The 230,686-nt window shown below is 47.0% G+C and carries 217 protein-coding genes (1 of these 217 only partly in view); 107 read left to right on the top strand and 110 right to left on the bottom strand.

All coding sequences use genetic code 11. The features are described 5' to 3' along the window. Positions 1 to 1,180, top strand: the 3' portion of a protein-coding gene (locus TOL_RS15325; RefSeq protein WP_041588528.1) for an oxygenase MpaB family protein. It extends 35 nt beyond the left edge of the window; only the last 1,180 of its 1,215 coding nucleotides appear in the window; its start codon lies beyond the left edge, outside the window; its stop codon occupies positions 1,178 to 1,180. A gap of 15 nt (positions 1,181 to 1,195) precedes the next feature. On the opposite strand, the gene TOL_RS15320 is transcribed toward TOL_RS15325, so the two are convergent. Further along, positions 1,196 to 2,155, bottom strand: coding sequence for a LysR family transcriptional regulator (locus tag TOL_RS15320; protein WP_015488281.1), 960 nt, complete (start codon positions 2,153 to 2,155; stop codon positions 1,196 to 1,198). 128 nt (positions 2,156 to 2,283) lie between these two features. Between TOL_RS15320 and TOL_RS15315 the strand changes: the two genes are divergently transcribed. The 4 genes from TOL_RS15315 (at position 2,284) to TOL_RS15300 (ending at position 7,673) form a co-directional block, all read left to right on the top strand. After that, positions 2,284 to 3,699, top strand: coding sequence for an acetyl-CoA carboxylase biotin carboxylase subunit (locus TOL_RS15315; RefSeq protein WP_015488280.1), 1,416 nt, complete (start codon positions 2,284 to 2,286; stop codon positions 3,697 to 3,699). Positions 3,700 to 3,716: 17 nt separating this feature from the next. Then, entirely contained in the window at positions 3,717 to 5,525 is a 1,809-nt protein-coding gene (gene oadA / locus TOL_RS15310) for a sodium-extruding oxaloacetate decarboxylase subunit alpha (RefSeq protein ID WP_015488279.1), read from the top strand. 125 nt (positions 5,526 to 5,650) lie between these two features. Continuing rightward, positions 5,651 to 6,319: a carbonic anhydrase gene (locus tag TOL_RS15305; protein WP_015488278.1), complete on the top strand. Its 669-nt coding sequence runs from the start codon at positions 5,651 to 5,653 to the stop codon at positions 6,317 to 6,319. A gap of 466 nt (positions 6,320 to 6,785) precedes the next feature. After that, complete coding sequence (locus TOL_RS15300; RefSeq protein ID WP_015488277.1) at positions 6,786 to 7,673, top strand: hypothetical protein; 888 nt, start codon at positions 6,786 to 6,788, stop codon at positions 7,671 to 7,673. A 60-nt stretch (positions 7,674 to 7,733) separates the two neighbouring features. On the opposite strand, the gene TOL_RS15295 is transcribed toward TOL_RS15300, so the two are convergent. Beyond that, entirely contained in the window at positions 7,734 to 9,116 is a 1,383-nt protein-coding gene (locus TOL_RS15295; protein ID WP_015488276.1) for a leucyl aminopeptidase family protein, read from the bottom strand. A gap of 167 nt (positions 9,117 to 9,283) precedes the next feature. On the opposite strand from TOL_RS15295, the gene TOL_RS15290 reads away from it, so the two are divergent. The 3 genes from TOL_RS15290 (at position 9,284) to TOL_RS19445 (ending at position 10,386) form a co-directional block, all read left to right on the top strand. Continuing rightward, positions 9,284 to 9,694, top strand: a complete 411-nt coding sequence (locus TOL_RS15290; protein ID WP_015488275.1) for a YeeE/YedE family protein — start codon at positions 9,284 to 9,286, stop codon at positions 9,692 to 9,694. Further along, entirely contained in the window at positions 9,691 to 10,113 is a 423-nt protein-coding gene (locus TOL_RS15285; RefSeq protein WP_015488274.1) for a DUF6691 family protein, read from the top strand. The genes TOL_RS15290 and TOL_RS15285 overlap by 4 nt, the downstream gene beginning before the upstream one ends. Before the next feature lie 144 nt (positions 10,114 to 10,257). Further along, positions 10,258 to 10,386, top strand: coding sequence for a hypothetical protein (locus tag TOL_RS19445; protein WP_015488273.1), 129 nt, complete (start codon positions 10,258 to 10,260; stop codon positions 10,384 to 10,386). 37 nt (positions 10,387 to 10,423) lie between these two features. Here TOL_RS19445 and TOL_RS15280 read toward each other — a convergent pair whose 3' ends face one another. Further along, positions 10,424 to 11,386, bottom strand: coding sequence for an alpha/beta fold hydrolase (locus TOL_RS15280; protein ID WP_015488272.1), 963 nt, complete (start codon positions 11,384 to 11,386; stop codon positions 10,424 to 10,426). Between the two features lie 245 nt (positions 11,387 to 11,631). Here TOL_RS15280 and TOL_RS15275 point away from each other — a divergent pair, with 245 nt between their 5' ends. Further along, positions 11,632 to 13,269, top strand: coding sequence for an alkaline phosphatase D family protein (locus TOL_RS15275; RefSeq protein ID WP_015488270.1), 1,638 nt, complete (start codon positions 11,632 to 11,634; stop codon positions 13,267 to 13,269). Positions 13,270 to 13,276: 7 nt separating this feature from the next. On the opposite strand, the gene TOL_RS15270 is transcribed toward TOL_RS15275, so the two are convergent. Beyond that, positions 13,277 to 14,170: an alpha/beta fold hydrolase gene (locus tag TOL_RS15270; RefSeq protein WP_015488269.1), complete on the bottom strand. Its 894-nt coding sequence runs from the start codon at positions 14,168 to 14,170 to the stop codon at positions 13,277 to 13,279. A 288-nt stretch (positions 14,171 to 14,458) separates the two neighbouring features. Between TOL_RS15270 and TOL_RS15265 the strand changes: the two genes are divergently transcribed. Further along, positions 14,459 to 15,355: an RluA family pseudouridine synthase gene (locus tag TOL_RS15265; RefSeq protein ID WP_015488268.1), complete on the top strand. Its 897-nt coding sequence runs from the start codon at positions 14,459 to 14,461 to the stop codon at positions 15,353 to 15,355. Between the two features lie 6 nt (positions 15,356 to 15,361). Here the strand turns inward: TOL_RS15265 and TOL_RS15260 are convergent, their stop codons facing one another. From TOL_RS15260 to TOL_RS15235, 6 genes are all read right to left on the bottom strand, one after another. Continuing rightward, positions 15,362 to 16,324, bottom strand: a complete 963-nt coding sequence (locus TOL_RS15260; RefSeq protein ID WP_015488267.1) for a substrate-binding domain-containing protein — start codon at positions 16,322 to 16,324, stop codon at positions 15,362 to 15,364. Between the two features lie 248 nt (positions 16,325 to 16,572). Continuing rightward, positions 16,573 to 18,540 (bottom strand): thrombospondin type 3 repeat-containing protein, encoded by a 1,968-nt coding sequence (locus tag TOL_RS15255; protein ID WP_015488266.1) that lies wholly within the window; start codon positions 18,538 to 18,540, stop codon positions 16,573 to 16,575. 146 nt (positions 18,541 to 18,686) lie between these two features. Then, on the bottom strand, positions 18,687 to 20,675 hold the full coding sequence (gene tkt / locus TOL_RS15250; RefSeq protein ID WP_015488265.1) for a transketolase: 1,989 nt from the start codon (positions 20,673 to 20,675) through the stop codon (positions 18,687 to 18,689). A 156-nt stretch (positions 20,676 to 20,831) separates the two neighbouring features. Beyond that, a complete protein-coding gene (locus TOL_RS15245) occupies positions 20,832 to 21,554 on the bottom strand; it encodes a TrmH family RNA methyltransferase (protein ID WP_015488264.1) in 723 nt (240 codons plus the stop codon). Positions 21,555 to 21,575: 21 nt separating this feature from the next. Continuing rightward, positions 21,576 to 23,189 carry an NAD(P)/FAD-dependent oxidoreductase gene (locus tag TOL_RS15240; protein WP_015488263.1) on the bottom strand — a complete coding sequence of 538 codons (1,614 nt, stop codon included), beginning with the start codon at positions 23,187 to 23,189 and terminating at the stop codon, positions 21,576 to 21,578. A 144-nt stretch (positions 23,190 to 23,333) separates the two neighbouring features. Next, complete coding sequence (locus TOL_RS15235; RefSeq protein WP_015488262.1) at positions 23,334 to 24,008, bottom strand: TetR/AcrR family transcriptional regulator; 675 nt, start codon at positions 24,006 to 24,008, stop codon at positions 23,334 to 23,336. A 133-nt stretch (positions 24,009 to 24,141) separates the two neighbouring features. Here TOL_RS15235 and TOL_RS15230 point away from each other — a divergent pair, with 133 nt between their 5' ends. The 4 genes from TOL_RS15230 to TOL_RS15215 all read left to right on the top strand — a co-directional run bounded on the left by TOL_RS15230 (position 24,142) and on the right by TOL_RS15215 (position 29,116). Continuing rightward, entirely contained in the window at positions 24,142 to 25,599 is a 1,458-nt protein-coding gene (locus tag TOL_RS15230; RefSeq protein WP_015488261.1) for a flavin-containing monooxygenase, read from the top strand. A 9-nt stretch (positions 25,600 to 25,608) separates the two neighbouring features. Further along, complete coding sequence (locus TOL_RS15225) at positions 25,609 to 26,463, top strand: SDR family NAD(P)-dependent oxidoreductase (protein ID WP_015488260.1); 855 nt, start codon at positions 25,609 to 25,611, stop codon at positions 26,461 to 26,463. 233 nt (positions 26,464 to 26,696) lie between these two features. Next, positions 26,697 to 27,551, top strand: a complete 855-nt coding sequence (locus TOL_RS15220) for an SDR family NAD(P)-dependent oxidoreductase (RefSeq protein WP_015488259.1) — start codon at positions 26,697 to 26,699, stop codon at positions 27,549 to 27,551. Positions 27,552 to 27,730: 179 nt separating this feature from the next. Next, the gene (locus TOL_RS15215; protein WP_015488258.1) at positions 27,731 to 29,116 is read left to right on the top strand and encodes a class II fumarate hydratase; all 1,386 of its coding nucleotides are present in this window, start codon (positions 27,731 to 27,733) and stop codon (positions 29,114 to 29,116) included. A gap of 45 nt (positions 29,117 to 29,161) precedes the next feature. Here the strand turns inward: TOL_RS15215 and TOL_RS15210 are convergent, their stop codons facing one another. The 18 genes from TOL_RS15210 to TOL_RS15125 form a co-directional block, all read right to left on the bottom strand. Beyond that, a complete protein-coding gene (locus TOL_RS15210; RefSeq protein ID WP_015488257.1) occupies positions 29,162 to 29,554 on the bottom strand; it encodes a hypothetical protein in 393 nt (130 codons plus the stop codon). Positions 29,555 to 29,596: 42 nt separating this feature from the next. Further along, positions 29,597 to 30,073 carry a Cys-tRNA(Pro) deacylase gene (ybaK, locus tag TOL_RS15205; protein WP_015488256.1) on the bottom strand — a complete coding sequence of 159 codons (477 nt, stop codon included), beginning with the start codon at positions 30,071 to 30,073 and terminating at the stop codon, positions 29,597 to 29,599. Positions 30,074 to 30,077: 4 nt separating this feature from the next. Next, positions 30,078 to 30,338: a DUF1653 domain-containing protein gene (locus TOL_RS15200; protein WP_015488255.1), complete on the bottom strand. Its 261-nt coding sequence runs from the start codon at positions 30,336 to 30,338 to the stop codon at positions 30,078 to 30,080. Positions 30,339 to 30,343: 5 nt separating this feature from the next. Next, the gene (locus TOL_RS15195; protein ID WP_015488254.1) at positions 30,344 to 31,045 is read right to left on the bottom strand and encodes an SIMPL domain-containing protein; all 702 of its coding nucleotides are present in this window, start codon (positions 31,043 to 31,045) and stop codon (positions 30,344 to 30,346) included. A gap of 51 nt (positions 31,046 to 31,096) precedes the next feature. Further along, a complete protein-coding gene (locus TOL_RS15190; RefSeq protein WP_015488253.1) occupies positions 31,097 to 31,381 on the bottom strand; it encodes a DUF1244 domain-containing protein in 285 nt (94 codons plus the stop codon). Between the two features lie 94 nt (positions 31,382 to 31,475). Further along, positions 31,476 to 32,426, bottom strand: a complete 951-nt coding sequence (thiL, locus tag TOL_RS15185) for a thiamine-phosphate kinase (RefSeq protein ID WP_015488252.1) — start codon at positions 32,424 to 32,426, stop codon at positions 31,476 to 31,478. 18 nt (positions 32,427 to 32,444) lie between these two features. Beyond that, the gene (nusB, locus tag TOL_RS15180; protein ID WP_015488251.1) at positions 32,445 to 32,906 is read right to left on the bottom strand and encodes a transcription antitermination factor NusB; all 462 of its coding nucleotides are present in this window, start codon (positions 32,904 to 32,906) and stop codon (positions 32,445 to 32,447) included. 5 nt (positions 32,907 to 32,911) lie between these two features. Beyond that, positions 32,912 to 33,388, bottom strand: coding sequence for a 6,7-dimethyl-8-ribityllumazine synthase (ribH, locus tag TOL_RS15175; protein WP_015488250.1), 477 nt, complete (start codon positions 33,386 to 33,388; stop codon positions 32,912 to 32,914). A gap of 16 nt (positions 33,389 to 33,404) precedes the next feature. Continuing rightward, positions 33,405 to 34,520 (bottom strand): bifunctional 3,4-dihydroxy-2-butanone-4-phosphate synthase/GTP cyclohydrolase II, encoded by a 1,116-nt coding sequence (gene ribBA / locus TOL_RS15170; protein WP_015488249.1) that lies wholly within the window; start codon positions 34,518 to 34,520, stop codon positions 33,405 to 33,407. A 64-nt stretch (positions 34,521 to 34,584) separates the two neighbouring features. Then, positions 34,585 to 35,235: a riboflavin synthase gene (locus TOL_RS15165; RefSeq protein ID WP_015488248.1), complete on the bottom strand. Its 651-nt coding sequence runs from the start codon at positions 35,233 to 35,235 to the stop codon at positions 34,585 to 34,587. 15 nt (positions 35,236 to 35,250) lie between these two features. Continuing rightward, positions 35,251 to 36,375 (bottom strand): bifunctional diaminohydroxyphosphoribosylaminopyrimidine deaminase/5-amino-6-(5-phosphoribosylamino)uracil reductase RibD, encoded by a 1,125-nt coding sequence (gene ribD, locus TOL_RS15160; protein ID WP_015488247.1) that lies wholly within the window; start codon positions 36,373 to 36,375, stop codon positions 35,251 to 35,253. After that, positions 36,372 to 36,848 (bottom strand): transcriptional regulator NrdR, encoded by a 477-nt coding sequence (gene nrdR / locus TOL_RS15155; protein ID WP_015488246.1) that lies wholly within the window; start codon positions 36,846 to 36,848, stop codon positions 36,372 to 36,374. Before nrdR ends, ribD begins: the two co-directional genes overlap by 4 nt. Positions 36,849 to 37,010: 162 nt before the next feature. Further along, positions 37,011 to 37,937, bottom strand: coding sequence for a metal-dependent hydrolase (locus tag TOL_RS15150; RefSeq protein WP_015488245.1), 927 nt, complete (start codon positions 37,935 to 37,937; stop codon positions 37,011 to 37,013). A 379-nt stretch (positions 37,938 to 38,316) separates the two neighbouring features. Then, positions 38,317 to 39,240 carry a metal-dependent hydrolase gene (locus TOL_RS15145; protein WP_015488244.1) on the bottom strand — a complete coding sequence of 308 codons (924 nt, stop codon included), beginning with the start codon at positions 39,238 to 39,240 and terminating at the stop codon, positions 38,317 to 38,319. Positions 39,241 to 39,604: 364 nt separating this feature from the next. After that, positions 39,605 to 40,522, bottom strand: a complete 918-nt coding sequence (locus TOL_RS15140; RefSeq protein ID WP_015488242.1) for a metal-dependent hydrolase — start codon at positions 40,520 to 40,522, stop codon at positions 39,605 to 39,607. 291 nt (positions 40,523 to 40,813) lie between these two features. Next, entirely contained in the window at positions 40,814 to 41,167 is a 354-nt protein-coding gene (locus TOL_RS18530) for a hypothetical protein (RefSeq protein ID WP_015488241.1), read from the bottom strand. Between the two features lie 147 nt (positions 41,168 to 41,314). Continuing rightward, the gene (gene glyA, locus TOL_RS15130) at positions 41,315 to 42,577 is read right to left on the bottom strand and encodes a serine hydroxymethyltransferase (RefSeq protein WP_015488240.1); all 1,263 of its coding nucleotides are present in this window, start codon (positions 42,575 to 42,577) and stop codon (positions 41,315 to 41,317) included. A gap of 104 nt (positions 42,578 to 42,681) precedes the next feature. Continuing rightward, entirely contained in the window at positions 42,682 to 46,863 is a 4,182-nt protein-coding gene (locus TOL_RS15125) for a sensor domain-containing protein (RefSeq protein WP_015488239.1), read from the bottom strand. Between the two features lie 149 nt (positions 46,864 to 47,012). Between TOL_RS15125 and ettA the strand changes: the two genes are divergently transcribed. From ettA to moeA, 4 genes are all read left to right on the top strand, one after another. Next, on the top strand, positions 47,013 to 48,674 hold the full coding sequence (gene ettA, locus TOL_RS15120) for an energy-dependent translational throttle protein EttA (protein ID WP_015488238.1): 1,662 nt from the start codon (positions 47,013 to 47,015) through the stop codon (positions 48,672 to 48,674). Between the two features lie 162 nt (positions 48,675 to 48,836). After that, positions 48,837 to 49,196 (top strand): PilZ domain-containing protein, encoded by a 360-nt coding sequence (locus TOL_RS15115; protein ID WP_015488237.1) that lies wholly within the window; start codon positions 48,837 to 48,839, stop codon positions 49,194 to 49,196. A gap of 100 nt (positions 49,197 to 49,296) precedes the next feature. After that, entirely contained in the window at positions 49,297 to 49,968 is a 672-nt protein-coding gene (locus TOL_RS15110) for a fumarylacetoacetate hydrolase family protein (RefSeq protein WP_015488236.1), read from the top strand. Next, positions 49,965 to 51,212, top strand: coding sequence for a molybdopterin molybdotransferase MoeA (gene moeA / locus TOL_RS15105; RefSeq protein WP_015488235.1), 1,248 nt, complete (start codon positions 49,965 to 49,967; stop codon positions 51,210 to 51,212). The genes TOL_RS15110 and moeA overlap by 4 nt, the downstream gene beginning before the upstream one ends. A gap of 53 nt (positions 51,213 to 51,265) precedes the next feature. On the opposite strand, the gene fdxA is transcribed toward moeA, so the two are convergent. Both fdxA and mutS read right to left on the bottom strand, forming a co-directional pair. Next, positions 51,266 to 51,589: a ferredoxin FdxA gene (gene fdxA / locus TOL_RS15100; RefSeq protein ID WP_015488234.1), complete on the bottom strand. Its 324-nt coding sequence runs from the start codon at positions 51,587 to 51,589 to the stop codon at positions 51,266 to 51,268. Positions 51,590 to 51,767: 178 nt separating this feature from the next. Next, a complete protein-coding gene (gene mutS, locus TOL_RS15095; RefSeq protein ID WP_015488233.1) occupies positions 51,768 to 54,344 on the bottom strand; it encodes a DNA mismatch repair protein MutS in 2,577 nt (858 codons plus the stop codon). A 287-nt stretch (positions 54,345 to 54,631) separates the two neighbouring features. Between mutS and tcmP the strand changes: the two genes are divergently transcribed. The 4 genes from tcmP to TOL_RS15075 are packed head-to-tail and all read left to right on the top strand — an operon-like array spanning position 54,632 to position 57,588. After that, entirely contained in the window at positions 54,632 to 55,504 is an 873-nt protein-coding gene (gene tcmP, locus TOL_RS15090) for a three-Cys-motif partner protein TcmP (protein ID WP_015488232.1), read from the top strand. Positions 55,505 to 55,506: 2 nt separating this feature from the next. After that, complete coding sequence (locus TOL_RS15085; protein WP_015488231.1) at positions 55,507 to 56,238, top strand: phage Gp37/Gp68 family protein; 732 nt, start codon at positions 55,507 to 55,509, stop codon at positions 56,236 to 56,238. A 46-nt stretch (positions 56,239 to 56,284) separates the two neighbouring features. Beyond that, positions 56,285 to 57,010: an AHH domain-containing protein gene (locus TOL_RS18525; protein ID WP_015488230.1), complete on the top strand. Its 726-nt coding sequence runs from the start codon at positions 56,285 to 56,287 to the stop codon at positions 57,008 to 57,010. Continuing rightward, positions 57,007 to 57,588 carry a hypothetical protein gene (locus tag TOL_RS15075; RefSeq protein WP_015488229.1) on the top strand — a complete coding sequence of 194 codons (582 nt, stop codon included), beginning with the start codon at positions 57,007 to 57,009 and terminating at the stop codon, positions 57,586 to 57,588. Before TOL_RS18525 ends, TOL_RS15075 begins: the two co-directional genes overlap by 4 nt. Positions 57,589 to 57,909: 321 nt before the next feature. On the opposite strand, the gene TOL_RS15070 is transcribed toward TOL_RS15075, so the two are convergent. Both TOL_RS15070 and TOL_RS15065 read right to left on the bottom strand, forming a co-directional pair. After that, entirely contained in the window at positions 57,910 to 58,767 is an 858-nt protein-coding gene (locus TOL_RS15070) for a hypothetical protein (protein WP_015488228.1), read from the bottom strand. An 83-nt stretch (positions 58,768 to 58,850) separates the two neighbouring features. Next, positions 58,851 to 59,093: a hypothetical protein gene (locus tag TOL_RS15065; protein WP_015488227.1), complete on the bottom strand. Its 243-nt coding sequence runs from the start codon at positions 59,091 to 59,093 to the stop codon at positions 58,851 to 58,853. A gap of 172 nt (positions 59,094 to 59,265) precedes the next feature. Between TOL_RS15065 and TOL_RS19350 the strand changes: the two genes are divergently transcribed. Next, entirely contained in the window at positions 59,266 to 59,517 is a 252-nt protein-coding gene (locus tag TOL_RS19350; protein ID WP_015488226.1) for a hypothetical protein, read from the top strand. A 372-nt stretch (positions 59,518 to 59,889) separates the two neighbouring features. On the opposite strand, the gene tnpC is transcribed toward TOL_RS19350, so the two are convergent. The 6 genes from tnpC to gatC form a co-directional block, all read right to left on the bottom strand. Beyond that, positions 59,890 to 61,500, bottom strand: coding sequence for an IS66 family transposase (gene tnpC / locus TOL_RS15055; RefSeq protein ID WP_015488225.1), 1,611 nt, complete (start codon positions 61,498 to 61,500; stop codon positions 59,890 to 59,892). Positions 61,501 to 61,523: 23 nt separating this feature from the next. Beyond that, the gene (tnpB, locus tag TOL_RS15050) at positions 61,524 to 61,880 is read right to left on the bottom strand and encodes an IS66 family insertion sequence element accessory protein TnpB (RefSeq protein WP_015485607.1); all 357 of its coding nucleotides are present in this window, start codon (positions 61,878 to 61,880) and stop codon (positions 61,524 to 61,526) included. Then, positions 61,867 to 62,166: an IS66 family insertion sequence element accessory protein TnpA gene (tnpA, locus tag TOL_RS18520; RefSeq protein ID WP_015485608.1), complete on the bottom strand. Its 300-nt coding sequence runs from the start codon at positions 62,164 to 62,166 to the stop codon at positions 61,867 to 61,869. Before tnpA ends, tnpB begins: the two co-directional genes overlap by 14 nt. A 1,296-nt stretch (positions 62,167 to 63,462) precedes the next feature. Further along, the gene (gene gatB / locus TOL_RS15035) at positions 63,463 to 64,914 is read right to left on the bottom strand and encodes an Asp-tRNA(Asn)/Glu-tRNA(Gln) amidotransferase subunit GatB (protein WP_015488222.1); all 1,452 of its coding nucleotides are present in this window, start codon (positions 64,912 to 64,914) and stop codon (positions 63,463 to 63,465) included. Between the two features lie 12 nt (positions 64,915 to 64,926). Continuing rightward, the gene (gene gatA, locus TOL_RS15030) at positions 64,927 to 66,381 is read right to left on the bottom strand and encodes an Asp-tRNA(Asn)/Glu-tRNA(Gln) amidotransferase subunit GatA (RefSeq protein ID WP_015488221.1); all 1,455 of its coding nucleotides are present in this window, start codon (positions 66,379 to 66,381) and stop codon (positions 64,927 to 64,929) included. 24 nt (positions 66,382 to 66,405) lie between these two features. Continuing rightward, complete coding sequence (gatC, locus tag TOL_RS15025) at positions 66,406 to 66,693, bottom strand: Asp-tRNA(Asn)/Glu-tRNA(Gln) amidotransferase subunit GatC (protein ID WP_015488220.1); 288 nt, start codon at positions 66,691 to 66,693, stop codon at positions 66,406 to 66,408. Positions 66,694 to 66,820: 127 nt separating this feature from the next. Between gatC and TOL_RS15020 the strand changes: the two genes are divergently transcribed. The 7 genes from TOL_RS15020 (at position 66,821) to TOL_RS14990 (ending at position 76,190) form a co-directional block, all read left to right on the top strand. After that, positions 66,821 to 67,858 carry a rod shape-determining protein gene (locus tag TOL_RS15020; RefSeq protein WP_015488219.1) on the top strand — a complete coding sequence of 346 codons (1,038 nt, stop codon included), beginning with the start codon at positions 66,821 to 66,823 and terminating at the stop codon, positions 67,856 to 67,858. A gap of 186 nt (positions 67,859 to 68,044) precedes the next feature. After that, entirely contained in the window at positions 68,045 to 68,908 is an 864-nt protein-coding gene (gene mreC, locus TOL_RS15015; RefSeq protein WP_144055384.1) for a rod shape-determining protein MreC, read from the top strand. Further along, positions 68,905 to 69,381 (top strand): rod shape-determining protein MreD, encoded by a 477-nt coding sequence (mreD, locus tag TOL_RS15010; protein ID WP_015488217.1) that lies wholly within the window; start codon positions 68,905 to 68,907, stop codon positions 69,379 to 69,381. Before mreC ends, mreD begins: the two co-directional genes overlap by 4 nt. Beyond that, positions 69,381 to 69,953: a Maf family protein gene (locus tag TOL_RS15005; protein ID WP_015488216.1), complete on the top strand. Its 573-nt coding sequence runs from the start codon at positions 69,381 to 69,383 to the stop codon at positions 69,951 to 69,953. The genes mreD and TOL_RS15005 overlap by 1 nt, the downstream gene beginning before the upstream one ends. A 5-nt stretch (positions 69,954 to 69,958) precedes the next feature. Then, the gene (gene rng, locus TOL_RS15000; protein WP_025264653.1) at positions 69,959 to 71,410 is read left to right on the top strand and encodes a ribonuclease G; all 1,452 of its coding nucleotides are present in this window, start codon (positions 69,959 to 69,961) and stop codon (positions 71,408 to 71,410) included. An 8-nt stretch (positions 71,411 to 71,418) separates the two neighbouring features. Continuing rightward, positions 71,419 to 75,399, top strand: coding sequence for a YhdP family protein (locus TOL_RS14995; RefSeq protein WP_015488214.1), 3,981 nt, complete (start codon positions 71,419 to 71,421; stop codon positions 75,397 to 75,399). Positions 75,400 to 75,401: 2 nt separating this feature from the next. Beyond that, positions 75,402 to 76,190, top strand: a complete 789-nt coding sequence (locus TOL_RS14990; RefSeq protein ID WP_015488213.1) for a carbon-nitrogen hydrolase family protein — start codon at positions 75,402 to 75,404, stop codon at positions 76,188 to 76,190. 170 nt (positions 76,191 to 76,360) lie between these two features. Here TOL_RS14990 and yjgA read toward each other — a convergent pair whose 3' ends face one another. From yjgA to TOL_RS14930, 12 genes are all read right to left on the bottom strand, one after another. Beyond that, on the bottom strand, positions 76,361 to 76,873 hold the full coding sequence (gene yjgA, locus TOL_RS14985) for a ribosome biogenesis factor YjgA (protein WP_015488212.1): 513 nt from the start codon (positions 76,871 to 76,873) through the stop codon (positions 76,361 to 76,363). A gap of 17 nt (positions 76,874 to 76,890) precedes the next feature. Further along, on the bottom strand, positions 76,891 to 78,246 hold the full coding sequence (gene mgtE, locus TOL_RS14980) for a magnesium transporter (protein ID WP_015488211.1): 1,356 nt from the start codon (positions 78,244 to 78,246) through the stop codon (positions 76,891 to 76,893). A 108-nt stretch (positions 78,247 to 78,354) separates the two neighbouring features. Then, the gene (locus TOL_RS14975) at positions 78,355 to 78,624 is read right to left on the bottom strand and encodes an HPr family phosphocarrier protein (protein WP_015488210.1); all 270 of its coding nucleotides are present in this window, start codon (positions 78,622 to 78,624) and stop codon (positions 78,355 to 78,357) included. Positions 78,625 to 78,627: 3 nt separating this feature from the next. Beyond that, positions 78,628 to 79,503: an RNase adapter RapZ gene (gene rapZ / locus TOL_RS14970; protein WP_015488209.1), complete on the bottom strand. Its 876-nt coding sequence runs from the start codon at positions 79,501 to 79,503 to the stop codon at positions 78,628 to 78,630. A gap of 21 nt (positions 79,504 to 79,524) precedes the next feature. Next, positions 79,525 to 79,983: a PTS IIA-like nitrogen regulatory protein PtsN gene (gene ptsN, locus TOL_RS14965; RefSeq protein ID WP_015488208.1), complete on the bottom strand. Its 459-nt coding sequence runs from the start codon at positions 79,981 to 79,983 to the stop codon at positions 79,525 to 79,527. 4 nt (positions 79,984 to 79,987) lie between these two features. Continuing rightward, a complete protein-coding gene (hpf, locus tag TOL_RS14960; RefSeq protein ID WP_015488207.1) occupies positions 79,988 to 80,290 on the bottom strand; it encodes a ribosome hibernation-promoting factor, HPF/YfiA family in 303 nt (100 codons plus the stop codon). Between the two features lie 39 nt (positions 80,291 to 80,329). Then, the gene (locus TOL_RS14955) at positions 80,330 to 81,835 is read right to left on the bottom strand and encodes an RNA polymerase factor sigma-54 (protein WP_015488206.1); all 1,506 of its coding nucleotides are present in this window, start codon (positions 81,833 to 81,835) and stop codon (positions 80,330 to 80,332) included. Between the two features lie 134 nt (positions 81,836 to 81,969). Continuing rightward, positions 81,970 to 82,695 carry an LPS export ABC transporter ATP-binding protein gene (gene lptB, locus TOL_RS14950; RefSeq protein WP_015488205.1) on the bottom strand — a complete coding sequence of 242 codons (726 nt, stop codon included), beginning with the start codon at positions 82,693 to 82,695 and terminating at the stop codon, positions 81,970 to 81,972. Then, positions 82,676 to 83,269: a lipopolysaccharide transport periplasmic protein LptA gene (lptA, locus tag TOL_RS14945; RefSeq protein ID WP_041588525.1), complete on the bottom strand. Its 594-nt coding sequence runs from the start codon at positions 83,267 to 83,269 to the stop codon at positions 82,676 to 82,678. The genes lptB and lptA overlap by 20 nt, the downstream gene beginning before the upstream one ends. Continuing rightward, positions 83,253 to 83,822 (bottom strand): LPS export ABC transporter periplasmic protein LptC, encoded by a 570-nt coding sequence (gene lptC, locus TOL_RS14940; RefSeq protein ID WP_015488203.1) that lies wholly within the window; start codon positions 83,820 to 83,822, stop codon positions 83,253 to 83,255. The genes lptA and lptC overlap by 17 nt, the downstream gene beginning before the upstream one ends. Continuing rightward, positions 83,822 to 84,799 (bottom strand): KpsF/GutQ family sugar-phosphate isomerase, encoded by a 978-nt coding sequence (locus TOL_RS14935; protein ID WP_015488202.1) that lies wholly within the window; start codon positions 84,797 to 84,799, stop codon positions 83,822 to 83,824. Before TOL_RS14935 ends, lptC begins: the two co-directional genes overlap by 1 nt. Positions 84,800 to 84,805: 6 nt before the next feature. Then, entirely contained in the window at positions 84,806 to 85,762 is a 957-nt protein-coding gene (locus TOL_RS14930; protein ID WP_015488201.1) for a calcium/sodium antiporter, read from the bottom strand. 203 nt (positions 85,763 to 85,965) lie between these two features. Between TOL_RS14930 and TOL_RS14925 the strand changes: the two genes are divergently transcribed. The 9 genes from TOL_RS14925 (at position 85,966) to hisC (ending at position 93,320) form a co-directional block, all read left to right on the top strand. After that, complete coding sequence (locus TOL_RS14925; protein ID WP_015488200.1) at positions 85,966 to 86,778, top strand: ABC transporter ATP-binding protein; 813 nt, start codon at positions 85,966 to 85,968, stop codon at positions 86,776 to 86,778. After that, on the top strand, positions 86,778 to 87,560 hold the full coding sequence (mlaE, locus tag TOL_RS14920) for a lipid asymmetry maintenance ABC transporter permease subunit MlaE (RefSeq protein ID WP_015488199.1): 783 nt from the start codon (positions 86,778 to 86,780) through the stop codon (positions 87,558 to 87,560). The genes TOL_RS14925 and mlaE overlap by 1 nt, the downstream gene beginning before the upstream one ends. Positions 87,561 to 87,562: 2 nt before the next feature. Beyond that, positions 87,563 to 88,021 (top strand): outer membrane lipid asymmetry maintenance protein MlaD, encoded by a 459-nt coding sequence (mlaD, locus tag TOL_RS14915; RefSeq protein ID WP_015488198.1) that lies wholly within the window; start codon positions 87,563 to 87,565, stop codon positions 88,019 to 88,021. Between the two features lie 4 nt (positions 88,022 to 88,025). Next, entirely contained in the window at positions 88,026 to 88,334 is a 309-nt protein-coding gene (locus TOL_RS14910; protein WP_015488197.1) for an STAS domain-containing protein, read from the top strand. Positions 88,335 to 88,452: 118 nt separating this feature from the next. Further along, a complete protein-coding gene (locus tag TOL_RS14905) occupies positions 88,453 to 88,686 on the top strand; it encodes a BolA family protein (protein ID WP_015488196.1) in 234 nt (77 codons plus the stop codon). A gap of 9 nt (positions 88,687 to 88,695) precedes the next feature. Continuing rightward, positions 88,696 to 89,958 (top strand): UDP-N-acetylglucosamine 1-carboxyvinyltransferase, encoded by a 1,263-nt coding sequence (gene murA / locus TOL_RS14900; protein WP_015488195.1) that lies wholly within the window; start codon positions 88,696 to 88,698, stop codon positions 89,956 to 89,958. A gap of 39 nt (positions 89,959 to 89,997) precedes the next feature. Further along, positions 89,998 to 90,648 (top strand): ATP phosphoribosyltransferase, encoded by a 651-nt coding sequence (gene hisG, locus TOL_RS14895; RefSeq protein WP_015488194.1) that lies wholly within the window; start codon positions 89,998 to 90,000, stop codon positions 90,646 to 90,648. 17 nt (positions 90,649 to 90,665) lie between these two features. Continuing rightward, positions 90,666 to 91,970, top strand: a complete 1,305-nt coding sequence (hisD, locus tag TOL_RS14890; protein ID WP_015488193.1) for a histidinol dehydrogenase — start codon at positions 90,666 to 90,668, stop codon at positions 91,968 to 91,970. Positions 91,971 to 92,243: 273 nt separating this feature from the next. Further along, a complete protein-coding gene (gene hisC / locus TOL_RS14885; RefSeq protein ID WP_015488192.1) occupies positions 92,244 to 93,320 on the top strand; it encodes a histidinol-phosphate transaminase in 1,077 nt (358 codons plus the stop codon). Positions 93,321 to 93,388: 68 nt separating this feature from the next. Here hisC and TOL_RS14880 read toward each other — a convergent pair whose 3' ends face one another. Then, complete coding sequence (locus TOL_RS14880) at positions 93,389 to 94,567, bottom strand: trypsin-like peptidase domain-containing protein (RefSeq protein WP_015488191.1); 1,179 nt, start codon at positions 94,565 to 94,567, stop codon at positions 93,389 to 93,391. 67 nt (positions 94,568 to 94,634) lie between these two features. Here TOL_RS14880 and TOL_RS14875 point away from each other — a divergent pair, with 67 nt between their 5' ends. The 4 genes from TOL_RS14875 (at position 94,635) to TOL_RS19345 (ending at position 98,233) form a co-directional block, all read left to right on the top strand. Further along, positions 94,635 to 95,396, top strand: a complete 762-nt coding sequence (locus TOL_RS14875) for a Nif3-like dinuclear metal center hexameric protein (RefSeq protein ID WP_015488190.1) — start codon at positions 94,635 to 94,637, stop codon at positions 95,394 to 95,396. A 334-nt stretch (positions 95,397 to 95,730) separates the two neighbouring features. After that, positions 95,731 to 96,954, top strand: coding sequence for a hypothetical protein (locus TOL_RS14870; RefSeq protein ID WP_015488189.1), 1,224 nt, complete (start codon positions 95,731 to 95,733; stop codon positions 96,952 to 96,954). A 146-nt stretch (positions 96,955 to 97,100) separates the two neighbouring features. Then, positions 97,101 to 97,910, top strand: coding sequence for a hypothetical protein (locus TOL_RS14865; protein ID WP_231847991.1), 810 nt, complete (start codon positions 97,101 to 97,103; stop codon positions 97,908 to 97,910). Continuing rightward, entirely contained in the window at positions 97,883 to 98,233 is a 351-nt protein-coding gene (locus TOL_RS19345; RefSeq protein WP_015488187.1) for a hypothetical protein, read from the top strand. The genes TOL_RS14865 and TOL_RS19345 overlap by 28 nt, the downstream gene beginning before the upstream one ends. Positions 98,234 to 98,322: 89 nt before the next feature. Here the strand turns inward: TOL_RS19345 and TOL_RS14855 are convergent, their stop codons facing one another. Then, positions 98,323 to 99,255, bottom strand: a complete 933-nt coding sequence (locus TOL_RS14855) for a DUF808 domain-containing protein (RefSeq protein ID WP_015488186.1) — start codon at positions 99,253 to 99,255, stop codon at positions 98,323 to 98,325. A 41-nt stretch (positions 99,256 to 99,296) separates the two neighbouring features. Next, positions 99,297 to 100,229, bottom strand: a complete 933-nt coding sequence (locus TOL_RS14850; RefSeq protein ID WP_015488185.1) for a DMT family transporter — start codon at positions 100,227 to 100,229, stop codon at positions 99,297 to 99,299. Positions 100,230 to 100,658: 429 nt separating this feature from the next. Between TOL_RS14850 and TOL_RS14845 the strand changes: the two genes are divergently transcribed. The 6 genes from TOL_RS14845 (at position 100,659) to TOL_RS14820 (ending at position 106,050) form a co-directional block, all read left to right on the top strand. Continuing rightward, complete coding sequence (locus TOL_RS14845; protein ID WP_015488183.1) at positions 100,659 to 102,281, top strand: CTP synthase; 1,623 nt, start codon at positions 100,659 to 100,661, stop codon at positions 102,279 to 102,281. A gap of 53 nt (positions 102,282 to 102,334) precedes the next feature. Then, positions 102,335 to 103,627: a phosphopyruvate hydratase gene (gene eno, locus TOL_RS14840; RefSeq protein WP_015488182.1), complete on the top strand. Its 1,293-nt coding sequence runs from the start codon at positions 102,335 to 102,337 to the stop codon at positions 103,625 to 103,627. A 50-nt stretch (positions 103,628 to 103,677) separates the two neighbouring features. Then, complete coding sequence (locus TOL_RS14835; RefSeq protein ID WP_144055383.1) at positions 103,678 to 104,037, top strand: hypothetical protein; 360 nt, start codon at positions 103,678 to 103,680, stop codon at positions 104,035 to 104,037. Between the two features lie 153 nt (positions 104,038 to 104,190). After that, positions 104,191 to 104,688, top strand: a complete 498-nt coding sequence (locus TOL_RS14830; RefSeq protein ID WP_015488180.1) for a hypothetical protein — start codon at positions 104,191 to 104,193, stop codon at positions 104,686 to 104,688. 137 nt (positions 104,689 to 104,825) lie between these two features. Further along, positions 104,826 to 105,302 carry a P-loop NTPase family protein gene (locus tag TOL_RS14825; protein ID WP_015488179.1) on the top strand — a complete coding sequence of 159 codons (477 nt, stop codon included), beginning with the start codon at positions 104,826 to 104,828 and terminating at the stop codon, positions 105,300 to 105,302. 166 nt (positions 105,303 to 105,468) lie between these two features. Continuing rightward, positions 105,469 to 106,050 (top strand): hypothetical protein, encoded by a 582-nt coding sequence (locus TOL_RS14820; RefSeq protein WP_041588524.1) that lies wholly within the window; start codon positions 105,469 to 105,471, stop codon positions 106,048 to 106,050. A 191-nt stretch (positions 106,051 to 106,241) separates the two neighbouring features. On the opposite strand, the gene TOL_RS19540 is transcribed toward TOL_RS14820, so the two are convergent. Continuing rightward, positions 106,242 to 106,466 (bottom strand): RCC1-like domain-containing protein, encoded by a 225-nt coding sequence (locus TOL_RS19540; RefSeq protein WP_081601154.1) that lies wholly within the window; start codon positions 106,464 to 106,466, stop codon positions 106,242 to 106,244. Positions 106,467 to 106,594: 128 nt separating this feature from the next. After that, positions 106,595 to 107,485 carry an adenylate/guanylate cyclase domain-containing protein gene (locus TOL_RS14815; protein WP_015488176.1) on the bottom strand — a complete coding sequence of 297 codons (891 nt, stop codon included), beginning with the start codon at positions 107,483 to 107,485 and terminating at the stop codon, positions 106,595 to 106,597. A 388-nt stretch (positions 107,486 to 107,873) separates the two neighbouring features. Here TOL_RS14815 and TOL_RS19105 point away from each other — a divergent pair, with 388 nt between their 5' ends. The 3 genes from TOL_RS19105 (at position 107,874) to TOL_RS14805 (ending at position 110,041) form a co-directional block, all read left to right on the top strand. After that, positions 107,874 to 108,044, top strand: coding sequence for a hypothetical protein (locus TOL_RS19105; RefSeq protein WP_015488175.1), 171 nt, complete (start codon positions 107,874 to 107,876; stop codon positions 108,042 to 108,044). Positions 108,045 to 108,172: 128 nt separating this feature from the next. Beyond that, the gene (locus tag TOL_RS14810) at positions 108,173 to 109,222 is read left to right on the top strand and encodes a hypothetical protein (RefSeq protein ID WP_015488174.1); all 1,050 of its coding nucleotides are present in this window, start codon (positions 108,173 to 108,175) and stop codon (positions 109,220 to 109,222) included. Positions 109,223 to 109,258: 36 nt separating this feature from the next. Continuing rightward, positions 109,259 to 110,041 (top strand): hypothetical protein, encoded by a 783-nt coding sequence (locus TOL_RS14805; protein WP_015488173.1) that lies wholly within the window; start codon positions 109,259 to 109,261, stop codon positions 110,039 to 110,041. A 28-nt stretch (positions 110,042 to 110,069) separates the two neighbouring features. Here TOL_RS14805 and TOL_RS14800 read toward each other — a convergent pair whose 3' ends face one another. Beyond that, positions 110,070 to 111,260 carry a GGDEF domain-containing protein gene (locus TOL_RS14800; protein WP_144055382.1) on the bottom strand — a complete coding sequence of 397 codons (1,191 nt, stop codon included), beginning with the start codon at positions 111,258 to 111,260 and terminating at the stop codon, positions 110,070 to 110,072. 165 nt (positions 111,261 to 111,425) lie between these two features. Between TOL_RS14800 and TOL_RS14795 the strand changes: the two genes are divergently transcribed. The 9 genes from TOL_RS14795 to rpoS all read left to right on the top strand — a co-directional run bounded on the left by TOL_RS14795 (position 111,426) and on the right by rpoS (position 118,540). Further along, the gene (locus TOL_RS14795) at positions 111,426 to 111,776 is read left to right on the top strand and encodes an FtsB family cell division protein (RefSeq protein WP_144055381.1); all 351 of its coding nucleotides are present in this window, start codon (positions 111,426 to 111,428) and stop codon (positions 111,774 to 111,776) included. 16 nt (positions 111,777 to 111,792) lie between these two features. Continuing rightward, complete coding sequence (gene ispD, locus TOL_RS14790; protein WP_041588523.1) at positions 111,793 to 112,494, top strand: 2-C-methyl-D-erythritol 4-phosphate cytidylyltransferase; 702 nt, start codon at positions 111,793 to 111,795, stop codon at positions 112,492 to 112,494. Between the two features lie 18 nt (positions 112,495 to 112,512). Beyond that, the gene (gene ispF / locus TOL_RS14785) at positions 112,513 to 112,995 is read left to right on the top strand and encodes a 2-C-methyl-D-erythritol 2,4-cyclodiphosphate synthase (protein ID WP_015488169.1); all 483 of its coding nucleotides are present in this window, start codon (positions 112,513 to 112,515) and stop codon (positions 112,993 to 112,995) included. 30 nt (positions 112,996 to 113,025) lie between these two features. Further along, entirely contained in the window at positions 113,026 to 114,051 is a 1,026-nt protein-coding gene (gene truD / locus TOL_RS14780) for a tRNA pseudouridine(13) synthase TruD (protein ID WP_015488168.1), read from the top strand. A 25-nt stretch (positions 114,052 to 114,076) separates the two neighbouring features. Further along, complete coding sequence (gene surE / locus TOL_RS14775; protein WP_015488167.1) at positions 114,077 to 114,814, top strand: 5'/3'-nucleotidase SurE; 738 nt, start codon at positions 114,077 to 114,079, stop codon at positions 114,812 to 114,814. 41 nt (positions 114,815 to 114,855) lie between these two features. Further along, on the top strand, positions 114,856 to 115,488 hold the full coding sequence (locus tag TOL_RS14770; protein WP_041589061.1) for a protein-L-isoaspartate(D-aspartate) O-methyltransferase: 633 nt from the start codon (positions 114,856 to 114,858) through the stop codon (positions 115,486 to 115,488). Between the two features lie 86 nt (positions 115,489 to 115,574). Next, positions 115,575 to 116,471: a DUF368 domain-containing protein gene (locus tag TOL_RS14765; protein ID WP_041588522.1), complete on the top strand. Its 897-nt coding sequence runs from the start codon at positions 115,575 to 115,577 to the stop codon at positions 116,469 to 116,471. A gap of 244 nt (positions 116,472 to 116,715) precedes the next feature. Further along, positions 116,716 to 117,495, top strand: a complete 780-nt coding sequence (locus TOL_RS14760) for a peptidoglycan DD-metalloendopeptidase family protein (RefSeq protein WP_015488164.1) — start codon at positions 116,716 to 116,718, stop codon at positions 117,493 to 117,495. 76 nt (positions 117,496 to 117,571) lie between these two features. Next, a complete protein-coding gene (gene rpoS / locus TOL_RS14755) occupies positions 117,572 to 118,540 on the top strand; it encodes an RNA polymerase sigma factor RpoS (protein WP_015488163.1) in 969 nt (322 codons plus the stop codon). Between the two features lie 103 nt (positions 118,541 to 118,643). On the opposite strand, the gene ssb is transcribed toward rpoS, so the two are convergent. Together ssb and TOL_RS14745 are read right to left on the bottom strand one after the other, a co-directional pair. Continuing rightward, positions 118,644 to 119,309, bottom strand: coding sequence for a single-stranded DNA-binding protein (gene ssb / locus TOL_RS14750; protein ID WP_015488162.1), 666 nt, complete (start codon positions 119,307 to 119,309; stop codon positions 118,644 to 118,646). Beyond that, a complete protein-coding gene (locus tag TOL_RS14745; RefSeq protein WP_025264686.1) occupies positions 119,293 to 120,663 on the bottom strand; it encodes an MFS transporter in 1,371 nt (456 codons plus the stop codon). Before TOL_RS14745 ends, ssb begins: the two co-directional genes overlap by 17 nt. 274 nt (positions 120,664 to 120,937) lie before the next feature. On the opposite strand from TOL_RS14745, the gene TOL_RS14740 reads away from it, so the two are divergent. Then, a complete protein-coding gene (locus TOL_RS14740; RefSeq protein ID WP_015488160.1) occupies positions 120,938 to 121,618 on the top strand; it encodes a LuxR C-terminal-related transcriptional regulator in 681 nt (226 codons plus the stop codon). 68 nt (positions 121,619 to 121,686) lie between these two features. Further along, positions 121,687 to 124,518 carry an excinuclease ABC subunit UvrA gene (uvrA, locus tag TOL_RS14735; RefSeq protein ID WP_015488159.1) on the top strand — a complete coding sequence of 944 codons (2,832 nt, stop codon included), beginning with the start codon at positions 121,687 to 121,689 and terminating at the stop codon, positions 124,516 to 124,518. A gap of 121 nt (positions 124,519 to 124,639) precedes the next feature. Here uvrA and TOL_RS14730 read toward each other — a convergent pair whose 3' ends face one another. The 3 genes from TOL_RS14730 to TOL_RS14720 form a co-directional block, all read right to left on the bottom strand. After that, positions 124,640 to 125,068, bottom strand: coding sequence for a type 2 periplasmic-binding domain-containing protein (locus TOL_RS14730; protein WP_197537895.1), 429 nt, complete (start codon positions 125,066 to 125,068; stop codon positions 124,640 to 124,642). Between the two features lie 8 nt (positions 125,069 to 125,076). Beyond that, positions 125,077 to 126,195, bottom strand: coding sequence for a hypothetical protein (locus TOL_RS14725; RefSeq protein ID WP_015488157.1), 1,119 nt, complete (start codon positions 126,193 to 126,195; stop codon positions 125,077 to 125,079). Between the two features lie 124 nt (positions 126,196 to 126,319). Then, the gene (locus tag TOL_RS14720; protein ID WP_158505929.1) at positions 126,320 to 127,660 is read right to left on the bottom strand and encodes an adenylate/guanylate cyclase domain-containing protein; all 1,341 of its coding nucleotides are present in this window, start codon (positions 127,658 to 127,660) and stop codon (positions 126,320 to 126,322) included. Between the two features lie 136 nt (positions 127,661 to 127,796). Here TOL_RS14720 and TOL_RS19100 point away from each other — a divergent pair, with 136 nt between their 5' ends. Continuing rightward, complete coding sequence (locus TOL_RS19100) at positions 127,797 to 127,967, top strand: hypothetical protein (RefSeq protein WP_015488155.1); 171 nt, start codon at positions 127,797 to 127,799, stop codon at positions 127,965 to 127,967. Positions 127,968 to 128,001: 34 nt separating this feature from the next. Then, the gene (serB, locus tag TOL_RS14715) at positions 128,002 to 129,210 is read left to right on the top strand and encodes a phosphoserine phosphatase SerB (RefSeq protein ID WP_015488154.1); all 1,209 of its coding nucleotides are present in this window, start codon (positions 128,002 to 128,004) and stop codon (positions 129,208 to 129,210) included. Between the two features lie 47 nt (positions 129,211 to 129,257). Here serB and TOL_RS14710 read toward each other — a convergent pair whose 3' ends face one another. The 3 genes from TOL_RS14710 to epmB form a co-directional block, all read right to left on the bottom strand. After that, positions 129,258 to 131,363, bottom strand: coding sequence for an EAL domain-containing protein (locus tag TOL_RS14710; RefSeq protein WP_015488153.1), 2,106 nt, complete (start codon positions 131,361 to 131,363; stop codon positions 129,258 to 129,260). A gap of 125 nt (positions 131,364 to 131,488) precedes the next feature. After that, positions 131,489 to 133,309, bottom strand: a complete 1,821-nt coding sequence (locus tag TOL_RS14705) for a hypothetical protein (RefSeq protein ID WP_015488152.1) — start codon at positions 133,307 to 133,309, stop codon at positions 131,489 to 131,491. A gap of 151 nt (positions 133,310 to 133,460) precedes the next feature. Further along, on the bottom strand, positions 133,461 to 134,480 hold the full coding sequence (epmB, locus tag TOL_RS14700; protein WP_015488151.1) for an EF-P beta-lysylation protein EpmB: 1,020 nt from the start codon (positions 134,478 to 134,480) through the stop codon (positions 133,461 to 133,463). A 39-nt stretch (positions 134,481 to 134,519) separates the two neighbouring features. Here epmB and efp point away from each other — a divergent pair, with 39 nt between their 5' ends. Further along, positions 134,520 to 135,086: an elongation factor P gene (efp, locus tag TOL_RS14695; protein ID WP_015488150.1), complete on the top strand. Its 567-nt coding sequence runs from the start codon at positions 134,520 to 134,522 to the stop codon at positions 135,084 to 135,086. 19 nt (positions 135,087 to 135,105) lie between these two features. After that, positions 135,106 to 136,065, top strand: a complete 960-nt coding sequence (gene epmA, locus TOL_RS14690; RefSeq protein ID WP_015488149.1) for an EF-P lysine aminoacylase EpmA — start codon at positions 135,106 to 135,108, stop codon at positions 136,063 to 136,065. Positions 136,066 to 136,098: 33 nt separating this feature from the next. Here epmA and TOL_RS18515 read toward each other — a convergent pair whose 3' ends face one another. The 7 genes from TOL_RS18515 to TOL_RS14655 all read right to left on the bottom strand — a co-directional run bounded on the left by TOL_RS18515 (position 136,099) and on the right by TOL_RS14655 (position 143,215). Further along, entirely contained in the window at positions 136,099 to 136,689 is a 591-nt protein-coding gene (locus TOL_RS18515) for a carboxymuconolactone decarboxylase family protein (protein ID WP_015488148.1), read from the bottom strand. Beyond that, positions 136,686 to 138,185, bottom strand: a complete 1,500-nt coding sequence (locus TOL_RS14680; protein ID WP_015488147.1) for a GMC oxidoreductase — start codon at positions 138,183 to 138,185, stop codon at positions 136,686 to 136,688. Before TOL_RS14680 ends, TOL_RS18515 begins: the two co-directional genes overlap by 4 nt. Then, positions 138,182 to 138,700 (bottom strand): hypothetical protein, encoded by a 519-nt coding sequence (locus TOL_RS18510; RefSeq protein ID WP_015488146.1) that lies wholly within the window; start codon positions 138,698 to 138,700, stop codon positions 138,182 to 138,184. The genes TOL_RS14680 and TOL_RS18510 overlap by 4 nt, the downstream gene beginning before the upstream one ends. A gap of 110 nt (positions 138,701 to 138,810) precedes the next feature. Beyond that, the gene (locus TOL_RS14670; RefSeq protein WP_015488145.1) at positions 138,811 to 139,725 is read right to left on the bottom strand and encodes a LysR substrate-binding domain-containing protein; all 915 of its coding nucleotides are present in this window, start codon (positions 139,723 to 139,725) and stop codon (positions 138,811 to 138,813) included. 4 nt (positions 139,726 to 139,729) lie between these two features. After that, complete coding sequence (gene asd / locus TOL_RS14665; protein ID WP_015488144.1) at positions 139,730 to 140,587, bottom strand: archaetidylserine decarboxylase; 858 nt, start codon at positions 140,585 to 140,587, stop codon at positions 139,730 to 139,732. A 10-nt stretch (positions 140,588 to 140,597) separates the two neighbouring features. Beyond that, positions 140,598 to 141,437 (bottom strand): sulfurtransferase, encoded by an 840-nt coding sequence (locus TOL_RS14660; RefSeq protein WP_015488143.1) that lies wholly within the window; start codon positions 141,435 to 141,437, stop codon positions 140,598 to 140,600. 53 nt (positions 141,438 to 141,490) lie between these two features. Next, positions 141,491 to 143,215, bottom strand: a complete 1,725-nt coding sequence (locus tag TOL_RS14655; RefSeq protein ID WP_015488142.1) for a YuxH family protein — start codon at positions 143,213 to 143,215, stop codon at positions 141,491 to 141,493. Positions 143,216 to 143,360: 145 nt separating this feature from the next. Here TOL_RS14655 and motA point away from each other — a divergent pair, with 145 nt between their 5' ends. Further along, positions 143,361 to 144,212 carry a flagellar motor stator protein MotA gene (motA, locus tag TOL_RS14650; protein WP_015488141.1) on the top strand — a complete coding sequence of 284 codons (852 nt, stop codon included), beginning with the start codon at positions 143,361 to 143,363 and terminating at the stop codon, positions 144,210 to 144,212. After that, the gene (gene motB / locus TOL_RS14645; protein ID WP_015488140.1) at positions 144,212 to 145,237 is read left to right on the top strand and encodes a flagellar motor protein MotB; all 1,026 of its coding nucleotides are present in this window, start codon (positions 144,212 to 144,214) and stop codon (positions 145,235 to 145,237) included. The genes motA and motB overlap by 1 nt, the downstream gene beginning before the upstream one ends. Before the next feature lie 74 nt (positions 145,238 to 145,311). Here the strand turns inward: motB and rsgA are convergent, their stop codons facing one another. Beyond that, positions 145,312 to 146,340: a small ribosomal subunit biogenesis GTPase RsgA gene (rsgA, locus tag TOL_RS14640; protein ID WP_015488139.1), complete on the bottom strand. Its 1,029-nt coding sequence runs from the start codon at positions 146,338 to 146,340 to the stop codon at positions 145,312 to 145,314. Between the two features lie 99 nt (positions 146,341 to 146,439). Between rsgA and orn the strand changes: the two genes are divergently transcribed. Further along, positions 146,440 to 146,982, top strand: a complete 543-nt coding sequence (orn, locus tag TOL_RS14635) for an oligoribonuclease (protein ID WP_015488138.1) — start codon at positions 146,440 to 146,442, stop codon at positions 146,980 to 146,982. Between the two features lie 417 nt (positions 146,983 to 147,399). Here orn and queG read toward each other — a convergent pair whose 3' ends face one another. Beyond that, positions 147,400 to 148,470 carry a tRNA epoxyqueuosine(34) reductase QueG gene (queG, locus tag TOL_RS14630; RefSeq protein WP_015488137.1) on the bottom strand — a complete coding sequence of 357 codons (1,071 nt, stop codon included), beginning with the start codon at positions 148,468 to 148,470 and terminating at the stop codon, positions 147,400 to 147,402. Between the two features lie 155 nt (positions 148,471 to 148,625). Here queG and TOL_RS14625 point away from each other — a divergent pair, with 155 nt between their 5' ends. From TOL_RS14625 to TOL_RS14565, 13 genes are all read left to right on the top strand, one after another. Next, complete coding sequence (locus TOL_RS14625; RefSeq protein ID WP_015488136.1) at positions 148,626 to 150,146, top strand: bifunctional ADP-dependent NAD(P)H-hydrate dehydratase/NAD(P)H-hydrate epimerase; 1,521 nt, start codon at positions 148,626 to 148,628, stop codon at positions 150,144 to 150,146. Continuing rightward, a complete protein-coding gene (tsaE, locus tag TOL_RS14620; protein ID WP_015488135.1) occupies positions 150,146 to 150,634 on the top strand; it encodes a tRNA (adenosine(37)-N6)-threonylcarbamoyltransferase complex ATPase subunit type 1 TsaE in 489 nt (162 codons plus the stop codon). Before TOL_RS14625 ends, tsaE begins: the two co-directional genes overlap by 1 nt. Positions 150,635 to 150,688: 54 nt before the next feature. Then, on the top strand, positions 150,689 to 151,999 hold the full coding sequence (locus TOL_RS14615; RefSeq protein ID WP_015488134.1) for an N-acetylmuramoyl-L-alanine amidase: 1,311 nt from the start codon (positions 150,689 to 150,691) through the stop codon (positions 151,997 to 151,999). Positions 152,000 to 152,051: 52 nt separating this feature from the next. Next, positions 152,052 to 153,938: a DNA mismatch repair endonuclease MutL gene (mutL, locus tag TOL_RS14610; protein WP_015488133.1), complete on the top strand. Its 1,887-nt coding sequence runs from the start codon at positions 152,052 to 152,054 to the stop codon at positions 153,936 to 153,938. A gap of 2 nt (positions 153,939 to 153,940) precedes the next feature. Beyond that, a complete protein-coding gene (gene miaA, locus TOL_RS14605) occupies positions 153,941 to 154,918 on the top strand; it encodes a tRNA (adenosine(37)-N6)-dimethylallyltransferase MiaA (RefSeq protein ID WP_015488132.1) in 978 nt (325 codons plus the stop codon). A gap of 144 nt (positions 154,919 to 155,062) precedes the next feature. Continuing rightward, positions 155,063 to 155,317, top strand: coding sequence for an RNA chaperone Hfq (gene hfq / locus TOL_RS14600; protein ID WP_015488131.1), 255 nt, complete (start codon positions 155,063 to 155,065; stop codon positions 155,315 to 155,317). A gap of 17 nt (positions 155,318 to 155,334) precedes the next feature. Continuing rightward, positions 155,335 to 156,648, top strand: a complete 1,314-nt coding sequence (hflX, locus tag TOL_RS14595; RefSeq protein WP_015488130.1) for a ribosome rescue GTPase HflX — start codon at positions 155,335 to 155,337, stop codon at positions 156,646 to 156,648. Positions 156,649 to 156,766: 118 nt separating this feature from the next. Next, positions 156,767 to 157,957, top strand: coding sequence for an FtsH protease activity modulator HflK (hflK, locus tag TOL_RS14590; RefSeq protein WP_015488129.1), 1,191 nt, complete (start codon positions 156,767 to 156,769; stop codon positions 157,955 to 157,957). Further along, a complete protein-coding gene (gene hflC, locus TOL_RS14585; RefSeq protein WP_015488128.1) occupies positions 157,957 to 158,826 on the top strand; it encodes a protease modulator HflC in 870 nt (289 codons plus the stop codon). The genes hflK and hflC overlap by 1 nt, the downstream gene beginning before the upstream one ends. A 53-nt stretch (positions 158,827 to 158,879) precedes the next feature. Then, positions 158,880 to 159,149 carry a DUF2065 domain-containing protein gene (locus TOL_RS18830; protein ID WP_338054973.1) on the top strand — a complete coding sequence of 90 codons (270 nt, stop codon included), beginning with the start codon at positions 158,880 to 158,882 and terminating at the stop codon, positions 159,147 to 159,149. Positions 159,150 to 159,159: 10 nt separating this feature from the next. Beyond that, entirely contained in the window at positions 159,160 to 160,326 is a 1,167-nt protein-coding gene (locus tag TOL_RS14575; protein ID WP_015488126.1) for an ATP phosphoribosyltransferase regulatory subunit, read from the top strand. Between the two features lie 23 nt (positions 160,327 to 160,349). Then, entirely contained in the window at positions 160,350 to 161,642 is a 1,293-nt protein-coding gene (locus tag TOL_RS14570; RefSeq protein ID WP_015488125.1) for an adenylosuccinate synthase, read from the top strand. Between the two features lie 460 nt (positions 161,643 to 162,102). Then, a complete protein-coding gene (locus TOL_RS14565) occupies positions 162,103 to 162,561 on the top strand; it encodes an acyl-CoA thioesterase (RefSeq protein ID WP_015488124.1) in 459 nt (152 codons plus the stop codon). Positions 162,562 to 162,631: 70 nt separating this feature from the next. On the opposite strand, the gene TOL_RS14560 is transcribed toward TOL_RS14565, so the two are convergent. Next, positions 162,632 to 164,155 (bottom strand): carbon-nitrogen hydrolase family protein, encoded by a 1,524-nt coding sequence (locus tag TOL_RS14560; RefSeq protein WP_015488123.1) that lies wholly within the window; start codon positions 164,153 to 164,155, stop codon positions 162,632 to 162,634. A 58-nt stretch (positions 164,156 to 164,213) separates the two neighbouring features. Then, a complete protein-coding gene (locus tag TOL_RS14555; RefSeq protein WP_015488122.1) occupies positions 164,214 to 165,080 on the bottom strand; it encodes a LysR substrate-binding domain-containing protein in 867 nt (288 codons plus the stop codon). 101 nt (positions 165,081 to 165,181) lie between these two features. Between TOL_RS14555 and TOL_RS14550 the strand changes: the two genes are divergently transcribed. The 4 genes from TOL_RS14550 to TOL_RS14535 all read left to right on the top strand — a co-directional run bounded on the left by TOL_RS14550 (position 165,182) and on the right by TOL_RS14535 (position 169,797). Beyond that, the gene (locus TOL_RS14550; RefSeq protein ID WP_025264711.1) at positions 165,182 to 166,303 is read left to right on the top strand and encodes an S-(hydroxymethyl)glutathione dehydrogenase/class III alcohol dehydrogenase; all 1,122 of its coding nucleotides are present in this window, start codon (positions 165,182 to 165,184) and stop codon (positions 166,301 to 166,303) included. Between the two features lie 26 nt (positions 166,304 to 166,329). Continuing rightward, positions 166,330 to 167,181, top strand: a complete 852-nt coding sequence (gene fghA, locus TOL_RS14545) for an S-formylglutathione hydrolase (protein WP_015488120.1) — start codon at positions 166,330 to 166,332, stop codon at positions 167,179 to 167,181. 172 nt (positions 167,182 to 167,353) lie between these two features. After that, positions 167,354 to 168,871 (top strand): type VI secretion system contractile sheath domain-containing protein, encoded by a 1,518-nt coding sequence (locus TOL_RS14540; protein WP_015488119.1) that lies wholly within the window; start codon positions 167,354 to 167,356, stop codon positions 168,869 to 168,871. Between the two features lie 128 nt (positions 168,872 to 168,999). Beyond that, positions 169,000 to 169,797, top strand: a complete 798-nt coding sequence (locus TOL_RS14535) for a transglutaminase-like domain-containing protein (RefSeq protein WP_015488118.1) — start codon at positions 169,000 to 169,002, stop codon at positions 169,795 to 169,797. A 355-nt stretch (positions 169,798 to 170,152) separates the two neighbouring features. Here the strand turns inward: TOL_RS14535 and mtnC are convergent, their stop codons facing one another. The 15 genes from mtnC to dksA all read right to left on the bottom strand — a co-directional run bounded on the left by mtnC (position 170,153) and on the right by dksA (position 186,663). Next, the gene (mtnC, locus tag TOL_RS14530) at positions 170,153 to 170,878 is read right to left on the bottom strand and encodes an acireductone synthase (protein ID WP_015488116.1); all 726 of its coding nucleotides are present in this window, start codon (positions 170,876 to 170,878) and stop codon (positions 170,153 to 170,155) included. Positions 170,879 to 170,880: 2 nt separating this feature from the next. Continuing rightward, positions 170,881 to 171,426: a 1,2-dihydroxy-3-keto-5-methylthiopentene dioxygenase gene (locus TOL_RS14525; protein ID WP_015488115.1), complete on the bottom strand. Its 546-nt coding sequence runs from the start codon at positions 171,424 to 171,426 to the stop codon at positions 170,881 to 170,883. 7 nt (positions 171,427 to 171,433) lie between these two features. Then, entirely contained in the window at positions 171,434 to 172,057 is a 624-nt protein-coding gene (locus TOL_RS14520) for a methylthioribulose 1-phosphate dehydratase (protein ID WP_015488114.1), read from the bottom strand. Positions 172,058 to 172,068: 11 nt separating this feature from the next. Beyond that, the gene (gene mtnA, locus TOL_RS14515) at positions 172,069 to 173,073 is read right to left on the bottom strand and encodes an S-methyl-5-thioribose-1-phosphate isomerase (protein ID WP_015488113.1); all 1,005 of its coding nucleotides are present in this window, start codon (positions 173,071 to 173,073) and stop codon (positions 172,069 to 172,071) included. Positions 173,074 to 173,176: 103 nt separating this feature from the next. Beyond that, the gene (pgi, locus tag TOL_RS14510; RefSeq protein WP_015488112.1) at positions 173,177 to 174,835 is read right to left on the bottom strand and encodes a glucose-6-phosphate isomerase; all 1,659 of its coding nucleotides are present in this window, start codon (positions 174,833 to 174,835) and stop codon (positions 173,177 to 173,179) included. 164 nt (positions 174,836 to 174,999) lie between these two features. Then, complete coding sequence (gene panD / locus TOL_RS14505; protein WP_015488111.1) at positions 175,000 to 175,380, bottom strand: aspartate 1-decarboxylase; 381 nt, start codon at positions 175,378 to 175,380, stop codon at positions 175,000 to 175,002. Positions 175,381 to 175,487: 107 nt separating this feature from the next. Continuing rightward, positions 175,488 to 176,348: a pantoate--beta-alanine ligase gene (gene panC / locus TOL_RS14500; RefSeq protein WP_015488110.1), complete on the bottom strand. Its 861-nt coding sequence runs from the start codon at positions 176,346 to 176,348 to the stop codon at positions 175,488 to 175,490. Further along, positions 176,345 to 177,154: a 3-methyl-2-oxobutanoate hydroxymethyltransferase gene (panB, locus tag TOL_RS14495; RefSeq protein WP_015488109.1), complete on the bottom strand. Its 810-nt coding sequence runs from the start codon at positions 177,152 to 177,154 to the stop codon at positions 176,345 to 176,347. Before panB ends, panC begins: the two co-directional genes overlap by 4 nt. A 73-nt stretch (positions 177,155 to 177,227) precedes the next feature. After that, positions 177,228 to 177,722, bottom strand: coding sequence for a 2-amino-4-hydroxy-6-hydroxymethyldihydropteridine diphosphokinase (folK, locus tag TOL_RS14490; RefSeq protein WP_015488108.1), 495 nt, complete (start codon positions 177,720 to 177,722; stop codon positions 177,228 to 177,230). A gap of 4 nt (positions 177,723 to 177,726) precedes the next feature. Beyond that, the gene (gene pcnB, locus TOL_RS14485; protein ID WP_015488107.1) at positions 177,727 to 179,076 is read right to left on the bottom strand and encodes a polynucleotide adenylyltransferase PcnB; all 1,350 of its coding nucleotides are present in this window, start codon (positions 179,074 to 179,076) and stop codon (positions 177,727 to 177,729) included. A 1,568-nt stretch (positions 179,077 to 180,644) separates the two neighbouring features. Then, positions 180,645 to 182,054 (bottom strand): sigma-54-dependent transcriptional regulator, encoded by a 1,410-nt coding sequence (locus TOL_RS14480; protein WP_015488106.1) that lies wholly within the window; start codon positions 182,052 to 182,054, stop codon positions 180,645 to 180,647. Next, the gene (locus tag TOL_RS14475) at positions 182,051 to 184,981 is read right to left on the bottom strand and encodes a sensor histidine kinase (RefSeq protein ID WP_015488105.1); all 2,931 of its coding nucleotides are present in this window, start codon (positions 184,979 to 184,981) and stop codon (positions 182,051 to 182,053) included. Before TOL_RS14475 ends, TOL_RS14480 begins: the two co-directional genes overlap by 4 nt. After that, positions 184,971 to 185,153, bottom strand: a complete 183-nt coding sequence (locus TOL_RS14470; RefSeq protein ID WP_015488104.1) for a hypothetical protein — start codon at positions 185,151 to 185,153, stop codon at positions 184,971 to 184,973. Before TOL_RS14470 ends, TOL_RS14475 begins: the two co-directional genes overlap by 11 nt. Before the next feature lie 91 nt (positions 185,154 to 185,244). Next, positions 185,245 to 186,144 carry a tRNA glutamyl-Q(34) synthetase GluQRS gene (gene gluQRS, locus TOL_RS14465; protein WP_015488103.1) on the bottom strand — a complete coding sequence of 300 codons (900 nt, stop codon included), beginning with the start codon at positions 186,142 to 186,144 and terminating at the stop codon, positions 185,245 to 185,247. Positions 186,145 to 186,228: 84 nt separating this feature from the next. After that, a complete protein-coding gene (gene dksA / locus TOL_RS14460) occupies positions 186,229 to 186,663 on the bottom strand; it encodes an RNA polymerase-binding protein DksA (protein ID WP_015488102.1) in 435 nt (144 codons plus the stop codon). 177 nt (positions 186,664 to 186,840) lie between these two features. Here dksA and TOL_RS14455 point away from each other — a divergent pair, with 177 nt between their 5' ends. The 4 genes from TOL_RS14455 to TOL_RS14440 all read left to right on the top strand — a co-directional run bounded on the left by TOL_RS14455 (position 186,841) and on the right by TOL_RS14440 (position 191,348). Further along, positions 186,841 to 188,013 (top strand): pyridoxal phosphate-dependent aminotransferase, encoded by a 1,173-nt coding sequence (locus TOL_RS14455; RefSeq protein WP_015488101.1) that lies wholly within the window; start codon positions 186,841 to 186,843, stop codon positions 188,011 to 188,013. Beyond that, a complete protein-coding gene (sfsA, locus tag TOL_RS14450) occupies positions 188,003 to 188,716 on the top strand; it encodes a DNA/RNA nuclease SfsA (protein WP_015488100.1) in 714 nt (237 codons plus the stop codon). The genes TOL_RS14455 and sfsA overlap by 11 nt, the downstream gene beginning before the upstream one ends. A gap of 67 nt (positions 188,717 to 188,783) precedes the next feature. Then, complete coding sequence (locus TOL_RS14445) at positions 188,784 to 189,629, top strand: LEA/WHy family protein (protein ID WP_015488099.1); 846 nt, start codon at positions 188,784 to 188,786, stop codon at positions 189,627 to 189,629. A 180-nt stretch (positions 189,630 to 189,809) separates the two neighbouring features. Beyond that, positions 189,810 to 191,348 carry a bifunctional GNAT family N-acetyltransferase/carbon-nitrogen hydrolase family protein gene (locus tag TOL_RS14440; RefSeq protein ID WP_015488098.1) on the top strand — a complete coding sequence of 513 codons (1,539 nt, stop codon included), beginning with the start codon at positions 189,810 to 189,812 and terminating at the stop codon, positions 191,346 to 191,348. A 39-nt stretch (positions 191,349 to 191,387) separates the two neighbouring features. Here the strand turns inward: TOL_RS14440 and TOL_RS14435 are convergent, their stop codons facing one another. Further along, on the bottom strand, positions 191,388 to 191,720 hold the full coding sequence (locus TOL_RS14435; protein WP_015488097.1) for a Rieske (2Fe-2S) protein: 333 nt from the start codon (positions 191,718 to 191,720) through the stop codon (positions 191,388 to 191,390). Positions 191,721 to 191,797: 77 nt separating this feature from the next. Here TOL_RS14435 and TOL_RS14430 point away from each other — a divergent pair, with 77 nt between their 5' ends. Then, a complete protein-coding gene (locus TOL_RS14430) occupies positions 191,798 to 192,802 on the top strand; it encodes a FecCD family ABC transporter permease (protein WP_015488096.1) in 1,005 nt (334 codons plus the stop codon). After that, positions 192,799 to 193,557 (top strand): ABC transporter ATP-binding protein, encoded by a 759-nt coding sequence (locus tag TOL_RS14425; protein WP_015488095.1) that lies wholly within the window; start codon positions 192,799 to 192,801, stop codon positions 193,555 to 193,557. Before TOL_RS14430 ends, TOL_RS14425 begins: the two co-directional genes overlap by 4 nt. Before the next feature lie 235 nt (positions 193,558 to 193,792). Here the strand turns inward: TOL_RS14425 and TOL_RS14420 are convergent, their stop codons facing one another. Both TOL_RS14420 and TOL_RS14415 read right to left on the bottom strand, forming a co-directional pair. Beyond that, the gene (locus tag TOL_RS14420) at positions 193,793 to 194,596 is read right to left on the bottom strand and encodes a cyclic nucleotide-binding domain-containing protein (protein WP_015488094.1); all 804 of its coding nucleotides are present in this window, start codon (positions 194,594 to 194,596) and stop codon (positions 193,793 to 193,795) included. Positions 194,597 to 194,746: 150 nt separating this feature from the next. Further along, complete coding sequence (locus TOL_RS14415) at positions 194,747 to 195,088, bottom strand: pentapeptide repeat-containing protein (protein WP_015488093.1); 342 nt, start codon at positions 195,086 to 195,088, stop codon at positions 194,747 to 194,749. Positions 195,089 to 195,162: 74 nt separating this feature from the next. Between TOL_RS14415 and TOL_RS14410 the strand changes: the two genes are divergently transcribed. From TOL_RS14410 to TOL_RS14390, 5 genes are all read left to right on the top strand, one after another. Further along, on the top strand, positions 195,163 to 197,553 hold the full coding sequence (locus TOL_RS14410) for a DNA polymerase II (protein WP_015488092.1): 2,391 nt from the start codon (positions 195,163 to 195,165) through the stop codon (positions 197,551 to 197,553). A 35-nt stretch (positions 197,554 to 197,588) separates the two neighbouring features. After that, on the top strand, positions 197,589 to 198,554 hold the full coding sequence (locus TOL_RS14405; protein ID WP_015488091.1) for a magnesium transporter CorA family protein: 966 nt from the start codon (positions 197,589 to 197,591) through the stop codon (positions 198,552 to 198,554). Positions 198,555 to 198,738: 184 nt separating this feature from the next. Further along, positions 198,739 to 200,151 (top strand): MBOAT family O-acyltransferase, encoded by a 1,413-nt coding sequence (locus tag TOL_RS14400; RefSeq protein ID WP_015488090.1) that lies wholly within the window; start codon positions 198,739 to 198,741, stop codon positions 200,149 to 200,151. Next, positions 200,126 to 201,394: a hypothetical protein gene (locus tag TOL_RS14395; RefSeq protein ID WP_015488089.1), complete on the top strand. Its 1,269-nt coding sequence runs from the start codon at positions 200,126 to 200,128 to the stop codon at positions 201,392 to 201,394. The genes TOL_RS14400 and TOL_RS14395 overlap by 26 nt, the downstream gene beginning before the upstream one ends. 190 nt (positions 201,395 to 201,584) lie before the next feature. Further along, complete coding sequence (locus TOL_RS14390; protein WP_015488088.1) at positions 201,585 to 204,239, top strand: DUF2339 domain-containing protein; 2,655 nt, start codon at positions 201,585 to 201,587, stop codon at positions 204,237 to 204,239. 33 nt (positions 204,240 to 204,272) lie between these two features. Here TOL_RS14390 and TOL_RS14385 read toward each other — a convergent pair whose 3' ends face one another. The 4 genes from TOL_RS14385 to gpmI all read right to left on the bottom strand — a co-directional run bounded on the left by TOL_RS14385 (position 204,273) and on the right by gpmI (position 209,222). After that, on the bottom strand, positions 204,273 to 205,088 hold the full coding sequence (locus tag TOL_RS14385) for a divergent polysaccharide deacetylase family protein (RefSeq protein WP_015488087.1): 816 nt from the start codon (positions 205,086 to 205,088) through the stop codon (positions 204,273 to 204,275). Beyond that, positions 205,089 to 206,453 (bottom strand): S41 family peptidase, encoded by a 1,365-nt coding sequence (locus tag TOL_RS14380; RefSeq protein WP_015488086.1) that lies wholly within the window; start codon positions 206,451 to 206,453, stop codon positions 205,089 to 205,091. Positions 206,454 to 206,546: 93 nt separating this feature from the next. Further along, positions 206,547 to 207,674 (bottom strand): murein hydrolase activator EnvC family protein, encoded by a 1,128-nt coding sequence (locus TOL_RS14375; RefSeq protein ID WP_015488085.1) that lies wholly within the window; start codon positions 207,672 to 207,674, stop codon positions 206,547 to 206,549. A gap of 3 nt (positions 207,675 to 207,677) precedes the next feature. Continuing rightward, the gene (gene gpmI, locus TOL_RS14370; RefSeq protein ID WP_015488084.1) at positions 207,678 to 209,222 is read right to left on the bottom strand and encodes a 2,3-bisphosphoglycerate-independent phosphoglycerate mutase; all 1,545 of its coding nucleotides are present in this window, start codon (positions 209,220 to 209,222) and stop codon (positions 207,678 to 207,680) included. 181 nt (positions 209,223 to 209,403) lie between these two features. On the opposite strand from gpmI, the gene TOL_RS14365 reads away from it, so the two are divergent. Next, complete coding sequence (locus tag TOL_RS14365; RefSeq protein ID WP_015488083.1) at positions 209,404 to 209,817, top strand: rhodanese-like domain-containing protein; 414 nt, start codon at positions 209,404 to 209,406, stop codon at positions 209,815 to 209,817. Between the two features lie 17 nt (positions 209,818 to 209,834). Then, positions 209,835 to 210,308 carry a protein-export chaperone SecB gene (gene secB, locus TOL_RS14360; RefSeq protein WP_015488082.1) on the top strand — a complete coding sequence of 158 codons (474 nt, stop codon included), beginning with the start codon at positions 209,835 to 209,837 and terminating at the stop codon, positions 210,306 to 210,308. Positions 210,309 to 210,395: 87 nt separating this feature from the next. On the opposite strand, the gene TOL_RS14355 is transcribed toward secB, so the two are convergent. From TOL_RS14355 to trmL, 10 genes are all read right to left on the bottom strand, one after another. Continuing rightward, complete coding sequence (locus TOL_RS14355) at positions 210,396 to 211,427, bottom strand: hypothetical protein (RefSeq protein ID WP_015488081.1); 1,032 nt, start codon at positions 211,425 to 211,427, stop codon at positions 210,396 to 210,398. Further along, on the bottom strand, positions 211,405 to 212,652 hold the full coding sequence (locus TOL_RS14350; RefSeq protein ID WP_015488080.1) for a hypothetical protein: 1,248 nt from the start codon (positions 212,650 to 212,652) through the stop codon (positions 211,405 to 211,407). Before TOL_RS14350 ends, TOL_RS14355 begins: the two co-directional genes overlap by 23 nt. A 437-nt stretch (positions 212,653 to 213,089) precedes the next feature. Continuing rightward, positions 213,090 to 213,758 carry a penicillin-insensitive murein endopeptidase gene (locus TOL_RS14340; RefSeq protein ID WP_041588519.1) on the bottom strand — a complete coding sequence of 223 codons (669 nt, stop codon included), beginning with the start codon at positions 213,756 to 213,758 and terminating at the stop codon, positions 213,090 to 213,092. Positions 213,759 to 213,884: 126 nt separating this feature from the next. Beyond that, positions 213,885 to 214,127: a hypothetical protein gene (locus TOL_RS14335; protein ID WP_015488077.1), complete on the bottom strand. Its 243-nt coding sequence runs from the start codon at positions 214,125 to 214,127 to the stop codon at positions 213,885 to 213,887. Further along, entirely contained in the window at positions 214,128 to 214,502 is a 375-nt protein-coding gene (locus tag TOL_RS14330; protein WP_015488076.1) for a Tse2 family ADP-ribosyltransferase toxin, read from the bottom strand. 209 nt (positions 214,503 to 214,711) lie between these two features. Further along, a complete protein-coding gene (locus tag TOL_RS14325; protein WP_015488075.1) occupies positions 214,712 to 216,286 on the bottom strand; it encodes an IS1182 family transposase in 1,575 nt (524 codons plus the stop codon). A gap of 121 nt (positions 216,287 to 216,407) precedes the next feature. Further along, on the bottom strand, positions 216,408 to 217,472 hold the full coding sequence (locus tag TOL_RS14320) for a hypothetical protein (RefSeq protein WP_144055379.1): 1,065 nt from the start codon (positions 217,470 to 217,472) through the stop codon (positions 216,408 to 216,410). A gap of 104 nt (positions 217,473 to 217,576) precedes the next feature. Continuing rightward, complete coding sequence (locus TOL_RS14315) at positions 217,577 to 217,909, bottom strand: YnfA family protein (RefSeq protein ID WP_015488073.1); 333 nt, start codon at positions 217,907 to 217,909, stop codon at positions 217,577 to 217,579. Between the two features lie 116 nt (positions 217,910 to 218,025). Further along, positions 218,026 to 218,358 carry a YnfA family protein gene (locus TOL_RS14310; protein ID WP_015488072.1) on the bottom strand — a complete coding sequence of 111 codons (333 nt, stop codon included), beginning with the start codon at positions 218,356 to 218,358 and terminating at the stop codon, positions 218,026 to 218,028. A 503-nt stretch (positions 218,359 to 218,861) separates the two neighbouring features. Beyond that, positions 218,862 to 219,326, bottom strand: coding sequence for a tRNA (uridine(34)/cytosine(34)/5-carboxymethylaminomethyluridine(34)-2'-O)-methyltransferase TrmL (gene trmL / locus TOL_RS14305; protein ID WP_015488071.1), 465 nt, complete (start codon positions 219,324 to 219,326; stop codon positions 218,862 to 218,864). Between the two features lie 94 nt (positions 219,327 to 219,420). Between trmL and TOL_RS14300 the strand changes: the two genes are divergently transcribed. From TOL_RS14300 to TOL_RS14270, 7 genes are all read left to right on the top strand, one after another. Then, the gene (locus tag TOL_RS14300) at positions 219,421 to 220,383 is read left to right on the top strand and encodes a type IV pilus biogenesis protein PilM (protein WP_144055378.1); all 963 of its coding nucleotides are present in this window, start codon (positions 219,421 to 219,423) and stop codon (positions 220,381 to 220,383) included. Further along, the gene (locus TOL_RS14295; protein WP_015488069.1) at positions 220,367 to 221,017 is read left to right on the top strand and encodes a hypothetical protein; all 651 of its coding nucleotides are present in this window, start codon (positions 220,367 to 220,369) and stop codon (positions 221,015 to 221,017) included. The genes TOL_RS14300 and TOL_RS14295 overlap by 17 nt, the downstream gene beginning before the upstream one ends. Then, positions 221,014 to 221,679, top strand: coding sequence for a type II secretion system protein GspM (gene gspM, locus TOL_RS14290; RefSeq protein ID WP_015488068.1), 666 nt, complete (start codon positions 221,014 to 221,016; stop codon positions 221,677 to 221,679). Before TOL_RS14295 ends, gspM begins: the two co-directional genes overlap by 4 nt. Continuing rightward, entirely contained in the window at positions 221,672 to 221,998 is a 327-nt protein-coding gene (locus TOL_RS14285; protein ID WP_015488067.1) for a hypothetical protein, read from the top strand. The genes gspM and TOL_RS14285 overlap by 8 nt, the downstream gene beginning before the upstream one ends. A 10-nt stretch (positions 221,999 to 222,008) precedes the next feature. Continuing rightward, entirely contained in the window at positions 222,009 to 223,196 is a 1,188-nt protein-coding gene (locus tag TOL_RS14280; RefSeq protein ID WP_051052427.1) for a pilus (MSHA type) biogenesis protein MshL, read from the top strand. Further along, entirely contained in the window at positions 223,178 to 224,209 is a 1,032-nt protein-coding gene (locus TOL_RS14275) for a DUF6701 domain-containing protein (RefSeq protein WP_338055009.1), read from the top strand. The genes TOL_RS14280 and TOL_RS14275 overlap by 19 nt, the downstream gene beginning before the upstream one ends. A gap of 86 nt (positions 224,210 to 224,295) precedes the next feature. Beyond that, entirely contained in the window at positions 224,296 to 227,334 is a 3,039-nt protein-coding gene (locus TOL_RS14270; protein WP_015488064.1) for a DUF6701 domain-containing protein, read from the top strand. A 46-nt stretch (positions 227,335 to 227,380) separates the two neighbouring features. Here TOL_RS14270 and ntrC read toward each other — a convergent pair whose 3' ends face one another. From ntrC to TOL_RS18505, 3 genes are all read right to left on the bottom strand, one after another. Continuing rightward, the gene (ntrC, locus tag TOL_RS14265) at positions 227,381 to 228,805 is read right to left on the bottom strand and encodes a nitrogen regulation protein NR(I) (protein ID WP_015488063.1); all 1,425 of its coding nucleotides are present in this window, start codon (positions 228,803 to 228,805) and stop codon (positions 227,381 to 227,383) included. Then, positions 228,802 to 229,884, bottom strand: coding sequence for a nitrogen regulation protein NR(II) (glnL, locus tag TOL_RS14260; RefSeq protein ID WP_015488062.1), 1,083 nt, complete (start codon positions 229,882 to 229,884; stop codon positions 228,802 to 228,804). The genes ntrC and glnL overlap by 4 nt, the downstream gene beginning before the upstream one ends. A 173-nt stretch (positions 229,885 to 230,057) precedes the next feature. Then, positions 230,058 to 230,588 (bottom strand): DUF4124 domain-containing protein, encoded by a 531-nt coding sequence (locus tag TOL_RS18505; protein ID WP_015488061.1) that lies wholly within the window; start codon positions 230,586 to 230,588, stop codon positions 230,058 to 230,060. Positions 230,589 to 230,686: the final 98 nt, after the last annotated feature.

Genomic DNA, 230,686 nt, shown 5'->3' with positions numbered 1-230,686 from the left:
AAACAAACAGGCCGCATACACTGTTTTACAGCCGATGACGCTGTTTTTGCGGAATATCGAGGTAGTTGAACCGAGTGATGTGGACTGGTTTACCTTGGGGCGTAAGCTGAATGATGGCGATCCGCTAGCAGATGACTTGGTGGCTTGGATGCTGGCTGAAGATGCAGCTAATAGACGCAAGCTGTTCTACCAAGTTGTTGATGGTGTCGTTCCGATAGATTCCCAACTGCCGGGGCCGTTGTTGGCTTTCATGCAGGCCGTTACAACAGCGCCAAAGTGGCTTGATCATAAGCAGCTGACTCTGGCGACGGACGTCATTGCGCGCACGGGCAAAATTGGTATGCGGGTTCTGCGTGATTTCGGCTTAATGGCTGGCTATCAGGCTGGTGCAATTAATCATACTTTGGTGATAACAGGCACGCTGGAAAAGGGTGCTCCGCGACGTATAGCTGAAACAACGAAATGGTGGATAGATTGCACAGGTTCAGATGCGTTGAACATTGATGGAGCCGGCTTTCGCTCTACATTGAAGGTGCGTGCTATCCATGCCATGGTTCGACGTCACGTTGCAGCCAAGTCGGAATGGGACGCCAGTTATTACGGCTTACCGATTAATCAGGTTGATATGCAGGCGACTTATTTAGGCTTTTCAACCGTGTTCTTAATTGGTTGTCGTTTGCTTGGCTGTATATTCACGAAGGAAGAGGCGGAGTCGGTTATGCACCTTTGGCGTTATATCGGCTGGCTAATGGGAGTCGATGAAGCACTACTGAGTCACTCTGAGGAGAGTGGCCGAGTTGCTCTGTATCGGAATATTTTGAGTCAACCAACTGCGGATGAGAGTAGTCGTGTTCTAGGGCGGGCATTAATGGATGAGCCACTTGAACGTCACTATCGTGTATTTCCTTGGCTACGGCGTCGTATCGAAAAGCAAATTCATCTCAGCATGACACGTTTAGCCGTCGGACCGCGAGGCATGAAAGCGCTGGGCTTGCCATCTTACATCTTGCCTTGGTATCCCTTGTTATATGCTCCATTGAATATGACTTATTGTTTATTGGCGCTGGCCATCCCTGCACTTAAGAATGTAAAAGGCAAAATCGGACGCTACCGTCAGCTGCAACAACTCAAAGTTGGTTTTGGTGCTCAGCCAGCTGAGCTGAAACGGATGGAAGTATGAGCTGCTTGGCCGTTGTTATGCTTTAGATGGCTGTGAATTGCGCAAAAACATTCGTTCGAATTGTTTAATGTTTTGCTGAATATATTCAATAAATGCGCGCATGGCTGGGGTCGGGTGTTTGGCCGCGGGATACACCACACACCAGCTGCGACGCAAGGGGAAGCCCTGCACATTAGGGATAACGAGCGTTCCCAGTTCTAGTTCTGGCAAGATGCTAAGTTTAGGGAGAACAGCCACGCCAAGGCCTGCAAGTACGGCATGTTTTACCGCATCATTTGATCCTAACTCCATGCCTTTAGGCATTTTGAAGCGCTTATCTTGGCAATGTAGCTCCAGAGCTAAGCGACTCCCTGATCCGGATTCGCGTAGCAATAGTTGGCTATCTAAAAACTCTTGTGGTGTTACCACGTTCTGTTTCAGTAGAGGATGTCCTGTTGGTACAACCGGAACCAGTTCATTATCGAGAAAAGGGAGTGACGTTAACGGTTTTTCGTCGGGTACCATCCCCATAATAACTAAGTCATCGCTGTTTTCGCTGAGTCGTTTGACCGCAGTGGCGCGGTTAACAACTTTTACGCTGACATTAATATCTGGATGGAGGTTAAGGAAAGCTCTAAGTAAGTAGGGCACGACGTATTGAGCAGTATTAACTGCAACCAGCTTTAATTCTCCCGCCACTTTTCCTTGTAATGCAGCCAGATCCGTTTGTAAGTGTTTTAAAGTGCTAAAAATACTCACCACGGCTAGGTATAGGCGTTCTGCAGCCGCTGTGGTGTATAGCTTACGGCCAACGTACTCAAATAGCGGCGTGCCCAGTGCTTGCTCGATCTGTCTGATCTGACTACTCACGGCGGGCTGGGTTAATCCTAATAGTTCACCTGCTTGGCTGTAGCTCGACAAATCATAAACTGCCTTAAATACCTGTAGCTGGCGAAATGTGAGTCTGCTGGCTATTTTTTGTACGGATAATGGCATTTTAATCGATTCTAAAGCTTATCTATAAGTTGTAGGTTATAGATAGGCTAAGAAATATCAATTATTACTTTGGTTTCGACTGGTCTACTGTTAGGTCAGTTTTCAAGTCCGCAGAAAAGGGCCGCCCCATGTTGAAAAAAGTACTAATCGCTAACCGTGGTGAGATTGCCGTACGTATCGTGCGGGCCTGTGCCGAAGCCGGTGTGCGCTCGGTGGCCATCTATACCGAACCTGATCGTTATGGCTTGCATGTGAAGCGCGCTGATGAGTCCTATTCCTTGGGCGAAGATCCTATTGCGGGTTACTTAGATCCAGCGCGTATCGTCAATCTAGCGGTAGAAACCGGCTGTGATGCCATTCATCCGGGTTATGGTTTTTTATCTGAAAATCAAAATTTTGCGCGCCTGTGCGAGGAAAAGGGCGTTATTTTTATCGGCCCCGCATCGGATGTGATTCATAAAATGGGCGACAAAACCCAAGCACGTGACAGTATGCGTGCAGCGGGTGTGCCTATCACTCCCGGCTCTGATGGCAACTTAGCCGATCTCGATGAGGCGTTAAAGTTAGCGGGTGAAATTGGTTACCCCGTTATGTTGAAAGCGACATCCGGTGGTGGCGGTCGTGGCATTCGTCGTTGTGATACGCCTGAAGAATTAAAATCTCAGTACCCGCGAGTAATTTCTGAAGCCACCAAAGCCTTCGGTTCGGCCGATGTCTTTATGGAAAAGTGCATCGTTAATCCGCGTCATATTGAGGTGCAAATTCTCGGCGATAGTCACGGTAACGTCGTGCATTTATTCGAACGTGATTGCTCCATCCAACGCCGTAACCAAAAACTGATCGAAATCGCCCCTAGCCCGCAACTGACTCCAGAGCAACGACAATATATCGGTGGCTTAGCGGTAAAAGCCGCGGAAGCGGTTGGTTATGAGAATGCGGGTACGGTTGAGTTTCTATTAACCGGTAACGAAGTGTACTTCATGGAAATGAATACTCGTGTACAGGTTGAACACACCATTACTGAAGCCATTACTGGTGTTGATATTGTGCGTGAGCAGTTACGCATTGCTGCAGGATTACCGCTTAGTTATCGCCAAGAGGATATTCAATATCGCGGCTATGCTCTGCAGTTTCGTATTAATGCGGAAGATCCGAAGAACGACTTTTTACCAAGCTTTGGTCGTATCAGCCATTATTACGCACCGGGTGGGCCGGGCGTACGGGTTGATACGGCCATTTATACCGGATACGAAATACCGCCGTATTTCGATTCCATGTGTTTAAAACTGGTGGTGTGGGCACTGACGTGGGATGAGGTCATTGCTCGTGGTCAGCGCGCCCTTGATGACATGCGCTTGCACGGCATTAAAACTACCGCAAATTATTATCAGCAAATTTTACAGCACCCTGATTTCAAAAAGGGCGAGTTTGATACCAGCTTCGTACCAAGCCACCCCGAATTAATGAATTACTCAGATAAACGTCATCCAAGCGAAGTTGCTTTGGCCATTGCCACTGCCATTGCAGCCCATGCGGGTTGGTAAGTCACAGGAGAAAACACATGACTAACGCAAAGAAAATTGAAGTAACCGATGTTGTTTTACGTGACGCCCACCAGTCATTAATCGCTACGCGTTTACGCACGGAAGATATGCTGCCGATTTGCGAAAAGCTTGATCAAGTGGGCTATTGGTCTTTGGAAGTATGGGGCGGCGCTACGTTTGATGCCTGTGTGCGCTTTTTGAAAGAAGATCCTTGGGAGCGTTTACGTCAGTTGCGTAAAGCTCTGCCAAATACCCGCTTGCAAATGTTGCTGCGCGGTCAAAATTTATTGGGTTATCGCCATTACGCTGATGACGTGGTCGAAGCATTTGTGCAAAAAGCCGCGGATAACGGCATTGATGTGTTCCGTGTATTCGATGCACTCAACGATATGCGTAACATCGAAACAGCAATGAAAGCGGTTAAAAAAGCCGGTAAGCATGCTCAAGGTGTGATTTGTTACACCACAAGCCCAGTGCACACTGCGGCCTTATTCGTGCAGCAAGCGAAAGACATGCAAGCCATGGGGGCAGATTCTATTGCCATTAAAGACATGGCGGGCTTACTGACACCTTACGGTACCTATGACTTGGTCAAGGCAATTAAAGCAGAAGTAAATTTGCCTTTAGTTGTTCATAGTCATTCGACTTCTGGCTTGGCACCTTTGTGTCAAATGAAGGCGATTGAAGCAGGTGCCGATCGCATTGATACCGCGATTTCGTCATTCTCGTCAGGTACAAGTCATCCAGCCACTGAATCTCAGGTCGCGGCATTAAAAGGTACGGATTACGATACTGGGCTTGATTTGGTCTTGCTGGGCGAAATTGCCGATTATTTCCGCGAAGTGCGTAAAAAGTATCACCAGTTTGAGAGCGAATTCACTCGTGAAGATGTTTCGGTGCAGATTAGCCAAGTACCGGGCGGAATGATGTCGAATTTAGCGAACCAGCTAAAAGAACAAAATGCATTAGATAAAATTCGCGACGTATTTGCCGAAATTCCACGCGTACGTGAAGATCTAGGTTTTCCTCCGTTGGTAACGCCTACATCGCAAATTGTTGGTACCCAAGCGGTTTACAACGTGCTGGCGGGGCAGCGCTATAAAACCATCACCAATGAAGTAAAACGTTACTTACAAGGCGGCTACGGCCATGCGCCTGCCGCGGTAAGCGCGGAGTTACTGAAAAAAGCCATCGGTAATGAAGAGGTTTTAGAGGGACGTCCTGCGGATTTACTCTTGCCAGAGCTAGAGAAGTTGCGTGCTGATATTGGGGCATTAGCGCTTTCCGAAGAAGACGTGCTGACCTTTGCCATGTTCCCAGACTTAGGGCGTGAGTTTTTACAACAGCGTGCAGATGGTACCTTGAAGCCAGAAGAGTTAATGCCAGTCGAGGCCGTAGCGAAAGGTAAGATGGGCACTTCGGTGGCCACTGAATTCTTAATTGATGTGCATGGCGAAACTTACGAAATTGCCGTAACGGGCGTCGGTGAAACTGGGTCTGGTCGTCGTAAGTTGTATTTATCCATGGATGGTATGCCTGAAGAGGTAATCTTCGAGCCATTGAATCAATACGAAGGAAAAGTGGGTAGTGGACGTGGTCGTGCGACTGAGCCTGGCCACGTGACACCTGCTATGCCGGGTAATGTCGTGGATGTATTGGTAAAAGTGGGCGATGTGGTTAAAGCGGGCCAAGCGGTTATGGTGACCGAGGCCATGAAGATGGAAAGTGAAGTACACGCCAATATTGCAGGCACTGTTAGTGCGGTTCACATTCAAAAAGGAGATCGCGTCACCCCTGGCGAAATCCTGATTGAAATCACAGCCTAAGCTTTATTCAGTGCGGCTTGCGCAACTTATGCCAAGCCGCTAAATATTGTTGGAGATGTCATCTCTAAGGCTTCGCCCTGAAACTGTAATGCCTTATGCTACGCGTACTTATATGAGGATTGATCGTGGATAATGTCATCAAGGGCGTACTGCATTTTCGCCAGAATATATACCCTGAACGCAAAGATTTATTTGGCACACTGGCGGGTGGTCAAGATCCAGATATCTTGTTCATTACCTGTTCCGATTCTCGCATTGACCCCAATCTTCTGACGGGCTCTGATCCTGGTGATCTCTTCATCTGTCGCAATGCCGGCAATATCATCCCGCCGCACAGCAATGAAACCGGCGGCATGACAGCATCTATCGAATATGCAGTAGCCGTATTAGGTGTGCGTCATATTATTGTTTGTGGACATACCGATTGTGGTGCGATCAAGGGCGCGATGGATCTGAGCGCGCTAAAGGGTTTGCCTCATGTAAAAGAATGGCTAGGTCACTGTCGTTCGGCCATGGAGATTGTGCGGGAGCGTAATGGCATTGAAAGCGGTGCTTGTTTGGCTCCAGAGCATTTGAACGAAGCGATTGAAGAGAACGTATTGCAACAGGTTCAGCATATGCGTACCCATCCTATTGTCGCAGCTAAGTTGGCGACCAAAAAGGTGCAAATACATGGCTGGGTCTACAATATCGAGTCGGGACGCATTCGTTGCTGTGATCAACATAGCGATGCATTTACCGATTTTGATGAGCACTATCGCGACGATATTTCTAGATTGTCCTACAAAAGCTAAGTAAAAATAAGACTATTCAAGCCAAGGCGGCCGTGGCTCGAATAGTCTATTGGCTGTGCTCTTTTTGAGCGTATCATCAACAGCTCATTACCAAGAGTCATATTACGATTGACTCAGCAGTAGATTATCTGCAGATGCAAGGGATCGCATTGGTGATGACGGTGTCATAGACACAGATCAGGAAAGACCGCAAAGCCGATCTTACCGCTTGAGCTGGTTTGGGCTAAATTAGTAGAAATATCGAACACAATTAAATAATAAGAAAAACAACGTGCGTCGTTAGTTAGTCAGTAAAGTCTTCTGAGGCTTGTAGTCGATACGCTAATAAATGTTGTTCCCTTCTTATTTTTGTCGTCCGAGAAATTCGTACTATTTCTGAAGCACGGTCCTGTTCTGATAGTTTTGCACCATAATTATAATAAAAGAATAAACCGACCACCCTTGGGTCAGGACAGGAGTGCTGCAAATGTCTAACGAAAAATCGAATACTCCAGCGAAAAAATTGCCGCCAATTAAGATGCGCTATGTAAAGCGTGAAAACGTCAGCGTTGACGATTGCATCGGCATGTACAAGTTATTTAGTGTGTACTATCAAAATACGCCGTTTGAAACATTTATGGCAGACTTGTCCAAGAAGACGGGTGTGCATATTGCTAAGCGAGTAACTGACGGCAAAGTAGTCGGTTTTTCTACCGCAGTTTCTTTTTTGACTGAAGTCGATGGCAAGCAAGTACGTATGCTATTTAGCGGTGATACTGTTATGGCAAAAGAATATTGGGGTAATCCTGCGTTCCCTCAGTCTTTCTTCCGTTGGATATTGGCTGAGCGTTTAAAGCATCCGTTTATCGAATTAAATTGGTTTCTTATCTCGATGGGTTATCGCACCTATTTAATTTTGGCTAATAATTTTTATGATTATTATCCTAATATTGACGGTGAAAATGCGCATCTTAAAAAAGTTGCTTTTGCTGCCGCGGATACTTTGTTTCCGGGAAAATTAAACCGCGAAAATGGTTTGGTTGAGTTTGGCGATGATGCCTGTGCCTTGTCGGATTTCGTAACGCCAATTACCGATAAAGAACGTCAGGTTCCTAAGATTGCTTTCTTCGAAAAGTGTAATCCAGATTGGATGAATGGTAGTGAAATGGCTTGCGCTGGCTCACTGAGCTGGAGCACGTTTGGTCGTGTACTGCTGGATATGCGTCGTACCTTGTTCAAAAAGGGCAATCGCAATGCTAAGAAACAAGCGAGTTCTGCTGTGGTTAATCACAAGCCAGAAACCGTAGAAATCACTTTGTCTGAAATTGAACAACGTGAAATCGTAGCAAACACCACAGGTAATAATGCTGCTTAATTAAGAGGCGCTATTGTTTGTAAAAAACCCGCTAATAGCGGGTTTTTTTATACCTGATCGTTAATCAGCGAAACGATTGCGTAGGTAATTAAACATTGCACGTAGGCCCATCGCCTCGCCGCCAACGGGGCGGCCAGGTAGTGAGCGACGATTCCACGCCATCACATCAAAGTGTACCCATGGCGTGTTATCGACAAAGGCTTCAAGATACAGGGCCGCAGTAATGGCTCCACCAAATGGCGTTGGCACGGAATTAACTAAATCAGCAATATCACTTTTTAATGCATCTTTATAAGCTTTGTGCAGAGGTAAGTTCCAGACCGGATCACTGACTTGTTCACCAACCTGCATCAGGTCTCCTGCTAATTGCTGCTGATTGGTAAAAAATCCGGGTAATTCTGTACCTAGAGCAACACGGCAAGCGCCGGTTAATGTTGCAAAATCGATCATTAATTCCGGTTTTTCGCTTGCGCCTTCAGCGAGCGCATCGCATAAGACTAAACGCCCTTCGGCATCGGTGTTATCAATTTCTACTGTTAATCCTTTACGGGTATTTAATACATCACCTGGGCGAAACGAATCGCTACTAACGGCATTGTCTGCGGCAGGAATTAACAAACGCAAACGTACAGGGAGATTGGCAGCCATAATAAGGTAAGCAAGCCCAACCGTGTGTGCTGCGCCGCCCATATCTTTTTTCATATAACGCATGGCTTCGCCCGGCTTTAAATTTAAGCCACCGGTATCAAAGCAAATTCCCTTACCCACTAAGGTAACCTTAGGATGATTTTCATCGCCCCAGTGTAAATCCAAGAGACGTGGAGCGTGAGCACTGGCGCGACCCACGGCGTGAATCATAGGGTAATTTTCTTGCAGTAAAGCATCACCGACAATTTCATCAAAGTCGGCGTTAAATTCGTCTGCGAGCGCTTTAACCTGTGCCGAAAGATCTTGCGGCATCATATCGGCGGCAGGGGTATTAATTAGGTCGCGGACGCGGAAGGTACCTTCGATAAGGCGCTCGGCCTCAGCAATTGCCAGCGCATCGGGTAGGGCTAAAAGTGCTTCGGCACTGGCTTTTTCTGTGTAGCGATCAAAGCGGTAGGCGCCAACTCCCCATGAGAAAGCGATAGCCGTTAATTGGTTGGTATCGAAGGCGCGATCCGGCGTGTAGATTCCAGCAGGAAGGGTGCTTGCCAACTGTCCGCATGCAAAAAAATCGTCAAGCGATTCACAGGCAAATACTACTTGTCCTAGCGCCCCGTCGGCGGCGGGAATAAGGGCGGTGCCACTGCCTTTGTAGCCAGAGTTTTTGAGCCAGTTACTGGTACTGGCTGATTGCTCTGCTAGCCAGCGTTCGTAGTCTGCTTTTTCAATAAGGCTGAGTGGAATGCCTTGTTGGCCATGGATCAACTGGGTTGTTATTGCAGCGCGCACTGACATAAAAACAATATCCTAATAAATATAAACACTGCGCTCAGTATAGGTGACATTAGTGCGTCACAAAACAGCTACCTTAAGGTCACTGACGCTAACCGGTATTTGCGGTAACATTGCCCACTTTTTTGATACATACCTAAAGCCCCTGACGGTGCTGAAGCGAGGGTGATATGGTTAATGAATTTGCAGGCGGGGCGCTTATCGGCCTAGCTGCAGGACTGTTATGGCTAGGTATTGGTCGTATCAGTGGTATGACCGGCGTATTGTCGAGCCTATTTTTATTGCGCGAAACTCAGCGTCATTGGGCAATCTTCTTTTTATTGGGGTTGGTGCTGGCTTATCCCTTATTTCAGCTTTTCGGTTTAGCTGCTCCAATTCATATTACCTCTAATGTGCCTTTGCTGATTGTTGCCGGTTTATTTGTTGGTTTTGGTACCTATGTGGGTAACGGCTGTACCAGTGGTCATGGCGTTTGCGGTATGGGGCGTTTATCGGTGCGCTCTACTATTGCGACGGTTGTTTTTATGGTGTCGGGGATTATCACTGTTTGGTTGATGCGCGTTTTAGGAGGTGATTTGTGAGCCATCTAGTTGCTTTGTTAAGTGGCCTAATATTTGGCTTAGGATTATTACTATCCGGTATGAATGATCCGGAAAAAGTACGAGCATTTTTAGATATAGCAGGAAACTGGCGACCTGAGTTGCTGGCAGTAATGGGGTCAGCTGTGGTTATTTTTGCTTTGGTATATCGTGTGAGCTTAGGCAAAAAACAGCCTTGGTTTTCCAGTGCATTTCATACCCCAAGCATTAGCCGAATTGATCTTCGTTTAGTTTCTGGCGCTGTATTATTTGGGATTGGTTGGGGGTTAGTAGGATTGTGTCCGGGGCCTGCATTGGTCGACTTGTTCGCATTTGATCCTAGTATTCTGATTTTTGTTGCTGCCCTATTAGTGGGGAATCGCTTGGCACATTGGTTGGTTGGGCCGGTGCAGCAGAAATAAGTTCTCATGACTGAGCCTTGTTTTCTACTGCAAGGCTTGGCCATCGTTATAGTTTTCTATAATCGAGTCGTAAGAAATATATCATTTCAACAATAAGTCCTCTGCGCGTTTAATAGTTTAACGCTAACAAAGAGGGGTTATTATATGAAATCAGCTATCGACCTATATGTATTATCAATAACGCCAGAATCGCTTTGGTCTGCAGTTGTGTTTGCGGTGGTATTGCTGGCGGAGTCGGCAATGCCGGAAGAGGTTGTCGCCTGTGAAGGATAACGATGGCCGTGCTCTACATAAGCACGGCCATACTCGCTTAGCTAGCGCTAACGGCTTCTTTTTTGGGCTTAGAAACTGCGGGTTTTACCAGCACACGGCTTAAGAACTGATGTGCATCGGCTGCTGATTGCTCTGGAATTTCTTCCATCGGAATATGGCCAACACCTGGGTACATAATTACTTCTGATCCGGGTATATCGCGTGCGAAAAGTTTGGCATTCGCAGGTGGAATCCAGCGATCTTTATTACCCCACATAATCAACGTAGGCGCTTTTACTTGCTTAACGCGCTCTGCTGTCATGTGTTCTAGCTCTTCAAATAGGCGAATTAATGATTGGCGGTTGCCTCGGGCTAACATCATGTCGTGGTAATACTGAACGGCACTATCGGTTATTTTCGAGCGATCCCCATAGACATCTCCAAGGGTGATATTCACCATAAAACGTGGGGTGCCTAAGACAATCGCGTGACGCAGAATTGGTGTGGTGAGGAGCTTCATTAACCAAGGCAACGGCATGGGATAACCGGCAGCATCTAGCAGTATTAGGCTATCAACTTTACTTGGGTGCTTGGCCGCAAGTTCCCAAGAAATATATCCGCCCAACGAACTACCTACCAAGCTGAAGTGTTCCAGTTTTAGGTGCTCTAACAAAGCATTGATCTTGTCACCAATACGCTCGACTTCGTAACGGCCATTGGCAATCGCACCGGTTAGGCCGAAGGCGGGAACGTCGATACGAACAATCTTGTAGTCTTCTTTTAGTTCTTTAACCCAACCGTCCCAAGTGTGCAGTGACGCCATAATGCCATGCAGCATAACCAGCACAGGTGCATCGGAATCTGTACGTCCTTCAACGCGATAATGAATCTCGTTGCCGTCACAAGGAAAGAACTTAGAGTCTTCATTGGCATAGGTGGCGCGCATTGTTTGCTGGTCAAGGGTCGTCATACCCATATAACGCAGTGTGCGTGCGAATAAAGAGGGTTGAGAAGAAGACATATTGGAGCTCCATCGTTGTTGTTATTGGTAAAACAAGCTTAGGAAGTGGCCTGTTCCTGCAAGATTTGACTTAGCATGCCTGTGCGTGTGTTGGCTGACTAGGTGCGATTGGGTCAGGATTACGTAGTACTTTGTCATTTGTCTGTAAGCAGACGGCAATCATATTGTCAGACTCCTGCCACGGCGCTGTCATACCGATCGGATTAACTAGCATTCCATCAAAGGTCTACAGTGGACGCTGGCCAATGCCTCTTTCGCGTCGTGAGTTTTTGTTGGATAGCGCTGGTAGTACATTGCTCGCGCCCTTGTTTCGTTTACCGTCATCGCGTCGCGGATTTCCATTTCGTCATGGCGTGGCAAGTGGCGATGCTCTAACCGACCGAGTCATATTATGGACTCGAATATCTTCCGATCATGATGCCGCCAGTGTTGGCTTTCGCTATGTCGTCGCTTTGGATCAAGATTTGAAAAACAGGGTCGTCGATGCCTACGGAGTTACGGATTCTAGTCGCGATTTTACGGTTAAGATTGATGTCGATGGCTTGCAAGCAAACACCACGTATTTTTATGCTTTTGAAGCTTTAGGTCAGTGGTCGGACACAGGGCGAACTCGCACTTTGCCAGAAGGTTCATGCGAGCATCTACGTATTGCATTTACCTCCTGTTCTAACTTTGCCCAAGGTTATTTTAATGTTTATCGCGATTTAGCCGCGCGTACTGATCTCGATGCTATTTTGCATCTCGGTGATTACATTTATGAATATGCTAACCTCGAAGAAAGCCTAACAAGCGGACGTGTGCATGAGCCTGCTAGAGAGGCCATTACTCTGGCTGATTATCGTGCACGCCATGCTTGCTACAAGAGTGATCGTGATTTACAACAAGTACATCGTCAGCATGGTTTCTACATTATTTGGGATGATCATGAAGTTGCTAATAACGCATGGCTAGGCGGTGCAGGTAATCACGATGAAGCGACCGAAGGTGTATGGCAGGATCGTTTAGCAGGAGCTGTTCAAGCCTATTTTGAATGGATGCCGGTGCGTGAACCCGTTAATCAACAGGGGGTTTATCGCAATGTTCGTTTTGGTGATTTACTCGATTTAAACATGTTGGATACTCGCCTCGCAGGACGTGATGCCCAAGCTGAAACCTTGGAGGAACGTAACCGCAGCGACCGAACCTTGTTGGGCCATCCTCAAGAGCAATGGTTAAGTGAGTGTTTGCAAGCCGCGCAGCAGCAAGGAGTACGTTGGAAAGTCATGGGCCAACAGGTCATGGTGGCGCAGCTTGGTACCAATGACCGTCCTTTTAATTACGATCAATGGGACGGATACCCCGCGGCAAGGCAGCGCTTATTCGACAGTGTTCGCGCCGCAAATGTTGAAAACTGGGTGGTATTAACCGGCGATATTCATTCGAGTTGGGCAATGACCTTACATGATGATCCATTTGCTGATTTTCCGACACCGGCATTAGGGGTTGAGCTAGTGACGCCGGGGGTGACCTCACCAGGGATTACCCAGTATGCGCAAGCAAAATTAGCAGCGTCTTCGTTAGAAGCCTTACTACCACATCTTGAATTTGTTGATTTTTATTATCGTGGCTATGTGCTGTTAGATATTACCCATGAGCGTATGCAGGCTGAATGGTGGGTCGTCGATCAGGTCGATAATTATAAATATCGCAGTGATTGTTTGCGTGCATTACAGATTCCAGCAGGCGAAGCGACATTTATTGTGGCTCCAGAGATTACAGCACCTAAGCAACAAGACTTTGCCGATATACCGAGTTTTTCTGGTGAATTTGCCTACTTGCGGGAATGGCGGCGACCAGACAACCAAGGTGTCGATGGTATGATCGCCGCACAAGCATCACGTTAAAAAGCGATTATTTTTCTAACAAAAATGCTAGGCAGTCGGCAGCACTTTGCTCTGGAATTTCTTCCATTGGCATGTGTCCGCAATTATCGTAAATCACCGTACGAGCGTTTGGAATTGCCTTGGCAAAGCGATGCGCATGAGCAACTGGAATCCATGCATCTTGCTTGCCCCACATGATCAATGCTGGCTGAGTAATATTTTTCAGTGGGCGCGTATCAAAACCCACATTATTACGAATGTAACGCACAACACGAGCGGCTGAGGCCCGGTTTCCTGGGCGCATCATCATGTCGTAGTAGCATTCTAATTGTTCTTTTTTAATGCGATCTGGCTGGCCGTAGAGAGAGCGTACTGAACCATACAAAGCCTTGCGCGGGATTTTCATTCGCGACGCCGACCATCCAGCAAAGGGCACAGCCAGCGACGAGATAGTCGCAGGTGGAATAAAAAAGAAACCAGCAGCATCCAATAACACAAACTTACTCACTTTATGTGGATAGCGTGCTGCAAAGTCCCAGGTCATCCAACCACCGAGCGAGTTTCCGGCTACCATGCAGGTTTCTACCCCCAGTGCATCAGTGAACTCATTCAAAAAGTCACTGTACATGTGTTTGTACACGCCTTTTGGATGTGGGCCGGTAAGACCATAGTTTGGATTATCTAAACAGATGACACGGAAGTGCTTGCTGAGAATGTCGCTCCAATCGTTCCAAGTATGCAGAGACGAAAACATACCATGGAGTAAAAGCAATACAGGACCTTGGCCGACATCACGGTAATGAATCTTCATCCCCTGCAACTCTAGATACTTCGAGTCGGGTAATTCATGGCGTTGTTTGATTTCCTCTAAGGGGATCGCGAAACGCTCTTCGGATAACGACGCCAAGGCTCGCTGGAACATAATTCAACCTCATTTGATGATGGCGACTATTGTCTACGGATAATGCAATTAAGATAAGGGATTATCCGGCCGAAATTCGGTCTATTTGCGTATTTTTCAATCAAATAGGGGGCGTGGAATCGAAAGTGATACAATCAAAGCCGTTTTACTATGCAAAAGTGACATTATGTCTAGGATCTTACCTCTCATTTTTTGTTTGCGGTTCGGCTTAAATTGGTAACGTTTGACTCGCTAAGCGAGCATGCATCATATCAATTGGGGTTTAGCGTTTTTGAATCGCATGCAGGTATGACGGCCATTGATTATATAGCACCACATTTTCCGCGGCTAAATCTAGACGAATTAGCTCAATACTTCGCCGACGAAAGAGTTTGGCTTAAGGTTAGCGAAGATAATCATGCAGAGATTAAGCAGATATTAATTTCGGCTCATTATGTATTACAGACTCACGATCGCCTCTGTGTTGAAATTTCAAATCATGGCGAAGACCCTGTTAATACTAACTGGACGACCGTCTGGGAAAATCACGAATTACTGGCGATATACAAGCCGCCGTTGTTGCCGGTTAGTCGCACGACGCGAAATTTATACGGTACGTTAATTTCTCTTGTTCGTCGCCATAGTCCGTGGACGCAAGCACAGTTATTACATCGCTTAGATACAGAAACATCAGGTCTTATTTTATTGGCGAAAAATTCTTACGCGGATAAAAAATGGAAGAAGAATTTTGAGCGCCTAATGCAAGGTAAAATTTATCATGCTTGGGTGTTTGGTCGGCCATCGTGGAATGAAATGACGTTAGAATGTGAGATATCTGAACGCGAAGACAGCGCTATTCGCAGTCGCATGTATGTCGTTGAGAATGGCGTTACTGATTATAAAAATTCGAAGTTTAGTAAAACCCATTTTCAAGTTATTCGTAACGATGGTGCTAGGACGCTCGTAGAATGTCGATTATTTACCGGTAAAAAACATCAAATTCGCGCGCATTTAGCCTATCTTGGGTATCCCATTGTTGGCGATAAGATTTATGCATTTGATGGCCTATATTATTTGAAGCGCTTTCAAGGCCCATTAACTGCAGAAGACTTTCGAATATTGGGCAGCGAGCATCATTTGCTGAAAGCAGTACGTTTAGAGTTATGTATCGAAAAAGACAGCATTCAGATCATCGAGTTGAAGTAATAGATATTACTTGTCGATCGGGGTTGCCGCTTTTTTAGTGGTATTTTCCAAAATTGAATTTGAGCGTACGATTTCATTTTTGGTATAGGTTGTTTTCGCAATACTTTCGCCATTTGCCGCTTTTTTCATATTCCGGTAGGTTTCTCTACCCATTTCGAAGAAGTCGATGCTTACGTAGGCGTGTACCAAGTGCTCTTTTAATAATGCTTTATAGCTAGGCAATATTTTGCCGACGCCAATAATAATAATCTTTTTATGCGTCTTTAGTTCGTTGTTATAGATTTCTACCGTATCCCGGAAGGCATCGATATCATTCATTGGCCAAGCGCCCACAGATAGAAATACATCAGAACCAATACCATTAAAGGTATTGCTGAGTTGCGTCATAGTACGTTCAACATTATCGCCAGAGTTCCATGGGCAACGTTCAGGCTCGTACCAGCCACCTTCACCTTGTAACCGTTGACCATCCAAAAAGCTTTTTTGACCGCTTAGAGTGCGTCGTACGGCTAAGATTCGGTCGGCAAGATTGGGGTCATGGTTTACCGTCATTAAACAGATGCAACCGCCGTTAGGCTTGAGTTCTTGTGCCATTAGGGCGAGTTCTTGTCCGAAAGCCACGTTATCTGCACCGACATAGCCACGACTAAGTACTTTGTCGACACCACTGAACGGTGAATCAAAGGTTAAAATAGGAATACGTGCCTGACTAATCGCTTGAGCGATAAATTCTGACTTAGTTACAGAAATCGCAATGGCATCGTATTGGCGAGAGGCGAGTGCTGTCTCGATGGCATTGTATTGTAGGTGGGCATTGGAATCTCCGTGTCCTCCCAGTAAAACGCAAGTGTCGGCATTTAATGCGGCGGCTTCTTGGCATCCCTGAGCGGCATCGATGAAGTTTTGGTCATCAATACTTTTACCGACTAGGGCAAAATGCATACCTTCAGCGACTACTATTGAATTCATTAGTAGTCCTGCGCAAAGCTGCAGTGTGGTGGCGCTGATCCTAGATAACATTGTGAATTCTAAGCCTGTACTAAATCAAAGCGATTAACAGGTTAGCAGTCGTAGAATTGCATTGCTAGATAAATGAAAATCGCTCTCAAATACCGCTTTTAAGCTTAGTCTAAGTACGCCACTATTGAGCGGATATTTGGAGTATAAAAAACTGAGTTATTCTCGGCTTTTTATACTCTAGGAAGACGATGAGGTACCTATATTGGTTGGAATCGTCTGGCGTAAAAATAGCGCTGTCGGAAGACGACGCTTATACAAGCGATGAGTAGCCAGAATGGCGATAGGCTGCCACCGCCGCCAGAGCTACTTTTGGGTTCTACTGTCAGTTCGGTTACTGGCTCTGGAATTTCTGGTGTTTGGCTGCTTTCAGCGATGTCTGCTGCAATTTGTTTGATATCGACACGGTCATCCGTATTGGCACTAATAATATGCAGTGATTCCATGCCATAGCGGCCTATGCCCTCTAGAAAGCGAAAATTTCTTTCGCCATCGAACAGGGTGATGTAATTAACTTGCTGGCCATTAAACTCCATCACGCCTTTGTCGAGCATTATGATTAAGTTGTGTTCCGTGTAGTCTCGGGGGCTTTCTGATCTCGAAAAATGATATTGTGCTGTGGTTTCAGAATAAAAGCTTTCGCCTTCCTGCATTTCAAAAGGTAAATATTTTAATCCATCAGGATAGGTAATTTCGCCATCATACCCGAGTTGGGTGATATAAATACCGTCTTCGCGGATTTCATAATCCCGTGTATTTAAGCCGATTATTCCTACCGAATCGTCGTGAAATTGATTATTTCCTAACGCTTCAATATTGCCAGTCAAAATATCATGTAGAGATGGAGTGCCACCGTAATCAGAAAAAGCCTCATAGGTGTATTCGATATTTCCAAGAGGAAAATACTGGGTAATATCAATCGTTGTGAATTCGTTATAAACGAAAGGATCAGTGCCGATATTCCATTCATATACATCGACCGCTCCGTCGCCGTCAGAATCTGCATAGAAATTTTCGCGGTAGCGTGGATCTCTTGATTCTATCGTCGCTTCGAGGGCGTCAGACAAGCCATCTTGGTCATCGTCGGTATCGCAGGCATCGCCCCAGCTATCTATAAAGGGTAGGCTGCTGTCTTCATAGTTTTCTTGATAAGGGTTGTAGACTAGGGGGCAGTTGTCATCAATGTCGGCGACACCATCACTGTCGGTATCGGCATCGCCGTAATCGCAGAGATCACCGAGGCCGTCACCGTCGGAATCGGTTTGATCTTCCTTGTATTGGTATGGGCAGTTATCTAATAGGTTAACAATACCGTCGTTGTCGGCATCTTGTCCGAAGGCAATGGCATCGACATTGAGTGATGCGTAAGTTTGCTTGTAATCACTGAATTCAATGGTAAATACGATGGTAACTAGATGAGGGCCACTGGTTAAAGGGTAATGGTGTAACCAGCTTTGGCTTTTGTATGAGAGCCCGTCTAGCGATGCTTCTGTCCCATCAACTATTACGTTGACTGTGAACGGTACAGCAGCAAAAGGATCGTTATCATGGTGTTCTAAAAAAACTATATTTAATACGCCAGCAGACGCGTTATTAAGCGCAACAGTAAATTGGCTTGTGATAGTTTCGTCAATATCACCGAAGTAGGGTTCGTCATAGATGACGCTTGGGATCATTAGGGTTTGATAGCTCTTGCTGCCAACGTCACCGGTATCGTCAAGCGCCCACAACTGACTCGGCGTCGCCAACACCCAGTCTGATCGGCCACTGTTAAAATCAATGACAAGGTCATCGGTGGTCGCAGGAATGGATTCTGAATCGGTTGGTGATGAGCCTAGTAATACTTCAATAAGATTATTGTAGCCGTCGCCGTCAAAATCTTCGGTCGCATCCGTCGGCGTTTTCGGATCGGTATTTAATGTGGCTTCCAAATCGTCGGAAATACCATCATCGTCGTCATCGTCATCACAAACATCACCAAAGCTATCATTATCTGAATTTAACTGATCGGTGTTACTGAGGGATACGCAATTATCATCGATATCTGCAATGCTATCGCCATCAAAGTCGGTAATTGCCATTGAATAAGGCGCAATGGTGATCAGTGCAGTGGCTAATGCCGTGAAAATACCGGTTTTTAGAGGGGGTGAAATAATGCGAGTCGGCATTTAGCAACGTTCCTTGTTTATGTACTGGCCCTATCGTGCAGGAGTCATGGGTGCACAATCGTGCTGGCCTTATTGGTCTAAGAAGCAGTATACAGGAATAAAAAAACCGGGCACTAGGCCCGGTTTTTTCTGCGCTGTCTCTTGTATCAGAGCAGGCCGCTAACTGCTTCAACTACCGCTTCGGTGGTGATGTTGAAGTGTTTCATCAGGTCGCCTGCTGGTGCAGATTCACCGAAGGTTTCCATACCAATCACAGCGCCGTTTAGACCAACGAACTTGTACCAGTAATCTTTGTGCAGTGCTTCAACCGCAACGCGTGCGCTGACCGCCGCCGGTAATACGGCTTCGCGGTAGGCAGCGTCTTGCGCAGAGAAGAGTTCTGCACATGGCATTGAAACCACACGGATATTCTTACCAGTGAGTTTCTCGGCAGCCTCGACCGCCAACTGGACTTCGGAGCCTGTTGCCATGATGATAGCGTCTGGTGTGCCGGCGCAATCTTTCAGGATGTAGCCCCCCTTGGTGATGTTTGCAACTTGCTGTGCATCACGAGTTTGGTGCGCTAGGTTCTGACGCGAGAAGATGAGGGCGCTTGGGCCGTCGGTGCGTTCGATCGCTGCTTTCCAAGACACTGCGGATTCAACGGTATCGCATGGACGCCAAGTTTGCAGATTCGGGGTGTAACGTAAGCTAGCAACTTGTTCTACTGGCTGGTGGGTTGGGCCGTCTTCGCCTAAGCCAATGGAATCGTGGGTGTATACGAAGATAGCGCGTTGCTTCATTAGTGCTGCCATGCGCACGGCGTTACGTGCATATTCCATAAACATCAGGAAGGTAGCGCCGTATGGAACAAAGCCACGGTGCAGAGCAATACCATTCATCATGGCACTCATAGCGAATTCACGTACGCCGTAGAAAACATAGTTGCCAGCTGCATCGTTAGCACTTACGCCTTCACAACCTTTCCATAAGGTCAGGTTTGAGCCAGCCAAGTCGGCTGAGCCGCCTAAAAATTCTGGAAGTAGTGGGCCGAAAGCATTCAAGGTATTTTGCGATGCTTTACGGCTTGCGATGACTTCACCTTTGGCTTGGCATTCTTCGATATAGGCTTGCGCTTTGGCAGAGAAATCCGCGGGTAGTTCGCTATTAACGCGACGCTTAAATTCAGCCGCTAATTCGGGATACGCTTTGGCGTAGGCATCAAATTTAGCATTCCAAGTTTGTTCAGCTTTTGCGCCTTTTTCTTTCGCGCTCCAACCTGCGTATACGTTTTCTGGAATTTCAAAGGCGCCATGCTTCCAACCTAAACGTTCGCGCGTTAACGCAATTTCGTCGTCGCCTAGTGGCGCACCATGGCAATCTTCTTTGCCTTCTTTATTCGGTGAACCAAAACCAATAATGGTTTTGCAGCAGATTAACGTCGGTTGATCGCTGTTAGCGCGAGCGGTTTCAATGGCTTGTTTGATTTCATCCGAGTCGTGACCGTTAACGCGCGGAATTACTTGCCAGCCGTAAGCTTCAAAACGCTTAACGGTATCGTCGGTAAACCAACCTTCAACTTCGCCATCAATTGAGATGCCGTTGTCGTCATAGAACGCGATTAATTTGCCTAGCCCTAACGTACCGGCCAGTGAGCATGCTTCGTGAGAGATACCTTCCATCATGCAGCCATCACCCATAAATACATAGGTGTTGTGATCAACGACGTCATGACCTTCGCGGTTGAACTGTGCCGCTAATACTTTTTCCGCCAGTGCCATACCAACACCGTTGGCAATGCCTTGACCTAAAGGACCGGTAGTGGTCTCGATACCTGGTGCGTAGCCGTATTCTGGGTGACCCGGTGTTTTAGAGTGCAGCTGACGGAAGTTTTTCAGGTCGTCGATGCTAAGGTCGTAACCACTCAAATGCAGCAGAGAGTAAATCAGCATTGAGCCGTGACCGTTAGATAGAATAAAACGGTCGCGATCAGCCCATTCTGGATTTTCAGGGTTGTGCTGGAGGTAGTCGTTCCATAGCACTTCGGCGATGTCAGCCATGCCCATTGGGGCGCCAGGGTGGCCAGATTTAGCCTTCTGTACGGCGTCCATGCTAAGTGCGCGGATGGCGTTAGCCAGTTCGGTACGGGTAGTCATGTAACGACTCCTAGATCACAGTTAAAATGCGGCTTTAGACTAACGGTGGTTTGTGACAACCGCTAGACAGAAAATTTGGGCGGCATTGTCTCGCAGATTGTCAGTGACGGCAACGCCGAAGGGAGGGATTGTCGGAGTAATCGCTAATCGTCTGTATTAGCGATTCATCTCATAGACACACATATTCACCGCAGTTGCTAAATTCAGCGACTCAATATCGCCGCAACCTTTAATGGTAAAAGGATGGGGGCTGAGTTCTTCTAGCTGGTCGCGTGGAATGCCACGTGCTTCATTGCCGAAAACATAGCATTCACAGGCATGGAAAGATGGGTGGCTTAGCGCCTCGCCTTGCATGTCTAGGCAGGCAATATTCTTATAGCGGTGAGGTAAGGCATCGAGCTCGACCTCTTGTTCAATCGCCACATGGAAGATAGCGCCCATGCTGGCGCGCACGACTTTGGGGTTGTAAGGATCGACGCTATTGCTGCTGAGCAATAACCGCAAACCACCAAACCAACCTAAGGTGCGGATAATCGTGCCTAAATTGCCGGGATCTTGAATCTCGTGCAAATAAACGGCTTTGCTAAGGTGGGCGTCATCATCTGACGGGGTCAATAATGGCACCACAGCGATTATGCCTTGGGGGGACTTGGTATCCGAGATTTGCGTCATCTGGCGTTCGCTAATGACTGTGGTTTTGAAGTCGCTGTGCCAATCAGCGTACTGCTCGGTTACTAATAATTCGCTGGCGCCAAGTTGCGGCTGCGACTTGGCTGCCCGCTGTAATTCGAGAATTAAATGCTCACCCTCTACTAAAAAATGGCCGAACTGAGTGCGGTATTTTTTTTGGTGTAGTTTTTTAATATCGTCGAGCTTCATGGTGTCACCTCCAGCGAGGGCTTAGTTGAGGTCAGCAAGCATGGCAAGCGCGAGCGCTTCTGCGACTTTAATCCCATCAACACCCGCCGACAAAATACCACCGGCGTAACCCGCGCCTTCACCGGCAGGATATAAACCTCGGGTATTTAAACTCTGCAAATCTTTGCCGCGAGTGACTCGAACGGGCGATGACGTACGAGTTTCAATGCCAGTTAAGATGGCATCGTCGCGATCAAATCCACGAATCTGTTTACCAAATTCTGGTAAGGCTTCGCGGATTGCTTCAATGGCGTAAGCTGGTAGCGACGGGAATAAATCACCGAGTTTCACACCGGGTTTGTACGAAGCCTCAACTTCGCCGAACTTAGTTGACGGTTTGCCACGAATAAAATCGCCAACCAATTGGCCGGGCGCGCAGTAATCTTTGCCACCTAGCTCATAGGCTTTTGATTCAAGTGCCTCTTGCAATTCCACGCCCGCTAGTGGGCCGCCGGGGAAATCTTTCTCAGGGTGAATACCCACGACGATACCGGAGTTGGCGTTGCGCTCGTTACGAGAATATTGGCTCATGCCGTTAGTAACGACTCGCTCTGGCTCTGATGTCGCTGCTACCACAGTGCCGCCAGGGCACATGCAAAAAGAATACACCGCGCGACCATTTTTAGCATGGTGAACCAATTTATAATCGGCAGCGCCTAACTCAGGATGACCTGCGTATTTACCTAAGCGTGCGTTATCAATTAATGATTGTGGGTGTTCAATACGGAAGCCAATGGCAAATGGCTTGGCTTCGATGAAAACATTACGTGCGTGAAGCATACGGAAGCTATCGCGAGCGCTATGACCAAGCGCCAAGATCACATAACGGCTACGAATTACTTCGCCATCGTTTAACACGACGCCTTCAATCCGACCATCTTCAATCAATAAGTCAGTTACTTTTTGCTCAAAACGAACATCACCGCCTAAGGCTTTGATTTCTTCGCGCATGGTGGACACAACGCCCGTTAGACGGAAGGTGCCGATATGCGGTTTGCTGATAAATAAGATTTCTTCTGGTGCACCGGCACGGACGAATTCGTGCATGACTTTGCGACCATAAAACTTGGGATCTTTGATTTGGCTGTAAAGTTTACCGTCGGAGAACAAGCCCGCACCGCCTTCACCAAATTGGACGTTTGATTCTGCGGTGAGTACCTTCTTGCGCCAGAGTGCCCAGGTATCTTTAGTACGTTGGCGCACTTCTTTGCCGCGTTCTAACACGATAGGGTTAAAGCCCATTTGCGCTAGCGTTAGTGCGGCAAACAATCCGCAAGGGCCGAAGCCAACGACTATCGGTCGTTCGGTTAAATTCTCTGGTGCTTGAGCGACGGGATAGTAGCCGGTGTCTGGTGCGACACGAATATGCTGGTCATCCGCGAAGCGCTCTAGTATCTCGGCATCGTTGCGGGTTTCTAGATCAATGATGTAGATGAACTTAATTTCAGTCGATTTTTTTCGCGCATCATAGCTGCGCTTAAATACCGTGAACTGAATAAGATCGGCATCTTCGATGGCTAAACGCTGCAATATGGCGCTACGAATGGCATCGGTAGGATGGTCTAGAGGTAAGGCGAGTTCGTTGATACGAATCATACAAAATCCTGGCCGGTGACTCCGGCAGAGGTTATCAAATAAAGAGTTAGTGGCTGAAGCGCCACTAAGAATGGAGCGTATTGTACCCTTAGCAACTGATGCTGTCAGTTAGAGCCTTGCCGATATGCCTTCTAAATCTGTGCTTTAAGCTGGCTGCAGATCTCTATTCGTGGTTAAACCAAAGAGGGTGGCCATACCCGCGAAAATCTTGCCTGCGCCACTGACTAATACAGCACGAGGCACTTGGTAATCGCTAAGAACCCAGTTGCGAGTCACCTGAATCACGCCACCGATTAAGGCATTGCCAATGACGTCGCCTTCTTCATCGCTCAATTGCCAATCATCAACATAGTGCTTGCTGACTTGTATAGTAAGTTGTGCAAACTTGCCGATGTAGCGGTTATACAGTTGATGCATGTCCTCACTGGCACCATCGGCTTCAAACATGCAAATACGCGCCACGCGAGGATCTTCCATTTCCTGGAAAAAGCTATCCAAGATGGTATCAATGAGTTGTTGCCACTGCTTAGTGCTGGCTTGGCTGGCGATATGTGCCGTCACCCCTTTGAGCGTTTTCTGCATACAGTGTTCGTACACATCCATTAGCAGAGATTCAATAGAGCCACAGCATTCGTAGAAATAACGGTCGGTTAGTTTCGCTTCTTTACAGATGCGGCGCACCGTCACGCTGCGAAAGCCTTCCGTCCCAAAAACATCGATACCGGCGCGTAAGAACTGCTGACGGCGTTGGGCTATGCGCTCTTCTTGGCTCATGCCACCGTAAGTTCTGCCCGTTGTTTGTACTGTAGATTTTGTCATGCGCTAATTTGACAACAGCTGTCGTCAGAAGTAAAGTGACATTGCCTGTCGTCAGATGGGTATAAAAATAACAATATCAGCAGCAGTCTTGGTTCAATTTTGTGCTGATACGTTTTTGAGGCGGTACTCAGGTATGAAAAGTTACAACGTAATTATTATCGGTAGTGGTTTCGGTGGTCAGTGTGCTGCTATTAATCTGCTCAAGCAGGGTATTACGGATTTTATTATTCTTGAGCGCCGCGAGTTCATGGGCGGTACTTGGTGCCAAAACACGTATCCTGGTGCCGCAGTCGACGTTCAATCGGCTTTGTATTCTATTTCTCACGAGCCGTATGACTGGTCGCAAATGTTTGCTGAGCAAAAAGAGCTAAATCAGTACACCAATTACGTTATTGAAAAATACAAATTGCGTGACAAAACACTCACCAATGCCAATGTAAACCGTATTGAGTGGGATGCCGCCAGTCAGCGTTGGCAGATTGAACTTGATGGCAAAGAGCCGTTGGATGCACAATTTGTGATTAATGCCTCAGGCCCGTTGAGCACGCCCGTTATTCCGAATTTTAAAGGCCGTGATTCTTTTCAGGGTAAGAGTTTTCATACGAATAACTGGGATCACGACTACGATTTACGCGGCAAAAAAGTTGCCATCATTGGCAGTGGTGCCAGTGCTGCACAGGTTATTCCTGCGATCGCTCCCGATTGTGAGCATCTCCATGTATTTCAACGTACACCGCATTGGGTAATGCCTCGTGCAGATCGTGTATTTAAACCATGGCAACGGGCGTTATTACGTAATAAAGCTATTTATAAAGCGTTGCGTACCTTTATCTATTGGAGTCTAGAATCGCGTGTTGTTGGATTTAAGTATTCTAAGACCATGCTTAAGTTGGTTGCTCAACGTGAAGCAGAAAAGCATATTAAGCATCAAATTAAAGATGAAGAATTACGCCGTAAGGTGACACCTGATTACACCATTGGCTGTAAGCGTATTATTTTATCGAACACTTTGTATCCCGCTTTTTGTCGCGATAACGTTACTTTGCATAGTAAAGAGCAAGGGATAGAAGAGATCACCGCAACCGGCATTAAGACTCAGGATGGTGAGACGCTGGATCTTGATTTGATTATTTACTCGACGGGTTACGATGCTACAGATGGGGTGATTTCTTACCCTGTTATTGGTCGCGGAGGAAAAGAGCTTGGCGATGTCTGGAGTGAATTCCCGCGCGCATACTTAGGTACAACTGTACCTAATTTTCCAAATCTGTTTGTGGTGACTGGGCCAAATACTGGTATAGGTCATACATCCGCTATCTTTGTGATTGAAGCGCAAATGAATTACATACTATCGGCGATTAAAGCTGTGCGTAATGGTAGTGCTAAAACGATTGAAGTAACGCCTGAAGCTGAAGACAGTTATACCACCCACATTCATAAAGAAATGAATAAAACGGTTTGGCAGTCAGGTGGTTGTAATAGTTGGTATAAAAGTAAAAGCGGGCATGTGATTGCCATGTTTCCGGGCTTTAGCTTCACCTATTTGCGCTGGACGAAAAACTTCCGCAGTGCTGATCACACCATAAATTGAGAGAAATCTATGAAAAACTTTAATAATAAAGTGGCAGCAATTACGGGTGCCGGATCAGGTATCGGGCGTGCGTTAGCTATTAACCTCGCCCAGCAAGGATGTCACTTGGCCTTGAGTGACGTCAGTGAAGCAGGTTTAGCCGAGACGGTTTCTTTATTGAGCCAATATTCGGTAACGGTCACAACGACGAAACTCGATGTTTCAGATAAAGATGCATTTTATGCTTGGGCAGATCAAGTAGTGGCGGATCATGGTCGCGTAAATATGATATTTAATAATGCCGGAGTGGCATTGTCTGGCACTGTTGCTGCGTTAGATATCTCTGATTATGAATGGATCATGAATATTAATTTCTATGGCGTGCTTTACGGTACTAAAGCATTCTTGCCGCACTTGGAACGAAGCGGAGAAGGGCATGTTATTAATATATCCAGTATTTTCGGTTTAGCATCTCAACCTTTAATGAGCGGCTATAACGCGAGTAAATTCGCGGTTCGTGGCTTAACGGAATCGCTGCGCCAAGATTTGGAAAGTACTCAGTCTGTCGTGAGTTCTACTTGTGTTCATCCTGGTGGTATTAAAACGAATATTGCTAAGCAGTCGCGTATGTCTGCTAGTACATCCGAAGTAATGGGATCAGATAACGATAAAACAATTAAAGACTTTGAACGAACCTTCATTACTACTCCCGATAAAGCAGCAAAGACAATTTTAAATGGTGTTAAGAAAAATAAACGTCGAGTATTGATTGGCCCAGATGCTTATGTATTTGATGCTATGGTGCGTTTATTTCCAGCTGGATATCAGTGGATTATTACGAAAGTGGTTAAGCTTCAAGGTAAGTTGAATAAGAAGTCAGCATGAAAGCTTTTGGGTTGCAGTACCTTTAGGACGCTTCGGCGTCCTTTTTTTTAGCCTTTGTAGTGCCAGCTCGGGTACGACATGACGATTGAAAATGTCCGTAACCGACCTGTGCATTTTGGCTATGGCAGTTAAAGTGCATTCATCGAAAGCCAATACATTTAACCATGGTTGTGCTTAGGCTTTACTAGACTGATAGCTCCCATCACTAAGGGCGTTAAAACTGAGGATTCATTATGCAAAATTTTAATAATAAAGTAGCAGCCATTACAGGTGCTGGTTCAGGTATCGGACGCGCGTTAGCTATGAATCTTGCGCAGCAAGGCTGCAATCTAGCGATCAGCGATGTAAGTGAAGCCGGTTTAGCGGACACTGCTGAGATGTTGGGGCGCTACCCAGTTAAAGTGACTATTCAAAAGCTTGATGTATCGGATAAAGAAGCCGTATTTGCTTGGGCAGACCAAGTAGTCGCCGATCACGGTAAAGTCAGCATGGTATTCAATAACGCAGGTGTTGCTCTCGCGGGTACGGTAGCTGCTTTAGAAATCTCAGATTTCGAATGGATTATGAACATCAACTTCTACGGCGTTTTATATGGTGTTAAAGCCTTCTTGCCGCACATGGAACGTGGTGGAGAAGGGCATATCATTAATATCTCTAGCGTATTTGGTTTGGCATCTCAGCCACTAATGAGCGGTTATAATGCCAGTAAGTTCGCAGTGCGTGGCTTGAGTGAATCGTTACGTCAGGATTTAGAGAGCACCGGATCCCCGGTAAGCATGACCTGTATTCATCCTGGTGGTATCAAAACTAACATTGCTAAGTCTTCACGTATGTCATCGAGCACGGCTTCGATTACGGGTACTGATGACAATGATACTGTAGCTAACTTCGAGAAGATGTTTATCACTACTCCTGATAAAGCCGCTAAGACCATTCTTAATGGTGTTAAGAAGAACAAGCGTCGTGTGCTGATTGGGCCGGATGCTCACTTCTTAGATATTATGGTACGTCTATTGCCGACTTCTTATCAGTGGATTTTCACTAAAGTCGTTGGTCTACAGAAGAAGATGAATACGAAAGCCGCGTAAATTCGGTTTCTTTGATTGAAAAGAGCGCTACGGCGCTCTTTTTTATTGGCGTAAAAAAACACCCTAGTAAACGTCATATGAATATTCAACAGTCTGATACATGAGTCTTATTGGCTAATGCCTATGTATTGCCTTAGTCTGGGGTATGGACATTCGCGAGCAATAGGAGTGTATAGCGCATGGCAAGTGCAACACGAATTGAACACGACAGCATGGGGGATCTTGAAGTCCCAGCTCACGCCCTCTACGGAGCGCAAACCCAGCGAGCAATCAACAACTTCAATATCAGCCAGCAGACAATGCCGAGCACGTTTATTCGTGCTTTGTTGCAAGTAAAAATGGCCGCTGCTGAAGCCAATCGTCAGTTGGATCAGCTCGACGTCGAAATTGCGGCGGCTATTCAAAAATCTGCTCAAGGTTTGCTCAATAGTGACGATCTCATGGATCATTTTCCTATTGATATTTTTCAAACGGGCTCCGGCACCAGCACCAATATGAACGCTAATGAAGTGCTAGCGCATCTCGCAGCAACGATGTGCGGGCAAGAGGTGAACGCTAATGATCATGTGAACGCTGGCCAAAGTAGTAACGATGTTATTCCTACCAGTATTCACGTCGCGACATCCATTGGCTTGGCTCACGAGTTATTACCGGCATTGAACCATTTAAAGCAGGTGATGAATGCTAAAGCGGAAAGCTTAAAAGATATTGTAAAAACAGGTCGTACGCATTTAATGGATGCTATGCCTGTGCGTATGGATCAAACCATTTACGCTTGGTCGAACCAAATTCAGCAAAATATACGCAACCTTGAACAGTTACAGCCTGTTGTTCAATCCCTTGCTCAAGGTGGCACCGCGGTGGGCACAGGAATTAACGCACACCCTAATTTCGCCGCATTATTTTGCCAAGTCTTATCGCAGCAAACGGGGCTCGATTTTACCGAGGCGGATAATCGCTTTAGCCAAATCGCAAGCCAAGATACGGCGGTAGCAGTATCGGGTCAGCTAAAAACTTTAGCGGTATCCTTAATGAAAATTGCTAATGATTTACGCTGGATGAACTCTGGTCCGTTAGCTGGGTTAGGCGAAATTGAGCTAGAAGCATTGCAGCCTGGTTCTTCTATCATGCCAGGTAAGGTTAATCCGGTTATTCCCGAAGCCGTGGCTATGGTGGCTGCTCAAGTTATTGGCAATGACACCACCATAACCGTTGCTGGGCAGTCGGGTAATTTTGAACTGAATGTCATGTTGCCATTGATTGCGAGTAATTTACTGCACAGTATTCATTTACTGACTCAAGCCAGCCTAGTGTTAGCGGATAAAGCAATTGCGACTTTTAAGGTGAACGAAGCCCGACTGCAAGAAGCTTTGGCGCGCAATCCAATTTTAGTGACTGCGTTGAATCCGATTATTGGTTACGCCAAAGCGGCAGAAATTGCCAAGCTCGCTTACCGCGAGCAGCGTGCGATTATTGATGTTGCCGAAGAACATACTGATTTGACGCGGGCAGAATTAACCAAACTACTTGATCCCGACCACTTAACTCGGGGTGGCTTAGCTTAAATGCCGATGTTTTGATCTGGTTTGCGCAATAGTGACGAGCTGTATTTACAGCTCGTATACTTTTTTGCAGAAGGCGACACCCGATAATAAAGGATATTTCTGACAGACTTCGAGAGTGCAATAAAACTCATCGATACGTGCTTCGCGCGGAGAAATCATCTCGGGTGTGCCGGTATAACCGTTAGGACACAGTTCGGCAGCGCGGCGTTCCCAGTGAGTACGAAAACGTGCTTCGGTCGTCTCGCGATGAAACATGAGGGCGTAGCGTGCTTCTTGGCGGACTTCAATAATATGAACCCCTGGCGAGACCTCTTTATCAAGGTAGCCGTCTTGGTGAGTGTCTGGACTAACCTGTGCTTTTTGGTATCCCAGTGGAGTACATGCTGCTATCAGCAACAAGGGGAATATTAATAATGGGACGAGCTTAGGCAGCTTCATGCGAAATCACTTATTACAACTATAGAAAAAACAACGCTGTGCCTATTGTGCCGTAATTTCGGCAAAAATACCTCGGGTGAGTGCAGCTAAATCGTTAGCCGCTAGGCCAATTTCCAAACCTCTACGTCCTGCGCTGCAATAAATGGCGGTAAATGCCGTTGCACTCTGGTCAATTACCGTGGGGAGAGCTTTTTTTTGACCAATTGGACTAATACCACCAACGATGTATCCCGTTGTTCGTTCAGCGACCTTAGGGTCGGCCATATCGGCTTTTTTGGCACCCAGCGCTTTCGCGATAGCCTTTAGGCTTAGTTGATGGCTAACCGGTAAAACGGCAACCGCAAGTGAACTTTTATGGCCGCTAAGGCTGACCAGTAAGGTTTTAAAAACTTGCGCAGTGGGTAAATTTAAAACGTTGGCTGCTTCTTCGCCATAGGAAGGCGCATCGGGGTCGTGTTGATATTCTAGAATGTCGTAGCGAATCCCCGCTTTTTTCGCGGCATTAATGGCTGGAGTCATGATGCTATTGGTCGTTAATTATAACGGCTTCGTCATTTATCAGAGCAAAGCGCGGTTGGGCAACACCGTCAATCACAACTTCTTCAGTGAACATAGCATAGGGTCTTACCCAGTGGCTAAAATCACCGTAGAGCGTACGATAATGCACCAACCACTCTTCGGTTTCACTGTGGCGCACTAAACCGAAAACTTCGTAATCGCTACCTTTGTAGTGACGGTAGCGACCACTTGTTATACTAGGCGTTGTCGTTAGATCTTTGTTCATTTTTACTATTTTTCTGTAATGGCAAAGCGAACTTGCACACTCTGTTCGATATCTTGTTTTTGAATCAACATTTCTGATCCAACTGACGAATCTTCCATTTTTGCACTGCGCATTTGCGCCATCATCACAACCGGCTGAGGATTGTAGCCGCCTTGCTCTTGAATAAACTGCACTGCGCCTAGGCTGTTATCTAACGTGGTGGCCATAAAATTCGCTTTGTCGCGTGCATCGAGTAGTGCAAGTTTGGTGGCCTTACGCTGTAAGCTTGGTAGGTCATTAAAACGCAGATTAGTATTTTGAATTTGAATACGGCCATCTTCCATTAAGCGGTGTACTAAACGGCCGTAATCATCAAGATTGCGCAGTGTAATCGTCACGCGGCGGGTGACTTGTTCGCCGGTGTATTTGCGTGTGCTGCTATCGCGTTGCCATTCGTACATCGGTTGATTACTAATGTGCGCTGCGTCGATGTCATCTTTACTAATATTTAAATCAGATCGCACTTTCAATACTTGCTGGAACACGGACTCAACGCTGTCGCGGGCTTCGGCTAATGTTTTCTTGGTATCACTAAGAGAAATATACAGCTGCAAATAATCGGGCATGACTTCGATTTTTCCGTAACCACTGACGTCGATAAAAGGTTCATCGGCCCAGCTAGGGAAAATAATAAGTAGGGCAATAATAAACGCAGATAATTGTTTCACAGGTTCAATCTCCTTCGTGTTTTATACGCACATGTCGTCTAGTTTATCGTTTTATAACTGTGACGAGTTATTCATGGCGGCTAATTGTTCTGGTGTTGCTTCTTGTTGGTATTGCGCCTTCCAAACATCATATGGCATACCATAAATAATCTCGCGCGCAGCATCATAAGTGAGTGCTTCTCCGCCTTCGGCAGCCGCTGACGTGTACCACTTCGCTAAGCAATTACGGCAAAATCCTGCGAGATTCATTAAATCAATGTTTTGCACGTCTTTGCGTTCGTCTAGATGTTTCAATAATCGGCGAAATGCCGCAGCTTCGATTTCGGTTTTGGTCATGGCGTGTCCTGTATAGCAGTAAATTTTGACCACTAGGTTTCGACCTTAGTGCATCAGAATGGTTGCGAAGTTAGCGGTTTAATAATATCGATGCTTAAAAGTGTTGGTAACCACTGGTCGCCAATTCGAGAGGCTCTCCATTGTGGCATAACTCAACTTTAGCAGCACCGCCTTTAACGCTACCAATACGCAGGCATTGATCTAAGCCAACGGTGGTGGCGAAGGCTTCAATACGACTGCGGTATTCTGGTGGTGCGGTAAACAGCAATTGGTAGTCATCTCCGCCGGTCAGGCAACGACACCAGTTACAGTGACTCATTGGCACTACCGTTGGAATCCATGCCGCCTCTATGTGCATAGTGACATTAGATTGTTTTGCGATATGTGTAGCATCCTGTAATAGCCCATCGGATATATCTAGGCAGGCAGACGCCACGGTTAACAGTAATTGTCCAAAGGCGATGTGCACTTGCGGATGGTAATACGCCTGAGTGAATTCGGTTTGACGAGCGGGCTCGTTGATCACAGTATCCAACGCCAGCGTCGCCGCACCTAGGTTACCGGTGAGCCAAATATCATCACCGGCTTCTGCTCCAGAACGAATAAGGCGTTCATTCTGTGGTAGTAAACCTTGCACAGCGATAGTGATTACGGTGGTTGGTCCGGATGTGGTGTCTCCACCTAACAGTCCAATCCCTAACTCATGTGCCGTTTGCCTCAAACCATGGGCGAAATCCGCTAGCCATTCTTCGTCGGCGTTAGGCAAGGTTAATGCTAAATGAAAACCCTGAGGCCATGCCCCCATCGCGGCTAAGTCACTAACGGCACAACGCAGAGCGCGGCCAGCAATTAAATGGGCGGGAGCTTTAGCTGGAAAGTGAACATCGGCCACTTGGGTATCGATGCTTTGCGCTAAATCCATATCTGCAGGTAAGGCGATAACGGAGGCATCATCGCCATTTCCCAAGCGAATATTCTCACATTGAGGATATCCATCGGCAAAGTAACGCCGGATTAGATCGAACTCGCCTCTGTGCTCGCTCATGATCGCTCCGGCAGCGGATTAACCGCGAGGACCTTTGATTTCGACCATACGTTCGCGCTGTGCCAAACGATCAAGCACACCATTCACGTATTTATGGCCATCGGTAGCGCCGAAGGTTTTTGCTAGCTCGACGGCTTCGTTGATAACGACCTTGTAAGGTACGTCTAAACGATGGGCCATTTCGTAGGCTGCTAAACGCAAAATGGCGAGTTCAACCGGTGTCATTTCATCAATACGGCGATCTAAGAAAGGTGCAAATTTTTCATCAAGACGTCCTTTCTCGCGCGGCACTCCATGCAAAATATCGCTGAAATATTCTAAATCCACGTTACTCATATCGTTATCTGTGCGAAATTCCGCTTCGATTTGAGTTAGGTTTGCACCCCCCACTTGCCATTGATACAAGGCTTGGACGGCGAAGCGACGCGCTTTGCGACGGGCAGCAGGGCTCGCTTTTTGAGTGCCAGAAATGCGTGACATCGAAATTAAGCCTCCATGGCTTTAAGTAGAGCAACCATCTCAAAGGCAGACATGGCAGCCTCTTCGCCTTTATTGCCTGCTTTTGTGCCAGAGCGTTCGATTGCTTGTTCGATGGTATCAACGGTTAACACACCGAAGGCCACGGGAATGTCGTACTGCATGGCGACTGAAGACAAGCCTTTTACACATTCACCAGCGACGTATTCGAAATGTGGTGTGCCGCCACGAATAACCGCACCTAATGCGATGATCGCATCGTATTTGGCACTGGCAGCGGCTTTTTTAACCACTAATGGAATTTCAACCGCCCCCGGAGCACGAATGATAGTGATATTGTCTTTATCGACGCCGTGACGTAACAAAGAATCAACCGCACCTTCCAACAAGCTTTCAACAACGAAAGCATTCCAGCGGCCAACAACAATGGCGTAACGGCCATCGTTCGGGGTGAGGTTTCCTTCAATCGTCTTAATATGTTTCATAGTCTTATCTCTAAACTTATTCGCAAAAAGGGATGTATTCGGTGATTTCTAGATCAAAGCCAGAAATCCCGCTGTATTTCATTTCGGAGCTGAGCAGACGCATTTTCTTAATGCCTAGCTCGCGTAATATTTGGGAGCCAGTACCTATGGTTAAAAAGGCGCCTGAGCTATCGGTATTAGGACTACGTACTGGGCGGGCGCGACCAAAGAAGGCATCAAGATTATCGTTAACATCTTCTTTTTGATCAGCAGATAACAACACCAATACACCTTTGCCTTCTTCGGCAATGCGTTTTAACGCTTGGGTGGACGACCAACTTGGTGAGTCAGGGGTGCGTAAACCTAGAACATCGCGAATCAGATTATTAGTTTGTACGCGCACGAGTGTCGGTTCGTTGTGCGATACCGTGCCTAAGCTCAATGCTAAATGAGTTTCACCTAAAATCGTGTCGCGGAAGGTGTGCAAAGTAAAATCACCAAATTCGGTGTGCACTGTGTCTTGGGATAAACACTCAACGGTTTTTTCGTTGGCCATGCGGTAGTGAATTAAATCGGCAATCGTACCGATTTTAAGACCGTGCTTTTCCGCAAAAATTTCTAAATCAGGGCGACGAGCCATAGTGCCATCGGCATTCATGACTTCAACAATCGCGGATGATGGCAGTAGCCCTGCTAGACGTGCTAAATCACAGCCCGCTTCGGTATGACCGGCGCGGCTTAATACACCGCCAGGACGTGCACGTAATGGGAAAATATGCCCTGGCTGCACTATGTCTTCAGGCTTGCTGTAAGAGTCGACAGCCACGCGAATGGTGCGGGCGCGGTCTGCAGCAGAAATACCTGTGGTAACACCTTCGGCGGCTTCAATAGAGACAGTAAATGGTGTGGAAAAACGCGCACCATTGCCAGCAACCATTGAGGGTAAGCCTAAGTAGTCACAGCGATCACCGGTTAGGGTTAAGCAGATTAATCCGCGTGCTTCGGTGGCCATAAAATTAATAATTTCAGGCGTTACTTTTTCGGCGGCCACAATAATGTCGCCTTCGTTTTCGCGATCTTCGTCATCCATAAGAATGACCATTTTTCCGGCGCGAATGTCGGCAATAATGTCTTCGATTTTATTCAGTGGCATAGCTGCTCACCCTATCTACAATGTCTATGTTGATCGTGGCGATGTACTCACGACCGTGACGAAATTATTTCCAAAAACCATTTTCAGCTAAAAAGCTGGGCGTAATCGCGCTACTTGCTGTTTTGCTACCTGTGAGTAATTGCTCTAAGTAACGAGCAATGACATCGACTTCCAAGTGAACATGATGACCAGGTTGTAAATCGCACAAAGTCGTTTGCTCAGCGGTATGCGGCACGATATTGAGACTAAACCCTGTGGCCGTTAAGGCATTGGTTGTTAGACTCACGCCATCAACCGTAATAGACCCTTTTGCGGCAATATAGCGGCACAGGTCTGCTGGTGCCTCGATATCAAAGCGCACAGAGCGAGCATCAGCCTTGCGGCTCTGTACTCGGCCTACGCCGTCGACGTGACCACTGACAATGTGTCCGCCCATACGTGTAGTCGGCATCATGGCTTTTTCTAAATTCAGCTTATCACCCATCTGCCATTGAGCAATTCGGGTGTGTGCAATAGATTCGCGCGAAACATCTGCTTCAAAACCATCACCATGCAAAGTAACGACTGTTAGGCAAACGCCATTGGTAGCGATGCTGTCACCTAACTTAACATCGCTAAGGTCCAATGATTGGGTTGCTACCCGTAAGCGGATATCCCCTTGTTGTTGCGTTACATTGGCTACATAGCCAACCGCTTCAATGATTCCGGTAAACACGTTACAGACCTTTCGTTACGCTTCTTTTGCTACTGGGAGTTTGACGGGGCGCAAGGTGAGACGTAAATCATCTCCTACTTGGCGCGAGTCCTGCCAATGCCAGCGTATTTGTTCTTTCATGCTATCTAACGGTAAGGATAGCAGCGGCCGAGCATTGCTCCCCAATAGGGTGGGGGCACAATATAAAATCAGCTCATCGACTAATCCGGCAGCGACAAATGCCCCCGCAAGTGCAGCGCCAGATTCAACTAATACTTCGTTGCATCCGCGCTCGCCAAGTTCCTGTAAGAGAGCGTAAAGATCGACTTTGCCTTTACTCTCTCCGCTCCAGTAAGCCAGTTTTCCTAACTTTTCGTCGCGGGTAATGGGATCGGCGCTAATCTTGCGAGTGGCAATTAATACATCACCTTTCTGGGCAAATAATTTAGCATCGCCACCAATACGATTGCGCCCGTCGATGACAACGCGCAATGGCTGACGCCATAGGTGCTCTTCGAGTTCTATCCCTGTTTCTTCTGGGCGCACTGTCATCGCTGGGTTATCCAGCAGAATGCTGTCTGCACCCGTGATAACCGCGCAGCTGCGTGCGCGTAAGCGTTGTACGTCACGACGTGCTGCAGGGCCAGTAATCCATTGGCTTTCACCGGATGCCATTGCGGTACGACCATCTAGGCTTTGCGCTAATTTGACGCGAACCCAAGGTAGGCCGGTACGCATGCGCTTCATAAAACCGGCATTGAGTGCCTCGGCTTCGGCTTGCAAACAGTGTTCGGTAACCTCGATATCCGCATCACGCAGCATGTCGTAACCACGACCAGATACTAATGGGTTGGGGTCGCGAGTAGCGCCGATGACTTCGGCAATGCCGGCCTCAATGAGGCCTTGTGCGCATGGGGCTGTGCGTCCTGTGTGCGCGCAAGGCTCTAAGGTAACGTAAGCGGTAGCGCCTTTAGCCATATCACCAGCATCTTGTAGGGCGTGTACTTCGGCATGGGGACCACCGGCTTTTTTGTGCCAGCCTTCACCAACAATGACGCCTTCACGCACGATGACGCAGCCAACTCTGGGGTTGGGGCTAGTGCTGTATAAACCGAGTTTGGCCAGCTGTAGCGCTCGGGCCATATAGTATTCATGATTCATTGCGTGCTGTCCTCATCGTGACTGGATGGCGACAAACGCTCAATTTCAGCGCGGAATTCGTCGAGGTCTTTGAAACTACGGTAAACAGAGGCGAAACGAACATAGGCAACTTGGTCTAGTTGACGAAGTTCTGCCATTACACGCTCACCAAGAACGCGACTATTGATTTCACGTTCACCCATGGCGCGCAGTTTATGTTTGATGCGTACGATAGCGGCTTCCACGTCCTCAACGCTAACAGGGCGTTTCTCCAGCGCGCGCTGAATACCTGAGCGTAGTTTTTCTTCGTGGAAAGGTTCTCGGGTGCCGTCGTGTTTGATAATACGAGGCATAACTAATTCGGCAGTTTCGAACGTGGTGTAACGTTCACCACACTGTATGCATTCCCGGCGTCGGCGCACTTGCTCACCATCGGCAACCAGACGGGAGTCGATGACTTTGGTTTCTGGATGGGCGCAAAAAGGACAATGCATACGTTAAAGAGCGTTCCGAATAAGGGAAATAGGCGATTCAGCCAGAGCGCGCATGGTACTCCGGCTGGGCGTTTCAGGCAAGTAACGGGCCGTTATCAAACACGAATATCAGCCATAAAAAAGGCCGCTCGAGGCGGCCCAAAGTGTGAAGCAATCGAACAATCAAGCAGCAGCGGTGGACTTCGCTGCGCGAGATGGGTTTTTGATCTGGTCAGCAAGCATTCCGCCTTCGTCCAGCATCTTATGGCGCCACTCATCAAGTAGTGCCACTGTGTCGTGATCGTTCGGGTGGAAGCCCGGACGGAAGAAATCAAGATACTTACCAGCAAGTTGTGGGAATAAACCTTTCCAACCCCACAAGAAGGTGATGCCTTTCCAGTTGTCCTTGAACTTAAATAAGCTCTTATCTGCCCAAAGCAGGCGAGCATGGTTGACCCCTACAATTGCAAAAAACAAGACTGTAGTAATCAGCATCACGAACGTACGCAAGAAATAACCGCCACCGGCTAACTGGTATACGTCGTAGGCAACAATTTTATGCTCGTTTTCTTCTAGTGCATGCCACATCCAAAGCTTTAATGCTTCAGGGTCTTTAATCATTTGCTGGTGGCGCTCATCGCGTAGTAGCTGTTCTGCCAAAATAGCTGTGTAGTGTTCCAGAGCAACGGTCGCCGCTAATTGCATCTTCTTCGGCACGACCTTACGAACGAAGCGCAGCATGACGCCTAATTCTTTATCAAGCTTATCGGCTGGAAAACCATGCTTGGCGGCCATGTTGTTGAAGGCTTCATGTTCTTTGCTGTGCATCGCTTCTTGCCCAATAAACCCAGATACCTGAGCTTTAAGAAGTGGGTCTTTGATGATGCCACGGTAGTTTTTAACTGAGTCTACGAAGAAGGTTTCGCCTTCTGGGAACAGCGAAGATAGCGTGGTCCAGAATGTTGTTAAAAAGGCGCTGTTACCATACCAGTAACGATTCGTTTCTTCCGAGAACTCAAAGTCCATACGGCGTGGTGGAATACCCGCACGCTCGCCTGCAGTCATACGGACATTGCCAGTGTTTGTATCGGCTAATGTTGCTTGTGTCATATGAGAGTCCTGCTGTGTTTTGTTGTTTGTTTAAGTCACGAAACTATTAAACGCGGTGTTCGTCACTGATGAAAGGTAGCTCTCCGCCAAATTTATTTTGCTGATTGGGGTTAAAAACAGACAGGTGTTATGGTCATTTGGCGACCTTGTACCTAAATTGCCAAAATGAATTGTAGGACAAGGGTAGATGAGCGATTTTATATCAATATTCGGTAAATTTTATGGGGGTTAAGTTACGCCGAAGGGGTTTTAAGCTGCCATAGGTGTGTTATATGTGCCAAAAGATATGTGTATATGCGTCACGCTTGGCTGTCTATATAAAAAAAAGAGGCCAACGAATTGGCCTCTTTTTAGTGCTGCTTAGTATGCTGAGGTGATATTAAACTGCAGCTGCAGGGCGTGCCTTGCTTGGATTTTTGATTTGATCCGCCAACATACCGCCTTCATCCAACATACGGTGACGCCAATCATCTAATAGCGCTTCAGTATCATGGTCATTCGGGTGGAAACTCGGGCGGTAAAAATCAAAGTACTGGCTAGCCAAGCGTGGGAATAAGCCATTAAAGCCCCATAGAAACTTCAGACCTTTCCAGTTTTCTTTAAAGTTGAACAAGCTTTTGTCTGCCCATAGCAGGCGGATATGGCCAGTGCCAACAACGGTGAAAAAGATCACGGTTGCAATGAACATAACAAAAACGCGCTCAGCGTAATTACCGCCGGCTAATTTATACACGTCGTAGGCAACGATTTTGTGTTCGTTTTCCTCTAGGGCATGCCACATCCACAACTTTAATGCTTCTTTGTCTTTGAACATTTCTTGGTGACGTTCATCGCGCAAAAGCTGTTCCGCTAGAATGGCGGTGTAGTGTTCTAGAGCTACGGTTGCTGCAAGTTGCATACGCTTAGGGATAACTTTGCGAATGACCTTAAATAACCAGCCCAGCTCTTTATCGAGCTTTTCTGTTGGAAAGCCATGCTTGCTGGCCATACCGTTGAACGCTTCATGTTCCTTACTGTGCATCGCTTCTTGCCCTATGAAGCCAGATACTTGGTCTTTTAGTGCTTGCTCAGTAATGATGTGACGGTAGTTTTTTACCGAATCAACGAAGAAGGTTTCGCCTTCTGGAAATAGCGCTGACAGTGTTGTCCAAAACGTCGTTAAAAAGGCGTTATCGCCATACCAGTAACGGGTAGTTTCATCGGTGAACTCGAAGTCCATGCGACGCGGGGGAATGCCTGCTCGCTCGCCGGCTGTCATACGGACAGTGCCTGTGTTGGTGTCGGCTAAAGTTGCATTTGTCATATGAGAGTCCTGCTGTGTTTTGTTGTTTGTTTACTTCACTCCATTATTAGACGCCGTCCATGACTATCTCTAAAGGTAGCAGTCCGCCAATTTTTTTCTGTGCTTGGAGTCATAATATGTCACGTCAGGATTATTTGTGGCGTACTAAGACTGAAAATATCAAAATTCTTGTACTACAAAGCAACAATCGGTGTTTTTTCGTCAAATACGGGTATGAGGGTGAAATTTCTGCGGGGTGAGGTGGGGTTTTAATCTGCCACGGATGTGCAGAGTGTGCCAAACCTTGGGCTTAAAATGCCAAAGTTTTTCTAATGTTTTGCTTAGAGGGCCAGAACTAGCCCTCTAAGTTATGCGTGAAATTTGCTTATGCCGCTTGAGTGTTGGCTGCTTTGCTTGGGTTTTTGATCTGGTTGGCGAGGATGCCACCTTGATCAAGCATGCGGTGACGCCAATCATCCAGTAGTTGCACGGTATCGTGGTCATTCGGGTGGAATCCTGGACGGAAGAAGTCTAGATACTTAAACAGCAAACGCGGGAATAGACCTTTCCAACCCCACAAGGCCCACATGCCCTTTAAGTTGTCTTTCAGATTGAATAGGGAGCCATTTGCCCATAACAGACGGATATGACCTTGGCCAACGAAGATAATAAAACCGAGCGTCGCCAGTATCATTGCCGTTGCGCGAGTGAAATAACCGCCGCCAATTAACTCGTACACATCATAAGCAACTGCTTTGTGTTCGTTCTCTTCTAATGCATGCCACATCCACAGCTTCAAGGCTTCAGGATCTTGGATGTTCTCTTGATGTTGTTTATCACGCAATAATTGCTCGGCCAAAATCGCCGTATAGTGTTCAAGCGCTACCGTCGTTGCTAGCTGCATTTTTTTCGGAAATATTTTTTTCGTTAAACCTAGCAAGCCCCAAAGTTCTTTATCTAATTGCAGAGTTGGTAGGCCGTGCTTGGCGCCCATGTCATTAAATGCTTGGTGCTCTTTTGTGTGCATAGCTTCTTGACCGATGAAGCCTGAAATGGCGTCTTTTAATGTTTGCTCGGTGACACGGTCACGGTAATTTTTAACAGAGTCGATAAAGAAGGTTTCACCGGCTGGAAAAAGCGCAGATAGGGTTGTCCAGAAAGTGGTTAAAAATGCGTTGTCGGCATACCAATAACGCTTTGTATCGTCTGCAAATTGGAAATCCATGCGACGTGGCGGAATGCCCGCTCGTTCACCAGCGGTCATGCGTACCGAATCGTTGTTTGCATTAGCGGCCTGAGTCATCGCAATTACCTCTTATTGTTTTGGGTGTTGCCGAATTGTGTGTTTGTAAGACCATTTAACGCGCAGGAAAGGGAGGTTTGAAGGTAGGAATTAGCCATTATTTGTCACCATGGAATAGGCAAGGTAAGGCTATACGGCGCTTCCATCATCTAGGTTTCGGATAATGGGTCGAATAAAATGAGCGAGATCAATAAACCGATAAGTATTCGTTAACCGGGCTAGGGTTAACTACGGCCACACGGTATGTGAAAGGTGCCAAATATAGGCACCAGACACGCCACTTAGTGGCGCTTAGGCATTGCTAGTATCAGTGTTTTCTAGAGTTAGAGCGTTCACCAATGGGTCGAGCAGGTAGTTGAGTGAATCGACGCCTGCGCGATAATCGGCGATGCGTCCCCAGTGTTCAAACTGCCCAAGCGCATAACTTTGGGTAATGTCATTAAAATACACACAATGACGACCAAAGGTCGCGAGTACCCAAAAACCGCAACATTCGTCGCCCCATGGATGTTGCTGCCATAATTCTGGGTTTGGTAAATGTATTAATTTCCACAGGTTGTGTGCGTCGGCTTCGAGAGATGTGACCTCAAGCGCAATTTGTTGAATAAGCTGGGTTTCGGTAACAGGGGTCCATGACTGATTCATACGTGTCCACTCATAGTGTCGGTTCGAAAAAGATCATATGACAAGAGTGTGACAGCATCGTGACAGGGGTTAATGCCGATTAAAGTGGCGTGAATAACAAGTATAAAAAAACCGGCCATTGGCCGGTTTTTTTATATCAGACGTTGCTTATTTGTAAACAGGGAACTGTTCACAAAGGGCAACAACTTTAGCTTTTACAGCCGCTTCTGCCGCTTCAGATGTGCCGTTTTCTAGGCCATCTAACACGTCGCAAATCCAACCCGCTAATTCAGTTGCCTGCGCTTCTTTGAAGCCACGGCTAGTGATCGCAGGGCTACCGATACGCAAACCAGAGGTCACGAATGGTGAGCGTGGATCGTTTGGTACTGAGTTTTTGTTCACAGTAATGTTAGCGCGACCCAATGCCGCATCAGCATCTTTACCTGTGTATTCTTTGCCGATTAAATCAACTAAGAATAAGTGATCATCAGTACCGCCAGAAACAACTTTGATACCACGGCTGATAAAGGTTTCAGCCATCGCTTGGGCATTTTTCACCACTTGCGCTTGGTAGGTTTTGTACTCATCCGACATGGCTTCTTTGAAACACACCGCTTTGGCAGCGATCACGTGCATTAATGGACCGCCTTGTGATTCTGGGAATACCGCAAAGTTAAACTTTTTGTTTAGCTCTTCGTTGTCGTTAGCCAGAATCAAACCGCCGCGTGGACCACGTAAGGTTTTGTGAGTCGTTGTCGTAACTACGTCAGCAATGCCAACTGGGCTTGGGTATACGCCAGCAGCAATAAGACCGGCAACGTGTGCCATATCAACAAATAAGTAAGCACCTACTTGATCAGCAATTTCACGGAAACGCTGCCAATCGACAACGCGTGAGTATGCAGAGAAGCCTGCTACGATCATTTTTGGCTTGTGTTCAAGTGCTAGACGCTCAACTTCTGCGTAATCGATCTCGCCCGTCTCTGGGTTCAAACCGTACTGAATTGCGTTATAAACACGGCCAGAGAAAGATACTGAAGCACCGTGAGTCAAGTGACCACCGTGTGCCAAGCTCATACCTAAAATGGTGTCGCCTGGTTGGCAAAGTGCAAAGTAAACCGCAGCGTTTGCTTGTGAACCAGAATGTGGTTGTACGTTAGCGTAACCCGCGCCAAATAATTCTTTGGCACGGTCGATTGCTAATTGCTCGATCACGTCAACGTGCTCACAACCGCCATAGTAACGCTTGCCCGGATAACCTTCGGCGTACTTGTTGGTTAGTTGTGAACCCTGAGCTTCCATGACGCGTGGGCTAGTGTAGTTTTCGGATGCGATCAGCTCAATGTGGTGCTCTTGACGAGCGTCTTCGGCTTTCATCGCCGCCCACAGATCAGGGTCGAAATCCGCTATGTTCATATCACGGCTAAACATCAGGGTGTCCTCACGTAGACAGGTAGTAATCTGAAAGGCGGCATTCTAACGCAAACTGCGGCTCGTGGCACTTGAGGATGGATCACAATCATTATGATCTATCTTCAAGTTGCCGATTGATCTACTTCAATTTCGAACATTTCGAGTAATTCGCGTTCAGGAATAGGTTTACTGAAGAAGAACCCTTGTACTTCTTCGCACTTCGCTTTTACTAAAAATTCGAGTTGCTCTGAAGTTTCAACGCCTTCTGCAATGATGCCCATACCGAGATTATGGCCCATAGCAATAATCGTTCGTGTTATCTGCGCATCATCCGTATTAGTCGGTAAATTTTGGATGAATGAACGGTCGATTTTCAACGTATCGACGGGGAACTGCTTCAAATAGTTCAGCGATGAATACCCAGTGCCGAAGTCGTCGATGGCGGTTTTAACCCCTAGGCGGCGTAAACCATTGAGCGTTTCTAAGGTGTGAGCGACATCGTCCATTAAGATACTTTCTGTCAGCTCTAGTTCGAGTTGGCGCGGATGCAGGCCGGATTTAAAGATGGCGTCTTTTACTAACTCAAGGAAATTGTCTTGTTTAAATTGACGCGCAGATACGTTTACGGCGACTCGCTCGAGAGCGATATTGTATTTTTCTTTCCAATCAGCGAATTGTAAGCAAGCTTGCTCTAATACCCACTGGCCAATCGGCACGATTAAGCCGGTATCTTCGATAATCGGAATAAATACTCCCGGCGCTATCATACCTTTCGATGGGTGATTCCAACGTAATAAGGCTTCGACGCCAACCGGAGAAGCGCTAGCGGCGTCATATTGTGGTTGGAAATACAGCTCAAGTTCTTGTCGAGCTAGTACGTGGCGCAGGTCGTTTTCGAGTTCAAGCAGCTGCACTGCTTTTTTATTCATCGACGCGTTGAAGAACTGAACGTTATTGCGGCCCATATCTTTGGCGTGGTACATCGCCATGTCGGCGTTTTTCAATAATTCAATAACGCTACCGCCGTCGTTAGGATAGATACCAATACCAACGCTGGCGCTGATGAATACTTCGCGCTGGCCGAGCAAAAATGGGCGATTAAGTGCATGTAAAATGCGTTCGCCAATACGCACTGCTGTATCTGCAGCGGCTTCATTATCGCTTTGCTCACCCACGGCAATGGTGAATTCATCGCCGCCCATGCGACAGACCATGTCTTGCTTTTTCACGCAGTTGCTTAGGCGCAAGGCAACTTGCTTCAGAACCTGATCCCCAGCGGGATGGCCCATCGAATCGTTAATCGGCTTGAAACGATCCAGATCAATAAACAACAAAGCAACACTGCCTTCCCTTTCGCGAGCACTCGCGAGCATACTTTCTAAGCGCTCATGCATTTGGCTGCGATTCGGTAGACCCGTGAGTGGATCAAAGTAGGCGAGGCGATGAATGCGTTCTTCAATAACCTTGCGTTCTGTGATGTCCGACATAATGATAATCAGACTTTGCACTTCATGATTATGATCGCGAATAGCACTGACACCAGCCCAGCCGGTGCGAATATCATTGTTCACACGCTTGTAAAAAATTTCACCTTGCCAGTAGCCATCCACAACTAAGGATTCACCGATCTGTTCGAAGAAATCCGTGTTATGGCGTTCTGATGAAATCAAGAAGTCTGGTGTCTGACCGATCACTTCCTGTTGGCTATAGCCAGTAATATGGGTGAATGATTTATTGGTATTGGCGATTCGTAACTGACGATCGGTAATTAAGATGGCTTCGTTGCTGTTTTCAAAAACCTCGGCGGCCAATTGCAGCTCTTGTTCTATGCGCCGCGATTCGGTGACATCACGGCAAATACCGAGCATGCCTTGCAGTTCGCCATTGTCATTCCACAATAAGCTGGCTTGCAGTTCGAGCTTGATCTCACTGCCAGTTTTACTGGTTGCAACCATGTCTTGTCGAATCATGGCGTTGCGGCGTTGTGTTCCTACGGGGTTACGAATCGCTAGCTGTACATGATGGCGCATCATTTTAAACAGTGTGCGGATGTCGGCCTTGGTAAATATAGTGTTGACGCCGTCACGCAAGAGTTCGTCGGGCTGATATCCTAGAACGCGGGTGACAGAACTACTGACGAAATTAAAATTAAGCTCAGCGTCGGTCGCCCAAACGATGTCTTTCATATTTTCGGCAAGCAGTCGATAGCGGCGTTCGCTTTCAACGATCTGTTCTTGTTTCTCAACGTCTTCAGTGACATCACGAATGGTGCCGACATAGCGCACAATTTCACCATTTTCTTTGGTATCAAACGGCGAATCACGGAACTTAAGAATACGTATACTGCCGTCTGCATGCAGGAATCGAGCTGTGCCCTCTCGGGTACTACCGGGTTGCATTTTGTGTATGTGCATTAGAGCTTTATGTAAATGCGGTACTTCTTCTGGATCGGCGAATGACAGCCAGTTGCGTTCAGTAAACTCTGGGGTGTTTGGGTAGCCCAAAATCTCGGAGATAGCCCGATTTTTAAAGGCAATGTGCTGGCGCATGGTGTCATCGAGATCGATGACGTACACCAAGTCAGGCATCGAATCCATGACGTGCGCCCAGAAGCTTTCACGTTCGCGAATTTGCTCAGTGGCATTTTTACGGTCGGTCACATCGACTAAGGTCATCAGCGCTTGACCGTCAGCACCAGAACGTAAGCTAAGATTGGCCCATATATGGCGTAGCTCGCCGCTCATGGTATGCAGCGTCATTTCGAATTCAGTGTTTGTTAGTTTTAAATCGCGAGCGTGCTGCAAGGCTGTCAGGAGAGGTTTAAAATCATCGGTATGATTTGCGTAGTGTTTTTCCAGCTCGAATCTGTCACTCGCGTCTGCTAACTGCAACGCGGCTTCGTTGACGTCAATAATATCGATATTGAGGACATCGTTGGTGAAATCTTTTAAACCCAATAAACAGTGAGCTATTCCTGCTTCTTCGAATAGTGCCTTGTAGCGAGTACGGCTTTCTTCAAGTGCACTTTTGGCTTTAACGGCTTCAGTAACATCGCGCAGTAGCCAAACAATACCGGTAATTTTGTTGTATTCATAAAGTGGGTGATAGCTTTGCTCGAGAATTCTAGCCTCGCCTTTTTGTATGAGATTAAGTTGGCGGCCGCTATCTTGTAATGTGTTGAGTTCTTCGATGTCCAAGCCGCGGTTCCACAAGGCTTGTTGGTCTGACCATAGATCGCCCAGTTGCCGCCCAATAATATCTTCGCGACTTTGATAGCCCAGCATATCAACAGCTTTGGGGTTAACGTAATTTATGGTGCCTAGCACATCGGTTGAAATCAGCGCTTCATCAATCGACTTCAACGCTCTGTCGGCGCGTCGTTCTATGTAGCGGCGCTGTGCGCGTAAGTGTGCAACTTGGCGTTCCTGATGGCGTAAAAAATGCCACAGGCCCACTAATATCAAGCCAAAGACAATAAGAAAGATCAGAGGGTTACGCAACCTTGCCCACAACTGCTGATTTTCATAACCTTGAACGGGCAGGGCAGCGACATTCCAGCTTGTTGCTGGCACAGGGGTTGAATAAATAATGTTTGCTTGTTCATCAGCGGTTAGCACTGGCCGACTGCCGGTGCTGGCAAAATATTTCTCGCGAATGGATACCTTGTTGCTGTCCCGCTCAACCAAGAGCATTTCGAAGCCAGGAAAACGACCGTTATAAATAATATCCGAAAGGTTGCTGTATGAGCGGCGGCTAATCAGAATGTATTCGCTACTGGCGCTCTTGAATGGCGTTGCTATGTAATAGCCACCCATGTGACCGTAACGCAGTGAAAAAACCGTCGATTTATAATCTGCTCGACTTAGATGCTCGTCGATATCTTGAATTTCGTTATCCCCCATCAGCTGGCCGTACTGAAAAAGGAGATCGCCGGATGTGGAGGTTAAAAAGAAGCCTGTCGCGTTGAATATGGCGGCACTGATATGTCCCCAGAGTTCGTCTTTATCAACCGTTGCAGGAGATGTTATGCATTGTTCGAGAAAGCCACTGTAACTGCGGGCCAAGGTGTTATTGGCATGTAAGCCTGCGCGGGTAAGTAGTCCTGCTTGCATCGCATAGTTGTCGAGGGTGCGATGAACGTCTTCGACAAAACGCCGTTCATCCTCTTGCCATTGTTGAAAAGCATTGAAACCGAGAACCACCGCCAAGAAGATAAAACTCAGAAGAAACAGCGGCAAATTCACACTGGTTGAAGTACTGAGGTTTTGCTCGTTCTCCGTTACATCATGAATACTAGAAAGCATGGTTACCTGTCTGGCTGTTATTCGATCCTTCATTATAGACACAAGTCGTAAGTTTCGTAGCGCTTGGCGGCCATGCCCGCGTATTAGCGATTGCCAAGTGCGAGGCTTTTCAGTAGCTTTGCCAGCAAATCGATTCGAGGACCTTAGCTATGGCTCAATATGTTTTTACAATGAATCGTCTTGGCAAAATTGTACCGCCCAAGCGACAGATTTTACGTGACATCTCATTATCCTTTTTCCCCGGCGCTAAAATCGGCGTACTTGGTTTAAACGGCTCGGGCAAATCAAGTCTGCTGCGCATTATGGCTGGAATTGATCAAGATTTCATAGGCGAAGCTAGGCCACAACCTGATCTGAATATTGGCTACCTACCACAAGAGCCGGAATTGGATCCTAATAAGGATGTAAAAGGTAACGTCGAAGATGGCTTAAGCGAGCTAATGAATGCGCGAGCCGAACTCGATGCCGTTTATGCCGCCTATGCTGAACCGGATGCCGATTTCGATGCACTGGCAAAAAAACAGGGGCGTTTAGAAGCCATTATTGAATCGTCCGGGGGTCATGATATTGATCGTCAGATGGAAATCGCTGCCGATGCTTTGCGTCTACCACCATGGGATGCGGATGTTACTAAGCTTTCAGGTGGTGAGCGTCGTCGGGTCGCTTTGTGCCGCTTATTAATGTCGAAACCAGACATGCTGTTATTGGACGAGCCAACGAACCACTTGGATGCCGAGTCTGTGGGATGGTTGGAACGTTTCCTTGATGAATACCCAGGCACTGTGGTGGCGATTACCCACGATCGTTACTTCCTTGATAACTGTGCCGAGTGGATTCTAGAACTCGACCGTGGTCATGGTATTCCTTATGAAGGCAACTACACCACTTGGCTAGAGCAAAAAGAAAAACGCTTAGAGACCGAGAAAAAACAAGAAGATGCCCACGCTCGTGCGGTTAAGCACGAATTGGAATGGGTGCGTCAGGGCGCTAAAGGTCGTCAGAGCAAGAGCAAAGCACGTTTGGCTGCATTTGAAGAGTTATCGTCACGCGAATTCCAAACGCGTAACGAAACCAACGAGATTTATATTCCACCAGGCCCGCGTTTGGGCGACAAGGTTATCGAATTCCACAATGTTACTAAGTCGTATGGTGACCGCGTGCTGATTGATAACTTGAGCTTTACCGTACCGGCTGGCGCAATTGTCGGTATCGTCGGTGGTAACGGTGCGGGTAAGTCGACGTTGTTCCGCATGATCGCGGGTCGTGAACAACCTGATTCCGGTGAGGTCGTGTTAGGTTCAACAGTTAAGCTAGCGTTTGTTGAGCAGTTGCGCGACGAGTTAGACGATAAGAAAACCGTATGGGAAGCCATCTCGGATGGTAGTGACATGCTGAACATTAACGGCAAAGAATATCCAAGCCGTTCGTACATTGGTCGCTTTAACTTTAAAGGTGGCGATCAACAGAAGCGTGTTGGTGATTTATCCGGTGGCGAACGTGGACGTTTGCAGTTGGCGTACACCTTAAAGCAAGGGGCTAACGTACTTCTCCTCGACGAACCATCCAACGACTTGGATGTCGAAACATTACGTGCACTCGAAGAAGCCGTGTTGGCATTCCCTGGTGCGGTAATGGTGGTGTCGCATGATCGCTGGTTCTTGGATCGTATTGCTACTCATATCATGGCCTACGAAGGCGACTCGCAAGTGACCTTCTTTGAGGGTAACTACACTGAGTATGAAGAAGACCGTAAAAAGCGCATGGGTAATGATGCTCAGCCGAAACGAATGAAATACAAGCGTCTCGCTTAATTCAGTCGATTGGCCTAGACGGAAATATTGCCGAGGTAAAACTCGGCAGTTTCCGCTAATTTTATAATGCAGTGTGACGAATGTCTTATTGAGTCGTCGCTTAGCAGTTGCGATCTGCGTTAAAACGTCTAAACCTGTATACAGACTCTACAGGAAATCATCATGGAACAACGCCAGTTTAAACGCGTTCATTTCTTCCAGCGTGTACAAGTGGAAAGCGAAGGCAAAATTTTAGAGACCTATTGCCTCGATGTTAGCTTGCGCGGCATCTTACTGGTCTTGCCTGAGCACGTGACATGGCGCTTAGAGCAACCACTCAAAGTGACATTAGGTTTGGCTGATGGCGAAAATATTATTATGAACTGTTTTCTTGTTCATCTTGATGACGATGTTGTCGGTTGTGCCTGTGACTCGATGGATATTGATAACCTCACCGCTTTACGTCGGTTATTGGAAGAAAACCTTGAAATCCCATCTCATGCTAATCGCGAACTCTCAGAGCTAATTCGTACACCAGAATAGTTGTGAGGCGGTAAAAACTACAGACAGAGTCATAAGACTGTCTAGCGCCTGTCATGCTCGAACGATATAGTGAAGCTCTCCTTACCAGTAGGAATCTCCTATGTTTCAGCCGCGACTTGAGCAGCATATCTATCCATCCCCCGTCGGCAAAATTGTCTGCGTTGGACGCAACTACGCCGCTCATGCTGCTGAGCTAAATAATCCCGTACCTGCTGAGCCCATTTTATTTATTAAGCCCGCTGATGCAGCGTGCGCTTTGGGTCCTGTATTCGCAGTGCCGCAAGGCATGGGGTCGGTGCACCATGAACTCGAAATTGCCGTATTGATCGGTGAAACACTCAGCAATGCGAGTGAAGAAACGGTTCTAGCCAGTCTTGCTGGCGTAGGCATCGGCTTAGACTTAACGCTGCGTGATGTACAAGATGGGCTAAAAGCCAAGAGCTTACCGTGGGAAATCGCTAAGTCATTTGATGGCGCTTGCCCGTTAAGTGATTTTATCGCTGCCGACAAAGTTGAAGACTGGGCTGATATTGAAATCAGTTTGATCCGCAATGGCAAAGTACAGCAAGAGGGCAATAGCAGTGCTATGTTGTTCCCAATTATTGCACTGATCGCTCGCATGTCTCGTCACTTCACCCTAAACCCCGGCGACGTCATTATGACTGGCACCCCAGCAGGTGTTGGTCCTTTAGAGGTCGGCGATGAACTTGAAGCGCATCTGCAAGATTGGCTGGTGGTGAATACCCACGTTAAAGGGCTTGATCCTGCATGAAGCAAACACAAGATCATTGCAACAAACCCGGTTTAACCCCGATTGAAGATGCGCTGCAATATTTGTTAGAAACCATTTCAGTGCTGACCGAAACAGAAGCTATTCCATTAAGTGAAGCTCATGGTCGAGTATTAGCCGCGGATGTCATTAGCCCTATCAATGTACCGCCACACGACAACTCGGCGATGGATGGATACGCGCTGCATCATCTTAGCGATGTGACGCAGCCAGTAGAGATCGTTGCAACGGTTTTAGCAGGTCATCCGTATATAGAGGCACTAGCGCAGGGTAAAACTGTGCGCATTATGACGGGTGCGCCAATACCGCAAGGTGCAAGCGCAGTAGTGATGCAAGAAGATGCGCAACGTACCGGCGATTCCGTAGTATTTGCTGCGGGTGTGGCATTGAACGAAGGCATGAATATACGTCGCGCCGGTGAAGACATCCGCAAGCTTGTTACTATCTTACCTGCGGGTCGCCGTTTACGCGTTGCGGATTGCGGTTTGTTGGCCAGCATTGGTATCGCCACCGTGACTGTTGTCCGTCGGTTACGAGTTGCACTGGTGACCACGGGCGATGAACTACAACCACCGGGAACGCCGTTGCTACCGGGTAATATTTACGAAAGTAATTCGTTTACTCTGACGCCTATGTTACAGCGCTTGGGCGTCGAGCTGATTACTATGCCAGCCGTAGCGGATGATTTAATGGCCTTGCGTGCTGCGTTTACCCAAGCAGATGAACAAGCCGATGTGGTGATTACGTCCGGTGGCGTGTCGGTGGGCGAAGCGGATTTAACTCGCACTGTGCTAGAGGAATTGGGGCAGCTGAATTTTTGGAAGTTAGCGATTAAACCGGGCAAGCCGTTTGCGTTTGGGCGCTTACCCTCAAGTTGGTTTATTGGCTTGCCGGGCAATCCCGTATCGGCTTTAGTCACTTTACATCAGCTTGCTTTGCCTTTGCTGCGCACAATGGCGGGTGAAACATTAGCGAAGCCGCTGCGTTTTAATGCAACTACGCTAACCGATTTACGTAAATCGCCCGGTCGAACGGATTATCAGCGTGCTATTGCTAAGCCAAATGAAGAAGGGCAGTTAGTCGTCGCAACGACGGGCGCGCAAGGCTCAGGTGTACTCAGTTCGATGAGCCAAGCCAACTGTTATATCGTGCTGGAGAAAGAACGTGGGCGAGTAACAGCAGGTGAAACCGTAACCGTAGAGGTGTTCGACGAATGGTTAGCCTAAAACAAAAAAGCGCCTGAGTTAGGCGCTTTTTGTAGGCATCGTTAATAACAATATTAACGAATGATGTGTTCCATCTTATCAGGAACGCCATCCCATTCTGCCGCATCTGGCATTGGGTCTTTCTGTTCGGTGATGTTTGGCCATACTTCTGCCAATTCAGCGTTCAATTCGATGTACTTCTCTTGGCCCGCTGGTACTTCATCTTCCGAGAAGATCGCTTCTGCTGGGCACTCTGGTTCACACAGGGCGCAATCAATGCACTCGTCTGGGTGAATAACTAGAAAGTTCGGGCCTTCATAGAAACAATCAACTGGACATACTTCAACACAGTCGGTGTATTTACACTTCACACAGTTATCAACCACAACGAAGGTCATGCGTTCTCTCCTAATCTACGGCGCAGGCCGAAACGGTGTCGGCAGTTGGCGATTTAATATTCACCTATAATTAAGCCCGCTATTCTAGGTAGCTAGTGGCTTGGGAGCAAGGTCAATCCTCGGATTTGAACGGTTATCTATCGCCATAATCCGAGAATGTCTTATCGGTTTTACCGAATTAGAGCAGCCCTTTCAATTGATAGAGCAGTTCAAGCGCCTGCCGAGGTGATAAATCATCAGGGCTAATGCCCGCCAATTTCTCCTCCACAATCGAGGGGGCGGCCGCAAATAAATCGTTTTGCAGTGGCAACACTTTCGCTGTTTTGCTGGTGGTTTTAACTGGTGCCGCTAGGTCGTGACTGCCTTTTTCAAGAAGTTGCAATTGCGCCCGCGCTTGTTGAATAACCGTAGCTGGAACCCCCGCCAGTTGGGCAACTTGTAGACCGTAGCTCTGACTCGCAGGACCATCTTCGACGGAGTGCATAAAGATAATACGCTCGTCATGTTCGGTGGCTTTAAGATGCACGTTAACGGCGGTTGGGTGCTGCTCGGGCAGGGCCGTCATCTCGAAGTAGTGGGTTGCGAACAGGGTGAAAGCTTCGGTCTCATCGGCTAAATGCGCGGCAGCCGCCCAAGCCAAAGACAAGCCATCAAAGGTGCTGGTGCCGCGACCGACTTCATCCATCAATACCAAACTGTCGCGCGTGGCATTGTGTAAAATATTGGCCGTTTCGGTCATTTCTACCATAAAGGTCGAACGACCACCGGCGACATCATCTGCTGACCCCATACGGGTAAAGATACGATCAATCGGCCCGAGTCGGCACGATTCTGCGGGCACATAACTGCCGACATGAGCCAGCAAAGTAATGACCGCGACTTGACGCATGTAGGTCGATTTACCGCCCATGTTTGGGCCGGTAATGATCTGCATGCGTCGATCATTCGTCAGCGACGTATTGTTGGCAACAAATGGATCGGTAATTAAGCTTTCCACTACAGGATGACGACCTTGGATAATTTCCAAGCGGCTTTCGTCGACCAGCTCTGGTTGAGTTAAACGCAGGCTATCGGCACGCTCGGCAAAACACACCAAAACATCCAGCTCCGATAGTGCCGCAGCGCAGACTTGCAGTGGAATTAAATCCTCGGCCAGTGCGGTTAATAATTCTTCGTATAAAAATTTTTCACGGCTGAGCGAACGGCTTTTGGCACTTAACGCTTTATCTTCAAATGCTTTTAATTCTGGAGTAATAAATCGTTCGGCATTTTTTAATGTTTGGCGACGAATGTATTCGACCGGTGCCTTTTCGGCTTGGGATTTACTGATTTCGATGTAATAGCCATGCACACGGTTATAGCCGACTTTTAACGTACTTAAGCCAGTGCGCGCCAACTCTTCTTGCTCTAGCTTAACTAGATAATCGCCCGCGTTTTCGCTCAGTGAACGCAGCTCATCTAATTCGCTATCGTAGCCTTCGGCAATCACGCCACCATCACGAATAATCACGGGTGGGTTTTCAATAATCGCTTTCGTTAAGCGCTCAACCCATTGCGGAAACTCCGGCGCACGCTTAGCAATGCCTGCGGCTAGCTCGCCATCTAGGCCGCTTAAATGCTGGCGAATTTCCGGAATCACGGTTAACGCATCGCGCAAGCGTGCGAGATCACGCGGGCGGGCAGAACCCAGCGCCACACGCGATAAAATACGTTCAACGTCGCCTACTTGGCGTAAGGCTTTGTGTAAATCTTCCCAGGCATAATGTTGCAAACACTGGGCGATTAAGCCTTGGCGTTGTTGCAGTAGTGCGCGATCACGTAGCGGTCGATTTAACCAACGACGTAATAAGCGACTGCCCATTGCTGTAGCGGTTTTATCCATCACCCATGCGAGTGTATAAAGCGAATCGCCTTTTTGATTAATATCGATTTCTAAATTACGGCGACTGGCGGGGTCGATAATAATGGCATCGCTGGCTTGCTCAACCGCAATCGAACGTATGTGCGGCAGGCTATTGCGCTGGGTATCTTGGGCATAATGCAACAAGGCACCGGCGGCGCGAATTGCCACCGTCATACCTTCGCAACCAAAGCCGCGTAAATCGCGAGTTTTTAATTGTTCGGTTAATAAACGCAGCGCGGTATCGCTTTCGAAATGCCACGGCGCAAGCATTTTACTGCCCGCGCGCTCACTTATCTCATCCGCAATATCTTGATCTTCGGCCAGCAATAACTCGGCAGGGCGTAAGCGCTCAATTTCGGCTAACAGCGCTGCTTCGCCATCGACCTCCATTACCGTAAAGCGACCACTGCTTATTTCCAATACCGCTAAGCCATGACGTTGCTTGGATGAACACAGCGCTACTAATAAGTTATCTTGGCGTTCATCCAGAAAGGCTTCGTCGGTCAGGGTACCCGGCGTAAGAATACGCACTACCTTGCGCTCAACCGGCCCTTTACTGGTGGCGGGGTCACCGATTTGCTCAGCAATCGCTACCGACACCCCTTGGCGCACCAGCTTAGCAATGTAGTTTTCCGCCGCATGATAAGGCACACCTGCCATCGGAATTGGCTTACCACCGCTCTGACCACGCGCGGTTAAGGTGATATCCAGCAACTGCGCCGCGCGCTTAGCGTCATCAAAGAACAGCTCGTAAAAATCGCCCATACGATAGAACAGAATCGTATCCGCAAACTCCCCCTTAATCTTGAGGTATTGCTGCATCATCGGGGTATGGGCGCTGGCCTGACTCATGTCGTGCGTGTCCTTCTGATTCGATTACGGGCGTGGTTAACGGGATCGTGCTAATGGATGTACAAACTGGAGCGAGATTGTACTGGAAAGGAGACTGATACAGAAATCTGGTGTGGGAGATGTGATCTCTAATAAATGGGTCAATGAAGTAAAGGGTATTCTACTTGCTTACTAGAATTGATACAGCAGATAATCCCGATTAGTATGAAAGTTAGTCATATATAGACGTTATCGTCTGAGCTGGATATTGACTAAATTGGTTAGGGATATTGAGAAGGAACTTTGACATGGTAGTTAAACATAAGTTTGGTGGAGTGTGGACTCGAAAGAAACTTGTGATTTTGGATGAATATCTTAAATTTTATACAACTGCTTTAAAAAATATGCCGTTTAAACTGCATTACGCGGATGCTTTTGCAGGTACTGGCTCTCACGATCCTGTTATTGATGGTGAGCAAAATATTCTAATTCCAAATGAAGACTTTCGTGGCTCTGTTCTGACAGCGTTGAGTGTTGATCCAGGGTTTTACCAGTATCATTTTAATGATTTAAACCCTGAACATGTTGAGGCGTTAAATGAACTTCGGAAGGAGTTTCCTGAGCGCAATATTCGCGTAAGTAAATTAGATGCCAATCGCTTTGTTCCCAAGTTTTGCAATACACTAGGGCCTGACGACAGAGCGATACTGTTTCTAGATCCATATAGCACCCAGTTAGACTGGGATACCCTTAGCCACGTTGCTAATTCTCAAAAAATAGATTTGTGGCTTTTGTTCCCACTATCGGTAATTCTTAGAATGACTCCTAAGGATGGCGCCAAAGTAAAACCCGAATGGAAAAGTACTCTGGATAGGCTTTTAGGAACGAGTGAGTGGGAAGAGGCGTTATATAAAAAGTGCGAAGTACCTGTCATTCAAGACCTTTTTGATGAATTAGATCAAGAGCTACCGATTGAGCGGGTAAACTCGCGAGAATTACAACAATGGGTTACTGAGAGGCTTAAGCAGATATTTCCTTACGTTGCTGAACCTACCGTTTTGAAAAATAAAGGGAGTCCATTATTTCTATTTTATTTCGCTGTCTCGAACAAAAGCCCTAGAGCACATGGACTCGCCGATAGAGTAGCTAAACACATATTGAAAAAGAATTTTGGTGATTGACGATGAGCAAAATTGAATGGACTGAGCAGACTTGGAATCCGGTGACTGGCTGTACAAAAGTCTCTCCCGGATGTAAACACTGCTATGCCGAGGTAATGGCTAAGCGCCTTAAGGCTATGGGTGCTGCAGGCTATGACAATGGTTTTAAGTTGAGTCTGATGCCAGAGCGCCTCCAGCAACCATTGCAGCGTCGTAAACCGACGATGTACTTTGTGAATTCGATGAGTGATTTGTTTCAAGAGGAAGTGCCTGATAGCTTCATTGATCAGGTGATGGATGTTATTCGTCAGACGCCGCATCATACTTATCAGATACTAACCAAGCGCAGTAAGAATATGCTTCGCTATTTTGAGACTCGCGATGTTCCAGATAATGCATGGTTGGGCGTTTCAGTTGAAGATAGAAAGTACGGCAAGCCTCGCATCAAAGACTTGGCAGCTATCAAAGCTGATACTCGCTTTCTTTCTATTGAGCCTTTGCTCGAAGATCTGGGGCAATTAAACCTAAAAAATATCCACTGGGTCATTGTTGGTGGTGAATCGGGTTTTGGAGCTCGTCCCATGATGGAATCGTGGGCGTTGAATATTCGTAACCAATGTTTATCTGCGGATGTTGATTTTTTCTTCAAGCAGTGGGGGGCATGGGGTGTTGATGGTATTCAACGAAATAAAAAGGCGAATGGTCGTTTATTGGATGGCCAGATTTGGGACATGATTCCAGCAATTGCTGTTTGATACCACAGAAAATCAGGGCGTTACTGGTAATGAATAAGGGAATATTATGGAACTCGAATACCGCAATGGTGTGCGGATTACTAAGTTTGCACATGAGAAAAGTGCATTTGAAGCTGCGCTAGATGAGCATGAGCGAAACCTGAAAGCATTTTATTCGGTCAGTTCAACCTCCATGGTCGAAGCAGATCGAAAAAAGGCAGTGGCTGACGGGATTGCCTTTCTCGCTCGTGAACGGGCTAAACTAAGTACGATATCTCAGATTCAAGATCAGCTACTAGAGTATCGCGCACAAGGAATGGCAGCAACGAACGATAATAGCGATATGTGGAGTCGAGCGGATGCGTTCGATATGCTGATGAGTGAAGGGCACCATCCCACTGCAGATCTTGAACGCAATATGGCCGCTGAAGGGATTCCTAAACCAAGCGCTGAGCATTCAGCTCATCATATATGCCCAGGAAAGGGGAAAATTCCTGCGCTAACTCGGATGACTCGGATTCGATTACATACCTATGGTGTGCGCATCAACGATCCTGCTAATGGCATCTATTTGTTATGTAAAGACTGCTCAGCACCTCATTGGTCGATGCCAGAATCAAGAGGTCATCGGAAGTACCACAACCATGATTATGAGTATCTTCTCTGGGAGCGTATTTCTGCTATGACAAATCAAGACCAGATCAAGACGCAGCTTCAGGTTGTAGGACGAATCATGCAGCAGAATGAGCCTAAAACTGCTATTCAAAAAATGAAATCGGGAAATACGGTATGAGTAAGTTTTATCGCCTTTCATACAGAGATTATCTGTACTCTATGTTAGCGCTCGACCCTCTAGATATCATTCGCCGTGCTCCGCGTGATTTAGGCCTCGAATTTGATGACATTATGGAATTTAGTCGTCGCTCAACAAAAATGAAAGCTTGGTGGCCGGATATTGAAACTACATTTGTAGCCAATGAAGATATTGAATCCCCTGAGATTCCTGATATCACGATTTGGCCAGCAGGTGCTGCTTTAGTGTTAACCCCAAAGGCTTATCGACTACTTGGTGACCTGTTAGGAAAATTCGGAGAATTACTCCCCGTTCGTATTCTCAATGAAGAACAACCATGCTGGATTTTTAACTGCTTGACGAAGAAAGACGCAGATCCTGAATTAAGCGAGTGGGAGTATCAGGGGGGGATGCCAATTAGTATAAAGCGACTAGGTTTTGAATTTGGAGATAACGACCCAGTTGTATTTAAATCAGATTTTGATAACTGCGCTTTTCTATATTGTGGTGATCGCTTCAGGAAAATTGTCGCTGAGTATGAATTGAAAGGTTTGGCATTTGATTCTCTGGTTGTCTGAGAAGTGGACGTACCTATTTATAATGCGGTGCCACTTCTATTATTTAGCGGATTAAAGAGGGCTTCGATTTTAGATGTGCCAATTAGCGAATAGTTACTTCGAATTTTATTAGGCATACTTTTATGTAATGCCAAGATATCGAGCAATTAAAATCAGTTTCTTTTGAGTTTGTTCGTAGTCGCGACCAATTTGTAAGAGCGAAACTTTTTCGCGATGAGCACCAAGAATATAATCAACGCCAATTTTCCAATCTCGACGCCTTCGCGAAAAAGTTTCGCTCCTACAATATCAAGCATCTCCCCCATCAAGATCCCAAATGGATTACACCTTCAACTCTGGCGCTGGGCTGCCGAGTTTGGCGACAACGATTTTAGGTTCGCCGATGTCGTTAAACTCTCGGCGCCATTTAGGGTAGGCCCAATTCTCCGGTTCGCGGTATTCCGATATTTTTGCATTAGGCCATTTGCTTTTACTGGCGCTTAGTTTTCGTTTTACGTCTTCATTTAAATTGAGTTTGATTGATCGGCTAATTTGCCCACGCACTTTTGCGGCGAATGCGTCGGGCACGTAGCCGGTGTTATGAAACATAATTCTTAGAAGATGTTGTTCGTCCAGTGCAGTCATTACCAAGCTGGTGTATTGCATAGCGTCGTAAGGCGTTGGCCTTAATATCGCGTCTAGGTCGTTGCGCATTTCGCACATAACGAAAGTCGATTCGTTGCGGCAAAATACCTTCCAGTTTACTGGCGCTATTTTCTTCCAAAAGCCAGGATTGCCTGGGCCTAGGCGGTGCAGTAATCGCAGCATGACTTGTTCAAAGTGGTTTGGGTTTAAGCAGGTCATACCGTTGGGTAGGCAGTTAACCTGATCGACAGCGACCGATACGCTAATCGTGCCAATACTTTTAATGCCAGAGGGTGTGGAGAAAAAATCCAAGTCGCGTTGAAACAAACACGCCGTACTGAATCCTTCGTGAGTGAATTCGTAGCCACGTTGGTTATAAATATCGAACTCGCTAATTAATGGTGTTGCTAGCGGTTTATAGCGTCGTTCACATTCGTTACCAGCCGGTACATTAAATACCAGTTGCGAACTGGATAAATCCATAAATACGGCTTGCGGGTTATCTAATTCCGGCAGAAATGGGTGCTTACGCGTTGCAGAAAGAAGTTTAAGCATGATCCTTGCTCGTGAAAAAATAGCCAAAGCAGCACTCATACTGCGGGTGCTACTTTGGCTAAAGCCCAACGTTTAAAACATGGCTAACACACGCTATTTAATTCAAGCCGAAGTGCATAAACAAACGATGAAATTTGTTTAATATCGGCATCTGATACCACTAAAAAAATCAGGTAGCGCAACGCTAATTCAGGAAGACAAACGGATTCTTTAATGAAGGCTGCTTGGTATTCCGCCAATACAAGATCAAGGCCCACAGGAGAAACAGGCGATTGATCTGGCAGACAACGCAGAGGACTTAACATGCGAATGGCGCTAGCGTTCATTTAGGACTCCCTTCCAACACGCGGCAGCTATCTGTACTGCTCAGCTTTCGTGCTAGGATGTTCAGTTACATGATTATCAAACCGGCTATGGCAGTAGCCGACCATCTAAACTTACGGTAATTACATATTATATGCAACCATTTTCATATAAAATGTAATTGATTTTATTTATATGAATTCAATAATTGATAGATTTATTGCGATTTGGGATGCGGAGAGGTTAACAGCTGAGTGGTTGCAAGAGGCTACAGAGATCAAAGAAAGACGATGGTACACCGTACGAAACACCAAAGTCATGAGAACAGAAGAGCTGGAAGAAATAATGAAGTTATTTCCTGACTACAAAGTATGGCTTGCTACTGGTGATGAATATCTAGAAGCAGGGCAGATCAGCCCAATGACCAAGAAAGCCCAGCGCAGTTAAGTATGTATGCGATGAAATAACTACTTAGGAATGTGTAGGAGGTACTCAGGGAAGCGAAGCGAGCAGTGCCGATACGTTATTGATACCATCACCGCCTTCGCGATTACGAACAAAAAACGTTCGTTGAATCGCTCCTACAGGGCGGCTTACTAATTTACATCTGTAGATACAGTCACCTCCCAATACTATTAATTTGACCTCCTCGTCGCGTGCTCTCGCACGAATACCTAAATCCTAAAAGTAGTTTGGTTATCAGATGGATACCTTGCTCGACCTAGTAGGAGTTCTTGCGGTAGTTATGGTTGTAATGAAACTATAAATCGCCTAATTATCTTTTTATGAAGTAAGCGCTCAAACAACCCCACCTACCAATTAAATAACCGCCAGCTCTATATTTTCCGGCAGCAGTTTTTCAATATCTTCCACCGTTTCACAGTGCGGCAATCGCGTCAGTACCGTACGTAAATACGCGTAGGGTTCGAGTCCATTCGCTTTGGCGGTTTCTATTATGCTGTACAGCATGGCGCTGGCCTTTGCACCACGTTGACTATCGCTAAACAGCCAATTTTTGCGTCCAATCGCAAACGGCCGGATGGCATTTTCGACTGGGTTGTTGTCTATATTCAGTCGGCCATCGCTGATGTATACCGTGAGTTTGTCCCAGTTTTTATCGAGGTACGCTAAGGCTTCCCCCGTTTTTCCTTTTGGCAGGGTTTGTTGCAACGCTTTATCCAGCCAAGCTCTGAGTTTGTTGAGTTGAGGTTGGCTTTTTTCTTGTCGAGTTTGATATTTTTGTTCGGCTGCTTGGTCTTTGATGCTGGCTTCGATGGCGTACAGCCCTTTGATCATGGTGATCGCCATGTCGGCTTTGCTGACTTTGCCTTTTAGGCTAGGGCTGACTTTTTGCGCCTCGATAAATTTACGACGAGCATGAGCCATGCAGCCTAATGCTGTGACGCCTTCTTGCTGCCCAATTCGGTGATAACCCGCGTAATCATCAGTTTGCAGGTAGCCTTGATAGTCGCCTAATAGCGAGGCTGCAACGTCTGTACGTCGACTACTCGCGTAATCAAATAAGATGATGGGATGTTCTCGATCACCGGTTTTTCGGACCCACATGTAGCTGAGACTTTCGGCCGTTTTATCCGGTTCTTTTAACACCTGCACCCGAGTTTCATCCATGTGGATGTAGTCGCTATCCAGAAGTTGATCATTCAGCAGGTTATAGAGCGGTTGCAGACATTCACTGCTTTTGATCATCCAGTTGGCTAAGGTGTTACGCGGTAAATGAATGCCCATTCGTTTGAAAATGGTTTCCATCCGGTAGAGAGGTAAACCGTCTTGATATTTGGCAACCGCAATGTGGGCGAGTAAGCCTGGGCTGGCATTGCTCTTAGGAAGCGGTTGTTTCGGAAGTTCAGCAATGTGCACGCCGTTTTCGCAGGCCTTACACGCGTATTTTTTGCGGGCATGAACGAGCACCTGAACCACAGCAGGAATAATATCCAGTTGTTCGCTGGTGTCTTCACCGATGCAGGTTTTTACACAGCCACATTCACAACGTTTATCGACTTCAGCAAGATCGTGTTCGATACGTACTCGCGGTAATACCGCAGGCAGAGGTTTACGGCCGGAGGCTTTTTTAGGCGCAGACGATACAGCATCAGAGGCTGATTCTGCGGTGCTCACTTCTGCATCAATGGACTCTGCGATTTCAGGAGCAGAGGCATCATTCTCATGTTCGACTTCATCAAACAATTCGGCTTGCTGATCACTCTTCTCGCTGCTTTTACCAAACTGACGCTGTTTAAACAGAATGATCTGCTCTTCCAAAAACTGGATACGTGATTGCTTTTGGCTAATTAATTGTTCTTTTTTCTCCAACTGATTTTGTTGCGATTGCAATAACTGACTCTGCGCTAAAAGCTGTTGTTTTAGCGCAACAATATCGTCAGGTAAGTGATCAGCCGGTGGTGTTTTCATGGGGTTGGATTATACCAAACCCGTTAATTTATAGCAGAGTAAAATAGCGTTTCATGCGGTTTATTATTAAAAATATCCAGTCCATCCAATAATAAATTCAGTTGATAACCGTCGATGCAAAGGGATGCAGTGTCGGTCGGCTTTAGCCATTTAAAACGTTGCTTTTCCAACCGCTTATACCACAGCACAAAGCCATTGCGCTCCCAGTACAGTAGCTTAACTTTATCGCGGTTACGATTACAAAAGACGAACAGCGCATTGATCATGGGGTTGAGTTCTAACTCCTGCTCAATCAGAGCGGACAAGCCATTAATAGACTTGCGCATATCCACCGCGCCTGCGTATAAATACACCTGAACCGATGCGCTAGGCCGAAGCATACAAAAGCCCTCGATCATTGAGAGCCACCAATAGATCGGGTAAGGCCTCGACTGACAGTTCAATCAACACCTGCGAGCCCAATCGTAGTCGTGCCGGAGCCGAAGACGTCAGCGTGATAGGGATCAGAGCCTTGGTTTTCGTCGACTCTGTCTTGGGCGACAAACGTTTACGCCAATACTGAAAATTATGAACGGCTATGTTGTGCTGCTGACAAAAGGCGACTTGGGATAGACCACTCTCGTGCCAGAGATTAAGGTGTTGTTGCCATTGTTCCGATTTGGTCATGAGCTGTCTCGTTAAATAATTTGAAGACAGTTTAGAGGGATTTCGGCGTGGGTTTTAGATGGGGTTGTTTGAGCGCTTACATTGCAATGTCTATAGGTTGTATCGTCGTGGCGAACTCGACAGGTAGCCTTTGTATAGCTAAAAGTGAAATTGAGGTGCCTCTTAATGGTGTGGTTGTATCATTACACTTGCTATTATTTACGAGGTTAGTTGCAAAACTTGATCCAAATTTTAGTAGAATTAGAGGGTCGAATATATTGACTATACTTTTTATGTGGTTGCTTATGCTCGTAACAACTATAAGTTTTATTGTTGTATCTCCGATTGTTTTCGATGTGTTTTGTTAGAAATTCAAGGGGTCAGAGTCTAATGCCACTAAGTTAAGGCCGTTTTCCATTCTCCTAAGCCCATTAATTCAGCTCTTAGTTCCCCTCGTGATCGGGTTAGTAATTTAAATGGCTTAGGCCGTCTTTTCTGAACTCTAGGTTCTGCTTGGTAAAACCGTTTTAGTCATTGGTGAAGACTGATAAGCTCTCGAACTTTGCCTTTGGGTTTCTGCGTAATGTTGATAAGCGCTACGTGGAAACATAAGAGTCATTTTACAGCTTTACACGTTTAAATTTTGGTGCCATTTTACCATTGAAATTATATGGGAAACGGCCTTAGCTTAGTGGCATTCGACTCTGACCCCTTGAATCCTTTGAATCCTTGTTGAATCTCTAAATAGCTCTACTCGCTTGAACCCTTCCATCGCTTACGATACTGAAAGAAAAACAATAACGAGATAATTAGCAAATAAGACGCGTGGAAACTTTCCAGTATGAAGAAAGAGATCAAAGCTTCAAATACAACTATATATTCTAAGAAATATAAAAAAACTTTTGGAATGAAGTAACATAAAAAAAGTAGAACTGAGGTCAATAGCAGCCAAGAAATGTTCTTTTCTAAGAATTTTTTGTTTAAATACTCCTGAGGAACACCCGTATATCCTTTATTTCTTTCGGCTTGGAGTTGCCGGTCCTCTAGCTCGGTTATAACGCCATCCTCTGTTAGTTTTTGATATAGCACTCCGTACTCTGTGACATAAATATAGTCAACCTGATACAAGTAGGCCTTTGACTGCCAGAGCATTAGAAATAAAACTAAAACGGTCAGTATCGACAAAGCTATTTTATTCAGAATAAGTCCTCATTCCTTAAGTATGGTATCAATCCGAGTTTATAAAAGAACAGCTCACAACTTACATTGCGCACAAAATGCGCTCCAACATTGCGTAAGAGCGCATTTAAAAAGAAGTTAACCTAACTCACTTAACTTCTTCTGCAACACATCCATCACCACTTGCGGGTTGACCCCTTTCGCGGCTTTGCGCACCAGTCCAATAAATGGGCCAACGGCTTTGGCGCGCTTATCTTCTGGCGTATTTAAATAGCCTTCGACCAGCTTTGGATTGTCGGCTAATACTTGGGCCACAATTTCTTCAATCGCGCCGGTATCGGATACTTGCTTCAGGCCTAGGCTGTCGATAAGAGCATCGACGTCGGTGCCTTTGCCTTCCCAAAGTGCATTGAATACTTCTTTCGCTCCACCGTTAGAAAGAGTGTTGTCTTTTATGCGGCTGAGTAGGGCGCCAAGCTGTTCTGCGCTGACTGGAATATCGCTGATGGCGATTTCGTTTTTGTTCAGTGCCGCTGATACATCGCCCATGACCCAGTTAGCCGCAATTTTGTAATCGCCGGAGATTTTTGCGGCGGCTTCAAAATAGTCGGCCATGATACGGTCGGAAGACAGTACGGCGGCGTCCATTAACGATAAGCCGTGTTCGCTTTGGAAGCGGGCTTTTTTCGCGTCGGGTAATTCTGGCAAGGTGGCGCGTACGGCTTCGACGTATTCCTGATCAATAATCACAGGTAATAAATCTGGGCATGGGAAGTAGCGATAATCGTTTTCTACTTCTTTCGAGCGCATAGCGCGGGTTTCGTCTTTATCGGCATCGTACAGGCGAGTTTCTTGGCGAATAACGCCGCCATCTTCAAGTACGTCCATTTGGCGTTGAATTTCGGTATTAATCGCGCGCTCAACGTTACGGAAAGAGTTAACGTTTTTAATTTCGGTGCGCGTACCAAATTCTTCTTGGCCTTTCGGGCGCAACGATACGTTGCAGTCGCAGCGCATAGAGCCTTGAGATAAATCACCGTCACAAATACCTAAATAGGTAACAATGCTGTGCATTTTTTTGAAATACGCGGCGGCTTCTTTGGCGGTGCGCATTTCTGGCTCAGAGACGATTTCTATTAGCGGTGTGCCGGCACGGTTAAGGTCGATGCCAGACATACCTGCAAACCCTTCGTGCACTGATTTACCGGCATCTTCTTCAAGGTGCGCACGGGTAACGTTAATGCGTTTGCTGACGCCGCCTTCAAGTTCGATGTCGATATGACCCATGCCCACAATAGGGTGATGCAGCTGGGTGGTCTGGTAGCCTTTCGGCGAGTCTGGGTAGAAATAGTTTTTACGGTCAAAAATCGATTTCAAGCCAATTTCAGCATCAATAGCGAGGCCGAATTTTACCGCCATGCGCAGGGCTTCTTCGTTAAATACAGGTAATACGCCCGGCAAGCCTAAATCAACGGCGTTTGCTTGGGTGTTGGCTTCGGCACCGTAGGCGGTCGACGAGCCTGAAAATATTTTAGATTTAGTGGCCAACTGAGCGTGAATCTCAAGGCCAATAACAACTTCCCATTCCATGTTCGAATCCTCTTACGCGATGCCGTTAGGTGCTTTTAAATGCCAGTCGGTCACTTGCTGGAACTGGTGTCCGGCATTCAGCAAACGCGCTTCATCAAAGTAATTACCAATTAATTGTAAGCCGACCGGAAGGCCGTTTACTTGCCCGCACGGAACCGACATACCCGGTAGGCCTGCAAGGTTAAGTGCGATGGTAAAAATATCTTCTAAATACATGGCGACAGGGTCGTTCGCATTTTCACCGAATTTAAATGCCGGTGTCGGTGTTACTGGGCTCATGATGATGTCGACATCATTAAAGGCGCTAACAAAGTCGTTTTTAATTAAACGACGTACTTGTTGTGCTTTTTTGTAGTAGGCATCGTAAAAACCAGCCGACAGTGCGTAAGCACCAATCATGATGCGGCGTTTTACTTCGTTACCAAAACCTTCACCGCGTGAACGCTTGTAGAGGTCTTCAATGTCTTTTGGATCTTCGCAACGATAGCCAAAACGTACGCCGTCCATACGCGACAGGTTGGCGGAGCATTCTGATGGTGCAATCACGTAATATGCGGGAATCGCTAAATGGGTATTTGGCAAAGAAATTTCTTTTACTTTGGCGCCCATTTTTTCGTATTCGGCAATGGCATTACGCACTTGCTGTTGCATGTCGGCGCTTAATGCGTCGCTGAAATATTCTTTCGGCAGGCCGATGGTCATGCCTTCGATGCTGTCGTTTAACGAGGCGGTGTAATCCGGCACGTCGCGTTGCACAGAGGTTGAGTCTTTGGCATCAAAACCGGCCATGACGTTGAGCATCATGGCGGAATCTTCGGCGTTACGAGTAATTGTACCGGCCTGATCCAAGCTGGAGGCGTAAGCGATCATGCCGTAACGCGAGACGCGCCCATAGGTTGGTTTTAGTCCGGTCAATCCGCAGAAAGCAGCAGGCTGGCGAATAGAACCGCCGGTATCCGATGCGGTCGCACCTGGAACTAAACGAGCGGCAACCGCAGCGGCAGAACCACCGGACGAACCACCAGGGACACGCTCGGTATCCCATGGATTTTTTACTGGGCCGTAAAACGAACTTTCGTTTGACGAGCCCATAGCAAATTCGTCCATGTTTAATTTGCCCAACGACACAGCACCGGCTTGGTTGAAGTTATCAACGATGGTGGCGTCGTAAGGCGCAATGAAATTGCTCAACATTTTTGAGCCACAAGTGGTTAAAACGCCGTTTGTGCAAAAAATATCTTTGTGTGCCATCGGCACGCCTGTCCAAGGGCTGGCATTGCCAGCGGCTCTGCAGGCATCTGCGGCGTTTGCTTGTGCAATTGCTTGCTCATCAGACACAGTAATAAAACTGTTATACGTGCTATCTTGTGCTTTGATGCGAGCGAGTAATTCTTGAGTGATTTCGGCGCTGGAGTATTCGCCTGCCGTTAAATCGCGAGAGATCTCGGCAATGGTTTTGTTATGCATAGTCATTTCAGTCCTTGGCGCCCATCACTCAACTACGCGAGGTACGAGGTAGTGGCCGTTTTCAACGGCTGGTGCGATTTTTTGAAAGTGTTCGCGCTGATTGGTTTCGGTTACCACGTCAGCACGCAGACGTTGAACAGCGTCTAGCGGGTGTGCCATCGGTTCTACGTCCGCGGTATCAACGGCAGATAGTTGATCCACTAGATGTAAAATGTTGCTGAGATTTGTCTGATATTCCGCGATTTGTGTCTCGTCGAGTTGTAAACGAGATAAGTCGGCAATGTCACGAACCTGATCTTGGTCCAGAGCCATGTGCATACTCCAGTGATGATGACTGTGAAGAAGCTGCGAGCGTAGCACAAATGCGCCTTGCCCTAAATCCCTGCCGTTGCTAGAGTTACAGCAATTTTTTGCCACCCGTTTACAGGAACATAATTGGATGTTTAAGAAGCTACGAGGTTTGTTTTCCAGCGATCTGTCGATCGACTTGGGTACAGCGAACACGCTTATCTATATGCGTGATAAAGGTATCGTATTAAATGAGCCTTCTGTCGTGGCCATCCGGATCCAACAAAACGGCAAAACCGTACAGGCGGTTGGCGCTGAAGCGAAGCGTATGTTGGGCCGTACTCCAGGCAATATTCAGGCAATTCGTCCGCTAAAAGATGGCGTTATCGCTGACTTCGAAGTGACGGAAAAAATGTTGCAGTACTTTATCAAACAAGTACACGAGAGCAGTTTTTTACCACCAAGCCCTCGTGTTGTGGTGTGTGTGCCGTTCCAAGCAACTAAAGTTGAGCGTAAAGCGATTCGCGATTCGGTGATGAATGCCGGCGCTAGTCGTGCGTATTTGATTTATGAGCCGATGGCAGCGGCTATTGGTGCTGGCTTGCCGGTTGATGAAGCACGCGGCTCTATGGTGGTGGATATCGGTGGTGGCACTACTGAAATCGCCATTATCTCTTTGAGTGGCGTAGTTTACGCTGAGTCGGTAAAAATCGGCGGCGACCGTTTCGACGAAGCGATTGTGGCGTATGTGCGTCGTCACTACGGCAGCCTTATTGGTGAAGCAACGGCTGAGCGTATCAAACAAGAAATTGGCACGGCTTACCCAGGTGGCGAAGTGCGCGAGATTGATGTGCGCGGACGTAACCTCGCCGAAGGTATTCCACGTAGCTTTACGTTGAACTCGAACGAAATTCTAGAAGCTCTACAAGAATCTTTAGCCGCAATCGTACAAGCGGTGAAGGGTGCGCTAGAACAAGCGCCACCAGAATTGGCTTCTGATGTGGCTGAGCGCGGTATGGTACTCACCGGTGGCGGTGCTTTGTTGCGTGACTTAGATAAGTTGCTGAGCGAAGAAACTGGCTTGCCAGTAATCGTTGCCGACGATCCATTAACGTGTGTTGCTCGCGGCGGCGGTAAGTTCTTAGAAACAGCAACAGAACAGCAATTGGAAATGTTAGCGCTGGATTGACCCTTCGTTACCATTTTCTACAAAGCGTATTTGTATTTTGATTCGGCCTCGATATTTATCGGGGCCGAATCATTTCTGTGCTGAAGATTTCCCCCCAAAGCTTATGCCAGTAGGCTTACGTGCTGGTTCCTCGGCGGCGCAAACGGTATAGTTGATCCTTTTAGAGTTTACTCAGGGTAGAGCGCCATTAAATCGCAATTTCAGATTCCGCCTTATCAAGGGCAGCGGGTCTTGTTGATCGTCGTGTTGTCGATGGCCTTAATGTGGGTTGATAGTCATTTTCAGTGGTTACAACCGGTACGTTATGGCGTTGGTTTTATTGTTGCTCCTGCACAGCAGGCGGCGACCGTGCCTTTGGCTATGGCAGAATGGTTTGGCGATTCGGCGACCTTGCGTCGTGAATTGCTGAGCGAGAACAAACAACTATCCGCTCGCAATTTTATCCTTGAGCGCCGTGCTCAGCGCATGGCGTATCTTGAAGCCGAAAATATTGAGCTGCGTGAATTACTCAGTGCGTCAGAGCAGGTTGATGACCGTGTTCTTGTTGCGTCGATCACATCTGTAGATCCAGATCCGTTTACCCAGCAAATTATTATTAATAAGGGCGGTGAAGACGGCGTCTTTATTGGTCAGCCAGTACTGGATGCTTATGGTTTATTGGGGCAAGTGATTGATGTCCTGCCACTCACCAGTCGTGTGTTGATGATTGCGGATTCAAACCATGCGATTCCGGTTCAGGTGAATCGCAATGGCGTGAGGGCAATCGCAACGGGAACGGGTTCGTTAAGTGAACTTGAATTGATCTACGTGCCAAACACCGCCGACATTAAAGTTGGCGATATGCTGGTGAGCTCTGGTTTAGGTGGGCGTTACCCGCGTGGCTATCCGGTTGCTACGGTGAACAAGGTCGAGAATATTCCGGGTAAACCTTTTGCCAGCGTGACAGCGACGCCTACTGCGCAACTGGATCGTAGCCGTCACTTTTTATTGGTATTTTCCAATGAGGCTGGTCGCGTACCGCCCGCAGCATTGTGGCAGGAGAACCCATGAGCGCCCGCGCGATTTTCTTCTCGTTTTTTATGATTTTTATTGCCTTCGTACTGGAACATTTGCCACTACCTGTGGTGGTGGATTGGTTTCAACCGGCATGGGTAATGTTGTGTATTACAGCCTTGGTTTTATTTGCCCCCAATGTTTTTGGTTTATGGTTAGCCATACCGCTAGGGCTGATGATGGATGTCGAGCAAGGGACATTATTGGGGTTGCATGTGGTGATGGTGACAGTACATATTTTGATGCTGCAAATTTTGTATCGCCGCATGTTTCTATTTAACGTGCTGCAGCAAGCCATTGTCATTATGTTGCTAATTGCGATGCAGCAGCTGATTCATTACTGGGGCTTGCTGATGATTAATGGCGATAGCCGCCCAGTACTCTTGTGGATGCCTGCGTTTATGTCAGCAATTCTGTGGCCTTGGGTTTATACCGTAGGCTACAAAAGCTTGCGTCGGATGCAGCACTGATGTTGATTTTAGCTTCGGGCTCTCCACGTCGTCGTGAATTGTTGGCGCAAATCGGTGTCCGATTTGAAGTAGATGTCGCGGATATTGATGAAACGCCCGAAGCCAGCGAAGTTGCTCAGGCTTACGTTGAGCGTTTAGCGTTAGAGAAAGCGCGCGTCGTTGCTGCACGACACTCAGATGCAGTGGTTTTGGGGGCCGATACTTCGGTCATCATTGATGGCGAAATTTTAGGAAAACCATTAGACGAAGCCGATGCGGCAACGATGTTGGCACGCTTAGCGGGTCGAAAGCATCAAGTGCTTACGGCGGTGGCCTTAGTTAATGGCGAACGTGCGTTGGTGCGCAGCATAATTACTCAGGTGCATTTCCGCAGCCTGAGCGAAGAAGAAATTCAATGCTATGTCGCTACGGGTGAACCCAGCGATAAAGCGGGTAGCTACGGAATTCAGGGCTTTGGAGCCATTCTCGTAGATGCCATCGAAGGAAGTTATAGCAATGTGGTCGGGCTGCCATTAACAGAGACAGCCGCCATGCTTAAAGAATTTAACGTACCTGTGTGGCAGGTCGGGTGAGTTTCGTGAACGCAGAAATTTTAATGAACGTCACCCCCACGGAAACGCGTGTGGCGGTGGTTGAAAATGGCGTACTGCAGGAAATCTATATAGAGCGGACGAACCATCGTGGTTTAGTCGGCAATATCTACAAAGGTAAGGTTGTTCGGGTTTTGCCGGGTATGCAGGCCGCGTTTGTGGATATCGGCTTAGAGCGTGCAGCGTTTATTCATGCCGCTGAAGTCGGTAAAGGCGATGCTAATGCGCCAATTAACCAGTTGCTGCACGAAGGGCAGTCGCTGGTGGTGCAAGTCACTAAAGATCCGATCAGTACTAAAGGTGCGCGCCTAACCACTCAGCTCGCGATTCCTTCGCGCTACTTGGTGTACATGCCGGGAGTTGACCACGTTGGTGTGTCACAGCGTATTGAAGAAGAAGGTGAACGCGACCGCCTGAAAGAATTAGTTAATAACTGTATGGAAGCCGAAGGCCTAACCGGCGAAGCAGGTTTTATTCTGCGCACCGCTGCGGAAGGCGTTGGCGAAGATGAAATCCTTGCCGATACTCGCTATCTACGTCGCTTATGGCGCAAGTTGGAAGAACGTATCAAAGATAATAAAGCGCCAAGTTTAGTCTATGATGAGCTGCCGCTATCCTTACGTACTATTCGTGATCTATCACGCCCAGAGGTCAGCAAGATTCTGATCGACTCGCGCGAAACCTTCCAAAAAATAGAGCACTTTACGCAGCAGTACGTTCCTGAAGTTAGCGAGCGTGTTGAATACTATCCTGGTCCGCGTCCTATTTTTGAGTTGTATAGTGTCGAAGATGAAATACAACGAGCGTTAGAGCGCAAAGTTCCGCTCAAGTCTGGCGGTTATCTGGTGGTGGATCAAACCGAAGCTATGACCACCATTGATGTGAACACCGGTGGTTTTGTTGGCCGTCGCAATTTAGAAGAAACCATCTATAAAACCAATCTGGAAGCAGCAACTGCGATTGGTCGCCAAGTCCGTTTGCGTAATCTAGGTGGCATTATCATTCTCGATTTTATTGATATGACCGAGCCTGAGCATCAGCGTCAGGTGTTGCGCATGTTAGAGAAAATGCTCGAGAAAGATCATACCAAGAGCAAAATTAGCGGCGTGTCAGAATTAGGTTTAGTGGAAATGACGCGCAAGCGTACCCGTGAAAGCCTTGAACATATGTTGATGGAGCCTTGTAAGGCGTGTGATGGACGCGGTTCGGTAAAAACCGCCGAAACCATTTGCTACGAAATATTCCGTGAAATTCTGCGGGAGGAACGAGCTTACGAAGCGGGTACGTATTCTGTGCTCGCCAGTCAGCAAGTTGTCGACCGCCTGTTAGATGAAGATAGCCACGGATTGGCTGACCTTGAAGCATTTATTGGCAAGGCCATTAAATTGCAGGTTGAGAGCCAATACACTCAAGATCAATACGACATCATCCTGCAATAGGGCGAAACATGAATCGTTTTCGCTCTATTTGGACCCAAATCTGGATCACCATCGTTGTGGCAATGGTGGCGCTTGCCTTATATACCAGTCTTGGTCGTCAACTAATCCCTCTGATAGAAACCTTCAAGCCGGACCTCGAACGAGTACTCAGCGAGCAATTAAAGCAACCAGTAACCATTCGACAATTGCGCGGCGATTGGAATTTATTGTCGCCGGTCGTGCATGTCGATGATCTCAGCATTGGCGATGAGAACGATGGTTTGGTGGTGACGAGCATTGAAGCTGAACTCGATTTAAGTGCCACGGCTTTTTATCGTTTACCTGTGTTTAAGCGCATTAATATCGACGGTGCGAGTGCGGCCATTCGTCAAACTGACGATGGCGCTTGGTTTATAGGAGAGCGCTGGCAGATCGTATCTGCAGCTACGGATGAACAGGCGACTCCGGATGAAGAATCCAAAAAGAATAACTCAGTCAGTAAGCTAGTGGATTGGTTAGAGTTGCAACAGTCGGTAATTTTATCCAACTGGTCGCTGCAAAGTCATAGCCTTGAACATGACGAGCAATTAGAGATTAAACAGCTCGTTTGGCGTAACCAAGGCCAAGATCATGCATTAGAAGGAACGATTGCTTGGGGGCGCGAGCAGCTTGCCGATATCTTTGTTAGTGCGGCTCTAGAAGGGCCGCTATGGCCATGGGGTGAGCAGCACGGTGAAGTATATTTACGTGTTGATAACCAAGAATGGACACGTTGGATTCCGAATGAGTTGCCGCAAAATCTCCATGTTTCGCGTTTTGAGGGCGGTGCCGAGGGTTGGCTCAGCATTCGTGATGGCGATTTAAATGCCATATATGTCGCTGCAAAAATTCCTGCATTGCACGTTGAAACCGGTGCAAAACCCCTGAATTTGAACAACGGCTCAGTGCTCGCCAGTGGTATCCGTACTGGTAGCGATTGGCATGTACGTGTTTTACCTGAATTCGATGAACCGCTGCCGTTCTCGCAATTACGTGTTAGTTCGGTGTCCTTGGCTCAGCAAAAAGGGTTTCAGATTGCCATCCCCGATATCGATATTCGTAAAACCGGCGACTTTATTTTACGCCATGATTTATTGCCGGAACGCTTTAGCCAATATGTCGACAACATTGCACCAGAAGGTAAGGCCAGTGATGTGCGTGTGGCTGTTTTACCAAGCTTAGTCGGAGGAGAACCGTGGAAGGTTGATATTCGCGCCAACCTTGCAGGTTTAAGCACGCAGCCATTTCATGGCATTCCTTCGTTTGATAACGCAGAAGGTAAATTACATCTGCAACCCAACGCGGGTGTAGTGGCGATTAGCGATCCGACGTTAACTATGCATCTGCCGGATATTTATCAATCGCCGTGGGATTTAACGGACGTATCGGCTAATTTTTATTGGAAAATTGAGCCTGAGTTTTTCCGTTTAAAGCTGGATAAGTTACGCGCAAATCTTGAAGGAACACCCGTGCACGGTGACTTAGCCATGCGTATACCACGTCGAGATACCGATGTTGAGTACAATATTGCGCTTATGTTGGGAGTTGCTAAAGCACCGCAAGAACTGCAAACGGCACTAGTGCCGGATATTCTTGATCCTGCCATTAATGAGTTTTTGGATAACGGTCTTGATGGGGGCACATTGCAAGATGTTGGCTTTGTATTAAATGGCCATGTGGGCAGTGATGTTCCGCACAACAGTTTAACAACCCAGCTTTATCTCGCAGCCGATGACGTCAAAGTAACCTATTTAGACGAGTGGCCAGCAATAGAACACGTGAGTGGTCGAGTCTTATTAGATGCCCCAAACGTTGATATTTGGATTGATCAAGGTCAAACCCTTGGTGGGGATTTATTAGCGAATAGCAGTCGTGTACGAATTCGCGACACTAAAGAAGGCACGCAGTTAAATGTCGTTGGCCAAATAGCGGGGGATGCGGGTGAGGGCATGCGCTATTTTACCGAGACACCCATTCAAACACTGGTTGATCATGCATTTGATCAGTGGCAAGCCAACGGCCAAATCGAGAGTAGCTTACGTTTACAGATGCTATTGGGTAAGCCGGATAGTAGCCCTAGTGTGCAATTAGACAGCCAATTAACCAATGCGCGTTTGCGCTTAGGTGAGCTGGACTTAGAGTTAGCACCCGTAAACGGAACCATTCATTTCAGCACAGAAGAAGGCTTGAGCTCGAAAGGCCTAACGGCCGGTTTACTCGGTGGCTCGTTCGCAGCCACTATGAAATCGACTGTGGTGGATGGCGGTTTTGATATTCACCTTGATGGTTCTGGCAAAGCCACGTGGCAGGATTTTAAACAGTGGATGCCCGTATTTATGCTTGATCCTATTAGCGGCGAACTAAATTATCAGGCCAGTTTAGATGTTCGTCCTGCGAGTCGCGGTGGTGTGCAACTGGACGTCGAGTCGGATCTCGTTGGAACCTTGGTTGATCTACCATTTCCTGCAGGTAAGTTAACGGACACCCCTCGTTCACTTATTGCTCAGATTAAACCTAGCGATATCACCAGCATTACGTTGAATTACGATGATTTTTTACGAGCAGAGTTAGGGCTTGGCAAGGATGGTGTCGATCGTGGTCATGTGACATTGGATGGCACCGAGCCTGTCATGCCGGATAATTCGGGCATTATTATCAGTGGCACCATTGATGAAACCTTAGATGCTGAACCTTGGTTTGATGTTTGGAATCATATGATGGCGTTGCTGGATGCCGAGCCAGCACCAAAGAAAGGACCGAATGGACGTACCGTTGAGGCTGCACCTAACCCGGTCGAAAGCATCGACATTACTTTGTCAGGCTTGAATGCTTGGGATATTCCCATGGGCATTACTCGTATTGCCGGACGCCAAGATGCTAACGACTGGACGCTGCAAGTTGATAGCGACGTAACGCGTGGTACCGTCGTTATTCATCCTGGTGATGCGCCTATAGTGATGTTGCTCGACTATATCCACATGCCTGAAGAAGAAGCGGTTGTTGTTGCCGAGGGTGATGATATTCCTGAGACTGTTGATCCACTACAAGATCTCGATCCCGCGGTGTTACCTGCCTTGGATATGACCTTGCAGGAATTGTATGTCGGTACTCGCAACTATGGTCGCTGGCAAATTACCAGTCGCCCGAGCAAGCAAGGATTAACGGTTAATATTCTTGATAGCGACATGAAGGGATTAAACGTTAGCGGAAAGATGGATTGGAATTATACCGACGGTATTCATGATACTCGCCTCTATGATATGACGATTAAAGGCTCTGACATCGGCAAAGTGCAACGTGCATTCCGTCAGTCGGCAGCGATCGAAGGCAAAGATCTACAATCAACGCTGGCGCTTAATTGGCAGGGGTCGCCGCTGGGTTTCGATACCGAGACCTTGCAGGGAGATGTTAGTGTGCGAATCAAAGATGGATCGTTGCAAGCGGAAGGCACCGGCGCTTTACGTGCGTTTGGAGCGCTGAATTTTAATTCGATAGCGCGGCGTTTGCGCCTCGATTTTTCTGATATTTATCAATCAGGTTTGGCATTCGATACGTTAAAGGGTAAAGCAAAAATAGAGGCTGGTTTACTGACTTTATCAGAACCGCTAAGTGTTGAAGGCCCCGGCGGGAAGTTCCTGACCTCAGGAGCGACCAATCTGAATACTGGCGAATTGGATATGAAGTTGGCGGTCACATTCCCAGTTACGAGTACGCTCCCTTTAGTTGCTGTATTAGCGGGTTTCGCGCCACCGATTGCTGCATCGGTTTATGTTACTGAAAAATTAATTGGTGACGAATTAGAACGCTTTACCAGTGCCAGTTACGACATTAAAGGCACTTGGCAGCAGCCAACCATGGAAATTAATCAAGCTTTCGACAACCAAGTCGATGGTAAGAAGAAACGCGGAATTAAAAGTCGTATTTTCAGCGTGTTTAATATCTTTAATATCTTTGGTTCGGATGACGAATAATTATGAATCAGATAGCCGTAGTGCAGAATAATGCCGGTAGCGATATTGAAGCGAATAAAGCACAACTGGCGATTTTAATAGCCGATGCGGCAAGCACTGGCGCTAAAGTTATTTTGTTACCGGAAATGTGTTTATGCATGGATGGCAGTCAATATCATCACATCGCTGAAAATACCGAATATACCGCTTGGTTTGCGCACCAAGCGCAGCATTACGGTGTTTGGTTATTGGTAGGGGCAATTCCTCAACTATGTCCAGACGGTGATCCACGCGTGCGTTCTGCGTTATTGGTATTGAATGAGCAGGGTGAGCAGGTTAGTCGCTACGATAAAATTCATTTATTCGACGTTAACGTTGGCGATAGCCAAGGGCGTTACGCAGAGTCAGAACGCTTCGCCCCCGGCAGTGAATTACTGGTGGTTGATAGCCCTGCGGGGAAAATAGGTTTAGCGATTTGTTTTGACCTACGTTTCCCTGAACATTTTCAAGCGTTACGAGATTTAGGTGCTGAAATTTTCGTCGTGCCTGCAGCATTCACCTACACCACCGGCGAAGTACATTGGCAAACCTTATTGCGCGCTCGCGCGATAGAACAGCAATGCTACGTCGTTGCCGCTAACCAATGTGGCTGGCACGATACTAAACGGCAAACATGGGGGCATTCGCAGATCATTGATCCTTGGGGCAAGGTTATGACCGAGCTTGACCATGATATGGGCGTTACAAGTGCCGAGATTGATTTGCAAAGAGTGCAGGATGTACGTGAGAAAATGCCGTTATTGCGCGGGTGATTTTTCGTTTTTGTGATTGTAGGAGCGGATCTTATCCGCGAAAGCCCATACCGCTTAGGTAATGTTTCAATTTGCACCACCTTCGCGAAAAAGTTTCGCTCCTACGGTACAGAATAAGCATCGATTGTAAGAGCGATCCGGGCGGCGATCCGCTTATCCGCGAAAGGTCTTTACCCCATCTGGGTGCGAATAAACTGAAACAACTTCTTAAAATTTGTCCCTGGCTTTGGCGGTTCGCTGCTCATTTCTTTTTGTGCATTACGCACTAAGTTTCGCAGTTGCTGACGATCAACATCCGGATATTCTTCGATAAAATCATTCAAGCCATTGGCGTCATCGAGTAAGCGTGAACGCCATTGTTCTTGCTGTTTGATCAAACGACCGTGCAGTTCGCTCGACGGGTCGAGTTTGTCTACCGCGGTTTGAATGGCGTCGAGGTCTTCGTCGCGCATGATTTTACCGATGTATTGAAAATGACGACGACGGGCTTCATGTTTAGTGATGCGTCGACTTTCTACTAAGGCATTTTTCAGCGTTTCGCTAATTGGGAGGGTATCCCATTTTGCAGGCGCCAAGTTGCTTAGGGTTTCGCCTAAAGCTTGGAAACGGTGCATGTCGCGCTTTAATTGTGATTTGCTGATTTCGCCATCGTCAAAATCATCGTCGTCGTAATACTTGCTCATAAAATCGGGATACCGGGTTACAGGTAGAACAGGGTTGCCAGCCCTAAGAATGTCATAAAGCCAACAACGTCGGTGACGGTTGTGAGGATAACGCCGCCCGCTAGTGCTGGGTCGATTCCTCGTGCTTTTAATATTAACGGCAATGCGGCGCCAGTGATGGCGGCGACTAACAGGTTAATGATAATCGAACTGCCGATAATCAGGGCAATTTTTATGTCGTGAAACCATGCAAATGTCACAATGGCAATTACGACAGCCCATAATATCCCGTTGATTCCAGCGACAATGAGTTCACGATTGAAGAGCCAGCGGAAGTTGGCGCCGCTGAGGTGCCCTAGTGCTTGGCCGCGAATAACCAGTGTCAGTACTTGGCTGCCTGCAATACCGCCCATGCTGGCGACAATCGGCATTAGCACGGCTAAGGCAACGACCTGCTCGATGGTTTTATCGAATAATCCAATCACGGCCGAGGCGGCTAGGGCGGTGATTAAGTTGATCCCTAGCCACACCGCGCGTCGGCGACTGGTTTTTAGTGCCGGTGCGAAAGTATCTTCGTCTTCATCCAAACCAGCCATACTCATCAACGAGTGGTCGGCGGTTTCGCGGATAACGTCAACCACGTCATCGATGGTGATTCGACCGATGAGCACGCCTGCGGCGTCTACAACCGGTGCAGAAACTAAGTCGTGACGTTCGAACAGCTTGGCCACGTCAGTGTCGTGCATGGTCGCCGGAATGATTTTAGCGTCCGTGGTCATGACTTCACGCACAGTTTGTTGTGGGTCACTGACCAGTAGTTTACTGACGGGTAACAAACCGATGAATTCGTTTTGTCGGTTTACCACCAAAAGATTATCGGTCATGGCCGGCAATGATTTATGCCGACGTAAATAGCGCAACACAACGTCCAAAGTAATCTCTGGGCGAATCGTCACGGTATCCGTGTTCATCAAGCCACCGGCGCTGTCTTCTGGATAGCCTAAGATGGCCTCCACTCGCGCTCGATCGACTTGGTCCATCGAATCTAGAACTTCTTGAGTCACACGCTCAGGAAGTTGTTGCAACATGTCGGCCACGTCATCGGTGTCGAGGTCGGCGGTCATGTCGACAACTTCAGCCGCGCTCATATCCGATAAGAAATGGCTTTGTAGTTCTTCGCTGAGGTATTGAAGAACTTCACCCTCGAGCTCTTTATCAACTAACTCCCATAAAATTTTACGGGCCTTAGGCGGAGAGGATTCGATTAAATGGGCGACGTCTACGGGTGCTAAACCCGAATTTAGGATGCGCTGAACCTTGGCCAAAGCACCACTCTCTAGGGCGGCGTTAAGGCTATGCAGTTTGGCTTTTGCCTTTTCCGTATGTTGTCCCATGGGATGGCTCTGGTTGCGCAGGAGTTGACCAGAATTCTAGCCTGAATAGCGCCTATATACCATGAAAGTACTCGCAGTATTAGCGCTAATTTGCTGTTTTATAGCGGATTATTCACCTTCGTCGAAGAAACGATTGATAAGGTCTTGGAGCGCGGTAATGGCTTCTGCTTCGTCACTACCTTCGGCTTGAAGTTGGATCTCGGTACCTTTGCTCGCGGCCAACATCATGACGGCCATAATGCTTTTGCCATCAACCAACCGGCCGGGATAACCGACTTTTACTTGGCTAGAAAAAGCAGACGCTGTAGAGACTAATTTGGCCGCTGCACGGGCATGTAGACCCAGTTTATTGATAATTGTTATTTGGGTACTGATCATGAATTAATGGCCTGTCGATTCGGAAAGCCGCGCGAGTTCACGGTGACGAACTTGCACGTTGGGATAATATTGCTGGAATTCTGCTGTCAGTTGCTCTGCCATATACACAGATCTATGTTGACCACCTGTGCAGCCAATGGCGATGGTCATGTAGCTGCGGTTGGCATCAACAAAACGCGGCATCCAGCGTTGCATAAATTCACTAATACTTTGTTGCATATCTTTGACGTCATCGTACTGACTCAAAAACGCTTGTACCGGCTGCTCTAACCCCGTGTGGTGCCGCAAACTTTCATCCCAGTAGGGGTTAGGTAGATGGCGGACATCGAATACATAGTCGGCATCGATGGGAATACCGTGCTTAAAGCCAAAGGATTCAAACAGGATCGACATATCGCCGTCGCGTTTATCGGCTACACGTAATCGAATTAAGCTGCGCAGCTCATGTACCGACATATGCGTGGTATCGAGCGTTAAATCGGCCATGTTAGCCAGCGGATCGAGCAGTTCTTTTTCTTGCTCAATGGCTTCTGCTAGTGAGATCTTCTTACTGGTAAGAGGGTGTTTTCGGCGCGTGGCGCTAAATCGTTGCAATAAGACTTTTTCACTGGCATCGAGATAAACCACATCGAGCTTGTAATGGTCGTGCGGGAGGTCGCGTAACACTAATTCGATGCGGTCAACCGCATGAGCAAGATTGCGAGCATCAACGCTTACGGCAATTTGGGTGAGCTTTTCATTGCCGTTGGCTTGTTCGGCAAGGGCGGGAAGTAGACCAATGGGTAGGTTGTCGATGCAATAAAATCCGAGATCTTCCAGTACATGCAGTGCACTGGACTTACCTGAGCCGGATCGGCCGCTAATCACTACCAAACGCATGGGCCTACATTCCTTGTGGTATTAAGTTCCGGCGGCTGCGCGCTGGAATAGTTGACGATTGTCCGGAGCGCAACGTAATGCACTGCGATACGACTCTTCATTGAAATTACGGGCCAACATTGCCAATACCTGCAAATGTTCTTCCGTTGCTTCTTCTGGTACTAAGAGTGCGAACACCAAATCTACTGGTTTGCCGTCAATGGCGTCGAAGTCGATTGGCTCGGCAAGGCGTAATAGCACGCCAAAGGCCTGTTCACACTGAGGCAACCGACAATGGGGAATGGCAATGCCTTCCCCTATGCCGGTACTACCCAGACGTTCGCGTCCGAGTAGTCGCTCATAGATTTCATCCGCTGAGCTATCGCTGATGGATTCAGCGACCAATCCTGCTAGGAATTCCAGCAACTTTTTTTTGCTGGATACCTCTGCGTCCACCAAGGTGTGTGTTGGTGAGAGGATATCGTCAATGCGAAGTGTCATGGAGTTAGCCTTGTCCGTGTAGCCGCGCGACTGTTTTTTCTTTGTGTTTTAACACTTGTCGATCGAGCTTGTCAGTCATTAAGTCAATGGCAGCATACATATCATCATGCTCTGACTTGGCATGGATATCTGTACCTGTAACGTGAATGGTTGCTTCCGCTACTTGGCGGCCCTTTTCAACGGTCAGAGTAACCTGTCCGGTAGTGATGTTGTCAAAGTGACGTGTCAGCTTTGACATCTTTTCCTCAACGTATCCCTGCATTGCTTCGGTTACATCTACGTGGTGACCACTGATATTGATTTGCATGCCCAGTCTCCTTTTTGTCTACTGGCTCGTTGTTGATCGTCAGATAAGCTGTTTGCGCTCGTTAGAGGGCGGAATCATCATGGCCTCGCGGTACTTAGCAACGGTACGGCGCGCGACCTGGATGCCTTTGTCGCCTAGTAATGCCGCGATTTTATTGTCGCTTAATGGCTTACGGGCATTTTCTTCAGAAATTAGTTTTTTGATCATGGCACGAATTGCGGTAGATGAACATTCACCACCGCTATCGGTACTGACGTGGCTTGAGAAGAAATATTTCAGCTCAAAAATACCACGAGGGGTGTGCATAAATTTCTGCGTGGTAACACGAGAAATTGTCGATTCATGCATGCCCACGGCTTCGGCAATGTCGTGCAGAACCAGTGGTTTCATTTTTTCTTCGCCTTCTTCGAAGAACTCGATCTGATATTCGACGATCTTAGTTGCCACCTTGAGTAGGGTTTCATTGCGGCTTTGTAAGCTTTTAATGAACCAGCGAGCTTCTTGCAGGTGGTCTTTGAGGAAAGCGTTGTCGGTGCTGTTATCGGAACGGCGAACTAAGGACGCATAATCGGCATTGACGCGCAGACGCGGTGCGATTTCGGGGTTGAGTTCGACTCGCCATTCGTCACGAATATTACGCACTAAAACATCGGGAATGACATATTCAGATTGATCAGGAGAGATGCCTGAGCCCGGTTTTGGATTGAGTTCTTTAATTAAGCGCAGCACATCTTTGAGCGCTTCTTCTTTTAATTTTGCTTTACGCATCAGCGTTGGATAATCACGACTGCCGAGTAACTCGATGTGTTCACGAATCACGAGTTTGGCTTCTGCTAACCAAGGCGTTGCTTCTGGTAGCTGCTGCAATTGTAGTAACAGGCATTCACGCAAGTCGACACAGAACACACCGGCAGGATCAAATTGCTGCAGACGATGCAGCACTGCCATGATTTCGTCTTCTTCAACTTCTAATGCTGGATCAAGGCTGGTGAGAATATCGTCGACAGTGGTGTGTAAGTAGCCATCGTCGTCGGTGCCATCAATCAGCATTAAGGCGATTTCGCGATCGGTATCACTCATCGGAGTGAGATTAAGCTGCCACAAAAGATGGTCTTGTAGGCTATCGGTGGTGGCATGACGAGAGTCGTAATCGAAATCGTCGTTTATTGCGCCACTACTACCACTGCTGGAGGAAACGCTGGCAGTGGTTTGGTAGGTATCTTCCCATTCGCTGTCGTTGGGTAGATCTTCTGGAATTTTATCGTCAGACCATTGTTCATCGAGCGTGTGATTGTCTTCAGAACGCTCTCGGGCTTCGTGATCTATTTCGTTTTGTTCTTGTTCAGTTTTTTCACCACGGTGTGCTTCTACCTCAGGATTCGGATCGTCGTACTCATCCGTTTCTAACATCGGATTGGAGTCGAGCGCCTCCTGAATCTCCTGCTGTAAGTCCAAGGTGGACAGCTGGAGTAGGCGGATGGCTTGTTGCAACTGAGGGGTCATGGTCAGTTGCTGACCCATCTTTAACTGGAGAGACGCTTTCATGGAAACTTAACGATTACCTATCTACGGCAGAAAAATAGTGTTTATGCATTATAGGCTAAGCCTGTGCTTATGGAATCTATCTTGCAAGCACGAAACCCGATTGATTCGATCATAGCCTGATGAGGGGGCTAGAATCAAAGGCGGAAATCGTTACCCAAGTAAACTTTTCGCACTTGTTCGTTCGCTAAAACTTCTTCTGCGGTGCCTTCCGCAATGATATGGCCCCCACCGACAATATAGGCTTTTTCACAGATGGCGAGGGTCTCACGCACATTGTGGTCGGTGATCAGTACGCCGATGCCGCGGTTTTTCAGCTGCCGAATAATATCCATGATGTCGGATACGGAAATGGGGTCAACCCCTGCGAATGGCTCATCCAGTAGGATGAAAGATGGCTCTGCAGCTAATGCGCGAGCTATCTCTACGCGTCGACGTTCGCCTCCTGATAACGACATGCCTAAGCTTGCGCGGATGTGCTGAATGTGGAACTCATCGAGCAATCCTTCAAGGCGCTCTAATCGTTGTTTGCGATTTAGATCCTTACGCGTTTCTAAAATTGCGAGGATATTGTCGGCCACGCTGAGCTTACGAAAAATCGAGGCTTCTTGGGGTAAGTAACCGATTCCTCGTTGCGCGCGCCCATGCATAGGCAGGTGGCTCAGGTCTTCGTCGTCGATCTTGATACGTCCTTTGTCGGCTTGCACAAGATTAACGATCATATAAAAACAGGTCGTTTTGCCTGCCCCGTTAGGGCCAAGCAAACCAACAATTTGACCGCTGTGTACCGACATGGATACATCTTTTACCACTTCACGGCCGTTGTAACTTTTCGCTAGGTGTTCAGCTTTCAGCGTTTTCATCAGTGGCCTGTTGCGGTTGGATAATAACTTTAATACGACGATCGCCAGAAGAGCCGCTGTCTGGCGTAGCTTGGCTGTCGTTGCGTGTGCCGCCGTCGGCTTTGACGGTTTCTTTGTCCATGTCGTAGACGATATGCTCGCCACTAAATAGGTTGCCATCTTGTTCTAATTGCGAGTCGCCGGTCAGTGTAACTTGGCGGCGCGCGGCAAAATAGTCAATCCGATCACCATGAGCGCGAGTCATAGGTTTACCAGCGGTCACTTGTTGTTGATAGCGCGCTGGTTCCCCATTATTGCCTTCGGCTACGGCTTTTTCGAGCGTGTTGCCGCTACGTAAAATCATCAATCGGTCGGATTCAATACGCAACGTGCCTTGAGTCAGAATGACGTTACCTTCGTAGATAACCGTACCCGCTTTGCGGTCGATTTCTGCGCGGTCGGATAATATGGTCATTTCTTGTTGCCAGTCATCGGGTAGCGCAAGTGCTAGCTGACTGATGCTGCTCACGGCCAAAATAAATAACGCACGGGCGCTGTTTTTCATAGTGTTGGTGTGCTTATTGTTCGGGTACATAAATAGTCTTTACCCCGGTTTTCAGTTCCATGCGCTGGCGGTTAACATCCAGAGTCATGCCTGTTGCGGTCGCGCGGCTACCCGGCCCTGTCATGGTGACCAGTAAATCGGTCGCTGCAATTTGCTCACGAATATCGTAGGTTAATGCTTCGGTTTCAATCAGCATGGCATCGGTTGTTTGTTCGCCAGTATTTATGGGCTCGATCCGTACTGTCTGGTTAAAACGAATAACTTGCTCGTCGTCTTTTAGCGACCCTTCTTTGGCGGTGACTTGCCAGATTTGGCCACGATCATCTCGCGTGGTAATCATAGGTGCGAAAAAACGGGTCACGCCTATTAGGGGATAGTGATCTGAACGCTGGGCTCGAAAGGTCTGCCCAAGTTTACCATCCACACCATAGTGCCAGTTGAGTAGCGTCTCTCCATAGTAATCGGCTTCGTTACTTTGCTGTTCACTCAAGGGCTGATTTAGCTCTTGGGTGTAGCGATCAACCGCGATTAAGGCTAAGCCAAATATCAAGGTTAACAGTAGCAGCAAGTAACGTTTACGCATTAGATAACGCCTGCGCGTAGCATATCGTGCATGGTGACAACGCCCACAGTACGTTGTTCATCTTTTACTACTAAGGCGTTAATTTTATTGTCTTCCATGATTTTCAATGCTTCAGCTGCCAAGATGCCCTGCGTCGTTGTTTTACAATTAGCCGTCATTATATCGCTCATTGAGCAGGCACGGATGTCTACGCCTTGGTCGATAGCACGACGTAAATCGCCATCGGTAAAAATACCGGCTAAACCGCCATTGTCATCTTGTACTGTGGTCATGCCCAAACCTTTCGATGTGACTACCAATAGTGCTTCGGATAAACGTGTGCTGGTATTCACGACGGGTAATTGGTCGCCACTGTGCATAATATCTTCGACTTTCAGCAGCAAACGACGACCTAGGCTACCGCCGGGATGTGAAAAGGCGAAGTCTTCAGCGGTAAATCCTTTCGCCTCTAACAAGGCAATGGCTAGTGCATCACCCATGACCAATGCAGCGGTGGTCGATGATGTTGGTGCTAAATCCAGCGGGCAAGCTTCTTGTTCAACACCGGTATAAAGGTGGCTGTTGGCCGCTTTTGCTAATGTTGAAGAAGGATTGCCGGTCATGCTGATTAGTGGTGTTCCCATGCGCTTGAGCAACGGCAACATGCTAGTCACTTCGTTTGTTTCGCCTGAGTTTGATAGCGCTATTACGACGTCGGCGGCGGTGATCATACCCATGTCGCCGTGACTGGCTTCACCTGGGTGAACGAAGAAGGCGGGGGTGCCGGTACTGGCTAAGGTGGCAGCAATTTTATTGCCGATATGTCCAGACTTGCCCATGCCAGTGACTACCACGCGACCACGACATTGAATAATCATTTGGCAGGCGCGAGTGAAATGCTCATCCAAATAATCCGCTAAGCGCGCAACCGCTTGCTGTTCGAGTTTGATCGTACGCTCTGCGGAGGAAATAAAATTAAATAATTGTGCAGTCGTCATAAATAATTAAGCCGTATAGAAAAGTGAAACAAGGTAAACAATATAGGCGGATATCATGAGTAGACCCGATACGCGCCCCATAGTGCCCTTACGGTAGTTAAGTGCGAATAAGGCAATGAGCATAATTGTTGCACCCATCATGACCATATAGTCGCGTTCGAATGCCATGGGCTCTACCGCCGTGACGGCTAACAAACCTGGAATAGGCATGACGGCTAGCATGTTAAAAATGTTGGAGCCAATCACGTTACCGATGGCGATATCGTGATGCCCCTTTAGCGCGCTGGCTACTGAAGCTGCTAGCTCTGGCAGACTCGTGCCGATGGCAACGATGGTTAAACCGATCACTAAATCACTCACACCAAAGGCCTGAGCAATGCCGGTCGAGCCCCAAACCAATAGTTTAGAACTCACCATCAGTGCTGCTAAGCCAATGACTAGCCAAAACATGGCTGATTTCATGCTGGTGTTTTCGATTTCAGCCGCTTCATCTTCATCGACAACCGCTTCGCCGCTTTCGCTGGAATCAAGAAACATTAAGTACAAGGCGATGATAAGAGCCACGATCAGGATGGCCGCATCAATGAGATTTAGTTCTAGATCCATCAGCGTGAGACCGCCGATGATGCTTACCAATAGTAGTAGTGGTAGTTCTTTCTTTAATAATGAGCGCTGCAGAGCAATCGGGGCGATCAGTGCCGTGACCCCGAGAACCAGCAGAATATTGGTAATGTTTGAGCCGAGTGCATTGCCGATGGCTAGGTTACCTGCGCCATCAATAGCGGCCATTGCCGAAACGAACATTTCCGGTGCCGAAGTACCAATCGAAACAATGGTAAGGCCAACCAGTAATGGTGACATGCCAAGATGACGAGCAGTGGCTGCTGCGCCAATCACGAATTTGTCGGCGCTCCACACTAAAACAATTAAACCAAGCAGTACGGCGCCATATTCAGCATACATAATCGGGTAGTGCTCCTGTAGGAGTGAGTAAGACGTCGTAGCGACCGACTTGTGAAATTAGCTGGCCATTGTACCCGAGGGAATTCTGCACGCAATTGCAACTCAGCGTTCAAGGTGACTGTATGGGTAGGGCGCGGGATAAGCATTGGTCTGCTAGATACAATCAGCTATGCTAGCCACAGATTTTTACAGGTTTCTAGCGCATGTCAGACCAGCAACCATATGTGTCCATTCGTGGGTTGTCATTCAGTCGAGGAGATCGGCTGATATATGACAATCTCGATGTGGATTTTCCGAAAGGCAAAATCACCGCCATCATGGGGCCCAGTGGCACAGGTAAGACGACTCTGTTGCGTTTAATCGGTGGTCAGTTGAAGCCAGATAGCGGAACTGTAGTGGTGGACGGTCAGGATGTTACTCAGTTAAAACGCACAGAATTACTTGATTTACGTAAGCGTAAGATGGGTATGTTGTTTCAAACCAGCGGTTTGTTTACTGATTTAAGTGTGTTTGAAAACGTCGCTTTTCCGTTACGTGTTCACACCGACTTACCAGAGTCTATGATTCGCGACTTAGTACTAATGAAGCTTGAAGCGGTCGGCTTACGTGGTGCTCGCGATTTATCGCCTGCTGAATTATCGGGTGGCATGATTCGTCGAGTGGCGTTAGCGCGTTCGATTGCGATGGACCCTGAAATTATTATGTACGACGAGCCGTTTACCGGTCTTGATCCCATTTCTATGGGAATGATTGTACGTTTGATTCGCGGTTTAAACGAAGCGCTTGGGTTAACCAGTTTGTTGGTGTCGCATGATGTTGATGAATCGTGTTCGATTGCCGACTACTTATGCTTGTTGTCGGGTGGCAAAGTGATTGGCTTTGGTTCGCCTGAAGAGCTACGTCAAAGCGGTAACGCAGAAGTACGACAATTCTTAAATGGTGATCCTGATGGCCCTGTGCCGTTCCATTATCCTGCACCAGACTACCGTCATGATTTACTTTCAGGAGGCCAGTGATGCTGAATAAATTGCAGTCGCTGGGCCAGTCGGGTGTGTCGACTATCGAGTCGCTAGGGCGTGCCACGCTGCTATTTTTGAACTCGTTAGGCTGGGGTGGCCCCGGTAGTGCGGGCTTTTCTGATCTTATTCGCCAGATTTATTCGGTTGGCGTGCGTTCGTTAAGCATTATTGCCGTGGCCGGCTTTTTTGTTGGTATGGTGCTGAGTTTGCAGGGGTACACCATTTTAGTGAAATTTGGCTCTGACTCAGCCTTGGGTACTTTGGTATCGCTAACCTTGTTGCGTGAACTCGGTCCTGTGATTGCCGCATTATTATTTGCTGGGCGTGCCGGATCGGCATTAACTGCCGAAATTGGTTTGATGAAAGCCACCGAGCAGTTGTCGGCCATGGAAATGATGGGTGTTGATCCGCTCAAGCGAGTAATTACGCCGCGTTTGTGGGCTGGCATGATTGCTATGCCGATATTAGCTCTTATCTTTAGTACGGTTGGTATTTGGGGTGGTGCTTTTGTTGCGGTCGATTTACTGGGCATTGATGGCGGCAGCTACTGGGGCAACATGCAGGCTTCTGTCGTTTTCTACGAAGACGTTATAAAAGGATTAATTAAATCCTGTGTGTTCGGCATGGTGATTACTTGGATTGCGGTATATCAGGGCTACGACTCTGTACCGACATCAGAAGGTATTGGTAAAGCAACCACTCAAACGGTGGTTATTTCTTCATTGGCCGTTCTCGGGCTGGATTTCGTTTTGACTGCGGTCATGTTAGGAGGCATTTAATTATGCGTATGCGTTATATCGAATTGGCCGTTGGTGCTTTCATGATTATGGGTGTTATTGCTCTGGTGTTGATGGCATTGCGCGTTAGCGGATTGTCCATGCAGTCGACAGGTGATACCTACACGCTAAAGGCGCATTTTGAGAACCTAGGTGGTTTGAAAGAACGTGCAAAAGTATCCATGGCGGGTGTGAATATTGGCCAAGTGACAAAGATCTATCTTGATGCTGAGCGTTATTCAGCGGTGGTCGAGATGGAAATTAATAAAAGCATGAGCACCTTGTCGACGGATAGCTCCGCTGCGATTTTGACCTCAGGCTTACTGGGTGAGAAGTACATTGGCCTGACAGTAGGCGCAGAAATGGAGTATCTGAAACAAGGTGATTGGATTGATGACACTCAATCTGCGTTAGTGCTTGAAGAGCTGATTGGTCGCTTCTTATTTAATAAAGCAGAAGGTTAAGGCAATGGCGGTGGCAAAACTGCAGTCGGAATCCAATCAGCACGCTTATCTTAATGGCGACTTAAATAGCTCCACTGTGACAGCCTTAGCTCGCCAAGGCGCTGAGCTGATACGCAACAGTGGTGGTAAGTGGAGTGTTGATATGAGTGCTGTTGAGCAAGCCAGCAGTGCGGGCGTTGCGCTTTTATTGGAGTGGATGCGTGTTGCTGATGCCAGTGGGGTTACATTGAGTATTGAGCACTTACCCGATCATATGCGTCCTATTTTGACGGTGAGTGATCTTGATGAAGTATTCGAGCCACTGCTGGCCTAGCCTGTTCGTACTTAGGGCTGTACCAAAAGTTACGGTCTAATCCACGGGTATCACTTCGCCCTGATCAAGAAATCCGCTATGATTGCCGGCTTTGCAAGTATTAAGTGGTAGAGCGGTCATGTCTCCAGCAGAAATTTTAGAAGTTTTACAATCTGAAGCGCCAGAAGTTACTTGGTCCGTCGTAGATGGCTACGTTAAGGAAATAATGGGCGTAGGTGAAGCCTTTGAAGGCCTGAATGCTGTCAAACGCCAGCAGTACGTGTACAAAATCCTGAATCCTTATATTGTTGATGGCAGCTTACACGCTGTGTCTATCCGCACCTTTACGCCAGCCGAAAAGGCCGATGCATAAGAGCCCCGTATGGAAAAATTAAGAATCGAAGGCGGCCACCGTCTAGACGGTGAGATCCGTATTTCGGGCGCCAAAAACTCAGCCCTGCCTATTTTGGCAGCTACCTTGCTCGCAGAAGGCGTGATGCAGGTCGGTAACTTACCGCACCTACACGACATCACTACCATGCTAGAGCTATTGGGATGCATGGGCGTGCAAGTCGCAATTAATGAAGACATGTCGGTTGAAACTGACTGTGCCGAAATGAAAAGCTGCGTTGCTCCATATGATTTAGTACGCACTATGCGTGCTTCTATCTTGGTATTAGGTCCGCTATTGGCTCGCTATGGCGAAGCAGAAGTCTCTTTGCCGGGTGGTTGTGCGATTGGCAGTCGCCCCGTCGACTTGCACTTACGCGGTATGGAAGCCTTGGGCGCTGAAGTTGAAGTGCTTGATGGTTACATCAAAGCACATGTACCGGGTGGCCGTTTAAAAGGCGCTGAATTCTTTTGCGATACCGTGACGGTAACCGGCACTGAAAATATTCTGATGGCCGCAGTATTAGCCGAGGGTCGTTCGGTTATTAAAAACGCCGCGCGCGAACCGGAAGTCGTCGACTTGGCCAATTGTTTGATTGCCATGGGCGCGAAGATTGAAGGTGCTGGCACAGATACTCTTGTGATTGATGGCGTTGAAAAACTTCACGGCTGTCATTTCGATGTTCTGCCTGACCGTATTGAAACCGGCACCTATTTAGTGGCTGCTGCTGTGACTGGTGGTCGCGTAAAGTGCAAAGATACGGATCCTTTATTGCTTGAAGCCGTATTGGATAAATTGCGTGAATGCGGAGCCGAAATTACCACGGGCAAAGATTGGATCGAGCTGAACATGCACGGTCGTCGTCCTAAAGCCGTTAATATCCGTACTGCACCGCACCCTGCATTCCCAACGGACATGCAGGCGCAATTTGTAGTATTAAATGCGATTGCCGAAGGTGTCGGTACAGTGATCGAAACCGTTTTCGAAAATCGCTTTATGCACGCCCAAGAATTGGTGCGCATGGGTGCGGATATTCATGTTGAAGGCAACACGGCCATCGTCACCGGAAAAGAAGGTCTAAGCGCTGCGCCAGTGATGGCAACCGACTTACGTGCTTCTGCCTCTTTAGTGATTGCCGCGTTAGTTGCCGTTGGTGAAACCGACGTGAACCGCATTTATCATATTGATCGCGGTTATGAATGTATTGAAGAAAAATTCCAAATGCTGGGCGCGAATATTCGCCGCGTACAGTAATTATCGGACGCTGACAGAACAGAGAGGATCAGCCATACCATGACTCAGCCACTGACAATCGCCCTATCGAAGGGACGTATTCTCGATGATACCTTACCGTTATTAGCGGAAGCGGGTATTCATCCGGCCGAAGATATTCAAAAGAGTCGTAAGCTGATTTTTGATACCAATCATGAGCATATTAAGCTGGTGGTTATTCGTGCTACCGACGTACCAACCTATGTTGAATACGGTGCGGCGGATTTAGGTGTTGCTGGTAAAGACGTATTAATGGAATACAACAGCGACAATTTATGCGAGCCGTTGGATTTAAACATCGCGACCTGCCGTCTGATGACCGCAGCGTTAAAAGATGTCGAAATGCCTGCAGGCCGTTTAAAAGTTGCGACTAAGTTTGTGAATATCGCTAAGCGTTATTTTGCTGAGCAAGGGCGTCAGGTTGATATCATTAAGCTTTATGGCGGTATGGAATTAGCACCAATCATGGGCTTGGCCGATTTAATCGTCGATATTGTTGATACGGGTAATACGCTGAAAGCTAACGGTTTAGAAGCACGTGATTTAATTGCGCCGATCAGTTCGCGTTTGGTGGCTAGCCGTGCCTCTATGAAAGTAAAGCATGCCCAAATCCAACCGATTATTGATCAAATGGCTGCTGCCGTTGAGCGCCAACGAAATATTAACGCCTAATTAGAGAGGAAGTAATTATGACTATTTCTATTCGTCGTTTTCGTTCTGATCAGGCTGATTTTGCAGCACAAATGGATGCCTTGCTGTCTTGGGAATCTGTGTCAGATACTGGTGTACAGCAGATCGTCACCGACATCGTTAATGATGTTCGTAAGCGCGGCGATATGGCATTAATTGAATACACTAATCGTTTCGACCGCATGAATGTTGATTCAATGGCGCAGCTAGAACTGAGCCAAGAACAACTGCAAACAGCACTCGACGGTTTACCTGATGCACAGCGCGCGGCGTTAACAACTGCGGCAGAGCGCGTGCGTAGTTACCACGAAAAACAAAAAACTGACTCTTGGCAATACACTGAAGCTGATGGCACTGTCCTAGGCCAAAAAGTAACGCCGATGGATCGCGTGGGAATTTATGTTCCCGGTGGTAAAGCAGCGTATCCATCATCAGTATTGATGAATGCGATTCCTGCGCACGTTGCCGGTGTTTCTGAAATTATTATGGTGGTGCCAACCCCGGATGGTGAGTTAAATCAATTGGTGCTGGCTGCTGCTGCGGCTGCTGGTGTTTCTCGCGTATTTACCGTAGGTGGTGCGCAGGCTGTTGCGGCTTTGGCGTATGGCACCGCAACCGTTCCTCAAGTCGATAAAATTGTGGGTCCAGGTAACATCTTTGTTGCTACCGCTAAGCGTATGGTTTTCGGTGTTGTTGGTATTGATATGATCGCTGGTCCATCCGAAATTTTGGTGGTGTGCGATGGCGATACCAATCCTGACTGGATTGCGATGGATTTATTCTCGCAAGCTGAGCACGATGAAGATGCGCAGTCGATTTTAGTATCGACCGATCCCGACTTTTTAGATGCGGTTGCCGCAAGCATTGAAAAATTACTACCGACAATGGAACGTGCGGATATTATTCGTACCTCGCTTACTGAGCGTGGTGCATTAATTCATGCAGCGGATAAAGCCGATGCGTTGAATTTAATTAATCGCATTGCGCCCGAGCACTTAGAGTTATCGGTTGCAGATCCTGAAGCTTGGTTGCCCGAAATTCGCCATGCCGGTGCTATTTTTATGGGCCGTTATACGGCAGAGGCCTTGGGCGATTATTGCGCTGGGCCAAACCACGTATTACCAACATCGGGCACCGCGCGTTTCTCTTCGCCATTAGGTGTGTACGATTTCCAGAAGCGTTCATCGTTAATTCAATGTTCGGCGGATGGTGCATCGGAGCTGGGTAAGGTCGCTTCGATCTTAGCCCGTGGTGAGCATTTAACTGCGCACGCACGTTCGGCGGAATACCGTATTAAAGATTAAGAAAATAGTTTTTTATCGTACTGGCTAACCACTCGCAGACTCGCCGTGAATCCATCCATGGAGGCTCGACTGCACCATCCATGGTGCAGACGGTCTGCTTAGCGGTTAGTCAGTACGGTTTTAAATGCTGACGTAATTGCGAAGTTATTGCTGAGCAGATAGTTATTGAAGTATTTGTTCGGCGCCTTGATGGAATAACTACACGCAGACTAAAGATGCCTCTGAGTAGCTATTCCATCAAAATTCCCATCGGTTTTTCTAAGAGTTAATTTCATGTCCATCGAACAAAAAATTACGCAATTAATTCGTTCTGAAATTCGCGCCTTGCATGCGTATCCCGTCGGCGATGCTAGCGGCATGATTAAATTAGATGCCATGGAAAACCCTTATCAATGGCCAGCGGATATGGTGCAAGAGTGGCAGGGGATTTTGGCCAATTGCGCTCTAAACCGTTATCCGCATCCAACTGCTCCCGAAGTGACTGCTGGGCTGCGTGAGGTTATGAAAGTACCTGCCCAGTACGATATTTTATTGGGTAATGGTTCTGATGAAATAATTCAGCTCTTGGCTATGGCGGTGTCGAATCCGGGGGCGACGATTCTGGCACCGGAGCCGGGCTTTGTAATGTACAAAATGATCGCCACTTTCGTCGGTTTAAACTACGTTGGCGTACCATTAAATGAAGACTTCTCGCTGGATGTTGACGGTATGTTGGCGGTTATTGCACAACAACAGCCGCAACTTATCTTCTTAGCTCAACCTAATAACCCAACGGGCAACTTGTGGGCAGAAGCCGATTTAACGGCAATTGTTGAAGCCTCAGATGGTTTGGTGGTGTTAGACGAAGCGTATTTGCCGTTTTCTAGTCGCAATCACTTAGATTGGCTAGACCGCTACGACAATGTTTTGGTTATGCGTACATTATCAAAAGTTGGTTTGGCGGGTTTGCGTTTGGGTATGTTGTTTGGTCGCCCTGAATGGTTGAACGAAATTAACAAAATTCGCATGCCTTACAATATTAACGTGTTAACTCAAGCATCTGCTGCATTTGCGTTAAAGCACTTTGATGTGCTCGATCAGCAATGTGCTGAGTTAAAGCAGCAGCGTGAATGGTTGTTTGAAGAATTATTAGCGCTTGGTTTTTCTGCTTATAAATCCGAAGCTAACTTTATTCTTGCGCGTGTTAAAACTGATAATGCGCGTGAGATTTTTGAAGCATTAAAAACGCATAAAATTTTAATTAAATGCATGGATGGTGCGCATCCTCTGCTGGCGCAGTGCTTGCGCTTTACGGTTGGTAAGGCAGGGGAAAATCAGGCGTTAATTACCGCTTTGAAGGCGATTCTTTAACGGTTTTATGTACTGCTTCTGATCGGCAGGTCATGAAAAAAGGCGTCTATTTAGACGCCTTTTTTATATTATTCCTTACTGCCTTTTTGCTGTCGTTGACCAGCGATAGCTCGCGTTGATTGGGTTTCGCCACTGCGTATATATTCAATATCAATCCGATCTCCCGGACGGAGTGCAGCAATAATATTCATGGCATTGCGGGCATCACTAGTATTTTTCCCGTTAATGCCCACTAAAATATCCCCTGCGGCTAAGCCTGCTTGCTCCGCTGGGCCATCAGGAAATATACCGGTAACAATTAATCCGGTTAACTCCTTTGGTAAACCTAAAACATCAATTAGGGCAGGGGTAGCCTCTTGAACTTCGATTCCTAGCCAACCGCGAATAGTGGTGCCGTGGGTAGCGATATCCATCAAACTCCGAGTTGCCACTTCTGATGGAATGGCAAAGCCGATGCCTTCGCTGCCACCCGACTGTGAAAATATCGCAGTATTTAATCCCACTAACTCACCATAAGCATTCACCAAAGCACCACCCGAGTTGCCTGGGTTAATGGCGGCATCAGTTTGAATGTAGTCTTCATAGGTATTTAAACCGAGCTGATTGCGCCCAGTCGCGGAGACAATACCCATAGTTACCGTTTGACCAACGCCAAATGGATTACCAATCGCGAGCACAACATCACCAACGGCAAGACTGCGTTCTGACGCCACGCGAATATGCGGAATGTTGTCGAGTTCGATTCTTAGTACTGCCAGATCGGCTTCAGGATCGGTACCGACAACCGTCGCTGAGGCATCACGGCCATCGCGTAAAGAAACAACGATTTCGTCGGCACCATCAATGACATGGTTATTGGTTAGGATGTAGCCATTGCCCGCCATGATGACGCCGGAACCTAGGCTAGATTGCATGCGCTCACTCGATTCTGGGCTGTTGCGGAAAAAACGCTTAAAGTAAGGATCGTTGAGCATGGGGTGAGTTTTACGTTGCACTATTTTGCGCGTATAAATATTCACAACTGCAGGTGCTGCTATATCAACCGCATCGGCATAGCTTACCGGACCTTGTGCGCGCATGGTGTCTGCTTGTGGTTCGGCATTGATGACGGTTGGGGCGTCGAAAATCGGTTGCGGTGTTTGTGGAATCACCCACTCAGGCGCCCAAAGTAAAATACTGAGTGCAGCGATAACCCCAATCGCCGATGGCAAAAGAATACGATGAACAATTGTACTGGATGTCGACATTTGCTGAGGTTCCCTAAAAACCCATAAACTGGGTGTGTACTGTAACAAACTTAACTGCGAGCGGCCTATGATCACTGATCGCCAAGAAATATTGAAGCATCTAGATGCACTCTTACAGAGTGCGAAAATTCGCGATTACTGCCCCAATGGCTTGCAGGTTGCGGGGAGAAAAAATGTACAGCATATCATTACGGGTGTTACCGCGAGCCAAGCGCTCATTGATATCGCGATAGAGCGTGGCGCGGATACTATCTTGGTACATCACGGCTATTTTTGGAAGGGCGAGGATGAACGCATCGTCGGGATTAAGAAAGAGCGCTTAAAAGCTCTGCTAACCCACGACATCAATTTAATTGCTTACCACTTGCCATTAGATATGCATCCAATTTATGGCAATAACGCTCAGTTGGCCGATGTATTGGGATTGCAGGTCGATGGTTTGTTGGATGAGTCCGATCCATCCGTTCCGGGAAATATTGGTCGCTTGCCGCGCGCTATGAGTGGTAAAGAGTTCCGCGCTTGGTTAGGAGAGTGCTTAAAGCGTGAGCCTCTGCATATTGGCGAAGACAACGATACTATCGAAACCATCGCTTGGTGTACTGGTGGTGCTCAAGGTTATTTACAGCGAGCGATTGATGCCGGTGTTGATGCCTATTTAACGGGAGAAATTAATGAGCCAGCGGTGCATCTAGCGCGCGAAACCGGCACACATTTCTTCAGTGCAGGTCATCATGCGACTGAACGCTATGGCGTAAAAGCGCTCGGTGAATATTTGGCGGATGAGTTTGGCCTTAACGTTGAATTTGTTGATATTGATAATCCGGTATAACGGTGGGCTGTTGTCAGTGTTCGTTCTTTAGAATGAGGAAATTTTCCCTTTTCTCGTTCTAATTTCTTATATGTTTTTCTGCAATAAAAACTCAGACGTATATCTCCGAAAAAACGACGGCTGTCTATTTTCTAGTGTTCTAATGTCAACTATATTTAGGTTTTGTGGGCAAGTGAACCAATATTGACAAATTTTTCATTATTGACTTGGCATTCTCTAAAACTGGGACTAATCTGGCTGAACAATAAAAATAATATCAGATGATTTGACGACTTGCTGTGCCATCACAGCGATGGGTTGTTAATGATTTGATGCTTTGTGACAGGAGGTCACAATGACAGCCGAGTTCCGAGTTAATCAACCCTTATACATACTGTTCCTGTTAGGTCTTTCCTTTAGTTCTAACTCTATGGAGTCTATCTCTGATGAAGAGCTTAGTAACTATTCGGGACAGGCATTCATAACGATAGACGCTTCCAGCTATAGCGATGGCGCTGGCGACTTTTCTGGAAACTATGAATTTACTAAAGTGAATTTTGGTGTCGATGTAGAAACATTAATTAACGTTGATGAGTTGCGCATAGGAGAATTTGAGCGCAGTTATAATGATGGTGATGTTGGTGCACTCGAATATGTTGCTAACCCGAACTTTGATGACACTGACCCTAATAGTAGCCCTTATATTCCTGTAACCGATGCCGATGGCAATGTACCTGTCCCCGATGCTGATATTATTATTCAGAATTTCGCTTTAGGGCGAGTTGATAATTATAATTATAAAGAAGTGGGTGATGATGAGCCTGTCATTGTTCCTTTTAAAATACGTGATCCCTATATTGAACTTGCTTATAAAATGGACACTAACGGTATTCGTAGAATTGCCGGTCTACGACTAGGGTTTGGTGCGGCTATGGGAGACTTGTCGGGTGATTTATTAACGTTGACAGGGAATTTAGAAGGAAGAATTGATGGCGTTGCGAGTACGGCTCTTGATGAGTTAGATTGTACTGTAGAATGGTTTTTATGCGGTGTGTCAGCTTTAGATAGTGGTTTGAAAATTTATGGTCCTGTGCAATTTGTTGATCCCGAGACGGGCGAGGGAACTCGAGGTGGCACTTACATTAAACGCGCTACTTATATGGGGGTTGCCGAAGGCGCGCAACTTTCCAGTGATGATCTCGCTTTAGGTTTTTTGCCAGCAGACTGGTTGGTGGAGTATTTATCATCTTCTGAAAATTGCAAAACATTCGGTCTAGGTGGTTGTTTTAAACTCACTAACTATCAAAGTGTTTACATTGGTAATAAAAATGCAAACTCGTTCGAGGAAGGGGCGGCAGAAGGTGCTTTCATTTCTTTGCAAAATGAAGCGGTACCTTGGGAAAATTTGTCGGGTGTTGGTGAGGATAGAATTTTGGCTGAGCGAGGAGCATTTTTGAATATTACGAAGTTTAAGGACAGCAGTGGCAATATTCATTACCCTATTTATTTAGATCTTTATAATGCCTTGACCGGTGAGCCACGCGTTGCGACTTGCATCGGCAGGACGAAAGGCTGTTGAGGTTCGGCATATTTACAGTAGAATTGTTGATAACTAATGACGAATGTCACTGTTTGTTGAATTCCTAAAAACGTAGTGTGAGTGTGAAATAGCACAGGCATTAGCAAGGAGATTTTCTTTTGCCTTATTAGACAATGGAGATTCCTTTGTTCACACTACGGAAAAAATTCTTACCTTATATTTTTATTGTTTTTCATATTCCTTCCGTCATGTCGATGGAAATTGTCGATGATGAAGAACTGCGCCTGTATGATGGTCAAGCATTTATAACCATTGATGCTACTTCATATAATCAAGGCGTTGGTGATTTTTCTGGTGATTATGAATTTACCAAAGTTAATTTTGGTTTCGACATCGAAACATTAGTTAACGCGGATGAATTAAGAATAGGCGAGTTCCCTCGTGAATACTCGGATGGTGATGTAGGCGCGTTAGAATATTACGAAAATCCGAATTTCAATGAAGGCGATGTGGATAGTAAGCGTTATTTGCCGGGTACTGATTCAGAGGGTAATGTTCTCATCCCTGACGCGGATATTATTATTCGTAATTTCGGTTTAGGGCGGGTTGATGATTACAATGGTAGTGATCCCACGATAGTTCCCTTCAAAATCAAAGATCCCTATATAGAGCTAGCCTATAAATTGGACGGGCAAGGCATCCGTAGAGTTGTTGGCTTTCGCTACGGATTTGGTGCTGCCAAAGGTGATTTTTCTGGTGATTTGATGTCAATTACTGGCAATTTGGAAGGAGAAATTAGAGGCCCAGCAAGTGTTGCTTTAGAACAATTGGATTGTACTCAAGAATGGTTCTTTTGTATCGCAGCGGGTATTGATTCAGACTGGAAATCTATGGGCCGGTCGTTTTTATTGATCCGGAGACAGGTGAAGGGGCTAGAGAAGGCACTTATATCAAGCGCGCTACATGGATGGGCGTCGCAGAGGGCGCAGAATTAACGACATCCCAAGATTTCTTAGGATTATTTCCAGGCGACTGGCTGGTTGAGTTTTTGTCATCATCTGAAAACTGTAAAACATTCGGCTTAGCTGGCTGCTTTCGACTATCAAGTTATCAAAGTATTTATATTGGTGATCCTACGACAGATGATTTTGAGGCCGGAGCCGCTAAAGGTGCATTTATTAGCCTTCAGGCAGAATCAGTACCGTGGCAGGACTACTCTGGGCTAAGTGATGGCCGGATTTTGGCTGAGAAAGGTGCATATTTAAATATTGCGCGTTTTAAGGATGCAGTGGCAATATTCATTACCCTATTTATTTAGATCTTTATAATGCCTTGACCGGTGAGCCACGCGTTGCGACTTGCATCGGCAGGACGAAAGGCTGTTAATTTTTCTACTCAGTGGCCAGTTCATCGGCCACTGATTTTTTTATACAAGCTGAATAGGGCAACTAGTATTGCGCCAGTGATTACGCCTGTAGCCATATCGAAATTCAAACCTGCGACGGGTGCTAGTATATGGCCTGCAATCATCTCTTCGACGGCATGAATGACATCGTGACTAAGCTCACTAAGAACTGGAACGCCATGCACTATGATGCCGCCGCCCACCATGAACATAGCGGCAGTTCCCACCACCGATAGCAACCTCATTAATTTCGGCGCTAACGTTAGCAATGAGTGGCCTAATATTTTTTGCATTTTTCCGAGTAGTGTTGGCTTAGCTTTTTCAATTAAATACAAACCGGCATCATCCATTTTCACAATGCCAGCGACGAGTCCGTAAACCCCGAAGGTAAATGCGATCGCCAACAGGGATACGACCAGCACTTGGGTAATAAAAGGAGCAGAACTGATAGAGCCTAAAGTTATAACAATAATCTCGGCCGATAAAATAAAGTCGGTACGGATGGCACCGCTGATTTTATCCTTCTCGAATTCAACCATATCGACCTTGCCATCGGCGAGCGCATTATGCAGTACCGCTTTCTCTCCATCCGAAGTCTTGTGGAACCAAGAGTGAACCAGTTTTTCTACGCCTTCAAAGCATAAATAAGCACCACCTAACATCAGTAGCCAAATAATTGCCCATGGGGCAAAGGCACTTATAAGTAATGCTGACGGCACTAGAATCAGTTTATTTTTTAACGAGCCTTTGGTCACCGCCCAAACAACCGGTAGCTCTCGTTCTGCCCGAATCCCAGATACCTGCTGAGCATTTAGCGCAAGATCATCACCGAGTACGCCAGTGGTTTTCTTGGCCGCCATTTTAGACATAAGGGCAACGTCGTCGAGAACGGTTGCTATGTCATCCAGTAACGCGAGTAAGCTGCCAGCGGCCATGAAGGTTCCTATTACAGATATAAATTTATAAATTAATTAAGCTATTTTTGCAGTCGCGATACGCCAACCATCACCAGCGCCATACCAGCGACCGTCATCCAGCCAAACGGCTCACCTAAAAATACCACCGCCATTATGGTGGTCATCACTGGGCCTATGGTTCCACTAACGCTGGTTTTTGCCGGGCCAATGCGTTTGATCGCTTCGCTCACCATAAAAGAGGGCACAACCGTGGCAAATATTGCCATGATCACAGTACCGATCCAACGTTCAGTGTTCATGTCTGGCATGACAATACCGTGTATCACACCGTAATGAATAAAGGTCGCAACGGATGCTGATGCCATCGCCACGCTGGTGAATAGTAAGCTGCCCAGAGCGCCAATCGCCTTCTTACTGAACAAAATATACAGCGCAAACGACAGGGCGCTGGCCAAGATCAACAAGGTGCCGGTCGTTATCTCAGAAACTGCGTTGCTACTGCCATCGGTAAGGAGTGAGGCATTCGTTAAATCGTGCCCATACATCACCAGTAGGCCGACGTAAGTCAGCACCAGAGCCGGAATGAATGAGCGCTTAAACGGCTGACCAAAAAATAACGCACCTAAGACCACGACCAGAGTCGGATAGGCATACAGCATTAAACGCTCAAGCTGTGCACTGACATGCTCTAACCCGACTAAGTCAAGGTACGAGGCCAAGTAGTAGCCAAGCAAGCCAATACCGGCGGCCTGTGTCATTTGAGACAGGCTTGGCTTAACGGCTAAGCGCTTCCAGCTGAAATAGCCGACTACAATATACACCGGCATTGCCAGCATAAGGCGCAACCACATCAGTGGTAGGGCAGTCATTCCTTGTTCATACAGCCATTTGATGATGATGGGCTTAGTAGAAAACAAGAAAGCCGCACTCAGTGCCAGTATTAGCCCGAAGCGTGCAGTAGGGGTAGAAGCTTGTTCCGATGGCGCAGCCATAATGTTCAGTCCTTAGCTATTTAGCGTTGGTTGTATTGAGGCTGCGAGAAATGCTGAGGTGTTTGCTGGAGACAAGGCCACGACTGCAAGTGATCGCAGCCGTTGACTGAAGGGTAGGAGTTACCGCTTCTGGTCAGCCACGCAAGATGCACCGAGCCACCATTTACAGGTAACGCTAAGTAAGCATTTTGCGGTTGTAGGCATTGCCAAAAGTGTAAACATCACAAACCAGTTTGTTCAGGATATGAAAGACATGAGCCTAACAGACGTAAAAAGCGAAGAAAAGCATCGAATGAATTTACCCAGTAGGCCGATTCTGGTAACCTGCCCTCCCATCTTGAGTGAGGGTTCTAACGGCGGCTCGAAACGCGACCGTCAAGGCCAGAACTCTCCAGATTATACTTATTTATCTCTGCTCGCGGACCTTCTATGACACGTTTTATCTTTGTCACGGGTGGTGTTGTTTCTTCTTTGGGGAAAGGCATCGCTTCTGCATCTCTGGCAGCCATTTTGGAAGCCCGTGGCCTAAAGGTCACTATGCTAAAGCTAGACCCGTACATCAACGTGGATCCGGGCACTATGAGCCCGTTCCAGCACGGTGAAGTGTTCGTTACCAACGATGGTGCGGAAACGGATCTAGACCTTGGTCACTACGAACGCTTTATTCGTACCACTATGTCTCGTCGCAACAACTTTACTACCGGTCGTATTTACACCGACGTACTGGCGAAAGAGCGTCGCGGCGATTACTTGGGCGGCACTGTTCAGGTAATTCCACACATCACCGACGAAATTAAACGTCGTGTGTTTGAAGGTGCTGAAGGCTCGGATGTCGCCTTGGTAGAAATCGGTGGCACTGTTGGTGATATCGAATCTCAGCCGTTTTTAGAAGCCGTGCGTCAAATGAAAGTCGAGCTAGGTTCTAAACGAGCTTTGTCTATTCACTTGACCTTAGTGCCATACATCGCCACCGCTGGCGAAACCAAAACCAAGCCGACTCAGCATTCAGTTAAAGAGATGCGCACTATCGGCCTGCAGCCAGACATCTTAATTTGTCGCTCAGATCACAAAATTGAAGCCTCAGCGTTGCGCAAGATCGCCTTGTTCACCAACGTCGAAGAGCGCGCAGTTATCCCACTAGAAGACGCCGAAACTATCTACATGATTCCGCGCAAACTGCACGATGCGCATTTAGATGATTTGATCGTCGAAAAATTTGATCTTACCTGCCGCGAAGCAGACTTATCTGAGTGGGATGCTGTGGCGGATGCCAAGCTGAACCCAGAAAAAGAAGTCACTATTGCCATGGTGGGTAAGTACATGGACTTGCTCGATGCCTATAAGTCATTGATCGAAGCCATTGACCATGCCGGTATCACGCACCGCGCGAAAGTTAAAATTCGCTACATTGATGCAGAAGATGTCGAGCGCAAAGGCATTGAAGTATTAGCGGGCGTTGACGCCATCCTAGTACCGGGTGGCTTTGGTAATCGCGGTGTGGAAGGTAAAATTCGCACGGTGCAGCATGCTCGTGAAAATAAAATTCCATACCTAGGTATTTGTTTAGGTATGCAGGTTGCTGTTATCGAATACGCCCGTAACGTTGTGGGTTGGAAAGATGCACAATCAACCGAATTTACTCACGATACTACACACCCAGTGGTTGGCTTGATTACCGAATGGACAACGGCCGAAGGTACAACCGAAGTGCGTTCAGCAGAGTCTGATTTGGGCGGTACCATGCGCTTAGGTGGTCAGGAATGTCGTTTGACACCTGATTCATTTACCGCAAAAGCTTACGGTAAAGACATTATTACAGAGCGTCATCGTCATCGTTACGAAGTGAACTCATCACTCGTTCCTGGTTTAGAAGAAGCCGGTTTACGTATTGCTGGTCGCTCGATGGATGGTGAATTGGTAGAGGTTGTTGAAGTTCCGGATCACCCATGGTTTGTGGGCTGTCAGTTCCATCCGGAATTTACCTCCACTCCGCGTGATGGTCATGGTTTATTCTCGGCGTTTATTGCAGCCGCGTTAGATCACAAAAAATAGACCACAAAAAATTTAATTAATAAGACTTAAGCCTCTAATTATTGGAGACACGCATGGCCAAGATTATCGATATTAAAGCACGCGAAGTGCTGGATTCACGCGGCAACCCAACGGTTGAAGCAGACGTTACCCTCGAAGGCGGTTTTTTTGGAACGGCTTGTGCACCATCTGGCGCATCGACCGGTACTCGTGAAGCACTCGAACTGCGTGACGGCGATAAAAGCCGTTACCTAGGCAAAGGCGTATTAAAAGCCGTTAGCAACATCAACGGTTCAATCAAAGGCGCCTTGCTCGGTCTGGACGGCTTAGATCAGCGTGCACTTGATACCGTCATGCTCGAACTCGATGGCACCGACAACAAATCTAAGCTGGGCGCTAACGCCATTCTTGCCGTGTCTTTAGCCGCTGCCAAAGCCGCTGCCAAAGCCAAAGGCGTAGAGTTGTATGAGCACATTGCCGACATCAACGGCACGCCTGGCCAATACTCAATGCCAGTACCTATGATGAACATCATCAACGGTGGTGAGCACGCGGATAACAACGTCGATATTCAAGAATTTATGGTGCAGCCAGTAGGCGCGCCAACGTTCGCTGAAGCATTACGTGCCGGCGCAGAAATCTTCCACAGCCTGAAAAAAGTATTAAGTGCACAAGGCTTAAATACTGCTGTGGGTGACGAAGGTGGTTTTGCTCCTAACCTAGCCTCTAACGCTGATGCACTTGCCGCAATTAAAACGGCAGTTGCCGATGCCGGTTATGAACTGGGTAAAAACATTACCCTAGCGTTGGATTGCGCATCATCTGAATTCTACAAAGATGGCAAGTACGACCTAAAAGGCGAAGGCAAAGTATTCACTGCCGAAGAATTCTCCGACTACCTGTCTGAATTGTGCGACCAATACCCGATTGTCTCCATCGAAGATGGCCAAGACGAATCAGATTGGGCTGGCTGGAAATACCAAACCGAAAAACTGGGCAAGCGCGTTCAATTAGTAGGTGACGACCTGTTCGTAACCAACACTAAGATCTTGGCTGAAGGTATCGAAAAAGATATCGCCAACTCTATCCTTATTAAGTTCAACCAGATTGGCTCACTAACCGAAACGTTAGAAGCCATCAAAATGGCGAAAGACGCAGGCTACACTGCTGTTATCTCTCACCGTTCTGGCGAAACTGAAGACACCACCATTGCCGACCTAGCCGTTGGTACATGCGCAGGCCAAATCAAGACTGGCTCACTATGCCGCTCAGACCGTGTTGCTAAGTACAACCGCCTGCTGCGCATTGAAGAGCAGTTGGGTGCTAAGGCTCCGTATAATGGTTTGAAAGAGATTAAAGGGCAGTAATTGCTACTGTGACCTTTTGATTATTAAAGCGCACTTCGGTGCGCTTTTTTGTGGGCGGAAGTGCGCACACTATATTTTTGTACTTTTATAATGACGCTATTTGGGGTGGCGCAACCTTAGTTACCTCTGCCGAAGATTATTCTAATGCGGCAGAAATTACGCTTGAAATTCAATACCGTGATGCAAGCAACGAGCTTGTTTATAAACGCTTGACTAAAACCCTAGCCGATCTCGTCGTGCAGGGTGAAGATCAGATTAAGTCAGCTGCAGCGGTTACTACTTTGGCATACTTGATATCAGGCCAAGCGTCCTGTGATGATGTATTGGCTTCAGGTCTGTATGCTGATGAAGTGGATCAGTCCTTATTTATGGCTTACAAAACGCATATTGCTCATTATTGCAGCTTGTAGATCCCACTCGTTACGAGTGATGATATTGCTTTGCAAGTTTTTGATTATTGAACTGAGGTTATTATATCTGTTAACTTGTAACGCCCGTTATGCAGTAGCTATCGAACGATAGCTACTTGTGCAAGCTCGACTCTTTGATTTAAAGGATTATTTATGCTGTCAGAAAAGGATTCAGAAGAGCTTATCTTCAACTTTAGAAAATCATTAAATAAGCATATTTCGAGTAAAAAAAATCCAGATGCTCGTAATGCTTGTATTATGAATATCACCCGTAACGATGGCAAAGAGTTGCTGTTTTTTGCTTATTCAAGTGCTGCGGGATTAAGCCAAAAAGAGCTATCTGCCATTGCTGCTGATGGTTTTGAGTTAGTCCCTGACGTAAGTTTAGAGCACCTTAGAAGTCTTTATGCTTGTCGAGGAATGGGGCAATGGCATACAGAACCTAGGCTCATTAACTTCTTGAATTGTAGCCCTGGTTATATTGAAAATGTTGCTAACGTATTAATTATCTCTGAAATTGACTGTTGTGCCACGTGCTTGAAATACACGATAGAAGTATTTCGTGCTGCCAATGGTGCAATTGATGTTTATACCGATGAATACGGAAAAGTACCTAGTCGCGGCATAAGTCCAAACTTTAAATTTCATTAGGCTAGAATCAATGCCAATCTTGTTTGAAGTTGAGCTAATAAAAAGATCAGTTTATGCAGTCGAATGTGTCCAAATTTGGTCGCTGGTAATGCGTTGGGTGTATCGGGCTGTAGACCTAGACTGAGAGTGGTGATTTTTTGAGAAAAATAATTATTTTCGGTAATTCAGGCTCAGGAAAGTCTACATTAGCCAAAAAACTAACGGAAGGGGGATTGGCTCATCTCGATTTAGATCCTCTAGCTTGGCTTCCTACTATTCCTCCCGAGAGGCGTGCCATCGCGCAGGTGCATGAACAAATTAGGGCTTTCATTAGTGAAAATGGCGAGTGGGTTGTGGAAGGTTGTTACGCAGATTTACTTGAATTAGTGAAGCCGTTCGCTAATGAAGCTATTTTTATGAATTTACCGACTTGGCTATGTCAAGAAAATGCTAAGAACAGGCCGTGGGAACCCCATAAATACCAATCTAAAGAAGCTCAAGACGATAATCTACCCATGCTTTTAGATTGGATTGCAGGATATATGGATCGGGATGACTCTCTTTCATACACTGCGCATCGTGATCTTTTTCAAGGTTTTCAGGGTAAAAAGACCGAAATCAAATCTAATGAATAATGACACATTTAACGCTACCTTGCGGTTGATGTCGCCGAATGCGCTAGCATTAGCGCTATGGTTACCGTAAATAGTGTAAGTTAACTTTATTCCTTGTCGTAGTTTGATAGTGTTTATAGGTTCAGATAAAAGCTGGACTGTCCCCCTGATGATCATGGAGTTGATTATGAAAAATCTATCGAATAAACATTTACTAATATTACCGAGTCTTTTTCTCTCAGCTGCTGTTATGGCAGGTGCAGACAGTAATGATGTGTATCTGCATGTGAATGGTTTAACAGACTGCTCCTATGCGGTATCGGCATATGATGTCTCGAAGAATAAAGATTATGACGGTACCTCGGCCAAGGTTGAAGACGGTAAGTGCAAGATCACGGTTAAAGCGGATCGTCATAAGACCGAGCAAGTTGCAGAGTGGTTTGCGGATCATGTCGGCACGGGTAGTGCTATTGCCTGTGATTCTAGTGGCCCCATGCCGGACGAACTCAACTTTGCGGTAGAGGGCACTCTGGTACTTACCCAAGGGGATAAGGTTACTACTTGTGCTGACTTAATTTTAGCGCAGGGCAATATCACTGCGGCATTTACTAACAATTGGTGGCTGGGAAGCCCTAATGTGAAAAGTGGAGGTGTACCCTATATAGGACCTTTACTTCAAAATTGTTCGTCTGGAGGAATCCTCCCGCAAATCGTCACTTATTCGCCACCGCAGCCATGTGTTAATAACTTTAGCCTTGTTGTCGAGTAGTACTTGGTTTTTATAAGAATAGCCCCCCGAATTAGATAGCTCTTTAGGGTGCGTATTTTTCGGGTAGAGGGCATCGATTTTTTTGGTAACGCTTATAAAATCCTCAATAAAAAAGGCCCCGAACGGGCCTTTTTATTTGTGTCGATTACTTTTAGCCGAATGCGTCAGCTGATTCTTCTAAAGCGTTTAGTTTAAGAAATTGTTGTAGGATCAGTCGTAAATGGCTGACCAAGTTGGAAAATACTGTTGCCCAGTTGACCCCAATTGTTGTTACCCCAACAACTAACCGTGCCATCGGTTTTCAAAACACAGGTATGCACATTGCCAGTAGTAACGGAGGCTAGATCGCCTGAATCTAGTACGGTGACCGGTGTATAGGAAGTGGTTGAATTTTTATTTTCAGAAGAAGTGTAAATGGTAGGTTTTTTTTAGGGTGAGTATGAAAATTTCCTAACGATTATTTTAAATATAATTAATTTTTTCGGATTTTAAGCCTAGGCATAAAGGCTTTAATACTTCCCGTTATTGGCAGTGATTGATGTCGTTAACAAATATAACGCATGCGATGCGGGCCAGGCTCGTCAATTTCTGGCGAAAAGCTGATAGTGCCAGTGCTCATGAGTGGAGTTTCTTCTCTACGTAAATAAAGCGGTTCCCGGCCATCCGCCGCAAGGTAGGTTCCATTGGTGCTTTTGTCGACCAACACAAACTTTCCGCGTCGGTAATCAATGGTGCAATGACTACGCGATGCCATATTGCACTCGATGGTTAAATCGACATCCGCTCCACGCCCGATGGTAAATGGCACATCATTTTTACTGAGCGTGATATTTTGATCTTCATATTCTATTTGTAAGCTGCGAGCTTCAATCGCGGCGGCGATTTCGGTATTAACGGCCGCCATGAACATAGTCGCGTTGGATTCTTGATCGTCTTCCCATTCGGCAATATAAATAACGGCAGTTTTTTTGCCACCTTTTAAGCGAATTTTATCAAATACTTCGAGTTTATCTTGTGATTCAGGTGGCAACGCCTGACGCGTTTGCTCGCTGGTTATAATCTGGCCGCCCTTGGCGATTTTTACTAAGTCGGCTGCATCATTAACCGCCTCACCGTAAACATCGCCAGCTTCTTCAATGATAGGGCCGAAGTGAAAACCAATGCGAATTGTTAGGGGGGCTCCGTAATATCGCGTGTCGATATCTTTTTGAATATCTGTCGCAGCATTTAATGCGGCTTGAGCCGTTGGAAATGAAGCCATTACCTCGTCGCCAATGGTTTTAATCACAGTGCCATTTTGTGCTTGGGTCTTGTCCATCATCATGGAGACGACTTTCGAGATGATTGCTCGCGCTTCGGCATCGCCCACTTCTTTGAACAAGCGTGAGCTACCCGAGACGTCAGAGAACATGATGGCTGCAGATTCATTCGACATAGGCGGAGATTCCTTGATGTAGCGTCGCGAATAACATTGGCTTCCATACCGGCATCTTGATGGGGCTGTCAAAACCAACATGTTTTATGCTGATGGAGCTGATCTTGGATATAGAAGTGAACTTTAACCGATTTTATACTTTGCTGGTGATTTTAGGGAAATAAATGAGACTTTCTTAGGGAGAATGGGCCAAAATTGGAAAATGTGGGACATTGGTGGAGCAAATGAGCCAATTTTAGAATAGATGAGGCTGGATTAATGAAGGCTAGACCAGCGTAGAGTATGTGTGATGGTTAGTAGTCGCTCTAGCTCTAACCTATGGTAGCGATGATATCATCCATCCCATGGCGCGATATTTTTACTCAGAAATTATTTGATAGGAAACGTTATGTCAAAGAAGACAGTAAAATTTGAATACGAGAAAGAAACGAAAAACAGTGTGCGTTATCAGGAGGTTCCTGAGGATGGAATGGCTCCAATAATGGGGACTTTGTACATTCAAAAATGGTTTGCTGGTAATAGTAAAACCATTGAAATTACAGTTGAGAAGAAGGACTAACCTCAGTCTTATTTGTAAAGCTTAAGGTATTTGCGTTCTGCCGTAATGCTTTTTCGATGTAGGATTGCTTTGGACATTCAATTCGGTAAACTACGCACCAATTGGACACTCTATGCAAAGGACGCAGCATGACCTCATCTCCCGACTTTTCTAGTTTTCTTTCTTATTACAATAGCGACGCCGGTCGAAAAGTGTACATCGATCCAGAGTTGATCTTGCCTTTCGCTGAGTATGTCAAGCCAGCAACCGATTCAGGCAATTTAATTGCAAGCGAAATTATGCAGCGACTTTCTTCGGTGGCAGATGGTAAAGATGCTGGGCAAGCTGAAGGCAAGCCAGATTTGTATTACATGGATTTCGGAAAGGTTACTGGGCATTGCGTTCGTTTATTTTATAAAATTTTTCAGGATAATGCGGGGGGGCTAAGCCGAGGGCCTGGGGTCTACATTTATAATCTACGCGGATTCGCGCACAATCCAAACAATGTCGGTGCCGGGTTGTTTCATATGCGTTACACCGATGGAAGTTGGGAAGGGACGAAAGCTTCTGGTCGTGAAATTAAGAATAAGATTTTTCGTATTGGCTCAGCACAAGATGAAAAGGGTATTTTAGATCTGAACAAGCTTTCAGAAATAATGTTGAAATCGTCTGACCAGGCGATGCATAAAACCGATTTTGATCTTTACCATAGTCCGTTGGCTGTGATTGTAGGCGATCAAAAGTACACATCACCTGAAGGTCGAGGGAAAATCGCTAATCCACAAGAGTTAGCTGATATCCTTGTTGGGACGGCAACAGCGAATGAATGGGCAGGGCAGCTATACGATAAATATACTGTTTATGTTTATGATGAATCGGCTAAGCTTTTAACCGACGCTTTGCGATTGGTTAAAGGTTCTAATCAAGTATTAAAAAAATTCGAGTTTCGTTTATTAGATCCACATGCGCCATTTTCTGTAGTGGAGAAGCTTGCAAACGGATTTGGTGCATCGGCGGTGTTAGATAAGAACGTAAGAACACCCTTCTCATCAAGCTATCAGATGCTCGACCCTGCGTCATACGACGATAGTAACAGTAAGGTTTATGCTAAGTTTCAGCAGCAAATTCAAAACAAAGCGAATATTAGTTTTTTTGAAATGTGGCGAAATATGAAATCGGATACGAATCTTCTTAGTTAATCATGATGATTTATTAGTTTCGATTAGGAGATTTGTATGGATACAAATATTAAAAAAGAGTGGGATAATATGGCGAATATCGCCGTCTATTGTTTCGATATAAATGAGTTCAGAATTCAAGTTCCCTGTAGCGACAAGGCTAGGCACGAGCCTTTGTACCAATATTCGTTTTCTTCTAGCGACTTAGGGGTAAGAGCCAATCCCGATTGTACCGGAGAGATTTCGCCTATTTGGGGATATTTAGATATTTTTAATAAGTCGTTGAATGAAGAGACTTCGAGCAGATACTCTTCGTATTCATTGAAGATTTGGCCAAAATCCGATCTAGGAATAGCCGCTGGGTTCTGGAACTCCTCAGAAAAAATTCAAGCCGGCATGTTTGATATATATGGCGGTGGTAAGCCTCGCCCAGATTTTCATTCTAAAGATTATAGTTACCCGAAACATGCCTCGGACATAGAGGTTCTTACAATCAATAATCGATTGTGGGGATATTTGTCGTTTGGAAACTTTGATCGTATTGATCGTTTTTGCACAGAACTAACCGAGCACCTAATCATCATGGTCGATTTCGATGCTTCCGCTTGTTGGCCAAATGATACTCCACCACCGGCAGACATTAAATCCCATGTCATGGCGTTTTTCTTAGATTACTTAAATCACTTCGATATTATCACTCGCGGCTCTGTGCCGGATGAGGAATTACCGCCGCTGGGGTTCTATCCTTCAAGACGCGATGAAAAAGAAATTGATGCGGAAGGCAAAACGATTGAGTCTAGGTCTGAGGCTTATGCGTCGGAATCTTTGCTTAAGTGGTAGGTCGATAGCCTTAGAATTGTTCTAAGGCTTATTTTTTATCGCTGCAGCAAGCAACCACCACTTTATTGCGCCCAGTTTCTTTCGCTTCGTACAGAGCTTTATCAGCGGTTTTCAGTAGATCGCCCATACCGCTGACTCCATCGGATGGATAGCAGGCGACACCAAAGCTCGCAGTCACTTTTATGATCTCTCCATCGACCATGACCTGAGTTTCACTGATTTTAACTCTTAGTCTTTCGGCAATGCGCTCCGCCGTTTTTATATTGGTGTTTGGTAGTAGTATTGCGAATTCTTCACCGCCATAACGGCCGACTTCGTCATTTCTGCGGGCGTTATTCATCATGATTTTGGAAGCAGCAACCAGTACTTCGTCGCCTGCGTGGTGGCCCCATTGATCGTTAATTCGCTTAAAATGATCTAAGTCGATCATAATGCAGGCTAACGGCGACATTGGATGAGCATGCTGCTTTTGTGCGCGCTCTATTTCTTCCTCACCACGGTTAATGAAAAAGTTTCGGTTGGAAAGTCGGGTTAAGCCATCAATGGTCGACATTTCTTGATACAGGCTTTCTCGCTCGGTCCAGCGTTTCATAGCGAGAATGCATAGGTAAATTAAAAGCGTGAGGATGAAAACGATCAGCCCACGAACGATTAACCATCCAAGCACTGGGTGCCCATCCGGTAATATCGGTGGTTTTTCTAACAGAATGGCGTAAGGCACGCTCGGTATGAAATCGGCAATACCCATCACCAACAGTGTTGGCATAACCAGCCAGTAACAAAATCGTATTTTATTAACATTCGCTAACGTACAAGTAATGTTTACGCCTAAGAATATGAGTAGTAATCCTTCGGTGAAGTGGCTACCGGTAAGGTAACCACTGATCAATATCACGACGATGTAGCTGCCAATAATGAAGCTTTCAAAGAAGGGCCAGTCATCGGCATAGTGTCGTCGGTGGAAGGCTTCAACGATAAACCCAATTAACACAAGAATATGAATGCCATACATCCATAACATGTAGGGTACTAATGACTGATTTAAGTATTCTGGGGCTAATACGTTGGTAACCCATAAGGATATGCCAAAACAGGCAGGGGCTAAAAATACGAGAGCAGATAGAAGAATATAGCGGTCGATGGCGCGCCAATCCATTGGGTTAGGGATCGATCCGCTGCGCAGTCGATGTACGATGCCAGCTATGCTACCTAGATTCATATCGCATTTTTCTCAATGGCCATATTAAATTTGTTATGTCGATGCTCTAAACGCATATGTTTGATGTTCTTATCAATAGATGGTTTGAGTATAGCCACTCTGACGTAACTTGGGCTGAATTCAATCGGATAGTCATTTGGTCGCAGCCTTAGTCTGGTTTATCATGTGCAGCGAAATTTCTGCTTCGACCACTCAAAAACCCACTATCAAGACGAGCAATGGGCCATGGCGATTAGCCTGAAGTACATTTGGACCACAGTTGCAGTGCTTTTGCTGCTGCTTCTTCAGTATCGCCTGTGGTTTGATGACAGCGGTGTTGTGGCGAGTAACGAGCTACGACAGCTAACCGATACTATGGAGAGTAATAATCTTCATCAGCAGCAAGTGAATCGCGATCTCATGGCTGAAGTTCACGACCTAAAAACCGGTACTGCTCTGCTCGAAGAAACCGCCCGTGAAGACCTAGGTCTTATTCGCGATGGTGAGACCTTTATACTCTTCGTTGATCCCAAATAATGGCAGCTACCCGCTAATGTCACGTTATTGGCCAATCCTTCCAGCAGCGGGAGTTGGGCGTCGCATGATGGCGGATCGTCCAAAGCAGTATCTGCTACTGCAACAGCGCTTCTTACTCGACCATACTTTAGAATGCATGCTCAGCTACCCTGATTTTGAGCAGGTAGTGATGGTGTTATCGGAAGATGACCCTTACTGGCCACAAAGTGATTTTGCGAATGATCCCCGTATTCTTCGTGCGAATGGTGGTGCTGAGCGCTGTCATTCTGTGTTGAATGGTTTGGCGGCGCTGGATGGGTTAGCGACTGACGATGATTGGGTGGTGGTGCATGATGTGGCTCGCCCCTGTTTACGCCACAGTGATCTCGACAAGTTATTTTCCGTATTGGTAGCTCCCGGTGCGATATTAGCGACACCGACTCGCGATACAATGAAGCGCGGGGTGATCGTCGATAGCAGTGGTAAAGTGCGCATAGACCATACCGTTGATCGAGTGCAGCTTTGGCACGCGCTAACGCCACAAGTATTTCGCTATGCTGAATTACGTGATGCATTAACAACTTGTTTAGCGCAGGGCTATGAAGTGACGGATGAGGCCTCAGCTATGGAATACTGTCAGCAATTTCCGTTACTGGTGGAAGGTCGAGCCGATAATATCAAGGTCACGCGTCCAGAAGATTTGGCGCTGGCTGAATTGTTTTTAACCCAAGATAGATAAATTCGCTTAGGAGTGTGTATGCGTATTGGTCATGGTTTTGATGTTCATGCGTTTGAAGACGGCGACTTTATTACATTGGGTGGGGTACAGATTCCGCATAGTCATGGATTAAAGGCTCACTCCGATGGTGACGTTGCCTTACATGCTTTAGCGGATGCGTTATTAGGCGCAGCGGCTCTGGGTGATATAGGCAAGCATTTCCCGGATACCGAAGAGCAGTGGGCTGGTGCTGATAGTCGCGGCTTACTGCGGCATGTGGTTAGCCTGATTGATAACAAAGGCTACCGCGTAGGTAACGTTGATATCACTATTATTGCTCAAGCGCCGAAAATGGCGCCACACATTGAAGACATGCGCTCGGCGATTGCGGCTGATTTATGCGTACGTATCGACGACGTAAATGTTAAAGCGACAACTACAGAAAAGCTCGGCTATGTCGGGCGTAAAGAGGGCATTGCTGTGCATGCAGTGGCCTTACTACTGGACTCTCGGGTGCGTTAAACCCGAGCGTCAACACAGAGATTAATTGCAGTGACAGAAACTTTATTGCCTAGCTGGCCTAACGCCTATCCAGAAACCGGTGCACATGGCTGGCTGAAACTTGAGAATGCCGATTTTCGGGTTGATGAAATTCCTCAAGAAATCCCAGCAGGTGAAGGTGAGCACGTTTGGCTGCATATTGAAAAGGACGGCGCTAACACGGCATGGATTGCGGGCCGACTAGCCGAATTTGCCGGTGTGCGGGATATGGACGTTGGCTACGCGGGTATGAAAGATCGCAATGCGATTACGCGTCAGTGGTTCAGCTTATACCTACCACGCGTTCAAGAGCCGGATTTCTCTTCGCTAAATAACGAAGAGATGACCGTGCTAAGCCAAACCCGTCATGCACGAAAATTACGTCGCGGTGACTTACTTGGCAATCGTTTTACGCTGGTGGTGCGCAAGGTCGAAGGTGATCGTGCCTTACTTGAAGCTAACCTCGAAGCGATTAAAGAGCACGGTGTCCCCAATTATTTTGGTGAGCAACGTTTTGGTTATGGCGGTGGCAATATTGAATCGGGCCGCGCCATGCTGGCTGGCGATTTACGCGTTCGTAATCGTAATAAAAAAAGTATTTATCTATCCGCTGTAAGGTCACTCGTTTTCAACGACGTGCTGGCTGAACGCATTCGACTTGGCTTATGGGGTAAAACCTTAGCTGGTGATTTGTTGGATGATACGGGTGCGGTTACTGGCCCTTTATGGGGACGTGGGCGTTTAACCTCCACCGAGGAAGCGCTGGCACTAGAAACCTCGATTGCTCAGCAGCACGCGGATCTCTGCGATGGTATGGAACATGCGGGTTTAAACCAAGAGCGTCGTGCGCTTTCGGCAAAACCCGATGGTATGCGCTGGGAATGGCATGACAATGATCACGGTACTGTTGATTTAACACTCACCTTTTCGTTGGCTGCCGGTTATTATGCGACCTCTCTTATTCGAGAGCTCATGCAAGTGGATGAGCCAGAAAGAAGATCGTTCGATGAACCGAGTCCTGACTCCGCAGAATCATGAGTAAATTTTATAAGCAGGTTTGCCAATGACATTGATGCTAGCGAATGATGATGGCGTTCACGCATTAGGTTTACGAACGCTAGCCGACGCCTTGACGGCAATCGGCCATGAAGTGTGCGTGGTTGCACCTGATCGCGATCGTAGCGGCGCGAGTAACTCGCTAACGCTTGATCGTCCGCTTCATCCGGTTCATCTCGAAAATGGCTTTATTAGCTTAAATGGTACGCCAACCGATTGCGTTCATTTGGGCGTGAATACTTTCTTTGTTGATCGCTGCGAGCGGGTTATTTCGGGTATCAATAGCGGTGCTAATTTAGGCGATGACGTCTTATATTCGGGTACGGTTGCTGCGGCGATGGAAGGACGTTTTTTAGCGAAAACGCCGATTGCAGTGTCATTAACCGGCCGCACCCACTTTGCGACAGCAGCGCGTGTATTGATCGAGCTACTGCCGAAATTAGAAAGCCTAGCGTTACCGACGAATTCGATTATTAACATCAATGTACCTGATCGTCTTTACGACGATTTGAACGGTATTGAAGTTACTCGTTTGGGTCACCGCTTAAGTTCTGATAACCCAGTATTAACCACCAATCCACGTGGTAAAGAATGCTATTGGATCTCTGCGGCAGGAGCGGCTGCTGATGCAGGGCCAGGCACAGATTTTTACGCCATTGAACAAGGACGTGTATCCATCACCCCGATTCAAATGGATATGACACTGCACAGTGCCATCGACACATTGAGTACGCAGTTGCGTTAATAGGAATAGGCGTGAACGAACAGCAGTTAACAGGTATTGGTATGACGTCGCAGCGCACGCGCAATCGCTTGGTTCAGCGTTTGCGTGATGCCGGCATTCAAAGCGAAGCTGTACTGAGTGTGATTGCGACGACACCGCGACATCTTTTTGTTGATGAAGCCTTGGCCCATCGAGCTTACGAAGATACAGCTTTGCCCATTGGCAATAATCAAACCATTAGCCAACCATATACCGTTGCTCGCATGACCGAAGTCTTGCTGGCGGCAGGGCCGTTAAATCGAGTGTTAGAAATCGGTACTGGCTCGGGTTATCAAACGGCGGTACTCAGCCCCTTAGTTAAGCAGCTTTATAGTGTCGAGCGCATCGAGCCTTTGCACTTACGTGCAGTGGAGCGTTTGCAGAGGTTAGGATACGACAACGTACGATTGTCTATGTCTGACGGCACTTGGGGTTGGCCCGAACATGGCCCTTACGACGGTATATTGGCTGCTGCTGCGCCAGAAGAAGTGCCAGAGTCATTACTTGAGCAATTAGTGGACGGCGGACGTTTGGTATTACCGGTTGGTGGTGCAGAGCAAAAGCTAGTATTGATTACTCGTCATGGCGACCATTTTTCGCGTAAATCGTTAGAGCCAGTGCGATTCGTGCCCTTTTTGCCGGGTGTGCAGCGTTAGTTTTTATTCAATTGCTAGGACGCGCTTTTGCGTCCTTTTTTACGCCTAGTTAAATCGATGTAATAGAGGAGTGTCACGGAGTGAACATGTCAGCGGTATGGTTATTTTTAAAAGGTGTCGCGATGGGCGCTGCGGATGTTGTACCAGGAGTGTCTGGTGGCACCATCGCTTTTATTACAGGTATTTATGGCGAGTTACTCGATTCGATTCGCAGTATTAATCTTAATGCACTAAAGACATTATTTCGCGACGGCCCTCAAGCCGCATGGAAAGCCATCAACGGCACATTTTTACTGACATTAGGAAGTGGTATTTTATTAGCGCTGGTGTCACTGGCTCGCGTTCTACACCATTTATTACTCCATTATCCCGTTTTACTGTGGGCATTTTTCTTTGGATTGATCATTGCGTCATGCTGGCATATGGGTAAAACCATCGCGCAATGGCGCTGGCAAGAGTTGCTTGCGCTTGTCAGCGGTGCAGTAATTGCGGCATTTATCAGCTTGGCTTCGCCAACGTCGATAGAACCAACCACGCTAATTATCTTTGGGGCGGGCAGTATTGCCATCTGCGCCATGATTTTACCGGGGATTTCAGGTAGTTTTATTCTTCTACTGATGGGCTTATACGAACCTGTTTTGGGCGCTGTTCGCTCTGGAGATATCGTTCTTCTGGGTACGTTTGCTGCGGGCGCTGGGCTAGGCCTTATGTTGTTTTCAAGAGTGTTGAGTTGGCTACTGCACCACTACGAACACACATTAATGGCATTACTGACGGGATTTATGGCGGGATCTTTGGTCAAAGTGTGGCCTTGGAAAGAAACCATTAGCACGCGAGTGAACAGTAAAGGTGAAATTATCCCCTTTATTCAGCAAAATAGTTTGCCTGTTGTCGATGATATGTTCGCGGTGGCAGTGGTTTTGATGGTGATTGGAGCGCTTGTTGTGCTCATTATGGAGCGAGTAGCGGTCTCTCATAAATAACAAAGAGGACATTAAGCTCAGCACAAGATCACCAAAGCGGCCACCTCGATGGCCGCTTTTTTTGTTACACCCTAGTAAGTTCCTGTATACAGTGACTAATATGAAAAAATTCCTATATTTTTTAGATTGTTTAGGAATAAGTAATTAATTTTAAAGTTCAAAAAGTTAGTTTTTGACATAACTTTTCAACATTGTAAAAAACCGTCATTTTGCAGTGTCAAAAAACAACCACATACGGACAACCATGAAACTAGCGGCCACTGTCATATTAGTCACATTAGTAACACTCGTCTCAGGGTGCCTTTCTAGTCGCGAATTTGTCTCAGTTGAAGAGAAGTTCAATAAAGGAGAAAGGGCGTCAGGTTTCCATCAGGTTCGCCGTGGTGACACACTGTTTTCCATTGCGTGGCGTTATGGATTGGACTATAGGGAGTTGGCGAGTGCTAACTCCATCTCTAGCCCTTATGTTATCTACCCTGGTCAAAAAATTGACATCTCGTATCCACCATCTCAAGTACGTCAAGGCGTCGTCGCAAGCGTCGAAAAACCGTCAAAAGTACCATCGGTCAAGGAAAGTGCGTCTAAACCTAACACTCAAAAAAGTCATAACGCGCCGGTTTTGCCGCCATCTAATGCGGAAACTGACTGGAAATGGCCGACAAATGGACGTCTGATTGGTTACTTTTCAGCCAAAAAGCCGGTGAGCAAGGGGATTGATATCGCCGGTTCTTTGGGTGAATCTGTGTTGGCAGCAGCGGCCGGATCCGTGGTTTATGCGGGAACCGGATTACGCGGTTATGGCAACTTAGTAATCATTCGACACAACGAAAAATTCCTAAGTGCTTATGCCCACGCTAGCCGCATTGTGGTTCGAGAGAACGAAAGTGTTAAAGCGGGGCAAAAAATTGCCGAAATAGGATCTACTGGTACCGACAAAGTGAAACTTCACTTTGAGATCCGAGAAAACGGCAAGCCGGTTGATCCGCTGAAATTCCTCCCCAAAACGGGTGGGGGCAGTGGATGAAAGTTAATCAATCGTTCTGGTACAAAATCTGTTTCGGTTCAGATTCAGGGCGATAACAATAAAGGCGGGAATGAACATGGCAGTACAACAACGGGAAATTCGTGAAGAAGACGTTTTCGATGATGTCGAAGCGATCGATGAGCAGATTGAAGAGGCAGCAGACGTTGAAGAGGTAGAAGAACGTTTTGCCGCTGACACTTCGCACAAAGCTCTTGATGCTACTCAGTTGTATCTCAATGAGATTGGGTTCTCGCCTTTGCTCTCAGCAGAAGAGGAAGTGCATTACGCTCGTTTAGCCCGTAAGGGTGACGAGATGGGCCGCCGTCGTATGATTGAGAGTAACCTACGACTGGTGGTGAAGATTTCACGCCGTTATGTAAACCGTGGGTTGTCGCTGCTAGATTTGATCGAAGAAGGCAATCTAGGCTTGATTCGCGCCGTGGAGAAGTTTGATCCGGAGCGTGGCTTCCGTTTCTCGACTTACGCTACTTGGTGGATTCGTCAAACGATTGAACGTGCCATTATGAATCAAACGCGTACTATCCGTTTGCCGATTCATGTGGTGAAAGAATTAAACGTATATCTACGTGCTGCTCGCGAGCTGACTCAAAAGTTGGATCACGAACCGACTGCTGAAGAAATTGCAGCCTTGCTAGAGAAGCCGGTAGAAGACGTAAAACGCATGCTTAAGTTAAATGAGCGTGTGACATCTGTAGACACTCCTTTAGGTCCCAATTCTGACAAGTCGATTTTAGATACCATCGCTGATGATCGTGTATCGGATCCTGGTGAAGAGTTACAACGCCAAGATATCCAATCGAACTTGGATCAGTGGATCGAAGAATTACCAGAAAAACAGCGTGAAGTCCTATCCCGTCGTTTTGGCTTGCGCGGTTATGAAACCAGCACCCTTGAAGATGTGGGCCGTGAGATTGGTTTGACGCGTGAGCGTGTACGTCAGATCCAAGTTGAAGCCCTGAAGCGTTTACGTGAAATCATGGAAAAACAAGGTCTGAACGCCATGACCCTGTTCGGTGAAGCGTAAGCAATTCGTAGTAAACATTCCTGATTAAATAAAAAACCCAGCAATTGCTGGGTTTTTTATTGGCCGCTAGTAAATACTAGCAGCGGAGCTAGCTCTCGATGAATTAGAACGGAATATCGTCGTCAAAATCATCAAAGTTATTGCTTGGCTGTGGCGCTTGAGCTGGCTGCTGATAACCACCTGGTGCCGGACGACCTTGCGGTGCGGCTTGCGGATGAGCGGGTTGCTGGTAGCCACTATGCTGTGGTGCTGCTTGTTGTGGCGCATACTGTGGAGCCTGTTGAGGAGCACGTTGCGGCGCTTGTTGTGGTGCGTGCTGAGGCGCTTGCATTGGTTGTTGGTAACCACCACCTTGCGGTGCATTCATACCTCCCATGCCGCCCATTGCTGCCGCTGCGTTACCTGCCATTGCCGGAGCGGAAGACATGCCGTCGCCGCGACCATCTAGCATCATCATATCGTTGGCAACAATTTCGGTGGTGTAGCGTTTTACGCCGTCTTTTTCCCACTCGCGAGTACGTAACTTACCTTCGAAATACGCTTTTGAGCCTTTCTTCAGATATTGCTGAATGATTTCGGCCAACTTTCCGTAAACGGTAATACGATGCCATTCAGTGGCTTCAACTTTTTGACCAGTTTGCTTATCGGTATAGCTTTCGTCGGTAGCCAGATTGACGTTGGCCACGGCATTGCCATTCGGCATGTAACGAACTTCTGGGTCACGACCCAGAGTACCAATAAGTGTCACTTTATTAACGCTGCGACCCATGATTATCTCCTGTGGAATGAATTATGGCAGAGGCCTGATTACGATCGAAGACGTCTGCGCTCACTTTTAAATAGACGGCGCACTCATCCGCTAGATGAAGTACTTCAGAAACGCCGGGTAATGACATTAAGCTGGCGAGCTGGAGCTCAGAACAGTTGCCGTCGGTCGTCAGGCGGACACTGGTTAGATGCTGCGGTGCCGAGGACTGTCCAATGACGATCGCCCAAAGTACCACCAAGACCCCTAGTCCGACAAATAATACGTTAACGCCATAGTTCTGTAGAACCCATCCACCAAGGCTTCCGCCGACGAACGCGCCCATAAACTGCATACTGGAATAAATGCCCATTGCACTGCCTTTTGCGCCGGCTGGTGCTATCTTGCTCAGCCAAGATGGCAAGCTGGCTTCCATCAAATTAAAGCCCCAGAAATAGAGCAACAATAGGCCAATCCAATGCCATAGTTGGTGTGCTTGGCTCATACCGATTAAGGCAGCGGCGATAATAAGGGCCGCAATGAGTACTACGTTTTTCATTTGCCGTTTCTTCTCGGCAATGATGATCAGAGGCACCATCAAAACAAAGGCAACGCCTAAAACTGGAAGGTAGAGCCAGCTATGATGATCTGGAGTCAGTCCTGATAGGGTTAGCTGACCTGGAATTGCTACAAAAATGGCGACCATCAGAGCGTGTAGTAGGAAAATCCCGAGATTTAGAGGCCACAAACGTAAGTTACGCAATTGTTTGCCTACTTCGGCCATGACCGCGGTTGCATCGCGATGAGGTTGGGCTGGTGGATTAGGAATAACCCATAGCGTTACGAGTAGGCCACCGATGGCCAGTGCCGCGGTTAGGCCAAATATCAAACTTAAGCCGCCCATGCCAGCGAGCCATGGACCGAGAATTAAAGCGACTGAAAATGATAAGCCGATGCTGGCGCCAATAGAAGCCATCGCTTTCATGCGATGCTCTTCACGCGTTAAGTCGGTTACCAAGGCCATGATCGCACTTGCAATCGCGCCACAGCCTTGAAGTGCTCGACCAAAGATGACGCCGTATACCGAATCAGCGCTGGCCGCGATAATGCTGCCTAATGCAAATATGACTAAGCCGCCAATGATCACAGGTTTACGACCGATACGGTCAGATAATGCGCCTGCTGGGATTTGCAGCAAGGCTTGGGTTAGTCCATAAACTCCCATCGCTAAGCCTAGTAGTTGCGGGGTTGCACCTGATAACGACTGGCCATGAATCATCATAACCGGTAGAACCATAAATAAGCCGAGCATGCGTAGTGCATACAAGGAAGCTAATGAGGCGACGGCACGTTGTTCGGTGCGAGTGGTGGCAGACATATTCATTGCTTGCTGTATTGTCCGAGTATCGTCAAAAAGGGCGACAGTTTAGCAGTATTGTCTGCGCTTGATTAGATCATGCGCCAGATAGATTTGATTTCGACCAGTTAAACTGACGATATGGCGTAAATAGATCAGAAAATAAATTACACACGGTTACAAAAATAAGAAAAAAAATAGTAAGTAGAGTGGCATTTTAAGCCGGAATGCGTACACTCAAGACAGGGCTTAATAAGCCTTCATGGATGAAAAAAAGACATAAAGGAGCTATGTTATGAGTAAATCAATTGATGTCGCCGATCGTCGCGTAATCTTGTTTGGCCAACAAAATCTGCAAAATTCCATTCTTATCGGATTTATTCATCAGCGCACTCGCGTCGATTGCCAATTGGTGAGCGTACCTGAGTGGCGTGGTGAGTGGACCGGCAACGCCGGTCAAACTCTTGCGCTTATCGATGCCGACAGTGCTCGCACTGATCGAATTCAGGAGTTACTTGAGCAAGTGCATGATCAAGAGGCTGATATCTCGGTCGCTTTCTTTAATACCAGTCGTAATCATCCTGTTGAACGCATGATAGTTTGGCCTATGGTTAATGGCTTGTTCTACCGCGAAACTTCGCAGCAACAACTGAGCAAAGGTATTCTTGGGATTTTCGACGGAGAATACTGGTTGCCTCGTCATTTGATGGCGCAGTACTTAGAACGCAATCGCCATAAGCCAAAGCGGTTAACCGCATTCAATGGCTTGTTAACCAAACGCGAGAAGCAAATTCTGCAACTTACCGCTACCGGTGCGACCAATACTGAGATTGCGACGTCGTTGAGCGTCAGTATGCACACAGTAAAAACACACATCTATAACTTGTTTAAAAAGATCGGCGTGACCAATCGCATTCAAGCGGTGAACTGGGCGCAAGAGAATATGGATGAGTTGTTGCACGAGAGTATTGAATAAGCGGCTGAACCTGCGCCTCGCTTGCTCTACAATGGTGGCTTTCTTCTCATAAGCAGTGATCGCCATCTATGGATAAGATTCAGGTTCGCGGGGCCCGCACCCATAACCTTAAAAACATTGATATTGATATACCACGAGATCAGCTAGTCGTGATCACGGGCCTTAGTGGTTCGGGTAAATCATCGTTGGCGTTTGATACACTCTACGCAGAAGGCCAGCGTCGTTACGTTGAATCACTTTCAACGTATGCTCGCCAGTTTTTATCTATGATGGAAAAGCCTGATGTCGATTTGATCGAAGGCTTATCTCCAGCCATTTCGATTGAACAAAAGTCTACGTCGCACAACCCGCGTTCTACTGTGGGGACTGTGACAGAGATCTACGATTATCTACGATTATTGTTTGCTCGCGTCGGCATTCCACGCTGTCCAGATCACGATGTTCCCTTAGAAGCGCAAACCGTCAGTCAGATGGTTGATGCTATTGTCGCTTTGCCTGAAGACAGCAAGCGAATGATCTTGGCGCCCGTTATTCGCGATCGCAAAGGCGAGCACGTCCACGTTTTTGAAAGTTTACGTGCACAGGGATTTATACGCGTGCGTATCGACGGCACGGTATGCGATTTGGATGATACTCCTGACCTTGATAAACGTCGTAAGCATACGATTGAAGTCGTGGTTGATCGCTTCAAAGTTAAAGATGGCATTCAGCAGCGCTTGTCAGAGTCGATCGAAACTTGCTTAGAGTTAAGCGGTGGCTTGGTCATTGTGGCCTCTATGGATGATGAAAAAGCAGAGCCACTATTATTTTCATCGCAGTTCTCCTGTCCTCATTGTGGCTACAGCCTGTCGGAACTAGAACCGCGTTTGTTCTCGTTCAACAATCCTGCGGGCGCTTGTCAGAGTTGCGATGGTTTAGGGGTTAAGCAGTATTTTGATCCCGAATTAATCGTTCACAACGATAGCCTAACGATTGCAGAAGGCGCGATTCGTGGTTGGGATCGTCGCAGCATTTATTATTTCCAGATGCTAACGTCAGTTGCAGAGCATTATGGTTTCGATCTCAATCAAGCATTTGCCGATTTATCATCGGAACAGCAGTCTCTGCTATTAAATGGTACTGGCGAAGATGATGTTAAGTTCGTTTATGTGAATTCGCGCGGCGATCGGATGACGAAAGAGCACCCATTTGAAGGGGTTTTGCCGAATCTTGAGCGTCGCTATCGCGAAACGGATTCACAAATGGTGCGTGAAGAGCTAGCCAAATACTTAAGCGTGCAGCCTTGTCCTGTATGTGACGGTTCGCGTTTGCGTCGTGAAGCACGTAACGTCTTTATTGGCGACAAAACGATTCATGCTTGTACTTCATTGCCTATTGAAGATGCCTATAAGTATTTTTCTGGCCTGACCTTGGATGGCCACCGCGGAGAGATCGCGGAAAAAATTGTTAAAGAAATTCGCCAGCGTTTGCAGTTCTTAGTGAATGTGGGTTTAGAGTATTTAACCTTAAATCGTAGCTCCGATACCTTATCGGGTGGCGAAGCTCAGCGTATTCGTTTGGCCTCACAAATTGGCGCAGGTTTAGTTGGTGTTATGTATATTCTTGATGAACCATCTATCGGTTTGCATCAACGGGATAATGATCGCCTACTTAAAACCTTGTTTCATCTTCGCGATCTTGGCAATACCGTTATCGTTGTTGAGCACGACGAGGACGCCATCCGCAGTGCGGACTATTTAATCGATATTGGCCCTGGTGCTGGGGTCCATGGTGGGCAGATTATTTCGCAAGGTTTACCGAACGATGTGATTAATGATCCCGCGTCAGTAACAGGACAGTTTTTATCGGGTAAACGCCGAATTGAAGTGCCGAAAAAGCGTACTGAATTCGATCCGAAAAAAGTGCTTAAATTAACCGGCGCTCGTGGCAATAATTTAAATAATGTTGATTTAACCATTCCACTAGGTGTGATGACCTGTGTGACGGGTGTTTCTGGTTCAGGTAAGTCGACACTTATTAATCGTACTCTATACCCGTTGGCGGCGACGGCGCTCAACGGTGCTACGACATTAAAAGCAGCGGAATATGATGAAGTAACGGGATTAAACAAACTCGATAAAGTGGTCGATATTGATCAGTCGCCTATTGGTCGTACTCCTCGTTCTAATCCTGCAACCTATACTGGCATATTTACTCCAGTACGTGATTTATTCGCTGGTACACAAGAGGCGCGGTCACGTGGCTACAAGGCTGGACGTTTTTCTTTCAACGTCAAAGGTGGTCGTTGTGAAGCTTGCCAAGGTGATGGTGTTATTAAAGTGGAAATGCACTTCTTGGCTGACATCTACGTGCCTTGCGATGTCTGTAAAGGTAAGCGTTATAATCGCGAAACGTTAGATATTCGTTATAAAGGTAAGAATATCCACGAAGTTTTGGATATGACAGTTGAAGATGCCCGCGATTACTTTGAAGCGATTCCAGCGGTCTCGCGCAAGCTGCAAACTCTAATGGATGTCGGTTTGAGCTACATAAAATTAGGTCAGGCCGCGACGACTTTATCTGGTGGTGAAGCTCAGCGGGTTAAATTAGCGAAAGAATTATCTAAACGTGATACCGGTAGTACCTTGTATATTTTGGACGAGCCAACCACGGGTTTACATTTTCATGATATTGAGCAACTGCTGGTGGTTTTGCATCGATTGCGTGATCACGGCAATACGGTTGTGGTCATCGAACATAACTTGGATGTTATTAAAACTGCAGACTGGATTATCGATCTTGGCCCTGAAGGTGGCTCGAAAGGTGGCTATATTGTCGCTGAAGGAACACCGGAAGATGTGGTTAAAGTAAAAGAATCGCACACAGGTCATTTCTTAAAGCCGTTGCTAAAACAGCGGTAATTAAAGGCTTTCGCCGCCGTTTAGCATAGGTAAATGTTTACCCAGGGATGGTTGTGTTGCAAAAATAAATTTTAAAATAAAAACGCCGAACAAATCGGCGTTTTTATTTGAATATATTTACTTAAAAACTATAAATTACTTTTACAGAACTATCGACAGCCGAGCTGTCAATATAACCAATGAGATTGGGATTGTTGGCTACCAGTGCTTTTACATCTGCATCGCCACCGCTTTCTTTTGGCGGTGTACCTTTGCCAGTAAAAATCAAGCGAGACCAATACGCTTTTAGCTGACTTGAACTTTTACCCAGTACCTTTTCGTTAAAACTTTCGCGCGCCACCGCGCCCTCAGTTTGATCGACGGGAATCGCTTGATTGCCATCCGGGAAGTTTGAAGTTTTACCTAAAAATATTCGTGATAAGGTATCTGTATCAATAGTGGTATTGGAATTTTTAGCGCTTACGATAACAGCGACTTCAGCATAGGTATTCGTCCCTAAAAATACACAAAGACACAGTAAGAAACGAGCTATTAAATTAAATTGCATCATATTTCTCCTTAAAATACTAAGTCAATTGCTGCTGAGTACAACATACCCGATTCACCATCGGTGCCTTGAACGGTTTTTTCATCTTGGTATTGAAGTTCAAACTTAAAGGCTGTACCTGTGTCGTAATCATAGCGCGCGCCCAATATGTAGGCTTGTTTATGTAATTGAGCCATCTTTTTTAAGTTTTTTTGGATGGCATCACCTTCGATTAAATCACGTTTTGATGTGTATGTGGCATGCACGGTTGTGGTTCCAAACCGTTTTGCACCGGTTAGCAAGAAGGCATTATCGTCTAAAACGGATTCAGTTTCTTGGCGTAATGCGGTGTATTCGGCCACAAAAGCATATTCACCGTTATCCCAAGTGCCAGCAGCTCCCATGAACTGTGCAGTTTGTCCTGAGATATCAAAGTCATCGCCTCGGCCATACGAGGTTGCTGCCGCCAGTAAAGAGTCTAGAGTTCTACTGCCCGCAGGATCTAAATCAGCATAAAGATCAGTACGATGGTACGACAGGCGCGTACCAAAATTACCACGGTTAAGATTTAATACGATCCCGCTGATGTTTTTAGCTTCAAACTCATACTTTTCGTCACCAATGGTATACGGAGCATTAACACGGCCAAAATAGGTTTGCACTGAGCCGTCGGTCGATCCCATGCTAAAACGATGAGTAACATCAATCCCATTCACGGAAGAGAATGCGTCTAAACGATAGACTTCTTCCGGCGGCCGCACCCAGTTATAAGCATAGCCTACTTCCAGAAAGTCAGAATAATAAAAGAATGGCGTACGTAGACGGCCAACGCGGACGTCGGTGTCATTATTGATTGCGTAAGAAATGTATGCCCAAGTTGCATTGGTATCATATTCTTCACTGCCTCGTGATACTAACTGAGTCGTTGCTGATGTTGTTTCATTGATTTGTTTACTGATTTGCAATGCAATGACGGTGTCGGTAGAGAAGTTTGCATCGGTATCAAACCCAGATACAGCGATATCATCTGTAGATAACATACCTACGCCGACAGACATAAAACCGTTGATGCGTAAATCATCGTCACTAGCGGAAGCCTGAGCGGAAGCCAGTACGGCTACTGCTAACAATGTGGGCTTAATTCTAAGCATGGACCTTATCCTTACTATGTTTAGTTGGTTCTTACTGAGATTAGTCAACAACTAAGGGAGGTCAAATCGTGATTGTCATATTTTTTTAATAAATAAAGAAATAAATGGGTGTCATGGATTTTATTTAGACATTTTCAGCCATGGAGGTGATGTGTGTGATTTGGCGCTGAATTAATGATTCATTTTTGTCAGGTAGTTTTTTTAACCAATAGGTACTTTGTTCACGACCGTGTAGATCAGACGCAATAGGGCCTTCGTGCCATTCAATACCTAAATTATTGTCGATATGTTCGGCTAGAGTGTGGCTCACTAAAATTCGCTCACTTTCGCTCTGGCTGGCAAGGTGAGACGCCCAATGAACGGTGTCGCCAATTAGGTTGCATTGGGTGTGGTTATCTTCTTGCAGTGGTGCCATTAATACCGGCCCCCAATGTGCCGCTATATGGAATTCGAGTGCCAGTAGCGGACTATCATGCTCGCGTAAATAATTGACCAATCCAGAAAATAAGCGTGCAGCATATAAACAATGTAGGGAGGCATTGCGATCGTTATTGGGTATACCAAACATCATCACCACGCCATCGCCAAGATAGCGGTCCACTTTACCGTTATAGAGCTTCGCCGCTTGGCTGAGCAGTCGGTGATATTGGTTAAGTGTTTGGGTTAATTCAGAGGCACTGAGGCGATTTTGCAAAATCTCGAGATCTTGGATTTCAATAAATAGCAGGGCAGCATCGTAATATTTAAGTGGATCAGGGTAGGGCGAGTCGCTGTTCGACATAAACTGACCTAGTGCTACATCCATTGCGCGCTTTTGGCTCTCACGGCGTGCGATTTTTTCTAGAGTTAGATGTAAGGCTAAGTTATCAGCATCACGAGGTTTCGTTGGTAGCGTTAGATCTTCTCCTTGTTGCCACAGCAGCATCTGTTGCTGTAAACGACGAGTATAATATGAGTGCCGTTCGCCAAACTGATAGGCGATTAGCGCACCAAGTAAGGCCAATACACTGCTAGCGATTAAGCCAATCGAAAAGTAACGTTGCGAAAGTTGAGTTGCGGTAGCTGTGTTAGCAAAGCTAATAATCAAACCAATGTTTTTTGCATCTTGCAGAACCGGAACGGATATTTTTTGACTGCCTGTTTGCTCTTGTCCGCGTTCGGCGAGAATTTGTTGCTCTGTATCTAAAACACGAATGCCATCAATTGCATTGCCACTGTCCCAGTCATTTAGAGTCAAATTCAAACTAATACGGTCTTGACGTAACAGGCTCGGCGTCAAGGCGACGCTGAGTTGTCTCAGTTGCCTCGTGCTGTCGTCAATGCTGGTAGTGCGCAGTTGCGAGCTCAGGTGACTATATGTGAGGCCACAGACGAGCAAGCCGGTAGCTAAGATCATTAGGGCTGCAGTGAGGCCGATAATCTGACTGGTGTTCAGTTTTTGTTGACGTAAGCGTCTTAACAGCATGATACGACCTAAAGAATCGAAGATTTCCATAACTTTAATGGTATTATATGCGCCGCCTGCAGTAACGCCAGCGCCCAACGGGCAAACTTGAGCGGTGTTACACGATATAAACGGTTAATTTGTATGGGGAAACACCATGAGTGATGTGAAGCAGTCTCTTCAAGATAAACTTCAGCAACTGGAAAAAGGCCTGTTCCTGATGAGTCTTGACCGCGTACGTGCACTGTCTGTGCATGAGACAGTCGAGCTGATCGAAGATTTGCGTGCCGTAGTGGCCGCTGCAAAAGCAGATGCCAACAAGCTGTAATAGTTAACAATCGAGATTGATACAGGTGAAGTCCGTGACGGAATTGGTTCTAATCCGTGTGACTGGGGCCGATAAGCCCGGGTTAACCTCAAGCATCAGTGCCATATTGGCGCAGTATGATGTAACGATTCTCGATATTGGTCAGGCCGAAATCCACGACACCTTGTCGCTCGGTATTTTGGCCGCCATCCCTTCCCGGGCTGAATCAGCACCGGTGTTGAAGGATGTATTGTTTAAGGTGCACGAGCTAGGGTTAGACGTTAGCTTTGCACCAGTAACCCCTGAAAGTTACGATCAATGGGTATCTGGCCAAGGTAAGGCGCGTCATATCATTACCTTGTTAGCCCGAGCTATCGAAGCTGAGGCTATTTCGCGTATTACCGCGATTGTTGCCGAGCACGGTTTAAACATCGATCAAATTAACCGCCTGTCTGGGCGTGTTCCATTAGATAAGCGTTCTGAAACGACTCGGGCATGCGTTGAGTTCTCAGTGCGTGGTGTCGCAGATCAGAAAGCCATGCGCGCGCAATTTCTAGAAGTTGCCAATGACCTTGGTGTTGATATCGCCTTCCAAGAAGACGATGTTTATCGTCGTACCCGCCGCTTGGTGTGTTTCGACATGGACTCAACGTTGATTGAAACAGAAGTAATCGATGAATTAGCACATGCCGCTGGTGTCGGTGAGCAAGTGGCAGAGATTACTGAGCGGGCGATGCAAGGTGAGTTAGATTTCACCGAGAGCTTTCAGCAGCGCGTTGCATTGCTGAAAGGTTTGAGTGGCGACGTTTTGCAAGGTATTGCTGAGCGTTTACCGGTGACCGAAGGTGCTGAGCGTTTGATCAGTAACTTAAAAGCCTTAGGTTATAAAACTGCGATTTTATCGGGCGGATTCAACTATTTTGGCCACTATTTACAGCAAAAATTAGGTATTGATTACGTCTTTGCCAACGAGCTGGAAATGGAAGGTAATGTTGTCACTGGGCGAGTCACTGGACGCGTTGTCGACGGTCAGCGCAAAGCTGAGCTACTGCGCGAGCTGGCCGAACGTGAAGGAATCCGCTTAGAGCAGACGATTGCCGTTGGTGATGGTGCTAATGATTTGCCAATGCTTAGTATTGCCGGTTTGGGTATTGCATTCCGTGCTAAGCCTCTTGTACGTGAAAATGCTAAACATGCAATTTCTACCTTGGGCCTAGACGGGATTTTATACCTGTTGGGTTATCACGACCGCGATATTAATTGATCACTCAATGACTAAGCTTCTGTAGTCAGAGGCTTAGTCATTATTCTCTATTCGGCTGTTGAAGCCTCATCACTGAAGTCGTACGTCATACCTGCTTGCGGGCCTTGTACGTAGTAGCCTTGAATGAAATGCACACCCATCTGCCAGATGGATGAAACTGATGCTGCGCTTTCGACGAGCGGCACAATGCTGATCTTTCCGGCAGAGTGAATGTCCGCTAGCAGTGCTTTAAGTTGTTTTTGTGCGCCTGAATTTTGCGCTAACTCTTGAGTGAAGGAACCATCGACTTTTACATAATCAACGTCGATATGCTCAAGAGTTTGCATTGGTACTAAAGCGCAACCAAAGCGACTAATCGCAGTCAGCATGCCGTGGCGACGTACGCCGTAAGCGAAGCGTTTCGCTTGGGCTAAGTGCTGGCCAGCATCATCCTCATTGAATTGGAATATGACGGATCCAGAAGCCAAACCTGCGGCTTTCATCGCCACGACTATCCAGTTAGCCAAAGTATCATCACGCAATGATGCTGCGGATATATTGATAAATACTCGGGTTTTATGCCCTTTGCGATGATGCTCGGAGAGTAATTTTGTGGTGTGAATAATGACCCAACGGTCGATTTTACGTTTTAGTTCATCACTGATGTGTGGTGTGTTGAGGAACTCGCCTGCTGAAATATCCTCACCGGAATTAGTCGGTAAGCGCAGCAAAGCTTCATAGTGCTCAAGGTCTTCACCACGTAAGCTAATCAGTGGCTGGAACAATAAGCGCAGGTGGTTTGCTTTTAGAGCCGAAGCTAACTGTTGCTCTAACTGTGGAGGTCCGGCTGGGGTCACATCTTCACGTAACATGAACAAGCTAACCCCATTGCCGTGTTCGTGTCCTGCTTGCTGGCGCACGGCATCCGCCGCAACGTGTGCTTGTTGCAGGGCGTCTTCAGGACTAGGGCTATTGCTGTTAATCAGTGTGATACCGATGCTGGTGGTGACTTGGACTGTTCGGTTGTCGACTTCGATTAGCCGTTCTGCAATGGCGTGACATAGTTCCTGCGACAGTTTTTGCGCAGCTTCTGGATTTGATATGGGCGTTAACCAACCGAATACGTCCTCGCCAATGCGAGCGACGACATCATCGTCGGTCATATATTCCTTTAAGCAGTTAGCAACCGCGCATACGACATCATCAGAATGTTGAATACCAATATCACGCTTCACTCGTCCAAAGCCGTCGACATTAATGTAAAGCAGAGCACTGCTTTCATTGAGCATGACGGCGCGGTCGATTACTGAGGCTAATCTATCGGCAAAATGAGGCTTATTATATAGACCTGTCATTATGTCGCGGATGCGCAGCTCATCAATTTCTGCTTCGAGTACTTCGTGTTTTTCTTCTTGTTGAATAAGGACCTGAGTGCACATTTCGTCGGCATACATTGCCGCACTGAATGTCATTCCCATAGGGAACTCTAGCCCGTTAGGGTCAATACCAGTAGTGTGTAGCTCGCTGTTGTTTAGCGGATCGGTCTGATAACTTTTTAAGAAGCTTTTGAAGGTCTTTTGTTCATTGCCTGCAACCATGTCCATAATGGGCATGCCTTCCAGCTCTTCGACAGAGTCATAGCCAAATAACTCTAGATAGGCTGTGTTAGCGTAGACATGCATGCCGTCGTACACATAGGCGATGGCATCTTTCGAACTTTCGAGCAGGTTTCTGCAGCGTTTTTCTGTTTCGCGTAAGCGCACCTGAAGGATGCGTAAGTCGCGACGACACATCAAATTATTAAGCTCGCGTTGAATCGTGAGCATGATGATATTACTTTCTTCAAACGGCACGACCGCCGCTGCACCGCGTTGTAAGGCTGTTTCTAATTGCATCGGATCGGCATCACGAGGAATCAAAATGAGCGGTAGATCTTTGTTCAGGCGCTGAATCTGGGTCAATAATTCTTCATAGGTGATACCGCAAGCACTTGGCTCTGCGACAACGATATCCCAGTTTTTTTCCTGAATCATTCCAGCAAAATCAGCGAGAGAGGTAATGCTTTGAGCACGGGTGGCACTGCCGCTGTTGCGGATCAAACTAACCAAACTTTCAGCATCATTTTGCGTGTTGGTTAGTAGCAACAAATGCAGTGTGTCGCGACTTAGTGCCATGAAAACCTCAGAATTCTAAAACGCCAATTATAGAGCTCGACCAGAAAAATAAAATGTCTGAAGTTGACAAAAATGGTCAGTAGGCAAATTAGAATTACAAAACCTCTCCAATGAGAGGCTATTTATTAGAGTTTATTCCAAATCGAGTCGAAATCGTCCTCGATCAATTCTGAACCCGCTTGACCAAAATTACCTGTATCCGATTTTCCCACACCCACTGAACGGAACTGAAATTGGCTAAAACTACTGGTCGAAGCTAAGCGGCGGGTCAGTTGAAAACGACCGCTCATTTCGGTGTGCAATAACTCGATTTTATTTCCTGTGCGAAATGGAATTCGAGGCAACAGCAGTGTTGCCGGTTGGGCGATCGCTTTAATTTCGGGTAATACTAGAGCGCGCATACGCGGGCCATTAGAGCCGGTTTTTTGCAGTAAGCGTGCAACACCGACCTCTGCTTTAGGTGCCAGTAGTTCAACACCTAACTGGGTGCCTTGATCGCGTAAGTGACGAATCCAACGAATAATGCCAACAGACCATAGCCTTACGCCGTTTTCTTGGATGCCGATAAGCTCACCCGCTTGGATGCTGGCTGGAATATCACCATGCCAATGTAAGCAGTACCCGCCAGGGCTAGTGTTAACCAAATCAACTTCATGGGCGTGATACTTACCGGGAACTGGTGCAGATACACTGGCTTGTTCACCTTTATGCTTATTGATAAATTCAATAGCATCTAAACTCATTCCCGCATTTTCTGGCATGCGTACACTGCCGGCATCAAACGCATCAGCCCAAACATCATCTTGCACAGGTCGGCCAGTATCAACAGTGTTGATCCCGCTATCACCATCCATAGCGCTTGGTTTCATGGTTAGGATCAGTTGTTCGAACTCACGCTGCCCAGCGGTAAAGTAATGCAGTGCAGACAAACCTATACACAGCCTCAGGTTGCCTTGCGATGACGCTCTACGGAAAGACCGTTGCCAATGAATTCCCCAAGACTGGATTGCATGGGACAGCAAGGTATCGCTGAGCTTCCCTGGGATAGTAATCGTGTGTTTATCGTTAGGGTTGGCTGCCCAATATTTTAATGCTTGAACCAGTTGTGTCGTGTTTAAGCTGCGGTAGGACGGCTTTTGCGCATCGCGTAAATGCTGACGGTACTGGCCTGGACGATCACGATGTAAGTTAATGATAAATAAAGCACTTTCATCGTCAGCTGCTGTTAAATCAACGTGCTCAGCCCACAACTCGCTTGCATCATAGAGCAATGCGAGATCTTGCTGGCGCAAGTTGTTTGGTTTTGCCGTTCCGAGCAAGTGAGCGCGCATGAATACATCTTTAATGGATGATTCTGATAAAAAGCGCGTTTCTGGGTTGTCCATGCGGTAATCCGCAAGCTTGTGCATTTCAGCTAATAAATACAGCTGATTTATCTCCAGCCACGCTCGTTCAGGGGGCTGACAATAAAGTTGAAATGCGCGAAGAATGGTTTGGCTTGTGTCGGTAATAGCGCGATGAATTGCCTGAGTTACAACTTTATTCGGCTTTTCGGTTGGCGCTAGTCTGGTAAGACTATGTGCTACAACCATTTTATAACCAGTTGCCAAGTGGCCTTGCAGTGCCTGACTTAAATTCGCAATTTTCAACTGCTTGTCATTTAACGAAATAGAAGACTGTAAAAAATGCTTATTAAGTAACTCACAAACTGAATATATGTACGGGCGTACTATTTCTAAAATTTGATAACGGAGTGCCGGAGCCACGTCGAATTGATTTAATTCGCGTATGGCCAGATACAACCGACGTGACGCTTCTCCTGTATTGGCCATAGGTAATTCTTTGGCCCACTTAGATACACCGTCAGCTGTTGCTGAGCAAAATGTCAGTTGGCTGATAGTTGTTGTCGGTATATGTAGTTTTATCGGCGTATTCGGGCTTTCCATGCGTTCCTGCTAATAAAAAATACTATTGATAGTTCTGTATAGACCCGATGGCGTGATTTTTCCACCCCAGCAACGCAATTTAAACGCGTATTTACAGTAAATGGAACATTGCACAGAAAGAAGGTGTGACCGACCCCCCAATATTGGCCTGTTATGGCGGACATATTGGTGACTTGTTGGCCTTTCCGGATAACTCTCTGACTAGCTTGGGTACCAAATATCCGGGCAGTCGTGCTAGCAGTTCTCGATATAACTGCTGAGCTTCATGCTCTGGAACGTCAAAATGGTGCGCCCCTTTTACTGGGTCAAGCAAGTGAAGGTAATAAGGTACGACATTAAATTCAAACAGTAGCTCACTTAAATCAGAAAGAACTATGAGTTTATCGTTAATATTTCGTAGTAAAACGGCTTGATTGAGAATCAGTACGCCTGCAAGTCGTAATTCTTTGAACCGATCGCGATGTAATTCAGACAGCTCACTTGGGTGATTGATATGCATTACTACTGAGGTGCTTAATCGAGAATCACCTAAACGCCTTATCAATTCTGCCGTTAAGCGCTGAGGGATAACAACTGGTAGACGAGAATGAATGCGCAGGCGTTTTACGTGAGGAATATTTTCTATTTCGACAATTAATTCGAATAACGCTGAATCTCGTAGCATTAGCGGATCCCCGCCACTTAAAATAACTTCGGTAATGCTTTTGTTTTGTCGCACATAGTCTAGTGCTTCTTTCCATTCTTCGCGGCTAATACGATTATCTTCGTAGGCGAAATGGCGACGAAAACAATAACGACAGTTGACCGCACAGCCAGAGGCTGCGAGAAGAAGCACGCGGCCATGATACTTGTGAATGATGCCGCGATTCACGTTGGCGTGTTTTTCCGCCAGCGGGTCGGTGATGTACCCATTAACGAGTTCAGTTTCTGCTGCGCGTGGTAGCACTTGTAGCAGGAGGGGATCATTAGGATCGCCAATCGTCATTTGCTGAAGAAAAGGCTCGGGCACTAAGATCGGAAAGTCGAGGGCTGCTCGTTGCTGCGCTGGCAGGTCTTCAGGACTGAGATTTAGGCGTTCTAGTAGCTCATTTAGATCTCGAATCGAACTCGATAGTATTCGGCGCCAGTCCTCCGGTTCGATTGAAGCGTCAGTTCGCGTTATGATACGCACCTTATTTTATATTCCTAAAGAAAGTGATTGGATATCTACATGGCAAATTATTCTACCAACGAATTCAAATCAGGTCTTAAAGTCATGCTAGACAATGAGCCCTGTTCGATTATCGAGAACGATTATGTGAAGCCAGGTAAGGGACAGGCCTTCAATCGCGTGAAGTTACGCAACTTACGCACTGGCCGTACCATTGATAAGACGTTCAAGTCGGGTGATTCGTTGGAAGGCGCGGATGTTATCGAGTTGGATATGGAATATCTCTATAACGATGGCGAGTTCTGGCACTTTATGGCAACTGATGGCTCGTTCGAGCAGCACGGCGCATCTGCCGAAGCTGTTGGTGACACGGTTAAGTGGTTGAAAGAACAAGAGAAATACGTGGTTGTGTTATACAACGGTGCGATTTTGACTGTTGCTCCACCAAACTTTATTGAGCTAGAAGTAACGGAAACCGATCCGGGTGTTAAAGGCGATACAGTGCAAGGTGTTTATAAGCCCGCAACGCTGTCAACCGGAGCTGTGGTTAAAGTGCCCTTGTTTATCAATATTGGTGAGATGCTGCGCATTGATACTCGTTCTGGCGAATACGTAAGCCGCGCTTAATTACAGGGTAACGATCAAGATGACGCTCTGGCAGCCATCCGCTTCGCGTACAGCGCTGTTAGCGCGTCAGTCACTCTACCAGACGATTCGTCGATATTTTGCCGAACAAGGCGTCTTAGAAGTTGATACGCCGATTTTAGGTCAGGCGCCTGTGTCAGATCCTAATATCGATGTGATGAGTATTGATCTTGTTCATACGGATACTCGGCGGTATCTACATACATCTCCAGAATACGCGATGAAACGCCTGTTATGTGCGGGCAGCGGCGATATTTATCAAATCTGTAAAGTGTTCCGTGCCGGAGAGGCAGGGCAGCGACATAATCCTGAATTTACTATGCTGGAATGGTATCGCCTTGGTTGGAGTCTTTCGCAGCTAATGGATGAGGTCGCTACGATTGTGCATCAATCTCTAGAAACTCGTTGGCCAAGGCTCCCGGTATTACACTTCAGTTATGCGGAAGCCATGCAACGCTTTGTTGATATTGATGTACATAGAGCAACCGACAGTGAGCTTGCTGTTATCGGCACGACTCTGGCGGGGCAGGATTTAGGACTAAGCCGCGATGGTTGGTTAGATATCATCATGAGTCATCAGGTTGAGCCTGCTTTGCCGTCGGATACACTCGTGTTTATTAACGATTTCCCAGCATCTCAAGCCGCCTTGGCGCAGGTAACGACAAATGTCGATGGCATCCCTGTGGCACAACGCTTCGAGCTATTCTTCAACGGCACGGAATTGGCTAATGGCTATTTTGAACTCACAGATCCTGCCGAGCAGCGCCAGCGTTTTCAGCAAGAGCGGGAGCGCGGCACGCTCGATTTGGAACGACCGTTAGACGAAAACCTATTAGCCGCTTTGGCCTCGGGTTTGCCTAGTTGTGTTGGTGTCGCAATGGGATTAGATCGCCTACTGATGCATCAACAGCAGGCGAGTGCAATTGCAGAAGTCCTGAGTTTTGATTGGACGCGCGCTTAAACTGCAATTGCGACAGCCGCTTTGTTCAAATACTTATAATGAGCCTAAACCAATACGACGATCATTTTTTGATCGCCACATAATAAATACTAATATAGGCCAGCTTAAAGCAGAGCTAATAACTTCAGTGAAAATGTAACTGTTTTCTACTTTCTGTCCGCGCAATCGTGCCAGTAAAGCGTCAAAGGTGTTGCCGCTCAGATTGGCAAAGTAAATAGCGTACAAATAAGCGTATATTTCTTTTACTTGTGCCTTAGAGTATACGGACTGCAAACGTGCTACTGCATCGCCTGATGGGCGTCCTTTGAATTCCGCGAAATGCTGTGCAAATAATATAGCGATTCCTTCTTGTTCGCCGCCCAATGGGTTGTCTGAGGATGCTAGTAAGGCATTCATTGCTTCAATATCGACACCATTTTTAAGTGCCAAGTGCGTGTGTGCCCATGCGCAATAACGACAATCATTTACCGATGTACAGGCTAGCATGACCTGTTCTCGTAACTGGGGAGAAGTCTTTGGTTTAATTAAAGCTGCCACAAGAATAGGCAGTCGTATAATCGCTTGGAATAGCATATTTAGGAACTGACCTAGCGTAAATACGCGCTTACGGAAAATGGGTTTCATCTATTGATTCCTGAGTTGTTATTTTGCTGTGTTAATATTTTTAGCGCTACGTGACGTGACCATGCAGAAATTGTCATTGATGGTGGAGTCCCAGGAGCTGCTGGCAAGGCACTCGCATCGGCAATAAATAAACCAGGGCTATCCCAAACCTCACCATTGCCATTAATAACGCCCTCATCTGGTGTGGCTGATAAACGTGCACCACCGAGTGGATGGACAGTTAGTGGATGGCGTTCGGTATAATAAATGGGTCGCTGACTGCGGCGCGCTATTTCGTCAAAATGGCGGCAGATACTTTTTAATATTGGATTATTTTGCCGTATGTAATGAATGCTTAGTTTGCCGTTATGCCACTCGACAACGCCATCGGCATTGTCAGAACCCATGCCAACGACAACTAAGTCTTGTTTTAAACGTCGACGTAAAAAGCTGGGCATCGGTAAATTGCCGATACCATTTAATCCATAGCTCGTCAGGTCGACTGGTAATAAATCGGGTAATATTTCTATATCACCTTTGCTATCGCGTAATGCAAAACGACCATGGCAGGGGATGCCTTGGGTGAAATCAGCTCCGGCTTCATTGACTGCCCAATACCCAGGTACATCACCATTGCCACCAAAGCCATGACCAAGGTTCTTGAGCCCTGTTAGGCCGCCTAGTGCGCGACTACGAAATAATAATCGTAAGGTATTCAATGTTCCTGCGGCTAATATGACGCGCTTAGCACTGAATTGTCGGATACGTTTAGCATTGTGATCCATCACCTCTAAACGATAGCCTTCATGAGTTTTCCAAATGCTTAAACATTCATGTAATGCCGCTATCTCCAATCCTTGTGCCTTTGCAGGAATCAACAGGATTCGATCAAGTGTTGCTTTCGCTCCATTCTCACTGCCGAAAAAACTATTATCACGATAATTTTCGGCATCGCCATTCATGGATACCGACATCGCAGGCTGACCGGTTTTATCGTTAGCGATGAAGTGTGGTGACGAAGCAAAACGCTCGCCGGTAAAATTAGGTATTTTATCGTCGATGTTAGGTTCTTTTGCGCTCATGGTTGAAATCATCCATTGATAATGTTCTTCCATGCTGGTGGCGGACAATTCGTTACTGCGGTGATTCCAATATTGATTGTTAGCTGGGCGAGTATTCATTGCACTATAGACATGACTGCCGCCGCCAACGCCATTCGAGCAAACGACGGTCATTTCGCTGCCGAAATGAATATCAAACAGACCATGGCGGTTTAACCGTTTTCCTGTCCCCTTGATTTTTGAATAGCCAACGCGATGTAATAGATCTAAATAAGAAGAATATCCTTTAGGTAGAGAGCTAGCGTTTTGTATTCCAGCAGCGCGGACAGCCGCGCTATCGCGCCAAGGACCGCGCTCAATTAACAGAACATTTTGTCCAGCACTCGATAGTGTACTCGCGGCAACAGAGCCGCCGAAACCACTACCAATAATTATGGTGTCGTAGCTCAGTTTCATGCATTTTCTTCCAGCGTAAAATACAGCAAAGTCGAAAGGCCTTTGCGTGATTTTAAACGCATGCGGGCAAGCCAAGTACCTTCTCGCAATAATCTAGCTTCACCGCGTATACATTTAAGTAAAGCCATATTGCGTTCGTGGTCATAATTTAGGCAAATGAAAGGCCGCCCTTTGTCGTCTTTCATTTGGGCCACATGGTAATACCCAAAAGTGGTTGAACCCTTTTTTGAAAATAAAATATTGGCGCCTTGCAGGGCATCGAATTTTTTGCCTTTCCAAGGATTAATCCACGTGCATAGCAGACGATAAACAATGGCATGCGCTGTGCGTGGCAGCGCATTAAAACCTTTGATGGCGAATAAGGTGCCGTGAGTAATTCCTTGTAGTTGCGCATCCTCAGGACAGCACAAGGTATCAAAAAGCTCATCAAGTTCTGTTTGTTTATGGTGAAAAAAAGATTGGGCTATGTGCTTGTCTGGTGAATCGCCAGACGAGAGCGAAATGATTTTACTCATGTGATGGCCTCTTATAGTGATACGCCACTATAGAAAGCCTTGAACTCGCCGACAAACGATAAAAAGTGTCGAGTCAGATTAGCTGTGCTTACTTGAATTTAAATCTACTGCTAGAGTTGGGCCAGTTTCACCTTCAGCCAGTCAATAAAGCTTCGAACGATTGGGTCAAATTTCCTTGCTGGAGAATACACCGCGTAGATGGCCTCCTCTAAAGGTCCTATCGGTGGATAGGGCGCCTCTAAACGTCCAGATTTAATAAGGTTGTTTTCTATGGGGGAGAGTGCTAAAGCGGCACCGAGTGATTCGGCCGCTTGAATTGCAGCAGGATAATCATCAACGTAAAATACAGCGCCAGTAAAACTATTATTCTCATCGTTCTGGCTACCAGACTGTTCGAACCAGCGCTCCCAACTTTTTGGGCGGCCAGTCATTTCTACGCGTGGAACATCGCAAATATTTTTGGAATTTTGTGTTAATTGATAGCGTTGGGTAAATCCGGGAGGACACACTACTTGTATACAAACATCGAGTAATTTTTCATGTTCAAGTTCATGCCATGGTGGGATGCCATAGCGTATAGCGATATCCGCAGTACCTTGTTGTAAATCGGCATAGCTTAATCCCGTTTCGATATGAAGTTCTAAGTCTGGGTGCTGTTGTTTGAAATCATTTAAATTGGGAAAAACGACCTGATGTGCAACTGGGGGCATGACGCTAACGGTTAGCCTCTGCACTCCGTGTTGCTGGCGTAATTGTGTGGTTGCATCTCGCAAGTTATTCAATTGTTGATTAACGTTTTTCCAATATTCTGCACCCGCTGAGGTAAATAATAGTAATCTATTTTTACGTTCGAATAACGCTACACCTAATTGAGATTCTAGTAACTGAATTTGTTGGCTAACCGCTGATGGTGTAACGCACAATTCTTCAGCTGCAAGTTTGAAACTCAGATGTTTTCCTGCTGCTTCAAACGTGCGCAGCAGGTTCAATGTTGGCAGTTTGTTTGTGCCTAACTGCCGAATCACGACATTACTCCATCGTCATCGCGATGGCTTCACCCATGCGTAGCGGAGCCCCCGCGGTCTGATTTTCCAACCAATGCATAGTGTCTTTCGGGAAGCATAAAATCACGGTTGACCCCAATAAGAAGCGTCCCATTTCATCACCTTTTTCAATGGTGATGTTTTCAGGAATACCATAACGAGCCACACGTTTTTCCCGTTTTGGCGGAGTTACTAAGCCGTGCCACACGGTTTCAATGGCTGCCACAATCATAGCGCCGACCAATACCATCGCCATAGGGCCACGAGCGGTATCAAAAATCGCGACTACGCGTTCATTGCGAGCAAATAAGCGTGGTACGTTTTCAGCCGTTGTTTGGTTTACCGAGAATAAATCACCCGGTACATAAATCATTTCACGTAGTGTGCCTGTGATCGGCATATGCACGCGGTGGTAATCTTTTGGCGATAGGTAAATGGTTGCGAATTCACCTTCTTGAAAGGGCTGTGCGCGTTCTTCATCGCCCCCCAGCAATTCTACTAGCGAGTAATCTTGGCCTTTAGCTTGAAATACCCGTCCGCCTTTAATTGGGCCTAATTGAGATACAGCACCATCGGCAGGAGAGGTGATGACATTGTCTTCTAGCGCAACGGTACGTGCGTCGGGTAATAACTCACGAGTAAAAAAATCGTTAAAACAGCTAAACTCTTCCGCTGTCTGGCGTTTTGCTTCAGCCATATTGACGTCGTACTGTTTAATGAATGCGCGAATTAATGGGTTTTTAATCCAGCTTACTTCGCAACCAGCAAGCCAGCCGACACAGCGAGAAAGTAAATGCTGTGGTAGTAAATGTTGGGTAGCGATAAATAATTTGTCGGTATTCACAGATAATTCCTTATGGCTTTTTGCCAGTGGTCACGGGAGTCGTGGTGTCACTTCCCCATTCAGCCCATGAGCCAGCATAAGCGCGCATGGTGAGACCTAAAATTTTTCCGACTAAATAGGTAAAGCCGGAGCGGTGATGCGTTTGGCAGTGAGTGGCAATAGTCTTGTTTTTATCCAATCCCATTTCAGCCAACTGCGTTTTAAATGTGTTTAGCTCTTTAATACGAAGTGCGCGGGATTTATCCATACCCAAGGTCCATTCGTAATTAACGGCGGTAGGAATATGTCCGCCGCGCGGCGAAATTGCTTTTTCGCCCGAGTATTCTGCCGGTGAACGTGCATCCCAGATGGCAAACTTAGATGAGCCTAAAGCGGCTTTTATTTGTTCTTTGGTAATGGATACGCTCTGGTCAATATAATCAACCACATATTCAGATGCTGTTGGTATGCTGGCACCTGACTCGGTCGGTAATCCTGCATCCAACCAAGCAACAATACCGCCGTTTAAATAGGAGTATTGTTTATGGCCAATGCTATCTAACACCCAAATTAAACGGCCTGCCCAACCGCCACCTTCATCATCGCTGCATACCACGTGAGTGTCTGGCGTTAGGCCTAGTTCACTGAATACCGCGCTTAAATCGGCGTTTGATGGCAGTGCGCCGGGCGTGGGTGCTATTCCTAATTGCAAGCGTTTGAAGTCGAGATGAACGGCGCCCGGAATGTGGTGCTCTAAAAAAGTCTCCGCTTTGCATTGGTCAATAATCAACACGCCATCTAGCGGCAGTAATTCCGCTAGATCTTCGGGCTCTAATAATAATGGCAAGGTATGAGAGGACGATGTCGGCATGGTAAGTCGCTTTGATCAGAAAACCGCAAGTGTATCTGAGCTGCTGGCGTCTGTCAGGTTCCGGATGAGCGGACGATTTGTGTGACCTCTACCTTTACTTGTTTAGTCTGATTTGCTCGCAGTGCCGCAAGGCTGCGGCTTGTCATGGTACATAACAGCCTAAACGCCTCGTACTGCTCTGCTTTGATCATGCCTTTGCCTTGTCTATTACAGGCTAGAACAATTCCGATAGGGGCATTGCCCGCTGAAATCGACATGATTGAAACTTGCAATGGAATCAGTTCGGCAATCGCTGTTGGCATACCTCTTAGATATTGTTCGCGATTCGATTCAGTTAGCCGCAAACAGGCATTCTTTTTGAGCAGTTGGCGGAATAAAGGCGCGCTGTCCAACGGAATTCGAACCTGAGCCAGCGCTCCCAGTGCTTCAAAGTTTTCGCTATATACCATACGCAAGCGTTGGCGGTCGCGATCAAGCAGCATGACACTGGCATGCTCTAAGCCGACGCCGCGGCAAATCCCCTTCAGTACTCCTTGCATTAAAGAATGCCAATCGCCAAAGCTACTAGGTTCTTGCTGCAGTTGACGCATTAACTTGGCCAAGTACGCCTGGCCGTGATCAGAGGTCTCTGTTTGCTTTGATTTCGAGGGAGTGAGCTCTGGTGTGGTGGTCGAGGTTGCCTTGATTCGTATCGGTTGTTTGGCCTCTGGCTCAATATTCGTCGTTGAGACGTCGGTTGGCATGGGAGTCGCAACTGCCACGGACGCCACTGATTTTTTAGGTGTTTGAACGACCAGCGATGGTAACGCATAAATAGGGTATTCGCGGCTGGTCGGCTGCGGACTCGCCAGTAGCGATAAACCTGTTGCCAAGCCGCAGTTCTGTTGATGACTGATGTCGACTTGGGCACGACGCGTGTCCTGTTGAACTTGTATTAGCGGTTTACCTAAGCCGTGACTGGCTAAAGCTAGCCAGCGTTCGGCATGTCGACTTTGGGGTGCCATGTGTAGATGCCAAGCCATAGAACTGGCAAGCATAGCTGTCATTGCCGGTGTTTGGCATTGATGAACGAGCGCTCGTTGTTTGTTGTCATCGCGAGGATCATGACGGCGTAACGATTGCCAGTCATGGGCATTGGGTAAGGCTTCTTGGCGGAACAAATCTAACGCCATGCGCGGTAATTGATAGCGCTTTGCAAGGCGCTGCCAGTTGTTGCTATCAGGCCCAAATATTACTTCGGTAGCCGGTATTAAATCGCATCCTGTGCTCACACAATGCAACCAATTGCGGGCATTGCCATGCAGTAATAGCCACGGCCAAAATACCGAGTGGGCGAGCATGGTGCTCCACTGCGCATAACCTGGGGCGCAGGTGCCCTTTTCTTTTGCCCATTGAGCCGCAAGATTCCCTGCAAGACAGGCGGTGATCAGCGCCTGTCGATAGAGGCGGTCGCCTTCATCTTCACTATCTTGAGCGACGACCTTCAAGTTTTTCACGAGTCTTACAAGTTCTTGCATCCCCAACAGCGACAGGCAGCTCAACGCCCCAGATAACTGCTCGCGGCAATCTGGGTTTTGTTGGGTGGCGGCTTGCAACAGGTGCCAGCACAGGGCTGGATCTCGATCCACTATGTGGATCAATTCATCAAAGCTCACTTGTGGATTTTTCAGATGCAGGCGCAGTTGTTCGCGTGTTTCCTGCAAGATTGGAAAGTCCGTAAAAGCGAGAACTTCTTCCCATTGACTGGCGCTCGGGTGCGTAAAGGTTGTCTGTGTCATGTCTAAGTTTGTGCAACTGCTGTTTGTGACCTTTACTTACTATAGTCGGGTTATGAGTTTTGCTTGGATGGATGTGTGACAATTTCGTCACTGCTGTTACCTAACGTTTCTATATCGTCAGATTTTGCTGCAAGGATCGTATTGAATGCTGTTTATTGTGGGGCTGTTCATTGTGTTCGGCAGTGTGATGTATGGCTTTGTGATGTCACATGGTCAGCTGCTGTCACTGTGGCAACCATTTGAAATTTTGATTATTTGTGGTGCGGCATTCGGCGCCTTCGTTTTGTCGAATCCGTTACATGTAATCCTTGAGTGTTTTCGTATGATGCCTCAAGTCATCATGGGCAGCCGCGTCAACAAAGCCATGTATATGGACGTGCTCGGATTAATTTACGACATCCTTAACAAGGCTCGCCGTGAAGGCATTATGGCGATTGAGAGCGATGTTGAAAGTCCATCGTCCAGTGCCTTGTTTTCGCGTTATCCCGCAATCCAAGGCAACCTTGAGTTATCCAATTTTATTGCTGATTACTTTCGTATTATTGCGGCGGGGAATTTAACCTCGTTTGAACTCGAGTCATTGATGGACCAAGAGATCGAAGCACGCCTGCACGAACTAGAACAACCGGGAATGGCGGTGGGCAAAGTTGCCGACGCATTGCCGGGGTTTGGTATTGTCGCCGCGGTTCTGGGTATCGTTATTACTATGGGAGCGATTGGTGGCGAAGTGAGTGAAATCGGTGGTCACGTTGCGGCAGCACTGGTTGGGACTTTTAGTGGTGTTTTCCTCGCCTACGGTATGGTCGGCCCGATATCGGCAACCATGAGACATCTCGCCGAGGATGAGATTAAGCTCTACGAAGCTACCCGTGCATGCATCATTGCTTCGTTGAACGGATTACCACCGCAACTCGCGGTTGAATTTGGTCGTAAGTCGCTCTTCACGCATGGCCGACCGAGTTTCGAAGAAGTAGAAAGTAAGGTGCGTGGACGCTAATGGAAAATCTTAGCCCCCATCAAAATATAATCGTTCGCCGTTATAAAAAAGGTAAGCACGAGGATCACGGCGGTGCTTGGAAAGTTGCCATGGCTGACTTTGCCTTGGCAATGATGGCGCTGTTTTTAGTGTTGTGGGTGATTAACTCTTCAAACGAACAACAATTGGCGTCAATTTCAGGTTATTTCCAAGATCCATTGGCGTTTGAGGAAGGGAAGAAAGTTCCATCAAAATACGTTATTGATCTCGGTGGCTCACCTTCTCAAGCCGATAATATTGCTACCTCTGAATCCATTGATCCCGAAAAGATACTGCAAGCTGATGAGATCGAAAGTCTCGCCGATGCGATTGAACAAAAACGCTTAGAAGAATTAAAAGCACAGATTGAACAACGTATTGATGCTAGCCCGACGCTGAGTCCATTTAAAAATCAATTATTGTTGGACATCACTACCGAAGGTCTACGTCTACAAATTGTCGATCAAACCAATCGTCCTATGTTTGATCCTGGAAGTGCACACCTAAAATATTATTCCGAAGATATTCTCTGGGAAATGGCGCCGATGCTGGCCACCTTAGATCACCGTTTATCCATTACCGGCCACACGGATTCATCGCGCTTAGGAGGGCAGCGTGATGAGGAGGACTTGAACTGGGCGCTATCCTCTTTACGTGCCGATGCTGCACGACGAGCGCTGATGGAAGCCGGTGTGCCAAAAGAACAAATTGCTCAAGTGATTGGTATGGGCGATACCGCACCACTGATTCCGGATGATCCATCGGCCTCTGTGAATCGTCGTATTGCCATTGTGATGTTGAACCGCACATCTGAGCACAACGTGCTTGAGCGCTCAGGGACAAAAGCTGATGTCGAATTTATTAACGATGCGCCACCGCCACCATCCGACGCACGTAAGCCCGTATTAAATAAAACCGGCAGTTTGATAGAAAGATTACAACAAGAGCGTGAGCGAGTAGACAACAGCTATGATAATCCACCGAATAAAGGTGAGGTGTTTTGGTGAGTGAAACAGCGGAAAAGTAATATGAAAAGGGAGCTAAGCTCCCTTTTTTTGTTGGCGATATTTCTCGCGCTTGTTTAAAGCTCAGTGAGCGTTTGCAAAATACGGCGGTAGCTTTGGAAGCGAGCTTCGCTAATTCGCCCAGCTTTTAACGCTCCGAGCATAGCGCAACCCGGTTCTTTTTCGTGTTTGCAATCACGGAATTTGCAATAACCTGCTTCCGGGCGAATCTCTCTGAAACCATAAAGCACTTCTTCAGGTGACATATGCCATAAACCAAATTCACGAATCCCCGGCGAGTCGATTAAATCGCCTCCTGCAGGGAAGTGATACAAGCGCGCAGTTGTCGTTGTATGTTTACCTTTACGAGTATTTTCTGACAGCGCACCAACGCGCAGTTCTTCGCCGGGTAGCAAGGTTCCGATTAGCGACGATTTACCAACACCCGATTGACCAACGAACACACTAATGCGCCCGTTTAAGAATTCTTTAAGTTCGCCTAGACTGCTGTCATCGTGACTACACACCCGCAGTGTGCGATAGCCCAGTTTTTCATAACTCGCGAGCAGGGCGGCGTAGCGTGGGCGGGTTTCTTCGGTGAGTAAATCGATTTTATTGAACAGAATGATGGGTTCGATTTCGCAGTTCTCAGCAGCCACCAAATAACGGTCGATCAAATTGGCATGAGCTTCTGGCTCGGGCGCAACCACCAGCACAATAAAGTCGATATTGGCAGCAACGGGTTTGATTTCGTTGTAGGGGTTTGGGCGTGATAACTCAGATGTGCGTGGCATTACCATCTCTACCACTCCTGTTTTAACCCCTTGGTTATCAGCGCCAGGGCGGAAGACCACGCGGTCTCCTGTAACTAACGAACCTAGGTTGGCACGTAAAAAACAGCGGTAACGGTCTTGAGATTGCTTATCCTCGACCTCGACTTGGCTACCAAAGTGCGCCATCACTTGGCCTTCGGATTCGTCGCCCAATTCTCCGGCAGTCAATTGCTCAGCAATGACATCTTCTTTTTGTGTGGCGCGTTTGGCTTTTTCTTGCTGAATTTTCTCGACCCGCCAAGCTTGGCGCTTATTCAGTTTGCGTTTTGACATGCGAATGCGTTACCGGATTTAAGACGTTTGCCATTGTCCGCGTTGGCCGTGCATTACACAAGTTGCTAGACTGCTCATATTTCCCAATGAGTAACCGTTATGAGCCAAAGCGATAACCTAGTGTGGATGGATCTAGAAATGACCGGCCTCGAGCCAGAGCGTGACGTCATTATCGAAATTGCTACCATAGTCACCGATGGCGATCTCAACATCATCGCTGAAGGCCCAGTATTTGCGGTTCATCAGCCGGACATTCTGCTAGATGGCATGGATGAATGGAACACCCGCACCCACGGTAACTCAGGGCTAACCCAGCGCGTGCGCGAGAGCAAAACCAATGCCCGCGCTGCTGAATTGGCCACGTTAGAATTTTTACGCGAACACGTAAAAGCTGGTGCCTCGCCATTGTGCGGCAATAGCATTCATCAAGATCGTCGCTTCTTAGTGAAATACATGCCCGAGCTAGAAGCATTCATGCACTATCGCAATGTTGATGTCAGCACCCTGAAAGAGCTGGCGAAACGCTGGAAGCCATCAGTGGTATCGTCGTTTGAGAAAAAAGGTACGCATCAAGCGTTGGATGATATCCGCGAGTCGATTGCTGAAATGCAGCATTATCGTCAGCATTTTTTGGCGGTGTAGCTTTTTAGTTGCTGCTGGCGCGGGTTCTTTTCCCGGGGGCTTCCCCCGGAGCCCCCTTTTTTTGTGCTTTCTGGCCTGAGATCCTTATTTACTCATACGGTTTACGGCCACGCGCAGATTCGCCATCCATGGCTCAAACTGCGCTGCTCGGGCATCCATGCCCGTGCGGCCTAACCGTATTCATTCATTGCGGCAGGCCCAGAGGCACGAGACGATATGCTTCAGAACACTGGATTCGAATTGCTTTGTGTTTGTAGGAGGGAGTCAACGAACGCTTTTTGTTCGTACTCCCGATAGTGGCTTAACCCCGTATTCGTTACTGCTCGCTGGCGCTCCCTGAGTAACTCCTACAAAAAACATACGTTTCGTTTGAATAAGGCGTTGCGGATATCCTTAGGCGGCGTCAGCCGCATAAACCTAAGACTGCCTCAACGCCCATTCAATATGCTCATCCACCAACGCCGATTCCCCCAGCCTAGCCCGTAAGGCTTGTTCAATCTCAATACTCTTTGGCGCATTCCCCAAGGCCACGGCGATGTTACGCCGCCAGTTTTCATAACCGGTACGGCGTATCGGCATGCCTTCTGTTTTGCTTAAAAATTCAGCTTCATCCCATGCCCATAGTTCCAGCAAAGTGGCTTTGTCGAGTTGGTGGCGGGGAGTGAAGTCGGTTTCGCTGGTGGCTTTGCTAAAGCGGTTCCACGGGCAGCCTATTTGGCAGTCGTCGCAGCCGAAGATGCGGTTGCCCATACCGGATCTTAGGTCTTCGGGAATCGGACCATTGAGCTCAATAGTAAGGTAGGAGATGCAGCGTCGCGCATCGAGCACGTGTGGCCCAACAAAGGCTTGGGTTGGGCAAATATCTAAGCAGGAAGTGCAGCGTCCGCAGTGGTCCGATTCTGGATTATTATCTGCCGGTAACGGCAGGTCGGTGAGGATTTCACCTAAAAAGAAATAGGATCCAGCTTTGCGGTTAATCAGCATAGTATTTTTGCCGATCCAGCCTAGTCCAGCTTGTTCTGCTAACGCCCGTTCGAGAACCGGAGCGCTATCGACGAAGGCTCTAAAACCCATTTGACCGGCTGCTTGTTCTATACGTTTGCCTAGCTCTGTTAAGCGTTTGCGAATCAGTTTGTGATAGTCGCGCCCTAGGGCGTAACGGGAAACGTAAGCTTTATTTGGATCGCCGAGTTGCTCGCGCATGTTGCCGTCGGGGGGCAGATAATCCATGCGCACGCTGATGACACTCAGTGTTCCGGGTAATAGCTCGGCTGGGCGGGAACGCATATTCCCGTGGCTGGCCATGTAGTCCATCTCGCCGTGGTAGCCGTTTTCAAGCCACTCTTGTAGCAAATCTTCATGCTCACCTAAGGCCACTCCTGCAATCCCAGCTTGCTGAAAGCCGAGTTCAGTTGCCCATTGGCGAATATCGTCACGTAAACGCGTTAACTGTTCGGCGGTTAAGGATGTGGTGGCGCTTTGATTCATGCAGTTTGATTCACGTCGAAAGAAGCTGTCGTTGCCATTAACTCCTTATGGCGTGGGACTTAGCGGCGGCTTCCTATATAATTTCGCTCAATGTATCACATTCTGAGACTTTCATTGTCTCAGTATCCTCGACTTACTATGGCAGACCCCTTGCGATGAACCGACCGTTTTCAGCCAAAGACCACTTGCCCGCACAGCTCTTCAGTGTGGCGCAAATCCGTGAGTTGGATCGCCAGACGATAGCAGCTCAGGGTGATGATGGTTTTACTTTGATGCATGAAGCGGCAACGTCGGCTTTGTCGGTATTGCAGCACCACTGGGTCGATGCCAGAAAGATTACTGTTATCGCCGGCCCTGGTAACAACGGCGGTGACGCATTTATTTTAGCGGCATTGGCATTTGAGTGTGGTATTCGGGTGCGCGTTTTTACTCTTGGGGATTTAACTAAGCAAACGTCGGCTGCGCAAAAAGCGTTAAATATGGCCGTGCAAACCGGCATTTCGATTGAGCGTTTGAGCACAGCAAGCGATCTTAGTGGTGATGTGTTGGTGGATGGCTTACTCGGTACTGGGTTAAGTAGCGAACCACGTGATGAGTTTGCGCAAGCGATTGCTGCTATCAATGCTGCGGATATTCCCGTGTTAGCGTTGGATGTTCCCTCGGGTTTAAATGCCGACTCCGGCGTGGTCTACGGGCCTGTGGTAAAGGCCGATGTTACTATCACCTTTATTGGGGTGAAGCGTGGCTTATTAACGGCATCTGGCCCTGATGTTTGTGGCGCACTTGAGTTGGCCGAATTATCGGTTATTGATAGTGCACACGCGAATATTGTTGCTGATGCGGAGCGAATTAGTTGGGCTCGTCTACATGACGAAATGCGAGGATTAGCACCGCGTCGCGGTAATGCTCACAAAGGTCATTTTGGTCATGTGTTAGTTATTGGCGGTGAGTCGGGTTTTGGCGGTGCTGCGATGATGGCTGTCGAAGCGGCGGGGCGCATTGGAGCGGGTTTAGTTAGCTGTGCAACGCGACCTGAACACGTACCAGCCCTATTAACACGCCGCCCTGAGGTCATGGCCTTAGGCGTAAATTCTGGTTTAGAGCTTGCACCGGCTATTCAGCGGGCGACCATATTGGCTATCGGCCCCGGACTCGGCCAAACCAGTTGGTCGGAGCTGTTATTGCAACAGGTGTTAGGTGCTCAGCAGCCAGTGGTACTCGATGCCGATGCACTAAATTTATTGGCTTCCCCTGGTTGGCATTGTGAATTTAGCGAACGTGTTGCGGTATTAACGCCACATCCCGGTGAGGCTGCTCGCATGCTCGGCATGACAGTCACTGAAGTTCAAACTGATCGTTTTGCCAGTGCGCGGCTGCTTGCTCAGCGTTATCAGGCGGTTGTTGTATTAAAAGGCCAAGGCTCATTAATTGCTGATCCTAGCGGTCGCGTTGCCCTTTGCACCGATGGTAATCCGGGAATGAGTTGCGGTGGTATGGGCGATGTCCTTACTGGAGTTATTGCAGCTTTGTTAGCACAGGGGTTAAATGCTTGGGATGCAGCCTGTTTAGGTGTTTGTTGTCACAGCGCAGCAGCCGATGTAGCCGTTGCTGATGCCGGAGTTCGCGGTTTGTTAGCAACGGATTTAATGCCGATATTACGAGAGTTGATAAACTAATGGCTATTCGAGTCGTAGGTGAAGAGGGCATGTTGCGCTTTGCTGCAAGCTGCGCCTCTATTTTGAAGCAAGGTGGCATTGTCTTTTTAGAAGGAACTTTAGGTGCTGGTAAAACGACGTTCAGTCGTGGCTTGATTCAAGCGCTGGGTCACCAAGGTGCAGTCAAAAGTCCGACTTACACCCTAGTTGAAGAGTATCAGTTTGCTGATGCGCAAGTGAACCATTTCGATCTCTACCGACTCGGAGATCCAGAAGAATTAGAGTATATGGGTATTCGTGAATACCTAGGATCTGACATACTGAATCTCATTGAGTGGGCTGACAAAGGCATGGGTGTGCTGCCGTCCCCTGATCTAGTGTTGGAAATCACCGGTGGCGGAGATTCTCGCTTGTTGGAATGGCACGCCCGTAGTGAGCGCGGACAACAGTGGCTGGAGCCGCTATCCATATTGGCTGCGGACTATGCCAGTGTGGCGATTAGCCAATAATTATGGTTCAAAAGATGTTGCGTGAGAGCGTATGACACAGGAGCACGACAACGCATGAGAGCGTTACTCATTGCCATACTATTGGGTACGACAGTGATATCAGCCTATGCGGATGTGAAAGACATTCGGGTATGGCAGTCGCCAGACAGTACACGCTTGGTTTTTGACCTCTCAGAGCCTACCGAGTATCGGATTTTTGATCTGCCGAATCCTTACCGGATCGTCATTGATCTTAACGACGCCGATATGAATAAAGACCCTGATCAAGTGGATATCCATTCGACAGCGGTAAAAAGTATCCGTAAAGGCAAGCGTAATGGTAAAGATCTGCGCATTGTCATTGACGTTAATGAAGCGCTAGAGCCGTCGAGTCAAATATTACCGCCCAACGATACCTACCCTAATCATCGTTTAGTTGTGGATTTAAAGCCGAAAGAAACCGCACAAGTGGTTGCGCCGATTAAGCGGGCGGAATCTCTCGACGCGGTGCAGCGTAATATCATTATTGCCATTGATGCTGGGCACGGCGGGGAAGACCCAGGAGCGATAGGGCATGGCCGCACAAAAGAAAAAGAAGTGGTTCTGTCCATTGCTAAAGAACTACAGGCACTGTTAAACGACGAAACAGGTTTTCAGCCCTTTATGGTTCGTACCGGTGATTATTATATTGGATTGCGAGAACGTACTGAAAAAGCGCGCAAAGCCAACGCCGACTTCTTTGTTTCTATTCATGCCGATGCGTTTAAGATCCCTCAAGCCAGCGGTAGCTCGGTATTTATTTTATCGGATCGTGGCGAGTCGAGTGAAACAGCTCGCTGGCTAGCCGACAAAGAAAATAAATCGGATTTAATTGGTGGTCTAAGCCTTGAGGGTCGTGAAGATCACTTAGCCATGACCTTGCTTGATTTATCAATGACGCATAAGCGCGATGCGAGTGCCCGAGCTGGGCGCAGTATCCTGTCGCAAATGGGGGCTATTACCAAACTGCATAAGCCGGGCGTAGAAGAAGCGGCCTTTGTGGTGCTTAAAGCGCCTGATATTCCTGCACTTCTAGTTGAGACGGGGTTTATTTCGAATCCTGGTGAGGCGAAAAAACTCGCCGATCGTAATTTCCAAAAGCGTATGGCTAAAGCAATTTTCACTGGAATTAAACAGTATTTTGAAACCTATCCCCCAACAGGTACTTTGCTGGCGGCGAAACGCAATGCAGCCAGTCAGTTCGTGTCGTACACCATTCGCCCGGGTGATACGCTGTCGGAATTGGCCTCCCGTAGCGGTATGGATATTCAAGAATTACGTCAGCTTAACGGCCTCAGCAGTGATCAGCTGAAAATCGGTCAACGCATTAAAATTCCCAGTTCGTGAACGCGCATTTTAGCCCTGTTCACCGACGCCAACAGGACACCTAAGACTGACTATGAGTCGAATTCATTTACTTTCGCCGCGGCTGGCGAACCAAATTGCAGCAGGTGAAGTGGTCGAGCGGCCAGCCAACATTGTTAAAGAGTTGGTGGAAAATGCTCTGGATGCGGGTGCGCGTCACATTGATATCGAAGCAGAGCAGGGCGGTATTAAATTATTGCGCATTCGTGATGATGGCTGCGGTATTGATAAAGACGATTTAGCCTTGTCTTTGAGTCGCCATGCCACCAGTAAAATCACAACGTTAGATGATTTAGAAGCGGTGGGTAGTTTAGGTTTTCGCGGCGAGGCGCTAGCCAGTATCAGCTCGGTTACTCGTTTAACGTTAACCTCGCACGAGCAATCGGCTGATACCGCGTGGCAAGTGAGTGCTGAGGGGCGAGACATGGTTGCCAATGTTAGCCCAGCAGCCCATCCCGTTGGCACCACGGTGGAAGTACGCGACTTATTTTTTAACACTCCCGCGCGGCGTAAATTTTTACGCACGGAAAAAACCGAATTTTCGCATCTTGAGGAATACGTAAAACGACTCGCATTAAGCCGTTACGATGTTGCTTTTAGCCTGCGCCACAACCAACGCACGATCCACTCATTGCGTCCTGCCGCGCGGCCAATTGATCGCGAAAAGCGTGTTGCTGCGTTATTAAGTCCACAATTTATTGATAGCTCAGTGCATATCGATGCCGAAGCGGCGGGCTTAGCACTACAAGGCTGGGTTGGTCTGCCGACCTTTTCACGTTCACAAGGCGACATGCAGTATTTTTTCGTGAATGGTCGTGTGGTTCGCGATAAATTGGTTGTGCATGCCATTAAACAAGCCTATCGGGATGTGCTGTATCACGGTCGTCATCCCGCGTTTGTGTTGTATTTATCGCTCGATCCTAAGCTGGTGGACGTTAACGTACACCCAACCAAGCACGAAGTGCGTTTTCGTGATGGTCGCTTAGTACATGATTTCCTCTTCCGTACTTTGCATAAAGCCTTAGGTGATGTGCGCCCAGATAATCAACCGAATGGTTCATCGCCGAGTGAATTAGCGGGTGGCTTAACCTCTAGTGTTATGCCTGTAAGCGGTGCCGCGGCGGGTGAATTCAGCGAACAAACACGGCTTGATTGGCAGCCGAATCAACAAGCAGGGCTAAGCACCGTAACAACGCCGCCGTGGTCGTCTGCACCAAGCAACTTCGCCAACCAAGCGCCTGCGCGCGCCGATCTATCTCGTGCTGATATAGCTGAGCAGATGAATGTTTACGGCGCGATGAATCGTACTGCCTTGCCAGAATCCCCCAGTGCCGATATGCCGCCACTTGGCTTTGCAATTGCGCAGCTGCACGGCATTTATATTTTGGCGCAAAACGCAGGCGGTTTAGTGGTGGTGGATATGCACGCAGCCCACGAGCGCATTACCTATGAGCGGTTAAAAATTGCTGTCGATCAGCAAGGCGTACAAAGTCAGCCATTATTGGTGCCGGTAAATTTAAGCGTGAGCGAACGCGAAGCGGATACCGCTGAGCAGTTTGCCGAAGAATTTAGGTCGTTAGGAGTTGAGCTAGCCCGAGTTGGCCCAGAAAGTTTATTAGTGCGCCAAATTCCCGTGTTGTTGCAACAAGCGGAAGTGCCTCAACTGATTACTGATATGTTGGGCGATTTAATTGAACACGGCAGCTCGGATCGCTTTCTAGCTCATCGCAATGAATTGCTCGGCACTATGGCGTGTCATGGCTCCGTACGCGCTAATCGCCGTTTAACCATACCTGAGATGAATGGCTTATTGCGCGATATGGAAGCGACGGAGCGTAGTGGTCAGTGTAATCATGGTCGACCAACGTGGACGCAAATGACCATGCCAGAACTTGATAAGTTATTTTTAAGGGGACGCTAAGCGTGTCTAACACTCTGGACTTAGCGCCACGAACAGAACTACCGCCTGCTATTTTTTTAATGGGCCCAACCGCCGCGGGTAAAACCGCTTTAGCACTCGAGCTGGTGGCAAATCACAATTGTGAAATTATCAGCGTTGACTCGGCACTCATTTATAAAGGCATGGATATCGGTACCGCTAAACCGGATGCCGCTATGCAAGCACTCGCACCGCATCGCTTAATTGATCTTATTGATCCCGCAGAAGTCTATTCAGCCGCTCAGTTTCGCGAAGATGCTCTGCGTGAGATGGCCGATATTACTGCAGCTGGTAAAGTGCCCCTGCTGACGGGCGGCACTATGATGTACTTTAAATTTTTACGCGATGGGGCGGCGGATTTGCCACAAGCGGATGACGTTATTCGCCAGCAATTACTCGACGAAGCCAAACAGCTAGGTTGGCCAGCAATGCATGCGCGTTTAGCCGAGATTGATCCTGAATCCGCCAAGCGTTTAAAACCGATGGATTCTCAACGTATTCAGCGCGCGCTAGAAGTATTCTTGGTGTCGGGTAAAACATTAACAGAACATTGGGCTGCGCAAGACGCTCAGCCCTTGCCCTATCATGTTGTGAATCTTGCCATTTGCCCATCAGAACGTAGTCGTTTGCACGAGCGCATTGCGCAGCGATTTATGCAAATGATGGGACAGGATTTCATTGCCGAAGTACAAGCGTTATACGACCGTGGAGACCTCAATACCGATATGCCTTCCATTCGTGCAGTGGGTTATCGACAGGTTTGGGATTACTTAGAAGGTAAATATGATTATGACGAAATGGTGGACCGTGGCATCATTGCAACGCGTCAATTGGCCAAGCGGCAAATTACTTGGCTCAGAAGTTGGCCGGACCTGCACTGGTTAGATACCGATGATCCCTATCTTTTGCGAAATGCCTTGAAAATACTGCATACGAACGCCATATTTAACGCATCGTCCTGAATTCGCAGCACAGCACTCGGAAATTGGTCTTATTCTTAACCTGATTCCCTTGCAATGTCGCCAGTCCAGACGACACTTGGGGCTATTACTTTTTATTATTCGCTGTCCCCACATTGGACGGCACCTTATTGTTAGGAGATCACTATGTCAAAAGGGCATTCCCTACAAGACCCTTACCTGAATCAGCTGCGTAAAGAGCGTATTCCGGTGTCTATTTTTCTTGTCAACGGTATTAAGTTGCAGGGGCAGATCGAATCGTTCGATCAATTTGTTATTTTATTAAAAAACACTGTATCGCAAATGGTATATAAGCACGCCATTTCGACCGTTGTTCCATCGCGTAATGTGCGCCTGGCGCCATCGCCTGAGTTCAACGAAAACGGTGACGCAGACGAGTAATCGTAGGAGCTGCATTCGTGTTCTTTGACCGCCCTGATAACGGCGGCGAAACCGCAGTACTGGTTCACGTGAATTTCCCCGAAGGGGCAAATCGAGAAGATCTGAATGAATTCCGTGAGCTAGTCATTTCGGCTGGCGCCGATCCGGTTGGACTGGTAACTACCAAGCGTCCAACGCCTGATGCAAAAACCTTTGTTGGTCGTGGAAAAGTCGAAGAGATTGCCGAAGTCGTGCGCTTGCACGGTTCCGAGCTCGTGATTTTCAACCACTCATTGTCTCCCAGCCAAGAGCGAAACTTGGAGCGGGCATTACAATGCCGTGTTCTCGACCGAACGGGTCTTATTCTCGACATCTTTGCGCAACGAGCGAGAACTCATGAAGGTAAACTTCAGGTTGAGTTAGCACAGTTGCAATATCAATCTACGCGCTTAATTCGCGGCTGGACCCACCTTGAACGTCAAAAAGGTGGTATCGGTATGCGCGGGCCGGGTGAAACTCAGCTCGAAACCGACCGTCGTTTATTACGTGAACGTGTAAAAAGCATTAACTCTCGCTTAGAAAAAGTGCGGGCCCAGCGAGATCAAGGTCGTCGTTCGCGTAAGCGTTCTGATGTGCCGACCATTGCCATCGTGGGTTATACCAACGCCGGTAAATCAACCTTATTTAACGCATTAACGTCTTCTGAGGTGTATGCCGCAGATCAGATGTTCGCGACACTCGATCCAACCATTCGCCGTTTTCAGGTCGGTGATGTCGGCGAAGTCGTGTTGGCCGATACCGTTGGTTTTATTCGTCACTTACCCCATAAACTCGTAGAGTCGTTTCGGGCTACCTTGCAAGAGGCGGCAGAAGCGACCTTGCTGATGCACGTGATTGACTGTGCGGCAGAAGAGCGCGACGGCAATATTCGCCAAGTTGAATTGGTGTTAGGCGAGATTGAAGCTGATGAAGTACCGCAGTTGCGTGTATACAATAAAATTGATTTGTTAGAGCACGGCGGCGAAGCTCGTATTGATCGTGATGATATGGGGGTGCCTGTAGCTGTTTGGCTATCGGCACAAAAACGTTTAGGCTTCGATTTATTAAATCAAGCCATGGGCGAGTTGCTTGGCGAAGATGTGTTCGATCAAGAAATCAGCCTACGCCCTGCAGAAGCCAAATTACGCGCCATACTTTACGAGTTTGGAGCAATACGTAATGAAGCCTTTGCCGATAACGGCGATATTATTTTGAATGTGCGGATGCAGCGCCACGACTTTAAACGGGCGTTAGCACGAGCTGAGATTGCAGAACAACGATTTATTAAACCCGTGCAAGAGGCATGGCATTAAGCCGGATCGAGAGATCCGGTTTTGTTGTCCTTTGAACGGTAGTATGTAGACGATTAAATTCGTTATCATTGGGTGTGCATGTATTCACACACCTAGCACACACTGACTGGAGTGATTTATGGCCTGGAATGAGCCTGGCGGAAGCGGAAAAGGCAATCCCAAGGATCCGTGGGGGAATAACAACCGCGGAAATAAAAACGGCGGCGGTAATCAGCCACCCGATATCGACGAAGTTCTTAAGCAGTTAATGGACAAAGTTAATGGTCTATTTGGCAAAAAGGGCGGCGGCAACGGTAATAATCAAGGTGCCGGCGGCAATGACGGACTAGGCGGTTTGTTAGTTATCGCTGCCATCATAGGTGTTGGTTTACTGGCATTTAATTCGTTCTACACCTTAGACGAACAGGAACGTGGCGTTGTACTGCGTACTGGTCAATTTAGTTCTATTGAGAACCCAGGTTTGCACTGGAAAATTCCAGTGGTTGACCAAGTGATTCCGGTTAATATCACCAAAGTACGTGAAGCCGAAATCAAAGAACGTATGTTGACCGAAGATGAGAACATTGTCGAAGTCGAACTGAACGTTCAATATCGTGTGCAAGATCCACAGACATTCGCTTTGCGTGTAGAGCAACCAGAAGTGAGCTTAGTATCGGCTGCGGAAAGCGCTTTGCGCCATGAAGTGGGCTCCACTGCAATGGATCCCATTTTAACCACAGGTCGTGCGGCATTAGCCGACGCAGTGAAAATTCGTTTGCAGGATTATCTGGATCGCTATCAAACCGGTATTCAGCTGACTAACGTCAACATTAAAGATGCTCGCCCACCACAACAGGTGAAAGAGTCTTTTGATGACGTTCAACGTGCCAAGCAAGATAAAGAGCGTTTTATTAACGATGCAGAAGCCTATGCGAATGCCATTGTTCCTGAAGCTCGCGGTCGTGCACAACGTCAGTTAGAAGAAGCGTCTGCTTATAAAGAACGTATTGTTGCGCGCGCACAAGGTGAGGCGGCTCGTTTTGAAAACTTGCTATCTGAATACAAAAAAGCACCTCAAGTAACTCGTGAGCGTTTGTATATCGAAGCCGTTAGTGAAGTGTATACCAACTCCAGCAAGGTCTTAGTTGACGTTGAAGGTGGTAACAACATGATGTACTTACCTCTGGATAAAATTATTCAAGGTATGCCATCTTCACAATCAAAGGATCAGATGAGCAACAGCGACATGTCGACTATTGCTGATCAAGTAATCAACGAGATTCGTTCGCGCCAAAACTCCAGTAATTCAGTTCGTAGGGAGGGTCGCTAATGTCTCCGAAATCTACCATCTTTTTGATATTGATCGCGGTTGCTGGATTGATTGCGAGTCAAAGTATTTATGTGATTAACGAAACGGAACGGGCAATTAAATTGACGTTCGGTGAGGTGGTTCAAGCGGATATTGAACCGGGTCTGCATTTTAAAACTCCGTTCATCGATGTCGTTAAGCGCTTTGATGCTCGTGTGTTGGCACTTGATACTAACCCGTCACGCTTCCTAACCTCAGATAAGAAGTACGTGATCGTGGATTCGTTCGCTAAGTGGCGCATTAAAGATGTTAATGCATACTACAAAGCGGCTTCAGGTAATCGTATGCAGGCAGAAAACTTGCTGGCCAACTTAGCAAGTAAAGGCTTACGTGATGAAATCGCAGCGCGTACTCTGCGTGAAGTGGTATCGGGTGAACGCGATGAGTTGATGACTAAATTGACCACGGCGCTCAATATTGAAACTCAAAAAGAACTAGGTATGGAAGTGCTAGACGTTCGTGTTAAAGCCATCGACTTACCGGAAGATCTGAGTAATTCAGTGTACAACCGTATGTCGGCTGAACGTGGTCGTGAAGCACGTGAGCATCGCTCGCAAGGTAAAGAACTCGCCGAAGGTATCCAAGCGGATGCTGATCGTCAAAAAACAGTTCTAGAAGCTGAAGCCTATCGTGATGCCGAGCGCACGCGTGGTGAAGGTGATGCGGAAGCCGCTCGTGTTTACGCCTCGGCTTACAATCGTGACCCTGAGTTTTATGCGTTTACGCGCAGCTTGAAGGCCTATCAAGAAACATTCCGTGAAAACGATGTGATTCTTATGAAGCCGGATAGCGACTTCTTCCGCTACTTTAAAGATTCGAAGGGCAAATAGTCCTCAACGAATTGTAAGTCAGCGGATTACCAACTGGCCGTTACCGGCCAGCTTTGGTAGAATCCCGTAACCGGGCCTGGTGCCCGGTTTTTTTGTGCGATCATTTATTGAAAGGCCATTCGTTGCAATCGGATTTTTGGCATGTTCTGGCGCTCGCTATCTGTCTCGTTTTTATCATCGAGGGCATAGTGCCATTTTTGTATCCCGCGCGTTGGCGTCGGTTGGTACAACAATTGGCGGCGACGGATGATCGTACAATGCGTATGACTGGGCTGTTCAGCATGTTGCTGGGACTCGGTCTTCTCTACCTGATCAATGTATAAAGGCTGGACCATGACAAGCGCTGACCGTTGGCTACTGCCGGATGGTATTGATGAAGTACTGCCGCCCCAAGCACGGCAAATAGAGCACTTACGTCGTCACTTGCTCGACTTTCTGGATAACTGTGGTTACGACCTTGTTATTCCACCAGCTTTGGAATATCTCGACTCCTTGCTTACCGGCACGGGGAAAGATCTTGATTTGCGTACCTTCAAAGTCACCGATCAGCTGTCGGGTCGTTTGATGGGGTTGAGCGCCGATACAACACCGCAAGTTGCACGTATTGATGCGCACAGCTATGCCCAAGATGGCATCAGCCGTTTTAGTTATTGCCGCACCGTGTTTCATGCGAAATCCAGCTCACTGCTAGCCAGCCGCACGCCAACGCAAATTGGTGCCGAGCTTTATGGTGAAGCGGGTTTAGATGCGGATGTTGAAATTATTAGCTTGATGTTGGCCATGCTAGAGCAAGCCGGCATGCAGCAAGTGCATTTAGATTTAGGAAATGTTGGTGTCTTCCGTGCTTTGGCGCGTCAAGCGGGCATCAACGCTGATCAGCAAACGGAATTGTTTGCCCTATTGAAGCTTAAGTGTGCCACCGACCTAGCGGTTTGGGCTGAGCGCGAACTGAGCGATGCAAGTATGGTCGAAGCGTTTACGCTATTGGCGACCTTGCAGGGCGGCCATGAAGCAATGCGTGCACAATTTGCGCGTATGGCGGAGTTGGTTCCAGGCGCAGCAGACGAGTTAGAGCACGTAATGAAAGTAGCGGAGCACGTTGCCAAGCGTTTTCCGAATACTTCAATGATGTGCGATCTAACCGAACTCCGCGGCTATGATTATCACACCGGTTTGGTGTTTGCGGCCTATGTACCGGGATATGGCGATGCTATTGCCCAAGGTGGTCGTTACGATGAAACAGGTGCTGTATTTGGCCGCGCTCGTGCAGCGACCGGCTTCAGTGCTGATTTGAAAGTACTCGCCCGTCTTGGCGATGTTAAGACCGACCGCAAGCAAACCGTGGTCGCGCCTAGTTCCGATGATCCGGCACTATGGCAAGCAATCCAGCAACTGCGCAGCCAAGGCATGCGCGTTCTGGTGCAATTGAATCACGATGCGGTTCCGGCGGATTCGCGTCTGGACTACTTGGATGGCCAGTGGCAGCTGGTCGAAGCTTAATTCTGTGAGTGAAAGATTCCGCGATGGGTAAATGCGTTGTAGTTTTGGGCACCCAATGGGGTGACGAAGGTAAAGGTAAAATAGTTGACCTGCTAACTGAAAAAGCAGCCGCTGTTGTACGCTTTCAAGGTGGTCACAATGCTGGCCACACGCTGGTGATTGACGGTGTTAAAACCGCTCTTCACTTGATTCCTTCTGGTATTTTGCGTGATGGCGTTACGTGCGTTATCGGTAATGGTGTGGTTTTGGCTCCGGACGCTTTGTTAAAAGAAGTCCGTGCGTTGGAAGAGCGTGGCGTACCCGTAATGGAACGTTTGCGTATCTCTCATGCTTGTCCGCTGATTTTGCCGTATCACTGCGCACTAGATCAGGCGCGTGAAATTAAGCGTGGCAACGATAAAATCGGTACTACGGGTCGTGGTATTGGCCCTGCGTACGAAGATAAAGTTAGCCGTCGCGGTTTGCGTGTTGGCGACCTGTATCAGCCTGAATTTGCCGACAAGCTAAAAGAAGTGATGGAATATCATAACTTCTCGCTGAAGCATTATTACGGTGTGGAAGAAGTGAGCTATGAAGAAACCTTAGCGTCATGCATCGACTGGGCTGCACAGATCAAAGACATCGTTGTTGATGCCGTTGATTTGGTACACAGTGTGCGTGAAAGCGGTGGTGATATCATGTTTGAAGGTGCTCAAGGTACGCTGCTTGATATCGACCATGGTACTTATCCATTTGTTACCTCTTCAAACACTACCGCAGGCGGTGTGGCGACAGGTTCAGGTGTGGGTCCTTTGTATTTGGATCAGATCTTAGGTATCACTAAGGCATACACGACTCGTGTCGGTTCTGGCCCTTTCCCAACGGAATTGTTCGATTCAGTCGGTATTCACTTGGCGACTGTTGGTAAAGAAAAAGGCACTACGACTGGTCGTGATCGTCGTTGTGGTTGGTTCGATGCCATGTTGGTTAAGCACGCTATCCGTGTGAACTCAATCAACACCATATGTCTGACTAAGCTCGATGTACTGGATGGTTTAGAAACCATCAAAGTATGTGTTGGCTATCAAGACGAAAATGGCAATGCATTAAAAGTACCGGCCAGTGCAGATCAGTTCTGTAAGCTGACGCCTGTGTACAAAGAGTTACCAGGTTGGACGGAATCTACCTTCGGTGCGAAAACCATCGAAGAGCTACCAGAAAACGCGCGCAGCTATATCCGTTTTATTGAAGAAGCAATTGGTGCTCCAATTGATATCATTTCTACCGGTCCTGATCGTGTAGAAACCATTGTATTGCGTCACAGCTTTGATCTGTAAAGCAATCAAATGAAAAAGAGCCCGGCCTATGGTCGGGCTTTTTTTTGCCTCAAATTTACCTGAAATTTCACCGTGCCTGTGATGATAGTCACGGAAAGTTGACGATTTTATCCAATGAATTTTTGGCGCTTAGGCAATATAGCGTTATGTTTTTGTCGGTCATTGACAGTATGTTGCCGCTATCAGTCTTAGAGTCGTGTTTTGTTTTGTTTCTCAATATCGTGATAATTAATGAATTATCATTAGAATCAAACTAGGTTTCTAAGCCATTCTGACTAATTCGATGCTTTTTCGGCCTAAGAGAACATATTATGTACAGCTTATAAATTTATTTGAAAATCAGGCACGCTCGTTGCTCTTATTGAATCACTGGTCGGTTTTACCTAATTCTCGCCAGTTCGTTTAAAACCTGTTGGGAGGTTTTAAACACCTATCTCACCAAAGAAATTTAGGAGCGATTATGTTGGATTTATATGATTATCCAGTTGTTGTAGAACTACCTGTAGTATGGGGGGAAATGGATGCCTTTCAGCATGTTAATAATGCGGTGTATTTTCGCTATTTTGAAAGTGCGCGCGTGAAATATTTCGATAGCATTAATATTCTTGATTATATGAATAATTATGCTCAAGGTCCGATTTTGGCACAAACAAATGCCAAGTTTTTAGCACCATTAAAATATCCAGACACTATCAGTGTAGGTATTAAAGGCGTGCGATTGGAGTCTGGGCGTATTCTGCAAGAGTATGCGGTATGGAGCCATGAAACTTCTCGTTTAGTCGCTAAGGGTGATAGCCTATTGGTGTTTTTCGACTATAAAGCGGGACGTCCGTGTGATATTCCAGAAGGTTTAGTAAAAAGCATTTTGAAGTTAGAGCCACACTTAGCTGAACCTACAAAAGAAACAGCTAAGGTGTGAATACTAATTAATGCCTAATTATGACGGTGGGGAGCGCTACCCATTCGTTAAGTAGACATCAATTAAATTATTATTTCTTCATGATAACGTCATAAAGATCTTTGCGGCGATCTTTTAGATTACGCACAGAGCCTTCGTTATGCAGTACCCGTAATTTATCCATATCTAAATCCGAGAATAATAGCATCTCGGTATTTGATGTAGCCTCTGATAGGGTTGCATCGTGTGGGAATGGGAAGTCGGAAGGCGTTAATACCGCCGATTGACTGTACTGCACATCTAAGCTTTCAACCTCAGGTAAATTGCCTACACTACCGGCAATAACGACATAGCATTCGTTTTCAATCGCTCGTGCTTGAGCGCATAAACGCACTCGTAAATACGCATTTTTGGTATCGGTCCAGAAAGGCACAAATAGAATTTCTAAACCTTGCTCAGCCATCATGCGACCAAGTTCAGGAAACTCGACATCATAACAAATCAAAATACCAACACGACCGGCATCGGTTTCAAAAACTGACAGTTTATCGCCACCGCGAATGACCCAGTCATTTTTTTCGTGCGGGGTGATATGAATTTTACGCTGCTCATCCACTTTACCGCTGCGATGACACAGATAAGAAACGTTGTAAATTGTGCCATTCTCATTAATCGGCATAGAGCCAGTAATAATGTTGGCGTTGTACTCTACCGCCATCCGCGACATAGCATCACGAATGTCGCCTGTAAATCCGGCTAAAAATCGAATAGCTTCTGTTTGAGTGGTTTGTGTGCCCAGCCCCATTAGCGGAGCATTAAAGAACTCAGGGAAAACAATGAAGTCACTTTGATAATCAGAAACCGTATCAACAAAATATTCGACCTGTTTTAACAACTCATCGAGCGAATTAACGGAACGCATTTGCCATTGTACTGCACCTACGCGCACGGTGGTTTTACGTGATTCCAATACGGTATCGGTTGGCTCGTAAAAAATGTTGTTCCATTCTAATAGCGTTGCGAAACCTACTGACTCTTCATCTTCTGGCAGGTATTTCTTTAATAAACGCTTTACCTGAAAATCGTTGGCTAATTGAAAGCTTAAAATGGGATCGTAAATCTCTTTACGGTCAACTTTTTCGATAAATTCAGTTGGCGTCATTTCATGGCGATAGGTGTGATAGCTAGGAATACGACCACCGGCCAACATGCCACGGAAGTTGTACTGACGGCATAGTTCTTTACGCGCGTCGTATAAACGACGGCCAATTCGCATACCTCGGTGAGATTTTTTAATCACTACATCAAGGCCGTACATGGTATCGCCTTCAGTGTTATTCGATACCACATCGTTGCTATCGACGATGTCTTCGTAGGTGTGCGGGTTAGAGTAACGTGCGTAATCAACTTGGACGCTGAGTGCTAAGCCAACTAACTCATCGCCGTCGATTACACCAATTTGGCCTTCTGGAAATTTTTCAATCAACAGGGATATCGTGTGTTCCGGCCAAGCGCCGCCTAGCTCTGGATATGCTTCATCCATAAGTTCTTTAATTAAAGGATACTGGTCGGCGGTTAAGTTACATATTTCTAATCGGGTTTTTTCTGAAGACATAATATCCACTTTAAAAGTAAGGTCGTGTTCACTCGCTACTGGACTCAGTGTCGGTGAATTAAAGATGTTCTACAAGATAGTCGATCAACATGCGCACTTTGGGAGAATGTTGGCGACCGGGTGGGTAGAGTGCCCATATCCCTTCGTTTTCCGGTTGATAACTGTTGAGAACTGAAACCAGCTTGCCGTTGGCGATGGCGGTGGTCACGTAGTAATCCGGTAATTGTACTATGCCTAAATCACATAGGGCGGCATCCAATAATGCCTCTCCACTGTTGCACCGTAATACACCTTCAACACGCAGCATTTGGTCTTGCCCAGCATTATTAAAACGCCAATGGTTGAGGGTGCCAACTAAGCATTGATGATGGGTCAACTCCGACAAGGTATGCGGCTCACCGTGGGCGGCTAAATACGCAGGTGAGGCGCAGGTCCATAGTTGGCGGCTGCCTAGTCGTTTAGCGATCAAATCACTATTTTCTAGACGCCCAAGACGAATCGCTAAATCGTAATTACTGTCGATTAAATCGAGTTGTTGGTTGGTCAATTCGCAATGAATCGTCACTTTTGGATGTTGCTGCAAAAAACGATTAATCAGCGGCGTTATGTGGCGCTCACCATAAGTGACGGGCGCAGTAATGCGCAATAAGCCTTGGGGAATGGTTTGTAGGTTGCCGACGGCGCGCTCAGCATTGCCTAAGCCATCAAGAAGAGGCCGGCAGTGCTGATAATAGATTTGCCCAGCTTCGGTAAGGCTGACTCGGCGAGTCGTCCGATACAGCAGCTCAGAGCCTAGGCGTTGCTCTAAATCTCGTACCTGACGGCTGACATGTGCGGTGGAAACATTTAATTGTACCGCTGCCCGGGTAAAGCTCTGCGATTCTGCCACCGCGACAAACTCTGCCACGCCTTGCCAATTTGCCATTGTTACCTCTGGGTAATAGAGATTTTATAATTGAGTGTATTATCTCTTACGAGTAAGTAATTACAATGATGGTCAACTTTAGATTCTCGTTGGAGCATGTTATGACCGGTATCATCAAATCTCGCGCTGCGATTGCTTGGGGGCCTAATCAGCCGCTTTCTATTGAAGAAGTGGATGTTATGCCGCCGCAGAAGGGCGAAGTGCGTGTGCGTATTGTGGCGACTGGCGTATGTCATACCGATGCTTTCACACTGTCAGGTGAAGATCCTGAAGGTATCTTTCCAACGATTTTGGGCCATGAAGGCGGCGGTATTGTTGAGTCTATTGGTGAGGGCGTGACCAGTGTTGCCGTCGGCGATCATGTGATTCCGCTGTACACCCCAGAATGCGGCGAGTGTAAGTTTTGCTTATCGGGTAAAACCAATCTGTGCCAAAAAATCCGTGCGACTCAAGGTAAAGGCTTAATGCCCGATGGCACCACGCGTTTTTCCATTAATGGTGAGCCAATTTATCACTACATGGGCTGCTCGACTTTTTCTGAATACACCGTACTGCCAGAAATTTCATTGGCGAAAGTGAATCCAACGGCACCGCTTGAAGAAGTGTGTTTGCTTGGCTGTGGTGTCACCACGGGTATGGGTGCGGTCATGAATACGGCGAAAGTGAAAGAAGGCGATACCGTTGCCATCTTCGGTTTAGGCGGTATTGGTTTATCGGCTGTGATCGGTGCGGCGATGGCCAAAGCGTCGCGCATTATCGCCATCGACATTAACGAAAGTAAGTTTGAGCTGGCGAAGCAGCTCGGTGCTACTGACTGCATTAATCCGAAAAATTACGATAAGCCAATTCAAGATGTGATTGTGGAATTAACCGATGGCGGTGTGGATTTCTCATTTGAATGTATCGGCAACGTTAATGTGATGCGTTCGGCATTGGAATGCTGCCACAAAGGTTGGGGCGAGTCGGTGATTATTGGTGTTGCCGGTGCTGGTCAAGAAATCTCGACACGTCCATTTCAATTGGTTACCGGTCGAGTCTGGCGCGGCACGGCATTTGGTGGTGTTAAAGGCCGCAGCGAATTGCCGGATTACGTCGAACGTTATTTAGCCGGTGAATTTAAATTAAGCGATTTTATTACTCATACTATGTCGTTGGATAAAATCAACGAAGCTTTCGATTTAATGCATGAAGGCAAAAGTATCCGCAGCGTTATTCACTATTAATAGCGATTGAGAATTAACGAGGCGTTATGACACTCGAATTAGTAACCCAAAATAAAGTCGCAGGTGGCTGGCATAAACAATATACGCACGTTGCAAAAACCCTTGGTGGCTGCAACATGCGTTTTGCGATTTATTTACCGCCGCAGGCGAGTAGCAGTCATCCAGTCCCCGTTGTGTACTGGTTGTCTGGCTTAACTTGTACTGATGAAAACTTTATGCAAAAAGCCGGAGCCTTGAAGACGGCAGCTGAGTTGGGTATTGCCATTGTCGCGCCGGACACCAGTCCGCGTGGCGAGGGTGTGCCTGATGATGAAAATGGCAGCTATGACTTTGGCCTAGGAGCGGGTTTTTATTTGAACGCGACCCAAGCGCCGTGGAATCAGCATTATCACATGTACGACTATATTGTGGATGAGTTGCCAGCATTAATTGAGGCAACTTTTCCTGTGTCGTCTCAGCGTGCTATTGCCGGTCATTCGATGGGTGGGCACGGTGCGCTGACAATCGCCTTCAAGAATGCTGAACGCTATTCCTCGGTCTCGGCTTTTAGCCCAATTTGCAATCCAATGAATTGTCCATGGGGACAAAAAGCCTTTAGCAATTACCTCGGCAATGACCGCAAAACATGGGAAGCCTATGATGCATCCCTATTGCTTGCCAAAGCCGAATCCGTAGTGCCAGTGTTAGTCGATCAAGGCGAAGCGGATCAATTTCTAGCCGAACAGCTAAAACCTGAAACATTAGAAGCAGCTGCTAAGCGAGGCGGCCATACGCTGACCCTGAATCGCCATGAAGGCTATGATCACAGCTACTATTTTATTAGCAGCTTTATTGATGAGCATTTACGCTTTCATGCGCAGTTTTTTAAAGGGCTGTAATGGCAGTGAATTGACTGCTTTATTAGGAAAAGGCCGTTGATATTAACGGCCTTTTTACGTTTAGGCGTTTAAATAGCGGTGAATGATGCAAACAATTCAGCATTGATCTCCCTGTCTTGATCTTCTGGTACAATCAGGCATTCTTTCGAAAAGCCAATAAAAGGACTTAACCATGAGCAGGGCAACCCTGAACACCGGCGGTATCTCGTTTTCTTCTGCTGCTGAGCAAAGCCAACCCACATTAGTGCGCCATCGTCCTTGTCATATCCTTGTGTTGGCAGATTTTAGTGGCCGTGATCATCGCAATGAAAACGACGCCGATTGCCTTTCTAAGCGTAAAATCTATGAAGTAACACGTGATAATTTCGATGATGTGTTCACCACTATGAATGTTACTTTGGATCTGCCCGTTAGCGCGCGGCCGATTAAGTTTCAAGAAATGGATGACCTGCATCCCGACTATATCTACGAACGTGTTGATCTATTTAGCCAGTTTCGCGACTTAAAGCGTGATTTGTTGAGCAGTGATCGTTTCGCCGCTGCCGCAAGTGAAATACAAGGTTGGTTTGCTCAGCCTTTAGCTGAAGAGAGTGTATCTGAGACGTCTACGCAAAGTAGCGATGTGCTTGAACTGTTGTTGAATTCTCGCCGCGCGCAAACCGAAGTAAAGTCAGATGTACAAGGTTCGGTCAAAGATTTAATACAGCAAATCGTCGCCCCGTATGTAATTCCTAGCCCAGACCCTCGTCAGGCAGAATTAATGAATGCCGTTGATCAGGGCGCTAGCCATTTGCTACGAGAAATCCTACACAGCAAAGCATTTCAAGAGATTGAATCGTCGTGGCGCGGTTTGTATTGGCTGTTAAAACAATTAGATACCGACGGTAGCGTGCGTCTGTTTATTGCCGACATCAGCTTGCAAGAAATAATCACAGATAACGAAGCCAATCCAGAATCGATCACGCAGCTGCATAAGTTATTACTTGATGATCGTTTAGAAGAAGGCTCTGTGCCTTTTAGTGTGGTGATGGCCGACTATCAATTGCAAGACGAGGTTAGTCACTGTGAAGCACTCGCTAACTTGGCCAGCGCCGCTGCTGACTCTCATGCAGTATTGCTGAGCGGGGCTTCAGAACGCATCGCCGGTTGCCCAAGCCTAGTTAAAGTACCCGATCCCGAGCATTGGTATCTTCATCGTGAAGTTGAGAGCGATTTTACTTTGATGTGGCAAGCGATCAGAGAACAAGATTACAGCCAACATGCCTTGCTTACGTGTCCGCGTTTTATGCTGCGCATGCCGTACGGCGAGAAGACCAGTTCAGTAGAAGCCCTCGCCTTTGAAGAACTACCGCAAGATGGTCAGCATGACTATTACTTATGGGGGAATGGCGCTTGGTTAATTACCGCACAATTAGGTAATTATTTTAGCGGTGGCGGCTGGTCAGAAGAAGCGACCTACAGCAGCAAAATCACTCAATTGCCTTTGCACGTTTATAAAGAACATGGCGAAAGCCGAGTAAAACCCTGCGCCGAAATCAACATGCTCGATCGCGTTGCATCCGCCTTGCGCGATAAAGGGCTTATGCCCATTCGCTCCGTGCGCGATCAAGATAGCGTCGTGATTCCGACACTAGAGTCGATGAGTAGTGAATCGAGCGAATTGCTCGGGCCGTGGAGTGAAGTGCGGTAGGCAATAGTGAAAGAATGAAGCCGAAACCTGGTCAGAGCTCGCGCTTTCTCGATTGACACTTAGCACCATTGCCGTAGGGTGAAGGCAGGCGGGATCTTCTCCCTGCCTTCTATTGAAGGATCTACGGCATGTGGTTACGTATTAGTTGTGATATGACGTTCGATATCACTATCCCGACGCCTTTTATTTTGATGCTTCGACTTCGTAGTGGTGCGCAGCAATGGATTGCTAGCGAGAAATACAGCATCAAACCCATGGTGCCTGTTTTCGAATTTACCGATAGTTATGGCAATCTATGTCAGCGGCTTATTGCGCCTGTCGGCCCCTTTGCGATTCAGACCTCAGTAACTGTCATGATTGCTGATCAAGTTGATCAGCAGTCGGGCGCACCATTTGTCGATATCGAAAATCTCCCCGAAGCTGTACTCAGTTATTTATTACCCAGCCGTTATTGTGAATCGGATCGTTTTGGTGACATGGCGGCAGAAATTACAGCAGGCCAAAGCTTAGGTTACGACCAAGTAAAAGCCATAGAGACTTGGCTGCGCGACACCATTCGATTTGAACCGAGTGGTAGTGATGAATTGGTATCCGCCGCCGAAGTCAATGTCCGGCAGTGGGGAGTTTGCCGCGATTTATCGCACCTTGGCATAGCCCTATGTCGTAGCCTAAGTATTCCCGCGAGATTGGTCGAAGGTTATTTATATGGCCTAGAACCAATGACCTTCCACGCTTGGTTCGAAGCCTATGTCGGCGGACGCTGGTATACCTTTGATGCAACCCAGGCTGAACTTAAAGGTGGTTATGTCGCTATCGGCTATGGCCGCGATGCCGCCGATGTCGCTATTTATAATCAATTTGGCCCACCGGTCAGTCCGACCTATCAGAGTGTCTGCGTAGAGCTGATCGACGAGAGCGATGTTTAATTCTTTTTAAAAACAAAAGCGCAGAGGTTGAAGAATAGGCGTTCTTTTAATGCTGGTGTAGGAGGTACTCAGGGAGCGAAGCGAGCAGTGCCGATTTACGAAGTTGATTATATTCTTGGTGCTTGTCGCGAAAAAGTTTCGCTCTTACAAATTGGTCGCGACTACGAACAAAAAGCGTTCGTTGAGTCGCTCCTACAGGGTGCGCACGTTGAATTGAGATCTTTAATAGATCTCAATTCATTGTAGGAGGTACTCAGAGAGCGAAGCGAGCAGTGCCGATTTACGACGTATCGGTGCTGGTCGCGACTACGAACAAAATACGTTCGTTGAGTCGCTCCTACAATGACTTCGAATGTTAAATCGAAATCTCTGCAAAACTCTTTACCACTGTATGTTCTGCATCCATAGGTATATCGCCTTCGCGCACTAACCACATCGTCTGCATGCCTACTTCTTTGGCCGCATCTAATTCTTCTTTTATGTCTGATAAAAACAGTACATTGGCAGCGCTGATGTTGTGTTGTTTTTGCAGGTCGGCCAAGATATTTAAATACGATTGCGCTTCGCGTTTTCCGCCAACGAGAGTATCGAAGTGGCCGCTAAATAATGGCAGTAGGTCACCATCTTGGCTAAAACCAAAAAATAGCTTTTGTGCGTAGATTGATCCCGACGAATACACATACAAGGGCAGGCCTTGGTCATGCCATTGTTTTAGGCAGGCGGTGGCGTCTGGGTACATGTGTGCTTGGTAGTCGCCGTTACGGTAGCCGGCTTCCCATATCAAACCTTGTAGGGCTTTTAATGGGGTGGCTTTGCGATCGGTATCTATCCAGTGCAGTAGGCGAGCAATAAGGCCGTCGATATCATTGGCGGCTACGGCATCGCCATCTTCTGCGCTTAAGTCTGCGGTTGCTTGCAGTTGGGCTTGTACGTCGGCGGTGTTTTTATTCGCGCGAATAAACTCAGCTAGATGTTTAGTCGCGTAGGGGAATAATACGTCGTGGACAAAACGGATGGAGGAGGTGGTGCCTTCAATATCCGTTAATATCAATGTTACTGGGGTGCCCAATGCATCGGTCATAATTAGTTTTCCAAGCGGTTAAAACGTTGTGCGATGTCGCTGCCGGTAAAGTTCGCTACCCAACCGTCGGGGTTATTAAATAGGCGAATAGCAATAAAGCCTGGATTTGGTCCCATGTCGAACCAATGAGTGGTGTTGGCCGGTACGCTGATTAGATCACCTTGAGTACACAGAACTTCATATACTTTATTACCGATGTGTAGGGTGAATAGCCCTTGTCCGGCAACAAAAAAACGTACTTCATCTTCGCTGTGTGTGTGTTCGCTGAGGAATTTTTCGCGGAATTCTTTTTTCTGCGGATGGTCGCTGTTTAAGCTAACCACGTCCACGGTTTGGTAGCCGTCCTCTTCTATTAAGCGATCAATATCGGCCTGATAAGCGGCAATCACGTCTTCGTGGCTAGCACCTGGTTGCAGGTCTGCATCAGTGCTCCATTGTTCGTAGCGAACTCCGGCGTCGGCTAAGTGCTTGGCGATTTTTTCTTTGCTGTCGGTAGTAAACAGCAAGTTGGTAACGTCCATATCGGTGTAAACGCGCAGGATGCTCATAGCGGCCTCAGAGGTTGCGTAATTTTAATAATTCCAACTGGTAGCCCAGTAGGTTTTCGAGTGCTTCAAGGTGACGGAAGCATTCGTGAATGTCTTTGCCCCAGGTGTATACGCCGTGGCCGCGAATTAAATAGGCGTGGCCTTGTCCGGCGTTTTGCATGTGTTGTTCAACGTTTGCGGCAAGACGGGTGATGTTTTGATCATTGGCGAAAATCGGAAAATGCACAGTATCTTCGTGCGTAGTTTCTCCGGCAAAGGCTTTTTGCAGCTCCCAGCCTTGCAGGGTTAATACGTCGTCGGGCCAAATTTGCGACAGTACCACGCCCACAGGGGAGTGCGTATGCAATACCGCGCCTATGCTGGCATCACGCTGATATAGCTGAGTGTGCAATAGCGTCTCGGCAGAGGGTTTGCCGTCGGTTTGTGCTTCCCCTGCCATGTTAACCACCAGAATATCGGCTGGGGTTAATTCGCCTTTGTGTTTGCCTGAGCTGGTTAGAGCACAGTGATTGGCGTCGATGCGAATCGAGTAGTTTGAACTGGTGGCCGGCGACCAGCCACGGCCATACAAGATGCGGCCAAAGCGGCATAGATCATCGGCGGCGGTAGCAAAAATAGCGTTATCAAACATGCACGTTCTCTTTATGAATTCACCAGCAAAGCGACAGTTTCTAGGCTTGGCTTCATGATCAGGCCTTTTTCGGTGGCGATAGCGTCGATCAGTTCGGCCGGTGTAACGTCGAAGGCTGGGTTGATGGCGTCACAACCTGTGGGTGCTATGGCTTGGCCATTCAGGCTAGTAACTTCGCTGGTACTGCGCTGTTCAATCGGGATGTCATTACCGCTGGTCAGCGTCATATCAAAGGTGCTTAGTGGCGCTGCTACCATCACTTTCATACCATGATGTTTGGCTAATACAGCCAAGCTGTAGGTGCCAATTTTGTTGGCTACGTCGCCGTTGGCAGTAATTCGATCGGCACCGACGATTACCCAATCGACTTTGCCTTGGCGAAATAGCTGTGCGGCAGCGCCATCGCATACCAGTTTTACTGGGATGTTATCTTGCATCAGTTCCCATGCGGTTAGGCGTGCGCCTTGCAGCCAAGGGCGAGTTTCACCAGCGTAAACTTGTTCGATTTTACCGTCGCTCATGGCGGTACGAATAATACCGAGCGCGGTACCGTGGCCACCGGTTGCTAGTGCGCCGGTATTGCAGTGAGTATATACGCGACTGCCGTCGCTTAATAACGATGCGCCATACTCGCCCATGGCTAGGTTGGCGGAGATGTCTTCATCGTGAATTTTTTTCGCTTCGGCCACTAAGGTGTGAGCATCGCTGGTGCCAAGGCTAGCCATGCGCTCTAACGCCCAGAATAAGTTAACGGCGGTGGGGCGAGATTCAGCTAACACTCGATAGGCGGCTTCTAAGTCGCGGCCAGCAAGCGCATCGAGGGCGTAACCATAGGCCGCAGCAATACCAATGGCGGGTGCGCCACGCACCACCATATCGCGAATAGCATCGGCTACGTCTGTTGCCGTGGTGTATTCATGGATTAGATGCTGATGCGGCAATACACGCTGGTCGAGTAGGTGTAACGCTTGGTTACGCCATTCAACGGCATGAAAAGAAGAGGAATAGGTAGTCATAAAAGTTTCCGCCCAGCTGAGAAAGGCGGCTATTTTACCGGCTAATTGCCTTCACCGACACCGCTAGAGGCAGTATCGGTGCGCATTTGCCTAGATACAGAGCTTATAAATAATTTTGCATTTGCTGGAAGGCGCGGATTAATCCATTAGTGGAGCCATCAAAGCCTTCAGGTATCGCAGACGATTCTAAAGCGGTCAGTACCTTGTTACCCAGCTGCTTACCCAGTTCAACCCCCCACTGATCAAACGAGTTAATCCCCCAAATCATGCCCTGTGCTGCCACTTTGTGTTCATACAGTGCAATCAGTGCGCCGATGATCTGTGGAGAGGATTTCGGGAAGTAGAGAGTGTTCGATGGGCGGTTCCCTGGAATGACTTTTTGCGGTGCCAGTACAATTGCTTCGGCTTGATTCATGCCTGCGGCCACCAATTCTGCCACGGCTTCGTCTTCCGATTTGCCTTGCAGTAGTGCTTGGCTCTGCGACAGGCAATTGGATACCAACATTGCATGGAAGTTATCAATTGGGTTGTGCGAGCACATCGGCATGATGAAATCACACGGCGAGAAATGTGTTCCCTGATGTAACAACTGGTGGAATGCGTGTTGGCCGTTAGTGCCGACACCACCCCAAATAACAGGGCCGGTTTGATAATCCACCTTGTTGCCGTCGGTGGTTACACTTTTGCCGTTACTTTCCATGTCCACTTGCTGTAAGTGCGCAGGGAGGCTGCGCAAATAATGGTCATACGGCAGAATGGCGTGCGAGTTCACTCCAAAGAAGTTGACGTACCAAATGCCAAGTAAGGCCATGATCACAGGCATGTTGTGTTCTAGTGGTGCGGTGCGGAAATGCTCATCCATGGCATAGGCACCACGAAGCAGTTCGCGGAAGTTATCGATGCCAATCGCCAATGCCAGTGGTAAACCAATGGCTGACCACAATGAGTAGCGTCCGCCAACCCAGTCCCACATCGGAAAGATATTTTCTTCGGCGATACCAAACGCGGTGGCTTTCTCGATATTGGACGACACGGCCGTGAAGTGTTTGGCGAGATCATGCTCTTCACCACCGTTATCAAGGAACCATTGGCGGCAGGCATTGGCATTTTTCAGCGTTTCTTGGGTCGTGAACGATTTCGACTGAATGATAAACAGGGTCGTTGCAGGATCTAAACGCTTGAGGATCTCAGTGATATGAGAGCCGTCGATGTTGGCCAAGTAATGAATGCTTAAACGGCTATCCCAGTAGGGTTTGAGCGCACTCGAAGCGAGTTTAGGGCCAAGGAAAGAACCACCGATACCAATAGAGACAACATCGGTAAAGGTCTTGTTGCTATAGCCACGCCATTGGTTGCGGCGGATCTTCCAGCAGAATTCTTCCATGCGGCGCACGGTATCGCGGACTTCCGGCATGATATTTTCGCCATCGACCATAATGTCGCGATCACCGAAGTTACGTAACGCCGTATGCAAGGCTGGTCGACCTTCGCTGCCATTCACTTTTTCACCACTGAACATGGCGGCTATGTGAGTCGTTAAATTTTGCTGACGCGCCAACTTGAAGAGTAACTTCATGGTGTCGTCGTTGATGCGATTTTTCGAGTAATCGAGGCTTAGACCGGCCGCATCAATATGGAATTGTTCAAAACGACTTGGATTTGCAGCAAACATGTCACGCATATGCTCGTGTTCAATGCTTTGATGGTGTGCTTGCAATGCTTTCCAGACGTCGGATTGGGTTAGGCTTCCGGTAAATGCCATGGGTATCCCTTAGGTTTTGTAACGGGTAAAGAGAACTAGAATTGTAGAGAGTATACGGTGGGGGCGATAGCGGGGCAAAAAAACGCCGCTCATTGAGCGGCGTTTCTGTTCAGTTTGGCGCTTTGAGCTAAACCAAGGGGTTTAGACCTTACGTCCGTTAGGACTTAAGCAACCTGCACTGGAATGTCGAAGCTGGTATGACTTACCGTGTTATCGGCATTCATGTACACCATCTTAGGCTTGAAGTTGACTAGCTCTTTTTCGTCGTAGGTGCCGTATGTACAAATGATAATACGATCGCCCACGCCAGCTAAACGAGCAGCGGCTCCATTAACAGAGATCATGCCAGAACCGTCTTCGCCACGAATAATGTACGTAGTGAAACGTTGGCCGTTATCAATGTTATAAATCTGGATCTGTTCAAACTCACGCATGCCCGCGAGATCCAGCAGTTTGCCGTCAATGGCGCAAGAGCCTTCGTAGTTCAGCACCGAGTGAGTCACACGGGCTTGATGAAGTTTGGCTTTTAGCATGGTGGTTTGCATGATAAACCCTTTCGTCACAGTTCACATATTCGACATCTGAACATTTGTTTTCAAATGCCGGAATTGTTCATTTCTTGGCCGTTTGGCGCAAGGCGCGCAAGTATGCCTTAATCAATCTTACGATTCAACGTCACGGCAATATTATCAATAAGTCGTGCAGAACCCAAAAACGCCGCACCTAAGACAACGATCTCATCGTCGCCTGTTGTCGCGGGTGCTAGATCCTTACTACGGCGGACTTCGATATAGTCAGGTTTGAAACCGCGTTTTTCTAGGTCTTGCTCGGCCTTGTTTAGGGTGGAATTCAGCGCTGCCCCTGCATTTAGAGCCGCTATCACGTCATTGAGGGTTTGATATAACCCAGTGGCTAATGCACGTTCTTCGGTGCTCAGATAGCCATTACGAGAGCTAAGTGCTAAGCCATCTTCTGCTCGAGCAGTCGGTACAGTGACGACTTCTATTGGCATACATAGGTCGTTAACCATCTTGCGAATGACGGCTACTTGTTGGAAATCTTTTTCTCCAAAAAAGGCCTTATCCGCTAACACCTGATTGAACAACTTGGTAACAACGGTCGAAACACCATCAAAGTGTCCTGGGCGACTACCACCACACAACCCCTCTGATACCACGGGAACGTGGACAATGCTCTGAGATTCCTGACCGTTCGGGTACATTTCTTCAACATTCGGAGCAAATAGCAAATTACATTGCGCTTGCGCCAGTTTTTGCTGGTCATCGGGCAGAGTTCGTGGGTAACGCTGTAGATCGCTTTTGTCGTTAAATTGCAACGGATTGACGAAGATGCTGGCCACCACAAACTCGCATTCGCTGCGTGCGCGATCAATCAAGCTAATGTGGCCAGCGTGCAAGTTGCCCATGGTTGGAACAAAACCAACGCGTTGGCCACTGCGACGGGCGTTAGCGACGTGTTCTCGCAGTTCGGCAACAGTATGAACCGTAATCATGCGCTGAATCCGTGCTCGGGTGCTGGGAATTCGCCAGCACGAACGGCCTCTGCGTAGGCTTTAAAGGCGTCTTGCACATTACGGCCGTCGATCATAAAGTTTTTCACAAACTTAGGGGTATGGCCGGTATTTAGGCCAAGCATGTCATGCATTACCAATACTTGTGCGTCGGTATCGCTACCAGCACCAATGCCGATGACTGGAACGGTTACCGCGGCGGTAATGCGTGCAGCCAATTCGCTAGGAACACATTCTAATAAGATCAGATCGGCTCCGGCATTCGCTAAAGCCACCGCGTGTTCGATCATAGCCGTGGCTTTTGCTTCGTCTCGACCTTGTACGCGATAGCCGCCAAATTTATTGACAGATTGCGGCGTTAACCCCAAGTGCGCGCATACTGGTACGCCTTGGCGAGCGAGAGTTTCAACTAAAGGAACAAGCCAGTCGTCGCCTTCTACTTTCACCATATGAGCGCCCGCTTGCATCACCTCGCGCGCACTGGCCAAGCCTTGTTCTAAAGTGCCATAGCTCATGAATGGCAGGTCAGTCATGATGAGAGCGGGGCGTGTCGCTTTGGCGTTGCCACGAGCAACGCAAGCTGTGTGATACGCCATATCGGTAACGGATACTGGCAGAGTGCTGTCACGACCTTGTAATACCATTCCCAATGAATCGCCCACCAATAACACTTCAACACCGGCATCGGCCGCTAGTTGGGCAAAGGTGGCATCGTAGGCAGTGAGCACTGCAAATTTTTGCTGCTGCTCTTTCATGGTTTGCAGTGAGCGGATACTGATCGAACTCATTGTACTTCTCCGGTTACAGTCTGCGACGATTGCAGGCCTAGTAGAGTATTGAGCGTATGGTGCGGATTGTGGGTTATAAGTCAATAACGGGACAGTGCAGTTTCTGCAACTCACCGTTAAATTCGGGCGTTATTTCTGTGATGAGTTGACCACTGGGCAGTCGTAGCTCTGGAGCTAACTCAGCTAAAGGAACGACGACGAAGCTCCGTTTGGCTAGCTCTAGGTGCGGAATATTTAGACGTTCACTGTGCAATTGCAGATCATCGTAGAGCAGAATATCGAGGTCGATACAGCGTTCGCCCCAATGACGTAATTTTTCTCGCCCTTGATCGCGTTCTTGCTGTTGCAGCGCATCCAGTAATTCAAGCGGGGTTAACTCGGTGTCGATATGGGCAACGGCATTGAGGTAATCGGGCTGATCTTGCGGACCAAGAGGCTTGCTGCCGTATAGTGATGAAACCGCAATTAATCGTGTTTTTGGCAACTTGTGCAGTGCTTGCAGGGCGAGCGTGATTTGCGCATCAGGGGCATTGAGATTTGCCCCTAAGCCGATATAACAGCTAGCCATAACGTTACTCCGCAGAGGAGCGAGGCTTGCGTGGGCCACGACGACGGCGTTTTTTACCATCGGGACGACTGCTGTAATCATTGGTGTCAGCGCGCGGTACTGCGGGTTCAACTTCTTGACGCTTTGTCCAGTATTCGCCAATGCCGTCTAAGTCTTCACCGGATTGCTCACGCAGTAAAACGAAGTCGTACGCGGCACGGAAACGCGGATGAGTGAGCAGTTCGCTGGTACGACGGCTATTTACTTTTGGTAAGCGTAACTGCAGTTCCCAAATTTCACGCATAGGGATAGAGAAACGCTTAGGAATTGAGGTGGCTTTCAATTGCTGAGCTAACGCGCGATCTGCTGCTTTTTGCATAGCTGGATGCGGTGCCAAGCCAGAATCCTGAAACTCGCGTTGCATACGAGCTACTTGTGGCCACAGTAACGCCGCCAAAAAGAAGTAAGGTGTTACCGACTTACCCGCTTGAATGCGTTTATCGGTATTGGCCATGGTGTTCTCAATCAAGGCGAGTACTTGTGGGTCTGCCTTGATGCTTTGTTCTGTGCCAGGGAATAGTGGCTCGAATAACTTGTACTCGCGTAGCAAACGCAGGGTATCAAGTGCATTGCCGTGCAAAATAAGTTTGAGTACTTCTTCAAATAAGCGTGCCGCGGGTATTTGAGTTAGCAAAGGAGCCATCGCTGGAATTGGTGCGGCGGCTTCAGGGTCAATATTAAAATTCAACTTCGCCGCGAAGCGAATGGCGCGCAGCATACGCACCGGATCTTCGCGATAGCGTGTTTCAGGATCACCGATTAAGCGAATACGACGCTCTTGCAGATCTTCCCAGCCGCCAGCATAAGAATGAACGCTGAAATCGGCCACATTGTAGTAAAGAGCGTTGATGGTGAAATCACGGCGTACCGCGTCTTCATCTTTATTACCGTAAACGTTATCACGAAGAATCATGCCTTGGTCGCCTGTCGCGGCCATTTTATTCGGATGCTCTTCTGTTGGTGGCGCGCGGAAGGTCGCAACTTCAATGACTTCACGGCCAAAAACCACGTGCACAAGTTTAAAACGGCGACCGATCAGGCGCGAATTGCGAAATAGCTGGTTAACTTGTTCTGGGGTTGCGTTGGTTGCGACGTCGAAATCTTTTGGTGATAGGCCCAGAAGGGTGTCGCGCACGCCGCCGCCTACCAGATAGGCCTCGTAACCGGCCTTATTTAGACGGTACAAAACTTTGAGTGCGGCTTCGCTAATGCTGCTACGGCTGATGCTGTGCTCATCGCGTGGTACGACTTTTAAGGTTTCGTCGTCGCGTTTTTTGGTGCCAAATAGGCGTTTAACTCGGTTAATCAAGGTCACTTGAGATAGGTGTCTCTGTATCAATTTAGCTCGCGAGTGTACCGGTTACTGATCGCCAAATAAACAAAAAGCCGCTTGTGGCGGCTTCTTGAGGGCTAGCATTGTTATTATTATTGGCCTAGCAACTAACGGTAACGCTCTGTTTTGAATAGGCAGTCCACTGCCTCTTCTTGTTATTATTTTCGACAGCTCCAGCTGCACATTCAAAACAGTCGTCTGTGACCCATATTATTTTTATTGTCGGGTCACAATCCTACAGCGCTTTATTATTGTTATTAGTGCGCCTTCCTTCGTTGGCTCAGTACCCTTTGTTATTTTTATGAGTGGGTTACTGTGCTCTTATATTAGATATAGCATTCGTCGTGCCAGTTTTTAAAATTACAGTAAAATCAATAACTTGGCAGATCTATACAGTTCTTGAAGATAGACAGTTACGTAAAAGTGTTACAAAAGATAACGCTTTTCGTAACGTGTGGGTAACAGAAACGTAGTCCCAGGTAACACTATGTAACCCGCTTGGGCAGAATGCGCTTTTCAGTAAAGACCAATGAGGCCAAATTGGGTGGATGTCACTGAGAAGAGAAGAATGTGTGACTTACCGAAGAGATCAGTATGAAACTTTTTGTTTTTAAGACGGACAAACAGAGTGTGACTGTTGTAGATGACCGATAGGCAATAAAAAAGCCGCTTGCGCGGCTTTATTTCGGGGGGCTACATCTTTTTTTATTATTATTGTTTGTGCTACTTGGGTCTTAGCACCGCTGTTTTGAATAGGCAGCCTTACTCGGGCTGTTTGTTATTATTATTGTCAGCTCCGGGCTGCTCATTCAAAACAATCAGTCGTTAGTGGCTCTTTTTTATAATTAGTATTGAGTCCACAACCTGGAACGCACTTTGTTATTTTTATTAGTGTGCTTTCCTTTGTTAGCCACTCCCTTTGTTATTTTTATGGTGGGATGCGGCTATCTGAATAATATATAGCAGGCATCGTGCCAATTATTTAAAGTTCTTATAAATCAATGATTTACGAAATTACACCTGTCTATGATAATAGACACTTCGACTAAAGTGTTACGTAGAGTGAGCCAGTAGGTAACAGTTTATGCCTTTAGGTAACACTCTGTAACCGTTGTGGTTGTGATACGCCAGCAGGTACAGTTTTGATCTAACGGGTGTACGTTTAGTAAGAAAATGGTTGATCGAGGGGAAGGTCTAGAAACATAAAAGCCGATGGGCAGTCCTGTTAGGGGCAGGCAGCGCATCGGCTTATAAAAATTCATTTGTTTTTGTTCTATATCGCTGAGGCCCGATTATTTTTATTGTTGGGCCGCAGCTTCGCTCTTTCTTATTGTTATCTTGGTGAGCATTTTTATTTGTTTGATTTATATAAAGCGATAGTTGTGCCAACTTTTGTCAAAAAATGAAAAGCTGTTATAAATCAGTGGGTTAGGGTTTTTCGTGGGATTGTATGCGAAAAGTAACAGCGTATTAGACTAAAGTGTTACTGGGTTTGTTACGCATGGTGGCGCTATATGACTTGTTTATTGGGGTGTAACACCCCAACTACATTATTTGTTACTTTTCTTGCGTGGGATGCCTAAGCGTTGGCGACGTTCCCAAAGACTCTTGCGTGAAATGCCAAGTTTGCGCGCTAATTCGGTTTCAGTCATGGTGGCTTCGTTTTCTAGAACGAAGTGCATGAAGTAGTCATCTAATGATAGATCACCCTGTGCCGATTGCGAGTCGTTAGGTTCTGAATACGGTACGTTTTCTAACAAGCCTTGGCGCATGCTTTCGCTGAGGTAGCGGTCTGGAGAACTCGATAACTCAATACCAAGTTGTTCTGGCCCAATGGCCTCATCATCGGCAAGAATAACAGCCCGCTCAACAGCATTTTCTAACTCACGGACGTTACCGGGCCAATTGTATTCGGCGATGGCCATTAGCGCTTCATCGGTAAAGTGCATAGGAGCGTGGTTCATGCGTTCGTAGCAGCGTACTAACAGGGCTTCGGCTAGCTCCAGCACGTCGTCGCCGCGGTTACGTAACGGTGGTAGATGCAGTTCAACAACATTAAGACGGTAATATAAGTCTTCACGGAACTCGCCTACACTGGCGAGCTCTTTCAAATTGCGGTGGGTCGCAGCGATCAGACGCACATCGACCTTGCGACTTTGTACAGAACCAACGCGGCGAATTTCACCTTCTTGTAAAACTCGTAATAAACGCGCTTGCGCTTCAAGTGGTAGCTCGCCGATCTCATCTAAAAATAGTGTGCCGCCGTCTGCGGCTTCAACAAGGCCTTGGCGCAGTGCGGTTGCACCGGTGAAGGCGCCTTTTTCGTGGCCGAATAGTTCTGATTCGATCAATGTTTCGGGAATTGCGGCGCAGTTAACCGAAATCATAGGCGCATTAACTCGACGGCTTTGCATATGTAACGCCTTGGCGACTAACTCTTTACCTGTACCGGATTCACCTTGAATCAACACGGTGGCATCGGTGGGTGCTACTTTACTGATCTTTTTGAACAGCAGTAGCATAGGCTCGCAGCTACCAATAATGCCTGATGCCGGTGTTTCGCCACTGCTCGCAGTTGTGCCTTTGGCACTGCCTTGTTCCGGTTGGCTGAGTTTGGACTCGCTCAGAATATGCTTAACTGAACGTAGCATTTCGTCGTGATCAAACGGTTTGGCAATATAATCGACAGCGCCCATTTTCATGGCATCGACAGCAGAGCGGAGACTTGCGTAGCTGGTCATGATGAGAACGGGAGTCTTACCGGCCAATTCAATAAGCTCTGTACCGTTGCCCCCGGGTAGGCGCAGATCACTAATAATGAGATCGAACTGACTGAAGTCTTGCTCGCGTGCTGCATCCAGCGAATCCACATCCGTCACTTCATAGTCGTGACGCTGCAATAGGCGGCGGACGGCTTGGCGAATGATAGTTTCGTCTTCAACAACTAGGATATGACTCATTCAGTTTGTTCCATTTCATCTGTTTGCAAATATCGCGGTAGGCTGACTTTAACACAGGTTCCGCGTCCATCGGTTACTGGACTTTCAATGCTAATGTGGCCGTAATGCTCTTCAACAATGCTGTACACCAAGGCGAGACCTAGGCCCGTACCTTTGCCAACTTCTTTGGTGGTGAAGAAGGGTTCAAAAATTCGATCTAGGGTATCGGCCGGAATACCGTGACCTTCGTCGATCACAAGTATACTCACTTGATGCTCATCAACTCGTGCCTGTACCCAAACGGTGGTTCCTGATTCACTCGCGTCGCGGGCGTTGCCGAGCAAATTAACAAAAACCTGCACCAAGCGCTGAGCATCACCTAATACATTCAGGTGTGGCGGGCTGTCGTTTACAAAGCGGATGTCTTGGCTGCGTTTGCTTAAGCGTAGCAGTTGCATGGCTTCGTCCACACAATGAGATAGATCGACAATTTCGTGCTCTGTGCTGTGATGACCTGCGTGCGCGAAATTCATAAGAGACTGCACAATGCGCGTTACGCGCCGCGTTTGCTCTTGAATTTGATCGGCCATCTGTAGTAGCTCTGGATTGTCGGTCTCATAGCGCATGCCTTGAGCTAGGCAGTCTATCCCTGTGATTGGGTTACCAATTTCATGCGCAACACCGGCTGCTAGGCGGCCAATGGATGCTAGACGTTCGCTGTGAATAAGCTCTTCTTCTAACAGTTGAGTTTCTGTTTGATCTTCAACTAACACTACAATTCCCCCTGGCTGCCCACCGCTGGGTTCTATCATAGCTTTGTGCAAACTGTACCAATTAGGACGCGCGCCGGTATCCACTCTATGTTTGTGTTCATGCATGGAATCACTGCTGACGAAATTGGTAAGCAGTGCGCCCCAAGGATTGGGCAAACGGTTTAGATGGGAGCCAGTAACATCGACGGCGACAATACCAGTGAGTTCGGTCATCGCTTGGTTCCACATTAATACTTCACCATCGCCTGCAAGTGAGCAAACCCCCATAGGCAGGCGTTCTAAGGTTTGGCGATGATAACGTCGCAGGTTATCCAGCTCGCTCGCGATACCGCTAAGGCGATCGTGAAAGCCTTCTAGGCGCTGTTCAATTTGGTAGATATCTTCGCTAAGTTCACCATCTTCTTGGAATGGAAGGTAACGGCTGACGATATCATGGGCAACCGTTGGCCCCATTAACCCAGATAAGTTGGCTTCAAGGCGTACGCGCAAGCGTCGCAACGCATAAGGGCGATCTTCAAAGGATGGCAAAGTTAAGTCGGTAAGTGCTTGGTACACTTCACGCTCGGCAACGTAACGACCTAAAGGTTTACTGAGTGAGTTGATCACGTCGTTGGAGTTGGTTGCGATTAACGGTCTACGCGTAGGCCTCGATACCGTATCAATTGAGCACGCTTCAGCGGCAGATATTTCGGATGCTTTGCGTTTGGTGAGCATGCTCACCATAACGAACAGTGTGGCATTGACGCCCAGTGCTCCTATTGCCGCTAAATGCCAGTTACTTTCATTGATAGGAGGTAACGGTATGGGAATGTTCCAGCCTAATGCCAGTTCGCAAAATGGTAACAACATGGCATAGATCCAGGTTGCGATGCCACTGCCTAGACCAAACAAAAAGCCTTTTCGATTTGATTGTGGCCAGTACAGTAATCCAAGTATTGCGGGCAAAAACTGAGAGGCGGCAACAAACGCTAAAATCCCCAGTTGGGTAAGTTCAAGATCAGCCCCCACCAAGCGATAGAAGCCGTAGGCCAGCAGCAAAATCGCAGCGATTAATAAGCGGCGCATCCACAGTAGCCAACGATAGAAGTCGTGGCGCGGGCTTGGCTTATGGAATGGCAATACCAAATGGTTCAAGAACATGGCAGCGGTTGATAGCGTGGTAACAATCACAATGCCAGATGCTGCTGCGAGTCCTCCCATAAAGGTCACAATGGTGAGGAAGGGGGATTCGAGTTTTAATCCTATGCCCAATGCGAAGTATTCGGGTGGCGTGTCGACATTTAGATAGATACCTGCCCATAAAATGGGTGGCACTGACAAACTCATGATCAATAGAAATAGTGGAAAGCCCCAGCTAGCCGGGCGCAGAGCGCGCGAGTTCATGTTTTCAGTAAAGGCCATATGGAACATGTGTGGCATGACGATAGCGGCGGCAAAAAAGACTAATAACAGCGTGCGCCAAGGGCCGTCTTGCAAGGTGACTTGTTGGTGAGCGAGGCGATCTTGGTTGTCGACGAGCCATTGTTGCAACCCGCCGACTTCAGGAAAGACGCCAAATAACACGACGCCGCCCAAGATGAGGATAGCGATCATCTTTAGCAGGGATTCAAACGCAATCGCGAAGACTAGGCCTTCATGTTTTTCGCGCGGCGATACATGGCGAGCACCAAACAAAATAGCGAACAGGATCATGACTAAGCAGTAAGCAAACGCGAGTGTTGAAACTGGCCAGTCGTGGTTTAGCAAATACAAAGTATCGGCAATCGCGGTGATCTGCAGAGTTAGCATAGGAATGACCACGGCCAACATGAACAGCGACACCATAATACCCGCGCCAGGACTGCGATAGCGGAATGCTAATAAATCGGCGAGCGAGCTGAGCTGATAAATTCGAGTGATTTGCAGAATGGGCCGCAACAGAATTGGCGACATGACGAAGGCGCCGGAAATACCCAAGTAGTAGGCTAAGAAACCATAACCATACTGATGCGCTAAACCGACGGAGCCGTAAAAGGCCCACGCACTGGCGTAAACTCCGAGCGAGAAAATGTATACCACCGGATGGCGAACCCAAGAGCGGGGTAACCAACCGCGTTCCATTGCGTAGGCTGCGAGAAATAAAGAGCCTAGATATCCAAGAATAATAAAGGCCAGTTGGCCAAGGCTAAACGTCATCGTCGTGGTGTCGCTGCTTGTAGTTAATCCAAATGTAAAAAGCGATCAGAATTAACCAGATCGCAAATGGTCGATACCAAGCCCCGTTATCATTCAGCCACCAATCCATCATGATGGGCGAGAACAGGTAGATACCGACGAGCAGCAATAAGCCAAGGCGATAATCGTACATAGATGTCACGTAAAAATGAAAGTGCTAAGACTATCACAGGCTAGCCGAAGTCATATCAATAGTCTTAACGCCTTCGTTTTGCCAATGACAGTCAAAGTTGACGTTGAAAGTCACCGGGAGCAGGCATTGACGTTAGCCCTATCAATACCTCGGCTTGCCAGTTAGCGATTGCCCAAGTAAGTAAGTCGGTAACGTTTACACCACGTAATTCTGCCGGAGGAGATTGTTTAAGCCACGCGAGTGCAAGCCAAAGCGTGTCTGCGGCTTTTTCGGTTGAGAGTGACAGGGCGAGATTTTGTTTACTGAGTTTTTGCCCGTTCGCCTCATTGGCTACCGGTATGTGGCTGTATATCGGTGATGAATAACCTAACGCCTGTTGTAGAAGTACTTGTCGAGCCGTGGAGTCGATAAGATCGATTCCGCGTACCACATGAGTAATACCTTGATCGGCATCATCCACTGCCACCGCTAACTGATATGACCATAAGCCATCGCGCCGGCGAATAACGAAATCGCCGATATCGGCTGCCAGCTCGTAGGTTTGAGTGGCTTGCAGAGTATCACTGATGCGCAACTGTCCGGCCGGGCATAGGAAACGCCAAGCAATATCGCTCGTTTGTAGCGTGCTGCAAATACCATGGTGAAGTTGATTACCAAGCTGCTTGCGCGAACAGGCGCATGGAAAGGCAAGTTGTTGCTGAATCAGTTGTTGCAATGCGTCGTTATAGGCATCACTTCGAGTGCTTTGATAACGAATGTCTTCGTCCCAATGCAAACCATAATGATCTAACGTATGTAAGATTGAGTCTGCGGCTGTGGGGTCTTCTCGGGGTGGGTCGAGGTCTTCGATGCGAACTAGCCAAGTGCCGTGGTGTGCGCGTGCATCTAGGTAGCTAGCGACAGCTGCCAATAATGAACCAAAATGGAGTGGTCCCGTTGGGGAGGGCGCAAATCGGCCACGATAAGTCTTACTGTTGGATGACGATGTCATAACAGAAGTATCCGTAGACGTATGCTGGGTAGATAAGAGGTGCTTGCCAGATAAGGTCATTATCTGGCAAGCAATCAGCAGGGCTTAAACGCCGAGCTGACGCTCTTTGATTTCAGCCAGTGTCTTACAGTCGATACAGAGATCGGCGGTAGGACGAGCTTCAAGACGACGAATACCAATTTCTACGCCGCAAGCGTCGCAGTAACCGTAATCGCCCTTATCGATAATATCGATAGTCTTGCTGATTTTCTTCAACAGCTTACGCTCACGATCGCGAGTACGCAGTTCGAGGCTGAATTCCTCTTCCTGACTGGCGCGGTCGTTCGGATCAGCATAGTTGTTGACCTCAGTTTGCATGTGCTCTTTAGTGCGATCCACTTCCTCCATTAGCTCCTGTTTCCAGTTGCTGAGGATTTTTTTGAAGTGCTCTAACTGAGCGTCATTCATGTACTCTTCGCCTTCTGCAAGCTGGTATGGCTTGAAGTCGGACAGTGCAAATTCTTTTTTATCTTGCGGCATTGTATTACTGCCTCACCTTGTAAGTCGGCTAATGCGCGTCATGCGCCCAAAAAGATAAGGCGGGCAAACTATCAGATAACAATGAAAGCGCCAACTATTTCCTTACCCTTTTGTTGTGATTGGTTAATATTGCCTATCATCTGGCACAATAGGTCGATTATTTTTCAGGCCATCTATATGACAGATTCTGCTCAACGTAGCAAAGAGATTCGACCATTTCAGGTAATGGCGATCCTCGCGGAAGCTCAAACTATGCAATCTCGCGGCGTTGATGTGATTCATTTGGAGGTTGGCGAACCCGATTTCCCAACCCCCGAACCTATGATCGAAGCCGCGATTACTGCCATGCGTGCGGGTAAAACAGGTTATACCCCAGCACTTGGCTTACCGTCTTTGCGCGAAAAACTAGCCGAATATTACCAGCAGCGCTTTGCGGTAAACCTTGATCCACGTCGCATTGTGTTAACACCGGGGGCCTCGGGGGCACTTTTATTGTTGTCGGCAGCGCGTTTGAATCCAAATGATGGTTTGTTGCTGGCTGATCCGGGCTATCCATGTAATCGTCATTTCGCCAGAGTATTTGAAGCTCATGGTCAATTAGTGCCTTGCGGACCAGAGCAAAAGTACCAACTGACCGGTGCAGATGTACGTGAACATTGGCAACCGAATACCAAAGCTGCGCTGGTAGCGAGTCCGGCGAATCCAACCGGCACGGTACTATCGCCAGACGATTTAGCTGATTTGGCCAACGCCGTGCGCGAGCAAGAAGGCGAATTGTGGGTCGATGAGATTTATCAAGGCTTGAATTACACCAGCGCGCCACACTCCGTTCTTTCCGTTGCTCCTGACGCTATCGTACTGAATAGCTTTTCTAAATTTTTTGGCATGACCGGCTGGCGTTTGGGTTGGGCTGTGGTACCCGAAGCTTGGGTGCCAACACTTGATACCTTGGCGCAAAACCTATTTTTAGCACCACCGACACCGGCGCAATACGCAGCTTTGGCGGCCTTTACTCCAGATTCAATGGCGATTCTTGAGCAGCGTCGTGCCGAGCTAGAGCAGCGTCGTGCCTATTTGTTAGAGGCTTTGCCAAAACTTGGTTTTAATATTCCAGTTGCACCCGATGGTGCGTTTTATATCTATGCCGATGCCAGTGCCTTAACGTCGAATAGCTTAGAATTTTGTGCTGAGTTGTTACAGGACACAGGTGTAGCTTTAACACCGGGCGTAGATTTTGGTGATTATCAGGCGCTGACTCATGTACGTTTTGCGTTTACTACTCGGTTAGAGCGTTTGCAGGAAGCGGTGGCGCGTATAGCGGATTGGCTGGAGACTCGCCGTGCAGTATGAGTTGCCGCTAATCGAAGGACGTTTAATTAAGCGCTATAAACGCTTTTTGGCGGATATCCGTTTGGCGGATGGATCGGAAATCACAGTGCATTGTCCTAATACGGGATCGATGAAACGCTGCGCTGAACCCGATAGTCGTGTGTGGCTATCCGATAGCGCCAATCCTAAACGTAAATATCAATTCACATGGGAGTGGGTTGAGGTCGACCAAAAATACAAGGCATGCGTTAATACTGGGCGTCCTAATCGTTTGGTTGAAGAAGCTTTGCTTGCCCGATCTATTCCTCAATTTACGGGCGATTATCAGGTAGTGCGTGAACCTAAAGTCGAGGATGGTCGGTTGGATTTTCGCTTGGACTTTGCGCCTGCTGAGGGGCAAACTCCAACCTACATTGAAGTGAAAAGTGTCACTTTGTTAGAACAAGATAATGGTTTAGGGTGCTTTCCTGATGCGGTAACAGCGCGAGGCTTGAAGCACTTGCAGCGTTTATTGGTATTGCATCAAGAAGGCCATCGGGCGGTGTTATTGTTTTGTGTACCTCATGAAGGTATCCAGCGTGTGCGAGCAGCTGATCATATTGATCCCGCTTACGCTAAAGCACTGTCGGAAGTAGTGAAACAAGGCGTTGAGGTGTTGGCGTATTCAGTAAAATTTGATCACGCTGGTATGACCCTGTTAAACGAAATTCCAGTCGATATTTAACTAAGATGTCGATTATTTAAAGTGATATTGAACTTTTAAATTTAACCCTTAATTTTTGAGAAATTTTATGAATTACTCTCGTGCTTTTATTTTATTGTCAGTTATTTTTTTAGCGTCTTGCAGTACGTTAAAACAAATGGCCAATGTGCAAAAACCCACGGCCAATGTGAGTGGTGTTGCGTTAACAGGAGTAACACTCGATAGCCTTACACTGGCTGTTGACTTAGATGTTGCAAACCCTAATCCATTCGCCATTAATACTGGCGCGTTTAATTTGGATTTGGCGGTTGATTCGAAATCGATTGCTTCGGTTGATAAAGATAATGCCGGAGTGGAATTGCCAGCCAAAGGAACTGCGAAAACAACTTTGCCATTAACCCTACGTTTTGTTGACTTATATGAGGCGGTTGCTGGATTAAAAGATGAAAACGAATTTGCTTACGCACTTGCTGGATCCGTTAGTGTTGCTTTGCCGATACTTGGTGAGCAAGAAGTCCCACTGAGCTTTAATGGCAGCTTGCCGATTCCGAAAATCCCAAAAATCTCGCTGAAATCAGCCCAGCTTGGCTCGTCAAGTTGGCGTGGTGCCGAAATGGCAGTGGTACTGGATGTTACCAACCCCAATGTGTTTGGTATCAATTTAAATGAGCTAGCGTATCAAATTAACGCGGCTGGTACGTCTGTTGGCGGTGGTTCTTTGGATGCGATAAATTTAGAAAAGGGTCAGCAACAAGAGGTTACTATTCCTATCAAACTCAGCTTCTCTGAAATTGGTATGAGTTTGTACAAGATATTGACAGGCAGCGCGCCAGTAGAAGTTGGAGTTAGCGGCTCTGCTGATATCAACCCTGATTTGCCATTATGGAAGCCAGACCCGCTATCATTTGATGTATCGAAATCGTTAACTCGCTAATTCTCATCTTTGCAAGTTTCCTTCGGTTGTTTATGGCTAATTCATCAACAACTGAAGGATTTCAGTGTCACATCTTATACTGTTCGTGCTTATATATAAGGCAGTTTATTAGTAATTAGCCCTTGTTTTTGTGTGTAAATATGGGTTTTTATCCCACGTTGTTATTAACTAGAGGTGTCTATGGAATCACATCACGTCGAAATTCGTCATTTAACATTTGAAGATATGAGTGAGCTTAAAAGTGCGAGTGAGCGAGTCTATGATGGTGGTGCTTTATCGGTCTGGACGTCTGCAATTTTACATCGGTTATTTACGGTTTTTCCTGAAGGACAGATTTGTGTTTGCGTTGATGGCAAGGTAGTGGGCTGTGCTTTATCGTTGATTATTGATTATGCGAAATTCGGTGATGAACACACCTATGAAGAAATCACAGCAGGCTACGATTTCACCACACATGATGGTGAAGGTGATGTTTTGTACGGTATTGAGGTGTTTATTCATCCTGAGTATCGTGGCTTGCGTTTGGCGCGTCGCCTATATGATGCGCGCAAAGAATTATGTGAAAACTTGAATCTACGCGCCATTATTGCTGGTGGGCGTATGCCGAAGTACGCTGAAAATGCTAAGTCGATGAGTGCAAAAACTTACATCGAAAAAGTAAAATCGAAAGAGCTATATGATCCCGTTCTATCTTTTCAGCTAGCCAATGATTTTCATGTTAGAAAACTCTTGGTCGGATATTTGTCGGGTGATGTGGCATCAAAAGAATATGCGACCTTAATTGAGTGGTCGAATATCTTTTATACTAAGTCGGTGAAATTGATTAATGCTCGACGATCGGATGTTCGTTTAGGTTTGGTGCAATGGAAAATGCGACCAATGAAGACGCTTGAGGAATTGATAGAACAAATCGAATTTTATGTCGATGCAGTGTCCGATTATAAAAGTGATTTTGTCTTGTTTCCTGAATTGTTTAATGCGCCGCTTATGGCTGAATTTAATCACTTGAGCGAACGTGAAGCGATTCGTGCTTTGGCCGGATATACCGATCAAATTCGCGATAAATTCTGTGAATTTGCTATTAGCTATAATATTAATATCATCACAGGTTCTATGCCGCTATTAGAAGGCGAGGAGCTATTTAATTCGGGCTTCTTGTGCCGTCGTGATGGTACGTTTCAGCGTTATGACAAAATTCATGTAACACCATCAGAAGATCGCAGCTGGGCTATGCGTGGCGGTGATTCTATTCAAGTGATAGATACCGATTGCGGCAAGGTTGGCGTGGTGGTGTGTTATGACGTTGAGTTTCCTGAGTATATTCGCTTGTTGGCTGACCAAGGCATGAATATTTTATTCGTTCCTTTCTTAACAGATACCCAGAATGGTTACACTCGCGTACGTCATTGTGCGATGGCTCGTGCGATTGAAAATGAATGTTATGTTGCGATTGCAGGCGGTGTAGGTAACCTTGCGAAGGTGAATAATATGGATATTCAATACGCTCAATCAGCGCTATTTACGCCTTCGGATTTCCAATTCCCTGCAACCGCAATTAAAGCCGAAGCAACACCGAACTCAGAGATGACCTTGTTAGTCGATGTGAATCTTGATTTGTTAAAGCAACTGCATAGTCATGGCAGTGTGCACACTATGCGCGACCGTCGTAAAGACTTGTACACCTTGGCGCGCACAGACAAAGCGAAGCAAAAAGACTAATGTCTTTGATGGTTTGAATAGTTGAAAGTCTGCTTGCCACTAGTTTGTGGCGAGTGGCCATTCTATGTTGATTTCTCCTGCCTTTACTTCGCATTTAATCGTTTTTAGCGACTGCCCTGTACACGGGCCAGAAATGCACTCGCCGTTGTCGATCAAAAATAACGCCCCATGCATCGCGCATTGAATTAAGCAGCCATCGGCATCTAGAAATTGGTCGTCTTGCCACTCAAGCTGTATGCCAAGGTGAGGGCATTGATTACGATAGGCATACACCTGTCCTTGATGACGAACCACAAAAAGATGAACACCATCGAGTTCAAATCCCTTGCTTGCCCCTTCCTGAATAGTGTCGATGTGGCACAATGCCCGCATAATGGTTCTCTATACTTGATGTTGCTGTTATCACCGGCTCGCCATAATGGCTGTCACCAGTTTTAAGGTTAATTGTTTTGATTGCAAAAATGGGTAGCACGACTCTGCTACGTCGACAGCATATCTTGCCCTTGTGCCTACTGCTACCGCCCTTGGTGGTTCTTGCTGGGCTGCTAACGGGCGGTGGCGAATGGTCGTGGTTGTTAAATTCGGATGCCGGTCAGACCGTATTGTGGCAAGTGCGGTTCCCGCGTGTCGTGATGGCCTTTTTAATTGGTGCAGCGTTATCCGCAGGCGGAGTGTTAATTCAGGGCGTTGTGCGCAATCCACTGGCTGATCCCGGATTGATCGGAGTATCGGGTGGTGCTGCGGTGGGTGCTGCAGTGTATTTAGTGTTTGCGTCGAGTTTGTCTTTGTCTATGTGGGGCCAGCCGTTAGCAGCGTTTATTGGTGGGGCTGTTGCCCTATTGGTGGTGATGCAGTTAGGGCTGCGGGGCGCTTCGATTCATGCCATGAGTTTTCTTATATTGGCGGGTATCTCAGTAAACGTCTTGGCCAGCGCCTTAATTGGTTTGATGTCGTATATGGCAACCGACAGTGCGTTGCGTCAAATTACCTTTTGGTCGCTTGGTAGTTTGTCGGGTGCTAATTGGCGTTGGAATAGCGCCTTATTTGCCGCGTTGGTGGCGGCTATTGTTTTTTGGCGACCTCGGTTACGCACCCTTGATGCTTTGTTACTAGGAGAGGTAGAAGCGCGCTCTATGGGTATTTCGGTTGTGCGTATGCAATGGCTTGCTGTGTTATGGGTCGCCTTGCTGGTTGGCATTGCAGTATGCGCTAGTGGCGTAATCGGTTTTGTTGGTTTGATTAGCCCCCATATTGCACGCCTGCTAACAGGGGCCACTCATACGCGAGTGTTGCCACTTGCGATCATTTTCGGTGGTTGTTTAGTGGTACTGGCTGATATGGCGGCCAGAACGTTAGTTGCGCCCGCTGAGCTACCTATCGGCATCGTCACTACGTTACTGGGAGCGCCGGTATTTATTGGCCTGTTGCTGCGCGAAAAGAGGCGCATGCCATGAGTGCCTCTTTACTTACGGTTGAAGGTCTTAGCTTGCATCGTGGCGGCGCGGCTTTAGTCAATCAGGTGTCGTTCGACGTTAAAGCGGGCGAGCTGATCATGTTAGTCGGCCCAAATGGAGCCGGTAAGTCGACCTTATTATCTATGCTGGCTGGATTACAACGCGGCGATGCCGGAAGTGTTGCCGTATTACAGCGCGCTACCCATACTTGGCCGCGCAATGCTTGGGCGGAACATGTGACTTTTGTACCACAGTTGTCATCTATGAATTTTCCCTTAACCGTACGTGATGTCGTAAGCCTAGGGGGGTTGGCGCACAGCACGTCAATGGTGACACTGCGTCAGCAAGTTAAGGCAGCATTGCAGGGATGGGATATAGATTACTTAGCAGAGCACGATGTTCGACGTTTATCTGGTGGTGAGCAGCAGCGCTGTCAGCTTGCACGTAGTTGGGTACAGATGCAGCAAGCACAGAGCATCTTATGGCTATTAGATGAACCCTTAAGCGCACTGGATTTACGTCATCAGCACCAGTGCTTACAGCAAATACGTGCCATAACCGCCCAAGGTAAAAGTGTGTTAATGGTGGTGCATGATCTTAATATGGCGCGTCAGCATGCCGATCGAGTACTAATGATGTGTTGTGGCGAGTTGGTCGCCGATGGTAGCGCGGAGCAGGTATTGAACGCTGAACAGGTAAGCCGGGTATTTCAGGTAGAAACGTATCTTGATCACGGCTGGCTAGGTTGGCGCTAACTGAGAGGCATAAATTGCGGATAAAAAAACGCCCCTCAAAAGAGGGGCAAAGCAACCGTGATTAGCACGGGTCAGCGCTCACTGACCCTAGATGAGAGAGATCACCATTCATGCTCAAGAGCTAGAATGTTGACACCGACACCATCTCTGATGTCGATATGTAAATAGTATTGATTCTCATTTATGTTGTCAAGAATGATTCTCAAATAAATGCATGTAAATCGTTAAAGGGCATTTATTCTCTTGGATGCCCCTGTCCAGAAAGCTCGATAAGTTGCTGATTCATAATGGTAATGCGACGTGCTAAGTTCTCGATTAGATTTACAGCAGCTTTTGGCTGAGCTTCGATTAACACGACGAAATCATCTTGTGGAACGGCCATAACCGTGCAGTGATTTGCAGCAATAACACTTGCAGTGCGCGGTTCGCGTGTGAACGCTGCCATTGCACCAAAGACTTCATCTTCGCTTAATATCCCAACTTTGACATTATCGACAAATACATCAGCTTCGCCGCTAATGATGGTGTAAACGTGATCACCGACGTCACCTTGTTTAATGATTACTTCACCAGCGCTGAAATTTTGGAATCCAGCCGTTGGCTTCACTTCTTGTCGTGCTTGGTCACTGAGGTAATTGAGTAAAAGTGCATTCTGACAGATTAGGTAATGGCTCCAAAAATGCTGACGACGTTTGTCGGAATATATGTGGCGCAGGAAGTCGTCGCGATCAATGGGTACTAATTCAACATATTCGTCGGTACGTAATATCGGTACTTGCATATGGAATGAATGGCTTACGCCAACAAGATCACCTTCTTCGAAACTGGCGAGAGTTTGGCCGTTTTTACTGAGATGAAGCATGCCATCTTGCACGATAAACAACTTGTCGCGATCAAAGTAATCGTAGAGGTCATCTATGCCTTCTAAGGTAACGGATGCCTCATTAGCATCAAAATCTTTGAGCAGCTGTTGGGTTAAATACTGCATCCGACTTAATAGTTCAGCGGTGCTGGGAGATGGTTGTCCACTCAGGTACATAGGAAGTCCTCGTTGCCTTTGCCTCTAATGGGCAATTCAATCAATAGACTCGAATGTACCGCAAAATTAGACCATGTCCTACGTTGGTCTTATGTTGGCGCTGCAGGATGATAACTTGATCACACAAAGTACACGATTGTAACCGGAAGGTTACTCAGGGTGACGCAATCGTATGCCGTGACTGACCGACAGAAATATTTCTTCAGCGCGAATCTCTACGGGAAAATAACAGCCGCTGATTTTGGCATCAGCAAGGCTCGCTCCATCCAATCGACAGCCGCGAAAGTCGATACCGCGCAGATCTGCTCCCCGAAAATAGGCATCGGTTAGATCCATGCCCGCTAACTCGAGTTTACGTAAATCTAAGCCACGTAAATCACACCCTCTAAGATCGCAAGCCGTGCCTGCTTGGCGTGCGCGGTTAAAACCCTCGACATCGTCATGACGCAGCATTTGGTAGAGTGGATCTTGGCTGATTTGCGGTGTGGTCATACTCGTTTCCTTTTGTTGATGCGCGCCATAACTTAGACTGCGCGCTTCTAGTATAGAAAGAAAAATAGGTTCCCGTGATTTCTGGGTCGCATTCCGCATTTTTATTGACCAGCCGTTGGCATGACGAGGGCGAAACCACCTTGCTAACGTATTGGTGGCAAACCCCTCGGGGGCCAGTGCGCACGGTTATTACTCAGCCGGTCGTATGCTTTATTCCGGCGGTAGCAGCGGAGCGCGCGCAAAATGCCGCAACCACACTGGGTTGGCCGGTAACGGTTAAACCAGTTCCGATGCGCTCGTTTGATGGAGAAGCGGCCGCAGCCTGTTACTTACCATCTGGTTTGCTATATCGCTGGCGCGATCTAATGCGTGAACAAGGCGTGGTGTGTCGTGAAGTCGACATACGCCCTACGGATCGCTATTTGATGGAGCGCTTTGTATACGGAGCTGCCGAGTTGCATGGACACTGGCGCCAAGGTGCTCATTTTGCCGACATCGAGGGCGTTCGTATCATGCCGACGCGGTATCAGCCGTCGTTGCGCTGTGTGTCGATTGATATCGAAACCTCCTTTCCGCGTAACGGCGAGCCCGATCGGTTATTTTCGATTGCTTGCTATCAGCCGCATGAGTCCCTCGTGTTGATGATTGGTGATCCTGATCAAAGTAATGACGAGGTCACGCTGGTGGCCGATGAACCGGCGTTATTGCGCGCGTTTTTAACCTACATCCAAGCGTGTGATCCTGATGTGTTGATAGGTTGGAACGTGATCCAATTTGATATGGATTTCCTACGGCGTAAATATCACCAACACGGCATTGCTTTTACCTTGGGTCGTGATGGTAGCGAGCTGCAATGGCGTGTACCTGCTAATCAACCGGATCGTATCTATCTGCATATTCCCGGACGGGTGGTGATGGATGGCATTGAGTGCATGCGCAACGCCACCTATCAGTTTGAAAGCTTCGCCCTGAATGATGTTGCCGAGCATTTTCTCGGTGATGGCAAGTTACTCCATGGGGATGATCGCGGTGGCGATATTGAGCGACTTTTTATCGACGATAAACCTGCTCTTGCGCGCTATAACCTCAAAGACTGTGAATTGGTGTGGCGTATTTTCGAGAAGGCTGATTTGTTCAATTTTATGATCGAACGTGCTCATATGACCGGATTACCTTTGGATCGTATGGGCGGTTCGGTTGCGGCATTCGAGAACATGTACTTACCGCGCTTGCATCGTGCAGGCTATGTTGCACCAAACTTAGGTGAAGGTTACAGCGCCGAAAAAAGCCCAGGCGGCTACGTTATGGATTCGCGTCCTGGGTTATTTGAACACGTATTGGTCTTGGATTTTAAAAGTCTGTATCCGTCGATTATTCGTACTTTTAAAGTGGATCCTATGGGGCTGGTGGAAGGTTTGGCCGCTTACGAAGCGGGAGGCGCGACCAAAGAGACAGTGGTTCCCGGTTATTTTGCCGCCCAATTTCATCAGCAACGGCACATATTGCCAGATCTGATTCGCCACTTAGGCGAGCGCCGTGATCTTGCCAAACAGCAAGGGAACCGAGCGTTATCGCAGGCGATCAAAGTGATTATGGCGTCCTGCTATGGCGTGCTGGGATCTGATGGGTGTCGGTTTTACGATACGCGCTTATCGGCATCTATTACTAAGCGCAGCCACGACATTATTCAGCAAAGCTCCCGCTGGATTGCTCAGCAGGGTTACGACGTCATTTATGGTGATACCGATTCGGTTTTTGTGTGGCTTAAAAAAAGTGTCACTAACGATGAAGCCGATGTCATCGGTAAGCAGTTAGTACGTGATCTTAATGTGTGGTTTAAGCAAGAATTGCAGGCGCAATGGGGCGTTGAGAGCCATCTGGAGATGGAATACGAAACTCACTATCGTCGATTTTTTATGCCCTCTATTCGGGGTGAAGAAACGGGCAGTAAAAAGCGTTATGCCGGGCTCATTGAAACCGCCGGCAAGGCTGAGATGGTGTTTAAAGGGCTAGAAGCGGTGCGCACCGATTGGACACCGCTGGCACGTCAGTTTCAACGCGAACTGTATCGAAGAGTGTTCTTTGCTGAACCTTATGAGGACTGGTTGCGCGAGCAGGTTAATGCCTTGTTGACGGGCCAACGCGATGACTTATTGATTTATCGTAAACGCTTGCGGCGGCCTCTGCCCTTATATCAAAAGAACCGTCCGCCACATGCACGTGCAGCTAGCTTGTTAGATGCGTGGCGCGAGCAGCAAGGGCTGAAACCAAGGTTCAGTGACCGTGGTGGTTGGATTTCTTACAAAATTACTATTAACGGCCCCGAGCCAGTGGAAATTCAACGGTCACTAGTGGACTATGGGCACTACTTAGAAAAACAGCTAGCGCCTATCGCCGATGCTATTTTTCAGTTTACGGGTGATGATTTTTTGCGCATCGCGGGGCAGCAGTTAGATTTGTTTTAACGTCTTATTTTCAATGCGGCACACAAGGATATTTTATGATTAGAACGTTACGACTTGATCCGCAAGGTAGCCAACATTTGGGTGGCAGTGAGCAAATTGATTTATGGCGAACCCAGGGCGGTATGCTTTGGGTCGATTTACAAAGTGAAGCTAAAGCGGATGAAACGAGTATTTTGGAATCTCTTGGTTGCCATCCTTTGGCCATTCAAGACGCACTGCGAGATCGTCATCCACCGAAGATTGAACAATTCCATGACAGTACTTTCGTATTGTATCGCGGTATTGCCACTTTTAACTCGGAACTTGAGCATGAGGCGCAAACGATCGCGTTTTTTATTAACCCGACGTTGTTGATCACCCGACACCCGCAAGAAGCGACCAGTGTTGAACGTCTTTTTAATGAGCAAGGTGCTGCGTTACTAAAAGCAGGCCCAGGTCATTTAGCGTTAAAAGTTATGCATACCTCCGCAGGTCTTTATCTTGAAAGTTTATTAGAGTTTGAAGCCCGCCTGAGTGATGTCGAAGACACCTTGTTAGAGCACGGTAGTGATGAGTTGATGAAAGAACTGGTTTTCTATCGCTCGCGTTTGGTGAAGTTGCGTCGGTTGTTCAACTATCACAAGAATATTACCGATGAATTACGCGGTGATGAGTTTAGTTCAATTGCCTATACCGATGAGGCAATGAGCCATTCGATTAACGACTTGCATGATCGTTTCGACCGTCTCTATACCATGGCGCAGATGTTTTACGATATTTGTGGTGACTTAATCGACGGTTATATTTCTATTTCTTCGCATCAGTTAAACCGTACCATGCAGGTATTAACTGTGATTACAGCGATTTTTATACCATTAGGTTTTTTAGCTGGCCTATACGGAATGAACTTTGATCACATCCCAGAATTGCATATGGCGAATGGTTACTATGTTCTTTTAAGCGTGATGGGAACAATCGCAGTGGGTCTTCTTGTACTATTTCGTAGAATGAGGTGGTTATGAGGTTTTTTGCGCCAAAGGCTGGCGTAAATTGGTAAAGATGGGTATAGCCACTTCATTTTCTAAGGATAATATTATACTCTCGCCGAGCAGTAGCAGTGCCTCACTCGGCGAATGTTTTGAACATTTTTTGTGTTAATTTGTCCACACAACTGCTTAAGTTCTTGCCACTAATAGAATAATAATAATGCTATTTAATACGCCGCAGTTCTTTTGGTTTTTTGCCATATTTTTTGTTCTGTATAACTTCGTATTCACTAGTCATAAAAAACAACTTTGGTTGTTGTTGGCCAGTAGTCTCGTGTTTTACGGCGCTTGGAATTACGCCTTTATACCGCTTTTAGTGTTCAGTGCACTGTCTGATTACGTGATTGCAGGTTTTGTTGAACGTAATAATCATGATCCGGTAACAAAAAAACGCTGGCTAATGCTCAGTATTTTCATCAATTTATCGGTTTTAGGTATTTTCAAATACAGCAATTTCGTATTGCAAAGCACCCAAGATTTCATTGGTTTATTTGGTGTTGACGCACACATTTCGACGCTGAGTATTATCTTACCTGTGGGTATTTCTTTTTATACCTTCCAGAGCATGAGCTACACCATTGACGTTTATCGCGGCAATATGAAAGCTCATCGCGGATTCCTCACCTTTCTGTCGGCACTGTCATTCTTTCCGCAGCTGGTTGCTGGTCCTATTCTTCGTGCGCAGCATATTTTGCCGCAGCTGGATAACCTACCGATTCCGACCATGGCGAATATTCGTAATGGTTTAATGTTGATCATGTTAGGTCTGATTAAAAAGACCATGGCCGATATGATGGCAGGCCCAGCATCCTCTGCATTTGACGCCACCACGCCAATCAGTAGTTTGGATGCATGGGTCGGTGCTTTAGCGTTTAGTGCGCAAATTTACGGGGATTTCAGCGGATACACAGATATCGCCATCGGTATCGCGCTATTGATGGGCTTCCATATTCCCATCAACTTTAACTTGCCGTATTTCTCTAGCTCTCCAGTCGATTTTTGGCGTCGATGGCATATTTCTCTGTCTAGCTGGCTACGCGATTACTTATACATTTCGGTGGGGGGGAATCGTAACGGCAATCGCACCCGCAACGTCTTCATTACTATGCTGTTGGGGGGATTGTGGCATGGCGCGGCGTGGACGTTTGTTATTTGGGGCGCATGGCACGGTTTTATTATTAGTGTAACGCATTGGTTAACTTACTCTGCCATCGGGCGCTGGGTTGATGCCCGCAACAATTGGCTAGTGCGTATTTTTAAAGTACTCGTAACTTTCTATTTAGTCGTGATTGGCTGGGTATTCTTCCGTGCTACTGGGTTCGACAACGCTTGGACTATGTTAACGCAAATGCATATGTCGACTGGCGTTGAGGCGAGTGCAAGTAGCCTAGTGGTGCTGGGACTAGTGGTTACCGGGCTGGTATTTATGCACTTGATCGACTGGTTAAATATTCGGTTTGGTAGCGCGCTTAATGAGCGTAGTTGGTTGATGTGGCCAATTTTGGTTGTTGGTTTTAGCTTATTTTTGGTTGTAGGAGACCCAGGTCATGACTTTATCTACTTCCAGTTCTGATACCCGTGTGAATCACACCAGTCCCGATGATCCGCGACGGGTCAAAGAACGTCGTAAAATAGCGCTAAAAACGGTTTTATTCGGTGGGTCGGCGCTATTGGCTGGCATGCTGGTGGTGAATATTGGGGTGTCGCAGATACGCGAAGCTTTTCCTAATCCATTCAGTTTGCAACGTATTGAAACGTCTGCGGCTGCACTCGACAGTGCTTTAGCGTTACCGGCGGATAGTTCTGATTCGATTGTTTATGTTTTCGGTTCGTCATTGATTGAGTTTGGTTTTTCGCCAGAAATTTTTGATGAACGATTAAAGTCGAAGGGGGTTAACGCAACCTCATTTAACTTTGGTTACGGCAATGCTGATCCGAGCATACACGAGCGCTTTGCCCGCCGTTTCGAACAAGAGTACGAAGATGCGCCCGGTACTGTGGACTTAGTGATTTATGAATTTTCGCCGTTTCAGGCAACGACCACACGTGCTGCTCAAACGGGCCAGCTAAACCATGCTGCCAACGCTATTTTGGGTGACTGGCGCGATTTTCTTGAGGTCGCAAAAAGCGATCATGAGGAAGCCATCGCGTTATTCAATACCCGTTATATTCGTAATGGCGTTCCGGCAGAGGCGGTGACTAATCTACTGGCCACGCCGATTCGTGACATGCAGCGTATCCAATCGGAAGAAAACGCATCCGACGTCGAGCCGATGGGGACGATGGGCTGGGACCTATATAACATGCTGATGGCCGAGTGGCCGCAAGCACACCCGCCGGGTGGTTGGTATGTTGAGAATCGCGGTGGCTTGCCACCAAGTGCTAGCCCTGAAGCATTGGATCTTGCCGATAAAGTTATGGCGAAAATGCAGCATCCTACCCGCATGGAAGCGTCACGCCAGCAACGATTAGCGTGTTGCGATATGGAAGACCTGAATATAGACCCTGAGTTGCTGCAGAATTTTATTGCTGCGATTAAGCATGCACAAAAGGTCGCGAAACGGGTCGATTTATTATTGATGCCACGTAACCAAGACATTATTCATTTATCGGCGCAGGGTAAGGCAAATTTAAAAGAAGCGGTGGCGACTATTCAGCGCGAAACAGGCGTACGTTTGGTTGACCTAAGCGTCGAGCCTTACTTTTCGGTAACTGACTACTTTGATGCTGATCACCTGACTTTATTTAAAGGACGCCGTAAGCTGAGTGAACTATTGGCAGATGTTTACGCTGAGCAGGGCGACTTACCTAAGTAAGCGCTTTGCGTTAGACGATTTTCCGCGCGTTTTCCTTGTTTTTCTGGCTTGCCCTTAGTCGTGATTCATCACTCTTTGGGCATCGCTGGTTTGTAATTACTCCCTCTGCCATTCTTCCTCCTCTAGGCGATACTGTAGTAGCATGCCTTGAATGGTTTCTTGTGGTTAATTTAATTAAGGGAATGGCTGAATGGCAACGGATGGTGTGATGGGTTTATTGATGTTTATCGGTGCTGTACTTGGGGCGCTGGCATTTTTTCAAATTCGTAAACTCAAAGTTGAAGTTGCGCTGATCAAACAAGAACTCGCCACAAAGTCATCTCAGTCCGTGCTCAATCAAGCGGAAAATACAGCGCCCTTAGTAACTGCTGAACCGCTGAAAATGGTAGAGCAGCCCGTAGATATTAAGCCCGAACCTAAGGCTTCAACTGCTATAGCGGCCACGACGACGTCTTCGATTAATGCGCCCGTTTCTCAGCCTAAGCCATCGCAATTCGATATTCTATTTAGTCGTTTTAAAGAAAACTGGATGGTATGGCTAGGTGGTTTGTGTGTCGCCTTGGCGGGAATTTTCTTGGCGCGCTACTCCATTCAACAAGGCTTCTTCGGCCCAGTAGCCCGTATTTCTACTGGTATTTTAGTGGGCTTTGGTTTGCACTCAGGTGCCGAATGGCTACGTCATAAAAATAATGGCAGTGTTAGTTCAATAGCAGCCCTCGCGGGTGGCGGCAGCATAACCTTGTTTGCCACCTTATTAGCGGCTTTGCACTTTTATCAAATGTTTAATCCCACCACTATCTTCATTTTATTGGGGCTGGTGTCCTGCATCACCATGTGGTTAGCGCGTTTGCATGGCCCTGTGCTGGCGGCGATTGGTATGTTGGGTGCGTATGTCGTTCCCATATTGGTATCCGACGGTGGCGGCCATATCGAAGTCGCTATGTTGTACAGTTTAGTGATTAGCGCATCGGTTTTGTTTTTACTGCGCTATGTGTATCGCGATTGGCTTTGGTATGGGCTAATTGCTGGCGGTTTAGGCTGGTGGGGAATTTCGCTCCTTGATAGCGATATGAATGGCTGGCGGGGTGCCTATTTGGCCCTGTTCGGTTATGGCTTAATCGCTATTATGTGGCGCGACTGGTTGTTGCGCCAAGCTCTAGAAATACCTGAAAACAGCTCTTTATTTAATGTTAGGCAAGTATTAGAAGATAGCCGCGAACGCATATTGCCCATCACGCTCGCGTTGGTGTGTGGTGCACAGTGTATTTCTATTTTGGCCGAAGGTTTTGCCTCACTATCGCTGCTGAGCTGGTTACCTTTGATGGTGATTTTATTATTGGCGGCGCAGCGGCGACAAACGCTCACCGCACTGCCTTGGCTGTTATTCTTAGGTCAAATCGTTATTTGGCTATTGAGTCGTGTAAGTGAAACGAGTGAAAAATTCATACTGATTCCTATGCCTGAAGATCAGCAAGGCGCATTTGTAGGCTATTTGTTGATAACGGCCATGGTCGTCAGCGTGCTCAGTATTTGGAATCGCGCTAACAGTGCAACAAACGAACATTTTAATAGAGACGCATGGTGGGCATCGCTTGCGGTCATGGCTCCATTATTCTCATATGTTTTGGCTTACTTATTGTGTGGTTCTTTGTTGCAAGATTGGCTATGGAGCTTAACGGCAGCCATTATTGCAGCAACGTATATTGCCCTTGCAACCTACTCTGTGCGCGGTGAATGGCCGCAAGTTTGGTCGGTATGGTTATTTCTTGCCGGGCATTTCGGCTATGCATTTGCTGCTAGCTTGTTGTTTGATGAAGCGGGATTAACTTTAGCGATAGCCGTTCAAAGTATTTCGATTGCCGTGATTATGCAGCGCTTTAATCTTGCGGATATGAGTTGGTTGTTAAAGGTTGTGTTAGTGCTCGTCGTTGCACGATTAACCTTAAATCCTTGGGTGGCAGAGTATCCAATAGACACTCATTGGTCGTTGTGGACGTACGGCGGCTCGACTTTGTGTGCTTGGATTTCTTTATTGGTGTTACATCAATGGCAGCGTCGACTAGAACTAACACATGTGCGGGATTTAATGCGCTGGGCCGAAGCGGCGGTGCTGCATTTGTTTGTTTTGACGCTGTGGGTGGAATTACGTTATTGGCTTTACGACGGCGATATTTTCGCCGCTGAGTTTACCTTGCTAGAAGCGGCATTGAATGTCGGCTTATTCGGTACTTTGGCTTTGGTGTATCAACATAAACGTCGGGTGAGTCAGTCGTTAGCCAAACTTTATAACATCTATAGTCACGGTTTAATGACGGCTGCATTTCTAACATACGGCGTGATTTTAATAGCAACGCTTAACAGTCATGATTGGGTATGGGCAGCAATCAGCACCACGCCTATTTTGAATGCCTTGCTACTTGTCTTTGCCGTGCCGGTCTTGCTGGGTTACTTATCTGTTTATTATTTTGTACCGGAATATCGCAAGGGGGCTGCAGTCTTTACCGCTATAGCAGGTTTTATTTTTGTTTCGTTAGAAATACGCCACCTTTGGCAGGGGTCTATTAATCTAGAGCTGAGTACCAGCAATGGCGAGCTATATACCTATTCGGCAGTTTGGTTAGCGATTGCTGTTGCAGCTATTTTATCCGGCAGTGGACGTTTTGGTGTATCCATCTATCGAGGTGGCATGCTGATGTTAGGCTTGGTTGTCGCGAAAGTATTTTTAGTCGATATGTCGCAGTTGGCTGGTATCTATCGTGTTATCGCGTTCATGGGGTTAGGGCTAAGTCTACTGGGAATGGCCTTTTTGCATCAACGTCAGAAGAAGTCTGCGGAGCACGAATAACAAAATATCGAGTAGGATTTACACTAGGCTAATTTATTGCGGTTCTAGTAGTAATTGATAACGCGACACTAGCGGTAATTCCGGAGTTGGTGTGCGCCATTGTTGGCGTAGCAAGTAATCATCCGCACGTTGTAATTCCACGCCTTCTAACTCTACGGTAGGTAGGCGTTGCTCTAAATACGACAGTGTTTCTGGGTAAGGATGCCCAATTAAAACCGCGTGTCCTCGGCGTTTAGCAACGCTCAGTGCATGATTAAATTGTTTATTTAAGCTTTCTTCGGTGCGTTCGTTATCGAGAAATACATCGCGAGAGATGGTTGGAATACCCGCTTCTGAAGCGTTTTCGGCGGCGACGCTTAAAGGGCTGGTTAAGCTATCAACAAAGTACAAATCTTGTTCTGCTAATACTTCCATCACCCAACTCATGGCTTCGGGCTGCTGGGTGAGTAGGCTGCCCATATGATTATTCACCCCTTGCACATGAGGAATAGCCTCTAAGCTATCGCTCAGCGTTTGCTGTAAGTGAATACGATCCATATCAGGAGTCAGCGCACCGGGGCCAAGCTTAGCACCGCTTTCATTTGCCATTGGCGCATGCAGCATAATGCCATGCCCGTTTTGGTTAGCGCGTTCGGCAAGGCGGGCAGCAAAAGGAGTGAAAGGTAAAAACGCTAGAGTAACCGGTGCTGGCAGATTAACAGCGCGCAGCCCTAAGGTTTGGTTGTTACCAATATCATCAAGAATAATGATGAGCTGCGGTTTGGGTGGCAGCGGCTGCTCGGCGAACGCAGGAAGTACATGACTTCCTGCTATCAATCCACCCAGCAGAACAGAAATAAAGCGGTTCAATCAGCCCTCCGAGGCATTAACTCGGACTGGGCTTAGAATGCTAACGCCGCGCAATAAGGTGTGAGCTTCGTACAGCTGGAAATCTTTCTTGAGCAAACCGCTGTCTTTCTTTTCGGATGCGCTTTCTTTAGTGACGCTCGTTTTTTCTGAAACATCGTTTTTAGCTTTTACGGTTGGGTTACTTAAATGACCCGGTAAATCCGACTCTTTGTAATAGCGCTCTTCATACGGTGTTACTTCACTTTGTTCCACCAAGATATCAGGCACGATACCTTGTGCTTGAATAGAGCGATCATTCGGGGTGAAGTAACGGGCGGTGGTGAGTTTTACCGCACTGGTTTCGGTTAATGGCAGCACGCTTTGTACCGAGCCTTTACCGAATGATTGAGTACCAACAATGACTGCGCGTTTATGATCTTGCAATGCGCCCGCAACAATTTCTGAAGCCGAAGCGGAACCACCGTTAATTAAAACGACCACGGGTATATCACCGGCAACGGTATCGGCGGTTGCTTCAAAACGTAATTCAGATTGAGGGTTACGCCCTTTGGTATAAACAATAACCCCAGAGCTAATAAAGGCATCAACGACATCGACCGCGGCATCTAATACGCCGCCAGGGTTGTTGCGTAAGTCGAGAATAAGGCCATTTAATTGACCGTCTTCAGTCCATTTTTGTAGGGCTTTTTTCAACTCGGCACCCGTGTGCTCTTGAAATTGGGTTATGCGTACATAGCCAATATCGCCGCTCATCATTTCAGTGCGAACACTGGCGACTTTAATCTCTGCGCGTTCAAGGGTGAAGCTCAATAGCTCGTTTTCGTCACCGCGACGCACTTCTAACGAAATCTTGCTGCCCGGTTCGCCACGCATACGTTCGACGGCTTCACTGAGGGTTAAGCCCATAACTGGCTCATCATCCAGTGTCACAATAAAGTCGCCTGCGCGAATTCCTGCTTTTTCGGCAGGAGTATCGTCAATGGGAGTGATAACGCGAATCAAGCCATTTTCCATGCCCACTTCAATACCCAGCCCGCCAAATTTACCTGACGTGGTTTCTTGCAAATCGGTGAAGGCATCTTCCTGTAAATAAGCAGAATGCGGATCAAGTGAGGTAAGCATGCCTTTAATGGCGTAATCAAAAAGCGTTTTGTCGTCGATTTCTTCGACGTAAGCACTGCGAATGCGCTCGAATATTTCGGTAAAGTTGCGTAGCTCTTGTAATGGCAGCTGGCCTTGCAGGGTCGTCGCAGCTTTTACTTGTTCTGGGGTGGAAGTATCGTCGGCGGTTTCGGCACCTGCTTGAAAAGCCAGAGTGCATCCAAGGGAAAACAAAATAGGGCGTAGTAGGTGCTTAGGTAACATGATATTCCGGCTCTAATAGCGTTGTAATAATGACCGACGGGGTACGACTGTCCCAAGCATGGCACAAAAGTCACAGAGTGTTAACTCAGATGTCTAACGTATCCAAACCGCAGGATCTTGGGGCCGACCTTGGTAACGAATTTCAAAATATAGGGCGGGGTCTGTTAATCCACCACTACGACCAGCAGCTGCCACAACATCACCACCATTAACCCAACTGCCTACATCACGTAACAGTGTTTCATTGTGCGCATACAAGCTGAGGTAACCTTGGCCATGATCAATGATGAGCAGTAAGCCAAAGCCACGCAACCAATCAGAAAACACCACTCGACCATGATGAATCGCTCGTACTTCTGCGCCTTCTTGCACGCTAATTTGCCAGCCTTCCCAGCGCGACATGGTATCGCTATTGGCGTTACCAAAGGCTTTTAACACCCGTCCTGCCACTGGGCGTGGCAACTTCCCCTTCATTTTACTGAACGGGCGCTCGTCATTTTGGCGTGGACTGTTGGCTAAAATCGTTTCGACTTCAGCTAATAAATTTTCCAAGCGTTTGCGGTCGGCTTGTTTCTGCGTCAGTCGTTGCGACTCAGTATTCATCTTTTTACTGAGATTCGCCAAGATCCTTTGCTGATCTTTGCGTTTACTACTAAGCGTTTTGTTTTTGTTGAGCAAGGATTGTTCAGTGGACTTCAGCGCTTGTTCTTGTTGCACAATGAGCTCAGCGATTTGATCAAGACGCACCAGTTCGGCCATGGTGTGTTCAATATTCTCGACTCGGGCTTGATTAAAATAGCTGAAGTAACGCATTAAGCGTTGAGATTGCTGCGGATCATCTTGGGCTAACCACAAACGCAGAGCGCTTTCATCACCCATATTGCGTGAAGCAATCACTTGCTGAGACAGGTGACGCTGATGCTCAGTTTGAAGCTGGTGGAGCTGCGTTTGCTCCAGGCGCAACTTTTTTAGGCGGGCTTGCTCCTCTCGCAGCTGAGTCTGGGTTTGTTGTATTTGTTTGAGCAGAGCACCAATTTCTTCATCCGACTGTTTTAACGACTTGTTAAGATCGGCGTACTCGTCTTTGGCAGAGTTGAGCCACTGTTCGAGCTTTTTGATTTCAGATTTCAGTTCATTCAGGCGCGCCTCGTCATCATCGGCCCACACAGGGCTGATGATGAACAAAGACATCAAAGCAAATGCCAATAAGCGCAGAGACATCACTTAGTCGCCATAGCCGACCAAAGATTCACCTGTCATCTCAGCAGGCTGAGCGATACCCATCATGCTAAGTAAGGTTGGAGACACATCGGCCAGACTACCAGGACGCAAGTTAACGGCTTCTTCACGGTCTTGTACGTAAATTAGATTAACAGGGCCTGTGGTGTGTTGAGTCATGGCACGGCCTTGGTCGTCGAGCATTTGCTCGGCATTGCCATGGTCGGCTGTGATTAAGCATTCGCCGCCGACTTCCAATATGGCATCGGTGACTTGCTTTAAACAATCGTCGATACATTCGGCGGCTTTTACCGCTGCATCGTACACACCGGTATGACCCACCATGTCGCCGTTAGCATAGTTACAGACGATTAAGTCGTAACCACCGTTTTTAATGGCATCAACCAGCTTTGCCGTTACTTCTGGCGCGCTCATTTCTGGTTGCAAATCGTAGGTCGTGACGTCTGGAGATTGCACTAGAATGCGAGTTTCACCGTCATATTCTTCTTCACGGCCACCCGAGAAAAAGAAAGTAACGTGAGCGTATTTCTCTGTTTCGGCAATGCGCAACTGTTTCATGCCTAATGAAGACACGTATTCGCCGATGCCATTCGTTAGCGTAGCTGGTGGATAGGCGCAGCTGGCTTTAATCGTGGCGGCATACTCGGTCAGCATGACGTAGTCGGAAAGTGCTGGGCGAACAGCACGTTCGAAGCCAGTGAACTCATCGCCATCAACAAATGCACGAGTAATTTCACGCGCGCGATCTGGGCGGAAATTGAAACAAATGATGCTATCGCCATCTTTCACCACGCCAGAACCATCGCCAATCACAGTGGCTTGCACGAACTCGTCGTTCTCATCACGTTCATAAGCAGCGGCAAGTGCGGCTGTTGCGCTTGGAGCGGTAAAGGGTGCTTGAGCTTCTGTCATCGCAACATAACCTTTAGCAACACGATCCCAGCGATTGTCGCGGTCCATTGAGAAGAAGCGCCCAATCACAGTTGCGATGCTGGCGTTGCCTAAGCTCGCGCAATGCGCTTCTACTTTGGCAAGCGACGGCTCTGCGGAGCGAGGAGGCATATCGCGGCCATCTAAAATAGCATGCACATAGGCGTGTTTAACGCCGCGGGCTTTGGCCATATCAAGTAAAGCAATAAGGTGATCTTCGTGGCTATGTACGCCACCCGGAGACAACAAACCGGTAAAATGCACAGCACCGTCTGCGGCAATGGCTTTATCCATCGCGGCGCACAGGGCGGCGTTTTTGCTTAACTCATCGTCTTTAATAGCTTTATTGATACGAGTGTAGTTTTGATAAACCACTCGTCCGGCACCTAAATTCATATGGCCGACTTCAGAGTTACCCATTTGACCATCGGGCAAGCCAACCGCTTCGCCGGAGGTTTGAATCAGCACGTTGGGGTATTGCTCTAACAAGCGATCCCAAGTGGGGGTATTAGCATTGGCGATAGCATTGTTTTGGGTTTCTTTACGATAACCCCAGCCATCAAGAATGATTAACGCAGTAGGTGTTGGACGCGATTTCATGTAAAAACACTCAGTTTTGTAGCTACAACGCGGCTATTGTACCCGAACTCTCCGCGCTTGTACCGGATCTCAAAAAGACCGCTCTGGCCTTGTAAGTCATGGAAGGAATGTGCATCGCCGGTGGTGGGCGGGGCACTCAGGCGGTATACTGCCGCCTTCGATTTTCATGACGATGGTAATTATGGAACAGCTTTTCGAGTTTGTTGGCAATCACGCTGGTCTGATCGCGATCTGGGGTGCCTTTGTTGTCGCTCTTATGTGGGATAACAATCGCCGTAGTGGTGATTCTGTGTCTACAGCGCAAGCCACCCACCTGATCAACCGCGAGAATGCCTTAGTAGTGGATATTCGCGATAAGAAGGAATTCTCTACCGGTCATTTGGCGGGCGCAGTGAACATTCCTTACGCAAATTTGGCTTCTCGCTTAAGCGAGCTTGAACGCCACAAAAACAACCCCATTATATTGGTATGCAAATCCGGTCAAACGGTCGGGGTGGCAGGCAAGATGCTGCGTGAGAAAGGTTTTAACGCAGTGCGAATGAAAGGCGGAATGATGGAATGGAACAACCAAAACCTGCCACTCGTTAAAAAATAATTAAGAAGGACTACATCATGGCTGAGAATCAGCAACCGCAGTTCGCGCTGCAACGCATATATGTTAAAGACGTATCATTTGAAGCACCTAACTCGCCTGCAGCCTTCACCAAAGCGTGGAAGCCAGAGATCAAGTTAGATCTAAACAGTGGTGGTCGTAAGGTTGACGAGCAACACTACGAAGTGTCTGTAAAAGTCACCATTACAGCAACCAACGATGGCGAAACCGCTTTCTTGGTTGAATTGGTTCAATGTGGTTTGTTTGCCATGGTTAACATCCCAGAACAACAACTAGGACAAATGCTAGGCGCTATGTGCCCTAACATCCTGTTCCCATATCTGCGCGAAAGCATTGATAACTTAGTTGTTAAAGGTGGTTTCCCGGCGTTGATGCTGGCTCCGATTAACTTCGAAGCTCTGTATCAGAAGCGTGTGCAAGAAGCACAAGCTGCAGCAGCTGAGCAATCATCAGCGGAACAACCAACTCACTAAGAGAGTTGGTTGTTAGTGCAATAAAAAACCAGCCTAGCGCTGGTTTTTTTGTTTTCTTATATTGCTAAAGCATTCACTTTAAATGACTCAGTTACGAGTGAACCACTGTACGCCAGCAAAGCCTTTGTAATTGTTTTCATACCAAAGATAGTGACCTTCAAACTTCAAAAGTCCTTCCGGCTCGTAACAACTGTTTTCGAGGTTCCAAGCTGATATTAAGGTTTCACCTCCAATGGTGCCCAACAGGCGAGGCGACGAACTGACATCAGGAACCTTATTGAGATCCCAAAAATCAAATTCTTGTGACGACTTATTGTAAAGCATCAACTCGTGAGCGCTGTATTCATCTCTTGCGGGTGCTAGTAGATGCTGTTCGTTTACGATGAAGTCGTCCCCATTTGCTGATGAACTCGATCCAAAAGTGTACTCATCCGTCACCAATGTCATATCGGCACCGGTTCCAGTCGCCGCAAACAGACGCGACCTAGAATCGCCTTCGTCTGAGTAATCTTGCACATAGAAAGCAGAAACATCACCAGAGTGTGCTGAGGCGTATTGAACGGAACGCCCAGCGTCAATGATCTGGTGAGAAACAGTACCGTTCTCAGCGATGTCGATCACAACCACTTGCCCCGCTTCTGATGTGACGAGGCCGCCAATCGAATAAATAACTCTGGAACCATCGCTGTTAGTGGTGAACGAATTACTCACCTGCACACCGGATGGAGAGATAACACTGATTTCTTGTGTTATGACGTCTAATAAAGAAAGTTGGTAAGAACCAGCCCCGTTGCTATTAAAGATGAAGTACTTCGAAGTAGCAGCACCCTTTGGTTCAAACTTGATAAAATTCAGGCTGACGTCAGACGTCGCGGTGTAACCATCGGCCTCACTGATATGCACAATACGACCTAGCGATTCATTTCTATAACCACTTTTTATGAAGACATCAAAACCCCCGTCACCCGCAATGATTGATGCGTAGCCAGAGCCGGTATCGCTGACGGATGCGAGTAATGTAAGCGCCTGAACAGACTCTGAATAGGTCCAAAACTGATGAAGGTTGCCCGACTTTGAGCTGACGATAAGCTGCTCATTAACCAGAGATACCGAAGTCATTGGCAGGAGCACCTTCAAAAGGAATCGCAGTCAGGCTACCCGTCATCAGGTCGACTTTGTGTATCAAGCCGGTGTCATTATTGGCTAGGAGTACAAGCTCACCATCACTCCAAGGCCCAGAGAAAACGCCGCGCTCAAGCGTTACTTGTAAAACGTCATTCGAGTTGTCGGAGATGAAAAGTAGGGTGTCATTGCTATCGTCAACCTTGTAGGTACTAATAACTATCCCGCCAGTGACTCGCGCCTGCGTGCGAACTTTAGTGTCTTTATCAAGCTCCAAAAGCTCGGTAATATCGCCAGAATTAATATCAACTCGACTGAGTAATCCACTATCAAGTCGGTAGTAATAGGCATCACTCAGCATTTCATAATAATCGGTATAGACATCGACTTTAGGTGGCAGAAGCCCTCCGGTCGGAGTGACCCTGTTATCAGACGTAACTTTGTAAAATGAGGCATTATTCCCGCCACGCATTTCCCCTTCTTGTGCACACTGGCGTAGTGCGTAGCCGTTAGATAGCAATGTCATCGCAAAGGGCTTTTTGGCATATACTTCGCCATCTTCTGAACGAAAACGTTGAGTGGCACCGACATAGTCTTCTGCCACATAAAACTCGGAATTAAGGTTGTCCCATAGTCCGGCGATATTGCTGTCGTCTTCTTTATAAAAAGCACCAACAACAAGGCGATCACCCTTACAGTAGGCGTATTGATCGATCGTATTACTTGCTACCTGAGAGGGCGTCGGATTATTTCTATCAAAATCTCGCTTGGCAGAACTTGCAGACCAAATTGAGTGCCCAAACTCATTCTTAGGCAGTGTCGATGTGATAATGCCCGAGCTTTCCTCAAGCACCCAAGTGCCTTGGGTATAAAAATACCCTTCTGAATAAAAAGGCTCAAGAAGATTTAGCATGGCACCTAGATCAATGGATAAACCCGGTAGAACGTCGATATCAAGATTGGTATTTGGGCTTCCAGAAATATAATCAGCTGTCGAAATATTATCGACATAACTGCGCTGAATATAGGTGCCATCCTCTAAGAATTCGTAGGTTAGTTCAACCGACCCGCCACCGATGCCGGGGATATTTCGGCTCCAAGTATCCTGAATACAACTGGCTGTTGTGCCGCCAGATGTTATCGGCGGAATACCTTCATCCACACCACCGCAAGCTGAAAGCATTGCGCCAAATAATAACGAAATTAAAATCCGTAATGTCATGGTACACCCTCATCCGTAAGATTATTAAAAGTCGTTAGATCTTAGGGAGAATCACCAGTAGTCAATAGGTCGACATAAGTCAGTGACCGTTTGGAGAATAGTTTAAAGCGGTTTTGTCGCATCACTGCCGGGCGCATTACGCCAGTAATAATGATAGTCCATATAGTTACTTACGAAGACAGTCTAGTAACCTTATGACCCAGTAAAAAATGGTGGCGCCTTGCGGAGAAAATTCAATTATTCGATTAAGAATAAGTCCTCGGTCATTCGAGGCGGCCACGTTTCCCATAACCCCCGCGCAGGCTACAAAGAAAAAAATTGCCAGAATAAAGATAGTTTTATTTGGCATATATGGGATGCGTACTTCATTCATTGTTCGAGTCTTTTTATGGCTAACGCTTGTAGCAATTTGTGTCAGGTGACTACACTTGTTAGCACTATGACTTACAGGGTATTTCAAAGTCTATATGATAGTGCTCGTCATGACGAACCCATGAACGCTTTTTTGAAAATTGAATATTCTTAAGTAAGTATTCAGCGTACTTTGTTTTAAACAAATAAGGCCGAAGCTCTGGGTCAAAAATTACACGCCAAAGATCATAACCTCTGCGTTTTGTTTCTTTATGCAATGAAACAATATGAGCAGCCATTGCCTCAAAATCGATTTGATATTGCTCATATTTAGCATTTTGGTCAAATTCAATATTGTAACCAAATTTATTTAGAGGGCTTGTTGGCAAATGAACAGACTCACCATTTTCGTTTACTACTGGAACCATAAAATCTACCGACAGGCCATTTCTATGGGTTTTATGAGGCTTAAACTGCCCCCCTTCCTTAAAACCAGTTTCAGCGTACTTAAAAACTTTTTCAGGATGCTCTAATTCGAGACTTTTGTAAGACGTCACAATAATATCGCGCACTGTAGAGTGCACGTACGTTCTACCCGCAATGCTCGCTATAGAACTATAGCCTTCAAAGTTACTACCACTCGAAGGTAATTTTACGCCATCCTTTAAGCTTCCATTGGAAGTGGTTCCGTAACATGTACTTTCATTAGCCATCACAGCTAGCGGCAATAAAATCAATATTATTAAGTACTTCATACTCTCCCTGAGTGCTAACGCCCCGCTCACCTGCACATACTGTGGAGAGCGTTTTTGTGTAAAAATGAAGCGCAGCGACAGACACAAAAACGAGCGTAGCAGTATGTGTCAGAGTGCAGCGGTTTGTTATAACTTCTCTCGGCTAAAATCAAGAATCTGTTCACCAAAAATTTTTACTGCATTTTTCGATACGTTCTCATAAAGACTAGATATCTCCATGAAGTCGTTTCCTGCATCTGCGGCTTCGTCCTCATCTTCTGATTCGTAATTTATTGCTTTTAAACGTTCCATTTCTCTTGAAAGTGCTTCCAGAACGTACCGGGCTTCCCAATCATTCAATTTAACTTCAAGCTCACGAATATTCGCCACTTACATAACCTCTTTTTTGAATACTTTAGTACACTTTAGTGCCAACTTAGATAGCAAGCCTATAAATTCGTCAAGTGGCATATTTGTAATAGGGCAAATACTATAGTGACCGGGACGGTCGTTAAGTAATTTCAAACCTGTGGGAACTTGTGTTCCTCTGCTTATCTTCCATACCCAACCAGACATAGGGGTTTTATCTAAACGCTCTTTAGTTGATAGCGAAACACCCTTTCCATTTGCAATAATAACAGTAATGCCATTTAATTCTGTGGTATCAACATCCTTCGGACGTCTAACATTTGTAAGACGAGGGCTAGATGAATTTCCAAGCCTGTATAGATCTTCAGGTGCAAAAAATAGATCTTCAATTTGCATAAATAACCTCCTTATTTGAATATTGGTAATAAGTTATAACGAGCCTGTAGAAAAACCTATTTCTTGGCCATTTCTTCAGGCTTCTTCCTTTGTTAATGATCCAATTCGATAATTAATAAAAATTGAATCTACTTTTGGTTATCTCGGCAATATTCTAGCTTTTTAGATAATTAATCTTCTAAGAGCCGCTATCACGCTCAATATCCGCTTTATCTTGCCAATTCACCGTACCGCATGATCTTTTCTATGTTGTGAATCATGCAGTACAACTGCCATTGGCCTTGAACTTTCGCTTTGCCTCGCAAGCCAAACCGTTTCAGGCCTTTATTGGTTCCTATATTGGCAAAGACTGGCTCTACTGTCGACATTCGATGGCTATAAATGTGCTTACCATGGTCACTGTCCACTCGGTGCTTCATCCAATCTGTATACGTGGGTTTGCGTTTGTCGTTGATGGTGAAGGAGACTTGCCGTCCTGCGCCTTTGCGATGGTTCGCGGCTTCGGGGTTTTCCATGCATTCATGTTTTAAGTCGCAGTTTCTGCATTGCAATAATCGACCTTCGAAGAAGGCTTTGGATTGCCCACTTTCACTCAAACGCTCACCACGAAAACTGAGCTTCTCGCCTGCGGGGCAATAGCAGGTCATTGCCGTTGGATCGAATTTGAATTCTGTCGCCGGGATGACGTTGCGACGTGCGCTCTTTGGCTTTTCTTGATGACGCTTTCCGTACTTTTCCTTTTGATCAAAAAATTTTGGATCACGCGAGCGGAATTGATTATCAGGAATGTAGGCATCTATTTTATTGTTATGCAGGTACTGCATATTTTGTTCATTCGCAAAGCCAGTATCAGCGGTTACTGTGACTTTGTAGCGGCCTGTGTAAACGTCCTTTCTTATCCCTAGCCTTTGATAGCGAACCTTTATATTTTCCAGCACGGGCTTGAGTGTGTGGTGCTCTTGGCCTTCGCCAAAGGCTTGCGCATCAATAATGATTTGGTGCTTTCGATCAACGGTTGCTACGCCGTTATAGCCTTGAATAGTGCCTTTACTGGTTGTCATTTTTCCCGACTGATTGTCGGTAATATTACTTTTTACTTCTTTTGGCCGTTTACCTTGCCCCATCCTTGGGGCTGCTGTCTTTAGGAATTGATCGACCTTATCAAACGCTTTATTTAAGGTATCGAGAGTCTGCTGACTTCGGCGTTGTCGTTCTACAGTATCAGGATCTTGTTTATCAAATTTCTTATGTTCGTTTAAGCAACGACGAATCTGGCGTTTTAATTTATCACGTTTATCTTCTAGCTCTTTTAACGTGCCAGACCATTCTTTCGCGGCATTAGATGGCATTTTACAACCATCAATGGCGAACAGCTCATTGCTCAATAAACCTTGCTGATGACAGACTAATAGGATCTGTTCAAACAATTCTTCAATGGCTTTGGGGTAGCTACTGACGAAACTGGCGATGGTGGTGAAATGCGGTACGCTATCGCATGACAGGGCTTTAAAGATGATATTAGTTTCACAGCACCACTGAATTTCTCGACTCGAAGTGATGCCTTTAGAGTAAGCGAATAAAATTATTTTTAATAATATCGCTGGATCGTAAGCCGGACGGCCACAGTCATCATTTTTATAATTTGGATTAAAGATGGAAAGATCGAGCTTTTGATCGATGAGGTAATGAATAGCGTATTCAAACGTACCTGGTTGCAATTGATCTTGATAGTTAATCACGACCATTGACGTTTGGTTGTAGTTGTATGGCTTAAATTTAGGCATAAGAACCACTCCATGTGAGTGGCTCTATTTTATCAAAAATAGACGTGAAAAATAGGTTTTTCTACAGCCTCAACGCCCGTGTAAAGCGCACGAGGAACGAGTGTCGCATTTGACGCGTTTGTTAAGCGTCAACATGAGAACTCCCAAAGCCTAAGCTGGCCACAAGCTTTTTGCGTGGGGTCCCGATCTTCGATTCGAGAGCACGAAAATATACACCTAATGCCTGATCGTCAGCATCTGAACCAGGCCAAAATACAGACAACCCTTCATTATATAAACCTTCAATGAAAGTAATGTGTGTTATCGCTAGGAACAATCTAATAAAATTGGATGGTGAATTGAAGTCATTCTTTAATAGGTGAAGTATCATGTGCCTATTAAAGCCATTACTTTCTTCATTACTTGGCTTGTATAACACTTCACGAAAGAAAATTTTAAAAGAAGATATGACATCACATTGTGGGTTCAGATGCACTAAAAAATCAGACAAAACCTGATTGTCATAACCATTCCCTGGGTAATGATCATATCCTTTTAGAACTTTCTCACCCCAATTGAACAATATACTGCCAATCCCACTCTCGAATTTTTCGGAACTGACATTGGTCAAGTCAGAGCCATTTATTTTATGTTGCAAGTTTCTAAGCCCCGCCTCAAAAACGGGAAGCAATGACATGATTGCAACATGTGGCATCGAAAGATAATAAGCCTCAGTAGCTTCAAATATTATGTCTTTATATTCGCCCAGACAGTTACTCTTAGAAAAGTATTTATTTAGATATGTTGAAGCAATTTCAGGGGAAAAATTATTAGACAGCCATTCGTTTGATCTTACAATCGGATATTTCGATGAATTAATAGTATTAATATCTCTATCTAAAGTACCTTCACCAATATAAAAAAATATCGGTATTGATAATTTAAGCATTCTTTCTTGAAGCTTTAACGTTGTTCCGTACTTTTTATTGTAATATGATATTTTTCTCTCCGTCACAAAGAATCGTTCATCTCGTAAAGAAAAATCAAAACCTACTATGTTTCTGATTTTTTTACTGCTCACCTCGATATCAATATTCGTATTCTTCTTCACGATTAATTTAACACTTTCGATAGAAAGAATGTCTTTGCGGCATAGACACCTAAGAACCTCCATATTGTCCATGATTCGAACTTCCTGATTGTCCATATCATCCTCGACGCTTAACGCTTTACTAAGCGGCGCGGAATAGTTGGCTAAAATGGCGAGGAACGAGCACTAGCCAACTGTTTAGCGTCCGTTTGAGTAACTTGTTATGTACTGCGTGGGGCGAACATGATAATTGCCATACCCACAAGTGCTATGCCAGAACCCACAACATCCCAAGTGGTTGGACGGATGCCATCGACAGCCCACAACCACAAGATAGCCGTAAAAATATAAACGCCACCATAAGCGGCATAAACTCTACCTGCTGCGGTTGGATGTAACGACAGCAACCAAGCAAATGCAGCAAAGCTAATAGCGGCAGGAACCAGCAACCAAATCGATTTCCCTTCACGTAACCAAAGATATGGTAGGTAACAACCAATAATCTCCGCCAAAGCAGTAATTAAAAAAAGGCCTAGCGTTTTTATTTCTGGCAAAAGACGATTCCTCTGATTGTTTGCACATAACGCCCTTGTTTAGCGGCGCCCAAGTAGCGCAGCGAAATGGGCGTCCGGTGTAGGGCCGGAGGCCCGGAACGAACTACAACAGTTGGTTATGTGGTGCGCGGCGCAAACATGATGATAGCCATACCCACCAGTGCAACGGCTGAGCCAACTAAATCCCAAACTGTTGGCCGAATACCATCGACGGCCCAAAGCCACACGATTGCCATAAAAATATACACACCACCATACGCAGCATAGACCCTGCCGGCAGCGGTGGGGTGCAGCGAAAGCAACCATGCAAATGCTGCGAGACTCAAAGCACCTGGCACCAGAAGCCAGATGGTTTTGCCCTCACGAAGCCAGAGGTAAGGCAAATAACAACCCACGATCTCTGCCAATGCGGTGACGAGAAAAAGACCGACTGTTTTCAACTCTGGCAATGAAATTGACCTCTTGGCAGTAACACATAACAGTTTTATTCATGCGCATGCGCGTTTTGACGCTTCGCTTCCTTTTTATGTTTCGAGTCTAACCCACTGTCTATGCTACGAAAAGTGCCTTAAATAAGTAGAACCTATAGCGTGTAAACGCGCATGCGCGTTTACACGCTGGTGTGATCTTTACATTTGGCACACTATCAATCTGCCCAAGTTTCTAACTTATTGATTAGTCTTGTATTTTTATTAATAGTTTGCGGCAATTCGAGCATGACAATTTGGGTGGTGGAACGTAAACGCGCAAATAATCTGTTAATTAGCTAGATATACTGTATATAAACTACAAAGCTATCAATAAATCTGCGGATGCTGCTTGTTGAAGTAGGGTAGGGCCAGAGGCTCGATAAGCAACTTCTGGCCACCCGTTCGGAATCAGTTTTTGCCGGTGGGCTTGAGGGTCTCTTCGGCTTTTTTGGTTATTGGGCTGATTCGTTCAACTTCCGCTATCACAGCATGCCGCTGTAGTCGTTTTGTCGCCAAGCTTCGTACACCATGACACTCACGCAATTCGATAGGTTCATGCTGCGGCTGTTTACTGTCATGGGTAAGCGTAACCAGTTTTCGCGCGGAATCTGCATGCGCACATCTTCGGGCAGCCCTCGGGTTTCTGGCCCAAACATCAGGTAGTCGCCGGGCTTAAAGCTTGCGTCTGAGTGGCGGGTGCTGCCTTTGGTGGTAAGCGCGTATAACCGTTGAGGTTGTTCGCTGGCCAAGAAGGCGTCGAGATTTTTGTGAATTTTCACATGGGCCCACTCGTGATAGTCGAGGCCCGCGCGCTTTAAGCTGCGTTCTTCCATATCAAATCCGAGTGGTTCGATCAGGTGTAGTTGGCAACCAGTGTTGGCACAAACACGAATAATGTTACCGGTGTTTGGCGGAATTTCTGGTTCGAACAGGACAATATTGAACATCTATTCGCTTCTTTGTTCGATTTTGTCGCCATTATAGTCAGGTAGGCAACCTTAGACCATCGACTTTGTGAGCGTGGTCTACACTGGAGTTACAGTGTCTCTTAGATGTGAGGTCGCCATGCGCTGGCCGTGGCAGAAAAAAAGTTCTAACTATACATATTGTCTCGGAATTGAGCTAAATCACGGCAAAGCATTTGCTGTGTTACGCGACGCTACTGGTGTTGTCGATAGCTATGCTTCAGAGCAAGACGAAGAAGGCTTACAAGGTTTATCGCAGTGGCTTGCGTCCAAGCGTTATGGGCGTATCCCAGTAACGGTTTGCTTGGATCAATCGCGCTATGAATTGCAGTTAGTGGATGCTCCGCCGGTGGCCGATGATGAGTTAAGTGATGCCTTAGGTTTTCGCATTCGTGATCTGATCGGTGAGTCGGCAGTGAATAAATTGCTGCAAGCTTTCCCGTTGCCAGGTGACGCGTATCGCGGGCGTATGTCGATGGCATTTGCAGCGATTGCCGACCGCGATTATCTGCGCGATATCGTTAAGTGGTGTCGCGATGAAAATCTTGAATTGCAGACGATGACCATTGATGAATTAAGTTTACTTAATTTGGTTGCGGCATTAGAGCCGGAAACCAGTGTAGGAGTGCTGCGTCTAGAGCCAAAAGAAGGGATGATTTATCTCTATCAAGATGGTGCTTTGTATTTCACGCGGCATTTAAATTTTGGTACCGATGATTTAATGCCTGAAGAGGCACAGGTCGGCGACTTTACTCTAGAGAATAGTAGTCGTGGCGATATGCTGACGCTTGAGGTGCAGCGGTCGATGGATTATTTCGAAAGCCAACTAGGTCTAGGATCCATAGGCCAGCTGTGGGTATTACCGCCTGATACCGTGACTATCGACAATGTATTAATTGAATTGGAAGGTAATGTTAATACGCCGGTTCGCCTTTTATCCCTCGAAACAGCATTCAATCGTCAACTAACGGAGTCACCGTTAACGGCGTCATATGCGGCCGCTTTAGGAGGGACGCTAAGTTATGAGTTGGCAAATTAAGCAAAATCTTAATTTTTATACAGAAGAGTTTCAGCCGCCGAAACTTCCGCATGAATTACGATTAATAATAACAAGCGCTGCAATACATGTTGCGGCTATGGTTGTTATTGCTCTGGGGCTTATGTTGTTTTGGTTTTGGCAAGGAGAGGAGCTGAAATACGCACAACAGCAGCAAAAGTTTTTAGAGCAAAAAATTGTTGAAGTTCAAGCATTAAGGCCCCCTCTGGTTGTTGACGCGCGGCTTGCAGAGCAGCGCGATCTAGCGCGCCGCCAGTTAGAAGGTGGACAAAAAGTATTGCGCTATTTAACTCAGCAACAATTAGAAGAAGGCCAATCATTTACCCAATTGGTATCTCAGTTGGGTGATCAAAATGTGAAAGGCGTTTGGCTTAATCAGTTTTCTATTTCAGATCAAGGTCGTCATATTGGTCTGCAAGGGTATGTGGATGATCCCGCGAAGATTTCAAAATATGTCTCCACTCTTGTAGAAAAGAGCGCTTATCAGCGTCGAGCATTCCGTTATATCGATGTGCAAAAAGAAGTTGATAAGCAGTGGCTACGTTTTCAATTAGATACCCGTGGGCACCCACAAGATTTACTCTCATCTGCTGCTGATTCGGGGGTGCGTAAATGACTCCTTTGTGGTGGAAGCATCCGCAGGTTGAGCGCGCTTTAGATGCTTATCGGGGCTTATCTGAGCGTGAACAAAAACTCGTATTAATAACGGCGCATGTCGTAGTTGGTATGCTACTTATTTGGGTGCTTTTGCTACCGATTTGGGAGTCAGCCCATGCAGAGCTTAAGCAAACAAATGAAGTTGTTGCGACTAATCAGCGCCAACAAGCCCATTTAGAGCGACTACAAAATAGCCCAGTGATTGATCTCAATCAGCCGATTCGCAATGAATTAGCCGAATTTCAGCTGCAACAATCGCGCTTAGATAATCGTATAGCCGCATTAACCAATTCGCTAGTTTCTCCCGAGCATATGGTAGCGGTATTAGAGCAGCTACTCATGCAAGATAAACGCCTGCGTTTAATTAGTTTGCAAAACTTGCCACAAACCGATGTCGATCTTGGTGAAGAATATGCTGATGTTGAGCTATATCGCCATGGTGTTCGGGTCAAAATGACGGCGACTTACGATAGTTTGGTGGCCTATTTAAAACGCTTAGATAGCCTGCCGTGGAAAGTATATTGGCAAGCATTGGAATACCGTGTGGATAAGTATCCTGATGGCGAGCTGGTATTGGAGATCTTCACTATCAGTACGCGGGAGGACATGCTCGGTGTTTAAATTCATAGCTATTATTACTTTGATGACGGCGCTACTACCACCTGCGTTTGCAAGCGATCCAACTCGTCCGCCGGAAGGCTTATTTGCTGCGCCAGTTCCATCGCAAGCACTCAAACAAGAAATACGATATCAATTGCAGCAAATACGGATAACCGATAACGGTGCCAGCGCTGTGGTTAATGGTGAGCTTGTACGTGAAGGTGACATGGTAGGTAGCGCCAAAGTTATAAGCATTAGTGCAAACGAAGTTGTATTAAAAATTAAGCAAAAGCAACGAGTTCTATCTTTAATTAATAAAACCAAACGGTTGAGTCAATAGGAATCCGGTTGTGACATTATTTAGCCGACAGATAACAAAGTACGTGATGAGCTTAGTGTTAAGCTTAGTATTCATTAGTGTCTCGGGTTGTGCGCCGATGCAAGAAAAACCGAAGGCGAAAGAGCAGACGACCTCTAAGTCTAAGCTTCTGGAGGCCGATTCGGTAGCACCTGCAGAGTTGAATTTGCAACAATTACTGCCGCCATTGATCGTGCCAGATGGAGCAGATCAGCGCTTTGATGTAGTAGCAAATGACGTACCTGCTGCAGCCTTTTTTAACAGTTTGGTGGACGGTACGGGGCACAATTTAATTGTTCACCCTGAGGTGTCGGGCACGATCACTTTAAATTTGAATAATGTTTCTGTGCGGGAGGCATTAAGTGCGGTTCGCGACATCTATGGCTTTGATTTTGTCGAGTCATCGTACGGTATTCAAATTCTGCCTAAAAAGGCGCAAACCCGTATTTTCCCTATCAATTACTTGAACGTACAGCGCAAAGGCCGTTCGGGCATGCAAGTAAGCAGTGGTCAGGTTGAGGTTACTAGTTCAAGTAGTGGCAATGATTCTAATTCAAGCTCTACGAGCGAAACGACCCGCAGTAACAGCAATTCCTCTGAGATAGAAACTAAGTCGGGTAGTTCGTTTTGGGAAGAGTTACAGCAGACATTAACCTTAATGATTGGTCATGAAGATACCGCGCGCGTTGTTGTTGACGCTCATGCTGGGCTGGTGATCGTTCACGGCTTGCCAAATACATTAAACCAAGTGCAATCCTATCTCGAACAAACCGAATTAAGTGTGCAAAAGCAAGTGTTGATAGAAGCTAAAATTATTGAAGTTACTCTAAGCGATGGTTATCAAGCAGGTATTAATTGGAGCACTATTGCAGCACAAACCGGTAATAACGATGTATGGGCAAGCCAAAGTTCTGTTGCGCTCGCTAACCCCGATTTAATTGGCGGTATTTTTTCTCTTAATGTCGATGTTGGTGATTTTACCGGTGCTTTGAGCCTGTTAGAGACTCAGGGTGATGTTGAAGTGCTTTCAAGTCCTCGTATTGCCACCGTTAATAATCAGAAGGCTGTTATTAAAGTCGGTAGTGATGAATTTTTCGTTACCGATGTGAGTAGCACTAATACAACGACCACAACGGGTACAACTGCGCTAATACCGTATCTATTAATGAATCTGAGGTAGGCGTTTTTAATTTTAATGTCACGCCTCCACTATACCAAGGCGCGGCACTCGGTTCTTTAAGCAGTACAAGCTTAGTGACTTATAGCAGCGGTCCTACAGGACGCTTTATTCCTGATCATTTCGAAATTGCTGAAGTAACGCCAGGTAGATTAGCGGCTACGTGTTCTACCGGTAATCTTTATTCTGGAGAAACGACCACTTGGGCAGAGGCACCGGAATACACATTTACAGCACATAATGTTGGCCACGGTATTACTACGAATTATACAGAGACTGGTTATACAAAATTGACGGCTGCCAATGTATTTTCTGGAATTGTAGAGCCAACCACCGATGGCAGCCAAGATGGAACGGATAACAATAAATTGGCCGTGAGTTTGACGTCGAACCAAGGCAGTTTAAACATAGCCGCTACGGATTCTGGGGTGATGAACTATGTCTTTAGTGCTTTAGATGATGTCACTTATCAGCGTAGCGCTGTGGCTGAAGTTGCACCTTTTATACCGGATTTAGATTTTAGTTTTCCGACGACGATTGCTGATAGTGACGGCGTAGCCGTGTCTTCTCTCGTTAATTTTAGCCCTGATACATCTGCGATATCGTTGCGTTTTGGTCGTATATGGTTAGAGGATGGTTACGGTCCTGAGACCGAAAATTTAATACTGCCTCTACGTGCCGAATATTTTGATGGCACTGGTTACCTTATCAATATATTGGATGATTGTAGTGGCTGGGATGATGCTAATGCCAGTGCAGATACACTGACGGCATTAATGACTTCTACTGGAACCTTAGTTGGTGGGTCGAGCAATGCCGATGGCTTATTGTTGCAAGCACCTACGGCGGTGGCGGGAACGCCCGATACCGGCAAGGCAATAATCACATTGGCCGTGCCATCTTGGTTACAGGGTGATTATGACAATAATGGCTTTTATGAAGATCCGAAGGGTATCGCGTCTTTTGGAATTTGGCGCGGACATCAACGCGTCATTTATCGCCGAGAGTTACACTAATGTTTATTTTATTAACGCCTCGGGAAAATCATTATGAGTGATAAATATGTTATTTCCGACGTCTTGACGGTCGGCTAATAAATCCAGTGTTTAGATTACTTTTACTAATAAGTTTTTTACTGCTTGAACAAGACGTCGTTGCTGCAACTGTCGCATTTTTAGATGACTTTGAGCGTACTTCGTTGGGTAGCGATTGGACAGTTAATGCTGTCGAATCAGGTGCTAGTGCAGCCATTAGCACAGCGGTAGCTAACTCTGGTACGCGCAGTATGTATACCCGTGGTGGCATAGTTTATGTCACGTCCAGATCGATTGATTTATCGGCTTCTAATTTTTCTGAGTTATCTATCTGGGTTCGTATGGGTGCAGATGCGTATAGCGAACGCCCTAGTGCTGGCGATGATTTAGAAGTCGATATTTATTTAAGTGATGGCAGTTGGAAACGAGTCGCCTTATTTGAAGGGCCTGGTAATAGCAGTGGCGACATTTATAATTTTTCAACGGCGTTACCCGACAATGCGTTGCATGCTAATTTTGCTGTGCGTTTTCATCAAATAGATGGAACCAGTAATGATCACGACTATTGGCATATCGATGATGTAACCGTTACAGATTATGACGTTGGGCCTGTAGTTAACGGCTTATTTTACGATGGCTTTGAGCGTGCTGCTCTCGGAACTACAGACTGGTCTATTAGTAAAGTGGATAGCCGCAGTGATTCATCTATAGGAACGCAAATCGCGAGCGTAGGAACGCGCAGTATGTATACGCGCAGTGGCGAAATATACGTAACAACTCGCGCCATTGATTTATCTCCCTATGACTTTGTGCAGATGAGTTTTTGGGTGCGAAGTGGTTCGGATTCCTACAGCGAATGGCCGAGTTCTGGTGATGATTTGCATGCAGAAATGCTATTGGAAAATGGCACATGGCAACGCATAGGGACGTATTTAGGATCTGGTAGTACGGGGGGCGACACTTATGAATATTACGCGCGTTTACCAACAAATGCCTATCATTCGAATTTTAAATTACGATTCCACCAAATAGATGGCAGTCTCAATAATGATTTTTGGCATATCGATGAAGTTCTTGTTGGGCATCGTAGCCCAGCGCTAGAAAACATTGATCACTATTTATTAACCTTTAGTGATCAAGCACTCACTTGTAATGCACAGGATGTCGAGATTAAGGCCTGTTTAAATGCAGATTGCTCGACGCTTTATACCGATGATGTTGATGTGACATTAACGCCAAGCGGTTGGACGGGGTCTAATACGGTAACGATTTCGGGCGGTACGGCGAATGTATCATTACGCCAAGCCACTACGGGGACGGTCACTCTGGGTGCAACGTCAACTACGCCAGCTGCGGATAATGCAACGCAGTGCATTATCAATGGCGGCACGGCATCCTTATCTTGCGATATGATTTTTTCTGATTCGGGTTTTGTATTTTCTATACCGGATTTTTTAGCAGCAAAAGGTGCGACAGGAATTACTATTCAAGCGGTAAAAAAGAGCGATGCCAGTGAAGCTTGTATTCCTGCCTTTGCCAGTGTGAGTAAAACTCTCGATTTTTGGTCTGATTATGTTAGTCCAAATTCAGTTGGGCGGCCTGTGTCTTGGCCTGTTGTGGTAAATGGTGTTTCTATCGGTGCCAGCTCCGGTACCGCGACGCCAATTTCGTTGGCGTTTGACGCGACAGGAAGTTCAATAATCGATGTTAATTATGCCGATGCCGGACAAGTGCAAGTGGATGCACGTTACAGTGGTAGCGGAGTTGATGCTGGCCTTGTCATGACGGGGAATAATAGTTTCGTTAGTCGTCCTGCGGGTATGTGTGTGAGCGCCACAACTATTTGCAGTGCCGGTGATGCAAGTTGCCCTAAATTTATGACCGCAGGAACCGCATTTCCTCTCAGCGTACAGGCGGTGGCTTGGCAGACTGATGGCGATACTGACTTTTGTGCTGGTAATGGCAGTACGCCAAATTATAGTGCGACCGGAGTTGGTTTAAGTGCTGCAGTCTTGTCGCCGTCGCCCGCCAATTCTGCTGGTGCAGTTTCCCCCGCGAGCTATGACCATGGCGCTATTGCGGCGGGTACGCACAGTGTGTCTATTAGCGAAAGTGAGGTTGGCGTATTCCGCTTTGACGTGACCCCGCCAAGTTACTTTGGTTATAACCTTGGTGTGTTTAGTAGTGAGCCAATTGGTCGATTTTATCCAGATCATTTTGCCGTGTCAGTGAGTGATGACGGCTCTTTAGCAGCGAATTGCAGTACATCTACTCCGTTTAGCTATAGTGGCGAAGAAATTACGTGGTTGGTTGCGCCGCAATTAACAATAACTGCAAAAAACTCAGCCAACGTTACCACTCAGAATTACACAACCTCAGGTTATTTGAAGTTGTTGGTAGATGATATTGATGTGGCTAATGTCACGGCGGATAGTTCTGCAGTTGATGGCGGAGCCGTACCTTTGTCAATAACCAGTATCTTTAATACAGGAACATTAAATACAACGTCGTTTGGTGAATTAACTTACGACTTTAGCCCATTAGATCTATTTACTTATACCCGCGAGGCACGCGCAGAGATAAACAGTTTTACTCCCGATATTTTAATGAGTGTTACTGATATTTCCGACAGCGATGGCGTTGCCATGCCCTCCAGTCCATTGACCTTTACACCGCTGGCCAATATGGATGTTCGATTTGGACGCTTATGGCTTGAGGACTCTTACGGTCCTGAAATTTTTGATGTGGTTATGCCGTTGCGAACCGAATATTTTGATGGAACGCGTTACCAAATAAATCTTGATGATTCGTGTACCGCTTATTCTAGTGCTAACGCAAGTGTTAGCCCCACCACGCTAACTCAAGTTGATACGAGCTCTGGTGTTGTGATTAGCGGCGTCAGCGGTGCATCTGGATTAGTGTTGTTGGCACCAACGTCAGTGATAGGCACTCCTGATACCGGAAAAGCTACCGTTACATATGCTACGCCAAGTTGGTTACAAGGCGATTATGATAATAATGGCAGTTTTGAAGATGCTCGTGGCACTGTAAGCTTCGGTGTCTATCGTGGTCATAATCGTGTGATTTATCGGAAAGAAATTCGCTAAAAAAAAGCCGACATAATGTCGGCTTTTTACTTTGATGCTTTACGACTTAATCGTCGCTGTCTTCATCATCGCTACCTGAATCCATGTTCAGTTCTTTGATTTTACGCGTTAGGGTATTTCGGCCCCAACCAAGTAAGTTGGCTGCATCGCGACGACGTCCTGCGGTATGCTTTAACGCTGTCTCAATCATAATGCGTTCGAAAATTGGCACTGCTGTATCTAGTAGATGGTCTGTGCCATTGCCCAATTGTTGATCAGCCCAATAACGTAAGCTTTGCTCCCAGTTACCTGAGGTGGCAACACTGGTTTGCTGATCGAGTAACTCAGGTGGTAAATCGCTAACAAGGACTTCACGGCCTGACGCCATGACGGTAATCCAGCGACAGGTGTTTTCGAGTTGACGGACGTTACCGGGCCAATCTAAGGAGCTTAAAAACTCTTCGGTTTCAGTACGCAGTTGTTTTACTTCTACTTCTAACTCTTCGGCAGCACGCTTTAAAAAGTGAGTAAGTAGTTTAGGGATGTCTTCGCGACGATCCGCAAGACGCGGTAAATGAATACGAATGACGTTTAGGCGATGGAATAAATCTTCGCGGAAACGACCTTCTTTTACCAAGGTTTCTAAATTTTGGTGCGTCGCAGCGATTATTCGCACATTCACTTTGACGGGGGCGGTACCGCCAACGCGATAGAACTCTCCGTCTGCTAATACGCGCAATAGACGTGTTTGCGTATCTGATGGCATATCACCAATTTCATCAAGAAATAGAGTGCCATTATTGGCTTGTTCAAAGCGTCCGCGGCGCTGACCGCCAGCGCCTGTAAAAGAACCTTTTTCGTGGCCGAATAACTCCGATTCAATTAAATCTTTTGGAATTGCCGCCATGTTTAACGCAATAAAAGGTTCGGCAGAACGAGGGCTATGCTTGTGTAGGGCATGAGCAACAAGTTCTTTACCTGTACCGGATTCACCATTAATGAGAACAGTAATATTGGATTGAGATAAACGACCAATCGCGCGGAAAACCTCCTGCATCGCAGGTGCTTCACCAATAATTTCAGGTGTTTGAGAGTCGTCAATAATCGCTGGAGTCTGCGCGCTTAGTTCGGCGAAGTGCGCAATTGCGCGTTGAATTAAGCTTACTGCTTCATCAACATCAAATGGTTTTGGTAGATATTCAAAGGCACCACTGCGATAAGACGATACCGCACTTTCAAGATCTGAGTGCGCAGTCATGATAATAACGGGTAAATCAGGGTGGGCTTCTGTCGCATGCTTTAACAGTGTTAAACCATCCATACCTGGCATGCGAATATCGGAAATAATTGCATCCGGGTGTTCGCGTCGTAATTGCACTAGGGCGGGTTCTGCCTGCTCAAATACGCGGGTAGTAATATTCGCTTGTTGTAGGGCTTTTTCCAGTACCCAGCGAATGGATTTATCGTCGTCAATGATCCAGACAGTGCTCATAAAGGTTCCAGGGGTAAATAAATGGAGAATGTGGTTTTATCGGCATCACTGACAAATTCAATAATGCCTTGGCTCTGATTGATAAGGGATTGTGATATCGACAATCCCAGTCCTGTGCCTTCAGCGCGACCACTAACCATAGGATAAAACAGGTCTTCACGCAGTGCGGCTGGGATACCGGGTCCATTATCAATAATATCTATTTGTGCCACCAAACGATGGCGATGATGACCGATAGTAAACTGGCGAATAGTACGCGTGCGCAGTATTAACATCGGACGTTCTACTTGTTCTTTGTTTTCAAGCATTGCCTGCATGGCGTTGCGGCAGATATTAAGCAAGGCTTGAATCATTTGGCCTTTATCGGCTTCGAATTCGGGAATAGATGGATCGTAATCGCGAGAAATAAGAATGACGCCATCGGATTCCACTTCGATAAGTTGACACACACGCTCTAAAACTTCGTGAATGTTTACTTGTTCTTGCTTTGGTATTTGGCGTGGGCCAAGTAAGCGATCAACTAAATCTCGTAAGCGATCCGCTTCTTCAATAATAATATTGGTGTATTCACCAAGTTCTTCGGTTGGCAGTTCACGTGCGAGTAGCTGTGCTGCTCCACGAATACCACCGAGCGGGTTTTTGATCTCATGTGCTAAACCGCGCACCAACGAACGTGTTGTTTCTTGCTTGGATATCAATTGCTCTTCGCGACTAATACGCGTTAGGCGGTCGCGACCTTGTAGCTCAATCAGTAGCGACGGCAGGCGAGTTTCGGGGTGAGCAACTGGGCTAACGCTATAGTCGAGCGTTATATGCTGCTGGTTGTGGAGTTTAATAATGGTTTCGCGTTTGGTGTACGAATGTCCTGTGATGACGGATTGTTCTAATGCGGAAGCCGATTCGTCGGTTTCAATGCAGAGATCAGTGAAAGGGACGCCGACGCCACGTTTACCACTCATTTCGAGTAAGGCTTCTGCGGCAGGGTTCATGTAGAGCACGATTAAATCGGCGTCTAAAAGTAACACACCAGTATTCAGGTGTTCGAGTAATCGTTGATTGATGATCGCGCTAGCCAGCATAGAAGTTCTCCGTATTGCCCTTAATAGGCAAAAAACGAGCCATCTTAATTGAATGCACAATGATAGCGCGATCAGAGATTTTTAGTGCTGCTAACTAGCCCAAAGATAGATTTATTCGCATACCAATGGTTCTAAATTGGTGCATCGAGGTGATTTTATGCACCAATTTAGATCTATCTGGAGAGGGATGATGCTCGAAATACGGGTATTACGACAAGATTACTACTGATGAGTGGCTCGTCTTCGGCGTTGCGTACTTGTAATTGCAAAGAATGTTCGCCACGGTCGAGATTTTGCAAATTGAATGAGGTTTGTCGCCCTTTGGCAATGATCGCGCCGTTGTCTAGCAATACTAAGTTATCGCTGTCGCGCAGAGCAGGGCTTAGTACGCCACTGACTTCGACATTGCCCCCTGCACCGGTCGGTAGTGGTTCACGATCTCGGGGGCTTACAATCGCTAAGCTAGTATAGCTAAAGGCAGCCTCTGTTCGTTTGGCGGGTTCTGGCGTCGGTGGTGGCTCGGGATTAAATGCCGGTAGCGAAGGCAGCTCTCTCACTTCGTGACGCTGAGAATCATCGCTAGGCATATCGCTAAAAATAACATTGCCTTCAGCATCCATGCTCATATAAACCTCGGTACCCGCATTCGCTGCAGCAAAACCAAAGCTCAAAATGATGCAAGCTGAGTAGATTAGGGGATTCATATTCAATTTCCTTGTGTCACCGTGAGCGGAGTTAATCCAACAGTATGCTAAGAGCTTAACGGTTAAAAGTTGTTGCCCCAGTATAAAACCGGCTATCC

The sequence above is a fragment of the Thalassolituus oleivorans MIL-1 genome (assembly GCF_000355675.1).
Taxonomy (GTDB): domain Bacteria; phylum Pseudomonadota; class Gammaproteobacteria; order Pseudomonadales; family Oceanobacteraceae; genus Thalassolituus; species Thalassolituus oleivorans.
Note: the sequence above shows the minus strand (reverse complement) of the source record. Positions and strands in the feature narration are given on the sequence as shown.

Bases quoted from the DNA above. Each gene is read 5' to 3' on its own strand.
- TOL_RS14910 (WP_015488197.1), top strand. From the start codon at position 88,026: ATGGCGGTGGCAAAACTGCAGTCGGAATCCAATCAGCACGCTTATCTT.
- TOL_RS14740 (WP_015488160.1), top strand. From the start codon at position 120,938: ATGAGTAAATCAATTGATGTCGCCGATCGTCGCGTAATCTTGTTTGGC.
- TOL_RS15110 (WP_015488236.1), top strand. From the start codon at position 49,297: ATGTTTCAGCCGCGACTTGAGCAGCATATCTATCCATCCCCCGTCGGC.
- TOL_RS14320 (WP_144055379.1), bottom strand. From the start codon at position 217,472: ATGGACAATCAGGAAGTTCGAATCATGGACAATATGGAGGTTCTTAGG.
- TOL_RS14540 (WP_015488119.1), top strand. From the start codon at position 167,354: ATGAGCAGGGCAACCCTGAACACCGGCGGTATCTCGTTTTCTTCTGCT.
- TOL_RS15265 (WP_015488268.1), top strand. From the start codon at position 14,459: ATGACGGCCATTGATTATATAGCACCACATTTTCCGCGGCTAAATCTA.
- mgtE (WP_015488211.1), bottom strand. From the start codon at position 78,246: ATGGGACAACATACGGAAAAGGCAAAAGCCAAACTGCATAGCCTTAAC.
- ybaK (WP_015488256.1), bottom strand. From the start codon at position 30,073: ATGACTCCAGCCATTAATGCCGCGAAAAAAGCGGGGATTCGCTACGAC.
- murA (WP_015488195.1), top strand. From the start codon at position 88,696: ATGGAAAAATTAAGAATCGAAGGCGGCCACCGTCTAGACGGTGAGATC.
- TOL_RS14880 (WP_015488191.1), bottom strand. From the start codon at position 94,567: ATGTCGACATCCAGTACAATTGTTCATCGTATTCTTTTGCCATCGGCG.
- TOL_RS14395 (WP_015488089.1), top strand. From the start codon at position 200,126: ATGACTTTATCTACTTCCAGTTCTGATACCCGTGTGAATCACACCAGT.
- TOL_RS14870 (WP_015488189.1), top strand. From the start codon at position 95,731: ATGACAGCCGAGTTCCGAGTTAATCAACCCTTATACATACTGTTCCTG.
- TOL_RS14875 (WP_015488190.1), top strand. From the start codon at position 94,635: ATGATCACTGATCGCCAAGAAATATTGAAGCATCTAGATGCACTCTTA.
- ribBA (WP_015488249.1), bottom strand. From the start codon at position 34,520: ATGCCACTGAATAAAATCGAAGACATTATTGCCGACATTCGCGCCGGA.
- yjgA (WP_015488212.1), bottom strand. From the start codon at position 76,873: ATGAGCAAGTATTACGACGACGATGATTTTGACGATGGCGAAATCAGC.
- TOL_RS14575 (WP_015488126.1), top strand. From the start codon at position 159,160: ATGACAAGCGCTGACCGTTGGCTACTGCCGGATGGTATTGATGAAGTA.
- TOL_RS15320 (WP_015488281.1), bottom strand. From the start codon at position 2,155: ATGCCATTATCCGTACAAAAAATAGCCAGCAGACTCACATTTCGCCAG.
- secB (WP_015488082.1), top strand. From the start codon at position 209,835: ATGGCTGAGAATCAGCAACCGCAGTTCGCGCTGCAACGCATATATGTT.
- hflK (WP_015488129.1), top strand. From the start codon at position 156,767: ATGGCCTGGAATGAGCCTGGCGGAAGCGGAAAAGGCAATCCCAAGGAT.
- mreD (WP_015488217.1), top strand. From the start codon at position 68,905: ATGAGCGCCCGCGCGATTTTCTTCTCGTTTTTTATGATTTTTATTGCC.
- TOL_RS14380 (WP_015488086.1), bottom strand. From the start codon at position 206,453: ATGTTACCTAAGCACCTACTACGCCCTATTTTGTTTTCCCTTGGATGC.
- rapZ (WP_015488209.1), bottom strand. From the start codon at position 79,503: ATGCGTTTGGTAGTGATTAGCGGCCGATCCGGCTCAGGTAAGTCCAGT.
- TOL_RS15215 (WP_015488258.1), top strand. From the start codon at position 27,731: ATGGCAAGTGCAACACGAATTGAACACGACAGCATGGGGGATCTTGAA.
- orn (WP_015488138.1), top strand. From the start codon at position 146,440: ATGAGCCAAAGCGATAACCTAGTGTGGATGGATCTAGAAATGACCGGC.
- TOL_RS14805 (WP_015488173.1), top strand. From the start codon at position 109,259: ATGGATACAAATATTAAAAAAGAGTGGGATAATATGGCGAATATCGCC.
- hisC (WP_015488192.1), top strand. From the start codon at position 92,244: ATGTCCATCGAACAAAAAATTACGCAATTAATTCGTTCTGAAATTCGC.
- TOL_RS14725 (WP_015488157.1), bottom strand. From the start codon at position 126,195: ATGCTTAGAATTAAGCCCACATTGTTAGCAGTAGCCGTACTGGCTTCC.
- TOL_RS15235 (WP_015488262.1), bottom strand. From the start codon at position 24,008: ATGACAAAATCTACAGTACAAACAACGGGCAGAACTTACGGTGGCATG.
- TOL_RS14905 (WP_015488196.1), top strand. From the start codon at position 88,453: ATGTCTCCAGCAGAAATTTTAGAAGTTTTACAATCTGAAGCGCCAGAA.
- TOL_RS14440 (WP_015488098.1), top strand. From the start codon at position 189,810: ATGGAATCACATCACGTCGAAATTCGTCATTTAACATTTGAAGATATG.
- TOL_RS15005 (WP_015488216.1), top strand. From the start codon at position 69,381: ATGTTGATTTTAGCTTCGGGCTCTCCACGTCGTCGTGAATTGTTGGCG.
- mtnA (WP_015488113.1), bottom strand. From the start codon at position 173,073: ATGACTACCTATTCCTCTTCTTTTCATGCCGTTGAATGGCGTAACCAA.
- efp (WP_015488150.1), top strand. From the start codon at position 134,520: ATGGCAAATTATTCTACCAACGAATTCAAATCAGGTCTTAAAGTCATG.
- TOL_RS14560 (WP_015488123.1), bottom strand. From the start codon at position 164,155: ATGTCTTCAGAAAAAACCCGATTAGAAATATGTAACTTAACCGCCGAC.
- gatB (WP_015488222.1), bottom strand. From the start codon at position 64,914: ATGGAATGGGAAGTTGTTATTGGCCTTGAGATTCACGCTCAGTTGGCC.
- nusB (WP_015488251.1), bottom strand. From the start codon at position 32,906: ATGTCACGCATTTCTGGCACTCAAAAAGCGAGCCCTGCTGCCCGTCGC.
- nrdR (WP_015488246.1), bottom strand. From the start codon at position 36,848: ATGCATTGTCCTTTTTGCGCCCATCCAGAAACCAAAGTCATCGACTCC.
- gpmI (WP_015488084.1), bottom strand. From the start codon at position 209,222: ATGAAATCGCGTCCAACACCTACTGCGTTAATCATTCTTGATGGCTGG.
- TOL_RS15230 (WP_015488261.1), top strand. From the start codon at position 24,142: ATGAAAAGTTACAACGTAATTATTATCGGTAGTGGTTTCGGTGGTCAG.
- ribH (WP_015488250.1), bottom strand. From the start codon at position 33,388: ATGAAACATATTAAGACGATTGAAGGAAACCTCACCCCGAACGATGGC.
- TOL_RS15290 (WP_015488275.1), top strand. From the start codon at position 9,284: ATGGTTAATGAATTTGCAGGCGGGGCGCTTATCGGCCTAGCTGCAGGA.
- tnpB (WP_015485607.1), bottom strand. From the start codon at position 61,880: ATGCTTCGGCCTAGCGCATCGGTTCAGGTGTATTTATACGCAGGCGCG.
- TOL_RS18510 (WP_015488146.1), bottom strand. From the start codon at position 138,700: ATGAGTAAAATCATTTCGCTCTCGTCTGGCGATTCACCAGACAAGCAC.
- moeA (WP_015488235.1), top strand. From the start codon at position 49,965: ATGAAGCAAACACAAGATCATTGCAACAAACCCGGTTTAACCCCGATT.
- TOL_RS15225 (WP_015488260.1), top strand. From the start codon at position 25,609: ATGAAAAACTTTAATAATAAAGTGGCAGCAATTACGGGTGCCGGATCA.
- motA (WP_015488141.1), top strand. From the start codon at position 143,361: ATGCTGTTTATTGTGGGGCTGTTCATTGTGTTCGGCAGTGTGATGTAT.
- TOL_RS14400 (WP_015488090.1), top strand. From the start codon at position 198,739: ATGCTATTTAATACGCCGCAGTTCTTTTGGTTTTTTGCCATATTTTTT.
- TOL_RS14655 (WP_015488142.1), bottom strand. From the start codon at position 143,215: ATGACACAGACAACCTTTACGCACCCGAGCGCCAGTCAATGGGAAGAA.
- oadA (WP_015488279.1), top strand. From the start codon at position 3,717: ATGACTAACGCAAAGAAAATTGAAGTAACCGATGTTGTTTTACGTGAC.
- panD (WP_015488111.1), bottom strand. From the start codon at position 175,380: ATGCAAACCACCATGCTAAAAGCCAAACTTCATCAAGCCCGTGTGACT.
- TOL_RS14975 (WP_015488210.1), bottom strand. From the start codon at position 78,624: ATGATCAGTACCCAAATAACAATTATCAATAAACTGGGTCTACATGCC.
- TOL_RS15210 (WP_015488257.1), bottom strand. From the start codon at position 29,554: ATGAAGCTGCCTAAGCTCGTCCCATTATTAATATTCCCCTTGTTGCTG.
- TOL_RS14850 (WP_015488185.1), bottom strand. From the start codon at position 100,229: ATGGCTGCGCCATCGGAACAAGCTTCTACCCCTACTGCACGCTTCGGG.
- TOL_RS14745 (WP_025264686.1), bottom strand. From the start codon at position 120,663: ATGTCTGCCACCACTCGCACCGAACAACGTGCCGTCGCCTCATTAGCT.
- TOL_RS15075 (WP_015488229.1), top strand. From the start codon at position 57,007: ATGAGTAAGTTTTATCGCCTTTCATACAGAGATTATCTGTACTCTATG.
- motB (WP_015488140.1), top strand. From the start codon at position 144,212: ATGGAAAATCTTAGCCCCCATCAAAATATAATCGTTCGCCGTTATAAA.
- glyA (WP_015488240.1), bottom strand. From the start codon at position 42,577: ATGTTTAGCCGTGATATGAACATAGCGGATTTCGACCCTGATCTGTGG.
- TOL_RS15295 (WP_015488276.1), bottom strand. From the start codon at position 9,116: ATGTCAGTGCGCGCTGCAATAACAACCCAGTTGATCCATGGCCAACAA.
- panB (WP_015488109.1), bottom strand. From the start codon at position 177,154: ATGAGTTCGATCAGTATCCGCTCACTGCAAACCATGAAAGAGCAGCAG.
- TOL_RS14535 (WP_015488118.1), top strand. From the start codon at position 169,000: ATGTGGTTACGTATTAGTTGTGATATGACGTTCGATATCACTATCCCG.
- mutL (WP_015488133.1), top strand. From the start codon at position 152,052: ATGAGTCGAATTCATTTACTTTCGCCGCGGCTGGCGAACCAAATTGCA.
- thiL (WP_015488252.1), bottom strand. From the start codon at position 32,426: ATGAGCGAGCACAGAGGCGAGTTCGATCTAATCCGGCGTTACTTTGCC.
- glnL (WP_015488062.1), bottom strand. From the start codon at position 229,884: ATGCTGGCTAGCGCGATCATCAATCAACGATTACTCGAACACCTGAAT.
- TOL_RS14760 (WP_015488164.1), top strand. From the start codon at position 116,716: ATGAAACTAGCGGCCACTGTCATATTAGTCACATTAGTAACACTCGTC.
- TOL_RS15085 (WP_015488231.1), top strand. From the start codon at position 55,507: ATGAGCAAAATTGAATGGACTGAGCAGACTTGGAATCCGGTGACTGGC.
- TOL_RS15065 (WP_015488227.1), bottom strand. From the start codon at position 59,093: ATGAACGCTAGCGCCATTCGCATGTTAAGTCCTCTGCGTTGTCTGCCA.
- TOL_RS14420 (WP_015488094.1), bottom strand. From the start codon at position 194,596: ATGTACCTGAGTGGACAACCATCTCCCAGCACCGCTGAACTATTAAGT.
- TOL_RS15020 (WP_015488219.1), top strand. From the start codon at position 66,821: ATGTTTAAGAAGCTACGAGGTTTGTTTTCCAGCGATCTGTCGATCGAC.
- TOL_RS19345 (WP_015488187.1), top strand. From the start codon at position 97,883: ATGGGCGTCGCAGAGGGCGCAGAATTAACGACATCCCAAGATTTCTTA.
- TOL_RS14930 (WP_015488201.1), bottom strand. From the start codon at position 85,762: ATGTATGCTGAATATGGCGCCGTACTGCTTGGTTTAATTGTTTTAGTG.
- TOL_RS15190 (WP_015488253.1), bottom strand. From the start codon at position 31,381: ATGACCAAAACCGAAATCGAAGCTGCGGCATTTCGCCGATTATTGAAA.
- TOL_RS14800 (WP_144055382.1), bottom strand. From the start codon at position 111,260: ATGAATCTAGGTAGCATAGCTGGCATCGTACATCGACTGCGCAGCGGA.
- TOL_RS14570 (WP_015488125.1), top strand. From the start codon at position 160,350: ATGGGTAAATGCGTTGTAGTTTTGGGCACCCAATGGGGTGACGAAGGT.
- pgi (WP_015488112.1), bottom strand. From the start codon at position 174,835: ATGGCATTTACCGGAAGCCTAACCCAATCCGACGTCTGGAAAGCATTG.
- TOL_RS14660 (WP_015488143.1), bottom strand. From the start codon at position 141,437: ATGCCGACATCGTCCTCTCATACCTTGCCATTATTATTAGAGCCCGAA.
- surE (WP_015488167.1), top strand. From the start codon at position 114,077: ATGACATTGATGCTAGCGAATGATGATGGCGTTCACGCATTAGGTTTA.
- TOL_RS14405 (WP_015488091.1), top strand. From the start codon at position 197,589: ATGATTAGAACGTTACGACTTGATCCGCAAGGTAGCCAACATTTGGGT.
- hisD (WP_015488193.1), top strand. From the start codon at position 90,666: ATGACTATTTCTATTCGTCGTTTTCGTTCTGATCAGGCTGATTTTGCA.
- TOL_RS19445 (WP_015488273.1), top strand. From the start codon at position 10,258: ATGAAATCAGCTATCGACCTATATGTATTATCAATAACGCCAGAATCG.
- TOL_RS14425 (WP_015488095.1), top strand. From the start codon at position 192,799: ATGAGTGCCTCTTTACTTACGGTTGAAGGTCTTAGCTTGCATCGTGGC.
- TOL_RS15280 (WP_015488272.1), bottom strand. From the start codon at position 11,386: ATGTCTTCTTCTCAACCCTCTTTATTCGCACGCACACTGCGTTATATG.
- TOL_RS14555 (WP_015488122.1), bottom strand. From the start codon at position 165,080: ATGGCAAATTGGCAAGGCGTGGCAGAGTTTGTCGCGGTGGCAGAATCG.
- TOL_RS15275 (WP_015488270.1), top strand. From the start codon at position 11,632: ATGCCTCTTTCGCGTCGTGAGTTTTTGTTGGATAGCGCTGGTAGTACA.
- TOL_RS14390 (WP_015488088.1), top strand. From the start codon at position 201,585: ATGGCAACGGATGGTGTGATGGGTTTATTGATGTTTATCGGTGCTGTA.
- TOL_RS14615 (WP_015488134.1), top strand. From the start codon at position 150,689: ATGAGAGCGTTACTCATTGCCATACTATTGGGTACGACAGTGATATCA.
- hisG (WP_015488194.1), top strand. From the start codon at position 89,998: ATGACTCAGCCACTGACAATCGCCCTATCGAAGGGACGTATTCTCGAT.
- TOL_RS15315 (WP_015488280.1), top strand. From the start codon at position 2,284: ATGTTGAAAAAAGTACTAATCGCTAACCGTGGTGAGATTGCCGTACGT.
- fghA (WP_015488120.1), top strand. From the start codon at position 166,330: ATGACACTCGAATTAGTAACCCAAAATAAAGTCGCAGGTGGCTGGCAT.
- TOL_RS14815 (WP_015488176.1), bottom strand. From the start codon at position 107,485: ATGTCGAATGAATCTGCAGCCATCATGTTCTCTGACGTCTCGGGTAGC.
- TOL_RS14730 (WP_197537895.1), bottom strand. From the start codon at position 125,068: ATGATGCAATTTAATTTAATAGCTCGTTTCTTACTGTGTCTTTGTGTA.
- queG (WP_015488137.1), bottom strand. From the start codon at position 148,470: ATGAATCAAAGCGCCACCACATCCTTAACCGCCGAACAGTTAACGCGT.
- TOL_RS18530 (WP_015488241.1), bottom strand. From the start codon at position 41,167: ATGAATCAGTCATGGACCCCTGTTACCGAAACCCAGCTTATTCAACAA.
- rpoS (WP_015488163.1), top strand. From the start codon at position 117,572: ATGGCAGTACAACAACGGGAAATTCGTGAAGAAGACGTTTTCGATGAT.
- hfq (WP_015488131.1), top strand. From the start codon at position 155,063: ATGTCAAAAGGGCATTCCCTACAAGACCCTTACCTGAATCAGCTGCGT.
- uvrA (WP_015488159.1), top strand. From the start codon at position 121,687: ATGGATAAGATTCAGGTTCGCGGGGCCCGCACCCATAACCTTAAAAAC.
- TOL_RS14435 (WP_015488097.1), bottom strand. From the start codon at position 191,720: ATGCGGGCATTGTGCCACATCGACACTATTCAGGAAGGGGCAAGCAAG.
- TOL_RS18505 (WP_015488061.1), bottom strand. From the start codon at position 230,588: ATGAATCCCCTAATCTACTCAGCTTGCATCATTTTGAGCTTTGGTTTT.
- TOL_RS14990 (WP_015488213.1), top strand. From the start codon at position 75,402: ATGAATCAGATAGCCGTAGTGCAGAATAATGCCGGTAGCGATATTGAA.
- folK (WP_015488108.1), bottom strand. From the start codon at position 177,722: ATGGCTAGCTGTTATATCGGCTTAGGGGCAAATCTCAATGCCCCTGAT.
- mutS (WP_015488233.1), bottom strand. From the start codon at position 54,344: ATGAGTCAGGCCAGCGCCCATACCCCGATGATGCAGCAATACCTCAAG.
- TOL_RS14475 (WP_015488105.1), bottom strand. From the start codon at position 184,981: ATGACGTTTAGCCTTGGCCAACTGGCCTTTATTATTCTTGGATATCTA.
- TOL_RS14550 (WP_025264711.1), top strand. From the start codon at position 165,182: ATGACCGGTATCATCAAATCTCGCGCTGCGATTGCTTGGGGGCCTAAT.
- TOL_RS14765 (WP_041588522.1), top strand. From the start codon at position 115,575: ATGTCAGCGGTATGGTTATTTTTAAAAGGTGTCGCGATGGGCGCTGCG.
- TOL_RS14705 (WP_015488152.1), bottom strand. From the start codon at position 133,309: ATGGAAAGCCCGAATACGCCGATAAAACTACATATACCGACAACAACT.
- TOL_RS14680 (WP_015488147.1), bottom strand. From the start codon at position 138,185: ATGAAACTGAGCTACGACACCATAATTATTGGTAGTGGTTTCGGCGGC.
- TOL_RS18525 (WP_015488230.1), top strand. From the start codon at position 56,285: ATGGAACTCGAATACCGCAATGGTGTGCGGATTACTAAGTTTGCACAT.
- TOL_RS14625 (WP_015488136.1), top strand. From the start codon at position 148,626: ATGAACCGACCGTTTTCAGCCAAAGACCACTTGCCCGCACAGCTCTTC.
- TOL_RS14820 (WP_041588524.1), top strand. From the start codon at position 105,469: ATGAAAAATCTATCGAATAAACATTTACTAATATTACCGAGTCTTTTT.
- TOL_RS14995 (WP_015488214.1), top strand. From the start codon at position 71,419: ATGAATCGTTTTCGCTCTATTTGGACCCAAATCTGGATCACCATCGTT.
- TOL_RS14525 (WP_015488115.1), bottom strand. From the start codon at position 171,426: ATGAGCATCCTGCGCGTTTACACCGATATGGACGTTACCAACTTGCTG.
- TOL_RS15260 (WP_015488267.1), bottom strand. From the start codon at position 16,324: ATGAATTCAATAGTAGTCGCTGAAGGTATGCATTTTGCCCTAGTCGGT.
- hflC (WP_015488128.1), top strand. From the start codon at position 157,957: ATGTCTCCGAAATCTACCATCTTTTTGATATTGATCGCGGTTGCTGGA.
- gspM (WP_015488068.1), top strand. From the start codon at position 221,014: ATGACTCCTTTGTGGTGGAAGCATCCGCAGGTTGAGCGCGCTTTAGAT.
- TOL_RS14375 (WP_015488085.1), bottom strand. From the start codon at position 207,674: ATGTCTCTGCGCTTATTGGCATTTGCTTTGATGTCTTTGTTCATCATC.
- TOL_RS19350 (WP_015488226.1), top strand. From the start codon at position 59,266: ATGAATTCAATAATTGATAGATTTATTGCGATTTGGGATGCGGAGAGG.
- TOL_RS15200 (WP_015488255.1), bottom strand. From the start codon at position 30,338: ATGAACAAAGATCTAACGACAACGCCTAGTATAACAAGTGGTCGCTAC.
- TOL_RS14480 (WP_015488106.1), bottom strand. From the start codon at position 182,054: ATGAGTCATATCCTAGTTGTTGAAGACGAAACTATCATTCGCCAAGCC.
- ribD (WP_015488247.1), bottom strand. From the start codon at position 36,375: ATGAATCATGAATACTATATGGCCCGAGCGCTACAGCTGGCCAAACTC.
- tkt (WP_015488265.1), bottom strand. From the start codon at position 20,675: ATGACTACCCGTACCGAACTGGCTAACGCCATCCGCGCACTTAGCATG.
- mlaD (WP_015488198.1), top strand. From the start codon at position 87,563: ATGCGTATGCGTTATATCGAATTGGCCGTTGGTGCTTTCATGATTATG.
- gatC (WP_015488220.1), bottom strand. From the start codon at position 66,693: ATGGCTCTGGACCAAGATCAGGTTCGTGACATTGCCGACTTATCTCGT.
- ettA (WP_015488238.1), top strand. From the start codon at position 47,013: ATGGCTCAATATGTTTTTACAATGAATCGTCTTGGCAAAATTGTACCG.
- hpf (WP_015488207.1), bottom strand. From the start codon at position 80,290: ATGCAAATCAATATCAGTGGTCACCACGTAGATGTAACCGAAGCAATG.
- TOL_RS14770 (WP_041589061.1), top strand. From the start codon at position 114,856: ATGACGTCGCAGCGCACGCGCAATCGCTTGGTTCAGCGTTTGCGTGAT.
- tnpA (WP_015485608.1), bottom strand. From the start codon at position 62,166: ATGACCAAATCGGAACAATGGCAACAACACCTTAATCTCTGGCACGAG.
- tsaE (WP_015488135.1), top strand. From the start codon at position 150,146: ATGGCTATTCGAGTCGTAGGTGAAGAGGGCATGTTGCGCTTTGCTGCA.
- ssb (WP_015488162.1), bottom strand. From the start codon at position 119,309: ATGGGTCGCAGCGTTAATAAAGTGACACTTATTGGTACTCTGGGTCGT.
- TOL_RS15125 (WP_015488239.1), bottom strand. From the start codon at position 46,863: ATGCTTTCTAGTATTCATGATGTAACGGAGAACGAGCAAAACCTCAGT.
- TOL_RS14520 (WP_015488114.1), bottom strand. From the start codon at position 172,057: ATGTTTGATAACGCTATTTTTGCTACCGCCGCCGATGATCTATGCCGC.
- mlaE (WP_015488199.1), top strand. From the start codon at position 86,778: ATGCTGAATAAATTGCAGTCGCTGGGCCAGTCGGGTGTGTCGACTATC.
- TOL_RS15300 (WP_015488277.1), top strand. From the start codon at position 6,786: ATGTCTAACGAAAAATCGAATACTCCAGCGAAAAAATTGCCGCCAATT.
- TOL_RS15150 (WP_015488245.1), bottom strand. From the start codon at position 37,937: ATGACACAAGCAACATTAGCCGATACAAACACTGGCAATGTCCGTATG.
- rsgA (WP_015488139.1), bottom strand. From the start codon at position 146,340: ATGTCAAAACGCAAACTGAATAAGCGCCAAGCTTGGCGGGTCGAGAAA.
- TOL_RS19100 (WP_015488155.1), top strand. From the start codon at position 127,797: ATGAGTGATGTGAAGCAGTCTCTTCAAGATAAACTTCAGCAACTGGAA.
- TOL_RS14710 (WP_015488153.1), bottom strand. From the start codon at position 131,363: ATGGCACTAAGTCGCGACACACTGCATTTGTTGCTACTAACCAACACG.
- TOL_RS14935 (WP_015488202.1), bottom strand. From the start codon at position 84,799: ATGACGACTGCACAATTATTTAATTTTATTTCCTCCGCAGAGCGTACG.
- dksA (WP_015488102.1), bottom strand. From the start codon at position 186,663: ATGCCGCAAGATAAAAAAGAATTTGCACTGTCCGACTTCAAGCCATAC.
- TOL_RS15140 (WP_015488242.1), bottom strand. From the start codon at position 40,522: ATGACTCAGGCCGCTAATGCAAACAACGATTCGGTACGCATGACCGCT.
- epmA (WP_015488149.1), top strand. From the start codon at position 135,106: ATGACGCTCTGGCAGCCATCCGCTTCGCGTACAGCGCTGTTAGCGCGT.
- TOL_RS15220 (WP_015488259.1), top strand. From the start codon at position 26,697: ATGCAAAATTTTAATAATAAAGTAGCAGCCATTACAGGTGCTGGTTCA.
- TOL_RS14365 (WP_015488083.1), top strand. From the start codon at position 209,404: ATGGAACAGCTTTTCGAGTTTGTTGGCAATCACGCTGGTCTGATCGCG.
- TOL_RS14340 (WP_041588519.1), bottom strand. From the start codon at position 213,758: ATGAAGTACTTAATAATATTGATTTTATTGCCGCTAGCTGTGATGGCT.
- ispD (WP_041588523.1), top strand. From the start codon at position 111,793: ATGTCACGTTATTGGCCAATCCTTCCAGCAGCGGGAGTTGGGCGTCGC.
- TOL_RS14720 (WP_158505929.1), bottom strand. From the start codon at position 127,660: ATGCTGTTAAGACGCTTACGTCAACAAAAACTGAACACCAGTCAGATT.
- TOL_RS18515 (WP_015488148.1), bottom strand. From the start codon at position 136,689: ATGAAACCCATTTTCCGTAAGCGCGTATTTACGCTAGGTCAGTTCCTA.
- TOL_RS14330 (WP_015488076.1), bottom strand. From the start codon at position 214,502: ATGCAAATTGAAGATCTATTTTTTGCACCTGAAGATCTATACAGGCTT.
- fdxA (WP_015488234.1), bottom strand. From the start codon at position 51,589: ATGACCTTCGTTGTGGTTGATAACTGTGTGAAGTGTAAATACACCGAC.
- TOL_RS15115 (WP_015488237.1), top strand. From the start codon at position 48,837: ATGGAACAACGCCAGTTTAAACGCGTTCATTTCTTCCAGCGTGTACAA.
- TOL_RS15070 (WP_015488228.1), bottom strand. From the start codon at position 58,767: ATGCTTAAACTTCTTTCTGCAACGCGTAAGCACCCATTTCTGCCGGAA.
- TOL_RS14355 (WP_015488081.1), bottom strand. From the start codon at position 211,427: ATGACTTCGGTATCTCTGGTTAATGAGCAGCTTATCGTCAGCTCAAAG.
- lptB (WP_015488205.1), bottom strand. From the start codon at position 82,695: ATGAAAACGCTGAAAGCTGAACACCTAGCGAAAAGTTACAACGGCCGT.
- gatA (WP_015488221.1), bottom strand. From the start codon at position 66,381: ATGCATAACAAAACCATTGCCGAGATCTCTCGCGATTTAACGGCAGGC.
- ispF (WP_015488169.1), top strand. From the start codon at position 112,513: ATGCGTATTGGTCATGGTTTTGATGTTCATGCGTTTGAAGACGGCGAC.
- TOL_RS14855 (WP_015488186.1), bottom strand. From the start codon at position 99,255: ATGGCCGCTGGCAGCTTACTCGCGTTACTGGATGACATAGCAACCGTT.
- TOL_RS14955 (WP_015488206.1), bottom strand. From the start codon at position 81,835: ATGAAAGCGTCTCTCCAGTTAAAGATGGGTCAGCAACTGACCATGACC.
- TOL_RS15240 (WP_015488263.1), bottom strand. From the start codon at position 23,189: ATGATTCGTATCAACGAACTCGCCTTACCTCTAGACCATCCTACCGAT.
- lptC (WP_015488203.1), bottom strand. From the start codon at position 83,822: ATGCGTAAACGTTACTTGCTGCTACTGTTAACCTTGATATTTGGCTTA.
- TOL_RS14445 (WP_015488099.1), top strand. From the start codon at position 188,784: ATGAATTACTCTCGTGCTTTTATTTTATTGTCAGTTATTTTTTTAGCG.
- eno (WP_015488182.1), top strand. From the start codon at position 102,335: ATGGCCAAGATTATCGATATTAAAGCACGCGAAGTGCTGGATTCACGC.
- TOL_RS14810 (WP_015488174.1), top strand. From the start codon at position 108,173: ATGACCTCATCTCCCGACTTTTCTAGTTTTCTTTCTTATTACAATAGC.
- TOL_RS14350 (WP_015488080.1), bottom strand. From the start codon at position 212,652: ATGACATTACGGATTTTAATTTCGTTATTATTTGGCGCAATGCTTTCA.
- TOL_RS15255 (WP_015488266.1), bottom strand. From the start codon at position 18,540: ATGCCGACTCGCATTATTTCACCCCCTCTAAAAACCGGTATTTTCACG.
- tnpC (WP_015488225.1), bottom strand. From the start codon at position 61,500: ATGAAAACACCACCGGCTGATCACTTACCTGACGATATTGTTGCGCTA.
- mtnC (WP_015488116.1), bottom strand. From the start codon at position 170,878: ATGACCGATGCATTGGGCACCCCAGTAACATTGATATTAACGGATATT.
- tcmP (WP_015488232.1), top strand. From the start codon at position 54,632: ATGGTAGTTAAACATAAGTTTGGTGGAGTGTGGACTCGAAAGAAACTT.
- TOL_RS14325 (WP_015488075.1), bottom strand. From the start codon at position 216,286: ATGCCTAAATTTAAGCCATACAACTACAACCAAACGTCAATGGTCGTG.
- TOL_RS19105 (WP_015488175.1), top strand. From the start codon at position 107,874: ATGTCAAAGAAGACAGTAAAATTTGAATACGAGAAAGAAACGAAAAAC.
- gluQRS (WP_015488103.1), bottom strand. From the start codon at position 186,144: ATGACATCGTCATCCAACAGTAAGACTTATCGTGGCCGATTTGCGCCC.
- TOL_RS14830 (WP_015488180.1), top strand. From the start codon at position 104,191: ATGCTGTCAGAAAAGGATTCAGAAGAGCTTATCTTCAACTTTAGAAAA.
- TOL_RS15245 (WP_015488264.1), bottom strand. From the start codon at position 21,554: ATGAAGCTCGACGATATTAAAAAACTACACCAAAAAAAATACCGCACT.
- panC (WP_015488110.1), bottom strand. From the start codon at position 176,348: ATGATTACGGTTCATACTGTTGCCGAACTGCGAGAACACGTCGCTAAC.
- TOL_RS14415 (WP_015488093.1), bottom strand. From the start codon at position 195,088: ATGACCACACCGCAAATCAGCCAAGATCCACTCTACCAAATGCTGCGT.
- TOL_RS15270 (WP_015488269.1), bottom strand. From the start codon at position 14,170: ATGTTCCAGCGAGCCTTGGCGTCGTTATCCGAAGAGCGTTTCGCGATC.
- TOL_RS15145 (WP_015488244.1), bottom strand. From the start codon at position 39,240: ATGACAAATGCAACTTTAGCCGACACCAACACAGGCACTGTCCGTATG.
- TOL_RS14925 (WP_015488200.1), top strand. From the start codon at position 85,966: ATGTCAGACCAGCAACCATATGTGTCCATTCGTGGGTTGTCATTCAGT.
- TOL_RS14455 (WP_015488101.1), top strand. From the start codon at position 186,841: ATGACAGATTCTGCTCAACGTAGCAAAGAGATTCGACCATTTCAGGTA.
- TOL_RS14845 (WP_015488183.1), top strand. From the start codon at position 100,659: ATGACACGTTTTATCTTTGTCACGGGTGGTGTTGTTTCTTCTTTGGGG.
- TOL_RS14295 (WP_015488069.1), top strand. From the start codon at position 220,367: ATGAGTTGGCAAATTAAGCAAAATCTTAATTTTTATACAGAAGAGTTT.
- TOL_RS14470 (WP_015488104.1), bottom strand. From the start codon at position 185,153: ATGTACGATTATCGCCTTGGCTTATTGCTGCTCGTCGGTATCTACCTG.
- ntrC (WP_015488063.1), bottom strand. From the start codon at position 228,805: ATGAGCACTGTCTGGATCATTGACGACGATAAATCCATTCGCTGGGTA.
- trmL (WP_015488071.1), bottom strand. From the start codon at position 219,326: ATGTTCAATATTGTCCTGTTCGAACCAGAAATTCCGCCAAACACCGGT.
- lptA (WP_041588525.1), bottom strand. From the start codon at position 83,269: ATGTACCCGAACAATAAGCACACCAACACTATGAAAAACAGCGCCCGT.
- ptsN (WP_015488208.1), bottom strand. From the start codon at position 79,983: ATGACACTTCGCATTGACGATATCCTCTCACCAACACACACCTTGGTG.
- TOL_RS14565 (WP_015488124.1), top strand. From the start codon at position 162,103: ATGTTGGATTTATATGATTATCCAGTTGTTGTAGAACTACCTGTAGTA.